This window comes from Streptomyces sp. Da 82-17 (assembly GCF_046098215.1).
Taxonomy (GTDB): domain Bacteria; phylum Actinomycetota; class Actinomycetes; order Streptomycetales; family Streptomycetaceae; genus Streptomyces.
Genome location: NZ_JBJURH010000018.1, coordinates 1 through 190177 on the forward strand (window position 1 = coordinate 1; position 190177 = coordinate 190177).

At 71.6% G+C, this 190177-nt stretch carries 150 protein-coding genes, 3 pseudogenes and 1 riboswitch; of the genes and pseudogenes, 61 read left to right on the forward strand and 92 right to left on the reverse strand.

The annotated features are described in order from the left end of the window. Positions 1 to 1049: 1049 nt before the first annotated feature. Together ACIDOF_RS26645 and ACIDOF_RS26650 are read right to left on the reverse strand one after the other, a co-directional pair. Positions 1050 to 2225: an acyl-CoA dehydrogenase family protein gene (locus ACIDOF_RS26645; RefSeq protein WP_409008641.1), complete on the reverse strand. Its 1176-nt coding sequence runs from the start codon at positions 2223 to 2225 to the stop codon at positions 1050 to 1052. A gap of 77 nt (positions 2226 to 2302) precedes the next feature. Then, a complete protein-coding gene (locus tag ACIDOF_RS26650) occupies positions 2303 to 3859 on the reverse strand; it encodes an acyl-CoA synthetase (RefSeq protein ID WP_409008642.1) in 1557 nt (518 codons plus the stop codon). Positions 3860 to 4034: 175 nt separating this feature from the next. Between ACIDOF_RS26650 and ACIDOF_RS26655 the strand changes: the two genes are divergently transcribed. The 4 genes from ACIDOF_RS26655 (at position 4035) to ACIDOF_RS26670 (ending at position 7862) form a co-directional block, all read left to right on the forward strand. Further along, a complete protein-coding gene (locus tag ACIDOF_RS26655) occupies positions 4035 to 4718 on the forward strand; it encodes a TetR/AcrR family transcriptional regulator (RefSeq protein WP_409008643.1) in 684 nt (227 codons plus the stop codon). Between the two features lie 124 nt (positions 4719 to 4842). Next, positions 4843 to 5574 (forward strand): DUF2470 domain-containing protein, encoded by a 732-nt coding sequence (locus tag ACIDOF_RS26660; RefSeq protein ID WP_409008644.1) that lies wholly within the window; start codon positions 4843 to 4845, stop codon positions 5572 to 5574. A 123-nt stretch (positions 5575 to 5697) separates the two neighbouring features. After that, the gene (locus tag ACIDOF_RS26665) at positions 5698 to 7134 is read left to right on the forward strand and encodes an MFS transporter (RefSeq protein ID WP_409008645.1); all 1437 of its coding nucleotides are present in this window, start codon (positions 5698 to 5700) and stop codon (positions 7132 to 7134) included. Beyond that, positions 7131 to 7862: an aspartate/glutamate racemase family protein gene (locus ACIDOF_RS26670; RefSeq protein ID WP_409008646.1), complete on the forward strand. Its 732-nt coding sequence runs from the start codon at positions 7131 to 7133 to the stop codon at positions 7860 to 7862. The genes ACIDOF_RS26665 and ACIDOF_RS26670 overlap by 4 nt, the downstream gene beginning before the upstream one ends. Before the next feature lie 77 nt (positions 7863 to 7939). Here ACIDOF_RS26670 and ACIDOF_RS26675 read toward each other — a convergent pair whose 3' ends face one another. From ACIDOF_RS26675 to ACIDOF_RS26695, 5 genes are all read right to left on the reverse strand, one after another. Further along, entirely contained in the window at positions 7940 to 8158 is a 219-nt protein-coding gene (locus tag ACIDOF_RS26675) for a hypothetical protein (RefSeq protein WP_409008647.1), read from the reverse strand. Positions 8159 to 8528: 370 nt separating this feature from the next. Next, positions 8529 to 9476, reverse strand: a complete 948-nt coding sequence (locus ACIDOF_RS26680; protein WP_409008648.1) for an amino acid ABC transporter permease — start codon at positions 9474 to 9476, stop codon at positions 8529 to 8531. Further along, positions 9473 to 10138 (reverse strand): amino acid ABC transporter permease, encoded by a 666-nt coding sequence (locus tag ACIDOF_RS26685; RefSeq protein WP_409008649.1) that lies wholly within the window; start codon positions 10136 to 10138, stop codon positions 9473 to 9475. Before ACIDOF_RS26685 ends, ACIDOF_RS26680 begins: the two co-directional genes overlap by 4 nt. 78 nt (positions 10139 to 10216) lie before the next feature. Next, positions 10217 to 11059, reverse strand: coding sequence for a glutamate ABC transporter substrate-binding protein (locus ACIDOF_RS26690; RefSeq protein WP_409008650.1), 843 nt, complete (start codon positions 11057 to 11059; stop codon positions 10217 to 10219). A 149-nt stretch (positions 11060 to 11208) separates the two neighbouring features. Continuing rightward, entirely contained in the window at positions 11209 to 11997 is a 789-nt protein-coding gene (locus ACIDOF_RS26695) for an amino acid ABC transporter ATP-binding protein (RefSeq protein ID WP_409008651.1), read from the reverse strand. Between the two features lie 1499 nt (positions 11998 to 13496). On the opposite strand from ACIDOF_RS26695, the gene ACIDOF_RS26700 reads away from it, so the two are divergent. Further along, complete coding sequence (locus ACIDOF_RS26700) at positions 13497 to 13790, forward strand: hypothetical protein (RefSeq protein ID WP_409008652.1); 294 nt, start codon at positions 13497 to 13499, stop codon at positions 13788 to 13790. A 625-nt stretch (positions 13791 to 14415) separates the two neighbouring features. Here ACIDOF_RS26700 and ACIDOF_RS26705 read toward each other — a convergent pair. Next, positions 14416 to 14754 carry a MerR family transcriptional regulator gene (locus tag ACIDOF_RS26705; protein WP_409008653.1) on the reverse strand — a complete coding sequence of 113 codons (339 nt, stop codon included), beginning with the start codon at positions 14752 to 14754 and terminating at the stop codon, positions 14416 to 14418. Between the two features lie 851 nt (positions 14755 to 15605). Between ACIDOF_RS26705 and ACIDOF_RS26710 the strand changes: the two genes are divergently transcribed. After that, entirely contained in the window at positions 15606 to 15965 is a 360-nt protein-coding gene (locus ACIDOF_RS26710) for a hypothetical protein (RefSeq protein ID WP_409008654.1), read from the forward strand. A gap of 109 nt (positions 15966 to 16074) precedes the next feature. Here ACIDOF_RS26710 and ACIDOF_RS26715 read toward each other — a convergent pair whose 3' ends face one another. The 6 genes from ACIDOF_RS26715 to ACIDOF_RS26740 form a co-directional block, all read right to left on the reverse strand. Next, positions 16075 to 16293, reverse strand: coding sequence for a hypothetical protein (locus ACIDOF_RS26715; protein WP_409008655.1), 219 nt, complete (start codon positions 16291 to 16293; stop codon positions 16075 to 16077). A gap of 57 nt (positions 16294 to 16350) precedes the next feature. Then, positions 16351 to 16758 (reverse strand): CBS domain-containing protein, encoded by a 408-nt coding sequence (locus tag ACIDOF_RS26720; protein WP_409008656.1) that lies wholly within the window; start codon positions 16756 to 16758, stop codon positions 16351 to 16353. Positions 16759 to 16804: 46 nt separating this feature from the next. Then, complete coding sequence (locus tag ACIDOF_RS26725) at positions 16805 to 18286, reverse strand: DEAD/DEAH box helicase (RefSeq protein WP_409008657.1); 1482 nt, start codon at positions 18284 to 18286, stop codon at positions 16805 to 16807. Positions 18287 to 18537: 251 nt separating this feature from the next. After that, positions 18538 to 18741, reverse strand: coding sequence for a cold-shock protein (locus tag ACIDOF_RS26730; protein ID WP_399125190.1), 204 nt, complete (start codon positions 18739 to 18741; stop codon positions 18538 to 18540). A 766-nt stretch (positions 18742 to 19507) separates the two neighbouring features. Beyond that, entirely contained in the window at positions 19508 to 20839 is a 1332-nt protein-coding gene (locus ACIDOF_RS26735; protein ID WP_409008658.1) for a class I SAM-dependent RNA methyltransferase, read from the reverse strand. Between the two features lie 107 nt (positions 20840 to 20946). Continuing rightward, positions 20947 to 23025, reverse strand: coding sequence for an APC family permease (locus ACIDOF_RS26740; protein ID WP_409008659.1), 2079 nt, complete (start codon positions 23023 to 23025; stop codon positions 20947 to 20949). 199 nt (positions 23026 to 23224) lie between these two features. Between ACIDOF_RS26740 and ACIDOF_RS26745 the strand changes: the two genes are divergently transcribed. Next, a complete protein-coding gene (locus tag ACIDOF_RS26745) occupies positions 23225 to 23893 on the forward strand; it encodes a potassium channel family protein (RefSeq protein ID WP_409008660.1) in 669 nt (222 codons plus the stop codon). After that, positions 23893 to 24561, forward strand: a complete 669-nt coding sequence (locus tag ACIDOF_RS26750) for a potassium channel family protein (RefSeq protein ID WP_409008661.1) — start codon at positions 23893 to 23895, stop codon at positions 24559 to 24561. The genes ACIDOF_RS26745 and ACIDOF_RS26750 overlap by 1 nt, the downstream gene beginning before the upstream one ends. 78 nt (positions 24562 to 24639) lie before the next feature. Here the strand turns inward: ACIDOF_RS26750 and ACIDOF_RS26755 are convergent, their stop codons facing one another. The 7 genes from ACIDOF_RS26755 to ACIDOF_RS26785 all read right to left on the reverse strand — a co-directional run bounded on the left by ACIDOF_RS26755 (position 24640) and on the right by ACIDOF_RS26785 (position 31340). Further along, entirely contained in the window at positions 24640 to 25371 is a 732-nt protein-coding gene (locus ACIDOF_RS26755) for a DUF3159 domain-containing protein (protein WP_409008662.1), read from the reverse strand. Positions 25372 to 25374: 3 nt separating this feature from the next. Then, entirely contained in the window at positions 25375 to 25773 is a 399-nt protein-coding gene (locus ACIDOF_RS26760; protein WP_409008663.1) for an OB-fold nucleic acid binding domain-containing protein, read from the reverse strand. Positions 25774 to 25848: 75 nt separating this feature from the next. Continuing rightward, complete coding sequence (locus tag ACIDOF_RS26765; protein ID WP_409008664.1) at positions 25849 to 26538, reverse strand: response regulator; 690 nt, start codon at positions 26536 to 26538, stop codon at positions 25849 to 25851. 111 nt (positions 26539 to 26649) lie between these two features. Beyond that, a complete protein-coding gene (locus tag ACIDOF_RS26770; protein ID WP_409008665.1) occupies positions 26650 to 29193 on the reverse strand; it encodes an ATP-binding protein in 2544 nt (847 codons plus the stop codon). Between the two features lie 233 nt (positions 29194 to 29426). Beyond that, positions 29427 to 30197, reverse strand: coding sequence for a DUF3710 domain-containing protein (locus ACIDOF_RS26775; protein ID WP_409008666.1), 771 nt, complete (start codon positions 30195 to 30197; stop codon positions 29427 to 29429). Between the two features lies 1 nt (position 30198). Continuing rightward, positions 30199 to 30726, reverse strand: a complete 528-nt coding sequence (gene dut / locus ACIDOF_RS26780) for a dUTP diphosphatase (RefSeq protein ID WP_409008777.1) — start codon at positions 30724 to 30726, stop codon at positions 30199 to 30201. A 20-nt stretch (positions 30727 to 30746) separates the two neighbouring features. Then, the gene (locus ACIDOF_RS26785) at positions 30747 to 31340 is read right to left on the reverse strand and encodes a PaaI family thioesterase (protein WP_409008667.1); all 594 of its coding nucleotides are present in this window, start codon (positions 31338 to 31340) and stop codon (positions 30747 to 30749) included. A gap of 58 nt (positions 31341 to 31398) precedes the next feature. On the opposite strand from ACIDOF_RS26785, the gene ACIDOF_RS26790 reads away from it, so the two are divergent. Next, positions 31399 to 31860 (forward strand): DUF3093 domain-containing protein, encoded by a 462-nt coding sequence (locus tag ACIDOF_RS26790; protein WP_409008668.1) that lies wholly within the window; start codon positions 31399 to 31401, stop codon positions 31858 to 31860. 56 nt (positions 31861 to 31916) lie between these two features. Here the strand turns inward: ACIDOF_RS26790 and ACIDOF_RS26795 are convergent, their stop codons facing one another. The 4 genes from ACIDOF_RS26795 to ACIDOF_RS26810 all read right to left on the reverse strand — a co-directional run bounded on the left by ACIDOF_RS26795 (position 31917) and on the right by ACIDOF_RS26810 (position 35488). After that, the gene (locus ACIDOF_RS26795) at positions 31917 to 32876 is read right to left on the reverse strand and encodes a hypothetical protein (RefSeq protein ID WP_409008669.1); all 960 of its coding nucleotides are present in this window, start codon (positions 32874 to 32876) and stop codon (positions 31917 to 31919) included. Between the two features lie 14 nt (positions 32877 to 32890). Further along, positions 32891 to 33187, reverse strand: coding sequence for a DUF4193 domain-containing protein (locus ACIDOF_RS26800; RefSeq protein ID WP_282540407.1), 297 nt, complete (start codon positions 33185 to 33187; stop codon positions 32891 to 32893). 392 nt (positions 33188 to 33579) lie between these two features. After that, the gene (locus ACIDOF_RS26805) at positions 33580 to 34827 is read right to left on the reverse strand and encodes a sensor histidine kinase (RefSeq protein WP_409008670.1); all 1248 of its coding nucleotides are present in this window, start codon (positions 34825 to 34827) and stop codon (positions 33580 to 33582) included. A 7-nt stretch (positions 34828 to 34834) separates the two neighbouring features. Beyond that, positions 34835 to 35488, reverse strand: a complete 654-nt coding sequence (locus tag ACIDOF_RS26810; RefSeq protein WP_409008671.1) for a response regulator transcription factor — start codon at positions 35486 to 35488, stop codon at positions 34835 to 34837. Between the two features lie 321 nt (positions 35489 to 35809). On the opposite strand from ACIDOF_RS26810, the gene ACIDOF_RS26815 reads away from it, so the two are divergent. Next, the gene (locus ACIDOF_RS26815) at positions 35810 to 35971 is read left to right on the forward strand and encodes a hypothetical protein (protein WP_282534672.1); all 162 of its coding nucleotides are present in this window, start codon (positions 35810 to 35812) and stop codon (positions 35969 to 35971) included. A 92-nt stretch (positions 35972 to 36063) separates the two neighbouring features. On the opposite strand, the gene ACIDOF_RS26820 is transcribed toward ACIDOF_RS26815, so the two are convergent. Then, complete coding sequence (locus ACIDOF_RS26820) at positions 36064 to 36873, reverse strand: inositol monophosphatase family protein (protein ID WP_409008672.1); 810 nt, start codon at positions 36871 to 36873, stop codon at positions 36064 to 36066. Positions 36874 to 36886: 13 nt separating this feature from the next. Beyond that, a complete protein-coding gene (locus tag ACIDOF_RS26825; RefSeq protein WP_409008673.1) occupies positions 36887 to 38020 on the reverse strand; it encodes a ferrochelatase in 1134 nt (377 codons plus the stop codon). 119 nt (positions 38021 to 38139) lie between these two features. Here ACIDOF_RS26825 and ACIDOF_RS26830 point away from each other — a divergent pair, with 119 nt between their 5' ends. Next, positions 38140 to 39429, forward strand: a complete 1290-nt coding sequence (locus ACIDOF_RS26830; RefSeq protein WP_409008674.1) for an MFS transporter — start codon at positions 38140 to 38142, stop codon at positions 39427 to 39429. Next, positions 39341 to 40708, forward strand: a complete 1368-nt coding sequence (locus tag ACIDOF_RS26835) for a D-arabinono-1,4-lactone oxidase (RefSeq protein WP_409008675.1) — start codon at positions 39341 to 39343, stop codon at positions 40706 to 40708. Before ACIDOF_RS26830 ends, ACIDOF_RS26835 begins: the two co-directional genes overlap by 89 nt. Positions 40709 to 40711: 3 nt before the next feature. Here the strand turns inward: ACIDOF_RS26835 and ACIDOF_RS26840 are convergent, their stop codons facing one another. Continuing rightward, complete coding sequence (locus tag ACIDOF_RS26840) at positions 40712 to 41947, reverse strand: hypothetical protein (protein WP_409008676.1); 1236 nt, start codon at positions 41945 to 41947, stop codon at positions 40712 to 40714. A gap of 465 nt (positions 41948 to 42412) precedes the next feature. On the opposite strand from ACIDOF_RS26840, the gene sepH reads away from it, so the two are divergent. Then, positions 42413 to 43522, forward strand: coding sequence for a septation protein SepH (sepH, locus tag ACIDOF_RS26845; protein ID WP_409008677.1), 1110 nt, complete (start codon positions 42413 to 42415; stop codon positions 43520 to 43522). Between the two features lie 114 nt (positions 43523 to 43636). Here the strand turns inward: sepH and ACIDOF_RS26850 are convergent, their stop codons facing one another. Next, complete coding sequence (locus tag ACIDOF_RS26850) at positions 43637 to 44524, reverse strand: sulfurtransferase (protein WP_409008678.1); 888 nt, start codon at positions 44522 to 44524, stop codon at positions 43637 to 43639. A gap of 243 nt (positions 44525 to 44767) precedes the next feature. Here ACIDOF_RS26850 and ACIDOF_RS26855 point away from each other — a divergent pair, with 243 nt between their 5' ends. Beyond that, positions 44768 to 45544 (forward strand): VOC family protein, encoded by a 777-nt coding sequence (locus ACIDOF_RS26855; protein WP_409008679.1) that lies wholly within the window; start codon positions 44768 to 44770, stop codon positions 45542 to 45544. Between the two features lie 26 nt (positions 45545 to 45570). On the opposite strand, the gene ACIDOF_RS26860 is transcribed toward ACIDOF_RS26855, so the two are convergent. Continuing rightward, a complete protein-coding gene (locus ACIDOF_RS26860) occupies positions 45571 to 46839 on the reverse strand; it encodes a hypothetical protein (protein ID WP_409008680.1) in 1269 nt (422 codons plus the stop codon). A 438-nt stretch (positions 46840 to 47277) separates the two neighbouring features. Here ACIDOF_RS26860 and ACIDOF_RS26865 point away from each other — a divergent pair, with 438 nt between their 5' ends. The 3 genes from ACIDOF_RS26865 to ACIDOF_RS26875 are packed head-to-tail and all read left to right on the forward strand — an operon-like array spanning position 47278 to position 50674. Next, a complete protein-coding gene (locus ACIDOF_RS26865; RefSeq protein ID WP_409008681.1) occupies positions 47278 to 47961 on the forward strand; it encodes a vWA domain-containing protein in 684 nt (227 codons plus the stop codon). Continuing rightward, the gene (locus tag ACIDOF_RS26870; RefSeq protein ID WP_409008682.1) at positions 47958 to 49070 is read left to right on the forward strand and encodes a protein phosphatase 2C domain-containing protein; all 1113 of its coding nucleotides are present in this window, start codon (positions 47958 to 47960) and stop codon (positions 49068 to 49070) included. The genes ACIDOF_RS26865 and ACIDOF_RS26870 overlap by 4 nt, the downstream gene beginning before the upstream one ends. Then, the gene (locus tag ACIDOF_RS26875; RefSeq protein ID WP_409008683.1) at positions 49067 to 50674 is read left to right on the forward strand and encodes a DUF4189 domain-containing protein; all 1608 of its coding nucleotides are present in this window, start codon (positions 49067 to 49069) and stop codon (positions 50672 to 50674) included. Before ACIDOF_RS26870 ends, ACIDOF_RS26875 begins: the two co-directional genes overlap by 4 nt. A gap of 19 nt (positions 50675 to 50693) precedes the next feature. Here ACIDOF_RS26875 and ACIDOF_RS26880 read toward each other — a convergent pair whose 3' ends face one another. From ACIDOF_RS26880 to ACIDOF_RS26905, 6 genes are all read right to left on the reverse strand, one after another. After that, positions 50694 to 51515, reverse strand: coding sequence for a hypothetical protein (locus tag ACIDOF_RS26880; RefSeq protein ID WP_409008684.1), 822 nt, complete (start codon positions 51513 to 51515; stop codon positions 50694 to 50696). Positions 51516 to 51650: 135 nt separating this feature from the next. Then, positions 51651 to 53495 carry a hypothetical protein gene (locus tag ACIDOF_RS26885; protein WP_409008685.1) on the reverse strand — a complete coding sequence of 615 codons (1845 nt, stop codon included), beginning with the start codon at positions 53493 to 53495 and terminating at the stop codon, positions 51651 to 51653. A 173-nt stretch (positions 53496 to 53668) separates the two neighbouring features. Beyond that, on the reverse strand, positions 53669 to 54319 hold the full coding sequence (locus tag ACIDOF_RS26890) for a thymidine kinase (RefSeq protein ID WP_409008686.1): 651 nt from the start codon (positions 54317 to 54319) through the stop codon (positions 53669 to 53671). 125 nt (positions 54320 to 54444) lie between these two features. Then, positions 54445 to 55650 (reverse strand): alkaline phosphatase family protein, encoded by a 1206-nt coding sequence (locus ACIDOF_RS26895; RefSeq protein WP_409008687.1) that lies wholly within the window; start codon positions 55648 to 55650, stop codon positions 54445 to 54447. Next, entirely contained in the window at positions 55650 to 56246 is a 597-nt protein-coding gene (locus ACIDOF_RS26900; protein WP_409008688.1) for a DUF5998 family protein, read from the reverse strand. Before ACIDOF_RS26900 ends, ACIDOF_RS26895 begins: the two co-directional genes overlap by 1 nt. Positions 56247 to 56407: 161 nt before the next feature. After that, positions 56408 to 59452: a GNAT family N-acetyltransferase gene (locus ACIDOF_RS26905; RefSeq protein ID WP_409008689.1), complete on the reverse strand. Its 3045-nt coding sequence runs from the start codon at positions 59450 to 59452 to the stop codon at positions 56408 to 56410. 310 nt (positions 59453 to 59762) lie between these two features. Between ACIDOF_RS26905 and ACIDOF_RS26910 the strand changes: the two genes are divergently transcribed. Further along, positions 59763 to 60044, forward strand: coding sequence for an HPr family phosphocarrier protein (locus ACIDOF_RS26910; protein WP_184565564.1), 282 nt, complete (start codon positions 59763 to 59765; stop codon positions 60042 to 60044). Between the two features lie 261 nt (positions 60045 to 60305). On the opposite strand, the gene ACIDOF_RS26915 is transcribed toward ACIDOF_RS26910, so the two are convergent. The 4 genes from ACIDOF_RS26915 to ACIDOF_RS26930 form a co-directional block, all read right to left on the reverse strand. Further along, positions 60306 to 61010: a GntR family transcriptional regulator gene (locus tag ACIDOF_RS26915; protein WP_409008690.1), complete on the reverse strand. Its 705-nt coding sequence runs from the start codon at positions 61008 to 61010 to the stop codon at positions 60306 to 60308. Between the two features lie 218 nt (positions 61011 to 61228). Then, positions 61229 to 62023, reverse strand: coding sequence for a M23 family metallopeptidase (locus ACIDOF_RS26920; protein ID WP_409008691.1), 795 nt, complete (start codon positions 62021 to 62023; stop codon positions 61229 to 61231). Positions 62024 to 62037: 14 nt separating this feature from the next. Then, positions 62038 to 62200, reverse strand: a riboswitch (cyclic di-AMP (ydaO/yuaA leader). A gap of 242 nt (positions 62201 to 62442) precedes the next feature. Then, complete coding sequence (locus ACIDOF_RS26925) at positions 62443 to 63810, reverse strand: M16 family metallopeptidase (RefSeq protein ID WP_409008778.1); 1368 nt, start codon at positions 63808 to 63810, stop codon at positions 62443 to 62445. A gap of 17 nt (positions 63811 to 63827) precedes the next feature. After that, a complete protein-coding gene (locus ACIDOF_RS26930) occupies positions 63828 to 65213 on the reverse strand; it encodes a M16 family metallopeptidase (protein WP_409008779.1) in 1386 nt (461 codons plus the stop codon). Positions 65214 to 65527: 314 nt separating this feature from the next. On the opposite strand from ACIDOF_RS26930, the gene ACIDOF_RS26935 reads away from it, so the two are divergent. Then, a complete protein-coding gene (locus ACIDOF_RS26935) occupies positions 65528 to 67981 on the forward strand; it encodes a DNA topoisomerase (ATP-hydrolyzing) subunit A (RefSeq protein WP_409008692.1) in 2454 nt (817 codons plus the stop codon). A gap of 34 nt (positions 67982 to 68015) precedes the next feature. Here ACIDOF_RS26935 and ACIDOF_RS26940 read toward each other — a convergent pair whose 3' ends face one another. Beyond that, positions 68016 to 69161 (reverse strand): CobW family GTP-binding protein, encoded by a 1146-nt coding sequence (locus tag ACIDOF_RS26940; RefSeq protein ID WP_409008693.1) that lies wholly within the window; start codon positions 69159 to 69161, stop codon positions 68016 to 68018. A gap of 407 nt (positions 69162 to 69568) precedes the next feature. On the opposite strand from ACIDOF_RS26940, the gene ACIDOF_RS26945 reads away from it, so the two are divergent. The 5 genes from ACIDOF_RS26945 to ACIDOF_RS26965 all read left to right on the forward strand — a co-directional run bounded on the left by ACIDOF_RS26945 (position 69569) and on the right by ACIDOF_RS26965 (position 74592). Further along, positions 69569 to 70147, forward strand: a complete 579-nt coding sequence (locus ACIDOF_RS26945; protein ID WP_409008694.1) for a DUF6082 family protein — start codon at positions 69569 to 69571, stop codon at positions 70145 to 70147. Positions 70148 to 70232: 85 nt separating this feature from the next. Then, positions 70233 to 70946: a DUF6082 family protein gene (locus ACIDOF_RS26950; RefSeq protein ID WP_409008695.1), complete on the forward strand. Its 714-nt coding sequence runs from the start codon at positions 70233 to 70235 to the stop codon at positions 70944 to 70946. Positions 70947 to 71042: 96 nt separating this feature from the next. After that, positions 71043 to 72068, forward strand: coding sequence for a sucrase ferredoxin (locus tag ACIDOF_RS26955; protein WP_409008696.1), 1026 nt, complete (start codon positions 71043 to 71045; stop codon positions 72066 to 72068). A gap of 122 nt (positions 72069 to 72190) precedes the next feature. Next, positions 72191 to 73834 carry an ATP-binding protein gene (locus ACIDOF_RS26960; protein ID WP_409008780.1) on the forward strand — a complete coding sequence of 548 codons (1644 nt, stop codon included), beginning with the start codon at positions 72191 to 72193 and terminating at the stop codon, positions 73832 to 73834. Then, a complete protein-coding gene (locus tag ACIDOF_RS26965) occupies positions 73831 to 74592 on the forward strand; it encodes a response regulator (protein WP_409008697.1) in 762 nt (253 codons plus the stop codon). Before ACIDOF_RS26960 ends, ACIDOF_RS26965 begins: the two co-directional genes overlap by 4 nt. Positions 74593 to 74704: 112 nt before the next feature. Here ACIDOF_RS26965 and ACIDOF_RS26970 read toward each other — a convergent pair whose 3' ends face one another. From ACIDOF_RS26970 to ACIDOF_RS26980, 3 genes are all read right to left on the reverse strand, one after another. Then, a complete protein-coding gene (locus ACIDOF_RS26970; protein ID WP_409008698.1) occupies positions 74705 to 76303 on the reverse strand; it encodes a cation acetate symporter in 1599 nt (532 codons plus the stop codon). Then, positions 76300 to 76809, reverse strand: a complete 510-nt coding sequence (locus ACIDOF_RS26975; RefSeq protein ID WP_409008699.1) for a DUF485 domain-containing protein — start codon at positions 76807 to 76809, stop codon at positions 76300 to 76302. The genes ACIDOF_RS26970 and ACIDOF_RS26975 overlap by 4 nt, the downstream gene beginning before the upstream one ends. Positions 76810 to 77001: 192 nt before the next feature. After that, positions 77002 to 79119 (reverse strand): type IIA DNA topoisomerase subunit B, encoded by a 2118-nt coding sequence (locus tag ACIDOF_RS26980; protein WP_409008700.1) that lies wholly within the window; start codon positions 79117 to 79119, stop codon positions 77002 to 77004. 476 nt (positions 79120 to 79595) lie between these two features. On the opposite strand from ACIDOF_RS26980, the gene ACIDOF_RS26985 reads away from it, so the two are divergent. Continuing rightward, positions 79596 to 79826 carry a hypothetical protein gene (locus tag ACIDOF_RS26985; RefSeq protein ID WP_409008701.1) on the forward strand — a complete coding sequence of 77 codons (231 nt, stop codon included), beginning with the start codon at positions 79596 to 79598 and terminating at the stop codon, positions 79824 to 79826. Between the two features lie 416 nt (positions 79827 to 80242). Here ACIDOF_RS26985 and ACIDOF_RS26990 read toward each other — a convergent pair. The 6 genes and pseudogenes from ACIDOF_RS26990 to ACIDOF_RS27015 form a co-directional block, all read right to left on the reverse strand. After that, positions 80243 to 81052, reverse strand: a pseudogene (locus ACIDOF_RS26990) (S1 family peptidase); the annotation flags it as partial. Positions 81053 to 81214: 162 nt separating this feature from the next. Further along, positions 81215 to 82768, reverse strand: coding sequence for an RNA polymerase sigma factor (locus tag ACIDOF_RS26995; protein ID WP_409008702.1), 1554 nt, complete (start codon positions 82766 to 82768; stop codon positions 81215 to 81217). A 719-nt stretch (positions 82769 to 83487) separates the two neighbouring features. After that, the gene (locus tag ACIDOF_RS27000; protein WP_409008703.1) at positions 83488 to 84375 is read right to left on the reverse strand and encodes a FadR/GntR family transcriptional regulator; all 888 of its coding nucleotides are present in this window, start codon (positions 84373 to 84375) and stop codon (positions 83488 to 83490) included. 170 nt (positions 84376 to 84545) lie between these two features. Then, complete coding sequence (locus tag ACIDOF_RS27005; protein WP_409008704.1) at positions 84546 to 86549, reverse strand: ATP-binding cassette domain-containing protein; 2004 nt, start codon at positions 86547 to 86549, stop codon at positions 84546 to 84548. 390 nt (positions 86550 to 86939) lie between these two features. After that, complete coding sequence (locus ACIDOF_RS27010) at positions 86940 to 87692, reverse strand: NUDIX hydrolase (RefSeq protein WP_409008705.1); 753 nt, start codon at positions 87690 to 87692, stop codon at positions 86940 to 86942. Positions 87693 to 87823: 131 nt separating this feature from the next. Further along, positions 87824 to 89530, reverse strand: coding sequence for a DUF4192 domain-containing protein (locus ACIDOF_RS27015; RefSeq protein WP_409008706.1), 1707 nt, complete (start codon positions 89528 to 89530; stop codon positions 87824 to 87826). 132 nt (positions 89531 to 89662) lie between these two features. Here ACIDOF_RS27015 and ACIDOF_RS27020 point away from each other — a divergent pair, with 132 nt between their 5' ends. From ACIDOF_RS27020 to ACIDOF_RS27030, 3 genes and pseudogenes are all read left to right on the forward strand, one after another. Then, the gene (locus ACIDOF_RS27020) at positions 89663 to 91834 is read left to right on the forward strand and encodes a RecQ family ATP-dependent DNA helicase (RefSeq protein WP_409008707.1); all 2172 of its coding nucleotides are present in this window, start codon (positions 89663 to 89665) and stop codon (positions 91832 to 91834) included. 221 nt (positions 91835 to 92055) lie between these two features. Next, positions 92056 to 92619 (forward strand): annotated as a pseudogene (locus ACIDOF_RS27025) (hypothetical protein); the annotation flags it as partial. A 397-nt stretch (positions 92620 to 93016) separates the two neighbouring features. Continuing rightward, positions 93017 to 93244 (forward strand): hypothetical protein, encoded by a 228-nt coding sequence (locus ACIDOF_RS27030; RefSeq protein WP_409008708.1) that lies wholly within the window; start codon positions 93017 to 93019, stop codon positions 93242 to 93244. A gap of 151 nt (positions 93245 to 93395) precedes the next feature. On the opposite strand, the gene ACIDOF_RS27035 is transcribed toward ACIDOF_RS27030, so the two are convergent. From ACIDOF_RS27035 to ACIDOF_RS27060, 6 genes are all read right to left on the reverse strand, one after another. Further along, positions 93396 to 94076, reverse strand: coding sequence for a hypothetical protein (locus ACIDOF_RS27035; RefSeq protein ID WP_409008709.1), 681 nt, complete (start codon positions 94074 to 94076; stop codon positions 93396 to 93398). Positions 94077 to 94146: 70 nt separating this feature from the next. Next, positions 94147 to 94851 carry a ribonuclease HII gene (locus ACIDOF_RS27040; RefSeq protein ID WP_409008710.1) on the reverse strand — a complete coding sequence of 235 codons (705 nt, stop codon included), beginning with the start codon at positions 94849 to 94851 and terminating at the stop codon, positions 94147 to 94149. A gap of 416 nt (positions 94852 to 95267) precedes the next feature. Next, positions 95268 to 96185 (reverse strand): ADP-ribosylglycohydrolase family protein, encoded by a 918-nt coding sequence (locus ACIDOF_RS27045; protein ID WP_409008711.1) that lies wholly within the window; start codon positions 96183 to 96185, stop codon positions 95268 to 95270. Positions 96186 to 96367: 182 nt separating this feature from the next. Next, positions 96368 to 97312, reverse strand: coding sequence for an RNA polymerase sigma-70 factor (locus ACIDOF_RS27050; protein WP_409008781.1), 945 nt, complete (start codon positions 97310 to 97312; stop codon positions 96368 to 96370). A gap of 122 nt (positions 97313 to 97434) precedes the next feature. Beyond that, positions 97435 to 98109 carry a histidine phosphatase family protein gene (locus ACIDOF_RS27055; protein WP_409008712.1) on the reverse strand — a complete coding sequence of 225 codons (675 nt, stop codon included), beginning with the start codon at positions 98107 to 98109 and terminating at the stop codon, positions 97435 to 97437. Between the two features lie 74 nt (positions 98110 to 98183). After that, the gene (locus ACIDOF_RS27060; RefSeq protein WP_409008713.1) at positions 98184 to 98789 is read right to left on the reverse strand and encodes a YdbC family protein; all 606 of its coding nucleotides are present in this window, start codon (positions 98787 to 98789) and stop codon (positions 98184 to 98186) included. A gap of 145 nt (positions 98790 to 98934) precedes the next feature. Here ACIDOF_RS27060 and ACIDOF_RS27065 point away from each other — a divergent pair, with 145 nt between their 5' ends. Further along, a complete protein-coding gene (locus tag ACIDOF_RS27065; protein WP_409008714.1) occupies positions 98935 to 99465 on the forward strand; it encodes a TerD family protein in 531 nt (176 codons plus the stop codon). A gap of 28 nt (positions 99466 to 99493) precedes the next feature. Further along, on the forward strand, positions 99494 to 100057 hold the full coding sequence (locus ACIDOF_RS27070) for a YrhB domain-containing protein (protein ID WP_409008715.1): 564 nt from the start codon (positions 99494 to 99496) through the stop codon (positions 100055 to 100057). A 97-nt stretch (positions 100058 to 100154) separates the two neighbouring features. On the opposite strand, the gene ACIDOF_RS27075 is transcribed toward ACIDOF_RS27070, so the two are convergent. Next, positions 100155 to 103043, reverse strand: a complete 2889-nt coding sequence (locus ACIDOF_RS27075) for a vitamin B12-dependent ribonucleotide reductase (RefSeq protein WP_409008716.1) — start codon at positions 103041 to 103043, stop codon at positions 100155 to 100157. Between the two features lie 160 nt (positions 103044 to 103203). After that, complete coding sequence (nrdR, locus tag ACIDOF_RS27080; RefSeq protein WP_409008717.1) at positions 103204 to 103740, reverse strand: transcriptional regulator NrdR; 537 nt, start codon at positions 103738 to 103740, stop codon at positions 103204 to 103206. 501 nt (positions 103741 to 104241) lie between these two features. Between nrdR and lexA the strand changes: the two genes are divergently transcribed. Then, positions 104242 to 105027, forward strand: a complete 786-nt coding sequence (gene lexA, locus ACIDOF_RS27085; RefSeq protein WP_409008718.1) for a transcriptional repressor LexA — start codon at positions 104242 to 104244, stop codon at positions 105025 to 105027. A gap of 227 nt (positions 105028 to 105254) precedes the next feature. On the opposite strand, the gene ACIDOF_RS27090 is transcribed toward lexA, so the two are convergent. From ACIDOF_RS27090 to ACIDOF_RS27100, 3 genes are all read right to left on the reverse strand, one after another. After that, a complete protein-coding gene (locus tag ACIDOF_RS27090) occupies positions 105255 to 107243 on the reverse strand; it encodes an ATP-dependent DNA helicase (protein ID WP_409008719.1) in 1989 nt (662 codons plus the stop codon). Between the two features lie 40 nt (positions 107244 to 107283). Continuing rightward, the gene (locus ACIDOF_RS27095) at positions 107284 to 109197 is read right to left on the reverse strand and encodes an IucA/IucC family protein (RefSeq protein ID WP_409008720.1); all 1914 of its coding nucleotides are present in this window, start codon (positions 109195 to 109197) and stop codon (positions 107284 to 107286) included. 61 nt (positions 109198 to 109258) lie between these two features. Further along, a complete protein-coding gene (locus ACIDOF_RS27100; protein WP_409008721.1) occupies positions 109259 to 110749 on the reverse strand; it encodes a diaminobutyrate--2-oxoglutarate transaminase family protein in 1491 nt (496 codons plus the stop codon). A gap of 411 nt (positions 110750 to 111160) precedes the next feature. Here ACIDOF_RS27100 and ACIDOF_RS27105 point away from each other — a divergent pair, with 411 nt between their 5' ends. Continuing rightward, positions 111161 to 112399: a trypsin-like serine peptidase gene (locus tag ACIDOF_RS27105; RefSeq protein ID WP_409008722.1), complete on the forward strand. Its 1239-nt coding sequence runs from the start codon at positions 111161 to 111163 to the stop codon at positions 112397 to 112399. 162 nt (positions 112400 to 112561) lie between these two features. Continuing rightward, on the forward strand, positions 112562 to 113764 hold the full coding sequence (locus tag ACIDOF_RS27110; protein WP_409008723.1) for a trypsin-like serine peptidase: 1203 nt from the start codon (positions 112562 to 112564) through the stop codon (positions 113762 to 113764). A gap of 100 nt (positions 113765 to 113864) precedes the next feature. On the opposite strand, the gene hflX is transcribed toward ACIDOF_RS27110, so the two are convergent. The 6 genes from hflX to miaA all read right to left on the reverse strand — a co-directional run bounded on the left by hflX (position 113865) and on the right by miaA (position 122261). After that, positions 113865 to 115364 (reverse strand): GTPase HflX, encoded by a 1500-nt coding sequence (gene hflX, locus ACIDOF_RS27115; RefSeq protein WP_409008724.1) that lies wholly within the window; start codon positions 115362 to 115364, stop codon positions 113865 to 113867. Between the two features lie 211 nt (positions 115365 to 115575). Beyond that, on the reverse strand, positions 115576 to 117180 hold the full coding sequence (locus ACIDOF_RS27120; protein ID WP_409008725.1) for a M1 family metallopeptidase: 1605 nt from the start codon (positions 117178 to 117180) through the stop codon (positions 115576 to 115578). A gap of 131 nt (positions 117181 to 117311) precedes the next feature. Further along, the gene (locus ACIDOF_RS27125) at positions 117312 to 119483 is read right to left on the reverse strand and encodes a RelA/SpoT family protein (protein ID WP_409008726.1); all 2172 of its coding nucleotides are present in this window, start codon (positions 119481 to 119483) and stop codon (positions 117312 to 117314) included. A 142-nt stretch (positions 119484 to 119625) separates the two neighbouring features. Next, on the reverse strand, positions 119626 to 120510 hold the full coding sequence (gene dapF / locus ACIDOF_RS27130; RefSeq protein WP_409008727.1) for a diaminopimelate epimerase: 885 nt from the start codon (positions 120508 to 120510) through the stop codon (positions 119626 to 119628). Positions 120511 to 120711: 201 nt separating this feature from the next. Beyond that, positions 120712 to 121221 carry a hypothetical protein gene (locus tag ACIDOF_RS27135; RefSeq protein WP_409008728.1) on the reverse strand — a complete coding sequence of 170 codons (510 nt, stop codon included), beginning with the start codon at positions 121219 to 121221 and terminating at the stop codon, positions 120712 to 120714. Positions 121222 to 121322: 101 nt separating this feature from the next. Further along, positions 121323 to 122261 carry a tRNA (adenosine(37)-N6)-dimethylallyltransferase MiaA gene (gene miaA, locus ACIDOF_RS27140; protein WP_409008729.1) on the reverse strand — a complete coding sequence of 313 codons (939 nt, stop codon included), beginning with the start codon at positions 122259 to 122261 and terminating at the stop codon, positions 121323 to 121325. Positions 122262 to 122418: 157 nt separating this feature from the next. Here miaA and ACIDOF_RS27145 point away from each other — a divergent pair, with 157 nt between their 5' ends. Further along, the gene (locus tag ACIDOF_RS27145) at positions 122419 to 122700 is read left to right on the forward strand and encodes an antitoxin (protein ID WP_409008730.1); all 282 of its coding nucleotides are present in this window, start codon (positions 122419 to 122421) and stop codon (positions 122698 to 122700) included. A gap of 32 nt (positions 122701 to 122732) precedes the next feature. On the opposite strand, the gene ACIDOF_RS27150 is transcribed toward ACIDOF_RS27145, so the two are convergent. After that, complete coding sequence (locus ACIDOF_RS27150; RefSeq protein ID WP_409008731.1) at positions 122733 to 123449, reverse strand: class III extradiol dioxygenase subunit B-like domain-containing protein; 717 nt, start codon at positions 123447 to 123449, stop codon at positions 122733 to 122735. Positions 123450 to 123656: 207 nt separating this feature from the next. Then, the gene (miaB, locus tag ACIDOF_RS27155) at positions 123657 to 125183 is read right to left on the reverse strand and encodes a tRNA (N6-isopentenyl adenosine(37)-C2)-methylthiotransferase MiaB (protein WP_409008732.1); all 1527 of its coding nucleotides are present in this window, start codon (positions 125181 to 125183) and stop codon (positions 123657 to 123659) included. Between the two features lie 125 nt (positions 125184 to 125308). Between miaB and ACIDOF_RS27160 the strand changes: the two genes are divergently transcribed. Continuing rightward, on the forward strand, positions 125309 to 126304 hold the full coding sequence (locus ACIDOF_RS27160) for a TAXI family TRAP transporter solute-binding subunit (protein ID WP_409008733.1): 996 nt from the start codon (positions 125309 to 125311) through the stop codon (positions 126302 to 126304). A 63-nt stretch (positions 126305 to 126367) separates the two neighbouring features. Here the strand turns inward: ACIDOF_RS27160 and ACIDOF_RS27165 are convergent, their stop codons facing one another. Beyond that, entirely contained in the window at positions 126368 to 127468 is a 1101-nt protein-coding gene (locus tag ACIDOF_RS27165; protein ID WP_409008734.1) for a LacI family DNA-binding transcriptional regulator, read from the reverse strand. Further along, positions 127465 to 132513 carry a glycoside hydrolase family 38 C-terminal domain-containing protein gene (locus tag ACIDOF_RS27170; RefSeq protein ID WP_409008735.1) on the reverse strand — a complete coding sequence of 1683 codons (5049 nt, stop codon included), beginning with the start codon at positions 132511 to 132513 and terminating at the stop codon, positions 127465 to 127467. Before ACIDOF_RS27170 ends, ACIDOF_RS27165 begins: the two co-directional genes overlap by 4 nt. Positions 132514 to 132753: 240 nt before the next feature. Here ACIDOF_RS27170 and ACIDOF_RS27175 point away from each other — a divergent pair, with 240 nt between their 5' ends. From ACIDOF_RS27175 to ACIDOF_RS27200, 6 genes are all read left to right on the forward strand, one after another. Next, positions 132754 to 134061 (forward strand): ABC transporter substrate-binding protein, encoded by a 1308-nt coding sequence (locus ACIDOF_RS27175; RefSeq protein WP_409008736.1) that lies wholly within the window; start codon positions 132754 to 132756, stop codon positions 134059 to 134061. A gap of 50 nt (positions 134062 to 134111) precedes the next feature. Continuing rightward, on the forward strand, positions 134112 to 135092 hold the full coding sequence (locus ACIDOF_RS27180; RefSeq protein WP_409008737.1) for a carbohydrate ABC transporter permease: 981 nt from the start codon (positions 134112 to 134114) through the stop codon (positions 135090 to 135092). Positions 135093 to 135211: 119 nt separating this feature from the next. Beyond that, on the forward strand, positions 135212 to 136033 hold the full coding sequence (locus tag ACIDOF_RS27185) for a carbohydrate ABC transporter permease (protein ID WP_409008782.1): 822 nt from the start codon (positions 135212 to 135214) through the stop codon (positions 136031 to 136033). Positions 136034 to 136092: 59 nt separating this feature from the next. Further along, positions 136093 to 137355, forward strand: a complete 1263-nt coding sequence (locus ACIDOF_RS27190) for a glycosyl hydrolase (protein WP_409008738.1) — start codon at positions 136093 to 136095, stop codon at positions 137353 to 137355. Between the two features lie 64 nt (positions 137356 to 137419). After that, entirely contained in the window at positions 137420 to 139453 is a 2034-nt protein-coding gene (locus ACIDOF_RS27195) for an endo-beta-N-acetylglucosaminidase (protein WP_409008739.1), read from the forward strand. 65 nt (positions 139454 to 139518) lie between these two features. Continuing rightward, on the forward strand, positions 139519 to 142539 hold the full coding sequence (locus ACIDOF_RS27200) for an alpha-mannosidase (protein WP_409008740.1): 3021 nt from the start codon (positions 139519 to 139521) through the stop codon (positions 142537 to 142539). Positions 142540 to 142774: 235 nt separating this feature from the next. On the opposite strand, the gene ACIDOF_RS27205 is transcribed toward ACIDOF_RS27200, so the two are convergent. Together ACIDOF_RS27205 and ACIDOF_RS27210 are read right to left on the reverse strand one after the other, a co-directional pair. Beyond that, complete coding sequence (locus ACIDOF_RS27205; RefSeq protein ID WP_409008741.1) at positions 142775 to 144184, reverse strand: sensor histidine kinase; 1410 nt, start codon at positions 144182 to 144184, stop codon at positions 142775 to 142777. Between the two features lie 4 nt (positions 144185 to 144188). Then, complete coding sequence (locus ACIDOF_RS27210) at positions 144189 to 144905, reverse strand: response regulator transcription factor (protein WP_409008742.1); 717 nt, start codon at positions 144903 to 144905, stop codon at positions 144189 to 144191. 318 nt (positions 144906 to 145223) lie between these two features. Here ACIDOF_RS27210 and ACIDOF_RS27215 point away from each other — a divergent pair, with 318 nt between their 5' ends. The 8 genes from ACIDOF_RS27215 to ACIDOF_RS27250 all read left to right on the forward strand — a co-directional run bounded on the left by ACIDOF_RS27215 (position 145224) and on the right by ACIDOF_RS27250 (position 152611). Further along, positions 145224 to 146000 carry an amino acid ABC transporter ATP-binding protein gene (locus ACIDOF_RS27215; RefSeq protein ID WP_409008743.1) on the forward strand — a complete coding sequence of 259 codons (777 nt, stop codon included), beginning with the start codon at positions 145224 to 145226 and terminating at the stop codon, positions 145998 to 146000. A 153-nt stretch (positions 146001 to 146153) separates the two neighbouring features. Next, positions 146154 to 147074, forward strand: coding sequence for a glutamate ABC transporter substrate-binding protein (locus ACIDOF_RS27220; protein ID WP_409008744.1), 921 nt, complete (start codon positions 146154 to 146156; stop codon positions 147072 to 147074). A gap of 142 nt (positions 147075 to 147216) precedes the next feature. Continuing rightward, positions 147217 to 147864 (forward strand): amino acid ABC transporter permease, encoded by a 648-nt coding sequence (locus ACIDOF_RS27225; protein ID WP_409008745.1) that lies wholly within the window; start codon positions 147217 to 147219, stop codon positions 147862 to 147864. After that, positions 147861 to 148784: an amino acid ABC transporter permease gene (locus ACIDOF_RS27230; protein ID WP_409008746.1), complete on the forward strand. Its 924-nt coding sequence runs from the start codon at positions 147861 to 147863 to the stop codon at positions 148782 to 148784. Before ACIDOF_RS27225 ends, ACIDOF_RS27230 begins: the two co-directional genes overlap by 4 nt. Positions 148785 to 148993: 209 nt before the next feature. Further along, complete coding sequence (locus ACIDOF_RS27235; RefSeq protein WP_409008747.1) at positions 148994 to 151207, forward strand: FAD-dependent monooxygenase; 2214 nt, start codon at positions 148994 to 148996, stop codon at positions 151205 to 151207. Positions 151208 to 151377: 170 nt separating this feature from the next. After that, a complete protein-coding gene (locus ACIDOF_RS27240) occupies positions 151378 to 151461 on the forward strand; it encodes a putative leader peptide (RefSeq protein ID WP_409008783.1) in 84 nt (27 codons plus the stop codon). Between the two features lie 83 nt (positions 151462 to 151544). Beyond that, positions 151545 to 152126: a cysteine dioxygenase gene (locus tag ACIDOF_RS27245; RefSeq protein ID WP_409008748.1), complete on the forward strand. Its 582-nt coding sequence runs from the start codon at positions 151545 to 151547 to the stop codon at positions 152124 to 152126. A gap of 95 nt (positions 152127 to 152221) precedes the next feature. Further along, entirely contained in the window at positions 152222 to 152611 is a 390-nt protein-coding gene (locus tag ACIDOF_RS27250) for a rhodanese-like domain-containing protein (protein ID WP_409008784.1), read from the forward strand. Between the two features lie 123 nt (positions 152612 to 152734). Here ACIDOF_RS27250 and recX read toward each other — a convergent pair whose 3' ends face one another. Next, the gene (gene recX, locus ACIDOF_RS27255; RefSeq protein WP_409008749.1) at positions 152735 to 153649 is read right to left on the reverse strand and encodes a recombination regulator RecX; all 915 of its coding nucleotides are present in this window, start codon (positions 153647 to 153649) and stop codon (positions 152735 to 152737) included. Positions 153650 to 153652: 3 nt separating this feature from the next. Beyond that, positions 153653 to 154795 carry a recombinase RecA gene (gene recA, locus ACIDOF_RS27260; protein ID WP_409008750.1) on the reverse strand — a complete coding sequence of 381 codons (1143 nt, stop codon included), beginning with the start codon at positions 154793 to 154795 and terminating at the stop codon, positions 153653 to 153655. Positions 154796 to 155043: 248 nt separating this feature from the next. Here recA and ACIDOF_RS27265 point away from each other — a divergent pair, with 248 nt between their 5' ends. After that, entirely contained in the window at positions 155044 to 155403 is a 360-nt protein-coding gene (locus ACIDOF_RS27265) for a hypothetical protein (RefSeq protein WP_409008751.1), read from the forward strand. A gap of 19 nt (positions 155404 to 155422) precedes the next feature. Then, positions 155423 to 156356: pseudogene (locus ACIDOF_RS27270) on the forward strand (sugar nucleotide-binding protein). Here ACIDOF_RS27270 and ACIDOF_RS27275 read toward each other — a convergent pair. Further along, positions 156319 to 157182 (reverse strand): class I SAM-dependent methyltransferase, encoded by an 864-nt coding sequence (locus ACIDOF_RS27275; protein ID WP_409008752.1) that lies wholly within the window; start codon positions 157180 to 157182, stop codon positions 156319 to 156321. The pseudogene ACIDOF_RS27270 and the gene ACIDOF_RS27275 sit on opposite strands and share 38 nt — an antisense overlap. A gap of 140 nt (positions 157183 to 157322) precedes the next feature. Continuing rightward, positions 157323 to 158225: an alpha/beta fold hydrolase gene (locus ACIDOF_RS27280; RefSeq protein WP_409008753.1), complete on the reverse strand. Its 903-nt coding sequence runs from the start codon at positions 158223 to 158225 to the stop codon at positions 157323 to 157325. Positions 158226 to 158541: 316 nt separating this feature from the next. Between ACIDOF_RS27280 and ACIDOF_RS27285 the strand changes: the two genes are divergently transcribed. The 5 genes from ACIDOF_RS27285 to ACIDOF_RS27305 all read left to right on the forward strand — a co-directional run bounded on the left by ACIDOF_RS27285 (position 158542) and on the right by ACIDOF_RS27305 (position 163841). Next, positions 158542 to 159369 carry a TetR/AcrR family transcriptional regulator gene (locus ACIDOF_RS27285; protein WP_409008754.1) on the forward strand — a complete coding sequence of 276 codons (828 nt, stop codon included), beginning with the start codon at positions 158542 to 158544 and terminating at the stop codon, positions 159367 to 159369. Between the two features lie 119 nt (positions 159370 to 159488). Further along, positions 159489 to 160790 (forward strand): sensor histidine kinase, encoded by a 1302-nt coding sequence (locus tag ACIDOF_RS27290; RefSeq protein ID WP_409008755.1) that lies wholly within the window; start codon positions 159489 to 159491, stop codon positions 160788 to 160790. Next, a complete protein-coding gene (locus tag ACIDOF_RS27295; protein ID WP_409008756.1) occupies positions 160787 to 161506 on the forward strand; it encodes a response regulator in 720 nt (239 codons plus the stop codon). Before ACIDOF_RS27290 ends, ACIDOF_RS27295 begins: the two co-directional genes overlap by 4 nt. 220 nt (positions 161507 to 161726) lie before the next feature. Next, positions 161727 to 163037 (forward strand): cytochrome ubiquinol oxidase subunit I, encoded by a 1311-nt coding sequence (locus tag ACIDOF_RS27300; RefSeq protein ID WP_409008757.1) that lies wholly within the window; start codon positions 161727 to 161729, stop codon positions 163035 to 163037. 9 nt (positions 163038 to 163046) lie between these two features. Then, positions 163047 to 163841 (forward strand): cytochrome d ubiquinol oxidase subunit II, encoded by a 795-nt coding sequence (locus ACIDOF_RS27305; RefSeq protein ID WP_409008758.1) that lies wholly within the window; start codon positions 163047 to 163049, stop codon positions 163839 to 163841. Positions 163842 to 163939: 98 nt separating this feature from the next. Here ACIDOF_RS27305 and ACIDOF_RS27310 read toward each other — a convergent pair whose 3' ends face one another. The 3 genes from ACIDOF_RS27310 to ACIDOF_RS27320 form a co-directional block, all read right to left on the reverse strand. Then, positions 163940 to 165208, reverse strand: a complete 1269-nt coding sequence (locus tag ACIDOF_RS27310) for an AI-2E family transporter (RefSeq protein ID WP_409008759.1) — start codon at positions 165206 to 165208, stop codon at positions 163940 to 163942. Positions 165209 to 165388: 180 nt separating this feature from the next. Then, complete coding sequence (locus ACIDOF_RS27315; RefSeq protein WP_409008760.1) at positions 165389 to 165607, reverse strand: DUF3046 domain-containing protein; 219 nt, start codon at positions 165605 to 165607, stop codon at positions 165389 to 165391. Positions 165608 to 165729: 122 nt separating this feature from the next. After that, the gene (locus ACIDOF_RS27320) at positions 165730 to 166152 is read right to left on the reverse strand and encodes a MerR family transcriptional regulator (RefSeq protein WP_409008761.1); all 423 of its coding nucleotides are present in this window, start codon (positions 166150 to 166152) and stop codon (positions 165730 to 165732) included. Positions 166153 to 166180: 28 nt separating this feature from the next. Between ACIDOF_RS27320 and ACIDOF_RS27325 the strand changes: the two genes are divergently transcribed. Both ACIDOF_RS27325 and ACIDOF_RS27330 read left to right on the forward strand, forming a co-directional pair. Further along, entirely contained in the window at positions 166181 to 166969 is a 789-nt protein-coding gene (locus ACIDOF_RS27325; protein ID WP_409008762.1) for a methyltransferase domain-containing protein, read from the forward strand. Between the two features lie 158 nt (positions 166970 to 167127). Then, complete coding sequence (locus ACIDOF_RS27330) at positions 167128 to 168096, forward strand: hypothetical protein (RefSeq protein ID WP_409008763.1); 969 nt, start codon at positions 167128 to 167130, stop codon at positions 168094 to 168096. A 107-nt stretch (positions 168097 to 168203) separates the two neighbouring features. Here the strand turns inward: ACIDOF_RS27330 and ACIDOF_RS27335 are convergent, their stop codons facing one another. The 3 genes from ACIDOF_RS27335 to ACIDOF_RS27345 are packed head-to-tail and all read right to left on the reverse strand — an operon-like array spanning position 168204 to position 170265. Further along, the gene (locus tag ACIDOF_RS27335) at positions 168204 to 168509 is read right to left on the reverse strand and encodes an AzlD domain-containing protein (protein WP_409008764.1); all 306 of its coding nucleotides are present in this window, start codon (positions 168507 to 168509) and stop codon (positions 168204 to 168206) included. Next, positions 168506 to 169279, reverse strand: coding sequence for an AzlC family ABC transporter permease (locus tag ACIDOF_RS27340; RefSeq protein ID WP_409008765.1), 774 nt, complete (start codon positions 169277 to 169279; stop codon positions 168506 to 168508). Before ACIDOF_RS27340 ends, ACIDOF_RS27335 begins: the two co-directional genes overlap by 4 nt. A gap of 2 nt (positions 169280 to 169281) precedes the next feature. After that, positions 169282 to 170265, reverse strand: a complete 984-nt coding sequence (locus ACIDOF_RS27345; protein WP_409008785.1) for an AraC family ligand binding domain-containing protein — start codon at positions 170263 to 170265, stop codon at positions 169282 to 169284. Between the two features lie 195 nt (positions 170266 to 170460). On the opposite strand from ACIDOF_RS27345, the gene ACIDOF_RS27350 reads away from it, so the two are divergent. The 3 genes from ACIDOF_RS27350 (at position 170461) to ACIDOF_RS27360 (ending at position 177004) form a co-directional block, all read left to right on the forward strand. Next, entirely contained in the window at positions 170461 to 175119 is a 4659-nt protein-coding gene (locus ACIDOF_RS27350) for an ATP-dependent helicase (RefSeq protein ID WP_409008766.1), read from the forward strand. Between the two features lie 158 nt (positions 175120 to 175277). Then, positions 175278 to 176135, forward strand: a complete 858-nt coding sequence (locus tag ACIDOF_RS27355; protein ID WP_409008767.1) for an Fpg/Nei family DNA glycosylase — start codon at positions 175278 to 175280, stop codon at positions 176133 to 176135. Positions 176136 to 176218: 83 nt separating this feature from the next. After that, complete coding sequence (locus ACIDOF_RS27360) at positions 176219 to 177004, forward strand: SDR family NAD(P)-dependent oxidoreductase (protein WP_409008768.1); 786 nt, start codon at positions 176219 to 176221, stop codon at positions 177002 to 177004. Between the two features lie 687 nt (positions 177005 to 177691). On the opposite strand, the gene ACIDOF_RS27365 is transcribed toward ACIDOF_RS27360, so the two are convergent. The 9 genes from ACIDOF_RS27365 to ACIDOF_RS27405 all read right to left on the reverse strand — a co-directional run. After that, positions 177692 to 178162: a Dps family protein gene (locus tag ACIDOF_RS27365; protein ID WP_409008769.1), complete on the reverse strand. Its 471-nt coding sequence runs from the start codon at positions 178160 to 178162 to the stop codon at positions 177692 to 177694. Between the two features lie 271 nt (positions 178163 to 178433). After that, positions 178434 to 178853, reverse strand: a complete 420-nt coding sequence (locus ACIDOF_RS27370) for a helix-turn-helix domain-containing protein (protein ID WP_409008770.1) — start codon at positions 178851 to 178853, stop codon at positions 178434 to 178436. 109 nt (positions 178854 to 178962) lie between these two features. Continuing rightward, positions 178963 to 179493: a CinA family protein gene (locus ACIDOF_RS27375; RefSeq protein WP_409008771.1), complete on the reverse strand. Its 531-nt coding sequence runs from the start codon at positions 179491 to 179493 to the stop codon at positions 178963 to 178965. Next, complete coding sequence (pgsA, locus tag ACIDOF_RS27380) at positions 179490 to 180149, reverse strand: CDP-diacylglycerol--glycerol-3-phosphate 3-phosphatidyltransferase (protein ID WP_409008772.1); 660 nt, start codon at positions 180147 to 180149, stop codon at positions 179490 to 179492. The genes ACIDOF_RS27375 and pgsA overlap by 4 nt, the downstream gene beginning before the upstream one ends. Further along, on the reverse strand, positions 180146 to 181618 hold the full coding sequence (rimO, locus tag ACIDOF_RS27385) for a 30S ribosomal protein S12 methylthiotransferase RimO (protein ID WP_409008773.1): 1473 nt from the start codon (positions 181616 to 181618) through the stop codon (positions 180146 to 180148). Before rimO ends, pgsA begins: the two co-directional genes overlap by 4 nt. 138 nt (positions 181619 to 181756) lie before the next feature. Continuing rightward, positions 181757 to 182599 carry a helix-turn-helix domain-containing protein gene (locus tag ACIDOF_RS27390; RefSeq protein WP_409008786.1) on the reverse strand — a complete coding sequence of 281 codons (843 nt, stop codon included), beginning with the start codon at positions 182597 to 182599 and terminating at the stop codon, positions 181757 to 181759. Between the two features lie 237 nt (positions 182600 to 182836). Continuing rightward, positions 182837 to 185569 carry a DNA translocase FtsK gene (locus ACIDOF_RS27395; protein ID WP_409008774.1) on the reverse strand — a complete coding sequence of 911 codons (2733 nt, stop codon included), beginning with the start codon at positions 185567 to 185569 and terminating at the stop codon, positions 182837 to 182839. A gap of 303 nt (positions 185570 to 185872) precedes the next feature. After that, complete coding sequence (locus tag ACIDOF_RS27400) at positions 185873 to 186559, reverse strand: two-component system response regulator (protein WP_409008775.1); 687 nt, start codon at positions 186557 to 186559, stop codon at positions 185873 to 185875. A gap of 265 nt (positions 186560 to 186824) precedes the next feature. After that, a partial coding sequence (locus ACIDOF_RS27405) for a HAMP domain-containing protein (protein ID WP_409008776.1) occupies positions 186825 to 190177 on the reverse strand: 3353 nt, incomplete at its 5' end.

The window sequence follows — 190177 nt, forward strand, 5'->3', positions numbered from 1 at the left end:
GACCGGGAGACCTCCGGGCCCACGCCCCCAAGCCCGCCCGGCACTTGAAGCCGAGACCGAGACAACACCCGCCCCTCGCCCGCCGCTTGGGGCGACCCACGGCTGAGCCCAACCAACAGCGCCGAGGCCGAGCACCCCCGCCCCCCCCCCGCTTCCGAAACCGAGTCACAACCGCCCTTCGCCGCCCGGCACTTGAGGCCGAACCGGGGCGCGGAGGAAGGGCCTGGCTGAGGCACGCCGCCCGACCGGCCTCCAAGGCCGAACACCTCAGCACGCCCACCATGCCGAGGACGAATCCACAGGCCCGCCCTCCCCGAGGCCCAGCAGGCACCACCCAGCCAGTCCAGCACACAGGCACCCCGAGCCCGTCCGGCGCTTGAGGACGAGCGCCCCGGCGCGATCAACAGCGCCACAGGCTCCCAGCAAGACCAGGCCGAGGCACACCCCACAACACCCCCAACCCATCCAGCACTTGAGCACGAGCACCACAGCCCAACCAACAGCGCCGAGGCCGAGCACCCCGCCCCGCTCCCGGCGCCAAGGCACAACCTCCCCCGCCTGGCCGCCCAGGGGCTGCTGCACAGGCACCCCCCGAGCCCGTCCGGCGTTTGAGGACGAGCGCCCCGGCGCGATCAACAGCGCCACAGGCTCCCGGCAAGACCAGGCCGAGGCACACCCCACAACACCCCCAGCCCATCCAGCACTTGAGCACGAGCACCACAGCCCAACCAACAGCGCCGAGGCCGAGCCCCCCGCCCCGCTCCCGGCGCCAAGGCACAACCTCCCCCGCCTGGCCGCCCAGGGGCTGCTGCACGGGCACCCCCCGAGCCCGTCCGGCGTTTGAGGACGAGCGCCCCGGCGCGATCAGCGGCGCCGCAGGCTTTCGGGAAGGGGCGGGGTGGGGTGAACGAACCGTCCTCGGCCGGCACTTGACCGCGTGCCCGCAGGGCCCACCCCCGTCCCGCCGCCAGGCAGTACGAGGCCGAAGACCGCACCGTAAGTCCGGGCGGGGCCCGGGGGCGGCGCGCCCCCGTACGTAGCTCCCCCGCTCAGACCAACCCCTTGGCAACCGCATTCCGATGAATCTCCGACGTCCCCGTGACGATCCGGAACATCCGCAGACTGCGGAAGATCTGCTCGACCTCGTGCCCCCGTGTCAGCCCCGCCTTGCCGTGGATCTGGACCGCCTGGTCGGCGACCCGGAAGCAGGCCTCGGAGGTGAACAGCTTGCACATGTTGGCCTCGACGGAGATGTTCTCGCCCCGGTCCGCGCGGACCGCCGTCGCCGTCACCATGGACCGCGCCGCGTACAGCTCGGTCGCCATGTCGGCGAGCTTGTGCTGGATCGCCTGGAGGCCGAGCAGCGGCTGCCCGAAGGCGACGCGTTCCTTGGCGTACGCGACGGACAGGTCCCAGGCGCGGCGGGCGGCGCCGATCAGGGACGGGCAGTGCAGCAGCCGGTTGAGGGTGATGCGCCCGATGCCGATGCGCAGGCCCTGTCCGATCTCGCCGAGGAGGTTGGCGGCGGGCACCCGGCAGCCGTCGAGGACGATGTCGCCCTCCATGCGCTGCCCGGACATGGGCACTTCGCCGTCGAGGACGCGGCATCCGGGGCTGTCGAGGTCGACGAGGAACGCGCTGTAGGCCTCCTCGGTCCCGGCCATCCGCGCGACGACGATCGCGAAGTCCGCGAACGGCGCGGCGGACGAGAACACCTTGTGCCCGTCGAGGACGTACGCCTCCCCGTCCGGGGTCGGCGTCGCGGTGGTCGTCATCCGGCGCACGTCGGAGCCGGCGTCCTGCTCGGTGATCGAGAAGCAGCAGGCGCGCTCGCCGCGCACGACGGGCAGCAGGTACCGCTCCAGCTGTTCCGGGGTCGCGTACTTGACGATCGCCCCGACGCGCAGCGGCCCGCCCATGTCGCCGAGGACGGAGTGCGAGAGCGCGGCGCCGGAGGCGGTCAACTCCTCTTTGAGTGCGCAGAGTTCGGTGAGGCTGAGGCCTTGCCCGCCGAGTTCCGCGGGCAGGCTGACGCCGTAGAACCCGAGTTCCCGGCTGCGCTTCCACACCTTTTCGAGGGTGGCCCTCTCGAGCGGGCTCTCCGGGGTGATGCCGTGCTCCCGCTCGTACGGGACGAGCTCGTCGGCGAGGTACGCGCGGAGGCGTACGACCAGGTCCTGGAGGCGGGGGTTGTCGTCGTAGGAGGGTTCGAGGGTGTACGGCACGGGGTGTTCCTCTTCGGAGAAGGGCGAGGGAGGCGAAGGGCCCAGCGGGGGCGGGCGGTTCGCGCGAGGATGAGCGTTCAGTGGACTCGGCGGGCCGCGCCGGCCCAGTACGGTTCGCGGATCGCGCGGCGGTCGATCTTGCCGTTGGGGTTGTGCGGCAGGGCGTCGACGATGTCCACGGAGCGCGGCTTCTTGATGCGGGCGAGGCGTGCGGCGCAGAAGTCGACGACCTCGGCCGCGTCGAGCACGGCCCCCGCGCGCGGCACGACGACCGCTTTGACGGCCTCGCCCCACTGCTCGTCGGGGACGCCGACGACGGCGGCCTCGTACACGTCGGGGTGCTGGTGCAGGACGGACTCGACCTCGACGGCGTAGATGTTGAACCCGCCGGAGATGATCATGTCTTTCTTGCGGTCGACGATGAAGACGTAGCCGTCGGCCCGGCGCCGGGCCAGGTCCCCGGTGCGGAACCAGCCGTCGCGGAACGACTCGGCGGTCAGCTCGGGCGCGTCGAGGTAGCCGGGCACGACGTCGGGCCCGCGGACGGCGATCTCGCCGATCTCCCCGTCCGGTACGGGAGTTCCGGCGTCGTCGACGATCGCGACCTCGGCCTCGGCCTGGGCGCGGCCGCAGGAAAGGAGCAGTTCCTCGTCGTCGCCCTCGATGGCGCGGCGGTGGTCGTCGGTGGTGAGGAACAGGACGCCGGAGGTGGTCTCGCCGCAGCCGTAGCCCTGCGCGAGGACCGGCCCGAACAGTTCCCAGGCCTCGCGGATGCGCCGCGGTGACATGGGCGCGGCCCCGTAGACGAGCCGGCGCAGGCTGGACAGGTCGTAGGCGCGGGCGTCGGGCAGCGCGAGCACGGCGTTGACCATGGTGGGGACGACGAACGCGTGGGTGGCGCGCTCGCGTTGGACGGTGGCGAGGAACTCGGCGGCGTCCCAGCGGGGCATGACGATCGCGCAGCCGCCGGCGAAGAAGGTCCCCATGAGCGGCATGCCGGAGGCGTGCGTGACGGGCCCGGCGAGGATCTGCCGGTCGCCGCGGCCGACGCGGGCGTCGGCGCTCATCACGGTCTTCCGCATCAGGGCGAGGCGGTTGCCGTACGTCTGGGTCGCGGCCTTGAGTCGGCCGGTGGAGCCGGAGGTGAAGTGCAGGACGGCGATGTCGTCCTCGGAGCACTCCACATCGACCGGCTCCCGCTCGTTACGGGACAGTGTGTCCAGGTATCCGGGTCCGAGGTCACTCTCCCCGTCGTACCCGACGACGACCTTCACGCCGCTTCCCGGCACGGCTTCGCGGGCCGCGTCCAGGTGGGCGGCGTCGAGGAGGAGTGCGGTGGCGTCGGACTCGCGCAGCAGGTGGGCGACCTCGGCGGCGCCGAGCCGTGCGTTGATCGGCACCCGGGTCAACCCGGCCTTGTAGAGGGCGATTTCGGTGACGACGAGCTCGACCCGGTTGGCGGCCAGGGTGGCGACGCGGCCGCCGGGGCCGACGCCGAGTTCGCGCAGGGCGACGGCGAGCCGGTCGCTCTGCTCGTCGAGTTCGGCGTAGCTGAGCCTGCTCTCGCCGCAGACGACGGCTTCGGCTCCGGGCTGCTGGGTGGCGGTACGGCGCAGGAAACGCCCCAGGTTCATGAAATGGCTCCCCATCGAGTTACTGAACAGAATGTCTCGTATCTAGCTTGGCGTGTGGCAACGTAAGGCCGGCGTTAGGGTCGGGTCAACGGCCCGGAGCCGACGGCCGGCCGGCGAACCGGGCAGGGCCGGGCCGAGCCGGGCCGGAATCACCGCTCACCGAAGAGGAATCCACGTGCAGAAGAAGCGCGCAGCCGAAGCGGCGGCCGAACGCCCCGCGACCGGGACGGGCAAGCCGCTCGGCGACCGCCGCGTACGCAGGACCCGCGCCGCCCTGCGCACGGCCCTGGTCGAACTGGTCCTGGAGAAGGGGTTCCACGCGATCACGGTCGAGGAGATCACCGACCGCGCGGACATCGGCAGGGCCACGTTCTACGCGCACTACCGGGACAAGGAGGACCTGCTGATCGGCATCGTGCAGGACCTCGCGCAGGACCGCGAACGCCTGCTGCCCGCCGTCGAACAGGCCAGGGAGCAGGGCTTCACGGGCCTGCCGGTGCTGTACATCTTCCAGCACGCCGAACAGGAGCGCCCCGTCTACCGGGTGATCCTCCGCGGCGAGGGCGACGGCCGAGCGCTGCGCGAGTTCACCGACCTGATCCGCGCCAAGGCGGAGGCCCTCTTCCGGGAACGCACCGAGCAGCTCGGCGTGACGCCCCGCGTCCCCCTGGACGTGGTCGCCCGCGCCTGGACCGGCGAGTTGATCGCCCTGCTGTCCTGGTGGGTCGAGTCGGACACCGGCTACACGGCGGAACAGATCACGGCCCACCTGCGGGACCTGTCGGTGTACGGGCGGGTGTGGGCGACGGGGCTGACGCCGTTGGACGCGCCGGGGGCGGGGGATCCGGTCGGGGCGTGAGCATGGACGAACCCCGAAGGGAAAGTTAGGTTAGCCTTACCTCACCGAGGAGAGGGGTCGTCCGGGCTGCTCTGCGGCGACCCCTCTTCGGCCCCGACCTGCCCCGCCCCGCAAGGAGTTCACCGTGAGCGCCGCCGCAGACCCCGAACTGCCCGAGCAGACCGCCGCGGAGCGCGTACGCTCCCTCCTCGCCCAGGCCGTCTCCCTGTCCCTGACCACGGACGGGCAGGACTACGACCTCATCGGCATGCACTCGGTCGGCAGCAAGGGGCAGATCACCCTGCACCCACAGCCCGACACCCCGCTCGCCGCACAGATCGCCACGGCGCCCCGCGGCACGCTCGCCGCGCTCCTCGACTTCACCGACATCGCGCCGACCGCGCTCCGCGACCGCGTGCGGGCGCGCGTCACCATCTCCGGCTGGCTCACCCCGGCCGACGACGGCTCACTCCGGCTCGACCTGGCGCGCGTCACCCTGCGCACGCCGACCGGCACGCACGAGGTGGGCCTGGACGAGTACGCCCTCGCGGAGGCCGATCCGCTCGCCGTCGAGGAAGCGGCGATGCTGACCCATCTCGCCGACGCGCACGACGACATGGTGACCGACCTGCTCCTCCGCTCCGGCTCCCGCCTCCCGTACGGCGTCCGGCGGACCCTGCCCCTCGCCGTCGACCGGCACGGCATCACGCTGCGCTGCGAGTACCGCGAGGGCCACTGCGACCTCCGCCTCCTCTTCCCGGCCACGGCCCGCGACGCGGTGCACGCCGGCGAACAGGTCAGGCGGCTGCTCACGCTGCCCCCGCCGTCCCCGAACTGCGGCCATCGGCGCCGCGGTTGGTCGACCATCAAGGGCTGAGGCCGGCCGCGCACGCCCCTTGACGCCGCCCACAACCACACATGAAGCTTCCGTCTGCCGAAAATGGTATTCCATTTTTGGGTCCCGTTCCTGCTCGGAAGGACCACCATGGAAGCTCCCCCGGTGAGAAGCGCCCAGGACGTCAGTCCCCGCCATCGCCAACTGGAGGACACGCTCGACCGGATCGGCGTCACCGGTGCGCACAAGCAGATCGGCGCGATGGTGCTGCTCGGCGTGTTCTTCGACGCGCTGGAACAGAACGCGGTCGGGTTGGTCGGGCCCGTGCTGCAGGAGTCGTGGGGGACGTCGGCCGCCGAGCTCGGCTTCCTCAACACGATCACGTTCACCGCGGCCGCGCTCGGCCGGCTCACGACCGGCGTCATCGGCGACAAGATGGGCCGCCGCGCGATGCTGACGGTCAATCTGCTGCTGTTCTCGCTCGGCGCGCTGATCTGCGCGTTCGCCCCCGTCTACTGGGTGGTGGCGGTCGGCCGGTTCATCGTCGGTTTCGGCCTGGGCGGCGAGATCGCCATCGCCGTGACGATGATGTCCGAGTTCTTCGCGGCCCGGCACCGCGGCACCGCCGTCGGCATCATCAACGTCACGGCGGGCGGCCTCGGCAACATGCTCGCGCCCGGCTTCGGGGTCCTCGTCTTCACCGTGTTCACCGGGCCCGACCGCTGGCGCTGGCTGTTCGGACTGCTCGCCGTACCCGCGCTCCTGGTGCTCTTCTACCGGCGGTACGTGCCCGAGACCCCGCGCTATCTGCTCTCCCGCGGCCGGGTCGACGAGGCCAACCTCGTCCTCAACCGCCTCGCCTCCGGCCGGCTCCGCGGCGACCTCGGCGCACCCGAGCGGTTCATCGACGCGGTCGAGACCGGCGAACGTGTCGTACCCGAACGCAACCGCCTGCGCGACGTGTTCGCCGGGGCGCTGCGCCGCCGCACCCTGTCCCTCGGCGTCGCCGTCTGCATGTCGTACGGCGCGCAGATCTCCATCCTGTCGCTGATGCCGACGATCCTCGTGGCGCAGGGCCACAGCATCACCAAGTCCCTGGTGTTCACGCTCGTCATGCAGTCCGGCTCGCTGCTCGGCGCGCTGATCGCGTCCACCGCGGCCCGTTACGTACCGCGCAAGCTCGTCCTCACCATCACCGCCGGGCTCGGCTGCGCCGCCGCGTTCGCCTTCGGGTTCCTGGCGTCGAACGTCGCGCTCATCCTCACCCTGGGCGCGCTCGTCAACTGCTGCATCATCACGCTCAACACCACCATCTGGATCTTCGCGCCGGAGCAATTCCCCACCCGCGTACGGGCGTTCGGCACGTCGATCATCCTGGCCCTCGGCTCGCTCGCCGGCGGCCTCACCCCGATCTTCGCCGGCGCCGCGTTCGACGCATACGGCATGGCCGGGATGTTCACGCTGCTCGGCGTACTCTTCGTGGGCCTCGCCGTGTCGGTGCAGTTCCCGCCGGAGACGTACGGCAGGTCCATGGAGGAGTCGCCGGAGGCGCCGGAGGAACCGGAAGCAGCGGCGGACGCGACGGCGGAGAGCACCAAGTGACCGTTCCCCACGGGCTCGTGGCCCTGATCAACCCCAACACCTCGCAGGCCACCACGGCCATGATGACCGCCATCGCCCGCCGCACCCTGCGCCCCGACGACGGCTACGAGGTGCGCGGCCTCACCGTCGCCGACGGCCCCGCGATGCTCGTCACCGAGGACGCCCTCCGCGCCTCGGCGCCCCAGGTCGTACGAGCCGCGCAGCAGGCGCTCGCCGGGCCCGACGGCGCGCGGATCGGGGCGTTCGTGGTGAGCGCGTTCGGCGACCCGGGCGTGGAGGCGCTGCGCGCGCTCACCGACGTGCCGGTCGTCGGCATCGCCGAGGCCGCGATGGCCGAGGCCGCGACAGCCGGGGTTGCCACAGCGGGGGCCGGCACGGCGGGGGCCGCCACGTCCGGCCGCCGTTTCGGCATCGCGACGACGACCCCCGGTCTGACCGACGCGATCACGGCCCGCGTCGACATGCTCGGCTGGGCCGACCGGTTCACGGGCATCCGCCTCACGCCCGGCGACCCGCTCCGACTCGCCGCGTCGCCCGAGGAGATGACGGAGCGTCTGGCCGAGGCGGTCGAGGCCTGCGTCACCGAGGACGGCGCCGAAGCGGTGATCATCGGCGGCGGCCCCCTCGGCGAGTCCGCGGAGGCCCTGCGCGCCCGCTTCCCGGTCCCGGTGATCGGCCCGATCCCGTCGGCGTGCGCACGGGTGCGGGAGCTGCTGGCCTCCGCGTGAACCCCGACGGCCCGCCCCCACGCACGAGGGGCGGGCCGTCGGGGTTCCGCAGCTGCGCCTGTCCGCGTATGCGCAGCTCAGGCCGAGGCCGTGACCATGCGGTCGAGTTCGCCGGCCTTGGCCTGGGCCACCAGATCGGCGAACTGGTCCTCGCTCATCTGGACCTGCTGACCGAAGTCGTCGGTGATGCGCACGCGCTTGTCCGCGGGCGCCTCGGCGTCGACGAACAGCTGCGGGCAGCCGCAGTCGCATTTGCCGCAGAAGGTCGCGATCGGTTCCGGAGTCCTGTCGGGCATCAGTGCCACCTCGCCGTTTCGGGAATGTGGGCGTACCGCCACGTCAAGACTGCCCCGCAGCCGTTCCACGGCAAACGGTTCGTACGAGCCGACCGCAGCACACCGAAGCCCCGGCGGCGCACGCCGCGAACCGTGCGCCCGCCCGCGCGGCGCCCGAGCTGCCCGTGCACCAAGTCGCAAGGCGCACACGGCAGTTGACAGCAGCAAACCCGCCCGCAGAGTCCCCGCGTGAGACACACATCCGGGACGCCTACCCGCGCGGCGCGCCCCCCGTACGCACGCAGCGAGCCGACCGCCACGTATCCGGCACGTCGGGTCCGCACCAGTTCCTCTCGTACGCCCTGTTCATCCTTGAACCGGAACCGGGCCCTCACCCGCTGGGTCTGCCGCCCCCGTCGCCCGGCCCCGGCGGGCCCAGTTCGTCGCGTCCCATGTGCTCGCCCGGCGTCGCCAGCTCCTCGACCGTGTCCGCGCCGACCACCGCGCCCGTGGACTTCTTGCCGCGCCGCAGCCGCGCCTCCAGCCAGCTCGCGAACGAGGTGAGCGCGAAGTTCAGTACGACGAAGATGACCGCGACCACCGTGAAGCTGGCGATGGTGTTCGCCCCGTAGTTCGCGCTCATCGGCCGGACGGACGCGAGGAGTTCGGAGAAGCCGAGCAGCGCGCCGCCGAGCGCGGTGTCCTTCACGATGACGACCAGCTGGCTGACGATCGCGGGCAGCATCGCCGTCACCGACTGCGGCAGCAGCACATGCCGCATGACCTGGTTCTTGCGCATGCCGATCGCCTTGGCCGCGTCGGTCTGGCCGCGCGGCAGGGACAGGATCCCGGCCCGTACGATCTCCGCGAGCACCGAGGCGTTGTAGAGAACGAGCCCGGTGACCACGGCGTACAGCGGCCGGCTGTCGGGGCTGATGTCGGTGAACTCGGAGTACGCCGCGTTCGCGAACAGCATCAGGATCAGCACCGGGATGGCCCGGAAGAACTCCACGACCGCACCGGCCGGGCCGCGTACCCACCAGTGGTCGGAGAGCCGGGCGATGCCGAACAGCGCGCCGAGCGGCAGCGCGATCACCATGGCCAGCGCGGCGGCGACCAGCGTGTCCTTCAGGCCCGGCAGCAGATACGTGGTCCAGGCGCGGGCGTCCGTGAAGAAGGGCCGCCACTTGACCCACTCCAGCTGGTTCTTGTCGGCGAGGCTCTGCGCCACCCACCAGACCAGGACGCCGAGGGCGACCAGGAACAGCACGGTGTAGAGGACGTTGCGGCGCTTGGCACGCGGCCCCGGGACGTCGTACAGGACGTTCTGCGCTCTCATCGCCGCACCGACACCTTCTTGCTCACCCAGCCGAGGAACAGCCCGGTCGGGAGGGTGAGGCAGACGAATCCGAACGCGAAGATGGCGGAGATCAGGATGAGTTGGGCCTCGTTCTCGATCATCTCCCGCATCAGCAGCGCCGCCTCGGCGACCCCGATCGCCGCGGCCACGGTCGTGTTCTTGGTCAGCGCGATCAGTACGTTCGCGAGCGGGCCGACCACGGAACGGAAGGCCTGCGGCAGCACGATGAGCCGCAGCACCTGCGGAAAGCTCAGGCCGATGGCCCGCGCCGCCTCGGTCTGGCCGACGGGCACCGTGTTGATGCCGGACCGTAGCGCCTCGCAGACGAACGACGAGGTGTAGGCGATCAGGCCGAGCACGGCGAGCCGGAAGTTGATCGTCGTGAAGTCCTTCGCGCCGAGCGTCACACCGAGCGTCTGGAACAGCCCGAGCGAGGTGAACACGATGACGACGGTGAGCGGGATGTTCCGCACCACGTTGACGTACGCGGTGCCGAAGCCCCGCATCAGGGGCACGGGGCTGACGCGCATGGCGGCGAGGACCGTGCCCCAGATCAGGGAGCCGACCGCGGAGTACAGGGTGAGCTGCACGGTCACCCAGAAGGCGCCGAGGAGGTCGTACCCCTCCAGGAAGTCGAACACGTTCTCCCGACCTTCCACCTGAGGGAAGGGGCGACGCGCGCCGCCGTCAGGCGGGCGGCGCGCCGTGGCTCACCCGCTTCACTTGACGATGACGCCGATCTTCGGCGCGGGCTCGTTCTTGTAGTTCGCCGGGCCGAAGTTCTTCTTGACGGCGGCGTCCCAGGAGCCGTCCTCGACCATCTTCTGCAGGGCGGTGTTGATCTGCCCCTTGAGTTCGCTGCCCTTCTTGACGCCGATGCCGTAGTTCTCGTTGCTCAGCTTGAAGCCGCCGAGCCGGAACTTGCCCTTGTGCTCGGGCTGCGAGGCGTAACCGGCGAGGATCGAGTCGTCGGTGGTCAGGGCGTCGATGACCTTGTTCTCCAGGCCGGTCAGGCACTCCGAGTACCCGCCGTACTCCTGCAGTTGGGCCTTCGGCGCGATCTCCGCCTTGACGTTCTGCGCCGAGGTGGAGCCCGTGACCGAGCAGAGCTTCTTGTTGTTGAGGTCCTCGGGCTTCTTGATGGACTGGTCGTCCGCCCGGACCAGCACGTCCTGGTGCGCCAGGAGGTAGGGCCCGGCGAAGTCGACCTTCTTCTCCCGCTCCGGGTTGATCGAGTACGAGGCCGCGATGAAGTCGACGTCGCCGCGCTGCAGCAGCGTCTCGCGGTCGGCGCTCTTCGCCTCCTTCCACTCGATGTCCCCGGCGTCGTGCCCCAGCTCCTTCGCCACGTACGTCGCCACGTCCACGTCGAAGCCGGTGTACTTGCCGTCCGGGGTCTTCAGGCCGACGCCCGGCTGGTCGAACTTGATGCCGATGGTGATCTTGTCGCCGCCCGAGCCGGAGCCCGAGCCGCCGCCGTCATCGCCCCCGCCGCAGCCGGCGGCGGTCAGGGACAGCACGACTGCGGCGGCTGCCGCGACGGTGACCTTGTGAACGTTCATGGTGCTCTTCCCTAGTGCCGAAGGCCCCCCGGGATCAGTGGTGCTGCTCTGCCGTTCGTATCTGTGATGCTGGTGCCGTTCGTATCAGTGGTGCTGGTGCCGTTCGTATCAGTGGTGCTGGTGCCGTTCGTATCAGTGACGCTGGTCTGTCAATGGTGCAGGATCTTGGAGAGGAAGTCCTTGGCCCGCTCGCTGCTCGGGGCGGTGAAGAACTGGGCGGGTGTGGTCTCCTCCACGATGCGGCCGTCCGCCATGAACACCACGCGGTTGGCCGCGGACCGGGCGAAGCCCATCTCGTGGGTGACGACGACCATGGTCATGCCGTCCCGGGCGAGCTGCTGCATCACCTCGAGCACCTCGTTGATCATCTCGGGGTCGAGCGCGGAGGTCGGCTCGTCGAAAAGCATGATCTTCGGGTCCATGGCCAGCGCCCTGGCGATCGCGACGCGCTGCTGCTGGCCGCCGGAGAGCTGCGCCGGGTACTTGTCCGCCTGCGAGGCGACGCCCACCCGGTCGAGCAACTGCCGGGCCCGCTCCTCGGCGGCCTTCTTGTCCTTCCTGCGCACCCTGATCTGCCCGAGCGTCACGTTGTCGAGCACGGTCTTGTGCGCGAACAGGTTGAAGGACTGGAACACCATGCCCACGTCGGCCCGCAGCGCGGCCAGCTCACGGCCCTCGGCGGGCAGGGGCTTGCCGTCGATGACGATCTCGCCCGAGTCGATGGTCTCCAGGCGGTTGATGGCCCGGCACAACGTGGACTTCCCGCCCCCGGACGGCCCGATGACGACGACGACCTCGCCGCGCGCGATCGTCAGGCCGATGTCCTGGAGGACGTGCAGCGCACCGAAGTGCTTGTTGACGTCCCGCAGCACGACCAGATCGCCCGCGGCCGGAGTGAGAATCTCTTGGCTCACGGCTACTCCGCTCCTCGGGTTCATGGTCCGTCTTCCCGAAGAAAGCCGCACGCCGAGGAGGAGAGGCGCCGCTGCGCCTTGCCGCCGGGCTCCGCAGAGGAGCCCTACAGGGGCACTACTTCGCCTTGTCGGCAGGCTCCAGGATCGCCACGCACTCCAAGTGATGCGTCATCGGAAACAGGTCTGAAAATCGGATCATCTTAAAACACCAGGTCAGGCGGCACTTTCGGGCTCACCCAGCTGCCCGACACCCCTTTGAGTGTCAGACGAGCGTCAAGCGATGCCGCCTTGCCAGCACCTTAGGACCGGCCGACTACAGACCTCACTACCGATCTCGACAGGCACGGAGGGGTCACCGTTCCACCGGACAGCCGCCTGAGCACTGCACATAGTTTAGCGGGCGCCTGATAGCTGCTCGCGGGGCGACCACCCTCGCGTTCCACCACCGTGCGTGCCAGTCTCGGAACCTGACCGCGCTTCCCCTCGGATCCCGACGATCCCGGATGCACAGACTCGCCTCTCGCTCAACACCCCACTCACGGGCCTGCACCTTCAGCGGGAACGTCGCGGAGAAGCGTCGGCCCGCACGATCCCGGACCGTAGCCTGCCAATTGCCCGAACTCAGCCTCCGCAGATACAGATGCGCTCCTCAACTACCGGCTGCACCAGCTTCAGTTGGTGCAGCCCACCGTGAACCTTTCGCCAAGACCGATACGCCGGAGCCTGCCAGCTCAGGCGCCACGTCCCTCAGATGCCGCCTCAAACCACTCCGATCGGCACGGCAGTCAACTCGGCTGCTCCGCCAACTCATGGTTCGATTGCGCAACCACGTCGATCGCTCGCCACAGACGGTCGGCCTATCTGGCCCGTGGCCTGGGCACGCAGTTCGAAGATCAACCCGGCAGTCTAAGTCCGGGTACCACCGGGTCCCTCTGCTCGTCGGTACACGCGCCCGACCAGTCGCGCATCCTCGGTGCCGTGTTCCAGGGCGGGTTCGGAGGGAAGCGGGCAGACCTGGCAGGGTTCGGGCTAGTGACGCTCCAGGCGTGCGCGTCTCAGCCGTGTGGCCAAGTGGCCACACACGGGCCTCCTCGACACCTCATAGACCGCCGCACCGCAGAACTTCAAGTGCCTGAACGCGTTCTCGAGCAGCCTCGCCCGGGGCAACCTCACCTTGCTCGACGCCGTCGACGCGCTCACCGAGAAGGGCGGACGCCGAAGATTGATCAGGCGGATTTGTCTAAAAGGCCGCGCAGCGCAGGAAATGGGCACCGGCGGCACACCCTCTTGGCGCGCCGCCCCGAAAGCGCGGTATCCGGTTACGGGTCGTATTCCCTGCGGGCCGGTCATCGCCTCCATAGGGACCGCGCGATGTCGCCCTCGACCACATCGGTGACGTCCGCGTCCATGCCACCTACCGCACCGACCATCCCACTCACCGGGCACTCTGACTTGCCACGTATTGGCTGTGATGGCTGGTGGGCCGCCCGCAGGCCCTGCCCCGGCTCGTTGAGAATGCGTGCGTGAGCCTCACTCCCGTCACTCCCCAGGAAGCCACTCGCCGTATCGCGGCCCGCGCCCTGGCGCAGGTTCTCCAGCCGGGGCACAGTCGCGTCGCCGAGGACTACCGGCGGGTCGAGGGGTTCGGGGAGCTGCCGGAGGATCTGCGGACGGTCGAGGCGGAGGAGGGCAGCCGGATCGCGTTGGAGATGCTCCTGGGCCGGCTTGCCGGCCGGGCGGGGCGACGCGCCGGACTACCGACCGATTTCGCGAGCGGGCCGTGCAGCGAGCCGAGGAGGGGCCGCCGCTGGACGTGACGCTGCGCACGTACGTGGCGGCACCGCGGCGGCTGACCGGGTGCTGGTCCGGCGCACCCGGCCGGGCGATGGAGGACGGCCTCGTGCTGCTGCTCGACGAGCTGTTCCACGCTCTCGAGCAGACCCCTCGCACGCACTTCACCGATGCCTATCCGGGCGAGCACGAGGAGCTGCGGGCCGAGCGTCGTGCGGCCCAGCAGGCGCTGGCCCGCGCCCTGTTGGAGGCAGGTCGGTCGGCACGCTCGCCGGCCGGCTGGCCCTGCCACTCGCCCGCACCTACACCGTCTCGGAGGTGCGAGCCGACACGCCGCCCACCGGGCTGGGCGCGGTCGTGCGCCATGGCCACATTCGCCGACCCGCGGACGGCGAGACCGTCACGGAGAACGTCGAGGACCGCGCCTCACCGGACTGACGCGCGACGCCTGGCACCTCGCGAGGCAGGTCTGCGACCAGTACGGCAGGACACCGCCCACGCCGTCGAGATCACCCTGGGCTGGCCGGCCGTCGGCGACGGGCAGACCTTCCACGTGTCCGCGGTCGCCGAACGCCTCGACAAGCACCCGTCACCAGAAGGGCTCCTCCGCATGGAAGCGGGATCGCCGGAGGTACAGCCGTGGGCTCCGTCTCAGCCTGCAGTCGGCGGGTCGGCCGCTTCGGCCGCGCGGCGATATTCCGCGTTGATGCGCTGAGCTTCTTCGAGCTGGTCTTCCAGGACGATGATGCGGCAGGCCGCCTCGACGGGCGTGCCCTGGTCGACGAGTTCGCGTGCGCGGGCGGCGATGCGTAGCTGGTAGCGGGAGTAGCGGCGGTGGCCGCCCTCGGAGCGCAGCGGTGTGATCAGGCGGGCCTCGCCGATCGCGCGGAGGAACCCCTGCGTGGTGCCGAGCATCTCGGCGGCCCGGCCCATCGTGTAGGCGGGGTAGTCCTCGTCGTCGAGCCGGTCGTACGAGTCATCTGCTGTCATCTGCACCTCTCTCTGGAACGCGTCGAGGGGCCCTGGTGCCGTACGGCACCAGGGCCCCGAAGGAACTTTTACACCACGTGCCGACCCTGATACGACGTCGGCCCTCTGTATCCGCCTGCCCGACACACACACTGCCGGGAGTACGGGGATCGCGGTTGCTTGACCGGAGACCACCTCACTATCGATGTCCTGCGGTACCCGGACTTGAGACTTACGTCCGGGCGATCCTCATGGTGCTTCGTTCCTCCGTTCTTCCTCAGTGATCAACTTCCTACCAACGGGGTACTGCGCACCGCACTCGCAGGAACCGGATCCGCCATGTCATGACGGCGGTCCCGCTGCGGCGGCCCCTGATCACTGCGGGCCACCCGGTCCGGCCGTCAGCCCCGTCGCCGTCCTGCAACCAACCTGGCTTCGGAACTCCACCGCCGTACCGTCCTGCGCACTGCGACTTCAGGTACTGCCGCCCGGCAGTTCGTCTCTGCCGAGCCCTTCTGTCTGCCCTCTGGTTACGAGAGAAACCATAGCGACACCACAACCCAATGTCTACTGCGGCCAACATAGATTTTCGAGTATTCAGTCGCGAGGTAATCGACCTCGAACGGCGATGCGGGCGCCTGGCGGCGCGCACCCGTGGCATCGAAGTGTCTGTTCACACGGTCCCCAGCGCCCAGGCCCCGCACATGCGCACCCGACCTCGGCGCCGGAGGCCGCGCCAGCCTCGTCAATCGGCATGCCGCATCGAGCGCGGCACCCGGCGGCCCTCTGACGGGAGGCCGGTGCCTGCCGTTCTCGCTCGGTAACGGGGGCAGATTGAGGAGCGGAACGCCACGTGAATAGGATCCGCTTCCATGTCGAAGCCTGACGAACTGCTCGTTGACATCGCCACTTTGGTGGAGTCCGGGCAGAGCAACCAGATGTCCCTGACGGTGGTCACCGGTGGCGCTGTCATCACCGGGCGGCTGGCGTCCGAAGCGGTGTGGAGGCAGCGGGTGTCAGAGGTCCTGGCGGACTCCGCCCGCCTGGGCGAGTTCTCCCCCGTCTTCACCGCTACGGCGCGCGACGGCGGGCCGCCCGCCTACCTGCACTTCCACATGGCGCGGATCCTTCAGGGCACGGTGGGGATCCCGGAGACCGGCGGGATGTACCGCGTCGCGATCGCCGACGTCAGCGCCTGGAGCATGGGCGACTTCAGCTACTCCGATCACTGACTCCGCGCCCTCGCCCTCAGGCGTAACCAACCCACCGATACGCGAGAGGCCCGAACGGCGTGTGCCGTTCGGGCCTCTCGGCTGTTGGGGCGTCAGATCACGTCCGCCCTCAGGCGAGGGTCAGACGGCCGCCGGGCGTCGGCCGGCACGAAGTCACGCCGGATCGAATCGGGCCCGCCGACGGGCCCGTTGGCCCGACCTGGTCGACCTGCCCGTCGGGATGGGTGCGGCGGCCGATCGAACACGGACGCATGGCGGTCTCCTCGGCTTTGACGCCCTTCATGGAGCTCAGGATGCCGCTCTTGGTGAAGCCGAAGCGCGCGATCACACAGCGCCTCATGCCCGACAGCGAGAGGAAGGGGATGACCAGCCGCGGTGAGACGGTTCACGCAAGCACGGGATTGCGCATGGGGGCGCCCGTGGTGCCGTCCTGCTCTCCCACGACGGACGACGCGACGACGCGGACGGGCAGTACGGCATGTCCGGTCGCCATGGCGGTGGCCGAGGTGAACGGCCCGTCATCGTGGGAGAGGTCGCGCAGCCGGAGCCGGTCGGTGTAGGCGGGGCTGTCGCGGACGGTGACGAGCTGCGCCCGGGTGACGAGGCCGATGCGCAGGTCGTCGCCATCGCAGACGAGCAGGTGTTCGGTGCGGGCCCCGACCATGACCGAGAGGGCTACCTCGACCGTCATGTCATCGGTGACCTGCGGTCCGGCCGCGCCCATGGCGTCGGCAGCCGTCGGGTGCGCAGGAACGGGGTGCGTCGGGCGGGGCTGCATCTGGACCAGCGTCACGACATGCCTCCTGAGGAGATGGGTCAGCTTCCGGATCACGTAGCGCTCAGGCCGCCGCGCCGACGACCGAACGCCGCGCGTCGGAGCGCCGGGCGGTCGCTGCGGGCCCGCGTCGGCCGCGGCCGGTCGCGCCGCGCTTGCGCTGCTCGGTGATGGTCACGGGGGTACCGGAGGGCGTTCGGGCGCCGGTGATCCGTGCGAGCGCCTCCTCGCCGGGGCGGACCGGGGTGGTCTGGGGCGTGATGCCGGCAGTGGTCATGAGACGGGTCATGCCTCGGCGCTGCTGAGGGGTGACGAGGGTGACGACGCTGCCGGACTCGCCGGCGCGCGCGGTACGGCCGCCACGGTGGAGGTAGTCCTTGTGGTCGGTCGGCGGGTCCACGTTGACGACGAGGTCGAGGTGGTCGACGTGGATGCCGCGCGCCGCGACGTTCGTCGCGACCAGGACGGTGACGTGCCCAGTCTTGAACCAGGTGAGGGTGCGGGTGCGCTGCGCCTGGGTCTTACCGCCGTGCAGGGCCGCAGCCCTGACGCCGGAGCCGAGCAGGGCCTCGGTGAGGCGGTCCACGGCGTGCTTGGTGTCGAGGAACATGATCACCCGGCCGTCGCGTGCCGCGATCTGCGTCGTCAGACGGTGCTTGTCGGCGCCGTGGACGTGCAGGACGTGGTGCTCCATCGTGGTGACCGCGCCCTGAGAGGGGTCCACGGAGTGGACGACGGGGTCGGTGAGGTAGCGCCGGACCAGAAGGTCGACGTTGCGGTCCAGGGTCGCGGAGAACAGCATGCGCTGACCCTCGGGGCGGACTTGGTCCAGGAGCTGGGTGACCTGGGGCATGAAGCCCATGTCGGCCATCTGGTCTGCCTCGTCGAGGACGGTGATCGCGACGTGGTTCAGTCGGCAGTGGCCTCGGTCGACGAGGTCCTGGAGACGGCCCGGGGTGGCCACCACGACCTCGGCGCCGCTGCGCAGCGCGTTCGCCTGCCGACCGATCGGCATCCCGCCGACGACAGTGGCCAGGCGCAGTTTCACGGCGCGGGCGTAGGAGGTGAGGGCATCGGTGACCTGCTGGGCGAGTTCCCGGGTGGGGACGAGGACCAGGGCCAGCGGCTGACGGGGCTCGGCGCTCTGTCCGGCTGTCCGGGCCAGCAGAGCGAGGCCGAAGGCGAGGGTCTTGCCGGAGCCGGTGCGTCCGCGGCCGAGGACGTCACGGCCGGCCAGAGAGTTCGGCAGCGTGGCTCCCTGGATCGGGAACGGGACGGACAGGCCCTGGGCCGTGAGCGCGGCCATGAGGCCCTTGGGCATGCCGAGGTCGGCGAACGCCTCCACCGCCGGGAGCGCCGGAGTGATCGTCTTCGGGGGTGCGAACTCTCCCTGCACCGCGGCAGACCGACGGCCGTAGCCGCCCGGGCGGCTCGGTGCGGACGAGGCGAAGCGGCTGCTCCGGGGCGAACTCCCGGTGGCACGGTACGCGTGACCGCCGTTTCTGCGCGTTTGGGAGGAACGACTGTTCGTGCGTGTGGGGTTCATTCAGAACCTTCCTTGATACGGCGCACATCGAGGAATTCCCGCAGCAAATTAGCAGAATAAGGAATCACAGACACGAGCCGAGCAAAAGATGGAAGCCGGCGACCTGTTTCAGAAAGGTGAATTACCGGCGCAAGCGGCATGCAAAAGAAGTTCGGATGAGGCAGTCTCCGGTGCAATACCTGCGAAAATGCATGCAGCTGGGGCCCGCACCCCGAGGGATGCGGGCCCCAGCTACGTGTTACGCGTCAACCTCAGGCGGAGACGATGTTCTCGGCCGTCGGGCCCTTCTGGCCCTGCGCGATGTCGAAGGTGACCCGCTGGCCCTCCTGGAGCTCGCGGAATCCCTGAGCGGCGATGTTCGAGAAGTGGGCGAACACGTCAGCGCCGCCGCCGTCCTGCTCGATGAAGCCGAAACCCTTTTCCGCGTTGAACCACTTCACGGTGCCAGCAGCCATGTCTTTTCTCCTTAGGGCAGTACGACGGATCCGTACCGTACGGATGCCGTGTCGCCGCGATGATGCCCTGCCCGGAAAAAACAACCGGCAATACAAAGTACTTCCGTGCGGCATGCTGCCTGCAGGAGGTTCAAAGCTTCGGGTACCAAAACTGCAACTGAGATCGACAGTAGCACGCGGCGAGGCTTGCCTGCGTCGAAATTCCACCTGCCATGCGCCACCGACAAAAAAGCTCTTTCCGTGATGGGCGTAAATTCTCAGATCGCGAGCACAGGTATTCACGTACACCGACTGCCGCGCGCACCTGGACGAGACCACCGAGTCCTCCCGGGATCGCCGCGGGGTGAAGCGCGGTGCGTCGACGAGAAGGTTGCCCGCGGCGCGCTGCACGAGGAAGGCGTTGTCGCCTGCGGTCTTGGGTGAGTTGGAGCCCGTCCGCCAGATGGCGGACGGGCTCCAGGGGGTGGTGCCGACGCCACGTCACGCCGGATGCGGTGCCGATCGACCGGGACGGGCACACCTCGGCCGCGGTGGCCGGCTGGCGGGTCATGACGAATTGTCTGCCGTCGGCGGCCGGCCCGAACAGCCTCGGCGCGAGCGAGAAGGAGCCTCCGCAACCGTCCGAAAAATCAATAAAGCACCGGCACCGGTCGCCCAGTTGAGCTCCATGGACTAGATCAGGCAGCGCAAGTTCGCTCCACGCAATGCACCCGCCCAAGCACCGAAAACAGGTCAAACAAGCTCACCGGACTATTAAAATGGCAGGTCAGATACCCTTCGCCACTGGCTCTAGAACAGCAACACACTCGACATGAGAGGTCATCGGAAACAGATCGAACGCCCGAAGCATCCGCACCCGGTACCCCGTCTCCCCGAAGTACCCCAGGTCCCGGGCGAGGGCGGCCGGGTCGCAGGCTACGTAGGCGATGCGGCGGGCGCCGAGGCCCGCGAGGTGGCGGACGGTCTGCTTGCCGGCGCCCGCGCGGGGCGGGTCGAGGACGATCAGGTCGACGTCCGTGATGCCCGTGCGTGGCAGCACCGACTCGACCTTGCCCTGCTCGATGCGGACCCGGTCGAAGGACTCCAGGTTGTGCCGCGCGTCCTCGACGGCCCGCTTGCTGGACTCGATGCCGAGGACCGCGCCCTGTTCGCCGACCCGGTCGGCGATCGCCCCGGCGAACAGGCCGACGCCGCAGTACAGGTCGAGGGCCGTCTCGCCCTTGCGCGGGAGCAGGCCCTGCATGACGGCGAGGACGAGGGTGTCGGCGGCCTTCGGGTGGACCTGCCAGAAGCCGCCGTTGCCGACGCGGTACGTACGGCCGTCGGCGCGCTCGCGGACGAAGGGGCGGCCGTGTACGCGGTGGACGCCGCCGTCCTTCTCGCCGACCCGCATCACGGAGACGGGACGGTCGAGTTCGACGATCGGGAGCCGCATGCCGGGGCGCGGGGTGAGGATCACCTGCCGGTCCTGGGAGCCGGTCGCGGCGATCGCGTCGACCGAAGCCATGCCCGACCAGTCGCGCTGCTCGATGCCGAGCTCGGAGACGCCCTCGGCGGCGATCATGCAGTGCTCGATGGGCTCGACCTCGTGCGAACGGTGGCGGCGCAGACCGGCCTTGCCGGTGTCCGGGTCGACCGCGTACTGCACGCGCGTGCGCCACTGCGGGACCTCGCCGGCGGGCAGCTTGTCGCCCTCGGCGGGCATGACCGTGCCGTCCCAGCCGACCTCTTCGGGGGTGAGACCGGCGAGGCGCTGCAGCTGCTCGGCGAGGACCTCGCCCTTGAGGCGGCGCTGCGCGCCCGGCTTCACGTGCTGCCAGTCGCAGCCGCCGCACCGGCCGGGCCCGGCGTACGGGCAGGGCGCCTCGATGCGGTCCTTGGCCGGCTCCAGGATCTCGACCGCGTCGGCGCGCAGGAACCGGGAGTCCTCCTCGCCCTCGGTGACGCGGGCGACGACCCGCTCGCCGGGCAGCGTGTGCCGGACGAAGAGCACCCGGCCCTCGGAAGTACGGGCGATGCAGTGGCCGCCGTGGGCGACGGGGCCGACCTCGACCTCGTACTCCTCCCCCACCAGTGAGTTCTTCGGTTCTGCCTGCATGGCGGGGTGGCTCCAGATGCGAAAGAGGGAACGGCCGGACAACAGCCCACCAGTCTACGTGGACGTCGCCCGGCCGCTCACCACACCGGCGTACTGGATGACTCGCGCTACTTCTCGGCCTTGCCCTTCGCCGAGTCGCCCGCGCCGTTGGCCGCCTTCGGCCTGCGCTGCTCGACGGGGCCGCGGCGGACCGCGCCGGGCGCGTTCCACTCCTGGCGCTTGCGGGCGCGCTGCTTGGCGGCCTCGGAGGACTCCAGCTGGTACGGCACGGAGGTGACCATCACGCCGGGCGTGAAGAGCAGGCGCCCCTTGAGCCGCAGCGCGCTCTGGTTGTGCAGCAGGTGCTCGTACCAGTGGCCCACCACGTACTCGGGGATGATCACGCTGACCGCGTCCCGCGGGGACTCCCGGCGCAGGTTCTTCACGTACTCGATGATCGGCCGGGTGATCTCGCGGTACGGGGAGTCGAGGATCTTCAGCGGTACGGAGATGCCGCGCCGTTCCCACTCGTCCTTGAGGGCCTTGGTCTCGGCGGGGTCGACGTTGATGCTGACCGCTTCGAGGGTGTCGGAGCGCATCAGCTTGGCGTAGGCGACGGCGCGCAGGGTGGGCCGGTGGACCTTGGAGACCAGCACGATGGAGTGCACGCGGGAGGGGCGCACGCTGTCGTCGGTGGGCTCCTCGGGGGCGGCGATCTCCTCGGCGACGCGGTCGTAGTGGCGGCGGATCGCGCTCATCGTGGCGTAGAAGATCACCATGCCGAGCAGCGCGACCCAGGCGCCGTGGGTGAACTTGGTGACCAGGACGACGACCAGGACGAGCCCGGTGAAGAACGCGCCGAAGGCGTTGATGGCGCGGGAGCGGATCATGTGGCGCCGCTTGCCCGTGTCCTTCTCGGTCTGCAGATGCCGGTTCCAGTGCCGGACCATGCCGATCTGGCTGAGCGTGAAGGAGACGAAGACGCCGACGATGTAGAGCTGGATCAGCCGGGTCGAGTCCGCGCCGTAGATGACGACGAGCAGCGCGGCGGCGCCGGCGAGCAGCACGATGCCGTTGGAGAACGCGAGCCGGTCGCCGCGGGTGTGCAGCTGCCGCGGCAGGTAGCGGTCCTGCGCGAGGATCGAGCCGAGCAGCGGGAAGCCGTTGTACGCGGTGTTGGCCGCGAGGAAGAGGACGAGCGCGGTGGCCGCGGCGAGGATCATGAAGAGGACCGAGCCGTGTCCGAAGACGGCCTCCGCGACCTGCGAGATCACCGGGTTCTGCACATAGTCCGCGCCGACCGGGGCGCCGTCGCGGAACAGGTCGTGCGCGGGGTTCTCCGCCATCCGTACGTCGGTGGCCATGGCGAGGCCGATGATGCCGCAGAACATGGTGACGGCCAGGGCGCCCATCATGGCGAGCGTCGTGGCGGCGTTCTTCGACTTGGGCTTGCGGAACGCGGGCACGCCGTTGCTGATCGCCTCGACGCCGGTGAGCGCGGCACAGCCGGAGGAGAAGGCGCGCAGCAGCAGGAAGACGAGCGCGAACCCGGCGAGGCCCTGGTGCTCGGGCTTGATGACGAGGTCGGCGGTGGGCGCCTTCATGTCGTCGCCGAGGACGACGCCGCGGAACGCGCCCCACACGATCATCAGGAAGACGCCGGTCACGAAGACGTACGTGGGGATCGCGAAGAGCTTGCCCGACTCCTTGACGCCGCGCAGGTTCATCAGCGTGAGGAGCACGATCACGGCGACCGCGCAGAGCACCTTGTGCTCGACGACGAACGGGATCGCGGAGCCCAGGTTCTCGATGCCGGAGGAGATCGACACGGCCACGGTCAGGACGTAGTCGACGAGCAGCGCGCTCGCGACGGTCAGTCCGGCCTTCGGCCCGAGGTTGGTGTTGGCGACCTCGTAGTCACCGCCGCCGCTCGGGTAGGCGTGCACGTTCTGCCGGTACGACGCGACGACGGTGAACATCAGCACGACGACGGCGACGGCGATCCACGGGCTGAAGTGATACGCGGAGAGCCCCGCGATCGAGAGCACGAGGAGCACTTCGCCCGGTGCGTACGCCACCGACGACAGCGGGTCGGAGGCGAAGACGGGAAGTGCGATGCGCTTCGGGAGGAGCGTTTCTCCCAGCCGGTCGCTGCGCAGTGCGCGCCCGATGAGAATCCGTTTGGGCACGTCGGTCAGTTTGGACACGCAGAGGATCGTAAGCGTTCGAAAGGGGGGCCGCCCACCCGCCTCACGGCGGCTGTGTAGCTTGTGCGTCTGTCTGCGACCCTGTTAATCCTGAGCCAACAGGACATCAGGGGCTCAGCAGGACTCAGCAGCCTACGAGTTGCTAACGCGTTACTAACGCATTCCTAATGCAGTACATACGCCAGCCGGAAGGACGGTCGTGCACATCGTCATCATGGGCTGCGGACGAGTGGGCGCCGCACTCGCGCAGACCCTGGAGCAGCAGGGGCATACGGTCGCGGTGGTCGACCAGGACCCCACGGCCTTCCGCCGGCTCGGTTCCGGCTTCGGGGGACGCCGCGTCACCGGCGTCGGTTTCGACCAGGACACCCTCCGCGAGGCGGGTATCGAGGACGCCGGCGCCTTCGCCGCCGTGAGCAGCGGCGACAACTCCAACATCATCGCGGCCCGGGTGGCGCGCGAGATGTTCGGCATCGAGAACGTCGCGGCCCGTATCTACGACCCGCGCCGCGCCGAGGTGTACCAGCGCCTCGGTATCCCGACGGTCGCGACGGTCCGCTGGACCGCCGACCAGATGCTGCGACGGCTGCTGCCGTCCGGCGCCGAGCCGCTGTGGCGTGACCCCACGGGCGGCGTCCAGCTCGCCGAGGTGCACACGTCCAGCTCCTGGGTCGGGCACAAGATCAGCAAGCTGCAGGAGGAGACCGGCGTCCGCGTCGCGTTCCTCACCCGCCTGGGCGAGGCGATCCTGCCGACCTCGCAGACGGTGTTGCAGGAGGGCGACCTGGTGCACGTGATGATGCGCACCGACGAGGTCGCGAAGACCGAGGCGGCGTTCGCCGAGGGCCCCGAGGAGGGCGGTCACTGATGCGCGTCGCCATTGCCGGAGCAGGCGCGGTGGGTCGTTCCATCGCGGGCGAGCTCCTGGAGAACGGGCACGAGGTGCTCCTGATCGACAAGGCCCCGACCGCCATCTCGGTGGAGCGGGTGCCGCAGGCCGAGTGGCTGCTGGCCGACGCCTGCGAGATCACGTCCCTGGACGAGGCGGCCCTGCAGCGCTGCAACGTCGTGATCGCCGCGACCGGTGACGACAAGGTCAACCTGGTCGTCTCGCTGCTCGCGAAGACCGAGTACGGCGTGCCCCGCGTCGTCGCCCGCGTGAACAACCCGAAGAACGAGTGGCTGTTCAACGAGTCCTGGGGCGTCGACGTCGCGGTGTCCACGCCGCGCCTGATGTCGGCGCTGGTCGAGGAGGCGGTGAGCGTCGGCGACCTGGTGCGGCTGCTCCGCTTCAGCCACGGCGACGCCAACCTGGTCGAGCTGACGCTGCCGCCGGAGTCCGCGCTCGCGGGCACCACGATCGGCGACATCGAGTGGCCGCAGGACACGTCTCTGGTGACGATCATCCGCGGCGCCCGCGTCCTCGCCCCGACCGCGGAGGACTCCCTGGAGGCGGGCGACGAGCTCCTGTTCGTCGCGGCCCAGGCCCGCGAGGAGCAGCTGGAGGACCTGCTTTCGGTCCGCAAGGAGAGCTGACGCTCGTACGTCGTACGACGAAAGGGGCCCGGAACCAACAAGGTTCCGGGCCCCGGTGGGCTGGACCACACGGCAAGGTCAGGACGACGTACGCTCCCGCTCGGCCTGCGCCTTCTCCTCGGCTTCCATCTCCGCGAACACGTCGATCGGAGCCGGCGCCTTCGCGAGGAAGACCCAGGTCAGCCAGACGGCGAGCAGGAACGGCGGGATCTTCAGGGCGACCAGGACCCAGCCGAGCTGGGTGGTGTCCGCCCACCAGTAGAGCGGGAAGAGGATGGCGCACTTGGCGAGCAGGATGAAGCCCCAGGCGTAACTGGCCTTCGCGTAGGCCTTCTTGCGGCCGGGGTTGCGGGTGCGCCAGGAGAGGTTCTCCTTGAACACCGGGCCGAGGATCAGTCCGATCAGCGGGACCCCGGCGAGCGTCGTCACGATGTACGCGAGGGCCAGGCCGAGGGTGTAGAGCATGCCCGGCAGGTAGAAGTCCTTGGCGTTGCCGGTCATCATCGCGAAGACCACACCGAAGCCGACTCCGAAGACGCCGCTGAAGGCGTGCTTGACGGTGTCCCGCATGGCGAGGCGGACCACGACGAGCAGCAGGGAGACCCCGAGCGCGGCGATCGCCGACATCTTCAGGTCTTTGTTCACCGTGTAGATGGTGACGAAGAGCAGCCCGGGCAGGACCGTCTCGATCATGCCGCGCAGACCGCCGAACGCCTCGAAGAGGGCGGCCTCGGTCACGGCCTTCGAGCTGCTGTCGGGGTCGGCCTGACCCGCGGTGGTGTGGTCGGTCGGCTTGTCGACAGACGTCACCGGCTACTCCCGTCCGAGCGGTCTGAGTTCGTACTTCGGGTTGAAGAGCACCCGGCGGCCCCGGCTCATCGAGATCCGCCCTGATGCGATGAGTCTGCGTCCCGGCTCGATGCCCACGATGGAGCGTCGGCCGAGCCACACCACGTCCAGGGCGGCGGAGCCGTCGAACAGCTCGGCCTCCAGGGCGGGGACGCCGGCCCGGGGGCGCAGCGTGACCGTGCGCAACGTACCAGTAACCGTGACTATCTCGCGGTCCTGGCAGTCACCGATGCGGGTACAACCGGTCGTCTCCGAGTCCTCGCGGAGCTCCTCCGAATCCAGCTCCTCCTGGGACGAGGACAGCCGGTCCAGCATCCGGCGGAACCGGCCTGCCGGCTTTTCTGAACGAGGAACAGCACTCATACAGGAAGCGTACCGGGGTGCGGCGACACCGGTTCAAGGCCGGTCGCGGGCGGGGATCACGGCCCGCCCGCCGTGTCACCGTTCGAACCGATATCCCATTCCGGGTTCGGTGATGAAGTGCTTCGGGTGCGAGGGGTCGGCCTCCAGTTTCCGGCGCAGCTGGGCCATGTAGACCCGCAGATAGTTGGTCTCGGTGCCGTACGAGGGGCCCCACACCTCCTGCAGCAGCTGCTTCTGGCTGACGAGCCGGCCCGTGTTGTGCACGAGCACCTCCAGGAGGTGCCACTCGGTGGGCGTGAGGCGTACGTCGCGATCGCCGCGGTGCACCTTCTTCGCGGCCAGGTCGACCGTGAAGTCCCCGGCCTCCACGATCGCCGCGTCCGTGCCGTTGTCGTCGGCGGCCGGTTCGGCCCGGCGTACGGCGGCCCGCAGCCGGGCGAGGAGTTCGTCCATGCCGAAGGGCTTGGTGACGTAGTCGTCGGCGCCCGCGTCGAGGGCCTGGACCTTCTCGTCGGAGCTGTGCCGGGCGGAGAGCACCAGGATCGGCACCCTGGTCCAGCCGCGCAGCCCCTTGATCACGTCGACGCCGTCCATGTCGGGCAGGCCGAGGTCGAGGACGACCACGTCGGGGTGGCGGTCGGCGGCGAGCTGGAGGGCGGTGGCGCCGTCGTGGGCCGAGTCGACCTCGTACTTGCGGGCCTTCAGGTTGATCACGAGCGCGCGTACGATCTGCGGCTCGTCGTCGACCACGAGCACCCGGGTCATCTGGTCCTGCCTTTCTGCGCTGTCCGCGGTGGTGCGGCTGCTGCGGTGGTGCGGCGCTCGCCGCGGGTGTCGGTGCGCGCGGTCATGTGCCCACCTGCGCGCGGAGAGCGGTCATGTGCCGACCTGCGCGGGGAGATCGGGTTCGGCGCCCTCGTGGGCCGGGGCGGCGCGCAGGGTGAGCACCATGCTGAGGCCGCCGCCCGGGGTGTCCTCGGCGTTCAGGGTGCCGCCCATCGCCTCGACGAAGCCGCGGGCGACGGCCAGGCCGAGGCCGACGCCGGCGCCGCGCGGGGCGTCCCCGTACCGCTGGAACGGTTCGAAGATGCGGTCCTTGGCGTCGTCCGGGACGCCGGGGCCGCGGTCCACGACGCGTACCTCAACCCGGTCGCCGAGCGCGCTGCCGGAGACGGTGACGCGGGAGCCCTCGGGGCTGTACTTGACGGCGTTCTCGACGATGTTGGCGACGGCCCGCTCCAGGAGTCCCTTGTCGACCTCGACGATCGGCAGGGTCTCGGGGATGTCCAGGTCGACGCTGCCCTCGGGCACGCCGCCGAGCGCCATCGGCACGACCTCGTCCAGGTCGACGGCGCGGATCAGCGGCATCACGGTGCCGGTCTGCAGGCGTGACATGTCGAGCAGGTTGCCGACGAGGTGGTCGAGCCGGTCGGCGCCGTCCTCGATGCCTTCGAGCAGCTCGGCCCGGTCGGCCTCGGACCACTCGACGTCGTCGGACCGCAGCGAGGTCACGGACGCCTTGATGCCCGCGAGCGGGGTACGCAGGTCGTGGCTGACGGCGGCGAGCAGCGCGGTACGGATGCGGTTGCCCTCGGCGAGCGCGCGGGCCCGGTCGGCCTCGTCCTGCAACCGCTGCCGGTCGAGGACGACGGCGGCCTGGGCGGCGAACGCGGCGAGGACGCGGCGGTCCTCGGCGGGCAGCACGCGGCCGGAGAGCGCGAGCGCCATGTGGTCGCCGACGGGCATGTCCACGTCGGCGTCGTCGGGCCGGTCGAGGGCGGTGGGGCCGACGCTGCCGGCGCAGGTCCACGGGTCGCGGTCGCTCGCGCGTTCCAGGAGGGCGACGGACTCCATGTTGAACGTCTCGCGGACCCGTTCGAGCAGCGCGTCCAGGCTGGTCTCGCCGCGCAGGACGCTGCCCGCGAGGAACGACAGGATCTCCGACTCGGCCCGCAGCCGCGCCGCCTGGTGGGTACGCCGGGCCGCGAGGTCGACCACCGACGCGACCGACACCGCGACGCCGACGAACACGACGATCGCCACGATGTTCCGGTTGTCGGCGACGGTCCACAGGTGCAGCGGCGGCGTGAAGTAGTAGTTCAGGAGCAGCGAGCCGAACGCCGCCGAGGCCAGCGCGGGCAGCAGTCCGCCGAGCAGCGCCGCGGCCACGGTGAGCGCCAGGAACAGCAGCATGTTGTTGGCGAGGCCGAGGTGCCCGTCGAGGTTGCGCAGCAGCAGCGTCATCAGGACGGGCCCGACCACCCCGACCAGCCAGCCGGACACGAGCCGCGACCGGCCGAGCCGCGCGCCCCTGGCCACCGGCAGGCCCCGGCCCTTGGCGACCTCGTCGTGGGTGACGATGTGCACGTCCAGGTCGGGCCCCGAGTCCCGGGCCACGGTCGCGCCGACCCCCGGACCGAACACGTACTGCCAGGTCTTGCGGCGGCTGGAGCCGAGGACGATCTGGGTGGCGTTGACGCCGCGCGCGAACTCCAGGAGCGAGCCGGGCACGTCGTCGCCGATGACGTGGTGGAAGGTGCCGCCGAGGTCCTCGACGAGGGTGCGCTGGACGGCGAGTTCCTTCGGGGATGCGGAGGTCAGGCCGTCGCTGCGGGCGATGTAGACGGCGAGGATCTCGCTGCCGGAGCCCTTGGCGGCCATGCGGGCGGCGCGGCGGATCAGGGTGCGGCCCTCGGGCCCGCCGGTGAGGCCGACGACGATGCGCTCGCGGGCCTGCCAGGTGGAGCGGATGTTGTGCTCGCCGCGGTACTGCTGGAGGTACTCGTCGACCCGGTCGGCGGTCCACAGCAGCGCCAACTCCCGCAGGGCGGTGAGGTTTCCGGGCCGGAAGTAGTTGGCGAGGGAGGCGTCGATGCGGTCCGGCTTGTAGATGTTGCCGTGTGCCATGCGCCGCCGCAGCGCCTCGGGCGACATGTCGACCAGCTCGATCTGGTCGGCCCTGCGCACCACTTCGTCGGGCAGCGTCTCGTGCTGTCGTACACCGGTTATCGACTCGACGACATCGCCGAGTGACTCCAGGTCCTTGATGTTGACGGTGGAGATCACGTCGATGCCGGCGGCCAGGAGTTCCTCGACGTCCTGCCAGCGTTTGGCGTTGCGGCAGCCGGGGGCGTTGGTGTGCGCGAGCTCGTCGACGAGGGCGACGGCGGGGCGGCGGGCGAGCACCGCGTCGACGTCCATCTCGGTGCGGACCTGGCCGTCGTCCTCCAGGCTGCGGCGCTCCACCTGTTCCAGACCGCGCAGGACGGCCTCGGTACGGGGACGGTCGTGGTGCTCGACGCAGGCGACCACGCAGTCCGTGCCGCGCTCCACGCGACGGTGGGCCTCGGACAGCATGGCGTAGGTCTTGCCCACGCCCGGTGCCGCACCGAGGTATATCCGAAGCTTGCCGCGTCCCATGGCCTCATTGTCTTCCGAAATCCACTGCCCACGCCGCGTCGACCTTACGGCCAGGATTTCCGGACAACCGCCCCGAGGTGGACGTACGCCCTGCATTTGACGCGATTCTGACGCGCGGGGACAGCGCGAGAGGCGCGCAGGGACGAGGCCAGTGGCGACCAGGCACGGCAGAGGGCCGCACCCCCGCGTACGTCTCGGGGATGCGGCCCTCGCCGCTGTGCCGGAACCGGGCCTTAACGGACCTCGGTGATCTCGGGGCCGCGGGCCAGCTGGCCCATGCCGCCGGAGAACCGGGACTCCGCCTGGTTCTCCTCCTTCACGCCGCCCTCGGCCACCATCTGGGCGTCCTCCGGCAGCTTCAGGACGATCGGGTCGCGGGGCGCCATCGGGCCGTCGCCGCGCACGACCACGGTGTCCCGGACGATCTGCTCGAGCAGGCCCGCGGCCTCGGGCTGCACCGCGCCCTGGCCGGAGATCACGCCGCGCAGGAACCAGCGCGGGCCGTCGACGCCGACGAAGCGGACGACCTGCACGCCGCCCGTGCCGTCCGGCAGCTGGACCGGGACCTGCGCGCGCAGCTCCCAGCCGAGGGGGCCCTCGACCTCGTCGATGACGCCGCCCTGCTGTGTGATGCCGGCGGCGATCTCCTCGCGGACCTCGCCCCAGATGCCCTCGCGCTTGGGGGCGGCGAAGGCCTGCAGCTGTACGGCGCTGTCGCGCAGCACCACGGTGGCCGCGACGATCGCGTCGCCCGCGACCTCCACGCGCAGCTCCATGCCGTCGACGCCGGGGACGAAGATGCCGCCCAGGTCGACGCGGCCCTCGCCGGGCTCGCGCACCTCGGAGATGTCCCAGGGTCCGTCGGGACGCGGGGCGGGCGGCAGGTTGGTCCGCCGCGGCTCGTCCTGCGCCGTCTCGCCCCCGTGGTTCACGCCCTCGGCGACCTGCTCGGCCTCGCCGGCCGCGCCGTCGGCGGCGTCACTCTTCTTGCGACGTCCGAACACGTCACTGTCCTTCCCGGTCGGATACGACCGAAGCGTATCGATTCCCGCCCTGTTGCCCACCCGCGCTGCCGTCGACCGCGGCATGCCCCCCGGTGGACCCGAAGCCCCCCTCGGCCCGCGCCGATCCGGGAAGCTCCGCGACCTCGTGGAAGCGGACCTTCTCGACCTGCTGGACGACGAGTTGAGCAATCCGGTCGAAGCGCTCGAACCGCACGGGCTCGCGCGGATCGAGGTTCACGACGATCACCTTGATCTCCCCACGGTACCCGGCATCCACCGTCCCCGGGGCATTCACCAGAGCGACACCGCAGCGGGCGGCGAGGCCCGATCGCGGGTGCACGAACGCCGCGTACCCCTCGGGCAGCGCGATCGACACCCCGGTGGGCAGCACCGCCCGCTCCCCCGGGGCGAGTTCGGCGGCCTGCGTGGTGCACAGATCGGCCCCGGCGTCCCCGGGCTGCGCATAGCTCGGAAGCGGTACGTCCGGGTCCAGGCGCTTGAGCTGTACGTCGACGGGAGCGCGGCCCACGCCCGGCGCGGGGGCGGCGCTCACGGGTTCACCTCGAAGGCGCGGGCCCGCCGGACCTGGTCCGGGTCGTCCATGGCGGCCTTGATCTCCTCGGGCCGCCCGTTCTCGATGAAGTGGTCGACCTTCACCTCGATGAACAGCGCGTCCGCGCGGACCGCGACCGGCCCGTCGGGTCCGCCGATCCGCCCGGTGGCCGTCGAGTAGATCTTCCGCCCGGCGACGGCGGTGACCTCGGCCTCGAGGTGCAGCACGGTGTCCACCGGCACGGGCCGTACGAAGTCGGTCTCCAGCCGGCCGGTCACGGCGATCACCCGCAGCAGCCAGTTCAGGGAGCCGAGGGTCTCGTCGAGGGCGGTGGCGAGGACACCGCCGTGCGCGAGCCCGGGCGCGCCCTGGTGCTCGGGCTTGACCGTGAACTCCGCGGTGATCGCCACGGCGTCCGGGTCGCTGCCGGCCCGCGCCTCCAGGTGCAGCCCGTGCGGCTGGCCGTGCCCGCAGCCGAAGCAGTGCTCGTAGTGCGCGCCGAGCAGCTCGCCGGGCGCCGGGGCATCGGGGTGCCGCACCGGCCGGGTGGCGTCGTCCGGCGGCGTCAACGAAGGTGTACGTCCACTCACAGGCGCAGACCTTACCCGCGCGGCCTGGGAACCCGGGCACCGTGCCAAGCTTGGCGCTATGCAGCTCTCCGCCGAAATCTACGACGAACGCCTCACCGCACCCCGTTCCTGGTGGGTCATCACCGCGCTGATCGGGGTCTCGGGCGGGCTGATCCTGCTGCCCCTCGGCCCGCTGCCGATGCTCGGCGGCCTGATCGGCGCGGCGGCGCTGGCGGCGGTGGGGGTCTCCTCGTACGGGTCGGCGCGGATCCGGGTCGTGGCGGGCTCGCTGGTCGCGGGTGAGGCCCGGCTGCCGCTGTCGGCGCTCGGCGCCCCGGAGGTCCTGGACCGGGAGGAGGCCCGCGCCTGGCGCACGCACAAGGCCGACCCCCGTGCGTTCATGCTGCTCCGCAGCTATGTGCCGACGGCGGTACGCATCCCCGTCACGGACGAGCAGGACCCGACCCCGTACCTCTACCTGTCGACCCGCGACCCGGAGGGCCTGGCGAGGGCACTGGCGCCGGAGAAGTCGGCGGGCTGAACGGCCCTTGCCGGAGGGATCTCCCCACCACACGGACTGGCCGCACGGACTCCCGGCTAGAAGAGTTCCTTGGGCTGCTGCGGCTTCGGCGGCAGCTCCAGCGGGGGAAGTTCCTCGAGGGCGTCCCACGGGACCTGCTTGGCGCGGAGATCCTTGCGGATCTTCTCGGCGAGCTTGCTGGTCTCGCGGCGGTTCATGACCGCGCCGACGGCGGCGCCCACCATGAACGGCATCAGGTTGGGAAGGTTCTTGACCATCCGCTTGGTGATCTGCTGGCGCAGCTCCCGTTTGAGCTGCCCGCCGAGCGCCGCGTTGATCGACATCGGTTTGGCCACGTCGATCCCGCGCTCGTCCGACCAGGAGTGCAGATAGGCGGCGGTGCGGTCCTTGAGGTTGCCCGGCGGGCGCTGCCCGTAGACCTCGTGCAGCTCGGCGACGAGCTTCAGCTCGATCGCGGCCACACCGGTGATCTCGGCGGCCAGTTCGGCGGGCATCGCGGGCGGTACGGGCAGCATTGCGGCCGCGCCGACTCCCGCTCCGACGGTGGAGGTGGCGTTGCGGGCGCCCGCCACCAGCTTGTCGGCGATCTGCTCGGGCCCGAGGCCCGGGAACTGCTTGCGCAGCGTCGCCAGATCGCGCACCGGGACCCGTGGTGCGGTCTCGATGATCCGGTCTGCGAGGTAGCCGACGGCGGCCTTGGCGCCCTGGCCGCTCTTGAGTACGCCGGACCTGGCGCTCTGGCCGCCCTTGCGCACTCCGTTGCGCAGGGAGGTGAGGCGGCCGGCGTTCGCCGGGGGTGCGCCCTCGGGCGCTCGCTCGACGGAGGCGCCGTCGCCTGCGCTCCCGCCGCTCGCTCCGTCGGCGTCCGTTCCGGCTGTGTCCGCTGCTTCGAGCGAGGCCTGGGGGCCTCGCTCGTCGTCACGTGCGCGGTCGAGCGGGCTGCCGCCGGTGGCCGGGCCACCGGTTGCCGTCCGCTTCCGGAAGAACCGCTTCCGGGGCGGGGTCGAGCCTGTCACGGCCGACCCCCGCCTCAGTCGCAGTCGCGGCAGATCGGCTGGCCGTTCTTCTCGCGGGCCAGCTGGCTGCGGTGGTGCACGAGGAAGCAGCTCATGCAGGTGAACTCGTCCTGCTGCTTGGGCAGCACGCGAACGGCGAGCTCCTCGTTGGAAAGGTCCGCGCCGGGCAGTTCCATGCCCTCCGCGGCCTCGAACTCGTCTACGTCGACGGCCGAGGTCGACTTGTCGTTCCGGCGGGCCTTCAGTTCTTCAAGGCTGTCCGAGTCGACGTCGTCGTCGGTCTTGCGTGGGGTGTCGTAATCCGTTGCCATGTCGCTCTCCCCCTCTGGGTGTCTGCGGTGTCTCCAGCGCACGTAACGCGTGAGAGGCCGGACTTGTGCCCGACCCGAGGCGGAGATTTTGCCTCACATCAAGGTCTGTTACTCAATCGACACCCAACCGCACCCCTGAAGGGGCGACCGGCTTGGATGGCGATCGGGACCGTACACGGTCCTTTTGTCGCACAACACGGGCGCCACCCCGTGTACTTCCCGTCATCCGGACCCTCGAAAACCCGGATTTTCCAGGCTTTCCGGTGGTCAGAGCGATCACGGAGAGTAGATGGCCGGGGATTCGCCTCTGTGATCGATTCCACACGGAGATCCGGGGTCCAGGTCCCGAAAATTCCGCTCAAAGCGAACGTCGGCGTATCCGAAGCAGCATCTCAGACGGGCAGGGTGACTCGCATCACGAGACCACCCCCCTCGCGCGGCTCGGCGATGATACGGCCTCCGTGCGCCCGGGCCACCGAGCGCGCGATGGACAGGCCGAGGCCCACCCCCTTGTCGCTCCCGGTCCGCTCCGTGCGCAGGCGGCGGAAGGGCTCGAAGAGGTTGTCGATCTCGTACGCCGGGACGACGGGGCCAGTGTTCGAGACGACGAGGACCGCCTGACCGTCCCTGATCTCGGTTCTCACCTCGACCCAGCCGCCTTCCTCCACGTTGTACCGAACGGCGTTCTGGACCAGGTTGAGGGCGATCCGCTCGAGCAGGACGCCGTTGCCCTGCACGACCGCGAGGCCGCGCTCGCCGCGGATCTCCACGCCCTTCTCCTCGGCCTCCGCCCGCACCTGGTCGATGGCGCGGGAGGCGACCTCGGCGATGTCGACCGGCTTGCGCTCGACGATCTGGTTGTCGCTGCGGGCGAGCAGCAGCAGGCCCTCGACCAGCTGCTCGCTGCGCTCGTTGGTGGAGAGCAGCGTCTTGCCGAGCTGCTGCAGCTCGGGGGGCGCACCCGGGTCGGACAGGTGCACCTCCAGGAGCGTGCGGTTGATCGCCAGGGGCGTGCGGAGCTCGTGCGAGGCGTTGGCGACGAAGCGCTGCTGGGCCGTGAAGGCGCGCTCCAGGCGGTCCAGCATCTCGTCGAACGTGTCGGCGAGCTCCTTCAACTCGTCGTCCGGGCCGTCGAGTTCGATCCGCCGGGACAGGTCCGAGCCGGCCACACGGCGGGCGGTACGGGTGATCCGGCCGAGCGGCGAGAGCACCCGGCCCGCCATCGCGTACCCGAAGGCGAAGGCGATGACGCTGAGGCCGAGCAGGGCGAGCAGGGACCGGCTGAGCAGGTCGTCGAGGGCCTTTTGGCGCTGGTGGTTGAGGCAGGCGTTGAGCGCGGCGTTGAACTGGTCCTGGCTGCCGGTGGCGGTGGCCAGGTTGGGACAGACCTCGCTGTAGACCTTGACCTCGCTGCCTTCCATGATCTTGAACGGCAGCTCGTTCCCCACATGGACGGCCTGGGCCGCGAGCAGGTAGATGATCGAGAGCAGCAGGATGCCGGCGATCAGGAACATGCCGCCGTACAGCAGCGTGAGCCTTATCCGGATCGTGGGGCGCAGCCACGGGAAGGGCGGCTCCGGCCGGTCCGGGGCATAGGTCGGTTTCGGAGGCGCCGTCGGCGGCGCCGGGGTCGCGGCCATGGGTGGATCAGATCCGGTATCCGGAGCCGGGCACGGTGACGATGACGGCGGGCTCGCCGAGCTTGCGGCGCAGGGTCATCACGGTCACGCGCACCACGTTTGTGAACGGGTCGGTGTTCTCGTCCCAGGCCTTCTCCAGGAGCTGCTCGGCCGAGACGACGGCCCCCTCGCTGCGCATGAGCACCTCCAGGACCGCGAACTCCTTCGGCGCGAGCTGGATCTCCTTGCCGTCGCGGAAGACCTCGCGGCGGTTGGGGTCCAGCTTGATGCCGGAGCGTTCGAGGACGGGCGGGAGCGCCACCGTCGTACGCCGGCCGAGGGCGCGGACGCGGGCGGTGAGCTCGGTGAAGGCGAAGGGCTTGGGCAGGTAGTCGTCCGCGCCCAGCTCCAGGCCCTCCACACGGTCGCTGACGTCGCCGGAGGCGGTCAGCATCAGGACGCGGGTCGGCATGCCGAGCTCGACGATCTTCCGGCAGACGTCGTCGCCGTGCACCAGCGGGAGGTCGCGGTCGAGCACCACGACGTCGTAGTCGTTGACGCCGATGCGTTCGAGGGCGGCCGAGCCGTCGTACACGACGTCGACCGCCATGGCCTCCCGGCGCAGTCCGGTGGCCACCGCATCGGCGAGCAGCTGCTCGTCCTCGACGACGAGTACGCGCACGTCTTCTGTCCTTCCGCTTGAAGTCCGTGCCAGGCGGGCCTGGTCACACGAGTGGTGAGTCCCTCCATCCTGCCTCTTTCGGCCATAAACCGGCTGTAAGGCGGTCGCCCGCGGTCACTCGACGGTGGAATTCCGGGATTCGGGGGCGAGTTGAGGTTTCTGTGGATCCGCCCCTGGGGAGGACGACTCCACACCCGCGATCACTCTTTGCATGTGGCACGCCACGAGGCAGCACCCGCACGGCTGCGACAGACGTGATCGCCCCTTCCCGAGGGCACACCCCGTGCCACCGACCACGACCCACGACGAGGGGGCGCAACCATGGACGCATTCACCGCAGGGCTCCTGCACCGTATAAAGACCACCGAGTCCGACCTTTCGCAGGCTCGCGAGGACGGCGACGACTTCCTCGTGGAGGTCGAGGAGGCCGAGCTCGACGACCTGCGCCGCCTCGCCGCCGAGCACGGCGTGCAGGTCGCCTGAGGCCTCCCTCAGGCCGTTCCACCCGTTCCTTACGCGAAGAGCCCCGGCACTTTCCAGGTGCCGGGGCTCTCGTGTGCGCGGGGCGCGGGTGCTCAGTCGTGCCAGGCGCCGAGTTCGTCGAGCTTGCCCTGCAGGGTCTCGAAGAGTCCGGGCGGCGCGGCCACCGTGAGCTCGGTGGACAGCTCCTCGCCGGGCCGGCCGCCGACGAGGGCGCCGGCCTCGCGCGCGATGAGCTCTCCGGCGGCGTAGTCCCAGGGGTTGAGGCCGCGCTCGTAGTACGCGTCGAGGCGGCCGCAGGCCACGTCGCACAGGTCGATGGCCGCGGAGCCGCCGCGGCGGATGTCGCGGACCTGCGGGATCAGCTGCCGGACCACCTCGGCCTGGCGGATCCGGCGCTCCTCGCGGTAGCCGAAGCCGGTGCCGAGGAGGGCCTGGCCGAACTCCGGCGCGGCCCCGACCTGCAGCTCCTGCTCTCCGACGTACGCACCCCGGCCCAGGGCGGCGCGGAAGGTCTCGCCCTGCATGGGCACGTGCACGACGCCGACGACCGTCTCGCCGTCCTTGCGGGCGGCGATGGACACGGCCCAGGCAGGCCGGCCGTACAGGTAGTTGACCGTGCCGTCGATGGGGTCGATGACCCACTGGACGCCGCTGCTGCCCTCGACGCTCGCGCCCTCCTCGCCCAGGAAGCCGTCGTCGGGCCTGCGGTCGCCGAGGAAGCCGGTGATCAGCTTCTCGGAGGCGATGTCCATCTCGGTGACGACGTCGACGGCGCTGGTCTTGGTGGCGGCCACGCCCAGGTCGGCGGGGCGGCCGTCGCGCAGGAACGCGCCTGCGTGCTGGGCGGCTTCGACGGCCAGTTCGAGGAGTTCGGCCTGCAATGCCTGCAACTGCTGGGTCACGATGGGGAGTTCCTTACGCGTAGGGGCTGTCGGCGCCGGCCGCCGCGGGCTTCGGCGTCCGGGCCGGGCAGCAGCCGACGGGGCACAGGTCGTGGCTCGGGCCGAGCGCGCCTAGGGCGCAGGGGCGGACGTCGTCGTCCCCGCGCTCGGTGCGGGCGCGCTCCACGACGAGGTCGCGGATGGCGGCGGCGAAGCGCGGGTCGGCCCCGACCGTCGCGGAGCGGGCCACGGGCAGGCCGAGCTCGGCGGCCTTGGCGGTGGCCTCGGTGTCGAGGTCGTACAGGACCTCCATGTGGTCGGAGACGAAGCCGATGGGGACCATCACGACGGCGGGGGCCCCTGCCTCGTGCCGCTCCTCCAGGTGGTCGCAGATGTCCGGTTCCAGCCACGGGATGTGCGGGGCGCCGGAGCGGGACTGGTAGACGAGCTGCCAGGGCCGGTCGAGCACGCCGGTCTCGTCGGCCACCGCGTCGGCGATGACGCGGGCCACGTCCAGGTGCTGCTTGACGTACGCGCCGCCCTCGCCGTGCTCCTCGACCGTGCCCGAGGTGTCGGCGGCGGCGGTCGGGATGGAGTGCGTGGTGAAGGCGAGGTGCGCGGAGTCCCGTACGTCCTCGGGGAGTTGGGCCAGCGACTGCAGGACGCCGTCGATCATGGGGCGGACGAAGCCGGGGTGGTTGAAGTAGTGCCGGAGCTTGTCGATCCGCGGCAGCTCCAGGCCCTCGGCCTCCAGGGCGGCGAGCGAGTCCGCGAGGTTCTCGCGGTACTGGCGGCAGCCGGAGTACGAGGCGTAGGCGCTGGTGGCCAGGACCAGGATGCGGCGGTGGCCGTCGCGGACCATCTCGCGCAGGGTGTCCGTGAGGTACGGGGCCCAGTTGCGGTTGCCCCAGTAGACCGGCAGGTCCAGGCCGTGGTCGGCGAAGTCCTTGCGGAGGGCGTCGAGCAGCGCGCGGTTCTGGTCGTTGATCGGGCTGACCCCGCCGAACAGGAAGTAGTGCTGCCCCACCTCCTTGAGCCGCTCCTTCGGGATGCCGCGGCCCTTCGTCACGTTCTCCAGGAACGGCACCACGTCGTCGGGTCCCTCGGGGCCGCCGAAGGAGAGCAGCAGCAGGGCGTCATAAGGGGTGGAGTCAAGCGCTTCTGGCATGGTTCCGATCCTGCCACCCCGGTCGGGCGCCGGAAAACGCGGTGCGTGCCGGGAACGCCCGGCCGTAAGCTGTATGAGCCATCTATACGCCTTACGGAACGCCGCCCGCGGAGCCCTCCTTGCCCAGCCCCTATCGCGCCATCTTCGACGCCCCCGGCACCCGGGCGTTCTCCGCCGCAGGCTTCATCGGCCGGCTGCCGCTGGCCATGATGGGCATCGGCATCGTCACGATGATCTCCCAGCTCACGGGGCGGTACGGCCTCGCGGGCGCGCTGTCGGCGACCGTGGCCCTGTCCGCTGCGGTGATCGGCCCGCAGATCTCCCGGCTCGTCGACCGGCACGGTCAGCGCCGGGTGCTGCGGCCGGCGACGCTGGTGGCGCTGCTCGCGGTCGCCGGGCTGCTGGTCGCGGCGAAGCTGGGCCTGGCCGACTGGACGCTGTTCGTGTGCGCGGCCGGGGTGGGCTGTGTGCCGAGCCTCGGGTCGATGATCCGGTCGCGCTGGGTGTGGGTCTACCAGGCGGAGCCGCGCAAGCTGCACACCGCGTACTCCTTCGAGTCCGTGGTGGACGAGATCTGCTTCATCTTCGGGCCGATCGTGTCCATCGGCCTGTCCACGGCCTGGTTCCCGGAGGCGGGGCCGCTGCTCGCCGGGCTGTTCCTCGCGGTCGGCACGTTCTGGCTGACGGCGCAGCGCGGCACCGAGCCCGTGCCGCACCCGCGCGAGCAGCACGCCAAGGGCTCGGCCCTGAAGTCGCCCGGCCTGCAGGTCCTGGTGCTGACCTTCGTGGCGACGGGCGCGATCTTCGGTGCGGTGGACGTGGTGACGGTCGCGTTCGCGGAGGCCGAGGGCCACAAGTCGGCGGCCAGCCTGGTGCTCGCGGTGTACGCGCTCGGCTCCTGCCTGGCCGGGGTGGTGTTCGGGCTCGTGCAGCTGACGGGGCCGGCCGCCCGCCGGTGGCTGCTGGGTGTCTGTGCGATGGCCGTGAGTATGATCCCGCTTCAACTGGTCGGGAACCTTCCGTTTCTGGCCGTGGCGCTGTTCGCCGCGGGCCTCTCCATCGCGCCGACGATGGTGACCACCATGGCCCTCGTCGAGCAGCACGTACCACGCGCGAAACTGACCGAGGGCATGACCTGGACGTCCACCGGGCTCGCGGTCGGCATCGCGCTCGGCTCGTCGGCCTCGGGCTGGGTGATCGACGAGGCGGGTGCGCGCGCGGGGTACGCGGTGCCGGGAGTCGCGGGCGCCGTCGCGGTCGTGGTCGCGTTCCTCGGCTATCGCCGGCTGAAGCGGCCGGTGCCGCAGCGGGGAGGGGCCGATGAGCACACAGCGCAAGGCGTACGAGGCGGGCACGGCGGGACTTCCGGCGAGGAGCGGCCCGAGCAGGCCGCGGACCCCGTGGCGTAACTGGGCGGGCAACGTCGTCTCGCGGGCGGCCCGGGAGGTGTCCCCCGCCTCCGTCGACGAGCTGGCCGCGGCCCTGCGTACGGCGGCGGAGCGGGGCGAGCGCGTGAAGCCGGTCGGCTCCGGCCACTCGTTCACGGCGGCCGCGGCGACGGACGGCGTCCTGATCCGGCCCGACCTGCTCACCGGCATCCGGAAGCTGGACCGGGAGGCGGGCACCGTCACCGTGGAGGCGGGCACTCCGCTGAAGCGCCTGAACGTGGCGCTGGCCCGGGAGGGCCTGTCGCTCACGAACATGGGCGACATCATGGAGCAGACCGTCGCGGGCGCCACCAGCACCGGGACGCACGGCACCGGCCGCGACTCGGGCTCGATATCCGCCCAGATCACGGCACTTGAGCTGGTCACCGCCGACGGGCGGGTCATGCAGTGTTCCGAGAAGGAGAACCCCGAGGTCTTCGCGGCCGCCCGGATCGGGATCGGCGCGCTCGGCGTGATCACCGCGATCACGTTCGCCGTGGAGCCGGTGTTCCTGCTCACGGCCCGCGAGGAGCCGATGAGCTTCGACCGGGTCACCGACGAGTTCGATCAACTCTTCGCGGAGAACGAGCACTTCGAGTTCTACTGGTTCCCGCACACCGGCAACTGCAGCACCAAGCGCAACAACCGCAGCGCGGGCCCGGAGAACCCGGTGGGCGCGCTGAGCGGCTGGTTCGAGGACGAGTTCCTCTCCAACGGCCTGTTCCAGGCGGTCAATTCGCTGGGCCGGGCCTTCCCGGCGACGATCCCGTCGGTCGCGAAGATCTCCAGCAAGGCCCTCTCCGCCCGCACCTACACCGACATCCCGTACAAGGTCTTCACATCTCCGCGCCGGGTGCGCTTCCTGGAGATGGAGTACGCGGTGCCGCGCGAGGCCCTCGTGCCCGCGCTGCGCGAGCTGAAGGCCATGGTCGACCGCTCGCCGCTGCGGATCAGCTTCCCGGTCGAGGTGCGGACGGCGCCGGCCGACGACATCGCCCTGTCGACGGCGTCGGGCCGGGACAGCGCGTACATCGCGGTGCACATGTACAAGGGCACGCCGCACCAGGCGTACTTCACGGCCGCGGAGCGGATCTTCACCGAGCATGCGGGGCGCCCGCACTGGGGCAAGATCCACACGCGGGACGCGGCGTACTTCGCGTCGGTCTATCCGCGGTTCGGCGAGTTCACCGCGCTCCGCGACCGCCTGGACCCGGACCGGATGTTCGGCAACGACTACCTGCGCCGGGTCCTCGGCGACTGAGCCTCACTCGGCGGGCGAGGCGTCCTGGCCCTCGGGGGTGTCCGTGGCGCCGTCGGTGGGCTGCGGCGTCGTCGGCTCGGGGGTCGGGTCGGCGTCGGTCCGCGAGGGGCTCGGCTCGGGCGTCGGATCGCCGCCGTCGGGCTGCGTGGTGCTGGGCGCGGGGGCGGGCGCGGTGCCCCGGGAGTCGCCGCCCGGCGTGGTCGCGGGGCCGGTGGCCGGGGCCTGCTCGCCGCTGCCGGTGCTCCCGCCGTCGCCGGGCGTGGACTCGGCGGGCCGCTCGTCCGGAGTGCTCTCCTCCGTGCCGTCGGCCGACGAGCCGCCCCACGAACTGGGCCGCAGCACTTGCGAGTCGTTGCCGCTGAAGCTGTTCCCGGAGACGAGTTCGTACGTGGAGATGCCCGCCATGGTGACGCCGAAGATCAGCGCGGCGCCGAGCAGCGGGCGCTTCCAGCTCTTGATGCGTCGGCCCTGGACGGGGACGGGGTCGAGGTCGGAGACGGGTGCGGGTGCGGTGTCGAGGAGTCGGGTCTCATCGTCGGGGGCGGCGGGGGCGTCGGCGGCCGGGGCGTTCGCGCGCAGCAGCATCGTCGCGTCGGCCCGCGGCAGCAGCGTGGTCGCCTCGGCGTCCGGACGGCGTACGGGCGTGAGGAGTTGAGTGCCCTCCGGGTCGGCCTCGGTCAGGAGCTGCGTGCGGTCGGCGTCGGCGGCGCCCACGGGGGCGAGGAGTCGGGTGCGGTCCGCGCCGGCGGGGCTCACCGACGTGAGGAGTCGGGTGCGGTCCGCGTCCGCGTCGGCCGTGGCGGGCAGGACCGTCGTCGCGTCGGCCTCGGGCGTCACGACCCCGGGGCGCCAACTCGTCGTCACCGGACCGGTGGTGGCGCCCGTCACACCCGGGCCGGCGGGAGGCGCCGCCGCGCGGAACGTGGCCGGCACCGGGCGGCCGTCCGCGGTGACCGGCACCTGGCGGGCCCGCGGCTTGGCCTTCTCGGCGACCTCGCGCACCTGCTCGCCCGTACGCGAGAAGAAGTGCTGGAAGACGGAGCCGCCGCAGGTCGCGATCACGCTGACCAGACCCGCGCCGAGGATCGTGCCGTAGACGCCGAAGCTGGAGGCGAGCTTGGCCGCGACGACCGCGGCGACGGCGCTGCCCGCGACCTGTGGAACGTTCAGGTCGATCTTCTTGCGCTTCGACTTGTCCTCGTTCGCCCCGGACTTCCCGGTATCGGCCTTGTCTTCCATCCCCGTCCCTTGATCGCCGTTCTCTCCTGACTGCACTCTCAAGTGACATTTGGGCGAAGCGAATAGTTCCGTTTTTGCAGATTCTGTGAAGCAGGACACCTCTGTAAGCAGGGGGTTTGTGATCCACAACTCCCAACTGCCTTGCCCTGTGAGAAGTTCCGCGGCGCGGCGGTCCACCCGAGTGGCCCGAATGGAGTACTGTTGCGAGCCCTGGGTCCGGTCTCCAACCTGGGTGCCCGGGAGCGGTTTCAGCATCTCCGGGAGGGGGCTCGCTGCACAGAGTGACGATCAGTCACTTAGCGTTGCGAAAAAGGTAACCGTGCCATAACGGCGATCCAGGGCCCATGCCCGACACGCCGGGCAACTCGGCAAGGTTGTGGCAGGCTGCACCCGGGCAGGCCACACTCGACTAGCGGAAGCAGCGTTACGCACGTGACGTCGGCAGGCACCACCCGGGAGGTCCCCATGCCCGAACTGCGTGTCGTGGCCGTCAGCAACGACGGCACACGGCTGGTGCTGAAGGCTGCGGACTCGACGGAGTACACGCTTCCGATCGATGAACGGCTGCGCGCGGCAGTGCGCGGCGATCGCCCACGCCTCGGCCAGATCGAAATCGAGGTGGAGAGCCATCTCCGCCCCCGCGACATCCAGGCCCGCATACGGGCCGGCGCCTCCGCCGAGGAGGTCGCCCAGCTCGCCGGCATCCCCGTCGACCGCGTCCGCCGCTTCGAGGGCCCCGTCCTCGCCGAGCGCGCGTTCATGGCTGAGCGGGCCCGCAAGACGCCGGTGCGCAGGCCGGGCGAGAACACCGGACCGCAGCTCGGCGAGGCCGTGCAGGAACGGCTGTTGATCCGCGGCGCCGACAAGGACTCCGTGCAGTGGGACTCCTGGCGCCGGGACGACGGCACGTGGGAAGTGCTGCTCGCCTACCGCGTCGCGACCGAGGCCCACACCGCGAGCTGGACGTACGACCCGCCCCGGCGGCTCGTCCAGGCCGTGGACGACGAGGCGCGCTCGCTCATCGGCGAGTCCGACGACATCGCGCCGCCCGAGCCGAGCTTCCCGTTCGTGCCGCGGATCGCCAGGCTGCCCAGGGACCGGCCGCTCGACCGCGCCCTGGACCGGCAGTTGGAGCGTCCGAGCATCCCCTCGCCCACCCCCGAGCCGGCCGAGGAGAGCGAGGACGAGCGGGACTCGCTGACCAGCCTCCTGGAGGCGGTGCCCAGCTTCCGGGGCGACCTGGTCGTGCCCGAGCGGCCCGCGCCGCCCGCGCCCGCCACCGGACCGTCCGCCGCCCCCGCGGCGAGCGCCAACTCCACCTCCACGACGGAGCGACCCGCCGTCGAGGAGCCCGAGCAGGAGCCCGAGGCCGAGGAACCCCCGGCCCCGGCCGCCTCCGCGGGATCGGCGTACGCGGACGTGCTGATGCCGCGCGCCGTCGCCGGACACCGGGACCGGCTCGTCGGCACCACCGACCGGCAGGCCGAGGCCGACGGCGTCCGCCCCGGCCGCCGCGCCGCGGTGCCCAGCTGGGACGAGATCGTCTTCGGCACCCGGCGCAAGAAGCAGGACTGAGCGCCCGCACGCCCGTAAGGGAGGGGCCCGAGCCGGAACGTCGGCTCGGGCCTTTCCCGTACGTGCTCAGCTCCCGTGCGTGCTCAGCTCCCGTACGTGCTCAGTTGCGGGCCGTCACTGCGGGTCCGGGCCCGTCGCGACCGGGCGGGACTCGTCCGCGGACCACTCCGACCAGGAGCCCGGGTAGAGGACGGCCGGGATGCCCGCGACCGCCAGGGCGAGGATCTCGTGGGCGCCGGAGACGCCCGAGCCGCAGTAGACGCCGACCTGCGTGCCCTCGGCGGCCCCAAGTGCCCTGAAGCGGGCGGCCAGTTGCTCGCGCGGCAGGAAGCGGCCGTCCGCGCCGACGTTGTCGTTCGTCGGGGCCGAGACCGCGCCCGGGATGTGGCCGCCGACCCGGTCGATGGGCTCGACGTCGCCGCGGTAGCGCTCCGCGGCGCGGGCGTCCAGGAGCAGCCCGGAGCGGGCGAGGGCGGCGGCGCCGTCCGCGTCCACGACCCCCGTCCCGCCGCTCGCACCCGCCGCACCGGCCGCACCGGCGGTGTCCGGCTTCGGGACGAAGTCGCCGGGCGCCGGGTCCGGCGTACGCGTGGACAGCTCGCCGTCCCAGGCCGCGAGGCCGCCGTCGAGGACGCGGACCGAGGGGTGGCCCGTCCAGCGCAGCAGCCACCAGGCGCGCGCGGCCGCCCAGCCCTGGCCGCCGTCGTACACGACCACGTCGCGGTCCGCGGAGACGCCGGCCGCACGCATCGCGGCGCCGAAGGCGTCCAGGTCCGGCAGCGGGTGGCGGCCGCCGGCGCCGGGCGGGCCGGCCAGCTCGGCGTCCAGGTCGACGAAGACGGCCCCCGGCAGATGCCCGGCCGCGTACTCGGCGCGGCCGTCGAATTCCGGCTCACCGGCCGCCTTGGCCACGCTGAGTTGCCAGCGGACGTCGAGGAGTACGGGCGGGTTCTCGCCCGCCAGGTCGCTCGCGAGTTCGGATCCAGAGATGATGGCTGTCATGGGGCACATCCTTGCGCAAGGACTGGCCGCCCCGCCGAGGGGCGACTAACCTGCACCGCCGGCTGTTCCGGAGATCGACACCCGAAGGAAACGGCACGGAAACGGATGAGCAGCGGTAAACCGGGCATCCTCCCCGAGACCCCGTGGACCGCGGCGCGGCCGGAGCGCAGAGTGTGCAGATGAGGCGCCGCAGCCGTGCGGTGCCCGGTGGATCACCCTGACGGCCCGAGGAGACGAGTCACGATGACCGAGTCCGCGAAAACTCGGCACACGCCTGGCACGCCTTGCTGGGTGAGTCTGATGGTGCACGGCCTGGCCGCCACCCAGGAGTTCTACGCGGCCCTGTTCGGCTGGGAGTTCCGGCCCGGGCCACAGCATCTGGGCCCGTACGTACGCGCCGTGCTCGGCGAGCACGAGGTGGCGGGGATCGGGCAGCTGCCCGCCGACCGGCACCTGCCCGTCGCGTGGACGCCGTACCTGGCGACGGACGACGCGGACGCCACGTCGGAGAACATCCGGTACTGCGGCGGCACGGTCGGCGTGGGGCCGCTCGACGCCGGGGACGCGGGCCGGCTCGTGATCGCCTGCGACTCCGTCGGCGCGGTCTTCGGCGTGTGGCAGGCCGCCGAGCACCTCGGCACGTCCGGGGCGGGCCTGCCGGGCACCCCGGTGTGGAACGAGCTGATCACCCGCGAGACCGCGTCCGTCGGCAAGTTCTACTCGTGCCTCTTCGACTACCGCGAGGAGCCCGTCGTCTCCGCGGACTTCGACTACGTGACCCTGCAGCTGGACGGCCGCGCGGTGGCCGGCATCCACGGCGTCGGGGACGTCATGCCGCGCGACCACGGGCCGCACTGGATGACGTACTTCGAGGTCGCGGACGTGGACGCGGCGGTCGTACGGATCGTCGAACTCGGCGGGCACGTGCTGCGCGCCCCGCGCGACAGCGCACACGGCCGCCTGGCCACGGTGGCGGACCCCGAGGGCGCCGTGTTCAGCATTGTGCATTCGGTGAGTTGAGCCCTCCCGGGGCGGGTGGGCCGGGGCTACTCGGCCTTCTCCGCCGGCGGCGTACCCTCACGCTCCTTCTCCACCTGGTCGACCAGGTCTCGCAGCTCGTCGGCGGTCAGGGCCCGGGAGTCGAGGACCGTTTCGGCGCCCCGGTCGACGGAGGCCCGGCCACCGTCGGCCCGCACCGCTTCGGCGTACGCGGCGCCCGCCTCCGGGGCGGAGCAGCTCAGGGCGCCGGAGAAGCTGTAGCCGTCGGTGCGGGGGAAGGTTCTGGTGGGACTGGTGCAGCTGCCTGCTTCCTGGCCGTCGATGAGGAAGGTCGCGGTGAGAGCGGCGGAGAGACGCTTCGCTGCGGGGTCGGGATCGGTCTCGGGTTCCTCGCCTGGTTCGGTGCCGGGTTCGGTGCCGGGTTCGGCTGCGGGGTCGGCCGTGAAGGGCTGTACGGCTGTGCAGCTCGCCGGGGTGCAGTCGACCCGAGGCGGGCCGGACGGGGTGAGGGTGACGCGGCCGTCGACGGCTTCGCCCAGGCCGAGGGTCCGCTGCGCCAGGTCGTCGTACATCGCGTCGGCCGCCTTCCCGGTGAGCGGCGTCAACTCCCGCCCTGCGAGCCGCAGTACGCGGTGCGGCCGCTGCTCGGTGACCAGCAACTCGCCCGCCGACGTGCCGAGTCGGAGCACCGGCGTGCCGTGCAGGCGGCGGAGCTGCGGGCCGCCCTCGTCCGACGCGGCCAGGGCCTTCGACAGCACGCGGGCCAGCTCGCGGGGAGGCGGGGTGCGGGTCAGCACGTCGGGGCCCTCGTCCCGGCCGACCGCCACCCAGGGCCCGGGCCCGCCCGACCGCACCTCGCCGTGAGGCCCCAACTCGGCGTCCGGGCCTGCCTGTTGGCCGTACAGCGTGCGCGTGAACGTTCTGCCGTCGATCTGCAGCACGCCCTGGCCGCCACCATCGCCGTCGCTGTCGCCTTCGCCGCCGCTGTCGCCGTCGCCGTCGCCGTCGCCGTCGTCCGACGCTGAGCCCGAGGCCGAGGCCGATGTCGTACCGAACCGGGTCCCGGCGGCCGTGACCGTGATCCGGTACGGGCCGCCCTCCTCCCCCGCCTCCTCGTACTGGACGCCGCGCGCGCGGGCCAGGGCGTCGACCGCCTCGCGGAACGGTTCGAGGCCCGGCCCCGCGGCGGCGGGCGGCGGGTCGGCGTGGCCGCCCTCGACAGCCTCGCCGCCCCGGCTCCCCCAGAACGCCAGGCCCGCGGCCAGCAGCAGGACCGCCGCGGCGATGCCGCCGACCAGCAGGATGTGCCGATGCACGGCGGACGGTGGCGGGTCGGTCGTCGACAACGGGCTTACAGGGGGCGGGAGTCGAGGGCGTGACGGCGGCGTGCGGGGCCGGGGCGGTGGTGCGTACGACGTGGGCGGCGGTTCGTACGGGGTCGCGGGGAGTGTCGCCGTCCGGGGCTGCGGGCCCGGCGGGCGCACAGGTGGCGGGGAATTCTTGATCTTCGCCTCCGGAGAAGGCGGTTTTCCCAGTGGTGGCGGGACCGCGCGCGGAGTCCCCCGCCACAACGGCAAGGGCGGATTCTTGGATTCCGTATTTCGATTTCGGTCGCCCACCAGATCCCCCGAGTTACTTCCGCCCGTCCACGCCCTCTGGGAAGATACGACGGCCGCGACAAACACTCCTAGGGGTGCGCACAGTCGCGAACAAGCCAATATCGAACGGCACGGAAACGGGGGAGTCGAATCCGTATGGCCGAGACGAGGGGTGTGCTGCTGCCCGCGTATGTGCTGGCAGACGAGTCGGGCTCGATGGCCCCGTACCAGCAGGATCTGTCCCATGGCCTGATATCGCTCTGCGAGGGGCTGCGCGCCGAGCCGATGGTCGCGGCGAAATTGCGGCTGGCCGTACTGGGTTTCTCCGACGACGTGGAAGTGCGTCTCGCGGTGGCCGATATGCGCTCCGAAACGAGCCTTCCGCAGGTGCGGATTCGCGGACTCACCAATTACGGGGCCGTGTTCGAAGATCTTCTTTCCCGGATTCCGGCCGACGTGCAGTGGCTGCGCGGCGAGGGGTACAAGGTGCACCGGCCCGTGGTGTTCTTCCTCAGCGACGGCGTGCCCACCGACGGCGACGCCTGGCGGCAGCCGCACGCCCGCCTCACCGACCGCACGCAGACCCCGACGGCGCCCAACATCATCGCGTGCGGGATCGGCGACGCGCAGGCCGCGACCATGGTCGAGGTCGCCACCCGCCGGGAGTTCGCCTTCGTCGCCAAGCCCGGGACGGACATCGGGCGGGCCGTCGCCGAGTTCTTCCACGCGCTCACCGCGAGCCTCGTCGCCTCCGGGCAGGCCCTCGGCGGCAGCAACCCGCAGCTCGTGGTGAACCGGCCGGACCAGTTCAGCATGGCGATCGACGAGGTCGGGCAGTGACCGTACCCGCCGGGCGGCGCCCCGCCGGGACACCCGCGCGGGCCGCCCGCGCCGAGGCCGCCGCGGCAGCCGCGCCCTGGCCGCGGATCGAACTGGGCACGCCCGGGCCGGAGTTCGAGCCGCGCCCGCCCGGGCAGTACGGCTTCGACTTCCCCGACACCGAGTGCGACGGCTGGTCCACCGCCGGGCCCGCCGGGCTCAGCCTGCGCTTCGCGTCCGTACGCGGGGCCAAGCACCGGTACTACGGCCAGCCGAGGCAGGACGCCGCCCGCGCGTCCGTGCACACGGACAGCGGCTGCGTCGTGTTCGCCGTCGCCGACGGGGTGTCCAGCGCCGCCAGCTCCGAACTGGGCGCGGTCGAGGCCTGCCGGGCCGCCGTGGAGCGCATGCTGCACCTGCTGTCCGAGGGCGGCCGGGCCGAGGCGGAGAGCAGTGCTCACGGAGCGGTGGGCGAGGGGCGCTGGGAGAGCACTGCTCACGGAGTCGGCGGGCCACGCCGGGAGAGCACTGCTCACGGAACCGGCGCGCCTCACCGGGAGAGCACTGCTCACACAGAGAGCACCGCTCTCGACTTCCGGGACGTCGCCCGGCATGCCGCCGAGCGGCTGCGTCAGCTCGCCCAGTGGCGGCTGAGCCGCAAGCAGCCCGACGTACGCGAAGTGGCCGGCCTGTACGCGACGACCCTCGTGGCCGGATGCGTGCGCCCCGAACCCGGCGGCGCGGTGGCCGAGTTGTTCCGCGTCGGCGACTCCGGGGCGTGGGTCCTGGACACGGCCACGGGCCGGTACCGGGAGCTGTTCGGCTCGAAGACCGACCCGGACACGCTGCTCGTGTCGAACGACGTGACGCCCCTGCCGCACGTGCCGGACCCGCTGGAGCAGCGCACCGTCCGCCTCGGCGCACCGCACGTCCTGCTCGCCGGCACCGACGGGTTCGCGGACCCGCTGGGCGACGGGGACGGCCAGGTCGGCGCGCTCTTCGCCCGGCACCTGGCCGCGCCGCCCGCCCCGCCCTGGCTCGCGCACCTCCTGGACTTCTCCCGGGAGACCTTCGACGACGACCGGACGCTGCTGGCGCTCTGGCCGTACGCGCCGGGCGGTTCGCGATGACGTCCGGGCAGGCGTCCGTCGTCGAGTACGACACGCTCACCCTCGGCCGGCGGCTCGGCCAGGGCGGGCAGGGCACCGTCCACGAGGTCACCAACAAGAAGATCAACAAGGCCTCGGGCGACGGCTGGGACGTGGCGTACAAGGAGTACGCGCCGTCCGTGCTGCCCCAACTCGACGCCGCCGCACTGGAGTCGCAGGTCGCCCTCGTCGGCGGGCTCGACGCGGCCGAGGGGCGGTGGCTGTGCGAGAAGACCGCCTGGCCCGCGGCCGTCGTACGGAAGGGCGGGCAGGCCGCCGGGTTCCTGATGCGGGCCGTGCCCGACCGGTTCCGCTTCACGTTCCGCAGCCTCACCGCCTCCACGGGCGGCACGTCGGGCAGTACCACTTCGGGCACGCGCCGCCTGGCGAACCTGGAGTTCCTCCTCAACGACGATGCGTACGTCGCCGGCATCGGCCTCAGCATCAGCGAGCGCGACCGGCTGCTGATCCTCGCCGACGTGGCGGCCACGCTCGCCGAGCTGCACCGCATGGGCATCACCGTCGGCGACCTCTCCCCCAAGAACCTGCTGTTCACCACCGACCCGCGGCCCGAGTGCTTCCTCATCGACTGCGACGCCATGCGCCTGCACGGCGCGACCGTGCTGCCGCAGGCCGAGACGCCGGACTGGCAGATACCCGCGGGCGAGGAGAAGGCGACCCGCGCCAGCGACGTCTACAAGCTGTCCCTGCTCGCCGTTCGGCTCTTCGCCCGCGACCAGACCGCCACCGACCCCGGCGTCCTCACCTCCCTCAGCCCCGCCCTCGCCGACCTCGCGCGCGCCGGGCTCTCCGACCCCGCGGGCCGGCCCGCGCCCGCGAAGTGGGCGGAGATGCTCACCGCAGCGAGCCGTACGGCCTCCACCGCACCGGCCGCGGCCCCGCCCACCGCCCCGCAGTCGCTCCGCCGCGCCATCGCCCTGTCCCCACGTCCCGGGGGCGGGGGCGGGGGCGCAGGCGCGGGCTCCGCCCAGGCGAAGAAGGCGCGGCAGACGTTCGGCCTGGTCGCCGCCGCGATCGCGTTCGTCGGCGCGCTCGTCCTCATCGACGCCAACAGCTCGCCGGACTCGGACTCCGCCAACTCGGCGGGCCCGACGGCCACTTCGACGTACACATCCGATCCGACGTACGACTCGGACCCCACGTACGAGTCCGACCCCACGTACGAATCGGATCCGACGTACGAGGACACCTACGACCCGGACCCGACCTACGAGGAGACCGAGGACCCGTACACCCCCGACCCCGAGCCGACCACCGAGGAGGAGGTCGCTCCGCCACCGCCGCCCGACGAGTGGGGCGCGATCGCGCTGCGCCGGACCGACGGGGAGACCAGCGAGTCCTGGAACTACGACTCCCGGAGCGAGGCGGAGCAGGCCGCGATGAACAACTGCTACGGCGACTGCCGGCTCATGGTGACGTTCGTCAACGGCTGTGGCGCCGTCGCCTACAACGCGTCCACCCGCCTCTACTGGGGCGCCAGCGGCGACACCCGCGACGAGGCCAAGCGGAACGCCATCTCCCGTGCGGGTGGCGGGGGTTGGATCACCTCGGCGTGCACCAGCTGACCAGGCGACCGGGTGCGGCTCAGCAGTGGTCGGCCGGGCAGAACGCCTTGAGTGCCGCGGTCTCGTGCTCGTGCTGCACCGGCCAGTCCGACTCGGGGCCCGCCACCAGGATCGCGTACTGCACACCGTCCGCGCCGGTGAAGGCGACGTCGATGACGCGGCGGCGCCCGAACTCGTCGTGGTCGTAGGCGTAGTCGAGCTGGGCCGCGTCGCCTTCCAGGCGGTCGAGGGCGATGCGCTGGTAGCCGGGGTTCTGCGAGACCTGCCGTTCGGTGGCGGTCAGCGACTCGTACGGGGTGGTCTCCGGGCCTTCGAGGACGAAGATCTGCAGCAGGGACGCGCCGTCGGACGACTTGTAGAAGATCCCGTCGGACTGCTCGGAGCGCTGCCAGCCCTCGGGCACGTCGATCCGGAATCCAGCCGGGTCGTCGACGCGTTCGTACCCGGCGGGGGCGGTGCCCGTGTCGGGGTCGCCGCCCGTACCGGCGTCGGTGCCCGTGTCCGTGTCGGTGTCGGAGGTGTCCGGGTCCGGTTCGCTGGGCGCCGTCGGGAAGTCGGAGGCGCCGCCCGACGCCGTGCCCGTGGTGCCGCCGGAGGCGTAGCCGTCCGACGGCAACGTGGCCGGGCCCGTGGGGACTTGGGGCGACTGGCCCGCGCCGTCCAGGGGGCCGCCGTCCTTCACCAGGGCCCACGCGCCGAACCCGACGCCGCCCACCAGGACCACCGCCAGCGCCGCCCCGACGGCGAGCTGCCGCCTGCGGGCGACGGCTCCGCCGCCACCGCCACCGCTCTGCGTCGGGCCGGGCAGCCATCGCTGCTGGTCCGCGTCCCACCTGCTCACCCGTCACCGTCCCCGTTGCTCGTCCCGCCAGGCCGGACCCGGACCCGGGCCCGGGCCACGCCCGTGGCCGCGCCCGTGGCCGCGCGCACGACCGTGGTCATGCCCGTGCCCAACTCGTGCCCGTGACCCCGCCTGTCACGATCCCGGCCGGGCCCAAGTCCCGTTGTTCGTCGTGTTCTTGGCGGAGGCGTTGTCGCCCTTCGCGAACGCGCCGCCGCTCATGTGGCCGATGAACACGCCGTCCCCGCTGACCTGCACGATCTGCTGCTCGAACTCGTCGGTCTCGTAGCCCTTGCTGCGCAGCGCCTCGCGGACGCCGCTCGCGATCCGGTCCTGCACCGTCTTCACGTACCGGCTGACGTCCATCTCCTGCATCAGCGACACCTCGCCCACGCTCGCCAACTCCCGTACGGACGCGGCCGGTCCGTCCGGGGTGCCGTGCTCGGGGTCGGTCAGCCAGGTGCGGAACACGGTGATCGCCGTACGGATCATCGACACCCCGGCCGCCACCGAGGCGACGGGGCTGGTCAGCACCGCCCGCACGCCGTCGCGCGCCCAGTCGTCCACGCCGCGCGCCGCGATCACGTCGACCGCCGCGAACTCCGGCCGGATCGGCTTCAGTACGTGCGGCACGACCTCCAGGACCAGCATCCCGCCCTGCGTGTGCACCCGGACCAGGACCGATACGACGACCTGCTCGTCCCAGGCGCCGACGCGGATGCGCAGGAAGTACCGGCGGGCCTCGCCGCCCTCGTCCACGGACTCCCGCAGATGCGTCGCGACGGTCGGCGCCGCGTACGACACCTGACCGCGCTCGGGGCCGACCGGCAGGTACACGTACTCGTCGATCTCCAGGCCGCGCAGCCGGTCCCTGCTGGTCGCGGCGGCCGACTGGCGCAGCTTCTCCAGACGCGGCCGGACCAGGTCGATGACCTCACGGCTGGTGAGCGGCGCCTGGGACGGGGACTGCGACGGGACTTGGGCTTGTGCCTGGGCGTCGAACGTCGACCCTCCGGACAGCGCCCCCGACGAGCCCGCCGCCGAACTCCCGCCCGCGGAGGGCTTCTTGCGCCGCAGTTCGAGCGCGAACGACCACGGCCCGTACGGGTCGCCGACGCCGAGGAACGGCCGGAACGGGTCGTAGATCGTCAGCGCGGCGTGCTGCTCGCGGTCGATGGCGGCGGCGATCCGCTGGTAGCGCCGCTGCGCGGGCGGCGGCGTACGCGGCTGCTGCTGGAACGCGTCCTGGCTCAACTGCTCCCGCATCACGCCCGCGACGTACGTACGGTGCATCCACACCGGCACCACCATGAGCAGCGGGAAGACCACCGCGGGCCAGACCGCGCCCTCGGTGACGAACAGCATGACGATCGCCAGGAGCCAGTAGGCGGCGGCGAGGAACGGCACCACGCGCGGCAGCAGCGCGGTCAGCCGGCCGGTCTTGCCGATCAGCGCCTTGCGGAGGGTGAGCCGGTCCAGGGTGTAGACGGCGACGCTCCGGCCGGCGCCGGCCCGGCCGACCCAGAGCGCGAAGCAGACCACCGCGTACGCGATGGACCACGGCATCGCGGGGAACAGCGGGAACCCGCCGCCCACGGTGACGCGGCTCAGGTCGACCCAGATGAACGCCACCCAGAGCAGCAGCAGTACGAGCCCGACGCCCGTTTCGCGTCGCCGTACGCGCAGCGCGTGCGCGAGCACCGGTACGACGTCCACGCCGAGCGACGGCGCGACGGGCCGCTCCTCCCGCTCGACGAGCTCCTCGATCACCCGTCCCCGGAACTCGGCGTCGAAGTACACCCCGGCGCAGAGGAGCCGGGTGGCGTCGGTCCGGTAGGGGATGGGGTTGCCGGGGCCGGTGCTTGTGCCCGCGCCGGTGCCGGTGCCGGTGCCGGTGCCTGTGTTTGTGCTGGGACTCTGGTTGTTCTGGTTGCCCTGGTTCTGGCTCCAGGTCGAGCCTGAGGGTCCTGTGGTGGTCACGTTCCCGCGCCTCCCTCGAACTCCCTTGCGCCGCAAGGGAATTGGTGTCACGAACACCCATGTCGAGTATGCGTGGGGCGGGCGCGCTTTTACAGCGTTCTCGGTTCCGTGGGGGCGCGAGTTTCAGCCGTTTCCGGGAGCTCCAGTGGGCCGGGGTCGAGCCCGGTCGCGGTTCAGGCTTCGGCGGCCGGGAGCACGTCGGGCGAGAGGGCGGCCGCGTGGGCGGAGGCGCTCGTCATGCGGCGCCGGTGATGGCGTCGGCAGAGCACCTCGTACCCGATCTCCTCGCTCGGCCGGTCCACATCGCCGACGACGACCTGCTCGCCCTCGACGACCATCGCGCCGCCGACCGTACGGGCGTTGTGCGTGGCCCGCGCGCCGCACCAGCACATCGCCTCGACCTGCAACGTCTCTATGCGGTCGGCGAGTTCGATGAGCCGCTGCGAGCCGGGGAAGAGCTTGGTGCGGAAGTCCGTGGTGATGCCGAACGCGAAGACGTCCATCTCCAGGTCGTCCACGACCCGCGCCAGCTGGTCGATCTGCTCGGGCGCGAGGAACTGGGCCTCGTCCACGATCACGTAGTCCACCCGGTCGCCCTGCGACATCCGCTCCACCAGGTACCCGTACAGGTCGAGCCCCGGCGCCGCCTCCACCGCGTCCGTGACCAGGCCGAGCCGGGAGGACAGCTTGCCCTCGCCCGCCCGGTCGTCCCGCGTGAAGATCACGCCCTGCAGTCCCCGCGCCGACCGGTTGTGACCGATCTGGAGGGCAAGGGTGCTCTTGCCGCAGTCCATGGTTCCGGAGAAGAACACCAGCTCGGGCATGGGGAGTTGAGGACCTTTCGGTACGTACGTGGGGGGGGCGGGGCGGGCGCGCGCGTGCTCCGGCGGTGCGGGCCGAGGGGCAGCCTACGCGCGGGGCGGGGCAGGGCGGGGCAGGGCGGGTCGGCTCAGGTGCGGACTTCGAGGAGCGGGACGAGTTGCTCGACGGCCGTCATGGAGCCGTGGTTGCCGACCATCGCGGACTCGTTGGGCTCCCGCTCCGAGGCGATGATCAGGACGTCGTCGCGTGCGGCGGCGATCACGTCGCCGAGCCGCCCGTACACCCGCTCGTCGCAGGCGCCCGGCGGGCCGAACCAGCCCGCGGCGATGGCCTCCTCGCGGCTCGCCACCCAGAACTGCTCGCCGAGGACCTCGCGCCAGCAGGTCAGCACGTCGTTCTCGGCGCCGGGCACCGCGTACACATGCCGGGCGCGGCCCTCCCCGCCGAGCAGGGCGACGCCCGCGCGCAGCTCCCAGTCCTCGTCGAAGTCGATGCGGTGCTGCTCGTCGAAGGGGATGTCGATCATGCCGTGGTCGGCGGTGACGTACAGCGCCGAGCGGGGCGGGAGCTGCTCGGCGAGCCGCTGCACCAGCCGGTCGACGTACATCAGCTGCCCGCGCCAGGCGTCCGAGTCCACCCCGAAGCGGTGGCCCTTGCCGTCCACTTCCGAGTAGTACGTGTAGACCAACGAGCGGTCGCCCGCGCCGAGTTGCTCGGCCGCGAGATCCATCCGCTCCTCGCCGGAGAGCCTGCCGTGGAAGGTGCCGCCGCTGAGGGCGACCTTGGTGAGCGGGGTCTGCGCGAACGCCGGCGACGACACCTGCGCGGTGTGCACCCCGGCCTCGTCGGCGATCTGGAAGACCGTCGGGTACGGCTGCCAGATGTGCGGCGGCGTCCACGGGTTCCAGCGCAGCTGGTTCATCAGCGCGTCGGTCTCCGGGTTGCGCACCGTGTAGCCGGGCAGTCCGTGCGCGGCGGGCGGCAGTCCGGTGCCGACCGAGGCGAGCGACGTCGCCGTCGTCGCCGGGAAGCCGACGGTGATCGGACGCCCGGTGCCGCCGCGCGAGCTGCCGATCAGGGAGGTCAGATACGGGGCCTCGTCGGGGTGCGCGAGCAGCTGCTCCCAGCCGAGCCCGTCGATCAGGAAGACGCAGTTCCGGTCGGCGGCGGCGAGCTCCGGGATCTCCGCGTGCGCCCCGGGCACCTGCACGCCCATGCCCGCCACCAGGGTCGGCAGCAGATCGGCGAGCGAGCCCGTGCCGTAGGCGGGCACGGGGGCGGAGTCGACGGAGAGGAACTCCACGGGGTCGTCCGGCCAGTACGGCTCGGCCATCAGCGGGCGCCGGCCGCGGTCGTCGCCGTGGCCTCGGAGAGCGCCTGCGCGAAGGCCAGCGTCTGCCGCACGGTGTCCGGTCCGTCACCGGCCTCGCTGACGCGGAGGCTCAGGTCGTCGGCCGTGGAGTTGCCCGTGTATCCGTGGTCCGCCTCGCAGTTGGGGTCGCCGCAGGCCGCGGGCTCCAGGTCGATCCGGGAGACGGCGCCCCAGCCGATGGTGAGCAGCACCTCACGGGGCAGGCTGCCCGGCTGGTACTTCTCCGGGTTCGCCACGACCCGGCTGACCACGACCGAGGAGATCCGGCCGAGCTTCACGGACTCGGTGGACGTCGTCGCGTACGGCGTCGGGGACGTGGAGTCCGCCGCCTGCTCGTCGGTGTGGCTGACGATGAAGCGGGTGCCGGTGAGGACGAGGACCGTGACGTGCCGCCGGACCTCGTTCGCGTCGAACGTGGTCTCCTGGTGCACCAGGTACGACGCGATCGGCTCCCTGCCGACGGCGGCCTCCACCGCCTCGGCCACGAGAGCCGGGTAGTAGCCGCTGCGCTCGATCGCCGCGCGCAGCCCCTGGGTCGTCGTACCGGTCTTCGCCATGCAGCCCATCCTACGGGGGCCCGAGGACCGCCGCGGCACCCGCGGCCCGCCCGCCGACGGCCCCACGACGGGCGTGACCGACCGTGCGCGGAGGGTCGGTACGGGGGGGTGCGGGAAGGAGCGGGGAGGGCGGTACGGCGGAGGGCGGTACGGCGGGCGGGTCAGTAGGCGGGCAGGGCGCGGGGGCCGAGGTCGTCCCGGGCCGGGGGCGGTGCGAGGCGGACGGCGGCACTGAGGACGGCGGCTCCGCGCTGCCCGACGACCACGGGTTCGAGCGCCACGGAGATCACCTCCGGGTGGTCGTCGACCAGGCGGGAGACTCTCAGCAGCACGTCCTCCAGCGCGGCGGTGTCCACCGGGGACGAGCCGCGCCAGCCGAAGAGGAGGGGCGCGGTCCTGATCGATCTGATGAGCCCGGCCGCGTCTCTGTCCGTGACCGGAACCAGTCGGTGCGCGGTGTCCCCGAGCAGTTCGGAGGGCGCTCCGGCGAGACCGAAGGACAGCACCGCCCCGGCCGCCGGGTCGATCGTGGCCCGTACAACGGTGTCCACGCCGCGCGGCACCATCGCCTGCACCACCGGACGCAGCTCCTCCGGCTTGCCGAGCGCCTCGGTCAACTCGGCGTACGCGGCGCGCAGTTGGTCCTCGCCCGCGAGGTCGAGCCGGACGCCGCCGAGGTCGGCGCGGTGGCGCAGGTGGGGCGCGGTGGTCTTGAGGGCGACCGGGTAGCCGAGCACACGGGCGGCGTGCACGGCGGCGTCCGCGTCGGGCGCGGGCAGGGTGCGGTGGACCTGGATGCCGTATCTGCGGAGCAGTTCGTGGGCGTCGTCCGGCGCGAGGTCGAAGCCGCGGTCGGTGTCGGCGGCGGCGAGCAGCGCGTCGATCCGCTCGGCGGCCCCGCGCTCGTCGATGTCGTCGTACTCCGGCACGCGGCCCGGGTGAGCGGCGTTCTCCCGCCGCCACTGCGCGTACTTCACGGCCTCCCCGAGCGCCCGCGCGGCCCGCTCGGCGGCGGGGTAGGCGGGGATGCGGGTGCCGGAGGTGCCTTCGGTGGGTCCGGGGTCGGCCCCGGGGGCAGCCCCGGCTGGGGCGGCGGCTGTGGCGTCGGAGGTGGTCGGGGGCTGGTCGGCGGAGGCAGTCGGGGCCGGGGCTCCGGGGGCCGGGGCTCCCGGGGCAGTCGGGGCAACGCCCACAGGGCCGACTCCCGCCCCGTCAGGGGAAGTTGAGGCCGCAGCAGGCTCACCGGCCGAAGGTCCATCGGCGGTGGACGCATCCCCCTGGGACGTCCGACCCCCCGCACGCTCAGCCGTGCCCTGCCCGCCCGCGCCCTCCGCCGGAGGCGCCGTGCGGGAGGCTGCCGAGAGGGCCTCGGCCAGTTGGCCCAGCTCGACCACGACCACCACCACCGGCTTCGCCGGGCCCGCCGCCACCGCCTCCCGCAGCGCTGCCGCAAGGGCCGACGGGGACTGCGGGGCGGAGTCGCCGACCCAGGGGATGGCCGTGACCACCACCGCGTCGCAGCCGTCGTCCGCGAGCGCCGCGCCCAGCGCCGCGCGGAAGTCCTCGGGGGTGGCCTCGGTGGTGAGGTCGAGCGGCCGCTGCGGCCTGAGCCCCTCCGCGAGGCAGGCGTCGTACGTGAGAACGCCCACCGACTCGGAGTTACCGAGGATCGCCACGCGCGGACCCGCGGGCAGCGGCTGCCCGGCGAGGAGCAGGCCCGCGTCGACCAGTTCGGTGACCGTGTCCACCCGGATCACACCGGCCTGCCGGAGCAGCGCGGAGACCGTCTCGTGCGGGATGCGGGTCGCCGGAACGGCATGTCCGATGGGGGCGCCGGAGTGCCGTGCGCCCTTGACCACGACGACCGGCTTCACGGCGGCCGTACGCCGGGCGAGACGCGTGAACTTCCTCGGATTGCCGATGGATTCGAGGTACATGAGGGCGACGTCGGTGTGCGGGTCGTCGTACCAGTACTGCAGGACGTCGTTGCCCGAGACGTCCGCCCGGTTGCCCGCGCTCACGAACGTGGACAGGCCCGTGCCGCGACGGTGGAGTCCGGCGAGCAGGGCGATGCCGATCGCGCCGGACTGCGTGAACAGGCCGACCCGTCCTGCGGCGGGCAGCGTCGGCGCGAGCGAGGCGTTGAGCCGGATCTCCGGGGCGGTGTTGATGACGCCGAAGGCGTTGGGCCCGATGATCCGCATCCCGTACGACCGGGCCTGGCGCACCAACTCCCGCTGCCGGGCGAGCCCTTCGGGGCCCGACTCGGCGTACCCGGCGGAGAGCACCACCAGTCCGCGCACTCCCCGCTCGCCGCACTCGGCGACCACCTCGGGCACGCGCTCGGCGGGCACGGCGACGACGGCGAGGTCGACCGGCTCGTCGATGTCCCGCACGGAGCGGTGCGCGGGCACGCCGTCGATCTCCTTCTGGTCCGGGGCGAAGGCGCTGTTCACCGCGTACGCCCGGCCGGTGAAGCCGGATTCGACCAGGCTGTGCAGGACCGTGCGGCCGATGCCGCCGGGGCGGCGCCCGGTGCCGATGACGGCGACCGAGCCGGGGGTGAGCAGCCGCTGCACGGAGTGGGCCTCGGCGCGCTGCTCGCGGGCGCGCTGCACGGCGAGCGAGGCCTCGGTGGGTTCGAGGTCGAACTCCAGGCGGACGACGCCGTCTTCGAAGCTGCGCTTCTGCTCGTACCCGGCGTCCCGGAAGACTTTGATCATCTTGTTGTTGGCGGGCAGCACCTCGGCGGCGAAGCGGCGGATGCCGCGCTCGCGGGCGACCGCCGCGATGTGTTCGAGGAGCGTGGAGGCGACGCCGCGGCCCTGGTGGGCGTCCTGCACGAGGAAGGCGACCTCGGCCTCGTCCGCGGGGGCCGACGCGGGACGTCCCTGGGCGTCGATCCGGTCGTACCGGACCGTCGCGATGAACTCGCCGCCGATGGTGACGGCGAGGCCGACCCGGTCCACGTAGTCGTGGTGGGTGAAGCGGTGGACGTCCTTGGCGGACAGGCGGGGGTACGGAGCGAAGAAGCGGTAGTACTTCGACTCGTCCGAGACTTGTTCGTAGAAGCTGACCAGGCGGTCGGCGTCTTCGGTGGTGATGGGCCTGATCCGTGCCGTGCCGCCGTCGCGCAGCACCACGTCCGCCTCCCAGTGGGCGGGGTAGGCGGCGTCCGTGGAGTCCGCGTGCTCGACCGGCGTCATGCGGCCCAGAGTACGGCGAACCGGCCTTTCGGTCAGGGCCTGTGGACAGCCCGGTACGACCTTCGGCCCGGGCCTGTGGAAAACCCGCGCCCGCCCCCCCTCCTGGAGCCGTCCCCGGAGCCGCCTCCCGACCCGCCCTCGGGCCCGTCTCACCCACTGAGTACGGGTCGCGGTGCCGCCCCGTGCGATGCAAGGTAGGAAGGCCGGACGGCGGCCGGGGTTCAGGACGTACGGCCTCTCGGAGCATCCGCCGCGGTATGAGACAGTGGTCTAGACAAGTGCTTGAGCGACACCTGAAGGGCAGCATCACATGGCTGAGCGCCGCGTCAACGTCGGCTGGGCCGAGGGCCTCCACGCCCGTCCCGCCTCCATCTTCGTCCGCGCGGCCACGGCCGCCGGCGTCCCCGTGACGATCGCCAAGGCCGACGGGAACCCGGTCAACGCCGCTTCCATGCTCGCGGTGCTCGGCCTGGGCGCGCAGGGCGGCGAGGAGATCGTGCTCGCCTCCGACGCCGAGGGTGCGGACGTCGCCCTGGACCGTCTGGCGAAGCTGGTCTCCGAGGGTCTCGAGGAGCTCCCCGAGACCGTCTGAGCGTCCGAGCCCGGCTCGGACGCACGGGGCTCCGGCCCCGGCCTGACCCGTTCAGGCGCACCACTGCCGCGGAAGCCCCGCAGACCGACGAGGTCTGCGGGGCTTCCGTGTTTTTCGCGGCCGGTATTGCGGCACGCACCAAAAGGCACTGCCGACAGCCGTACGAGATAAACGGACCAGACGGGGCCGCAGAGAAATGGGCAGCCCGCAACGGGGCGCAACAATTCCCGGCCCGTACACCCTATTCGTATACGGCTTTCGTTAATTCCGGCCGCTCGCCATGTTTACGGAATGTTGCGAAGTCCTCACCGCAGCGACCCTGCCGACCCGCGCCCCGCCGTCCGCGAAACGCAGCCGGTGCGCGGCCTTGGAGCGTTCGGTGTGCTGGGCGGTGAGGGCGCGGGCGCGTTCCGCGTCGCGCCGGGCCACCGCGTCGACGATCGCGCCGTGCTCCGCCCAGGACTCGGTCGGCTTGGCGGGCGGCTCGACCGCGTACATCCACGCGATCTTCTGGCGCAGCTGCGTGAGCAGGGCGGTCAGGCCCGCGCTGCCGGAGGCCTGGGCGAGGGTCTCGTGGAACCAGCCGTCCAGAGAGCGCAGGTCGTCGCTGTGCCCGGCGCGGGCGCGCTCCTGGCCGAGCCGTACGAGGCCGCGCAGCACCTTGAGGTGGGCCTCGGTGCGGCGCTGCGCCGCGCGGGCCGCGCCGAGCGGTTCGAGGAGCTGTCTGGCCTCGAGCAGGTCGGCGGCGTCCTGCGCGGTGGGCTCGGCGACGCACGCGCCCGCGTGCCTGCGCGTGCTGACGAACCCCTCCGCTTCCAGGGTGCGCAGCGCCTCGCGGACCGGGACGCGGGAGACGCCGTACCGCCGCGCGAGGACCTCTTCGGTGAGCCGGCCGCCGCGTTCGAAGACTCCCGCGACGATGTCGTCGCGAATCGCCGTGCATACCGAGTGCGCCGGAATGCGCATGACCGGACCTCCACCTGTGAATCACCCGTTCTGCGACTCTATTCCAGCACACCTGAATTTCCGACGACTCACCGGAATTCATGGAAGTCTTTTGGCCTGCGCCCGGCCGAAAACCGGCCGAATCGGATCGGCCGGTGGAGCGAGGAGCAATGTCCGGGAACGCCGAAGGCCCCGGCAGCGGATGCCGGGGCCTTCGGTGCGGGGTGCGTGCGGTGGCGTCAGACGTTCACGCCGTGCGAGCGCAGGTACGCGACCGGGTCGATGTCCGAGCCGTATTCGGGCGACGTGCGGGCCTCGAAGTGCAGGTGCGGGCCCGTGGAGTTGCCGGTCGAGCCGGAGAGGCCGATCTGCTGGCCGGGGGTGACGGTCTGGCCGACCGAGACGCCGATGGACGAGAGGTGGCCGTACTGGGTGTACGTGCCGTCGTTCATCTTGATCACGATGTTGTTGCCGTACGCCCCGCCCCAGCCGGCCTCGACGACGGTGCCGGAGCCGACGGCGACGACGGAGGTGCCGGAGCCGGCGTGGAAGTCGACGCCGCTGTGGCTGCCGGAGGACCAGAGGGCGCCGCCGGTCTGGTAGCCGGTGGAGATGTACGAGCCGGCGACCGGGGCGGTGTAGCTGTTGAGGCGCTTGCGCTCGGCCTCGCGGGCGGCGCGCTCCTTGGCCTCGCGCTCCTTCTTGGCCTTCTCCGCGGCCTTGCGCTTGGCCTCGGCCTTGCGGGCGGCCTCGGCGTGCTCCTCGGCCTTCTTCTTGGCGGCGGCCTTGGCGGCTGCCTTCTCCTGGGCGGCGGCCTGGGCGTCTATCTGCTCGGCGAGCGAATCGCCCACGGAGACGGCCTGGTTGATGCCGGTGTCGTCGAGGGCCGCGGAGCTCTCGGCGGCCATCGCGGGGGCGGAGAGGCCGCCGACGACGCCCGAGGTGGTCAGGGCGGCGACACCGGCGATGGTGGCGCTCTTGCGGGTCAGGCGGCTGGGACGGCGGTGCTTCCCGGTGGCACGGGCGAAGGCCATGGGGTGGCGGTGTCCTTTCCTTCCTTCTCGCCTACCGGGTTAGCTGACGGGTTCGGAGCAGGAAGGTCTCCTACGGGCCCCCTCCGCGCGGGAGGGCGTCCGATTCACCCCAGGGACTGCGTGTGGGTCCCCGGCTCCCCTGGCTCGCGCCGTACGGGGACTCGGCGATGACTGTCCGGTGCCGCGGGCGCGGCGCATAGCTGGCGAACAGCCGGACCGACGCTAAACGGGACATCTTTCAATCAACAAACGGATCACGCCTTTTGTAGTGCACGCCACAGGGCAGATCCCCAACCACTCTGAAATTTCAGCCCTAATCGGACATTGCATGACGAGGTGCTCGAACGGTGGGGGCCCCGGTGGCGCGGGTGCGCCACCGGGGCCCCTGAGCCCGTCACCGCGTCGCCGCGGCGGCCCGACTAGCCCGTGACAACGGTCACTTCACCGATGCCGAGCGCCTTCACGGGCTCGGCGATCTGGTCGGCGTCGCCCACCAGGACCGTGACGAGACGGTCCTCGGGGAACGCGCTGACGACGGCCGCGGTGGCCTCCACCGTGCCCGTCTCGGCGAGACGGCGGTACAGCTCCGCCTGGAAGTCGTCCGGCAGCTGCTGCTCGACCTGGTCCGCGAGCGTGCCGGCGACGGCCGCCGCCGTCTCGTACCGCAGCGGCGCCACACCCACCAGGTTCTGCACCGCGACGTCCCGCTCCGGGTCCGTCAGACCCTCGGCCGCGAGGGTCCGCAGCACCTTCCACAGGTCGTCAAGTGCCGGGCCGGTGTTGGGGGTGTCCACCGAACCGCTGATCGCGAGCATCGCCGCACCGCTGCCGTCCGCGGCCGACCGCAGCACCTGCGCGAACGCCCGCACACCGTAGGTGTAGCCCTTTTCCTCGCGCAGCACCCGGTCCAGACGGGACGTCAGAGTCCCGCCCAGGCAGTACGTGCCGAGCACCTGCGCCGGCCACACCTGGTCGTGCCGGTCCGCGCCGATACGGCCGATCAGGAGCTGCGTCTGCACGGCGCCGGGACGGTCCACGATGAAGACCCGGCCGGTGTCGTCCGCGGTGATGGGCGCCGCGGGGCGCTGCTCCGCGGTGTTCCCCGTCCACTCCCCCAGCGTCTCGGCGAGCATCGCGTCCAGGTCGGCGCCCTCCAGGTCACCGACGACGACGACGGTCGCGGTGGCCGGGCGGATGTGCGCGTCGTAGAACTTGCGGACCGCGGCCGCGTCGATGCGGGCGACGGTCTCCTCGGTGCCCTGCCGCGGCCGCGACATCCGCGCCTCGGCCGGGAACAGCTGCTTGTACAGCTCCTTGGCCGCGCGCCGCGCCGGGTTGGCCGTCTCGTGCGGGATCTCGTCCAGGCGGTTGCGTACGAGGCGCTTGATCTCGCTGTCCTCGAAGGCGGGGGCGCGCAGCGCGTCGGCGAGCAGCGCGAGGCCCTTCGGCAGCCGGGAGACCGGCACTTCGAGGGAGATGCGCAGGCCGGGGTGGTCCGCGTGCGCGTCGAGCGTGGCGCCGCAGCGCTCCAGCTCGGCGGCGAACTCCTCGGCGGAGTGCTTGTCGGTGCCCTCGGTGAAGGCCCGCGCCATGATCGTCGAGACGCCGTCGAGGCCCTCGGGCTCGGTGTCCAGCGGGGCGTCGAGGACGACGTCCACGGCGACGATCTGCTGGCCGGGGCGGTGGCAGCGCAGCACCGTCAGGCCGTTGGACAGCGTGCCGCGCTCCGGGGCGGGGAACGCCCAGGGCTTGGCGGCGCCCGGCTGCGGCTGCGGGTGGAACTCCATGGTGGCGAGCTGCTCGGTCACTTCGCCGCCTCCTCTTCCTGAACCTCGATCTCGGCGGCGTCGTTCACATCGGTGCCCGGGGCGTCGGGCGCCTGGTCCGGGGCGAGCGGCTCGTACACGAGCACCGCGCGGTTGTCGGGCCGCAGCCGTGCCTGCGCGACCTCCTTCACCTCGTCCGCGGTGACCGACAGGACGCGGCCGACGGCGGTGAGGGCGAGCTGCGGGTCGCCGAACAGCACCGCGTACTTGCAGAGTTCGTCCGCACGGCCCGCGACCGTGCCGAGGCGGTCCAGCCACTCGCGCTCCAACTGGGCCTGGGCGCGCTCCATTTCCTCGTCCGTGGGGCCCTCCTCGGCGAACCGGGCCAGCTCCTCGTCGACGGCCGCCTCGATGTCGGACACGACCGCCTCGTGCGAGGTCTTGACGTCCAGCCAGCCGACCGACGGGGCGCCGGAGAGGCGCAGCATGCCGAACCCGGCCGTCACCGCCGTACGGTCGCGGCGCACCAGGCGGTTGTAGAGCCGCGAGGACTCGCCGCCGCCCAGGATGGTCAGCGCGACGTCGGCCGCGTCGCACGCGCGCGTGCCGTCGTGCGGCAGGCGGTACGCGGCCATCAGCGCGCGCGAGGGCACCTCGGCCTCGACGAGCTGCCGCTTCTCCTCGCCGATGATGTCGGGCAGCGTGCCGTCACGCGGGGGACGCTTGCCGTCGTGCGCCGGGATGGAGCCGAAGTACTTCTCGATCCAGGCGAGCGTCTGCTCCGGGTCGATGTCACCGACGACGGAGATGACCGCGTTGTTCGGCGCGTAGTACGTCCGGAAGAACTCGCGGGCGTCCTCCAGGGTGGCGGCGTCGAGGTCCGCCATGGAGCCGATCGGCGTGTGGTGGTACGGGTGGCCCTCCGGGTAGGCCAGCGCGAAGAGCTTCTCGAAGGCCGTGCCGTAAGGGACGTTGTCGTACCGCTGGCGGCGCTCGTTCTTGACGACGCTGCGCTGGTTTTCCATCGACTCGTCGTCGAGGACCGTGAGGAGCGAGCCCATGCGGTCGGCCTCCAGCCAGAGCGCGAGCTCCAGCTGGTGCGCCGGCATGGTCTCGAAGTAGTTGGTCCGCTCGAAGCTGGTCGTGCCGTTGAGGGAGCCGCCCGCGCCCTGCACCAGCTCGAAGTGGCCGTTGTCCTTGACCTGCGCGGAGCCCTGGAACATCAGGTGCTCGAAGAGGTGGGCCAGGCCGGTGCGGCCCGCGACCTCGTGGCGCGAGCCGACGTCGTACCAGAGGCAGACCGCCGCGACCGGGGTCAGGTGGTCCTCGGAGAGCACCACGCGCAGGCCGTTGGCGAGGCGGTGCTCGGTCGCTGTCAGGCCGCCGGAGCCGGCCTCGGCCGTGGCCGTGTGACCCATGGGCATGTAGATCCCTTCGATCGCGAGATGTCGTCCTTGACTGACCTGTCGACGGCGGGCGGTGGCGGGCCGGATGACGGTCGTCCACGCGGTCGCCGGGGCAAGTGCTGTCACTGTATGCAAGCGTGCGGACATCTGGCGAAGTTCCCGTTCCGGCTCTGCTCTCAGCGATCTCCCGTGACCCCGCCGCGGTCTGATGAACGTGCCGGGAACGGGGATTGGACGGGTCGCGGTCCGCGTTGTCAGTGGCGCGGTCCACAATGGTCGGCGTCAGAACTGGAGATTGCCCCGCACAGGAACGTGAAGGAGCCGCAGCAGCGATGGCCCGCCGCAGCACGAAGACCCCGCCGCCCGACGACGCGTACGAGGAGAAGATCCTCGACATCGACGTCGTCGACGAGATGCAGGGCTCCTTCCTCGAGTACGCGTATTCGGTCATCTACTCCCGCGCCCTGCCGGACGCCAGGGACGGACTGAAGCCGGTGCAGCGCCGCATCGTCTACCAGATGAACGAGATGGGCCTGCGCCCCGACCGCGGCTTCGTGAAGTGCGCCCGCGTCGTCGGCGAGGTCATGGGTAAGTTGCACCCCCACGGCGACGCGTCGATCTACGACGCGATGGTCCGCATGGCGCAGCCCTTCTCCATGCGCGTCCCGCTGGTCGACGGCCACGGCAACTTCGGCTCCCTCGGCAACGACGACCCGCCCGCCGCGATGCGGTACACCGAGGCGCGGATGGCCACGGCCACGTCCCTGATGACGGAGTCGATCGACGAGGACACGGTCGACTTCTCGCCGAACTACGACGGCCAGGAGCACGAGCCGGTCGCCCTCCCCGCGGCGTACCCGAACCTGCTGGTCAACGGCTCGTCCGGCATCGCCGTCGGCATGGCCACGAACATGCCGCCGCACAACCTGGGCGAGGTCATCGCCGCCGCCCGGCACCTGATCAAACACCCGGGCGCCGACCTCGAGACGCTGATGAAGCACATCCCGGGCCCCGACCTGCCGACGGGCGGCCGCATCGTCGGCCTCTCCGGCATCCGGGACGCGTACGAGACGGGCCGCGGCAGCTTCAAGATCCGCGCGACGGCCACCGTGGAGAACGTGACGCCGCGCCGCAAGGGCCTCGTCGTCACCGAACTGCCCTTCACCGTCGGCCCCGAGAAGGTCATCTCCAAGATCAAGGACCTGGTCGGCAGCAAGAAGCTGCAGGGCATCGCCGACGTCAAGGACCTCACCGACCGCAACCACGGCCTGCGCCTGGTCATCGAGATCAAGAACGGCTTCATCCCGGAGGCCGTCCTGGAGCAGCTCTACAAGCTGACGCCGATGGAGGAGTCCTTCGGCATCAACAACGTGGCCCTGGTGGACGGTCAGCCGCTCACGCTCGGCCTGAAGGAGCTCCTGGAGGTCTATCTCGACCACCGCTTCAACGTGGTGCGCCGCCGCAGCGAGTTCCGCCGCGGCAAGAAGCGCGACCGCCTGCACCTGGTCGAGGGCCTGCTCGTCGCGCTGCTCGACATCGACGAGGTGATCCGCCTCATCCGCTCCAGCGAGAACTCCGCGCAGGCCAAGGAGCGCCTGATGGAGCGCTTCTCGCTGAGCGACGTCCAGACGCAGTACATCCTGGACACCCCGCTGCGCCGCCTCACCAAGTACGACCGCATCGAGCTGGAGTCGGAGCGGGACAAGCTGAACGCCGAGATCGAGGAGCTGACCCGCATCCTCGAGTCGGACGCGGAGCTGCGCAAGCTGGTCTCGTCCGAACTGGCCGCGGTGGCCAAGAAGTTCGGCACCGACCGGCGCACGGTCCTGCTCGAGTCCTCCGGCGCCCCGGCCACGGCGGTCCCGCTGGAGGTCGCCGACGACCCGTGCCGGGTGCTCCTGTCGTCGACCGGTCTCCTCGCGCGTACGGCGACCGGGGAGGTCGCGTTCGACACCGAGGCCAAGCGCGCCAAGCACGACGTGATCGTCTCCGCGGTGCCGGCCACGCAGCGCGGCGAGGTCGGCGCGGTGCTGTCGTCGGGCCGGCTGCTGCGGCTCAGCGTGATCGACCTGCCGCAGCTCCCGGAGACGGCCGCCGCGCCCAACCTCGCGGGCGGGGCTCCGGTTTCGGAGTTCCTGAACCTGGAGGCGGGCGAGGAGCTGGTCTGCCTGATGACGCTGGACGAGTCGTCGCCGGGCCTCGCGCTCGGCACGGAGCAGGGCGTCGTGAAGAGAGTGGTGCCCGACTACCCGTCCCACAAGGAGGAGTTGGAGGTCATCACCCTCAAGGACGGCGACCGGATCGTCGGCGCGGCCGAGCTGCGCACCGGCGAGGAGGACCTGGTCTTCATCACGGACGACGCCCAACTCCTGCGGTACCAGGCGTCGCAGGTCCGCCCGCAGGGCCGGCCCGCGGGCGGCATGGCGGGCATCAAGCTGGCGCAGGGCGCGAAGGTGATCTCGTTCACCGCTGTCGATCCGGCCGCGGACGCGATGGTGTTCACGGTCGCGGGCTCGCGCGGCACGCTCGACGACTCGGTGCAGACCACGGCGAAGATCACGCCGTTCGACCAGTACCCACGCAAGGGCCGGGCCACCGGCGGCGTGCGCTGCCAGCGGTTCCTGAAGGGCGAGGACTGCCTGTCGTTCGCCTGGGCGGGCCCGGTTCCCGCGTACGCGGCGCAGCGCAACGGCTCCCCGGCGGAGCTGCCGGAGGTCGACCCGCGCAGGGACGGCTCGGGCGTCTCGCTGGCGAAGCCGGTCGCGGCGGTCGCGGGGCCGGTGTAGGGCAGGTCCGGCGCGGGACAGGTCCGGCGCCGGGCTACTCCGCGAGCTCGGGTTCGAGGTCAGGCCCTGCCTGGGCCTCGGGCTCGGACTCGGGGTCGGGCTCGGGCTCGCGTTCGTCCACGTACCGCAGGACGCCCCACATGACCTCTTCGAGGCCCGCGTCCTGCGGTTCGTCGTCCCGGCAGCGCTCCAGGGCGGTGTGCAGGGCGGAACCGTCGACGCCGGAGCCGATGAGGACGAGCTGCGTGCCGCGTTCGGCGTCGCCGGGCCAGGGCTCGGGGTAGAAGCGCAGGAAGCGGCCGACGGCGTGCAGGGTGTAGCGGTTGCGCGGATCGTGGGCGCCGAAGTCGACGAACCCCTTGATCCGGTAGAGCCCTTCGGGCCGCTCGTCGAGGAAGTCGAGCAGGCGGCGCGGGTGCAGGGCGACGTCGGAGGTGAAGGAGACGCTGTCGTAGGCGGCGTGCAGGTGGGCGTGGTGCGCGTGGTGCGCGTGGTGCGCGTGGGGGTCCTCGCCCTCCCCGTCCTCGTGCAGGTCCTCGTCCGGCAGGTCGTCGAAGGACAGCTGGCCGAAGCGCTCGCCCTTCGGCTTGCCGTCGAAGAGCAGCTCCGGGTCGATCCGCCCGTACGTCGACTCGACGATCGCCGCGCCGTCCGCGAAGCCCTCCACGCTCGCGCGCAGCCTCGGCAGGGCCTCCGGCTCGACCCGGTCGGTCTTGTTGAGGACGACGAGGTCGGCGAGGGCGAGATGCCGCTCGATCTCCGGGTGCTTGTCCCGGGTGGCGTCGAACTCGGCGCCGTCGACGACCTCGACGAGCCCGCCGTACACGATGTTCGGGTTGTCGCTCGCGAGCAGCATCCGTACGAGTTCCTGCGGCTCGGCGAGGCCGCTCGCCTCGATGACGATCACGTCGAGGCCGACGGAGGGGCGGGTCAACTTCTCCAGGTACGCGTCGAGTTCACTGCCGTCGACGGCACAGCACAGGCAGCCGTTGCCGAGCGAGACGGTCGAGCCCACCTGGCCGGCCACGGACATGGCGTCGATCTCGATCGCCCCGAAGTCGTTGACGACGACGCCGATGCGGTTGCCGCCGCTGTGCCGCAGGAGCTGGTTGAGGAGAGTCGTCTTCCCGGACCCCAGAAACCCCGCGAGGACGACGACGGGGATCTGCCGCTTGCTCACACTGCACCTCTCGTACGGAACCACTCCTGGCCGGCCTGCCACCTGCCTGCCGACTCGCTTGCGCGCCGGGCTGCCGACCCGGGCCTCGGCCTCGGCCAGGATAAATGCGCCCCGAGTACGCCCCTCCATGCGCCTCCGAGGGGCCGTCGCGCCACGGCCCGACCGCCGACGGGTGCGATGTGAACGATTGTTAGCGGCGTGCGCGGGGCACACATGGGGAACGGCGCCCGGTTGTCAGGACATTCGCACGCCTCCGTGCGCCGCCCTCACTCCGCTCCGCCTCCAGCCGATCAGCGCCGCTCGGCACCCCGGGAGGCGGCCAGCGCACCGCCCACCGCTCGCCGGTCCCGCTCCTCCGTCACCCGCACCCGACGGCCGGCGGACGGTCGCCCGACTCGGGGGTTGACATGGCCACACAAATTCCCGCACCACGCAGCCTCGCCACCACGGCCGTACGCACACTCGCCTGCGCGATGGGGGCACTGGCGCTGCTCGGCCTGCGGGCGCGGCGGAACGCCGAGTCCCAACTGCGGCTCGAACGACGGGATCCGGTCGATCACGAGCCGCACGACGCGGACCGCACGAGCGAAGAGCAACTGTGGTTCGACCTGTTCGCGGCCGCCCTGAGCGATCCGGAAGCCGACGCGGCCGGGAACCCGGCCACCGGCACGCCGACAACGACTTGTCGCCACCACCTGTTCGCCGACGCTCTGTACCGAAACGCCCTGCACGCCCACAGCCTCGGCGCCGTCAGCCTCGATGAGCTCCACGGTCACCTTCGGGTGCTCTGCCAGAACAGCATCTTCCGCGACTACTGGAGGACGATGCGCGAGCAGCGCGCAAGCCTTGAGAGTTCCTCCGGCGAGATCGAGGTTGAGGTTGAGATCGAGGTTGAGATCGCGCGGATGGTGGACGAGCTGATCCACGACATGGAGGAGGCCGAGACGGACGAGTGGTGGGTGGTCGGGGATCCGCCGGTCGACTAGGCATCCACCTGTCGACCAGTCGACAGTGTGTGCACTTCGGCGCAGCGGGAAAAGCAGAGGAAGACTCGACGCGGGGGGGGCGTCCATGGCACAGCGACAGCCCGTAGCAGGTCACAGCTGGTTCAAAGCCATCGCGTGGCTACTGGCTTCGCTCGTCGGGATCCTTCTGGTCGGGGCCGTATCCGTCGTCGTCGGCGGCTGGCTGCTCGACGGCGTGGAGAGCATGAACGGCGACCGCCAGGACGCCGCCGAACGCAGCGCATTGGGCGACTACTTCGGCGGCGTGAGCGCGGTCTTCTCAGGGCTGGCCCTGCTGCTGCTCGTGGTGCCCCTGCTGTTCCAGCAGCGTGAGCTGCAACTGCAACGCCAGGAACTCGCAGCCCAGCGAAGCGAGTTGGCGGCGTCGCGCGACGAACTGCGCCGCAGCGCCGCCGCGGATCTCCGCGCCCTGCATGTGCAGCTGACACAGATGCAACTGGACGACCCGGTGCTGGCCGAGGTGTGGAACGACTACGCGGGGGAGCCGCCCGAGGTCGTCCGGCAGAACCTGTTCGCCAACCTCACGTACAGCCATTTCCTCCTGGCCTCCCAGTGGGGCGAGTACTCCGACGAGGAGCTCCTGACACACGCCCGTGGCCTGGTGCGCAGCCCGGTGTTCCGTCGCTACTGGGCGGCCTCTCGCGAGCGGAAGGCGCTGCTCTCCCCCGACTCCCACGAGGCCCGCATGTTCCGCATCTTCGACCGCGCCGTGTCGGAGGCCGCGCCGGACGGTCAGCGGCCGGCCTCGCCACCGGCCTAAGCCCGCCGGCCCCGTTCCGCGTCCCCGTCCCCGCCCGGTCCCCACCCCGTCCCCGCCCCAAAGCCGACTCCCCCGCCTCAGGCTAGGCTCACCTACGTGAGTACGTGCGCCACCGCCTCGCGGGAACTGGACGAGCCTGTCGCCGGCACCGCTGCCACCGCGAGGACCTGGTTGCTCCTCGAGCAGCCCGGGCCGTGGGGTGCCAAGGCGCTGACGTCCAGCCATCTCGACCCGGAACTCGGCCGTGCCCTCGAAACCGCCGCCGAGGGGACGGGCGTACGCGTCGCGCTGATCCGACGGCCCGGCCGGCACGCGGACTGCCATACGACGCCCCGCCGCCATGTGTTCGCCGCACATGTCGACCCCCGCTCCCCCCGCACCTGGCTGCACACTGCCGTCATCGACGACCCGGCGCGGCTGCTCCAGCTCGACTTCGCCTCCCTCGGCAAGGGCGACCACCACAGCTTCGACCAGGTCCTGGGCGCCGCCCCGCACACCGGTGCGCCCCTCGCCCTCGTCTGCACCAACGGCAAGCGGGACCGCTGCTGCGCCCTGCTCGGCCGCCCGCTCGCCGCCGAGCTGTCCGCCGCGGGCGAGCCCGGCGTCTGGGAGGTCACGCACCTCGGCGGCCACCGCTTCTCGCCGACGCTGCTCGTCCTGCCGCACGGATACGCGTACGGCCGTGTCGGCACCGACGAGGTGCGGCGGGTGCTCGCGGCGGCGGGCGAGGGGCGGGTCGTGCTCGACGGCTGCCGAGGCAGCTCCGCCTGGGAGCGGCCGGGGCAGGCCGCGGAGCTCGCGGTGCGCCGGTCCAGCGGTGAGGAGCGGGCCGGGGAGCTGTCGGTGGTGCGTACCGAGGACGTCGTCCGTACGCCGGGGGCCGCGCCGCGCTGGGACGTGGTCGTGGCGCACACGGACGGCCGCCGCTGGCGCGTCACCGTCGCCCAGGGCGCCTCGCAGCCGCCCCGCCCGGAGAGCTGCGGCGCCGCGCTCGGCACGCCGGGCCGCATGGACGTCACCGCCGTACGCCCCGAGCAGGCCACACCCCATGCCCAGGGCCAGGAACAGGACCAGGACCAAGTCGCCGGAGGCCCCCGCGTCCGTGACGTGGACCGGCTTTGACCGGTGACCGGGAACAAGCCGTACCGTTTCTGCATGAACGCAGCACTCCGACCGGGCGGCCCCGCACTGCCCCCGGGCCCGGGCGGCCGGAAGGCGCCGACGCCGTGAGCGGTGGGCGCAGGATGCGCATCGGGCTGCCCCGACGGGTCTTCCAGCAGGTGCTGCTGATGCAGCTGGCGATCGCGGCCGGGGTCGTGGTGCTCGCCACCGGCCTGTTCCTCGCCCCGCTGAGCGACCAGCTCGACGACCAGGCGATGCGCCGCGCCCTCGCCATCGCGCAGACGACGGCCGCCCAGCCGCAGGTCGTGGAGGACCTGACCGGTACGCGGCCGACCCCGGGCGGCCCGGTGCAGGCGGAGGCGGAGCGGATCCGGAAGGCGACCGGCGCCGAGTACGTCGTGATCATGGACGAGCGCGGCATCCGCTGGTCGCACGCCAACCCCGCCGAGATCGGCAAGCTCGTCTCCACCGACCCCAGCGACGCGCTCGCCGGGCGCGAGGTCATGGAGATCGACGACGGCACCCTCGGCCGCTCGGCCCGCGGCAAGGTCCCGCTGCACGACCGGGGCGGGGAGATCGTCGGGGCGGTCTCGGTCGGCATCGAGTACGACAGCGTCCGCGACCGCCTCATCCACTCCATCCCCGGCCTCTTCGCGTACGCGGGCGGGGCCCTGGCCGTCGGCGCGCTCGCCGCGTATCTGATCTCCCGGCGGGTCCAGAAGCAGACCCGTGACCTGGCGTTCTCCGATATCTCCGCGCTGCTCGCGGAGCGCGAGGCGATGCTGCACGGCATCCGCGAGGGCGTCGTCGCGCTCGACCGGAACGGCCGCATCCGGCTGCTCAACGACGAAGCCCAACGGCTGCTCACCCTCGGCCCTGAGGCCATCGGCAAGCCCCTGGACGAGGCGCTCGGCGCGGGCCGTACCACCGATGTGCTCGCCGGCCGTGTCACCGGCACCGATCTGCTGACCGTGCGCGGCCAGCGCGTCCTGGTCGCCAACCGGATGCCGACCGACGACGGCGGCGCCGTCGCCACCCTCCGCGACCGCACCGAGCTGGAGCGCCTCGGCCGCGAGCTGGACTCGACGCGTGGCCTGATCGACGCCCTGCGCGCCAAGGACCACGAGCACGCCAACCACCTCCACACCCTCCTCGGCCTGCTCGAACTCGAGATGTACGAGGACGCCGTGGATTTCGTCGGCGAGACGGTCGGCTCGCACCGTGCCACCGCCGAGCAGGTCACGGAGAAGCTGCACGACCCGCTGCTCGCTGCGCTGCTCGTCGGCAAGGTCGCGGTCGCCGCCGAGCGCGGCGTCTCGCTGCGAGTCTCCGACGACACACGGCTCCCTGACCGGCTGATCGACCCGCAGGGCCTGGTGACGATCGCCGGGAACCTCGTCGACAACGCCGTCGACGCGGCCGTCGGCAGCCGCGACCCGCGCGTGGAGGTCGTCCTGCGCGCCGAGGGGCGTGCGGTGGAGCTGCGGGTACGGGACTCGGGGCCCGGAGTGGCCGCGGAACAGCGGGAGTTGATCTTCACCGAGGGCTGGTCGACCAAGGAGCCGCCCGCCCACGGCAAGCGCGGCATCGGCCTCGCCCTGGTGCGCAGGCTCGCCGAGCGTCAGGGCGGCAGCGCGTACGTGGGCGAGGCCCCGGGCGGCGGCGCGGAGTTCACCGTCGTCCTGCCCGAGGCCCTCACCGAAGCCGGCTTCACGGAACCAGAGGCCACCGGCTCCGGCCTCGCGCACGCGGAGGAGCGCCCATGAGCGGGAGTGGCAGCACTGGCAGTGGCAGCGTCGGCAGGGGCAGCACTGGCACTGGCATCAATGTGCTGGTCGTCGACGACGACGTACGCGTGGCCGGAGTGAACGCCGCGTACGTCGCGAAGGTCCCCGGCTTCCACGTCGCGGGCCAGGCGCACACCGGGGCCGAGGCGCTGCGCCTGGTCGAGGAGTCGGCCTCCGGCGGCACGGCGGTCGACCTGGTGCTGCTCGACCACTATCTGCCGGACCGCACGGGCCTCGACGTCGTACGCGTACTGCGCGAGCGCGGCCACCAGACCGACGTGATCATGGTGACGGCGGCGCGGGACGTGGCCACCGTGCAGTCGGCGATGCGGCACGGCGCGCTGCAGTACCTGGTCAAGCCGTTCACCTTCGCCGGACTGCGCGCGAAGCTGGAGGCGTACGCGGCGCTGCGGCGCACCCTCGACAGCGGTGGCGAGGCCGAACAGGCCGAGGTGGACCGGATCTTCGGCGCGCTCTCCGCGACGCCCGAGCCCGAGCTGCCGAAGGGACACTCACCGGGCACGGCCGAGCTGGTGCGGCGCGCGATGATGGCCGCCGAAGGGCCGCTCTCCGCCCAGGAGTTGGCCGACCGCACGGGTCTGAGCCGCCAGACCGCCCAGCGCTACCTCAAACTCCTGGAACGCTCGGGCCGCGTCCGCCTCTCCCTCAAGTACGGGGACACGGGCCGCCCCGAACACCGGTACGCGTGGGCGAGGTCGGGCTCGGCGGCGGACTGAAGCCGGGGGTGAACGGAGGGGTTGAACGGGCAGTTGAACAGGGCGGTTGAACTGGGCAGTTGAGCAGGGCGGTTGAACAGGACGGTTGAACAGGACGGTTGACCGGGCCGGTTCACACCGCGCCCGCCCCCGTGAGGGACCGCACCTCCGTCTCGGCGTGCTTGGCCTCGTCCGCGTCCTCGCCCGAGGTCACCGTGCCGATCCAGCCCGCGAGGAAGCCGAGCGGAATGGAGACCAGGCCGGGGTTCTGCAGCGGGAACACCTGGAAGTCGACGCCGGGGAAGATCGATTCGGGGCTGCCGGAGACCACCGGCGACAGCACGACCAGGACCAGCGCGGGCACCAGGCCGCCGTACACCGACCAGACCGCGCCGCGGGTCGTGAAGCCGCGCCAGAACAGCGAGTACAGCAGCACCGGCAGGTTCGCCGACGCGGCCACGGCGAAGGCGAGGCCGACCAGGAACGCCACGTTCAGGTCGCGGGCGAGCAGGCCGAGCGCGATGGCGACCGCGCCGATCCCCACGGCCGCGACCCGCGCCACGGCGACCTCGCTGCGCGGCTTCATCGGCTTGCGGCGGCTGCGCAGGGACGCGTACAGGTCGTGCGCGACGGACGCCGACGAGGCGAGCGTGATGCCCGCGACGACGGCCAGGATCGTGGCGAACGCGACGGCGGCGACGACCGCGAACAGGATCGTCCCGCCGGTGGAGTCCGCGCCTCCGCCGAGGTCGAGCGAGAGCAGCGAAACCGCCGTGTTCCCCGCCGGGTTGGAGCGCCGCACCTCCGCCGAGCCGACGATCGCGGCGGCTCCGAAGCCGAGCACGACCGTCATCAGGTAGAAGCCGCCGATCAGGCCGATCGACCAGACCACCGAGCGGCGCGCGGCCCGTGCGGTGGGCACGGTGTAGAACCGCGACAGGATGTGCGGCAGCCCCGCGGTGCCGAGGACGAGCGCGAGCCCGAGGCTGATGAAGTCGAACCTGGCCGTCCAACTCCCCCCGTACTTCAGGCCTGGGCCGAGGAACCGCTCACCGTGGCCGCTGCGCTCGGCGGCCGTGCTGAGCAGCTGGTTGAAGTCGCCGTGGAAGCGCACCAGGACGAGGACGGTGAGCGCGATCGCCCCGCCCATCAGCAGCACTGCCTTGACGATCTGGATCCAGGTGGTGGCCCGCATTCCTCCCAGCGACACATAGACGACCATGAGCGCGCCGACGCCGACGACCGTCCAGTTCTGCGCCGCGCCGCTCGTCCCGCCGAGCAGCAGCGCGACCAGGCTGCCCGCCCCGACCATCTGCGCCACCAGATAGAGAACGGACACGGTCACCGAGGAAGTTCCCGCCGCGATCCGTACGGGACGTTCCTTCATCCGCGCCGCGACGACGTCGGCGAGCGTGAACCGGCCGCAGTTGCGCACGAGTTCGGCCACCAGGAACAGCACGACGAGCCAGGCGACGAGGAAGCCCACGGAGTACAGCAGTCCGTCATAGCCGTACAGCGCGATCAGTCCCGCGATGCCGAGGAAAGAGGCCGCCGACATGTAGTCGCCGGCGATGGCGAAACCGTTCTCCATCGGCGTGAAGAGCCGTCCGCCCGCGTAGAACTCCTCGGCCGTGCCGTGCCGTTTACGGCTCGCCCAGGTGGTGATCGCCAGCGTCACGGCGACGAACACGCTGAACAGGACGAGCGCCAGGGTCTGGTGGTCACCGCTCACCGCTCGAACCCCCTGGTCAACTCCTGGGTGTCCCAGCGCAGTTCGAGCGCGGCCCGGTCCCGGCGCAGCCGCGCGTGCCGGGCGTACGCCCAGGTCAGCAGGAACGTGGACAGGAACTGCCCGAGGCCCGCGACCATCGCCACGTTCACCGAACCGGCGACGGGGCGCGCCATCAGACCGGGCGCGGTGGTCGCCGCCACGACGTACGCCACGTACCAGAGCAGGAACGCGACGCAGGCCGGGATCACGAACCGCCGGTACCTGCGCCGGACTTCCTGGAATGCGGGGCTCCGCTGCACTTCGAGGTAGACGTCGGCCGCGCTGACGGTGGGCCTGCCCTGCGCGTCCTGTGCCGCCCCGCGGGCGTGCGGCACGGACGACGTCGGCTCCCCGGCCGCCTCCGACTCACCCCAGCCGGAGGCGAGTGCGTCCTGCCAGGGATCGTCGAGCTCACCGGGATCGCTGAGCCGGACCCTCCCGGCGTCGCGATCTTCGTGCTTGTCCACCGAACTCTCCTCGTCCGCGGCCCACTTCGGCCACGCGCCCAAGGATGGGCAGAACGTGAAGATCCCGACACTTCCTTCATGCCGCTTCACTCCATCAGGTGATGGCGGGTTGCCGGGGAGGAAAAGCCGGGGCCCGCCCCTCCGGTGTGGAGAGGCGGGCCCGAAAAGCCCTGCCGGGCCGCGCGCCGGCCCTCAGGCGTCGATGCGCGAGCGGTCCAGCGTGGCCGCGGAGCTGGTGATGAACTCCTTGCGCGGCGCCACCTCGTTGCCCATCAGCAGGTCGAAGACCTTCTCGGAGGACTCCAGGTCGCTGATGTTGATCCGGCGCAGCGTGCGGTGCCGCGGGTCCATGGTGGTCTCCGCGAGCTGGTCCGCGTCCATCTCGCCGAGGCCCTTGTACCGCTGGATCGAGTCCTTGTAGCGCACGCCCTTCCGCTCGAACTCCAGGAGCGTGGCCCGCAGTTCGTTGTCCGAGTAGGTGTACACGTACTTGTCCTGGCCCTTCTTGGGCTGGACCAGCTCGATGCGGTGCAGCGGCGGCACGGCGGCGAAGACGCGGCCCGCCTCGACCATCGGCCGCATGTACCGCTGGAAGAGCGTGAGCAGCAGGATGCGGATGTGCGCGCCGTCCACATCGGCGTCGACAAGCAGGATGATCTTGCCGTAGCGCGCGGCGTCGATGTCGAAGGTCCGGCCGGACCCGGCTCCTATGACCTGGATGATCGCACCGCACTCGGCGTTCTTCAGCATGTCCGAGACGGACGCCTTCTGAACGTTGAGGATCTTGCCGCGGATCGGCAGCAGCGCCTGGAACTCGGAGTTCCGGGCGAGCTTGGCCGTGCCGAGCGCGGAGTCGCCCTCGACGATGAACAGTTCGCTGCGGTCCACGTCGTCGCTGCGGCAGTCGGCGAGCTTCGCGGGCAGCGAGGACGACTCGAGCGCGGTCTTCCGGCGCTGCGCCTCCTTGTGCTGCCGGGCGGCGATCCGCGTACGCGCGGCGGCGACGGCCTTCTCCAGGACGGCCCGCGCCTGCGCCTTGGCATCCCGCTTGGTGGAGGTCAGGAAGGTCTTGAGCTCCTTGGCGACGACGTTGGCCACGATCCGGTTGGCCGCCGACGTGCCGAGCACCTCCTTGGTCTGGCCCTCGAACTGCGGCTCGGCGAGGCGCACGGTGACGACCGCGGTGAGGCCTTCGAGCGCGTCGTCCTTGACGATGTCGTCCTCGGCGACGCGGAGCAGCTTCTGCGTGCGCAGCACCTCGTTGAGGGTCTTCGTCACGGAGCGTTCGAAACCGGTCACATGCGTGCCGCCCTTGGGCGTCGCGATGATGTTCACGAACGACTTGATCATCGTGTCGTACCCCGTGCCCCAGCGCAGCGCGATGTCCACGCCGAGTTCGCGGGTGACTTCGGTGGGTGTCATGTGGCCGAGGTCGTCGAGGACCGGCACGGTCTCCTTGAACGTGCCCTGCCCGGAGAGGCGGACGACGTCGCAGATCGGCTTGTCCGTGGCGAGGAACTCGCAGAACTCGCTGATGCCGCCGTCGAAGCGGAAGGTCTCCTCGCTCTTGCCGATGCCGTCGAGGTCCCGCTCGTCGCGCACGACGATGGTGAGGCCCGGCACGAGGAACGCGGTCTGGCGGGCCCGCTGGTGCAGCGTCTCCAGGGAGAGCTTGGCGTCCTTGAGGAAGATCTGGGCGTCCGACCAGTACCGAATGCGGGTGCCCGTACGCCCCTTGGGGACGCGCTTACCCTTGGTGAGACCCGCGCCCGGCGTGAACTCGGCGTCGGGGCCCTCGCCCGCGAAGGAGCCCGGGACACCGCGCCGGAAGCTGATGGAGTGCACCGTCTTGCGGTCGACCTCGACGTCGAGCCGGGCCGACAGGGCGTTGACCACGGAGGCGCCCACACCGTGCAGACCGCCGGAGGCCGCGTACGAGCCGCCGCCGAACTTGCCGCCGGCGTGCAGCTTGGTCATGACGACCTCGACGCCGGAGAGGCCGGTCTTGGGCTCGACGTCCACGGGGATGCCGCGGCCGTTGTCCTGCACCTCCACCGAACCGTCCTCGTGGAGGATCACCTCGATGTGGTCGCAGTGGCCGCCCAGGGCCTCGTCGACGGAGTTGTCGATGATCTCCCAGAGGCAGTGCATCAGACCGCGGCTGTCGGTCGATCCGATGTACATGCCCGGACGTTTGCGAACCGCTTCGAGCCCCTCGAGGACGAGCAGGTGCCGCGCGGTGTAGTTGGAACCGTCCCGGTCTGCCCCGGAAAGCAGCTCTGTGGACGACACGGACGTCTCGGCGGTCACGCGTTTCGCTCCTCGCTGAATTTCTGTTGGGACCCCCTGGAGAGAGGGTCGGCATCGGTCGCCGCTCAGAGGGTACCGAGGCCTGGTAGAGCCGATGTAACGCCACCCTCGACTGAAGTCAGCCTAGTCCAGCGTCGCATGGATGTTCGATCCCTCGATGGGGTGATGCTCACATCACGTTCCCAAGCAGGCATGAACCATTTAGGCTCCGGGCACGTCCTCATGAACAACCGGCCGCTCGTCGGACCGGGGAGGACCAAGCAGGGCCCACAATCGAATACGGCAAGCAAGACTCGGCAACCCCAAGCGAAAACCGTAGAAGACGTGAAGACGTAATACGGCACATTCGCCGCCAACCGGCAGCAGCCGGCCGCCTCGGAAGAAAGTTTCGAGGAAAAGCCGTGAGCGGGAACGTTTTCGGCCTGGTTGGATGTTGACCCTGGTACGACAGCTCGTCGAGCTAGAGAAGAGGCGACGTGACTACTGTTCTGACCCCCGCGAGCCCCCTGACGGCCGCTGATCGCTGCGACCGCTGCGGCGCCCAGGCATACCTGCGCGTCGTCCTGATGAGCGGCGGTGAACTGCTCTTCTGCGCCCACCACGGCCGCAAGTTCGAGCCGGAACTCAAGAAGATCGCCGCTGAGATACAGGACGAGACGGAGCGCCTGACGGCCCCTCCGGCCGGCGCCAACGACGAGGAACGCTGACACTTCGCATCCCGACGAGCCAGCACCGGCCCTGAGCCGGCACAGCGGGCGGCCACCCCGACCAGGGGGTGACCGCCCGCTCTCGTACACCCTGTGACGCGCACAACTGCCGTGCCACAGGCCCGTGGACGGCTCCCGGACCCACCGACCGGTGATCGCCGGAAGCCCGTCCACGGGCGTCACTGTCCGTCCGGCTTCGACTACGCCTTCGGCTACGGCCGGGCGTGCCCCTGGGCCGACGGCCCGTCAGCCGGAGCCTGAGGCTGCATCGAGGGCTCGTCGGCCGCCGACTGCTGCTCGGGCTTCTGCGCGGACTCGGGTTCCGTGAGCTCCGAAAGCTCCGGCTGCTTCGACGGTTTCTGCTGCTTCGACGGCTGCTGCGCCTGCTGCTCCTGCTCGGCCCGGGAGACGAGCGGCAACACTTCGGAGATGCGCGTGTACACACCGGGGTTGCCCGCCTGGCCGCAGCCGCTCCCCCACGACACCAGCCCGATCAACCGCCCGCGCGCGACCAACGGCCCGCCGCTGTCGCCCTGGCAGGCGTCGCGGCCGCCTTGCGGTTCGCCCGCGCACAGCATGGAGTCGGCCAGGTACTTTCCGTCGATGCTTCCGGGGTACGCCTCCTCGCAGACGCGGTCCGAGAGGACCCGCACGCGCGCGGCACGCAGCGAACGCGCGTAGTCACCCGCGCCGGTGGTGTCGCCCCAGCCGTACACCGAGGCCGTGGTGCCCGGTTCGTACGCGGCGCTGCCCTTGCGCGCCATCGGGACGACCGACGACTCGGGCAGCGGCTTGGCGAGCGAGAGGACGGCGACGTCCCCGGAGTTGGTGACGCTGTCGTACTCCTCGTTCACCGTCACTCGACGCACGGTGACCTCACGTCCCGTGTCCGTGCGCAGGTCTCCGCGCCCCGCGATGACCTTCAGGTCGGGCACGTCGTTCGGCGGGATCCCGAGCACGTCCTCGCTCATGCAGTGCGCGGCGGTCAGCACGGTGCGCGGGCCGACGACCGCGCCGCCGCAGAACTGCCCGGACCGTGTACCTCCGAATCGGTCACGGCTCGCGACGGCGACGACCCAGGGGTGGTCGGCGACCTGGACCGGCCGGCCGCCGACGACCACTCCGTCGGCCACGGCAGGAGCGGGCGCGGTCAGCGGAAGCACAACTGCCGCCGCCAGCGGGGCGAGTAAACCCGACAGCGCTCTGACGAAGGGACCACGGTGCATACGTTCTCCTGACGCTGTGTTGCATCTACTCGCTCAGCGTCGACCACTCGGGCACGCTCCGCACCCGCGCGTTGGTGCACGCGGACGGCGCGTGTGCCCAAGAGGAAGGACCCGGACTCCTCGCGGAATCCGGGCCCTTGCCTCGTACGGGCGGTGTGCGACCTAGTCGAGGTAGTCGCGCAGCACCTGGGAGCGCGACGGGTGACGGAGCTTCGACATGGTCTTGGACTCGATCTGGCGGATGCGCTCACGCGTCACGCCGTACACCTTGCCGATCTCGTCGAGGGTCTTCGGCTGACCGTCGGTGAGACCGAAGCGCATGGAGACGACGCCCGCCTCACGCTCGGACAGGGTGTCGAGCACGGAGTGCAGCTGCTCCTGGAGGAGCGTGAAGCTGACCGCGTCGGCCGGGACGACGGCCTCGGAGTCCTCGATGAGGTCACCGAACTCGCTGTCCCCGTCCTCGCCGAGCGGGGTGTGCAGGGAGATGGGCTCGCGGCCGTACTTCTGGACCTCGATGACCTTCTCGGGGGTCATGTCGAGTTCCTTGGCCAGCTCCTCCGGGGTGGGCTCGCGGCCCAGGTCCTGGAGCATCTGGCGCTGGACGCGCGCGAGCTTGTTGATGACCTCGACCATGTGCACCGGGATACGGATGGTGCGGGCCTGGTCGGCCATCGCGCGGGTGATGGCCTGACGGATCCACCACGTCGCGTACGTCGAGAACTTGTAGCCCTTGGTGTAGTCGAACTTCTCGACCGCGCGGATCAGACCGAGGTTGCCCTCCTGGATCAGGTCCAGGAACAGCATGCCGCGGCCGGTGTAGCGCTTCGCGAGGGAGACCACGAGGCGGAGGTTGGCCTCGAGGAGGTGGTTCTTGGCGCGGCGGCCGTCCTCGGCGATGATCTCCAGCTCGCGCTTGAGCTTCGGCGCCAGCTTGTCGGCGTTGGCCAGCTTGTCCTCGGCGAACAGACCGGCCTCGATGCGCTTGGCGAGCTCGACCTCCTGCTCGGCGTTGAGCAGCGGGACCTTGCCGATCTGCTTGAGGTAGTCCTTGACCGGGTCGGCGGTGGCGCCGGCGACGGCGACCTGCTGGGCAGGCGCGTCGTCCTCGTCGTCGTCGGAGAGGACGAAGCCCTTGGCCTCGCCGCCGGTGGTCTCCTCTTCCTCCTCGCCGGGCTTGCCGGCGACGGGGGCCTCCTCGATCGGCTCGTCGCCGACGAGCAGGTCGTCGTCCTTCTTCGCGGTCTTCTTCGCCGCCGTCTTCTTCGCGGCGGTCTTCTTCGCTGCGGTCTTCTTGGCCGTCGTCTTCTTGGCGGCGGCCTTCTTCACGGGGGCGGCCTCTTCGGCCGTCGTCTCTGCGGCCGGGGAGACGGTCGCGGCGGCGGTGGCCGTGGCCTTCTTCGCCGTCGCCGTCTTGGCCGCCACGGTCTTGGTGGCGGTGCGCTTGGCCGGACTCTTCGCTGCGACGCTCTTGCGGGGGCGCTTCGGCGACTCCGCGGCACTGACCATCAGCGTCACACCCTCTTCCTCGAGGATCTGGTTGAGGCTGCGCAGAACGTTCTTCCACTGAGTGGCCGGAATCTGGTCAGCTTCGAAGGCCCGACGCACGTCATCGCCGGCGATCTGCCCCTCAGCCTTTCCCCGCTCGATGAGCGCCATCACAGACTGGGACTCGGCGATCTCCGGCGGGAGCGTACGGGATGTGCTGGCCGACACGAACAACCTCTCGGAACGATGGAAACGGCTACCGGCCCCGTCCACTGTGGACCGGAGCCGACTGCCGACGGCTGGGAATTGGCCGACGGCGCGGGCGGGGCGTCAGAGCTGCACAGCGCCGCAAGCGGCGGCTGTATTCCCTCCTCGGCTGTCACCTCTTAGGTCATCGCGCTGACCCGGGGAGCGTTACGCCCAATCTGCGTGGCCCGAGTCACACCCCGTAACCGTCGATAACCCCAGCTATAGGACATACGCCCTCAGATACGGGTGCCCCCTGCCGTGCGTCGCACTCCTGTTTCAGGCCTAATCCGGGCGACTTCGACACTTCAGGCGCGCCTCGGACGCTCCGGACTCTTCGGCACGGAAGCCGTCTTCACTCCCAGGGGGCGCGGGCCTCTTCGCGCCCGGCGTGGAAGGCGTCCTCCCGCTCACGGCTGCCCGGCCCCACGCCGGCCGGCTCCCTGCGGCTCGGCGGGCGGCTGCGCGGCCGACGGGTGTGCGCGACCGGTTCGTACGGGCGGCCGGGGCTCGCAGCGGTGCTCGCGGGGGTACGCGTCGCGGACGCGCGCGGCCGGGTCGCACGGCGGAGACACTCGACTGCTCTCCGCTCCCTGCGACCCGGGCACGCGCACACGACATACGGAACATGAGCACGGCAGTGGTACGCGGCCACCCGGAAGCGCGCCGTACGCACCCGGCGCACGCGGCAGGCGTACAGCTCAGTGCTCGCGGGGCGCCGGGACCACACGCTCCACGTCCGGGTGGACGGTGAGCAGTTGACGCATCGCGGTCTCCGCGCCGACGCCGTCCGCGGCGCCGAGGGCCTCGACGATGCGCGCGTGGTGCGCCACGGCCGACTCGGTGGGGCGGTCGCATCCGGTCACCGGGCCGCCGGAGACCTGCAGGGCTGCCGAGACGATGCCGGAGAGGTGCTCCAGCATGCGGTTGCCCGCGACCTGGATGAGCAGGGAGTGGAACTCGGAGTCCGCACGGGAGAACGTGACGGAGTCTCCCTGCCCGAGGGCGTGCCCCATGATCTCGACCATGTCGACCAGGCGCTGCTGGACGTCCTCACGGCCGTGACCGGCGGCGAGGCGGGCGGCCAGCGGCTCGATCGTCCAGCGCAGCTCGCTGAGTTCACGGCGCTGGTCGTCGCGCTGCGGGCCGAAGGCACGCCACTCGATGATGTCCGGGTCCAGCAGGTTCCAGTCGCTGACGGGGCGCACGCGCGTGCCGACGTTGGGGCGGGCGCTCACCAGCCCCTTCGCCTCGAGCACGCGGAGCGATTCGCGGACGACGGTGCGGGAGACCTCGAAGCGCTGGCCGATCTCCTCGGGCACCAGCGGGCGGTCCGCCCCGAGGTCGCCGGAGACGATCATCTGGCCGAGCTGCTGGACGAGTTGGCCATGCAGCCCGCGGCCTCGGCTGCCCGCCGCGCGCCTGCCGGCGCGGTTCAGATCAGGCTCCGCACTCTCCCAGGAGGGAACGCCGACGCGACTGGTCGTGGGGGCCTCCGCGTAGTGATAGCGGTCGAGTTCGCCCGGTCCTGCGAGGCCGGTGTCGGCGGAGCGGGCGGTGGTCATCATGGTGTGCGCAAGGGTACTCACGGATCTTTTGTCGGCTCAGCGCTCAACCCCCTTGAGGTCTTTGGTGAAAAGCACACGAAAGGGTGATCGCCTACCTCGCTGCAATTGACGCCTTATCCGACAGAAACGACTCTCCTCCCGTAATCCCATGGGCAGTTGTGCACAAGCGCTGCAAGGGCGGACGTTCGGCACTATCGCGCTCTGCTGCGCAGCCCGGTCAGCAGGTACGCGCACAGCAGTGCGGCCAGACTCAACAGCAGTGCGCTGCCTACGGGTTGAGCGATCATGTGCACGACCCCGGCCACGAGGTGGTCGCCCTTCGCGGGCCACTGCACGAGCGTCACTTCCCGCAACCGCTCCGGCAGCCCGGCGGCCGAGCGCGCCGACGGCTCCGACAGCAGCTTCTCCACCACGGGCACCAGCACGATCGGCACGGCGAGCAACGCCGCCAACCCGGCTGTGGTGGACCGGAATACGCCCGCGGCGAGCAGGCCGGACCAGGAGCACGCGACGCTCAGCGCCAGCCAACTCGCCGCCATACCGGCCCAGTCGGCCGGCAGCCGCGTCACTTCCTCCCCGTACACGACGTGCAGCACCAGCCCGTCGGTCGCGATCGTCGCGGCCGCGATCAGGACTGCCGTGACCGCGCAGACCACGAGCTTGGCCGCCAACAGTCCGAGTCTTCGCGGTACGGAGCCGCGGTCTGCGGCGAGCGCGGGGTGCCGGAACTCGTCGCCGAACGACAGCGCGCCGAGCAGCCCCGCCCCCATCGCGGCGGGGGCCAGCGGGAGTTCGTACGGCCAGGCCGCGAGCATCCGCGGCAGCGGGGTGTGTCCGGAACGGGCCAGGTAGAGCGCCATGACGGCCGACACCGCGAGCACCAGCAGGGCCGTCACATAGCCCGTACTGATCCCGGCCGCCCGCCGCACCTCATACCGCAGCGGACGCAGCGGACTGCGTGCGGGGCGGGCGGTGATGGGCGGCGGGAGCAGCGGAAGTTCGGTTCTGCGCGCGGCGGTTGAGGTGCGGGTGGGGGTCGGGGTGGGTGCGTACGGGTTGGCGGCGCGGGCCGCGGCGTTGGCGACACCGGCCGCACCGGCCGTCAGCTTTCGCACTCGGCCGATGAGGGTTGAGGGGGCTGGGGTTGTGGTCGGGGTCGGGGCGGAGGCTGAGGTTGGGGCGGGGGCTGCGATTGAGGTTGGCGTGGGGATTACGGCTGTTGTCGCGCCCGCGGGGGTGGTGGGGGCTGTTGCAGGGGTGGGCTCGACCTCGGTCGGGTTGGGCGGCTCGGCGGGCTTGGACGGCTCGGCGCGCTTGGGTGGGCCCGAGTCGCCGACTTCGTCCGCGAGTTGATGGATCAGTACGCCGTGCCTGAACGCCGTCTCGCCCACGTCGGCGCAATTGCTGCCGTACACCGACAGCCTGTTGCCGTCCTCGCTCACCACCTCGAGCGAGCGCTTGGCCATCCTCGCCTCCTTGGTCAACAGTCGCCCGAGCCTTGCCGCGTGCGGGGACCGGACGGCGACGCGGGGCCGCAGCCGGGTGCGGGCGAAGTCCTCCGCGTCCTGGTCCGCCACCACCTTTCCCTGGTCGAGCGTGACGACGTGATCGGCGACGCGGGCCGCCTCCTTGGCGTCGCTCGTCGTGAACAGCACCGTGCCGCCCTGGTCGGCGTGGGCGCGGAGCATGGTGTTCATCCAGCCGCTCTCGCGGGCGGAGAGTCCGTCGGCGGGCGAGTCGAGCACGAGGGTGTGCGGGTCGGCCAGGAGCGCGCACCCCAGGCCGAGCCTGCGGTCCATGCCGCGCGACAGCGTGCCGAGCCGCTGATCGCGCAGGCTCACGAGGCCGACGACCTCGAGCACTTCGTCCGCTCTCGACACGGGCACTCCTGCTGCGGCGCACAGCATGCGCAGTTGGCCGCGCACTGTGCGTCCCGGGTGGCCCGGCACCTCGCCGAGCAGCACGCCGACTTCACGCGCCGGGTGCGCGATCCGGTGCAGGGGCCGGCCTCTGAAGTACGTGACGCCACGGCCGGGTTGTAGTTCGAGCATCAGTCGCAGGGCCACGCTCGGGCCGGCGTCGGCGCCTCCGAGCAGGGCGGTGAGACGGCCGGGGCGCGCCTCGAACGACACGTCGTCGACGACGGGAGGCAGGTCCCGACGGGGATTGCTGGTCAGTCCGGTTGCCTGGATCATCGCTTCTCTCGCGGAAAGTGGCGACCGCTCGGCGGCCGGTGGGCAGTCCGCCGGATCGGGGACGGACAGACCCCGTGATTACTTCAGCAAGATAGCCTTCCATTTCCGACTTTCCGGTCAGATGCGGCCTCTCGGGTGTGCCCGTCACCCGCCCTCAGCCCCCGTTGCGCGCACAGCAGTTCGCCCATGCGTACGGCTTGATTCGCACACCGGCGCACGTCATCGACCGCCGCGGCCTGACGAGTTGTGGACGTGCCAGTGCGAGACGGGGCTTGACGGAGTTGAGAGTTTCGAGATTGAGACTGTCGAGGGAGGGACTTGGGGCGGCTTACGACGGTGGGAACGGGTAAGCGTGATCGAACAGTTGAGGGGTGCGCCGTCAGCGCGTCCTCAGACCTCAGGGCGCAGCATCGGCGGGTTGAGGAGGGTGGCGCCGCCCGCCCGGAACAGCTGAGCGGGGCGGCCTCCCTGGCGCGTGGTGGTCCCGCCCGTGGGCACCAGGAACCCGGGCGTACCCGTCACCTTGCGGTGGAAGTTCCGCGGGTCGAGCGCCACGCCCCAGACCGCCTCGTACACCCTGCGCAGCTCGCCCACCGTGAACTCCGGCGGGCAGAACGCCGTGGCCAGCGAGGAGTACTCGATCTTGGAGCGGGCCCGCTCCACTCCGTCCGCGAGGATCTGCGCGTGGTCGAAGGCGAGCGCGCCCGTCTCCTCGTCCTCCGGCTCGAGGAACGTCTCGACCGGCGCCCAGCGCGCACTGTGCGCGTCCCCGCCCGCCTTGGGTGCGGGCAGGTCGGGGGCGAGCGCCAGGTGCGCGACGCTCACGACCCGCATACGGGGGTCACGCTTCGGGTCGCCGTACGTGGCCAGCTGCTCGAGGTGCGCCCCGTACCCGAGGTCGGGTGCCGGCGTGCCCGGGTCGTGCGCGCAGAGCCCGGTTTCCTCCTCCAACTCCCGGGCCGCCGCCGTCGCCAGGTCCTCGTCGGCCCGGACGAACCCGCCGGGGAGCGCCCAGCGGCCCTGGAAGGGGGACTCGCCTCGCCGGACCGCCAGCGCGCAGAGGGAATGCCGACGCACGGTCAGCACCACCAGGTCGACGGTGACAGCAAAGGGCGGGAAGGCCGACGGGTCGTAGGGCGACATGCCGCGATCATAGTCGTCTGCCTGACGATAAACACTCCCTTCGACGGTTCGTCAGTGATCATCTGTCCGTGCGGTGACTCTCGGCGGCTGATTCCGATCGGTCCCGCCCGTGGCCCGTCAGCCCGCCCCGGTCACGGCTGCTCGTCCTGCTGTTCACCACCCCCGCCCTTGGTGAGCCTGGCGTCGTCGTCCGACCGGGTTGCCGGGCCCCTCTGCGAGGCGCGGCTGCCGGGCGTCGGCTTCAGCTTCACCTCTGCCGCATCGCCTGCCGTACCGCCCGCCCCGACATCGGCCGCCGCCCGAGCGACAAGGCTGCGGCGGAGTTGCCTCGGGATCTGGACCGGGCTGTGCAGGCTGGTTCGGGTGCCGGGGCGCGGCCGCCCTTTGCGGCGAGCCCGTGCGGGAGCGGCCCGTCGATGGGTCCGCGTCTTCGGTGGCAGGGCGCGTACCCTGCGGCCGGCCCGGTTCGTCGCCCCGTCGGGCCCCTTGGCCTCCGCCTGCCCCTCCGGGACAGCGCTCCGGTGATTGCATCGCTTCTTCTCGCCGCGCGACGCCGACGCAGACGCAGACGCAGACGTGGACACCGGCTCCGGCCCCGACCGCGACTCCGACCTCGCCTCCGATTCCGGCTGTTCCTGCGGCAGGGCGGGCTGCGGCCCCCGGGCACCCTTCGCGCCGGGCCCGGACCCGGACTCGCGCTCCGGCCCCTGCCGCGGCGGATGCGCTTCGGTGCGCAGGCAGCGGCGGACCTCTTCGACATCAAGGCCCTGACTGCAGGCGGCGTGCAGGAGTTGGGCGAACCGGTAGAGCGGGTCGAGGTCCAGTGCGAGGCCTAGGGCGACCCTCGCCTCGGGTTCGTCGTCGAGCGACCACGCGACCCAACCCGCCAGCGACAGCGGCGCCGTGGCGAACTCCATGTACGGCGGGACGCAGCGGCGCGCCAGCGCCCGCCAGAGGCGAAGGGCGAGCGCGGCCTCGTCGCCCTCCATCCACTCCGCGGCCCGGTCCCGCGTCTCGCGTACCTGCAGCCCCACGAGCAGTTCCGCGCCCTCGCGGTCGCCGATGAGCTGGTCGTCCCTCCGGTCGGACTCCCGCACTCCTCCCACCGGCGGCGCTTCGCGGAACCGCTGCATGATGCGAGCTGCGGCCTCCAATGTCTCCTCCTCGACCTGGTCGCCCTCGGAGTTCATGATCACGCGCGGCACGAGCGACGAAGCAGCCGCGTCCAGGGCGTTCTTCAGCCCTGTCCCCTCCTCCCCGCGCGGGGCTGCGTAGCGGTCCTGCATCTGTCGCAGGCTGGTCGGCGTGGGGAGCCCCGCATACGTGGCGGCCGCAGCGGTGACGGACGTGCCCGGCAGGGCCATCGGGGTTCCGGCAGGGGGACAGCAGCGGGTGTCGGGGCAGACGTACGACCAGTAGCGGCGCGCGGAGATGCACAGGGCCTCCTCGACCAGGAGTCCATGGCTTCGGCACGCGGCGAGGAGCTGCTCGACCAGTGGCCGCAGCCGTTCCATGACCTGCTGAGGCGTCTCGTCCCCGCGTGGGTCCTGGCAGACGTACACGACCACTGCGGCCGGAGGGTCGACGTACCTCTCGGCGCCGACCAGGAGGCAGCCGACCAGTTGGTCCGCGATGGACGGCCAGTCCTCCGTCTCCTCGGGGATGCCCAGGCGGACGCGGCCGCCGAAGGTCTGCCCGCCGTGTTTGGTCACGAGGACCACGCTGTCGTCTGGGTGGAATCCCATCAAGTACGGGAGCGTGTCGGCGAGTTCGGCCGGGTTGCGCCTGGTCTTCATGGACTTGCCGGGGCCGTCTGCGGCTTCGAAGTGATTCGTCATGCGGCGACTCTGTCGCGGATTCTCGGGCTCCGGTTTTCCTGTGGATAACCCTGACCGTGGACACGTCAGGAGTTGTCCACAGGTCCGCGGACCCATTCGCCGAATGTCAGAGCCATCGGGTTGCATGGACGCATGAGCAACGAAGAACTCCGCACGGAGGCCGACGCCGTACTCGCCCGTCTCGTCGGCGATCAGACCGGCCGCGCCCGGCTGCGCGAGGACCAGTGGCGGGCGATCGAGGCACTCGTCGCCGACAAGCGCAGAGCCCTCGTCGTGCAGCGCACGGGGTGGGGCAAGTCCGCGGTGTACTTCGTCGCGACCGCGCTGCTGCGCGCCCAGGGAGGCGGCCCCACCGTGATCGTCTCCCCGCTGCTCGCGCTCATGCGCAACCAGGTCGAGGCGGCCGCTCGTGCGGGCATCCACGCGCGCACGATCAACTCGTCCAACACCGAGGAGTGGGAGACCATCCAGGCCGAGGTGGCGGCCGGACAGGTGGACGTCCTGCTGGTGAGCCCGGAGCGTCTCAACAACCCGGATTTCCGTGACGAGGTGCTCCCCCGCCTCGCCGCGGCCACAGGCCTCCTCGTGGTAGACGAGGCGCACTGCATCTCCGACTGGGGCCACGACTTCCGGCCCGATTACCGTCGGCTGCGCACCATGCTCGCGGACCTTCCGCCAGGAGTCCCGGTCCTCGCCACCACGGCCACGGCGAACGCCCGCGTCACGGCCGACGTCGCGGAGCAGCTCGGCACGGGCGGAGGCGCAGGCTCCGACGCGCTGGTGCTCCGCGGCCCCCTGGACCGGGAGAGCCTCAGCCTCGGCGTGCTCCAACTCCCCGATGCGGCCAGCCGGTTGGCCTGGCTCGGTGAGCACCTCGGCGAACTCCCCGGCTCGGGGATCATCTACACCCTGACGGTCGCGGCGGCCGAGGAAGTCACGGCGTTCCTGCGCCAGTGCGGGCACACCGTCTCCTCGTACACGGGCAAGACCGAGAACGCGGAGCGGCAGCAGGCCGAGGAGGATCTGCTCGCCAACCGCGTGAAGGCCCTCGTGGCCACGTCCGCCCTCGGCATGGGATTCGACAAGCCCGACCTCGGCTTCGTCGTGCACCTCGGCTCGCCCTCCTCCCCGATCGCGTACTACCAGCAGGTGGGCCGAGCCGGCCGTGGAGTCGAGCACGCGGAAGTGCTGCTTCTGCCGGGCAAGGAGGACGAGGCGATCTGGCGGTACTTCGCGTCGGTCGCCTTCCCGCCGGAATCGCAGGTGCGCCTCACTCTCGACACCCTGGCGAGCGCGGGCCGCCCGCTGTCCCTGCCCGCGCTCGAGCCGCTGGTCGAGCTGCGCAGGACCCGGCTGGAGACGATGCTCAAGGTTCTCGACGTGGACGGCGCGGTCCGCCGCGTCAAGGGCGGCTGGATCTCCACCGGCGAGCCGTGGGTGTACGACGCGGAGCGGTACGCGTGGGTCGCCCGTCAGCGTGAGGCCGAGCAGCAGGCGATGCGGGACTACGCCGGCACGTCGGAGTGCCGAATGGAGTTCCTGCGGCGCCAGTTGGACGACGAGGAGGCGGCGCCGTGCGGTCGCTGCGACAACTGCGCGGGCCCTCGTTTCGACACGAAGGTCTCCGCGGGGGCGCTCGACGCGGCGAAGGGCGAGCTCGGCCGCGCCGGGGTGGAGGTCGAGCCGCGGAAGATGTGGCCGACCGGGCTGGCTGCCGTGGGCATGGACCTCAAGGGACGGATCCCGGCGGACCAACTCGCCGCCACCGGGCGGGCGCTGGGGCGGCTCTCGGACATCGGCTGGGGCAACCGGCTGCGGCCCATGCTGAGTCCACAGTCCCCGGACGGCCCGATTCCGGACGATGTGGCTCGCGCGGTGGTCGACGTTCTGGCCGACTGGGCGAAGGGGCCGGGAGGTTGGGCCTCGGGCGAGCCGGACGCGCTGCGCAGACCGGTCGGGGTGGTCGCCATGCCGTCCCGGACCCGTCCGCAACTGGTCCGGTCCCTGGCCGACCACATCGCCACGGTCGGCCGAATGCCACTGCTCGGCTCCCTCGCGTACGGTCCCGGGGCGGACGAGTCGAGCCCGTCGCGCAGCAACAGCGCTCAGCGACTGCGCGCCCTGGACGGCACGTTGACGGTCCCGGAGGAGTCGGCCGAGCAGCTCCGGCAGACGGCCGGCGGACCGGTGCTGCTCGTCGACGACTTCACGGAGACCGGCTGGACGCTCGCGGTGGCCGCCCGCCTGCTCCGAAAGGCCTCGGCGGAGGGGGTGTTGCCGCTGGTACTGGCCATTCAGGCGTGAGGCACGCGTCGAACGGTGTGGTGGGGGCAGGGATATAGGCGGCGCACCCGCTGATTACGGGCAACGGCTCCAACTGCTCGTTGCCTGGGGCCGGTGGGCGGGCGAGAATTGGGGCCAGCTCCCCGCACGGCTCGCCCGTGGTCCGGCAGTGCTGTGCCGCGGTGCGCTCCCGACCGTCCGACCTCGCCCGCAGGTGTGGGCGTGCAGCCGAAGGGAGGACCGTGACCTTCGGATTCACTCCGTCCGCAGCGGCATCGAAGCCGGGGGCGTCGCAGCCCGCCGAGATGTCCGACTCCAGCAGCAACGAACTGGCCCGTGTCCTGGAACCCTCCGAGTGGGCCGCGGCGGGGATTCCGCTGCTGCGAGATCCGCGTGAGGTCGTCAGCGGCCTGCATGTGCGGCATCTGCCCACGCCGGAGACCGCGGTGGTGGCGGTCCTGGACCAGGACGAACGGCTGCGGGCCAGCGCCTCGTTCACGCGGCGGGCGCCGGGCGCGGACGGCTGGGTGATGCGCAACGCTCTGCTGGCGCAGCTGCGTCGGGTCATCCCGCACGACCTGCGGCGCCGCACACCGGCCCGTACGGCGGTGTTGCTGTACTGCCGCGAGGGGGACGCGCGGTGGACGCAGGAGGACGGCGCGTGGATGTGGGGGCTGCGGGACGCCTGCACGTTGCACGGGCTGCGGTGCGGGGCGTACATCACGCTGACGCGCGGCGGTTGGCAGGTGCTGGGCGAGGGGCGCAGCGGACGGCGGCCGCACATCGGCTCGTCGCCGGGGCGGTTCGAGGGCGGTTGGCGTCTCTATGAGGCCGACGAGGTCGAGTACGGGGGCGGGCGGCAGGACGAGTTGAAGAGCGTCGACGGCGACGACATCGACAGGAAGGAGGAACTGGAGCGGGAACTGTGGGCCGAGGAGCGGTCACGGCGACGGGATCGTCCGCCGTCGATGGACGAGCGGCTGCGCGCCGGCGCCGCGTCCACCGCCAACTCCCGCGTGAACGCCAACGGTTCGGCGGCGGCAGCGACACCGTCCCGGCTCGCCTCCGGCGGAGGAGCGCAGGGACTGCGAAGGGGCGCGGCACGCTGAGCCGAGTCACGGGGACGTCTGCGGCAACGGGCAACCGGCAACGGGTAACCGGCAACCGGCAACGCAGACGGTTGCAGGCGACGACTGCACGCTGATGGCTAACGGCGCCGAGGTGCGGCAGCTGCGTACGACGGCGTTCCGACAGCCGGACGACTCGTACGGCTCGTACGACTCGTACAGCTCGCACGAACACGAACGAGCCTTCCGCCGAGCCAGGCCTACCGAGCCACCGGACCAACAGATCCACCCAGCCACCGGCCACGAGCACCAGCACCAGCACCAGCACCAGCACCAGCACCAGCACCAGCACCAGCGAACGTGAACCGACCTGAGGCCGCGCGACGTACGCCGACGCGGACGCGGACCTTCAGGTTCAGGCGTTCACATGCACCGACCACGTACTGCCCAACTCCCCACCCACCAGCGCCAGACACTGGCGATTCAGAAGCCGGGCGCAGGGGGTGTGGAGGGTGTCAGACCCCGGCGCCCAGGGCGGAGTTGATGCGCTGCGGGTCGCCGCAGACGATCAGCAGGGCTCCGGCCCGGCCGAGGGCGACGGGGAGGGCGGTGACCGCGTCGTTGTCGGAGCCGCCGTTGACGGCGACGACGACCACGGGGCGGTTGCCCACGCGGGTGAGGTCGGCTGCGGCGGCGTAGAAGACGTCGTCGCCGGCGTCGTGCTGGGCCCAGTAGGCGTCCGCGCCGAAGGACAGCTCGTGGGCTGCCCACGGGTGCGGGTCACCGGTGGTGATCACCAGGATCTCGCCGGGCTGGCGACCGCTGTCGAGCAGCAGGTCGACCGCTTCTTCCGCGGCGTCCAGCGCGCCCTCGGCGGAGGCCGGGATCAGCTGGATCTGCGGGGTGCCGGCCGACTTGTCCGCGGTGCCATGCGCAGCGGCCGGAGCCGTGGCGGGCGCAGCGGGAGCCGCCGGAGCGGCGGGAGTCGCAGGCGGGGCAGGCGGGCCCGGCTTGGCCGGGGTGCGCTGCGCGGGAGGCGTGGGCCTGGGGGGACCCGGGCGTCCCGGTCGCGGCGGTGCTGCGGGGCGGGGGCCGGGTACGGGGCGGGGGGTCGGCGCGGTGCGGCCGTTGGCCGAGGCTGCGCGGGGACCCTGGGCGCTCTCGTGAATCTGAGGCTCCTCGGGAATGAGAGGCATGAGTGGTTGTCTATCAAATGCCGGTGCGCACCGCACCGGCGGGTGGCACATGAGTGCGACCGGCATGGTGTCAGAAATCGAAGCCGAGTTGCCCCTCGATTTCCGGGATGCTGCCGCTGAGTACCGGTACGCGGTTCTTCTTGAGGTGCCGCCACTTGGGCAGCGCGTCGAGATAGGACCACGAGAGCCGGTGGTACGGGGTGGGGCCCCGCTCCTCAAGCGCCGCCTTGTGCACCGGCGAGGGGTAACCCGCGTTGGCGCCGAAGGCGAAGTCTGCGTGCTCGGCGTCCAGTTCGGCCATCATGGCGTCACGGCTGACCTTGGCGATGACCGAGGCCGCCGCGACGGCGACGCAGGACTGGTCCCCCTTGATGACCGTACGGACCTTCCAGGGGGAGCCGAGGTAATCGTGCTTGCCGTCGAGGATCACCGCGTCCGGGCGGACGGGCAGCTCTTCGAGCGCACGCACCGCGGCGAGGCGGAGCGCGGCGGTCATGCCGAGCTCGTCGATCTCCTCCGGGGAGGAGTGCCCGAGCGCGTAGGCGGTGACCCAGCCTTTGAGCACCTCTGCCAGCTCGTCGCGCCGTTTGACGGTGAGGAGCTTGGAGTCGGTGAGTCCGGCGGGCGGTCGACGCAGTCCGGTGACCGCCGCGCAGACGGTGACGGGCCCGGCCCAGGCGCCTCGTCCCACCTCGTCTACCCCGGCGACGAGCTTCGCTCCGGTGGTTGCCCGAAGGGAACGCTCGACGGTGTGGGTGGGTGCTTCGTACGGCATGGCGCCAGACAGGTTACGCCGCCTGGTGGGCGGTGCGACACCCCGGTTCCCGGAACGGGGACGTCGAGGTCCCACTGCCCGAAATCCGGACGCCGGGAGGGCCTCACGCAAGCGCACAAGCCCGACCAGAAAATTGCAGCAGCAACCGCAAAACGACGCGCGCGAACCGACCTCGCCGCCCACCCGCAGCTCAGCCCAGCGCAGCGCGCACGGCCGCCAACGCAAAGCCACACGTAGCCCACAAGTAGCCCACGGGAAGCCCACGGGGGCCAATGCGGAGCCGCAGCGAGCCCTCAACTACCCGAAAAAGCGAACAAGTTCACCCTGCATGTCGCGAAGCGCCACGCCACCCTCAACCCCAGGCCCATGCCACCCCAACCGCGGCCCCACGCCACCTCACCCCCGCAAGGGAAACCTCACACAGAGGCTGGAGCCCACTCCGGCAGGGCCTCGGTTTGCTGAAGCCAAGACTCCGGAGGCGCCGTCCCGCGTACGGAGGAAACGACTCCGCCGACGATCGCGCAGGTCGTGTCCATGTCCCCGCCGACCTGGGCAGTCGTCCAGAAGGCGTGCTCGAAGTCGCCGAGGGAGCGGGCCGCGGACCAGAGGGCGAACGGCACCGTGTCGTGGGCCGTGGTGCGGCGACCGCACCCGAGGACGGCGGCGACGGTCGTGGCGTCGCTGTAGTCGAGCATGTCCCGCGCCCGCCGCAGCCCCGCGCCGACGGCGCTGCGCGGTACAAGTGCGACGACGCCGTCGAGGAGGTCGGCCGGCTTGGGCGGCCCGGCCGGGTCGGCGGCGAGCGCGGCGGCCGCGGCGACGGCCATCGCGCCGACGACCGCCTCGCGGTGCTGATGCGTGGGGTAGGCGGAGATCTCCGCCTGGTGGGTGGCCTGCTCGGGGTCGTCCGCGTACCAGGCGCCGAGCGGTGCGATCCGCATGGCCGCGCCGTTGCCCCACGAGCCCTGGCCCTTGAACAGGGCGGACGACAGCTCGCGCCAGTCGCCGCCCTCGCGGATGAGCCGGAGCAGCCGGTTGACGGCCGGGCCGTAGCCGCGGTCGAAGTCGTGGTGCTCGGCGAAGGAGTCGGCGAGCGCGTCCTGATCGATGCGCCCGTGCGCCACGAGGACGGCGAGCACGGAGCAGGCCATCTCGGTGTCGTCGGTCCACTGCCAGGTGCCTTGCGGGACTTCGCGGCGCTTGAGGAGCGGGTAGTTCGCGGGCACGAAGAACTGGGAGCCGAGGGCGTCCCCCACCGCGAGTCCGCGCAGCGAGGCGAGCGCACGCTCCAGGCGCTGCTGGGATGGCTGCTGGGATGAGGAGTCAGCGATCATGGCTCTGCCACTCTAATGCGGCGACCCAGGGACCGGCACCACACCGACGGCAACCGGCCGACCCGGACCGGCACCACACCCACCGCAACCGCCCCACCCGGACCGGCACTACGCCCACCGCAACCGGCCCACCCTCCCGGGAGCAGCCCCAGCCACCACCGGAAGGGCAAGATCCCGTCGGCTCACCACCCCGGCCCCCGCCGGGTGAGCCGGGTGAGCCGGGTCTCCGACTCGACCCGCGACAACTTCTCCGGATTCCGCACGTAGTACAGCCCGCTGATCCGCCCGTCCTCGACCCGGGCCGCCATGACGCCGTCCAGCTCGCCGTCGAGGTGCACGACGAGCGCCGGGTTCCCGTTGACGACGGTGGGCGCGAGGCTGATCGGAAGGACGTTCTTGCCGAGCCCGCCGATCATGAAGCGGGCCACCTTGTCCGCGCCGACGATCGGCCGCGGCGAGGCCTGCTTGATGCCGCCGCCGTCGCCCATGAGAACGACGTCGGGGGCGAGCACGTCGAGGAGTCCCTGCAGGTCACCGGTCTCCAGGACGCGCCGGAACGAGTCGAGCGCGGCCCGCGTCTCGTCCTGCGACACCGACTGCCGCGGCCGTCGCGCGTCGACGTGCTTGCGCGCCCGGTGCGCGATCTGCCGTACGGCGGCGGGGCTCTTGCCGACGGCGTCCGCGATCTCGTCGTACCCGAAGTCGAAGGCCTCGCGCAGGACGAAGACGGCGCGTTCGGTGGGCGAGAGCGTTTCGAGGACGAGCATCAGGGCCATGGACACGCTCTCCGCGAGCAGCGCGTCCTCGGCCACGTCCGGCGCGGTGAGCATCGGCTCGGGCAGCCACTGTCCGACGTACGACTCCTTGCGGCGCTTGAGTGTGCGCAGGCGGTTGAGGGACTGCCGGGTCGTCGTGCGGACCAGGTAGGCGCGCTGGTCGCGGACCTGGGTCAGGTCGACCTTCACCCAGCGCAGCCAGGTCTCCTGCAGCACGTCCTCGGCGTCGGCGGCGGAGCCGAGCATCTCGTACGCGACGGTGAACAGCAGGTTCCGGTGGGCCACGAACGTCTCGGTGGCCTCGTCGAACCCGTCCCCCGCGCCCTCACCCATGTCCATGCCGTCACCCATGTCCATGTCCACGTCCATGCCTGCGTCCGTCCCCGTATCCATCCGGCCACTCCTCCACTCGAAAAGGGTCCGACCTCAAGACACCGGCCGCCCCTCGCCCGTGACAGCGCCCGGGCGGGCGGCTAGCGCGGCCGGCCGTACGTGTCGTACGTGTACATCTCCGGCTCGCGCCAGCGGACGAACGGGCGGTCCAGGGTGTAGCGGCCGTCCGGGCCCAGCAGCAGCGTCCGCATCTCGGCGTTGCCGGGGTTGGACAGGGCCTCGAACTCGGCGACCGTCCAGTGGAACCAGCGCATGCAGAACAGCCGCATGGTCAGGCCATGGGTGACGAGCAGGACGTTCGGCGGATGGTCGGGCGCCTCGAAGCTGCGGTACAGGCTCTCCAGGAACGCGCCCACCCGGTCGTACACATCGGCCCCGGACTCGCCCTGCGCGAAGCGGTAGAAGAAGTGCCCGTACGCGTCGCGGTACGCCTTCTGCAGCCGGACGTCGTCACGGTCCTGCCAGTTGCCCCAGTCCTGCTCGCGCAGCCGCGGCTCCTCGCGGACGCGGATCAGGGCGGGGTCGAGGTCGAAGGCGCGCAGCGTCTCGTGGGTGCGCCGGTACGGCGACACGTACACGCTGACGCGTTCGCGGCCGAAGAGTTCCCGCAGGTGGGCGCCGGTGGCCTCGGCCTGGCGGCGGCCGATGTCGGTGAGCCGGAGCGCGTGGTCGGGCTCCCGCTCGTAGACGGTGTCGTCGGCATTGCCCTCCGACTCTCCGTGCCGGACGAGGACGATGCGCCGAGGACGTGCCATACGGAAACCCTAGATCGGCTCATCGCACCAGGGTCAACCGAGCGCACCCGAAGGGCCCCTGGCGGCGGGAGACGTCAGACCGTCCAGGACGGTTCGAGCTGCACCACATCGCCGTTGAGCGCCGCCACGTCCGCCTCGGTCTGCGCCCGCAGGGTGAGCCGCTCCACGCGCTCCACCTGGTACTTGCCGTACTCGGCAGTCGACTGCCACATCGAGAGCACCAGGAACTCGTTCTCCGGCGCCTCCCCGAAGAGCCCGCGCACCATGCCGGGCGAACCGGCCATCGCCGGGTTCCAGATCTTTTCCTGTACGTGCGCGAAGTGCTCCACGCGCTCCTCCCGCACCTTGCAGTGCGCGAGGCGCAGCACGTCCGCGCCGGTGAAGTGCGGCTCGAACCCCGTCTTCACGTCGAAGCGGTGATCGAACAGCTTGACCTGCAGGTCTTTGTACGTACCGGCCTGGGCGGCGTGCAGCCGGTCGTGCGAGCGGGCCATGAAGGAGTCGTAGAAGGCGCGGCTCTCCCAGAACGATATGACGTGCACGGTGTCCGGCCACCGTCGGCTCCAGCCACCGCCCTGCCCTCGAAACCCCGGCTCTCCCAGAAGCCCCGCCCACTTCCGCTGCCCCCGCTCGAACCCCCGGCGGTCCACCACGGTGCAGCGAATCCACTTGACCAGCACCGCGCCATCTTATGCCGCAGGGCAGCCCGGCGGTCACTGCCTGTGGACAACCGGTACCCCGCTTGTCAGTGGCAGGCCGTAACGTGTCTCATCGGACCTGACCATGTGAGGGATCATCAACTCGCCGTCCAGGAGGGGGAGTCCAGTGAGCAGCGTGAAGAAGGGCCTCGGCAAGGTAGAGGTCGCCCTGAGGTGGGACCCGAGCCCGATGGGGGCGCCGGAGCACGACTTGGACCTCGTCGCGGCGACGTACACGACGGGCGCCGGGTACGCCGACCCGGAGTACGTGGTGCACTTCGGCAGCCGTTCCCCGGACGGCACGATCAACCTCAACCGCGACAGCCGCACGGGCCAGGGCTTCGGGTACGACGAGGTCATGACCCTGGAGTTCGACCGCCTGGCGGAGACGTACACGCGGGTCGTGGTGGGTGTGGTGATACAGCAGAACGACGGCCGCAAGACGTTCGGCGACATCGAGAACACCGGCGTCCGCATCGCCGAGGGCTACACGGAGTTGGCGACGAGCGACCTCGCCGAGGCCGCGGGCGGCACGGCGGCGACGATCGCCGAGTTCACCCGCGACCCGGAGACCGGCACCTGGGAGTTCCGCAGCACGATCCGCGGCTTCGACGCCGACCCCACGTCCTTCACGACTCAGCTCAGCGCGCTGAGTTGAGCACCGCAGGCACCCGGGCCCCGGCCTCGTGATCTCGCGGCGGGACGCGGTCCGGGCTGTCCAGGAACAGCTGGAGCGCGACCACGAGCGGTGGCGGGCCACGCATCCGGACACGCTGCGCATGGCCGTCCTGGAGGTCGAACGGCACGAGCTGGTCTGGATCGTCCACTGGCAGTCCGAGCCGTACGTGCGCACGCGCGACCCCGAGTTCCAGGTGGCAGGCAACGGCCCGTACCTCGTGGACCGTGTCGACGGCGGGCTGCACCGCATCGGCGTCGTCACGGCCCTGACCGGCGAATGGGAGGCCGACTACCGCGCCCGGATCCGCGGCCTCCCGGTGCGCACGGCGGTGGACGATCTGCACGACGCGGTCCGCGAAGTCGCCGCCGGGAGCGGCCAGTTGCCCGCCGTCCGGGAGCTGCGCAGACGGCTGCCGGTGCTGTCGCCCGCGGAGGCGCTCGCGTACGTGAAGGGCTTGCTGGCAGGGGACCCGTCGGCGCGGCTCGTGGGCGTGGCGACCGGGGAGCTCGTGGAGCCCCTCGATCCGGTGCTCGCCGTGGAAACCGTCCGCCCCGGCGCACCGCCCTCCTGAAAACGCCGCCGGGAACGACGAAGGGCGTCGGCACAAAACCGACGCCCTTCCTCAACTCTCAGCAGCCGAGCTGCCGTTCAGCGCGTGAGCGCCCGGCTCAGCTGCAGCCGCTGGTCGAACCGCAGCCCTCGCAGATGTAGCAGGACCCGGCCCGCTGCATCTTCGTACCGCAGGAGAAGCAGAGCGGGGCGTCGGCCTGGATGCCCAGCTGCATCTCGACGAGCTCCGCGGAGGTGTGCGCCTCCTTCGGGGCGGTCTTCGCGGTCTCGGCCTGCGGCGCGGACACCGACTTCAGCAGCTCCTGGGCCCGCGGGGCGGACTGGGCCAGGGACTCGACGTCGACCTCGTCCTCGGTCGGCTCGTACGAACCGGTCTCCAGGTGGCGCTGACGCTCCTCGGCGGAGTGGATGCCGAGCGCGGAGCGCGTCTCGAACGGCAGGAAGTCGAGCGCCAGGCGGCGGAAGATGTAGTCGACGATCGACTGCGCCATCCGCACGTCCGGGTCGTCCGTCATACCGGCCGGCTCGAAGCGCATGTTGGTGAACTTCGAGACGTACGTCTCCAGCGGGACGCCGTACTGCAGACCGACCGAGACGGCGATGGAGAAGGCGTCCATCATGCCCGCGAGGGTGGAGCCCTGCTTGGACATCTTCAGGAAGACCTCGCCGAGACCGTCGTCCGGGTAGGAGTTGGCGGTCATGTAGCCCTCGGCGCCGCCGACGGTGAACGAGGTGGTGATGCCGGGACGGCCCTTCGGGAGACGCTTGCGGACCGGGCGGTACTCGACGACCTTCTCGACCGCCTCGCGGATGGTCTCCTCGGCCTTGTCGGCGATCTCGGCCTTCTCCTCCTCCTTCTTCTTGGCGGAGAGGGGCTGACCGACCTTGCAGTTGTCGCGGTAGATGGCGAGCGCCTTGACGCCCATCTTCCACGCCTCGAAGTAGACCTCCTCGACGTCCTCGACGGTCGCGGACTCCGGGAGGTTGACCGTCTTGGAGAGGGCGCCGGAGATCCACGGCTGGATCGCGGCCATCATGCGGACGTGGCCCATCGCGGAGATGGAACGCTCGCCCATGGCGCAGTCGAAGACCTCGTAGTGCTCGGTCTTCAGGCCCGGGGCGTCGATCACGTTGCCGTGCTCGGCGATGTGGGCGACGATCGCCTCGACCTGCTCCGGCTGGTAACCGAGGCGGCGCAGCGCCTGCGGCACGGTGCCGTTGACGATCTGCATCGAGCCGCCGCCGACCAGCTTCTTGAACTTGACCAGCGCGAGGTCGGGCTCCAGGCCGGTGGTGTCGCAGGACATCGCGAGACCGATGGTGCCGGTCGGGGCGATGACCGAGGCCTGCGAGTTGCGGAAGCCGTGCTTCTCGCCGAGGCGGACGACGTCCTGCCAGGCCTCCGTGGCGGCGGCCCAGACCGGGGTGTCCAGGTCGTCCATGCGGACGGCCTTGGCGTTGGCGTCGGCGTGCTGCTTCATGACGCGCTTGTGCGGCGTCGCGTTCTTCGCGTACCCGTCGTACGGGCCGACCACGGCGGCGAGTTCGGCGGAGCGCTTGTACGACGTGCCCGTCATCAGGGAGGTGATGGCGCCGGCGAGCGCGCGGCCGCCGTCGGAGTCGTAGGCGTGGCCGGTCGCCATCAGCAGGGCGCCGAGGTTGGCGTAGCCGATGCCGAGCTGGCGGAAGGCGCGGGTGTTCTCGCCGATCTTCTGGGTCGGGAAGTCCGCGAAGCAGATGGAGATGTCCATCGCGGTGATGACCAGCTCGACGACCTTGGCGAAGCGCTCGGACTCGAAGGACTGGTTGCCCTCACCGTCGTCCTTGAGGAACTTCATCAGGTTCAGCGAGGCGAGGTTGCACGAGGTGTTGTCCAGGTGCATGTACTCGGAGCACGGGTTCGAGCCGTTGATGCGGCCGGACTCCGGGCAGGTGTGCCACGCGTTGATGGTGTCGTCGTACTGGATGCCGGGGTCGGCGCAGGCCCAGGCGGCCTCGGCCATCTTGCGGAAGAGGGACTTGGCCTCGACCTCTTCGATGACCTCGCCGTCCATGCGGCCGCGCAGGCCGAACTTGCCGCCGGACTCCACGGCCTTCATGAACTCGTCGTTCACGCGGACCGAGTTGTTGGCGTTCTGGTACTGGACGGACGTGATGTCGTCGCCGCCCAGGTCCATGTCGAAGCCCGCGTCGCGCAGGGCGCGGATCTTCTCCTCCTCCTTCACCTTGGTCTCGATGAAGGACTCGATGTCGGGGTGGTCGACGTCGAGGATGACCATCTTGGCCGCGCGGCGGGTGGCGCCACCGGACTTGATGGTGCCGGCGGAGGCGTCGGCGCCGCGCATGAAGGAGACGGGGCCGGAGGCGTTGCCGCCGGAGGAGAGCAGCTCCTTGGAGGAGCGGATGCGGGAGAGGTTCAGGCCGGCGCCGGAGCCGCCCTTGAAGATCATTCCCTCTTCCTTGTACCACTCCAGGATCGACTCCATGGAGTCGTCGACGGAGAGGATGAAGCAGGCGGAGACCTGCTGCGGCTGCGGCGTGCCGACGTTGAACCACACCGGGGAGTTGAAGCTGAAGATCTGGTGCAGGAGGGCGTACGCCAGCTCGTGCTCGAAGATCTCGGCGTCCGCGGGAGTGGCGAAGTAGTTGTGCTCCTCGCCGGCCTTGCGGTACGTCTTCACGATCCGGTCGATCAGCTGCTTCAGACCGGTCTCGCGCTGCGGGGTGCCGACGGCCCCGCGGAAGTACTTGCTGGTGACGATGTTGACCGCGTTCACCGACCAGAAGTCGGGGAACTCGACGCCACGCTGCTCGAAGTTGACCGAGCCGTCGCGCCAGTTGGTCATGACGACGTCACGGCGCTCCCACTCCACCTCGTCGTACGGATGCACGCCGGGGGTGGTGTGGATGCGCTCGATGCGCAGACCCTTGCTCTTGGAACCCTTGGAACGGGAACCTCGTGCCGGGCCGCTCGCCGTCTCTGTCATGCCGCCTCCCTTTATCGGGCTAAAACGCCCTAAAGTGCCTCGTTCTTCCCCGTGGCACGGTGTGTGTCTGGTGTCGTGGGCACCCCGAGGGCACCCATGACGGGTCTGGATCGCCGCTGATCGGCCGGACCGGTCCCGCGTGGCCCGCTCCGGCCCGCCGTCAGTCGGCGGCAGTGGCGGGCACGGGGACCTCGACGGTCCCTCCGAGCCCGCTCTCGGCCTGATGGCCGTCGTTCTCGCCACTCGCGGAGCCACGCTGCTCCCGGAGTTCCGCGATGGCGCTCTCGAAGTCCTCGAGCGAGTCGAACGCCCGGTAGACGGACGCGAATCGCAGGTAGGCGACGAGGTCGAGCTCACGCAGCGGTCCGAGTATGGCCAGACCCACGTCGTGGGTGGTCAGCTCGGCGCTGCCGGTGGCGCGCACCGCCTCCTCGACCCGCTGGCCGAGCTGGGCGAGAGCGTCCTCGGTCACCGGTCGCCCCTGGCATGCCTTGCGCACACCATTGATGACCTTGGTACGGCTGAAAGGTTCGGTCACCCCGCTGCGCTTGATCACCATCAGCGAGCAGGTCTCCACGGTCGTGAAACGACGGGAGCAGTCCGGGCACTGACGGCGCCTGCGGATCGACGTGCCGTCGTCCGTGGTGCGACTGTCGACGACGCGGCTGTCGGGGTGCCTGCAGAAGGGGCAGTGCATAACTCCCAACCCTCCTTCACAGCACGACTGAATGGCCTCGAAGAGGGCCTTGAGCCCCTCGAAGCAGCCCCAAGCATAGGCGATGGCCGAGGCCTCGGAGGACCAGGGACCACAACTTCTGGGTGCCGTCGCCAATCCAACCACTAGATCTGGGGTTTGGCGTCACATTCGGCGCCATCGCGTGTCGCGGGCGCTGTACCGAGAGGGGGTCGCCGACGAGGGTACGCGAAGGGGGTGGAGCCCGATCCGGGAGGCCTCTGATGGCACACTGGAAAGCACCACTGCGGGGGTCCTCGACGTCGGCGGTGAAGCGTACCGTAATGAACCGAACTGCCGTTCGCCCGAGCGTCGGCGAGAAGGCCCGGCGGGCGTCAGCCATACACCCAGGCTCATGATCACGTCAGGCGGTCCGCGTTTTTTCACTCGAACGTGTGTTTGGCGCAACCTTTCGAAAGCTACTACCGTTGTCCAGCTAGGGAGAACATCTCGAGAGGGGCCGCCGTGACCACCACCGCAGACAGCGCCACCATCACCGCCCAGGACCGCGCCCAGGGCCGACTCGAGCCGGTGCATGCCATGAATGACGCAGCCACGAACCCGGAGGGGCCCAAGCCCACGCGCTCGCTTCCCGGGCGACCTCCAGGCATCAGGGCGGACAGCACAGGGCTCACGGACCGCCAGCGCCGGGTCATCGAGGTGATCAGGGACTCCGTGCAGCGCCGGGGGTACCCGCCGTCCATGCGGGAGATCGGCCAGGCGGTGGGCCTCTCCAGCACGTCCTCCGTCGCGCACCAGCTGATGGCCCTGGAGCGCAAGGGCTTCCTCCGCCGCGACCCGCACCGCCCGCGCGCGTACGAGGTGCGTGGCTCGGACCAGCCCAGCAGCCAGCCCACGGACACCACCGGCAAGCCCGCCGCGTCGTACGTCCCGCTGGTCGGCCGGATCGCCGCCGGTGGGCCGATCCTCGCGGAGGAGTCGGTCGAGGACGTGTTCCCGCTCCCCCGCCAGCTGGTGGGTGACGGCGAGCTGTTCGTCCTCAAGGTCGTCGGTGACTCGATGATCGAAGCGGCGATCTGCGACGGGGACTGGGTCACCGTCCGCCGCCAGCCCGTCGCGGAGAACGGCGACATCGTGGCGGCCATGCTGGACGGCGAGGCCACGGTGAAGCGGTTCAAGCGCGAGGACGGTCACGTGTGGCTGCTGCCGCACAACTCCGCGTACCAGCCGATTCCCGGTGACGAGGCGACGATCCTCGGCAAGGTCGTGGCAGTGCTGCGGCGGGTGTGAAGTCGGGGGTTGCACCCCCGTGCCCCCTGCCCCCCCTAGTCCGGGCCCCGGAACCTACTGCGCCGGTTCCGGGGTCCTGCGTTTGCGTCCACGCGCCGTCCGGGCCCCCGCCTGCGCTTTCGCGCCGCTGAGCTTTGCTCGCCTCGGCGGCTGCCCGCTGCGTCGTGGTTGAGCGCGCAGTTCCCCGCGCCCCTTTCGGGGCGCCCTGCCTCGGTCGGAGAGAAGGCTCAAGCCTCCGCCTGCTTCGCCGCCGCGTCGATCGCGGCCAGGGAGCGGCGGACCTGGTTGCGGTCCGTCGTGTACCAGAACTCGGGCAGTGAGGCCTTCAGATAGCTGCCGTAGCGGGCCGTGGCCAGGCGCGGGTCCAGGACCGCGACCACGCCCCGGTCCCCCGACGCGCGGACGAGACGGCCCGCGCCCTGCGCCATCAGCAGGGCCGCATGCGTGGCGGCGACGGCCATGAAGCCGTTGCCGCCGTTGTCCTCCACGGCCTTCTGGCGGGCGCTCATCAGCGGGTCGTCCGGGCGCGGGAACGGGATCTTGTCCATCACGACCAGCTGGCAGCTGGAACCCGGCACGTCCACGCCCTGCCAGAGCGAGAGCGTGCCGAACAGACAGGTCTTCGGGTCCGCCGCGAAGTTCTTGATCAGCTCGCCGAGGGTCTCCTCGCCCTGCAGCAGGATCGGGAACTCCGGGATACGGGAACGGAGTTCCTCGGCGGCCTGCTGGGCGGCCCGCATCGAGGAGAACAGGCCAAGGGTGCGCCCGCCGCTCGCCTGGATCAGCTCCGTCAGCTCGTCGAGCATGTCCCCGCGCGTGCCGTCGCGGGACGGGCGGGCCAGATGCTTCGCGACGTACAGGATGCCCTGCTTGCCGTAGTCGAAGGGGGAGCCGACGTCGATGCCCTTCCAGACGGGGAGCTCCTCCGCCTCGCCCTCCTGGCCGGCGAGGCCCTCCGGGGCGAGGCCCAGGGAGGCGCCCACGCCGTTGAAGTCGCCGCCGAGCTTGAGCGTGGCCGAGGCGAGGACGACGGAGCGGTCCGTGAAGAGCTTTTCGCGCAGCAGACCGGAGACCGACATGGGGGCGACGCGAAGCGAGGCACCGAAGCGGTCGTGCCGCTCGTACCAGACGACGTCCCACTCCGAGCCGTTGGTGATGCGCTCCGCGACGTCGTGGATGTTCTCCACCGAGGCCAGGGCCTGCTTGCGGACGGCGTCCTCGTCCTGCACCGACTTGTCGCGGGTCGCGCCGATCGCGGAGATCGTGTTGCGCGCGGCGTCCCGGAGCGCCAGCAGGGCGTAACCGAGGTCCTCGGGGATCTCCTCCAGGCGGCCCGGAAGGGCCAGCTCCATGATCCGCTCGAAGGTCTCGGCGGCGGTCTGGAGCTGGTCCGCGATCTTCTCGTTGACCAGCTTCGCCGAGTGGCGGACCGCGCGGTTCACCTGGCCGGGAGTGAGCTCGCCGGTGGCGACGCCGGTGACGCGGGAGACCAGTTCGTGCGCCTCGTCGACGATGAGCACCTCGTGCTGCGGGAGCACCGGCGCGCCCTCGATGGCGTCGATGGCGAGCAGCGCGTGGTTGGTGACGATGACCTCGGCGAGCTTCGCGCGCTCCCGGGCCGCCTCCGCGAAGCACTCCGCGCCGTACGCGCACTTGGAGGCGCCCAGGCACTCGCGCGAGGAGACCGATACCTGCGACCAGGCGCGGTCGGAGACGCCGGGCGTCAGGTCGTCCCGGTCCCCGGTCTCCGTCTCGTCCGCCCAGTCGCGCAGGCGCAGCAGGTCCTTGCCGAGCTTGCTGGTGGGCGTGGCCGCCTCGAACTGGTCGAAGAGGCCCTCCTCCTCGTCCTGCGGCACGCCCTCGTGCAGGCGGTGCAGGCACAGGTAGTTCGACCGGCCCTTGAGCATGGCGAACTGGGGGCGGCGGCGCAGCAGCGGATGCAGGGCGTCGACCGTGCGCGGAAGGTCGCGCTCGACCAGCTGGCGTTGCAACGCGAGGGTGGCCGTGGCGACCACCACGCGCTCCCCGTGGGCGAGCGCGGGCACCAGATAGCCGAGGGACTTTCCGGTGCCCGTGCCCGCCTGGACGAGCAGGTGGGAGCCGCCGTCGATGGCCTCGGCGACGGACTCGGCCATGGTCACCTGGCCGGGGCGCTCCGTGCCGCCGACGGCTTCGACGGCGGCGTGCAAGAGATCGGGGAGGGAGGGCTTCGTCATAGGCCGACCAGCCTACGGTGCCCCACTGACAATGCCGCGATCACGCCCGCGGCCCCGGCCGCTCGAGCGCCGGAAGGTCCTGCTGCCCCAGGTGGAGCGGGTTCGGCACGGTGCCGTGGACGGCGGCGTGCGGCCGCTCGGGGCGGTCCCGGTAGCCGTCGAGGTGGAGCCGGTTCCGGTTCAGGCAGAGGCGCTCGATGCGGGGCGTGAGCAGGTCGAACAGCTCGAAGCGGTCCTTCAGCTCGGGGAAGCGGGCCTGGTGCCGGTCGATCTCCTCGCGTACGAGCGCCCAGAACTCCCGCTCGGGGACGCCGAGTTGGTCCTCGCAGAGCGGGGCGAGGTAGCGGAAGACGCCGACGAACAGGCCGGAGTGGATGAACTGGGTGAGGAAGCCGGGCTCCTCGGTGAGCAGCACCTCGCGTACGTCGTCCGGCATCGAGTCCAGCTCGGGCACGGGCTGTGCGCTGACGTTCACGTCGTCCACGAAGTCCTTCACCGCGAGCCTGACCGGCACGTCCGCCTCGTCGAAGACCACGATCGCGTTCTCCCCGTGCGGCGAGAAGACCGTGCCGTAGCGGTAGAGGAAGTGCAGCAGCGGGGGCAGCAGGGCGGCGAAGAGGCGGGTGAGCCAGGCCTTCGGGGCGCGTCCGGAGCGCTCGACGAGTTCGGCGGCGAAGGCCCGGCCGCTGCCGTCGGTGTGCAGCAGCGAGGCGAGGGTGCGGGCGCGTTCGCCGGGGTCGAGGCGCTGTTCAAGGGGCTCGCGCCAGATCGCGCCGAGGAGCTCCTTGTACTGGTACGGAACCTCCGGCAGCTCGTCGTACACCGGGTGCCGGACGGTGACCGAGGCGACCTCGCCGAGGAGGATCACGCGGCACTCGTCGCGCAGGAACGGGTCGGCGTCGCGCAGGGCGTGCACCCAGGCGGTGACGGCCGGTGCGGCGAGGGTGCGGTCGGTCGGAAGTCCGCGCCAGACCAGGGTGTTGAGGATCGACAGCGGCAGCTTGACGGTGTGCCGGTCGGGCCGGGCGGTGTTGAGGAACGTGCGGATGGACTGCTGCGGGAGGCGGGTGTCCGGGTCCTCGGGGAGCGGCACGACGGCGCCGGCGGCGATGTGCGGGGCGAACAGCGGGAGCACGATCTCGTCCCACTGCCAGGGGTGCACGGGCAGGTAGAGGTAGCGGCGCGGGTCGAGGCCGCGGGCGCGCAGGGTGTCCGCGAACGCGTCGAGGGTGGCCGGGTCCAGCTCGTGGGCGTAGAGCCGGGCGGGGTCGGCGAGGTGGTCGACGCCGCGGTAGGTGGCCAGGTCGTGGCTGACGGCGAGCCACGGGAGCCGCACCGGAACGCGGGCCTCCGGCGCCCAGCGGGCGGTGTCGGAGGCCGCGAAGCCGAGCCGCCCCTTGTTGAGGACGAGCCAGGGGTGCCCGGTCTGGTGCCCTTCCAGTTCCGCGTACGGCAGGTCGGCGAGGGCGGCGGCGCCGTGGCCGGTGTGGTCGAGGCGGGCGTCGGCGGCGAGGGTGCTGTTCAGCTCGCGCACCAGGTGGCCGAGGGTGTCCCCGTCGAGGCCGAGCAGCCGCCGGGCCCGGCCGAGGAACGCGAACGGGTCGCCGAACGGCTCCTCCTTCCCGTCCCCCGCGCACAGCCTCAGCGAGTCCGGCTCGACCCGCCAACTCCCGTACGCCGCACGCCGGGCGCGGAAGCGGAGCCGGGCGCCGTCGTCCAGCGCGAGCCCGTAGGAACCGTCGCCCTCCGGTTCCGGCGCGACGATCTCCTCGTAGGCGAACTCACCGATCATCTTGGCGAGGAGCCGCCGGGCGGCGCGGGCCCAGGTCTCGGCGTTGAGCTCGGGCGGTACGGATGCGGCGGCGAGCGGGGCGTTCGGCACGGTTGCGGCGAGCGGGGCGTTCGGCACGGTCGGTCTCCCACTTCGAAGCGGCGTACGGGGTATGTGGCTCATGTTCCTCAAGAGGTACGGAAGTTGGGCGGATTCCGGCCATACGGCCCGTGGCCGGGCGGTGCTACTGCCGGGCGGATTCCGGGCGTTGGGGTTTCAGTACGCAGGCCAGGGCGTCGGAGAGGCGGTCGAGGACCGCGTCCGCCTGGTCGTCGGTGAGGGTCAGCGGGGGCAGCAGGCGGACGACGGTGGAGTGGCGGCCGCCGAGTTCGACGATGAGGCCGCGGTCCAGGCAGGCGCGCTGCACGGCAGCCGCGAGCCGGGGCGCGGGCGGCGGCGGACCGGCGCTCACGAAGGAGTCCGCCGCGGAGTGCGCCGCCGAGTCCGCTGCCAAGTCCGCCGCGGCTTCGGCGCCTTCCGGGTCGACCAGCTCGACGCCGATCATCAGGCCCCGGCCCCGTACGTCGCCGATCTGCGGGTGGCCGGCGGCGAGCGTGCGCAGGTGGGCGAGCATGCGGGCGCCGAGGTCGGCGGCGCGCTCGGCGAGGCGGTGGCGGCGGACGTGGGCGAGGGTCGCGGCGCCCGCGGCCATGGCCAGTTGGTTGCCGCGGAAGGTGCCCGCGTGGGCGCCGGGCTCCCAGACGTCGAGGTCGTCGCGGTAGACCACGACGGCGAGGGGGAGGCTGCCGCCGATGGCCTTGGACAGGACCATCACGTCGGGCACGATCCCGCTGTGCTCCACGGCCCAGAAGGCGCCGGTGCGGCCGACGCCGGTCTGCACCTCGTCGGCGATCAGCGGGATGGAGCGGGCCGCGGTGATCTCGCGCATCCGGCGCAGCCACGCGTCCGGCGCGGGCACGACCCCGCCCTCGCCCTGCACCGGTTCCACGATCATCCCGGCGGGCGTCGGCACCCCGGACTTGGCGTCGTCGAGCAGCGACTCGGTCCAGCGGGCGGCCAGTTCGGCCCCTTCCGGCCCGCCGGTGCCGAACGGGCAGCGGTAGTCCTGCGGGTACGGCAGCCGGGTCACGCGTACGTCGCCCGCGCCGCCCGACGCGGCGAGCGCACCCTCGGTCATGCCGTGGTACGCGCCCGTGAACGCGAGCAGTCCGCCGCGTCCCGTGGCCGTGCGGACCAGCTTCAGGGCGGCCTCGACGGCGTCCGTGCCGGCCGGGCCGCAGAACTGGACGCGGGCACGGGCCGCGAAAGCGGGCGGCAGCGTCTCGAACAGCTCGGTGACGAAGGCGTCCTTGACGGGCGTCGCGAGGTCCAGGACGTGCAGCGGAGCGCCCGAGTCGAGGACCTTGCGGATGGCCTCCAGGACCACGGGGTGGTTGTGGCCGAGCGCGAGGCACCCGGCGCCGGAGAGGCAGTCCAAGTACCGCCGCCCGTCGGCCCCTTCGATGGTCAGCCCGCGGGCGCGCACCGGCACGATGGGCAGCGACCGCGCATAGGTGCGGGCGGCCGACTCGCGCAGCGACTGCCGCCGCAGAATCCCCTCGCCCCCGGCGGCACTCCGAGCGGCGGCAGGCGCGGGCAGCGCAGGCGGTGCGGGTACGGGCGGGGCTGCGGCGGGCGGCGCCGGTTGCGGCGGCGCAGGCTCGGTGACGGCCACGACTGTGTGTCCTCCCGCTGTGCGTCGGTGAGTTGGGCGGTACGCCGGCCGAGGCCGAGGGGTCGCACACGGGACGCGTGTCCCCCGTACGTACCAACGACGCGGGGTGCGGGGGATCACGCGCGGGCGGAATTCCTTGCCAAACGAAAACCTTCGCGCAGGCGCGGACGCGTGCTGGGGGCCTTCACGCGGGCGTGAGCACGTACGCGGCGATCGCAAACGCCATCAACCGGAAGTTCCCCGACAAGCTCCTCCGCCGCGGGGCAGGGCCGTGACAGAACCGTTGCGGCCCCGTCGGTCGTCCCCGATCGCACCGGCATAGTGTGGGGTGCTCGATCGTCGCGCCGCTCCGCGGCGGTCCCACAACTGCACACGTGAACTGCACAAAGTCAAAACAGGGGGATTCTCGCCATGCGACCCATACGTCCGCTCTTCGCCGCTCGCCGAGGGAGGAGTGTGCGCCGTACCTCCTCCGTGCTCGCGGTCTCGGCCGCGCTCGCGCTGACCGCCACGGCCTGCGGCCCCGGTGAGGACAACGCCGACGGCAAGCCCACCGCCTCCGCGACGACCGACGGCGGCGGCAGCACCGGCGGCAGCGGCGGCGGGGACAAGATCGAGATTCCGGACGACATCAAGGACCGGCTCAAGGAGCACGGCATCGATGTCGACAAGTGGCGCAACGGCGAGTGGAAGAACTGGGACAAGGACAAGTGGCTGCGCGAGGCTGAGGACTTCGTCAACCCGATCATCGAGGAGTACTGGGACCCGGACCGGCTGCGCGACACCGACAAGACCCCCGAGAAGCCGGTCGACAACGACATCTCGGGCGACCAGGGCAAGACGGACCCGACGCCGGCCCCGGTCGACGCCGAGGAGATCGCGGCCCCGTACCACGGCAGCTCCCCCGCCACCGGCAAGCTCGTCTTCGAGACGCCGGAGGGCTCCGCGCAGTGCTCCGCGACCGTGGTGAAGGACCCGGCCAACCCGGGCAAGTCCAACATGGTGTGGACGGCCGGCCACTGCGTGCACGCGGGCAAGTCGGGCGGCTGGTACCGCAACATCGCCTTCGTGCCGTCGTACAACGACGAGGGCAAGACGGCCCAGCAGCTGGAGGCCGAGAAGCCGACGCGCGAGGAGATCGCCCCGTACGGCATCTGGTGGAGCGACTGGACCAAGACGTCCGACCAGTGGATCGCGACCGGCGCCAACACCGGTGGCGCGGGCGCTCCCTATGACTTCGCCGTGATGCACATGGCGCCCGAGAAGGGCGGCAGCAAGTCCCTGGAGGAGACCGTCGGCGCCGCGCTTCCGGTCGAGTTCAACGCCCCGGCCGTGCCGAAGATCGACTCGATCAAGGCGACCGGCTACCCGGCGGCCCCGCCGTTCCAGGGCCAGGAGCAGTTCTCCTGCGCCGACAAGCCCGGCCGGCTCTCGCTGAGCGCGAGCCAGCCGACGATGTACCGCATCGGCTGCACCATGACCGGCGGCTCCTCCGGCGGCGGCTGGGTGGCCACGGGCCAGGACGGCAAGCCGGCCCTGGTCTCCAACACCTCCATCGGCCCGGCCACCGCGGGCTGGCTCGCGGGCCCGCGCTTCGGCAAGGAGGCCAAGGCCATCTACGACCAGGTCAGCGAGAAGTTCGCCAACTGACCCGAGTCGAGGTCGACCGACCCGGGTCGAGGTCAACCGACCCGAGTCGCGAGGCCGTCGGCGCCTCCCTCCTCTCAGGTACGCCGCTCCCGGGGCCGCCCCGGGAGCGGCACCTCTTTCCCCATCACCACCGCTCCACACCCATCGGGGGTTTTCCGAACCATGCGATCCATACGTCCGGCGCTGGCCGCGGCCTCGCTCGCCGTGGCCCTGGCGCTGACCGCCACCGCCTGCGAGTCCGGCGGCGACCCCAAGGCCGACGCCAAGCCGACCAACTCCGCCGCGCAGGACGGCGGTTCGGGCCAGGACGACGCCGCCCAGCTGCCCGACGACCTCGACGGCATCGCCGACCGGCTCAAGGAGCACGGCATCGACGTCGACAAGTGGAAGAACGGCGAGTGGAAGAACTGGGACAAGGACAAGTGGCTGCGTGAGGCGAAGGACTTCGCCAACCCGGTCATCGAGGGCCTGTGGGACGCGGACCGGATGAAGTCCGCGAAGGCCCCCAGCCAGACCATCTCCAGCAAGGCCGCGGCCGGCAACGAGGGCGTCACCGACCCGGAGCCCCGCCCGGTCCGCGCCGAGCCGGAGCGCACGCCGTACTACAAGTACGCGGCACCCGTCGGCAAGATCTTCTTCGACACCCCGGAGGGCTCCGCGGTCTGCTCCGGCACCGTCGTGAAGGACCCGCGCAACCCCGGCAAGTCCAACCTCGTGTGGACCGCGGGCCACTGCGTGCACGCCGGCCAGAAGGGCGGCTGGTACCGGAACATCGTCTTCACCCCGGCCTACAACCACAAGGGCCTCTCCGCCCGCGCCCTGGAGAGCGCCGGCCAGCAGGACCGCGCCCCGTACGGCCAGTTCTGGGCGGACTGGATCTCCACGTCCAACGAGTGGATCGACGGCACCACCGCGCAGAGCCCGGACGCCGGTTCGTTCGAGTACGACTACGCGGTGCTGCACGTGAAGCCGGAGCGCGGCAGCAAGTCCCTGGAGGAGACGGTCGGCGCCGCGCTGCCCGTGGACTTCTCCTCACCGTCGCCCAAGTCCGTGGACGCGATGGGCGCTTGGGGCTACCCGCAGGCCCCGCCGTACGACGGCGCCCTGATGCACAAGTGCATCGACCGCCCCGGCCGGCTCTCGCTGACCCCGAACTCGCCGACGATGTACCGCATCGGCTGCACCATGACCGCCGGCTCCTCCGGCGGCGGCTGGTTCCGTGAGGTCGGCGACGGCAAGCTCGCGCTGGTCTCCAACACCTCGATCGGCCCGGCCGGTTCGAACGGCTGGCTCGCCGGCCCGCAGCTCGGCGACGGCGCGAAGCGCGTCTTCGACACGATGAGCAAGAAGTACGGAAGCCTGTAGGCACGCTCTCCGCACAGCAACGAAGGCCCGCCCCCTCGAACTTGAGGGGGCGGGCCTTCTTCGTACGACCGACTTGTTCGTACGACCGAACTGCTTGCCGTCAGTGCTCCGCGGGGACGAACCGGGCCAGTTCCGCGGCCAGTTCCTCATGCACCCGCGCCTTGAGCAGCGTGCCCTCCGGGAGGTGCTCCTCGGAGATCACCTCGCCCTCGGCGTGGGCCCGGGCGACGAGCCCGCCCTGCGTGTACGGCAGGAGGGCCTCGATCTCGATCTCGGGGCGGGGCAGTTCGGCGTCGATGAGCGCGAGGAGCTCGTCGATGCCGTCGCCCGTGCGGGCCGAGACCACGATCGCGTGCCGCTCGGCGCGCAGCAGGCGCTGCAGCACCAACGGATCCGCCGCGTCCGCCTTGTTGACCACGACGACCTCGGGCACGTCCGTCGCACCGACGTCCCGGATCACCTCGCGCACGGCGGCCAGCTGCTCCTCCGGCACCGGGTGCGAGCCGTCGACCACGTGCAGGATCAGGTCGGAGTCGCCGACCTCCTCCATCGTGGAGCGGAACGCCTCGACCAGGTGGTGCGGCAGGTGGCGGACGAACCCGACCGTGTCGGCCAGGGTGTAGAGCCGCCCGCTCGGGGTCTCCGCGCGGCGGACGGTGGGGTCGAGGGTGGCGAACAGCGCGTTCTCCACCAGGACTCCCGCGCCCGTCAGGCGGTTGAGCAGCGAGGACTTGCCGGCGTTGGTGTAGCCCGCGATGGCGACCGAGGGGATCTTGTTGCGTCGGCGCTCCTGGCGCTTGACGTCCCGGCCGGTCTTCATCGCCGCGATCTCCCGGCGCATCTTCGCCATCTTCTCGCGAATCCGCCGCCGGTCGGTCTCGATCTTGGTCTCACCGGGACCACGCGTGGCCATGCCGCCACCGCCGCCGCCACCCATCTGACGGGAGAGCGACTGACCCCAGCCGCGGAGCCTCGGCAGCATGTACTGCATCTGTGCCAGGGCGACCTGCGCCTTGCCCTCTCGGGACTTGGCGTGCTGGGCGAAGATGTCGAGGATCAGGGCGGTGCGGTCGACCACCTTGACCTTGACGACGTCCTCGAGGTGGATGAGCTGGCCGGGGCTCAGCTCACCGTCGCAGACCACGGTGTCGGCGCCGGTCTCGAGCACGATGTCCCGCAGCTCCTGGGCCTTGCCCGAGCCGATGTACGTGGCGGGGTCCGGCTTGTCCCGGCGCTGGATGACACCGTCGAGCACGAGGGCGCCCGCGGTCTCGGCGAGGGCGGCGAGCTCCGCGAGGGAGTTCTCCGCGTCCTGAACGGTGCCCGAGGTCCACACGCCGACGAGCACGACCCGCTCCAGGCGGAGCTGTCGGTACTCGACCTCGGTGACGTCCTCGAGCTCGGTGGAGAGGCCCGCCACACGACGCAGAGCCGCACGCTCGGAGCGGTCCAGCTGGTCGCCGTCCCGCGCTCCGTCGATCTCGTGGCTCCAGGCGACGTCCTCTTCCATCAGGGCATCGGCCCGAAGTCCTTCGGGGAGGTTCTGCGCGGTGCTCTGGCGGTCCTGCGCGTCCTGGGAAGGGGAAGAAGAGGAGGTCATTGGATCCTTACGTCGTTGGGAAGGGGGAACCACCCGACCCGGGCGGTCCTCGATGAAGTCAACGCGCGCATGTCCCGGGAGATTCCCGGCCGGCCGCGCCGCCGACCCGTTGATGGTCTCACGGTACGCCCCGTCTCGGCACCCGACTTTTCCGGTGCGTACGCGGGTGGGTGCGAACGACCCGGTACCGCCGTGCGCGGGGCCCGGCTGCTCACCCGGCGTGCCCGTGCTGCTCGTGCCCGTGCTGGCCGTGCGTGTGTGCGGGGTGGGCGTGCTCGTGGGTGGGTGCGGAGGGGTGCGCGGAGGTGTGCGCGGGGGTGTGCGCCGGGGCGGCGGCGCGAGTGGCGGGCTTGCCCTTCGGCGCGGTCGGGGCGGCGGACTTCCAGTCGGGGTGGCCGGGCATCGGCGGGGTCTTGGCGCCGTACAGCCAGGCCTTGAAGAAGCCGGTCAGGTCGCGGCCCGCGATGCCGGAGGCGAGGCGGACGAAGTCGGCGGTGCCGGCGTTGGCGTTCTGGTGCCGCAGGACCCAGGCGCGCTCCAGGCGGTCGAAGGCGGCGTGGCCGATCTCCTGGCGCAGCGCGTACAGGACGAGGGCGCTGCCGTCGTAGACGACCGGGCGGAACAGGCTGATCTTCTGGCCGGGGCGGGGCTTCTTCGGTGCGGCGGGCGGGCCGCCGGCGGCGCGCCAGCGGTCGGACTCGCGGTAGGCCATCTTCATCCGCTTCTGCAGCGGCTGCTTGGCGCGCTCCTCCGCGTAGAGCGCCTCGTACCAGGTGGCGTGGCCCTCGTTCAGCCACAGGTCGGACCAGGTGGCCGGGCTGACGCTGTTGCCGAACCACTGGTGCGCCAGCTCGTGCACCATGATCGTCTCGACGTACCACTCCGGGTACTCGGGCTGCGTGAACAGGCCGCGCTCGAACAGCGACAGGGTCTGCGTCTCCAGGGCGAACCCGGTGGTGGCGTCGGCGGCGAGGACCCCGTACGTCTCGAAGGGGTAGCGGCCGACCTTGTTCTCCATCCAGGCGATCTGGGCCGGGGTCTTCTTCAGCCACGGTTCGAGCTTCTTGCGGTCCTTGGACGGCACGACGTCCCGTACCGGCAGCCCGTGCGGGCCGCCGCGGCGCAGCACCGCCGACTTGCCGATGCTGACCTGCGCCAGCTCGGTGGCCATGGGGTGGTGGGTGCGGTACGTCCACGTGGTGTTCGCGGCGCCCGCGCGGCGGCCGGCGGGCAGCCCGTTGGCGACCGCGGTGAGGCCCTTGGGCGCGGTGATCCGGAACGTGAAGTACGCCTTGTCGGAGGGGTGGTCGTTGGAGGGGAAGACGCGGTGGGCGGCGTCGGCCTGGTTGGCCATGGCGAGCCCGTCGCCGGTCTGCACCCAGCCGCCGTCGGACGTGCCGGCCGGGTCGCTGGTGTGCCGCACGGTGATCCGCAGCGAGCCGCCGGCGCCGACGGGGCGGGCGGGGGTGACGACGAGGTCCTCGCCGGTGCTCGCGAACTTCGCGCGCAGGCCGTTGACCTCGACGGAGCGGACCTTGCCCCCGGCGAAGTCGAGGTTGATCCGCCGCAGCTGGTCCGTGGCCCGCGCCTGCACGACGGTCACGGCGTCCAACGGCTTGGTGTTGTCGCCCCGGTACGCGAACGACAGGTCGTACGCGGTGACGTCGTACCCGGGGTTGCCCAGGTGCGGGAAGAGGGGGTCGCCGATGCCGCGCGGGGCGACCGGCGAGGGGGCGCTCGCTGCGAGCAGCGAGACGGACACGGCGGAGGTGGCGGCTGCGAGGAGTGCGGCCCTGGTGCGGCGCGAGAGCAACATGAACCACCGCTATCAGCACGGGCCTTGCCCGCCGCGCCGACTCGCGATCGTCCCACCCGAACGAGGTGGTCGGACGTACGCCGCAGCGCGGGTTCGTGTGGGCGGCGGTCGGGGGACGGCGGGCCGGGCGCTCAGGACGTGGCCGCTGCCGGTTCCTTGCCGCGCCCCACGTCGTACACCCCCGGCACCTTGCGCATGGCCCGCATCAGGCCGGGGAGCTGGGCGGCGTCGGGGAGTTGGAGCGTGTACGAGTGGCGGACGCGGCCCTCGACCGGGGGCTCCACCGTGGCCGAGATGATCGCGGCGCCTTCGAGGGCGATGGCCTCGGTGAGGTCGGCGAGGAGATGCGGGCGGCCGAAGGACTCGGCGATGAGCGTGACCCGGCACTCGGCACCCTCGTCCGGCTCGGCCCAGTGCACGGCGACGGGCACGCGGCCCGAGGCGGACATCCGCTGCACGGCGGGACACTCGACGCGGTGCACGGTGACGGCGCCGCCGCGCACGGTGAAGCCGGTGACGACGTCCGGCGGGACCGGTGTGCAGCACCCGGCGAGGCGGACCGTGGCGTTCGGCAGGTCGACGACGGCGTTGGCCGCGCCGGGCCGCATCCCCGCGACGGTCAGCTGCGGGCGGGGTTCGGCGGCCGCGACGACCGGGCCTTCGGGGTGCGAGCTGAGCCAGCGGCCGATGGCGATGCGCGCCGCGGGCGTACGCGTGTGGTCCAGCCACTCGGCGTCCGGGCCGGACGCGGTCTCGGGCGGGGCGAGCAGCACATGCACCGTGTCGCCGTCGCGCAGGACCGTGCTGAGCGTCACCAGGCGGCCGTTGACCCGGGCGCCGATGCAGGCGTGCGCCTCCTCGCCGTACTGCGCATAGGCGGCGTCGACACAGCTGGCGCCCGCGGGGAGGTTCAGCGTGCCGCCGCCCGCGCGGTAGACGGTGATCTCGCGGTCCTGTGCGAGCTCTTCGCGCAGGGAGCTCCAGAACGTGTCCGGGTCGGGTGCGGAGCGCTGCCAGTCGAGGAGGCGGGAGAGCCAGCCGGGGCGGGTGGGGTCGACGCGCTCACCCTCCGCGCCGTCCTCGTCCGTGCCCGCGTCGTACGGGTTGCCGAGGGCGACGACTCCGGCTTCGGCGACCTTGTGCATCTGGTGGGTGCGGATGAGGACTTCGGCCACTTCGCCGTCCCGGCGGGCGACCGCGGTGTGCAGCGACTGGTAGAGGTTGAACTTGGGGGTGGCGATGAAGTCCTTGAACTCGGAGATCACCGGGGTGAAGCAGGTGTGCAGCTCGCCCAGGACGCCGTAACAGTCCGCGTCCTCGTTGACGAGGACCAGGAGGCGGCCGAAGTCGGCGCCGCGCAGCTCGCCGCGTTTGATCCGGGAGCGGTGCACGGAGACGAAGTGCCGTGGCCTGATGTGGACTTCGGCGGCGATGTCGGCCTCGCGGAGCACCGTGCGGAACTCTTCGGCGAACTCCCCGAGGGGGTCTCCGGCCGCGGCGTTCTCGGCGATGAGGGTGCGGGTCTTGTCGTACTCCTCGGGGTGGAGGATCGCGAAGACCAGGTCCTCCAGCTCGGACTTGAGGGCCTGGACGCCGAGGCGTTCGGCGAGCGGGATGAGGACGTCCCGGGTGACCTTGGCGATGCGGGCCTGTTTCTCGGGGCGCATCACGCCGAGCGTGCGCATGTTGTGCAGGCGGTCGGCGAGCTTGATCGACATGACGCGGACGTCGTTGCCGGTGGCGACGAGCATCTTGCGGAAGGTCTCGGGCTCGGCCGCCGCGCCGTAGTCGACCTTCTCCAGTTTGGTGACGCCGTCGACGATGAAGCAGACCTCGTCCCCGAACTCGCGGCGCACCTGCTCCAGGGTGACCTCGGTGTCCTCGACCGTGTCGTGGAGCAGGGAGGCCGTCAACGTCGTGGTCTCGGCGCCGAGTTCGGCGAGGATCAGGGTGACGGCGAGCGGGTGCGTGATGTACGGCTCGCCGCTCTTGCGCATCTGGCCGCGGTGCGAGGACTCGGCGAGGAGATAGGCGCGGCGCAGCGGCTCCAGGTCGGCCTCGGGGTGGTGGGCGCGGTGGGCGTCGGCCACATGGCCGATGGCGTCCGGGAGGCGGCCGCGGGAGGTCGAGCCGAGGAGGGCGGCCAGGCCGAGGCGGCGCAGATCGATGCGGGGACGGCCGCGCCTGCGGGGCGTGCCGGAGCTGCTCGGCGCGGGCGCGGGCGGCGTGGGCGCGTGCTCGTCCGCGGCCTCGGCGCTGTTCGGGGCGGTGCGCGCCGCAGTCCTCGATCCGTCCGCACTCATGGGAACCTCCGGCAGCTCGACCGGCGGTCGGGGGCGGGGCGGCGGGTCCCCCCGTTGCCGGTGCTTGATGCTATCGAGCCCATCACGCGCCGCTCACTTGCTCTCGCCCAGAGTGAAACGGATCACCCATTCGAGGGAACGTTCAGGCAATTCGGTTTTCGATCCACTCGGGCCTGATGTCACCTTCGGCCACGATCACGGCTGGTCCGGTCATCTCGATCCCTCCGTCGGGCCGCTCGGTGATCTCGAGCCTGCCGCCGAGGACGTCCACGGTGTACGTCACGGGCTCGCCGGTGACGGTCGCGCTCACTCCGTCCCGGCGGGCGGCGGCGACGGCGACCGCGCAGGCGCCGGTGCCGCAGGAGCGGGTCTCGCCCGCGCCCCGCTCGTGCACCCGCATGGCGACGTGGCGGGGGCCGCGGTCGGCCACGAACTCCACGTTCACCCCGTCCGGGTAGACCGTGGCCGGGCTCGTGGCCGGCGCCGCGTAGAGGTTCCCGGCGTGCGCCAGGTCGTCCACGAAGGCGACCGCGTGCGGATTGCCCATGTTCACGTTCAGGGCGGGCCAGCTGCGCTCGCCGACCGTGACCGTGGCCTGCTCGGCGGGGAGCTCGGCGCGGCCCATGGAGACGGTGACGGCGGCTTCGCCCGTGGCGTCGGCCTTGGCGATGTGCACCTTCTTGACGCCGCCCCGGGTGGCGACGGCGAGGTCTCCGGCCTCGACGTGTCCGGCGTGCTGGAGATAGCGGGCGAAGACGCGGACGCCGTTGCCGCACATCTCGGCGATGGAGCCGTCGCCGTTGCGGTAGTCCATGAACCACTCGGCCTCGTCCGCCATGTGCCGCGCCTCGGGGTGGGCGGCGGAGCGGACGACGTGCAGCAGGCCGTCACCGCCGATTCCCGCGCGCCGGTCGCACAGCGCGGCGACCGCCGTGGCGGGCAGCTCGATGGCGTTGTCCGGGTCGGGCACGATCACGAAGTCGTTCTCGGTGCCGTGGCCCTTGAGGAAGGCGATCCGCGTGCTCATTCCTCGATCGTACGGCCTGTGCCGCGAAGCCCTCGCCCGGCCTGTGGGTAGCGCTCATTCCGCTTCCGCGGGGCCTGGGGCTGCGCGACGGGGCGTACGGCGTGCCTGGCTGCGGGCGTACGGAGATCGCGTAGCGCGGGCGTACGGAGAGCACGTGGCGCGGGCGTACGGAGATCGCGTACGGCCGGCCGGTGAGCGGGGTCAGCGGAGGCGGGCCACGCGCCAGAAGGCGAGGAACGCGAGGGCGGCGACGACCACCGCGTACAGGGCGACGACGCGCCAGTCCGGGCGGCGGCCCGAGCCGCGGACGGGCAGGCCGGGCCAGGTGTGGCCGACGCGGCGGGCGGCCATCATGCCCCAGCCCGCGGCGCAGCTGCACAGCAGCAGCCCGAGCATCGCGACGACCGGGCCGCCCTCCCCGAACTCGAAGGCGAGCGGGAAGGCGAACATCAGGGAGCCGGTGGCGGCGAGGATCACGATGGGCGCGAGCTGCCAGATCCGCAGCCGGCGCCGGGGGCGCAGCTCGACCTCGACCTCGGAGCCGGTCACGCCGTCGGGCGGGGTCTCGTCCAGCTCGTCGGGTCCGTCCGCGACGACGCCGTCCGGGGTCGTGCGGGGACCGTCGGGGCGCTCCTCGTCGTCAGGTCCGTCGGAACTGAGCTGTCCCGGTTCCTCGTGTGCGGTGTTGCGAGGGCCGGCCTCCATCGCCACGCGCCCTCCCAACTCGGCTCCACTGGCTCGATCGAAGCTTGATGATGGCACGCCCCCAGGAGCCTGGATGACCGCCGGAGCGTCCCGATGCCATCACGTGATCAGGCTGTAACCGCTCGTTCGACCAACGCCAGGGCACTGCCCCGGAGTTCCCCGCGGTCCGCCGCCGCGCCACTGAGCCACTGCACGCGCGGATCACGCCGGAACCAGGAGTCCTGGCGGCGCGCGAACCGCTTGGTGGCGCGGACGGTCTCCGCGCGGGCCTCGTCCTCGGTGCACTCCCCGGCGAGCGCCGCGAGCACCTGCTGGTAGCCGAGCGCACGGGAGGCGGTGCGGCCCTCGCGCAGGCCCTGGGTTTCGAGGGTGCGCACCTCGTCGACGAGGCCGTCCGCCCACATCCGGTCGACGCGGGCGGCGATCCGCTCGTCGAGCTCGGGCCGCGCCACGTCGACGCCGATCTGCACGGTGTCGTAGACGGAGTCGTGGCCGGGGAGGTTGGCGGTGAAGGGGCGGCCGGTGATCTCGATGACCTCCAGGGCGCGCACGATGCGGCGGCCGTTGCTCGGCAGGATCGCCTTGGCTGCCTCCGGGTCGGCGGCGGCGAGGCGCGCGTGCAGGGCGCCGGAGCCGCGCAGCGTCAGCTCCTCCTCCAGGGCGGCACGGATCTGCGGGTCGGTGCCGGGGAACTCCAACTGGTCGACGGCGCCCCGGACATAGAGCCCGGAGCCGCCGACGAGGATCGGCCAGCGGCCCGCGGCGAGGAGTCGGTCGATCTCCGCGCGGGCCAGCTTCTGGTACTCGGCGACGCTCGCCGCGACCGTCACGTCCCAGATGTCGAGCAGGTGGTGCGGGATCCCGCCGCGCTCCTCGGGGGTCAGCTTGGCGGTGCCGATGTCCATCCCCCGGTAGAGCTGCATCGAGTCGGCGTTGACGACCTCGCCGCCGAGCTGTTGGGCGAGGAAGACGCCGAGGTCGGACTTGCCGGCCGCGGTGGGGCCGACGACGGCGATGACGCGAGGGGTGGTTGCTGCGCTGCTCACGGCCCCAGTCTCCCAAACCCGGCCGGGTGCCGGGCCCACGGGCGGTGCGGGCGGAGGCCTCGGACTGGCGCACCTTTTCCCGGGTACGGGTACGTTTGGAGTGGTCGAACCCGATATGGACCCGATACGGACCTGATACGGCCTGAGAGGTGGACCCATGAGCTTCCTGAACAAACTCAAGGACAAGCTCGCCCCGGCCAAGGACAAGGCCGCGGGCCTCGCCAAGGAGCACGGGGACAAGATCGACCACGGCCTGGACAAGGTCGCGCGGACGGTCGATCAGAAGACCAAGGGCAAGTACAGCGACAAGATCCAGTCCGGTACGGGCAAGGCGAAGGAGGGCCTGCACCGGTTCGCCGACAAGGGCGACGGGACGACGGGCGGGGCGAAGGGGCCGGACGACCCCGGCACGACTCCGCCCGCGCCACCGGCTCCCTGACCCTGCCGAAGCAGGGCTCCGTCGGCCTCCGGCTACGACCAGGCGGCGACCAAATAGCCCACCCCATAAGGGGCTTGGTCGTAGAGGAGCTCGCCCTTGAGGTCCGTTTCCCGAGCCGCGCCCGCGAGGATCTGCCACGGGGCGCGGCCCGCCGCCTTCAGCTGGTGGGCGAGTTCGGCGTCGAGGGATTCGACGGCGGCGAGGTCCGCTGCGGCGAGGGCGCGGGCGGCCTCGGCGTCGAAGGCCTCGGCGCGTTCGTCGAAGTAGCCGGGGGCCTTGAGGGTGCGGCAGGCGCTGGCGTCGCCCATGACGAGCAGCGCCACGCGCGCGTGCTGCGCGGCGAGTTCACGCCCGGTCTCGACGCAGCGCTCGGTCGGCAGCCGCTCGTCGACGCCGATTCCGGTGACGGGCGCGGCCGACCAGGAGGCCCGTTCCAGGAGCCAGGCGGCGACGGCGAGGGACGCGGGCAGTTCGCGGTCGGCGGGGGCTTCGGGGTCGGCCGGGCCGAGGTGGACGTCGAGGTCCACGCCGAAGCCGCGGAAGCTGCCGGGGGCGCCCTGCGGATGCGTGCCCCGCGCGGGCTCCTCGGAGGTGCCGACGACGATCAGCCGGTCCGGGCGGGCGGCGGCGAGCACGGCGACGGCGTCGGCGCAGGCCGCGCGGGCCTCGGCCAGTTCACCGGCGGCGCCCGCGGCGACCTCCGGCACGAGGAGCGGTGGGCAGGGGCAGACGGCTGCGGCTACGAGCATGATCGGCAGCGTAGCCGCCACGGCCCGCCCCTGTGGGGTCCGGGTGCGACGGCCCTGCGCCTGCGCAGCCGCTCCGCGCGGGCCGGGCGGAGCCGGGTGCGATGCTGCGTGCCGTCACGGCGGCCAGCGCTGTCCGTACGCCGCGTGCGCCGCGTGCGCCGCGTGCGCCGCGTACGCCCCGTCCCCCGCCGCCGTCGGGCGGCGCGGTCAGTCGCAGCCGCAGCCCGAGGAGGCCGGGGCCGGCTGGGGGGCGGGGGCGCCGATGGTGGGGATGCCGAGCATGACGCCCGCGGGCTTGGCGGCCTCGGCGGCGTTGCGCTTCTCCCAGGCGTCGCCCGCGCGCGTGCGGCGGACGTCGAGGACGGGGCCCTCCGCGAGCAGGTGGTGCGGGGCGGCGTAGGTGATCTCGACCGTGACGACGTCGCCGGGGCGGACCTCGGTGTCCGGCTTGGTGAAGTGCACCAGGCGGTTGTCGGGGGCGCGGCCGGAGAGACGGTGCGTGGTGTCGTCCTTGCGGCCCTCGCCCTCGGCGACCATCAGCTCGAGCGTGCGGCCGACCTGCTTCTTGTTCTCCGACCAGGAGATCTCGTCCTGGAGGGCGACGAGGCGCTCGTACCGCTTCTGCACGACCTCCTTGGGGATCTGGTCGTCCATCTCGGCGGCGGGCGTGCCGGGGCGCTTGGAGTACTGGAACGTGAACGCGTTGGCGAAGCGGGCCTCGCGGACGACGTGCATCGTCTGCTCGAAGTCCTCCTCGGTCTCGCCGGGGAAGCCGACGATGATGTCCGTGGAGATCGCCGCGTCCGGCATGGCCGCGCGGACCTTCTCGATGATGCCGAGGAAGCGCTCCTGGCGGTACGAGCGGCGCATCGCCTTCAGGACCGGGTCGGAGCCGGACTGGAGCGGCATGTGCAGCTGCGGCATCACGTTCGGCGTCTCGGCCATCGCCGCGATCACGTCGTCGGTGAAGTCGCGCGGGTGCGGCGAGGTGAAGCGGACCCGCTCCAGACCCTCGATCCGGCCGCACGCGCGGAGCAGCTTGCTGAACGCCTCGCGGTCGCCGATGTCCGAGCCGTACGCGTTGACGTTCTGGCCGAGCAGGGTGATCTCGGAGACGCCCTCGGCGACCAGGGCCTCGATCTCGGCGAGGATGTCGCCGGTCCTGCGGTCCTTCTCCTTGCCGCGCAGGGCCGGGACGATGCAGAACGTGCAGGTGTTGTTGCAGCCGACGGAGATCGACACCCACGCCGCGTACGCGCTCTCGCGGCGGGTCGGCAGCGTGGAGGGGAACGCCTCCAGGGACTCGGCGATCTCGACCTGCGCCTCCTCCTGGACGCGGGCGCGCTCCAGGAGGACGGGGAGCTTGCCGATGTTGTGCGTGCCGAAGACGACGTCGACCCAGGGGGCCTTCTTGACGATCGTCTCGCGGTCCTTCTGCGCGAGGCAGCCGCCGACGGCGATCTGCATGCCGGGCCGCTTCGACTTCATCGGGGCGAGCCGGCCGAGGTTGCCGTAGAGGCGGTTGTCGGCGTTCTCGCGGACGGCGCAGGTGTTGAAGACGACGACGTCGGCCTCGCCCTCGGCGGTGCCCTCGGGCGCGCGCACGTACCCGGCGTCCTCGAGGAGGCCGGAGAGCCGCTCCGAGTCGTGGACGTTCATCTGGCACCCGTAGGTCCGCACTTCGTACGTCTTCAGATCGCCCACTGCTCCACCTGCTGCCTCGTTACCGCTCACCCGACCAGGGTAAGGGGTCGCCCGGGGCGCCCGGGTACGCGAGCGACCGGGCGGTACGCGGGGCGGATCTGCTGTCAGCAGACGACTCTGGTCCGGGGCGGGGGTGAGCTGGCAGGATCGCGGCCATGTCGCAGGCTCTCCCCCGGATCAGCAGGCGCCGCGCCCTGCAGGGCTCCGCGGCGGCCTTCGTGGTGCTCGGGCTGCTGCTGTGGTGGCTGCTGCCGCTGGGCGAGACCTCGCCGAGCGGCCGGGTCGTGTTCAGCACGGGCGTGGAGTCGGGCGTCTACCAGCGGTACGGCCAGCTGCTGCAGCGGGCCGCGGCCAAGGACCTGCCCGACCTCGACATCGAGCTGAAGCAGAGCGAGGGCTCGCAGACGAACGTGGCCCGGGTCGCGACCGGCAGGGCGGACTACACGATCGCGGCGGCCGACGCGGTGGAGAAGTACCGCCTGGAGAGCGGCCCCGGCTGGGAGCGCCTGCGCGGCTGCGCCCGCCTGTACGACGACTACGTGCAATTGGTCGTCCGGCACGACTCGACCGTGCAGCGGGCCGCCGACCTGCGCGGCAAGCGGATCGCCGTCGGGCAGGAGGGCTCGGGCGTGCGGCTGATCGCGGAGCGGGTGCTGCGGGCGGCCGGGCTCGACCCGGAGAAGGACATCGAGGCCGAGCCGAGCGGCATCAACAAGGCGCCGCAGCAGTTGGAGAAGGGCGAGATCGAGGCGTTCTTCTGGTCCGGCGGGCTGCCCACGTCCAGCGTGAGAGAGCTGTCGGAGCGCGCGGACATACGGCTCGTCCGGCTCGACGACCTCGTCGAGGAACTGCACCGGCAGGGCGGCGCCTCCCGCTACTACCGGGCCGCGGTGATGCCGGCGGACGCGTACCCGGGGACGCAGGAGAACGCGGCGGTGCCCACCATCGCCGTCGCCAACCTGCTGGTCACGACGGACCGCGCGGACGAGGCGCTGACGGAGCGGCTGACCCGGACGGTGATCGACAGCCGGGACCACATCGGCTCCAAGGTGCACGCGGCACAGCTGGTCGACCTGCGGACGGCGATCTACACGGACCCGCTCTTCCTGCATGACGGGGCGAGACGGTACTACCGCTCGGTGAAGCCGTAAGGCCGGGCCGACGGTCGTACGGCCCGGGTGGCCCTTGCCGTCCGAACCCGCCCCGCGCAGTGATCAGTTGGGGGATTCCCCGGCGGCTCGGGCCGGGGGCGGAGGCGCGGTGCTCTCGCGGGGCTCCAGGTGCGGAAGTTCGGCCTGGATGCTGCGGACGGGGCCGCCGTCCAGCCGGTCGATCAACTCCTGCGCGGCCAGCCGGCCGAAGCCGGAGGTGTCCCGGACGAGCGCGGTGAGACGGGGATGCGTGACCCGGCAGAGAGCGGAGTCGTCCCAAGCGACGATGGACAGCTCGGACGGTACGGAGATGCCGCGCTCGGCGGCGACGGACGCGCCCGCGACGGCCATCACGTCGTTGTCGTAGATGATCGCGGTCGGCGGCTCCGGCTCGTCGAGGATGCGGCGGGTCGCCTCCGCGCCCTCGGCATCGGAGTAGTCGGTGGTGACCGAGCGGGCGTCGGCGAGACCCAGCCGGTCGGCCTCCGTGCGCAGGGAACTGATCCGGCGCTCCGTGTGCGCGAGCCCCGGCAGCCCCGCGACATGCACGACGCGGCGGTGGCCAAGGCCGTGCAGGTGGGCCAGCACGGAAGCCATGGCGGCGGAGTCGTCGGCCCACACCGTGGACAGGGCCTCCGCCTCCTCACCGGCGGCGGGCGCGCCGATCACCACGGCGGGCAGACCGAGGGAGGCGAGCAGCGCGGGCCGCGGATCGTGCGCGCGCGGGTCGACGACGAGGACGCCGTCCACCCGCTTCTCCGCCCACCAGCGGCGGTGCAGCTCGCACTCCGCGTCGATGTCCTCGACCACCTGGAACAGCAGAGCCACCTTCCGGGAGGCGAGCACTTCCTGCACTCCGGAGACGAGTTGGAGGAAGAACGACTCCACGCCCAGGGTGTGCGCGGGCCGCGCGAGGACCAGCCCGACGCAGCCCGCACGCTCCCCCGACAAGGCGCGGGCGGCGCTGTTGGGCTGCCAGCCGAGCTCCTCGGCGACACGGTGGATGCGGTCCCTGGTGCCCTGGGAGACCCCCGGCCTGCCGTTCAGGGCGAACGAGACCGCGCTCTCCGAGACGCCCGCACGGCGCGCGATGTCCTTGATGGTGGGGCGGCGCGCGGGAGTGGTCTTCGCGGACCTCGCGGTCTCACCGGGCGGCGGCGTCATGTCGTGGGCTCCTCGTGCGGGGTGCGGGACGTAGGGGGCGTTGCTGCTGTGTCGTCGGTCCGGTTCGGGCGGGGCGTTGCTGCTGTGTCGTCGGTCCGGTTCAGGCGGTGCGGTGGCCGCGGCCGGTCCTCGGGCGGTGGTTCAGGCCCGTCCTGCGGTCGCTGCGGGCGGTCGTACGGGGCCGGGGCGCGGACATGCACCGGGACGGCGGGACCGTACGCGATGTGGCCCTGGCAGACGGCCTTCAGGAGCACCCAGTACACCCCGGCCGGGGTGCCGGCGGGAGGCTGCAGGCGGAAGACGGTCTCGGTCTCGCCCTCCGCGGGCACGGTGACGGCGGCGGCGCGCGGGGTGACCGTGCGCCAACTGCCGTACGGGGACACGGCGAGGACCTCGCCGTGCACCGGGCTCAGCAAAGTGTTGCGCACGCGCGCGTGCAGGACTGCGTGCTCCCCCGCAGTGACGAAAACGGGCTCCACGCGCGCGTGCAGCTCGATGCCGGGCGGTGGTCCGGGACGGCCGGGCACGGTGACGGTGAGGCAGTCCTCGACGGTGAGGCAGTCCTCGACAGGGGCGGCGTCGCCCGAGTCCCCCAAGTCCCCGTACGCGTCTGCCGTTTCGCCGGTCGTGGCGATCACGCGGACGAGGTGGTCGCCCGGGGCCGCGTCGTCCGCGGCGTGCACCCGCAGGGGCAGCGAGAGGTGTCCCCCGGCGGGCAGTTCGGCCTCGTGCCGGACCCAGGAGGCGGTCAGGCCGGGCGGGGCGATCACCTCCAGGGTGACGGAAACGGCCGCTCCCGTGGGCGAGTTGGAGGTGACCATCACCGTGACGCCGACCGTGACGTCGTCCGCCCCGCCGCGCGTCTCCGGCCCCGCCACCACTGCCCCCGGGCGCACCGTGACCGAGCAGGGGGCGTCGCCGAGCGGGGCGGTGCCGGTGTTGTGCAGCCAGTACCGGCTGAACTGCGGCTGGACCGCCTCCCGTCGGCGTGCGACACCCGGCAGCGCGTCGACCGCGAGGCGGAGGGTCGCGTACGCGTTGCCGTCGAGCCGGCCGGTGAAGGCGCCGGTCGGGGTGTCGAGGAGGTCGGCGGCGCGGGCCTCGCCGGTCGTGGGCAAGGCGGTGGCCCAGGCGACGTCGACGGCGCGGCCCTCGGTCTCGCGGAGGCGGACGGCGAGCGCGTCGGGCCCGGCCCGCTTGACCGTCTCGACGTGCACCTGCCCGGCGGGCTCGACCGTCAGCAACGCGCGCGTGGCGGGGGCGGGGCCCGGCGCGGGGGCGGCGGCCACGGCGGTCAGCGGCTGGTTGAACTCCCGGCCTCTGCGGACGAGTTGAGCCGCACGCCAGTCACCCTCGTCGGCGATCAGGGCGTGCTCGAAGACGTGGGTCCAGTGCTGGAGCTGGAAGGAGCTGCCGTCGGGCATGGTGCGGCGGGGCGGGTCCATCCACTCGCCGCTGGGCCGCCCGGTGCAGGACCGCATGAGGTTGCTGTGCAGCCGGCCGCGGGTGTCGACGGCGAAGCCGGGCGTGCCGCGCACGAGCAGTCCGACGGTGCGGTCCTCGAAGTCACCCTCGCCCGTGCGGGCGTCCGTGCCCGTGCCCGTGCCGGTGTCTCCCTCTCCTCCCGATACCGGGTGAACAGCGGTCATCCCGCCCTCGTCCCGCACCTCGTCCGCGAGTCGGGCCAGCGCTGCCTCCGGGTCGTCGCCGGTCAGCACGGCGACGGGCAGGTCGCGTACGCCGGTCAGGTCGCAGCCGGGCGTCCAGGCCTCGCGCAGGGGGCGTACGGCGGGCACCCACACGACCCGGCCCGCGCCCTCGCGTACGGCCGCGGCGTACTCCGGTCCGGCCGCCGCGAGGACCGCCGCCGTGAAGGAGTTGGTCTCGGGGCCGCCGACGGCGATGCGGAAGTCGGGGAGGCTGCTGTCCACGGCGAGGTCGCCCCAGCGCGGGCCGTCCGGCCGGGTCGGCGTGCTGGTGACACCGCGCCGGACCAGCTCGGTGACGAGGTCCCGCAAGGGATCGCCGCCACGCACACCGCCCTCACCGCGCACGCCGCCAGCAGCAGGTCCGACCCCCTCACCGCTCACGCCGGCAGCAACGGGCTCCTCCGCGAGGCCCGGGAGGCCCGGGAGGCCCGCGAGGCCCGGCACGCCCGCAGACGCGCCGCGCTCGCCCCATGCCTCCTCGGCCGGGCCCGCGCTCCCGGCGAACTCCCCTCCCCCAGGGCCACGTTCGTCGGACCTCGCAGCGTGCCACCCCGAACCCGACTGCCCCGGCCCCGGCCCCGGCTCGCCGCCGCGCGCACCCCGCCCGCGCTCCGGAAGCCCGAGCTCCGCACGCCCGCCCCCCGGAGACCCGCCCTCCGGACCCCCGTACCCCGGAAGTCCGTACCCCGGAAGCCCGTACCCCGGAAGCCCCCCGTCCGGCAGGACGATCTCGGTCGCGCCGATCGCGCGTACCCCCGCGCGTGTGCCGTCGGGGCGGTTGAGGGTGACGGTGAGCGTGGAGGTGAGGGCGAACCAGTTGAGGCAGGGGGTGTCGAGGGTCCACGGGGCGCGGGTGTGGTCGGCGCCGGTGTCCGTGTCGGTGAAGGCGAAGCCGCGGCCGACGGCGGCGGCCGCGGTCTCGGCGACGGGCAGGGCGCCCGGCACGTCGGCCGGGACGCGCAGCCGCAGCAGTTGGTCGCTGCCGGTGAACTCGTCGACCTTCGTGGTGAGTTCGACCCGGTCGAGGCCGTCCCAGAGGGTCGCGGTACGGGTCCAGCGGACCGGTCCCGTACGGCCGGTCGCGACGATGCGGGAGCCGAGCGGGCCGCGTTCGACGGTGCAGGTCTCGGCGGGTGCGGCGGACGAGCCGGTTCCGGGGCCCTTCGGCAGCAGGTGCCAGGGGCCCTCCTCGAAGAACGGGTGCGCGGCGTACTCGTCCTGCACGACCAGTTCGTCGACCTCGCCCGCGGTGAGGAGTTCGCGGCCGGTGCGCAGGTCGGTGACGCTGCTGAGGCCGCCGCCGCGCGCGGGGTCGGCGGTGATCCGGAACGTGCCGTTCGAGACGGTGTGCGTGCCGGGCACGGGGGTCCAGCCGCCCGACCGGCGGGCGTCGTCGACGGTCAGCCACCAGGTGCGGTGCCCGAGCGACGGCACGTCCCGGGCGAGGAAGACCAGCTCCACGCGCGCGTGCTCCCCGGGCCCTCCGAAATCGCCCTCCACGCGCGCGTGCCCGCCGACGTCGGACACGGCCTCGACCAGGACCGGCGCCGTACGCCCGTCCGCGTCCTGCACCACGAGCAGCGCCGGGTCGTCCACCGCCAGGGTCCCGGGGTCCACGCCGACCCGGACAAGGTCCGTGCGCGTCCACGAGAGCGGGTTGAAGACCGTGACGGCCAGGGCGCCGGGGCCGCGCGTGTCCGCCTGGGCGGTGAGCGCGCCGAGCGCCGACTCCCGTACGTCCTCGGCGAGTTCGCAGGCCTCGCGCCAGGTGGGGAGGAGGTCCAGGTAGACCTGGTCGGAGAAGGTGCCGGTGACGGCGTCGTGGTGGGCGGCGTGCAGCAGGTGGCGCCAGCTCTTGTCGAGCGCGTCCTGCGGGTACTCCGTCAGGCCCAGGCCGTGCGCGAGGGCGGCGTACGTCTCGGCCTGCTGCACCAGGTTCTCGGCGGCGCGGTGGGCCTGTTTCACATCGGCGTACGTGACGTCCTTGCCGGTGTAGACGGGGCCCATCTCGCGGGTGACGGGCAGGGGGCGCTCGCCGCGCGCGGCCAGTTCGGCGCGGACGGCGGCGAAGTGGGCGCCGGGGCCGCCGTGTTCGAGGCGGGGCCAGGTGTAGCGGCGGTTCCAGGCGTGCTGGACGGCCAGGCCGTAGGGGTGCGGCCAGGAGAAGTCCGTGCCCATCGGGACGAGGACGTTGCGGGTGGCGGCGCCCTGGCGGAGGAGTTCGTACAGGGCGAGAAGCTGTTCCGCGGCGGCCTCGGCGTCGGGCGCCTTGTGGGAGAACCAGCCGGCGGAGTAGTGCGCGGGCAGGTAGTGCAGGAGCAGTCCGCGGCCGTCGGGGCCCAACCAGTCGTACTCGGCGGGCAGTTGCATGGCGGTCGGGGGGCGCAGGGCCTCGCCCCAGGTGTCCATCATCGGGCCCCACTGGTGGTGCGGGCCCCGGGCGAGGACGGCCGAGTCCAGCCCGGCGTCGGCCATGAGCGCGGGGAAGGCCGGGTCGTGGCCGAAGACGTCGAGCTGCCAGGCGGTGCGCGGGGCGGCGCCCAGGACGCCGCGGTGGAAGCCGAGTCCGTGGACGGCGCTGCGGACGGTGGTCTCGGCGGAGGTGAGGTTGGTGGACGGCTCGTTGTACGTGCCGCCGACGATCTCGATGCGGCCTTCGGCGATCAACCGCCGTATCTCCGCGCGGTGTTCGGGGTGGGTGTCCCAGAACGGCTTGAGGTAGTCGAGCTCGGAGAGGACGAAGCGGTAGTCCGGGTCGTCGTGCGCCTGCTGGAGGTGCAGCGGCACCAGCGTGAAGGCGGGCACGCCCGTGTACTCCCAGCCGCGTTCGGCCGCGCCGGGGCGCAGCGGGGCGTCCCACAGGGCGGTGTAGGCGGCCTGGGTGTTCCACCACATCGGGTCGTAGTGGAAGTGCGGCACGAGGCGCACGGTCCAGCCGGGCTCGGCGACCGTCAACTCACCGTCGTACGCGCAGAGTTGGCGGCCCTCCGGCGTGCGCACGCGGGCCGTGACCGGCAGCCGCTCACCGACCGGTGGCCGCCCGTCGGGGCCGCCGTCGACCGCGACGGGCACCTCGACCACGTCCTCAAGGACCCGCCCGCCGCCACCCGAAGCGAGCTCGGCCGCCGCGTCCACCCCCGCGTACGCCTCGGCCGTGTCGGCGCGGAGCAGGCGGGGGCGCGGGGTGTGCACGCCGGGGCCGTCGACGGTGAGCGCGAGCGGGCCTGCGGGGCGGGTGCGGCGGACCCGGACGCGGACGACCTGGAGGGGCGCCTCCTCGGGTCCGGTGAACAACGCCGGGCTCAGGAGTTCCGTGACGCAGACGCCGTTGTCCATTTTGTCCGCTCCGTCTGTGTGGTGCCGGAATTGTGGTGCCGGAATTGCTGTACGAGCCATTCAGCTAAACCGCATTAGCCACCCAACCACTATCACGGCGGGAACCGCTGCTCAAGCGGCAAGTTCCGCAGGTCCAGCGGAACTTGCAGCCCAGACTATTGACAGTGCTAAACCGCATTAGTACAACTTTCGATGCGCGCAGCAGAGATGTTTCTGGTCCGAGCAAAGGAGCCGCCAGCCATGCGCATATCCCGTCGAGCAGCCCGTCGCGCAGCCACCGCGACCGCGATGGCCGCGGCCTCGGCACTCGTCCTGACGGCCTGCGGGTCCTCGGGCGGATCCGGCGGCTCGGACAGCGCTTCCGGCAAGATCGAGGGCACGGTCAAGTTCCAGACCTGGAACCTGAAGGCCAACTTCAAGCCCTACTTCGAGGGCCTGATCGCCGACTTCGAGAAGAAGCACCCGGGCACGAAGATCCAGTGGATCGACCAGCCCGCCGAGAACTACGCGGACAAGATCAGCGCCGACGCCGCCGGCGGCACCCTGCCGGACGTCGTCAACGTCTCCCCCGACCTGGCCGTTCCGCTCGCCAAGGCGGGCCTCGCGCTCGACCTGGACAAGGCGGCGGCGAAGTACCGGGGCGAGTATCTGGACGGTGCCTGGAAGAGCCACCAGATCCCGGGCATGGAGGGCACGTACGCCTTCCCCTGGTATCTGAACACCGGCCCGATGTTCTACAACAAGCGGCTCTTCAAGGAGGCGGGCCTCGACGCCGACAAGCCCCCGAGGACGTACGACGAACTCTTCGACGCCGCCAAGGACATCGCGAAGAAGAGCAAGGGCAGGATCGCCACGCTCGGCAACGCGCCCGCGATCGAGGACTTCGGCCGCTACGGCGTTCCGCTGATGAACGACGAGGGCACGAAGTTCACGTTCAACGACCCGAAGGGTGTCGAACTCCTCGAGGAATACAAGGAGTTGTACGACGCGGGGGCGCTCGACTCGCAGGCGCTGACCAATGAGGCCGAGGCCACGGGCCGCAAGTTCAAGCAGCAGTCCATCGCCATGAACCCGGGCAGCGCGCTCGACCTGGAGAAGTTCAAGAAGGAGGCCCCGAGCCTCTACAAGAACATCGGCATCACGCCCGCGGTGACCAACACCGGCAAGGACAACATGTACGTCCAGGGCGTCATGGTGAACGCGCAGAGCGAGGTCAAGCCGGCCGCCGTCGCGTTCGCGCACTTCGTGACCAACGCCGAGAACCAGATGGACTTCGCGCACGAGGTCACCGTCTTCCCGTCCACGAAGGGCACCCTCGACGACCCGTTCTTCACCAAGGAGGACGGCACCGACGAGACACGCGTGCGGGTCGCTGCCGCCAAGTCCCTGAAGACCGCGGTGAATTACACCCCGGTGATGCTGAACGACCAGATGAAGACGGTCCTCCGCAACGAGGTCGCCAAGGCCATGCAGGGCAAGAAGGACCCGAAGAAGGCCCTCGACGACGCCGTCGCCGAGTGCGACCGCCTGCTGAAGAGCGCGGGCTGAGCCGGGCCGCAGGGACGGACGCAGCACGTACAGACCTAGGGACGTACCGCATGACTGCCATGACCACGGGCAGCGGCGAAGGGCCGGTCACCGCGACCGGCCCGGGCGCCGCTCCCCCGGCGGCCCCCGCCGCCCCGGAACCGAAGCGGCGCGGGCGCGCGATCCGCACCCATCTGCCGTCCAGCCCCTGGCTGTTCCTCGCGCCCGGGCTGCTGATCGTCGGCGGCTTCAGCCTCTATCCGTTCGTGTCGACGGTGATCAACTCCTTCACCGACCGGCGGACGCTGATCGAGGGCCGGTGGGTGGGCGGCGCCAACTACCAGGAGCTGGTCCAGGACGAGATGTTCTGGATCGGCCTGCGCAACAGCGTCCTCTACGTCGTCGGGGTCGTGCCGCTGCTCGTGGTCCTGCCGCTGCTGCTCGCGATGCTGGTGCAGCGGCAGCTGCCGGGCATCACGTTCTTCCGCTCGGCGTTCTACACGCCCGTGGTCGCGTCCGTGGTGGTCGTCGGCCTGATCTGGGTGTGGCTGCTCGACGACCGCGGCCTGGTCAACTCCGTGCTCGGCGCCGTCGGGGTGGGCACCGTCCCCTTCCTCAGCGACCAGTGGCTGCTGCTGCTCAGCGCCATGCTCGTCACGGTCTGGAAGGGCCTCGGCTACTACATGATCATTTACCTCGCGGCGCTCACCAACGTGCCCCGCGAGCTGCACGAGGCGGCCGCCGTGGACGGCGCCGGGGCCGTGCGCCGCTTCTTCACCGTCACCGTCCCGGCCGTGCGCTCGACGATGGTCCTGGTGGGGGCGCTCTCCTCGGTCGCCGCGTTCAAGGTGTTCTCCGAGGTCTATCTGCTCGCCGGGGACACCGGCGGGCCCGGCGGCGCGGACACCACGCTCGTGATGCTGGTCCAGCGGGTCGGCACCGGCCTCAGCGGCCGCGTCGGCTACGCCTCGGCGATCTCGGTGGTGGTCTTCGTGATCACGCTCGGCCTGATGCTTCTGGTGCTGCGCGCCAACCGCAAGGAGGACGCATGAGTACGCTCACGGCTTCGCGGCACGAGCCGGACGGCCGGACAAGTCCGTCCCGGCCCGGCCGCCGCCAGGAGAAGCGCCGGGAGCGGCTCGCCGAGAAGCAGGGGCAGAGCGGACGGCGCATGCCGGGATGGCAGTTGGTGCTGCGGTACGTGCTGCTGCTCGCCGTGCTCGCGCTGATGATCGGCCCGTTCCTGTGGCAGCTGTCGACGTCCCTGAAGGGCCCGACCGAGGACATCTACAGCTACCCGCCGAAGCTGCTGCCCTCCGACCCGACGCTCGCCAACTACGCCGAGGTCGCCCGCATCATCCCCGTCTGGGACTTCGCCCTGAACTCCCTGAAGGTGGCCACCGCCAACGTGCTCACCAACTGCGTGGGCGCGGCGCTCGCCGGGTACGCCCTGGCCAGGATGCGGTTCCGGGGCCGGAAGACGGCGCTCGTCGTGTTCGTGATGGCGATGCTGGTGCCGGTCGAGTCGATCATCATCGCCCAGTTCATGACGATGCGTGAACTGCAGCTCAACAACACCCTGATCGGCGTCCTCCTACCCGGCTGCATCGGCGCCATGAACGTCCTGCTGATGCGCAACGCCTTCGCCAACCTGCCGTACGAGGTGGAGGAGGCCGCGTACGTCGACGGCGCCAACGCCTGGCAGCGGTTCTGGCGGATCGCGATCCCCTCGGTCAAGGGCACCCTCGCCGTCGTCGCGATCTTCGCGTTCATGGGCGCCTGGGACGACTTCCTGTGGCCGCTGATCGTGCTGAGCGACCAGTCCAACTTCACCCTCACCATCGGCCTGAACTATCTGCACGGCACGTTCGCCGACGACCAGCGGCTCGTCGCGGCCGGCACGATCATCGCCGTCCTCCCGCTGATCGTGATGTTCACGTTCCTCCAGAGGTACTTCTTCCGGGGCGTCGGCGAAGGAGCGGTCAAGGGCTAGGCCGCCCGCCGCACCCGCCTCCCCGCCCCGCACAGGACCTCTCCCGACCTAGGACCCTCATGTCGCACGCCACCCCCCGCAAGCTCCGCTTCGGTGTCAACTACACGCCCACGCAAGGGTGGTTCCACCACTGGCTCGACTTCGATCTCGACGCCGTACGGGCCGACCTCGACTCGATCGCGCAGCTCGGCCTCGACCACGTACGGGTCTTCCCGCTGTGGCCGCTGTTCCAGCCGAACCGCACCCTGATCCGCCCCCGCGCCGTCGAGCAGCTGGTCGCGCTGGCCGACGCGGCCGGTGAGCGCGGGCTCGACGTGAACGTGGACGGGCTGCAGGGCCACCTGTCGAGCTTCGACTTCCTGCCCGCCTGGACGCAGACCTGGCACCGCCGGAACCTGTTCACCGACCCGGAGGTGCTGTCCGGCCAGGAGGAGTACCTGCGCACCCTCGCCGCCGCGCTCGCCGACCGGCCGAACTTCCTCGGCATGACCCTCGGCAACGAGATCAACCAGTTCTCGCACGACCCGCACCCCGACCCGGACCGCATCACCCACGAGCAGGCCGAGTCCTGGCTCGCGCGGATGCTCGCCGCCTGCGAGGCCGGGGCGCCGGGCCGGATGCATCTGCACGCCGAGTACGACGCCGCCTGGTACCAGGACGCGCACCCCTTCACGCCCGCCCAGGCCGCCCGGCTCGGCGCGGCGACGGCCGTGCACTCCTGGGTGTTCAACGGCACGGCGCAGCGGCACGGCCGCACCGGCACGGCCACCGAGCACCACGCGGCGTACCTGATCGAGCTCGCCAGGGCCTGGCACACCGACCCGCAGCGGCCGGTGTGGCTGCAGGAGGTCGGGGCGCCGGCGCCGCACATCCCGGCCGAGCACGCCGCCCACTTCACCGAGGCGACCGTCGCGAACGCCCTGGACTGCGAGCATGTGTGGGGCGTGACCTGGTGGTGCTCGCACGACGTGTCCCGCGACCTGGCCGACTTCCCCGAACTCGAGTACTCCCTGGGCCTGTTGACCAACGACCGGGCCGTGAAGCCCGCGGGCAAGGCCATCGCCGGGATCGTCGAGCAGTGGCGCGACCGCGAGCACCGGCCCGCTCCCCGTACGACCGCGCTGATCCTGGACACCGACCCGGTGACCGCGCCCGACCGGTCGGTGTGCGGGCCCGGCGGGGCGTTCTTCGAGGCGTGGGCCGCGCTGACCGCGCAGGGCGCCCGGCCCGCCGTGGTCCTCGCCGCGCACGCCGACGACACGGAGCACCTGGCCGCGCGCGGCATCACGACGACGGTCGCGCCGGACGACGTCACGCTCTGAACTCCCGTATCACTCACTGCTGTTGACTCCCGCTCGAACCATGCATCGAAGGAGCTCACCCGCCATGCCCCCGACGCACCCCACCCGCCGCACCGTGGTCCTGACCTCGGCCGCCGCGGCCGCCGCGCTGCTCACCCCCGCCGGCGCGGCGGCCGCCGCCCCGCGCCGCAAGGCCGCCGCGAACCTGCAGCCGTACGCGTCCTACTGGTTCCCCGACTCGCTCCCGTCCGGCACGCCGGGCGAGGGCATCGTGTGGCGCTCGCTGCTCGACTGGACGCCGGAGGGCGACGCGGACCTGGCGTTCAACCGGTCGACGGTGCCGCTGGCGGAGCGCTTCACTCCGGTGCCGGTGAACGCCTCGGCGCATGCCGACAAGGCGCGGATCGCGTCCCTGGTGTCCTTCCACCCGACGGCCGGCAACCCGGCGCAGGGCGCGGCGACCGCCGACTACTACGCCCTCACCCACTGGGCGTACATCGACGAGCTGGTGTTCTGGGGCGGCTCGTCCGGCGAGGGCATCGTGCTCGCCCCGAACGCCCCGGTCGTCGACGCCGCGCACCGCAACGGCGTGCCGGTGCTCGGCAACGTCTTCCTGCCCCCGGCCGCGTACGGCGGTCAGCTGCGGTGGACCCGTGACCTGGTGCAGCAGGACGCGCAGGGGCGTTTCCCGGTCGCCGAGAAGATGGTGCAGGTGGCCCGCGCGTACGGCTTCGACGGCTGGTTCGTGAACGCGGAGACCGGCGGTGGCGACGCCGAACTCGGCGCGCAAATGCTGGCGTTCCTGAAGGAGTTGAAGCGTCTGGGCGCGCCGCACGGGCTGCGGATCACCTGGTACGACGCGATGACGAAGAACGGCTCCGTCGACTGGCAGGACGAGCTCAACGCGTCCAACCAGGACTTCTTCCTCGCCTCGGACACCATGTTCGTCAACTTCAACTGGACAGCCGCGAAGCTCGCCTCGTCCGGGCGGCTCGCCCAGGACCTGGACCGCGACCGGTACGAGCTGTGGGCCGGCGTCGACGTCGAGTCGAACGGCTGGAACACGTCCGTGAACTGGGACGCCGTCCTGCCCGAGGGCGCCGCCCCGGTCGTGTCGTACGGCTTCTACCGGCCCGAGTGGACCCGCAACCACCTGCCGGACGGACGCACCCCGGGGCAGTTCCACGCCGCCGACGACCGCTTCTGGACCGGCGAGTCCCTCGACCCGTCCCGCCCCGGCGGGAGTTGGCGGGCTCCGGCCTCGGCGGTCGCCGACCGCTCGACCGTGACCGGGCTGCCCTTCGCCTGTTCCTTCAACACCGGCCACGGCCTGAAGTGGTACGAGGGCGGCGAGGTCCGCTCGGACGCGCCCTGGAACCAGCTCGGCCTTCAGGACCGGCTGCCGGGGCGCCGCTGGGTGGTCCGCACCGAGGGCGCCCGCCCCCAGGTCACCCTCGACTTCGCGGACGCCTGGCGCGGCGGCTCCAGCCTGCTCGTCGACGGTGCCCTCGACACGCCCACGACCGTCGAACTGCACGCCGTCCGGCTGCCGTTGAGCACGTCGACCGTCGTCCGGCTCGCCCAGCGCGTCGAGTCCGGCGGCCCGGTGACGGTCGAGCTGGGCGTGGCCCTGCGCGCGCCCGAACGCCCCGGCGACCCGATGGCGTACGCGTTCCTGCCGGCGGGGAAGATCGACGCGGGCGGCTGGTCCGAGGCCGACGTGCGGCTCGGCTCGCTCGGCGGCAGCGGCACCGTGCACGGTCTGGCCGTGCGGCTCACCGCGTCCGGCCCCGTGAAGTGGCGGCTCGGCGCGCTCGCCGTGCGGGACGCGGACGAGCAGGTCGCGCCGCCCTCCGGCCTGAAGGTCGACAAGGCGTCCGGCGACGGCCAGTTCCGCCTCTCCTGGCAGCCCGCGTCCGGCGCCGCCCCACGCCAGTACGCCCTGTACCGGGTGCTGTCCGACGGCTCCCGCCGCTTCCTCACCGGCACGTGCGCGCACGCCGCGTACGTGCAGGGTCTGAAGGCGGAGCCCGGTGAGAAGGCGGTGACCTTCGAGCTCCGGGCCGTGGGCGAGCTGTTCACGGCCTCCGAGCCGATTGCCGCGACCCACCCCTGGTAACTCTCCCCCTGGGTAGCCATCCCCTGAACCCGCACAGCCACCGATGAACAGTTACGGAGCCCCCCATGCATGACGACCGCGCCCTGGTCGAGGCCCGCCTGAAGCGGGTGCTCGACGAGCGCATCCGCCCCGCCGTGTACCCCGAGTCGGCGCCGCTGACGGTCGAGGCCTGGGTCGCGCCGGGCGAGCCGGTGCCGGTGGCCGAGGGCCTGGCCGCCGCGCACGAGCCGATCGAGGTCGGCACGCGCTGGGGGGCTCCGTGGGCGACGACCTGGTTCAAGGTGACCGGCGAGGTGCCCGCCGCGTGGGCGGGGAAGACCGTGGAGGCCGTGCTCGACCTGGGCTTCGACGAGCGGATGCCGGGCTTCCAGTGCGAGGCGCTCGTCTACACGCCGGACGGCGAGCCGATCAAGGCGGTCAACCCGCGCAACCAGTGGGTGCGGGTCGGCGACCCGGTCGCGGGCGGCGAGCGGGTCGAGTGGCGCCTCGAAGCGGCCTCCAACCCGGTGCTCCTCGGCGACGAGCCGTTCCGGCCGACCGACCTGGGCGACAAGGAGACCGCGGGCGACGAGCCGCAGTACGTCCTGACGCGGATGGACCTCGCGGTCTTCGACGCCGAGGTGTGGGAGCTGGTCCAGGACCTGGAGGTCGTCGGCGAGCTGATGCACGAGCTGCCCGTCGAGGGCGGCAGGCGCTGGGAACTCCTGCGTGCGGTGAGCCGTTGTCTGGATGCGATCGACCTGCAGGATGTGAACCGTACGGCCGCCGCGGCCCGTTCACACCTCACGGACGTCCTGGCGTCACCCGCTGACGCCTCCGCGCACCGCATCAGCGCGGTCGGGCACGCCCACATCGACTCGGCGTGGCTGTGGCCCCTGCGCGAGACGGTCCGCAAGGTCGCTCGTACGACGTCGAACATGACGAACCTCCTGGAGACGGAGGACGAGTTCGTCTTCGCCATGTCCCAAGCCCAGCAGTTCGCCTGGATCAAGGAGCACCGCCCGGAGGTCTACGCGAAGGTGAAGAAGGCCGTCGCCGAGGGCCGGTTCGTGCCCGCGGGCGGCATGTGGGTCGAGTCGGACACGAACATGCCGGGCTCGGAGGCGATGGCGCGGCAGTTCGTGCACGGCAAGCGGTTCTTCATCGAGGAGTTCGGCGTCGAGAACGACGAGGCGTGGCTGCCGGACACCTTCGGCTTCGCCGCGGGCCTGCCGCAGATCATCAAGGCGGCGGGCGCCAAGTGGCTGCTCACGCAGAAGATCTCCTGGTCGCAGATCAACAAGTTCCCGCACCACACCTTCCAGTGGGAGGGCATCGACGGCACCCGGATCTTCACGCACTTCCCGCCCGTCGACACGTACAACTGCTCCATGCTGGGCCGCGAGATCGCGCACGCGGCGCGGAACTTCAAGGACAAGGGCGTCGCGAAGCACTCGCTCGCGCCGACCGGCTGGGGCGACGGCGGGGGCGGCACGACCCGCGAGATGATCGCCAAGTCCCGCCGCCTGCGCTCCCTCGAAGGCTCGGCGACGGTCGAGTGGGAGAAGCCCGCGGACTTCTTCGCCAAGGCCGAGGCGGAGTACCCGGATCCGCCCGTCTGGGTCGGCGAGCTGTACCTGGAGCTGCACCGCGCGACGCTCACCAGCCAGGCGAAGACCAAGCAGGGCAACCGCCGCAGCGAGCACCTGCTCCGCGAGGCCGAACTGTGGGCGGCGACGGCGGCGGTACGCACGGGATTCCCTTATCCGTACGATGAGTTGGACCGGATCTGGAAGACGGTCCTCCTCCACCAGTTCCACGACATCCTGCCCGGCTCGTCCATCGCCTGGGTGCACCGCGAGGCGGAGAAGACGTACGCGGCGGTCGCCGAGGAGCTGACCGGGATCGTCGAGGCGGCGCAGCGCGCGCTCGCCGGGGAGGGCGACACCGAGCTGGTCTTCAACGCCGCGGCGCACACCCGCTCCGGGGTCGCTGCGGGCGCGGCGGGCCCGGCGGTCGAGGCAGGGACCGTCACGGTGACGGCCCGCCCGGACGGCGGTCACGTCCTGAACAACGGCCTGCTGCGGGTGGAGATCGACGGGCGCGGGCTGGTGGTCTCCGCGTACGACATCGACGCCGACCGTGAGACGGTCCCGCCCGGCGAGGCCGCCAACCTGCTGCAGATCCACCCGGACTTCCCGAACATGTGGGACGCGTGGGACGTCGACGCGTTCTACCGCAATGTGGTCACCGATCTGACGCAGGTCGACTCCCTGGTGGCGGACGGCGGTTCGGTCACGGTGACCCGGTCCTTCGGCGACAGCCGCGTACGCCAGACGCTGAGCCTGGCGCCCGGCGCGAAGCGTCTGGACATCGCGACCGAGGTCGACTGGCACGAGACGGAGAAGTTCCTCAAGGCGGCCTTCCCGCTCGACGTGCACGCGGAGCGGTACGCGGCGGAGACGCAGTTCGGGCACCTGTACCGGCCCACGCACACCAACACCAGCTGGGAAGCGGCCAAGTTCGAGGCGTGCAACCACCGCTTCGTGCACCTGGAGGAGCCCGGCTGGGGCGTCGCCCTCGTCACCGACTCGACGTACGGGCACGACGTGACCCGCGAGGTCCGGCCGGCGTCCGCGGGTGCGGGCACGACGACCACGGTCCGCATCTCCCTCCTGCGCGCCCCGCGCTTCCCCGACCCGCAGACGGACCAGGGCGTCCACCGCTTCGGGTACGCCCTCGCCCCGGGCGCGACGATCACGGACGCGGTCCGCGAGGGGTACGCGATCAACGTCCCCGAACGCCGCGTTCCGGGCGCGGCGCCCGGCCCGGTCGAGCCGCTGGCGTCGGTGGACCTGGACTCGGTCGTCCTGAGCGCGGTCAAGCTGGCCGACGACGGGTCGGGGGATGTGGTGGTACGGCTGTACGAGGCGGGGGGCGGGCGTGCGCGGGCCCGCCTGAAGCTCGGCTTCCCGGCGTCGTCGGTGCAGACGGTGGACCTGCTGGAGCGTCCGCTGGCGGAGGGGGCTTCGTACGAACTCCGGGAGGGCGGGGTGGACTTGGTCCTCCGGCCCTTCGAACTGGTGACGTTGCGCTTCACGCGCTGAGTGATCCCCTCCCCGTCCCTTCCCGAAATCCGGCGGAGCTGTTCGTTCGACTGTCCCGCCGTCGCGGCGCTGTGCCCCGAAAGGGGCGCGGGGAACTGCGCGACCAGCCACGACGGCGGGGAAGCCGAACGACCACCGCCGGAGGCTTTCGGGAAGGGGCGGGGTGGGGAACTGATCGAGCCCGTCCGGCGCATGAGGACGCTCGCCCGCAGGGCGATGCAGGCGCGGCGGCAACTCAGGAGCTCGGCGGCGCCGACCGCGGCAGGGTGACCGTCACGCGCAACCCGTGCGGCGTGTTCTGCGCGAAGGAAAGCGACCCCCCGCCCGCCGCGAGCAGCGCCCGCGTGATGGACAACCCGAGCCCCGACCCCTTCACGTTCTGGTGTCGCCCACTCCGCCAGAACCGATCCCCGACCCGCTCCAACTCCTCCTCCGCGAGCCCCGGCCCCCCGTCCGCCACGACGACCCGCGCATGCTCCCCGTCGGCCGCGACGGTGACCGTCACCGTCTCCCCCTCGGGCGTGAACTTCAGCGCGTTGTCCACCACCGCGTCCAGGGCACTGGACAGCGCGACCGGGTCCGCCCACGCCGTCGCCGCGGCGAGCCCGGCGCAGCGCAGCTCGACCCCGCGATCCTCGGCCAACGGCCGCCACGCGTCGACGCGTTCGGCGGCCAGCTCGCCGATGTCCGTCAGCTTCAGGTCGGCGGCGGCGTGCTCGGCGAGGGCCAGGTCGAGCAGGTCGTCGAGGACCTGGGCGAGCCGCTTGCCCTCGGTGCGCACGGACGCGATCTCCTCGTTGCCGTCGGGGAGTTCGAGGGCGAGCAGCTCGATCCGCAGCAGCAGCGCGGACAGCGGGTTCCGCAGCTGGTGCGAGGCGTCCGCGACGAACGCCCGCTGCTGTTCGAGGACGTCCTGCACATGGTCGGCCATCTCGTTGAACGACCGGGCGAGCCGCCGCAGTTCGGGCGGCCCGCCGGCGGCCGCGACGCGGGACTTGAGGCGTCCGGTGGCGATGTCGTGGGTGGTCGCGTCGAGCACGCGTACCGGCTTCAGGACCCAGCCGGTGAGCCGCAGCGCCGCGCCGATCGCGAGGAGCATCGCGGCGGCCTCACCCGCGGCGATGACGAGCCAGCCGTGCAGCGTCTCCTCGCGCATCTTCTCGGTGGGCGAGTCGGTGACGACGACGGCGACGACGTCCCCGTCCCGGATCACCGACGACGCCACGTACAGCCTGCGGTCCTGCCAGGGCCAGACCTGCCGCGGGTCGTGGCTGCCGCGCCCGGCGAGCGCCTCCCGGAACGCCTCGTCGCCCTCGCCCTCCTCCGGGACGAGGAAGTTTCCGGCGTTGGCCATGACGTCGCCGTCGCGGTAGAAGACGCCGGCTCTGATGCCGTACACGTCGTGGTAGCGGACGAGCTGCTTCTCCAGCGTGGTGAGCCGCTCGTCCTCCCTCAACCGCCCTGGTCCGGTGGGGCGTTGGGTGACGTACTGGGCGAGCCCCGCGAAGCGGACGGTGTCGTCGATGCGGTCGATGACCACCTTCTGCTGCTGCGCCGCCGCCAGGCTCGCCGCGAGCGGGAAGCCGAGCGCGAGCAGCACGCCCGCCATGAGGACGATGAGCAGCGGGAGAAGACGTGTCCGCACCGGCCTAGCCCTGGGCGGGCGCGACGAGGCGGTACCCGACTCCGCGCACCGTCTCGATCAGCGCGGGGCTGCGCAGCTTGGAGCGGAGCGAGGCCACATGGACCTCAAGGGTCCGCCCGGTCCCCTCCCAACTCGTGCGCCACACCTCGCTGATGATCTGCTCCCGGCGGAACACCACGCCGGGCCGCTGCGCGAGCAGCGCGAGCAGGTCGAACTCCTTGCGGGTCAGCTGCACGCTCTGCCCGCCCACGCTCACCTGCCGGGTGGGCAGTTCGATGCGTACGGGGCCGAGCCGCAGCGCGTCGTCGGCGGCTCCGGCGGACTCCTCGGGCACGGTGCGACGGCTGACGGCATGGATCCGGGCGAGCAACTCCCCGGTGTCGTACGGCTTGACCACGTAGTCGTCGGCGCCGAGGTTCAGGCCGTGTATGCGGGAGCGGACGTCGGCGCGGGCGGTCACCATGATCACGGGGGTGGTGGTGCGCTTGCGGATCTTGCCGCAGACCTCGTAGCCGTCCTGGTCGGGCAGGCCCAGGTCCAACAGCACTACCCCGAAGCCGGACTTGGCGGACTTGTCCGGATCGTTCTCGTCGGGCGGGAGCAGCGCGCGGAGCGCCTCCTCGCCGTTGCGGGCGTGGACCACGTCGAAGCCGTGCCGCGCGAGCACCGCGGAGAGCGCGGCGGCGACATGATCGTCGTCCTCGACGAGCAACAGCCTCATTCCGGCTCCCTCCAATTCACGGTTCGTTCGGGCGGCCCCTGAATCCTGCACGCGGGCGCCCCTGCGCACACCCCGGCCCTGCGCGCGCACGCGCGACGCACCAAGGCAGTCACGCCGATGAACGAGCGCCCCGTCAAGGGCGTTCGGGCCGCTGCCGGGTTCCGTTATGCAGCCGGTACGGAGCCCGGGCGCCCTGTTCACGCGGAGTGTCCGGTTGCGGCCGGATCGTTATGCTCAATTTCCCCTCAGATGTAATGACGCTGGTCGTACGGCCTTACTACTGTCCTCCCAACCGAGGAGGATGGAGCAAGAACCCCCATGGCCGAAGTATCAGTGACCAAGGACGCCGCGCCCGCGGCGGACGAGCTGGTCGCGCTGAAGAACGTCAACAAGCACTTCGGCGCGCTGCACGTGCTCCAGGACATCGATCTGACCATCGCCCGCGGCGAGGTCGTCGTTGTCATCGGGCCGTCCGGTTCCGGCAAGTCGACGCTGTGCCGCGCGATCAACCGCCTGGAGACCGTCGAGTCCGGCACCATCACCATCGACGGCAAGCCGCTGCCCCAGGAGGGCAAGGAGCTGGCCAGGCTGCGCGCCGACGTCGGCATGGTCTTCCAGTCCTTCAACCTCTTCGCGCACAAGACGGTGCTCGAGAACGTGATGCTGGGCCAGGTCAAGGTCCGCAAGGTGGAGAAGGCCGCGGCCGAGAAGAAGGCCCGCGAGCTGCTCGACCGCGTCGGCGTCGGCACCCAGGCCGACAAGTACCCGGCGCAGCTCTCCGGCGGCCAGCAGCAGCGCGTCGCCATCGCCCGTGCCCTGGCGATGGACCCGAAGGTCATGCTCTTCGACGAGCCGACCTCGGCACTCGACCCGGAGATGATCAACGAGGTGCTCGAGGTGATGCAGCAGCTCGCCCGGGACGGCATGACGATGGTCGTGGTCACGCACGAGATGGGCTTCGCCCGCTCCGCCGCGAACCGCGTGGTCTTCATGGCCGACGGCCGGATCGTCGAACAGGCCTCCCCCGACGAGTTCTTCAGCAACCCGCGCAGCGACCGGGCCAAGGACTTCCTGTCGAAGATCCTGCACCACTGACGGACCCGTGGGCGCCCGGGAATCCAGGCCCGAAGCGCCCGCAGACGTCCCTGCGCGGGACCGCCGTCCGCGAAGGCCTTCCCCCGAAGTCCTCCGCGAGGGCCCCCGCCCGCACACGTCTTCTCAGCACCTGACGACACGAAGGATGTGCACATGAAGCTCCGCAAGTCCGCAGCCACCGCGGCCGTCGTGGCCGCACTCGCCCTGACGGCCACCGCCTGTGGCGGCAAGCAGGGCACCGCAGGCGACGGCGGCAAGGGCCCCGACACCTCGGGCACCAAGGCCCTCTCGTACGAGGTGAAGAAGGACGCCAAGGTCGACTCCCCGGTCTTCGAGGCGGCCAAGAAGCGCGGCAAGCTGATCATCGGCGCCAAGGCCGACCAGCCGTACCTGGGCTTCGAGGACCAGTCGACCAAGGAGCGCTCCGGCTTCGACATCGAGATCGCCAAGATGATCGCGGCGGACCTCGGCTTCTCCCCGAAGCAGATCGAGTGGAAGACGGTCGACTCCGGCGCCCGCGAGACCGCCGTCTCCAAGGGCGACGTCGACCTGATGATCGGCACGTACACGATCAACGACGAGCGCAAGAAGCAGGTCGACTTCGTCGGCCCGTACTTCCACGCCGGCGCCTCCCTCCTGGTCCGCAAGGACGAGAAGGACATCAAGGGCCCGGAGACCGTGCGGGACAAGAAGGTCTGCTCGATCGTCGGCTCCACGCCGCTGCAGAACATCAAGAAGCCGAAGTACGGCGCCAAGGTCACCGAGCTGTCCAAGTACTCGGAGTGCGTGGCCCAGCTGCTCAACAACCAGATCGACGCCGTCACCACCGACGACGCGATCCTGATGGGCTACGCCGCGCAGAACGAGGGCAAGCTCAAGGTCGTCGGCAAGCCGTTCTCGGACGAGCCGTACGGCGTCGGCCTGAAGAAGGGCGACAAGGCGCTGCAGCAGGCCGTCGCGGACGCCGTCAAGGCGCACCAGGAGAACGGCGACTACAAGAAGGCCTTCGAGGCCACCCTCGGCAAGTCCGGCTCCGAGTACAAGGACCCGCCGGCCTTCACCGACCCGAAGTAATGACCTCCGCCCCGCTCCGTACGCTCCCTCGGGCGCGGCGGGGCGGGGCGGCCCATGTGCGCCTCGCTGCCGGGCCCTTCCCTGTGGGGCGGGGCTCCGTCGCGAAGACCTGCGACCGTCGCGAACCCCTCGCGGAGAATTCATGAACGTACTGCTCGACAACCTGTCGCTGTTCCGCGAGGGGTTCATCGGGACCCTGGAGTTGACCGGGGCCAGCGCCCTGGTGGCGATGGTGCTCGGCGTGATCATCGCCGGGTTCCGCGTCTCGCCCGTGCCGCCCCTGCGGATATTCGGGACCCTCTGGGTCACCCTGCTCCGGAACACCCCGCTGACGCTGCTGTTCCTGGTGGCGTTCTTCGTGGTGCCGAAGGTCCTCTTCCCGGACCTCGACTCCTTCCTGCTCGCCGTCGCCGCCTGCGGTTTCTACACCTCCGCGTTCGTGGCCGAGGCGGTGCGCTCCGGCATCAACACGGTGCCGCTCGGCCAGGCCGAGGCCGCCCGCTCCATCGGCATGACGTTCACGCAGACGATGCGCCTGATCGTGCTCCCGCAGGCCACCCGCACCGTGGTGCCGCCGCTGTCGAGCATCTTCATCGCGCTCACGAAGAACACCGCGATCGCCGGTGCCTTCAACAACGTCGACCTGTTCAACGTCTCCAAGACCCTGAGCAACGACGGCTACGACATCGCGGTGATCTTCATCTGGATCACCCTCGCGTATCTGATCATCACGTACGCCATCAACGGTCTCTTCCGGCTGTTGGAGCACCGCCTGGAGGTCGCCCGATGAGCGCGAGCGTTCTCTTCGACGCCCCCGGCCCCAAGGCCAGGGCCCGCAACATCATCTACACCGTCGTCGGCTCCGCCGCGCTGATCGGCGGCATCGCCTGGGTCATCCTGCGCCTGAACGAGAAGGGCGAGTTCGACCCCGCCCTGTGGGACATCTTCAACTACGCGGGCATCCGCCAGAACATCCTCGAAGCGCTGCTCGCCACCCTTCAGGTGTTCGCGCTCGCCGGTGTCTTCTCGCTGGTCTTCGCGGTCGTCCTGTGCGTGGCGCGGCTCTCCGACCACCGGCCGGTGCGCTGGCTCGCGGTCGTCTTCATCGACCTGTTCCGCTCGATCCCGCTGCTGATCACGATCTTCGCCCTGTGGGTCGGCATCCTCGGCACGATGACCCCGTTCTGGGCTCTCGTCCTCGGCCTGACGATCTACAACGGCTGTGTCCAGGCCGAAGTGCTGCGCGCCGGCATCAACGCCGTCCCGAAGGGCCAGAAGGAAGCGGCGTACGCGATCGGCCTGCGCAAGTCCCAGGTCATGACGCTCGTGCTGTTCCCGCAGGCGATCCGCTCGATGCTGCCGACGATCATCAGCCAGCTCGTGGTGACCCTCAAGGACACCTCGCTCGGCTTCATGATCCTTTACCCGGAGCTGCTGCACTCGGCCCGCCTGATCGCCAACAACACGCCCGTCAACGGCGTCTACCCGTTCGTCCAGACGGTCGCCGTCTTCGGCGCCATCTACATCGGCCTCTGCCTGGTCCTGTCGTGGCTCGCCACGTGGATCGAGAAGCGGGGGCGGCGGGCGAAGACGGGGATCAAGCCGGCCCACGCCGAGGAGCCGGCCTCCTCGGAGGTGGCCCCGGCGCCGGGCGCCCCCGTCGCCGAGAAGGTGACCGACGCCGACAAGGCGCAGGGCAAGGACAACTGACGGATCGTCGGACATACGGTCACGGCGACCGTCGGAGATCCTGAACCACCGGAGGCAGCGACGTCACGTCGCTGCCTCCGTCACTTGACGCAAGCACCGGCAATGGGTTGCATACGTTCTGTGATCGCGCACCCTGCCCCAACTGCCAGTAACAGCACGCCCTTCAGGGCCCGCCCCGCGGCCCTCTCCCTGGCAGGAGGCGCGGCGCAGTGGACCCGGTGATCGTCGTCGGAGCGGGACCCGTCGGGCTCACCCTCTCCCTCGCACTCGCCCACGCCGGAGTCCCCTCGGTCGTCCTCGACGAAGGCCCCGGCAAGGACGAGCAGCGTCCCGCCCGCACCGCGGTGCTCCGCGAGGACATGGCCGACCTCGCCGCCCGCCTCACGGGGCGCGACTTCTCCGCCGCCCGCTGGGCCGGCTGGCGCTCCTACCGCCGCAAGCAGGAGATGCGCCGGCACGCCTTCACCGTCGACGAGGTCAGCCCCGCCCCCGTCCACCTCGCCCAGCACACCCTGACCGCCGCCCTGCGCGAGGCCGTCGCCGACGAGCCGCTCGTCCGGCTCGCCACGGACAGCCGCGTCGACTCCCTGGAGCAGGACTCCCACGGGGTCTCCGCCCACACCCGCGGCCCCAAGGGCACCTGGTGGCGCGGCAGTTACCTGGTCGGCTGCGACGGCCCGCGCTCCACCGTCCGCAAGCTCCTCGACATCCGCTTCCCCGGCCGCACCGCCGTCGAACGGCACGCCGTCGCCGCGCTCCGCGCCGACCTGCCCTGGCCCGGCGAAGCCGTGCTGCACCGGCTGCCCCCGTGGCCCGGAGCCGCCACCGAGATCACCGCCCGCCCCCTCCCCGAGGGCGTCTGGCGCCTCGACTGGCTGCTCCCCGCCCGCAGCGAACTCGTCACCCCCGAGGTCCTGTTGGCGAAGATCCGCGACACCCTCGCCGGCTGGTGCGGCGGCAGCGTCCCGCCCTACGACCTGCTCGACACCGGCGTCCACACCGTGCACCACCGCCTCGCCCGCAGCTGGCGCGTACAGCGCTGCTTCCTCGCCGGGGACGCCGCCCATCTGCTCGGCGCACTCGGCACCCAGGGCGTCGACGAGGGCCTGCGGGACGCCGACAACCTCGCCTGGAAGCTGGCCCACTGCTGGCATCTGGGGGCGGGGTCAGGGTCGGGGTCAGGGTCGGGGTCAGGGTCGGGGTCGGGGTCAGGGTCGGGGTCGGGGTCAGGGTCGGGGTCGGAGGTGGCTTCGGGTTCGGGTTCCGGTTCCGGGTCGGAGACCGGTTCCGGTTCTGGGTCGGGGGCGACCGCGGGCTTGGGCTCGGGTACGGCCGCAGGCTCGCGCTCGGGTGCGGGCTCGGGCTCGGGCCCGGGTGCGGGCTCGCAGCAGGCTGAGGCCGACGCGCTGCTCGACAGCTACCAGGCCGAGCGCCGTGCCTCCGTCGCCGCCCGCCTCCGCGCCGCCGACCAGGCCCTGCCGATACTGCGCGGAGGCGGCGGCCTGCGCGCCTACGTCCCGGGTACCGCGCGCGGCCACGACGCCCTGCTCACCGACGGCCACGTCGGTCGCGGCCCCCTCGGCACTCCTCCCTCGTACGCCAACTCCCCTCTGTCGCCGGACACTTCCTCCCCCTCCGCGGTCGACACGGTCACCCACCCGGGCACGCCCGTCGCCGACGTGCCGGTCACCGTGCCCGACGGCAGCACGGCCCGCCTGCGCGAACGCCTCGGCCACGGCAACTTCCTCGTCGTCCTCGTCGCCCCCGGCACCGGCGTCTGGGAGCGCCGGCACTGGATGAAGGCCGGAGTCATGCCCCGCCTCGCCGCCGCGGTCACCGCCCTCCCGGTACGCGGCGAGCTCCTCGTCGCCGAGCGCTACCCCGGCGCCGGCGCCCACACCGTCCTCCTCATCCGCCCCGACGGCCACCTCGTCACAGCCCTCTCCGGCGTACGCCCCGCCGAGCTGTACGCAGCGGCGGACTCGGCTTGCGGGGGGTTGCGGGGCGGGGGCTCGGGCGTGGGTACGGGTACGGGCACGGGTCGTCGATCCGGTGACGCGGGCCGGTCCGGGGGTGCGGGCCGGTCCGGGGACGCAGCCCGGTCCGGGGGTCCGGTCGAGCTGGACGTCGAGGTTGCGGACGTGGTTGCGGACGAGGTCGACGAGGTGCGGGCCGACGACGGCACCTTGGCGTCGGACGAGGACAAGTCGGACTCCGAAGCCGAGTCGGAGACGGTTCCGGGGACGGAGCTGGAGTCGGGCACAGCGGCCGAGTGGAGCGCAGAGCTGGAGCGGAGGGCCGAAGCGGGCCCCGACCCGGCCTCCGGGAACGACTCCGCCTCGGACGCCGACCCGGCCCCCGCCCCGGACGCCGACACGAGTACCGGCAAGCCCAGCACCACGGACACCGTCAACGACCGCTGACGGGACCGGAGTTACCCCGTCCTCCGGCCTCCCTTCCGGGGGGCCGGAGGCGGCGGGAAGGAGCCGGGAAGTGGTAAGCGGCAGGCGGTAGGCGGCACGCTCGCCCCAACTACCGCCCACTTCCCGGACACCGTTTGACCCGCCCCGAGCCTCGTGCTGTACTCCGCTTCATGACCGACACCAGCCGACGCCTTTGGCGGAGGGTCCACATGGACCTCGTCCGCTACGCGGGCTGCGTCTGTCACTCGTCCTGATCTCGCCCTTCCCTCACGCGCGCCCCGCACCGCGGCCCAGCGTCGTGCCCGCGCGCACCCCGCGACTTCACAGGACGGCCCACGTGTCTTCGACGCCCCCTTCCGCACCCCCGGCAACGGCAACGCCCCCCGCTACGACCGCCCCGGCCTCCGCAGCCCCCGCCCCTGCACCCGCTCCCACTCCTGCCAAGCTTCTGGACTTCGTGCGTCGCACCGCCGCCGACGCCGAGTTGATCGCCTCGCTCCCCCTCGATCCCGAAGGCCGCACCTGGGTACGGCTCGAAGGTCCCGGCGGCAGTGAGGCGTGGCTGATCGGCTGGCCTCCTGGCACCGGTACCGGCTGGCACGACCACGCCGAGTCGGTCGGCGCCTTCACCACGGCCCGGGGCGAGTTGACGGAGCACTCGCTCGCCGTCCGCCTGCCGAGCGAGGGCTGGAAGACCCTCGAACTCGCCTCCGGCGTCGACCGCAGCCGCGCCCTCCCCGCCGGCCGCGGCCGTGCTTTCGGCACTCACCATGTGCACGAGGTCCTCAACGAGGAGGCCACCGAGCACGCCGTCTCCGTACACGCCTACTTCCCCCCTCTCCCCTTGATCCGCCGCTTCAGCCGCACGGGTTCGGTGCTGCGGCTGGAGCAGGTCGAGCAGCCGGAGGACTGGCAGTGACCCTCAACTCATCCACCCCGTCCACCCCGCCTCCGTCCGTCCCGACCGTCTCGTCCGCCCCGGGCCGCGAACCCGGCCGGCCTCAACCCCTCTCCATCGACGCCCACTTGGAGCGCGTCCGCGAGACTCTCGACCGTATCGATCCGCTTGCCGCCCACGCCGCGGCGGAGGCCGGTGAGGCCCTGCTCGTGGACATTCGGTACGCCGCGCTCCGCGAGCGCGACGGCCTGATCCCCGGCGCCCTGGTCGTGGAGCGCAACGAGCTGGAGTGGCGCCTCGACCCGCAGGGCAGTCACCGTCTGCCGGAGGCGACCGGCCACGATGTGCACGTCGTGGTGGTCTGCAACGAGGGCTACGCCTCGAGCCTCGCCGCCGCTTCCCTCCAGCAGCTGGGCCTGTATCGCGCGACGGACCTGACCGGCGGCTTCCAGGCCTGGCGCGCGGCCGGCCTGCCAGTCACCGCGCCCAGCCCCAACTCCCCCTGACCCTGGCCCTTCCCTCTCGCCAACTCGGCGCCCCGGCAAGGGCCTTGCTCCCCCTTTCTCCCCGTTCTCCCCGCTTTCCCCCTTCTCCTCGCTCCCCCGTTCCCCCCTTTCGCGACCGCCGACTCAGAACCCCCCGTACTCCAAGTCGTCCGTCTCTTCCCCCTCTTCTTCCAGTGCCTGCCGCACCACCCGCAGGGCCATGCCCTCCGGGTAGCCCTTGCGGGCGAGCATGCCCGCGAGGCGGCGCAGGCGCTTGTCCCGGTCGAGGCCTCTGGTCGAGCGCAGTTTGCGGGCGACCAGTTCGCGCGCCGTGGCCTCTTCCTGCTCGGAGTCGAGTTGCTCCATGGCCTCGTCGATGGCCGTGGAGTCGACTCCCTTGGTGCGCAGCTCCCGGGCGAGTGCGCGGCGGGCCAGGCCCCGGCTGTGGTGCCGGGACTCCACCCAGGCTCCCGCGAACGCCGTGTCGTCGATGAGGCCGACCTCCTCGAACCGGGAGAGGACCTCCTCCGCCACGTCGTCGGGGATTTCCCGTTTGCGCAGCGCGTCGGCGAGCTGCTTACGCGTGCGCGGGGTGCCGGTGAGCAGGCGCAGGCAGATGTTCCGCGCCCGCTCCTCCGGTGGCAGGTCCCGCTCTCGCGTACGCGACTCCCCCTTCCCGGCCCTCGACGGGTCGGGGGAATCGCCGTCTTCCCCGGCGCCGCCTTCGCCCCCGGGCGCACGGTCGCCGAAGCCTCCGCCGCGCCCCTCTCCGAAGGCTCTGTCGCCTTCGCGGCCTCTGGCCCCTCGCCGGCCGCGGGCACTGGAACGCCCTCCGCGACCGCCCCGGTCTCCCCTGCCGCCCGGGCCGTTCCAGCCCGCGCGACCACCGGAGCGGTCGGTTTCCTCGCCGGTGCCGAACTCCTCGAAGCGACCCGACTGCCCGTCGCCGTCGAAGAGTTCGCCGTCACCACCGTCGCCGAAGGCGTGCCCCTGGTAGGGCTGCCCGCTGTCGTTCCGGCCGTCGTAGGGTTCCTCCGGCCAGTCCGTTCGCCGTACCACGGGTTAGCTCTTGGCCGTGGCGGCCTTGGTCGACTTGGCCTTCGTCGCCGGTGCGGGCACCGACTTGGCCGCGTCCTTGGAGTCCTTGGCGTCCTTGGCCGCCGCAGCGTCCACGGTCGCCGCGTCCGCGTCGGGCTCGCCCTCCGTCGGCTTCACGCCGACGCCCAGCTTCTCCTTGATCTTCTTCTCGATCTCGTTGGCGAGATCGGGGTTGTCCTTCAGGAAGTTACGGGCGTTCTCCTTGCCCTGCCCGAGCTGGTCGCCCTCGTACGTGTACCAGGCGCCGGCCTTGCGGACGAAGCCGTGCTCCACTCCCATGTCGATCAGGCCGCCCTCGCGGCTGATGCCCTGGCCGTAGAGGATGTCGAACTCGGCCTGCTTGAAGGGCGGCGCCACCTTGTTCTTCACGACCTTGCAGCGGGTGCGGTTGCCGACCGCCTCCGTGCCGTCCTTGAGGGTCTCGATGCGGCGGATGTCGATACGCACCGAGGCGTAGAACTTGAGCGCGCGGCCACCGGTCGTGGTCTCCGGGGAGCCGAACATCACGCCGATCTTCTCGCGGAGCTGGTTGATGAAGATCGCGGTGGTCTTGGACTGGTTCAGCGCGCTGGTGATCTTCCGGAGCGCCTGGCTCATCAGGCGGGCCTGCAGACCCACGTGCGAGTCGCCCATCTCGCCCTCGATCTCCGCGCGCGGCACGAGGGCGGCCACGGAGTCGATGACGATCAGGTCGAGCGCACCGGAGCGGACCAGCATGTCCGTGATCTCGAGCGCCTGCTCACCGTTGTCCGGCTGGGACAGGATGAGGTTGTCGATGTCGACGCCGAGCTTCTTCGCGTACTCCGGGTCGAGGGCGTGCTCCGCGTCCACGAACGCCACCTGGCCGCCGGCCTTCTGCGCGTTGGCCACGGCGTGCAGCGTCAGGGTCGTCTTACCGGAGGACTCCGGGCCGTACACCTCCACCACACGGCCGCGCGGCAGGCCGCCGACGCCGAGGGCGACGTCGAGGGCCGTCGAGCCGGTGGAGATGACCTCGATGGGCTCGTTCGGCCGCTCGCCCATGCGCATCACTGCGCCCTTGCCGAATTGCCGTTCAATCTGTGCGAGCGCGGCGTCGAGCGCCTTCTCGCGGTCGGTTCCTGCCATGGGTTCCACCCGATTTGCTTGAGTCGATCGCTTCACGTCCAAGACGCTATCCCCTGCCACTGACAATGCGCCTCGACGTCGGCCCCGGCCTGTGGATAACTCCGCGGAACCCCCGATTTTCCGGGGCTGTGGGGGTACCGGAGCTCCCATAAGAATGGATGTTCGATTTACGTGTCAAGCGCACCCCGCGGCCCGCGTGTCGGCCTCGCGGCGGCCGGAGCACGTCGGCGAGGGCGGAGAATCCGGTCATGTCTCTCCTCGTCCACACCTTCGTCCGCGACGCCGCCGACGGTTTCGTCCTGCTCGAGGATCCGGCGCACGGCAAGACCCTGGCGGGCTTCGAGACCACGCGTACCCGGCTGTGGGGCTCGGACGCGATCCGAGCGCTGGGCGCCCGCTTCTTCCCGCGGCTCGACGGCGACGACTTGTACGTGGAGCCGCCTGACGTCGACGCCTTCCTCGCCGAGTGCGAGGCGCTCCGCCCGCATCTCGCCGACCTCGCCCGGCAGGGCGGCTACGAGACCGACTACGTGGGCCGGCGCTTCGACAACATCGTGGCCGCGGCGCATCGAGCCAAGTCGGTGGGCGGCGGGGTACTCGTCTGGTGAGGGGGTCGGGTGAGATTCCGTGGGGCAATGTCTCGCCGGGCGGCGTCTCGTACGGGGCAGCCTCTTCTGGTCATCCGGGGGCCGCGGCCTTCTCGGCGCCGAGGTGGTCCGCCAGGCGGTTGCGGCGGAGCACGCGACCGCCGCCACCTCCGCTTCCCGGCCGACCTCGGAGGCCGATCACACGGGCGTCCGTTGGCATGCCCTCGACCTGCGTGACTCCGCCCGAATCGAGGCGCTCGTGGCCGAGGCGGCTCCTTGCGTGATCGTCAACGCCACGGGCGCGAAGGCCGATCGGTCGGTCGCCGTCGAGGGGCCGGTGCGCCTGGCGGCGATCGCGGCGCGGCACGGCTGCCGCCTGGTGCATGTGTCGAGCGACGCGGTCTTCTCCGGCGCCCGCGTCCACTACGACGAGGCCTGCTTCCCGGATCCGTTCACTCCGTACGGCGCGGCCGAGGCGGAGGCGGAGCCGGTGTCCGCCGCCTGTTCCCTGACGCCGTCGTCGCCCGCACTTCGCTGATCATCGACGGCGGCGCGGGCCTCCCCGGTTCCTCCCCGCATGTGCGGCTGGTCCACGACCTCGCGACCGGCGTACGGACGGTGTCCTGTTCACCGACGACATCCGCTGCCCGGTGCACGTCTCCGACCTGGCCGCCGCCCTGCTGGAGCTCGCGCTCTCCGACGCGCGCGGCGTACACCATCTCGCGGGGTCCGACGCGGTCAGCCGCCACGAACTCGGACTTCTCATCGCCCACCGCGACGGCCTGGACGCCTCCCGCCTGCGGCCAGGTCTGCGATCGGACTCCGGGCTGCCGGCCGCGCTCGACGTACGTCTCGACAGCCGTACGACCCGACGCAAGCTGCACACCGTGCTGCGCGGAGCTCGGACGTTCCTGACGGACGACGGCCGACCGCCGCTCAGCCGGACCGCCCCTCACCGCTCCCGGGGAGCGTGAACACCGCGACGTCATAGCGCTCGTTCACCTCCTCCCGCGGCGCGGCCCCGCTCGCCCGGTCGGCCGCTTCGCGTCTGACTGCCGCCTCCATGCGATCGAGCCCCGCGCGGAATTCCTCGGGTGTGAGGTACGTGAACTTCGACTGCGGGGCCGTGGCCACGCGCGCGTGGTACGTGGCCAGGTCGGGCGCCACGGGCTGGGCGTACGACAGCACGTCCTCCCGTACGAACCCTGCCGAGGTGAAGTCGGCGACCAGCTGCTGTTCGCTGGGGAACCGCCGCTCGTCCAGGGCGCGCAAGCGGGGCCAGTAGTCGTAGACCACGGCGTCGAGGCGTTCCCTGAAGGTCGTTCTGACGATCGCCTTCCCGCCGGGGCGCAGGACCCGCGCCAACTCCCTTGCCGCGGCGGCCCGGTCGGGCAGGTGGTGGACGACCCGGGAGAGCAGGGCGAGGTCGAAGGAGTGCTGTGCGGCGGGGATGTGCTCCGCTGAGCCGCGCTCGTAGCGGACGGCCGGGTGCGGGTGGTGGCGCCGCGCCTCGGCGAGCATCGCCTCGGAGGCGTCGACGGCCAGGACTTCGGCGCCGTCGATCCAGCGCGCCATCGCGGCGGAGAACATGCCGGTGCCCGCGCCCACTTCGACCACTGCGGGCTGTGGTCGGTCCGTACGGGAGGCGATCAGCTCGACCCAGGCGCGCAGGGACGGTTCCGGCATCTCGTTGCCCCGCTCGTAGGCGCCCGCGAGGCGTTCGTCGTCGTACACACGGGGCGCACCGTGGCTGTGGTCGCTCCCGCGCGGGTGGGCGGTTTGCTGGTGGTGGCGGTCCATGAGGGTGTCCGTTCCGTCGTCGAGAGGCAGGGGGGTGAGACAGGTGCCGGGTTGCGCTCGACGCGGGATGACCCCGGTCGGGTGTCAACTCATGGGCAGAGCGCTGGTGTTGATCGGAACGTACGCGCGCGTGCGGTGGTTCATGCGGCGAGTGTGCGGAGCTCGTCGGCGATCGTGTCCCACGCGCGTGCGGGCAGTTCGTGGCCCACTTCGGGGAGGAGTCTCAGACGGGCGCCGGGGATGCGGGCCGCTATCGCGCGGGCGGCGGTCGGCTTGATGAGGGGGTCGTCCTGGCCGTGGAGGACGAGCGAGGGGCGCGTGATGGCGTCGATGCGCGGGCCGCTCCACTGGGCGCCGATCTGACGGCTCTGGGCCTGACGGTCGTGCAGGCCGTTGTCGAGGTTGCGCAGCGCGTCCGCGCGGGCGGCGTTCTCGTCGAAGGGGCGGCTCGGGGAGGCGAGGAGGCGGGACACGGCGATCCCTGCGGCCACAGCTCCGTCGGCGGTGTCGGGGAACCGGAGGCGGGCGAACTTGGCGAGGGTTCCGACGCGGATGTACCGCAGGGTGGCGAGGCCCGAGACGTCGGCGGGGACGGCGGCCATGGTGGTGAGCGTGCGCACGCGGTCGGGGTGGCGCAGTGCCACGCGCTGGGCGATGGCTCCGCCGAGCGAGACGCCGAGGAGGTGCGCCGAACCCCAGCCGAGGGCGTCCAGAACTGCGGCGGCGTCGTCCGCCATGTCCTCCGCCGTGTACGCCGCGCCTCGCCTGCCGAACAGCGCGGAGATGGGGTTGCCGGTGGCGACGGGCGGGAGCCGGGTCGACTCGCCGCTGTCCCGCTGGTCGTACCGGGCCACGGCGAAGCCCTGCTGCGCCAGCGCCAGGCAGAGGCCGTCCGGCACCCAGTACCTGTTGGCGCCAAGGCCGGTGACCAGCAGCAACGGCTCGCCGCCCGCGCCCTCGGTCAGCGCATCGAAGGCCAGCCGAACGCCGTCGTTCTCGGCCCGGCGGACCGGACCCCACAGGTGCACCGGGGACGTGGACATCGGGAACCTCCAGGGACAGGAGCGGGGCAGGCACGAGGGCAGACTCCGAGGAAACCGCGAACAGCGTTCGCAGTTCTAGGGTAGAGGACGCCGCACGTGAACGGGAGCGGCGGCGGAGGCCGATCGGCCCCGAGACATCCCTGATATTTCCCCTAGGGGTCCCCGGGGATCTCCCCGATGCGACCGCCTCGGGAAGCGGTCCGCCACGGGAATCGGCCCCGACCCGAGGTGCGTCCCCCCGGCACATGACTCGCCCGGCATGCGCCAGTGGGACACAGGCAGAACAGCGACGGGACAGAGAGACAGGAGACGAGCAGTGAGCGAGGAGTCCGAGCCGGAGACGGTCTGGGCGCGACCGCAACGCGCGACCCGCGGCCCCGCGGCCGGCCGGAGCCGCGACGAACTGGCCGCCGCAGCGGTCGAGTTGGCGGACCGTGAGGGCCTGGACGCGGTGTCCATGCGCCAGGTCGCCAAGGCCCTGGGCACCGGCCAGGCCTCCCTCTACCGCTACATCGCGGGCCGCGACGACCTGCTCGACCTGATGACGGACGCCGTCGCGCGCGAAGTGGCCCTCGACGTGCCGCTGCAGGGCGACCCCGTCGACGATCTGGTCGCACTCGCGGAGCGGACCAGAGCCGTGCAGCTGCGGCACCCGTGGCTGCTCGACGTCCCTCCCGAGCCGCTGCGCCTGGGCCCGCACGGCCTGGACCACCTCGAATACACCCTGCGGGCGATGGAGCCGGTGCCCTTGCCGGGCCGGGCCAAGCTGGAGATCGTCGGCCTCACGAACGCCCTGATCACTCAGCTCGTACGGGCCGAACTCCAAGGCTCCACAGGGGGATTCGCTCGTACGTCCGGCACGGGCGGTGGCGGATCCGGCCATCGTGCTTCGCGCGGGTCGGCCGCAAAAACCGGTACCAGTACGGCCGAGCGGCATGCCGCGGACCGTCGGGCCGCGCAGGCCATCTACCTGAACAGGGCAGCAGCGGAGGGCGACCGTCCGCTGATCGCGGCAGCTCTGGCCGATCAGCCCGAGGCGGAACTCGCCCAGGACCCGGAGGAGCTGTTCCGGCGTACCGTGCGCCGGATGCTGACCGGGCTGCTCGGCACCGGCCACCACCCTGGAGCGGAAAACGCCCCCTAAGGGATGCGGTTTTCCCGACAGGTCCGGGCCGTGGAGCCCGGAATATCCTTCCGGACATGGCCTTTCCCCCGACCGGTCCACCCGGGCAGCGACTGTCCGCGCGTGCCAAGGATCTAGCGGTGACGCTGGCCGTCACCGCTGTCGCCGCGGGCGGCGCGCTGTGGGGGATGCGGGGCGAGTCCGAGACGCTCTGGCAGGCGGTGGCGGGCTGGTCGCTGCTCGCGATCGCGTGCGGTGCGCTGCACTTCCGGCGTCGCAGGCCCATCGGCGTCGCAGTAGTGACGCTTTTGGCGTGCGCGGCGTACTTCCCGGTGAGCGCGAACGACGGCCCTGTGGTGCTCGCGTTCATCGTCGCCCTCTACACGGCCGCAGTGGACGGCCGTTTCGCCGCGGCCGCCGCCCTGGGGGTCGTGGCGATGCTGCTCGTGGTGTACGGCGAGGTGTTGCAGGAGCCGGGCCGGCGCAAGGTCGACGACATGTCGATCATGATGCTGGCGGGCTGGCTGCTCAGCCTCCTCGTGCTCGCTCGCGCACAACGCACGCGTGCCGCCTATTTGGAGGAGGTCCGCAGGCGCGCCCTGGCCGCGGAGCGGGAGCAGGAGGCGCTCGCCCTGCAGAGCGCGTCCGAGGAGCGGCTGCGGATCGCGCGCGAGGTGCACGACGTGCTGGGGCACAGCATTTCGCTCATCAACGTGCAGTCCAGCGCCGCCCTGCACCGCATCTCCAAGCACCGGTCCCGCGCCGAGGACACGGCTGAGGGGCGCACACCCGCCTCGGACAAGGCGGCGCCCGACCACGCAGGCGCGGACAGCCCGGCACCGAGCCGCGCCGCCTCGGACAGCACTGCGTCCGACCACGCAGCCTCGGACAGCCCCGCTCCCGGCCAGACCGCCGCGGGCGGCGCGCTCGTCATCGCCGAAGAGGCACTCGAAGCCGTCAAGTCCACGAGCAGGCAGGCGCTGGCCGAACTCCGCTCGACCCTCGGCATGCTGCGCCGGTCCGACGAGAGCGCGCCCACGGCGCCCACAGCGGGCCTCGACCGGCTGCCCGAGCTCCTGGCGGGCGCACGCAGCGCGGGCCTCGACGTCCGTGCGGAGACGGTCGGCGCACCCCGGCCGCTGCCGCCGCCGCTCGACCTGGCGGCGTACCGGATCGTGCAGGAGTCGCTGACGAACGTGGCCCGGCACGCGCGCGCGTGCGTAGTGACGGTCACGCTCGCCTACTCCGCCGATGAACTGCAACTGCGGATCGACGACGACGGGCAGGGCTCGCCCGACGAGCTCGCGCACGGCAGCGGGATCCGCGGCATGGCCGAGCGCGCCAAGGCGTTCGGCGGCGAACTGACCGCGCACAACACGGCGGACGGTTTCCGGGTGAGCGCCCGGCTGCCGCTGTCGGAACCGTTCGAGGGGGAGTTGTGACAGCCGCACAGGGGCCGACGAGAACCGGCTCAGCACCGCACGGCCGCAGAGCGGTCCGTGTCGTCCTCGCCGACGACCAGACTCTGGTCAGAGCCGGTTTTCGCTCGATCCTGGAGGACGAGGACGACATCGAGGTGGTCGGTGAGGCCGCCGACGGCGAGCACGCCGTCGCGCTCACCCGGCAACTGCTGCCCGACGTGGTCCTGATGGACATCCGCATGCCGGGCGTCGACGGCCTGGAGGCCACCCGCCGCATCACCGAGGACGCGTCCCTCGAAGGCGTACGCGTCGTCATCCTCACGACGTTCGACGTGGACGACTACGTGTACGGGGCGCTGCGCGCGGGCGCCTCCGGGTTCCTGGTGAAGGACACGGAGCCGATGGAGCTGCTGCACGGCGTGCGGGTCGTGGCGCGCGGCGACGCCCTGATCGCGCCCGCCGTGACCCGTCGCCTCATCGCCGGGTTCGCGGGCCGCAGCAGGCAGCCCGATCCGAGCCCGCGGCTCAACGCGCTGACCGAGCGGGAGCGGGAAGTCATGGGGCTGGTCGGCGCCGGCCTGTCCAACGACGAGATCGCCCGGCGACTCGTCCTGTCCCCCGCCACGGCCAAGACGCACGTGAGCCGGATCATGACCAAGCTGGACGTCCGCGACCGGGCCCAACTGGTCATCCTCGCCTACGAGTCCGGAATGATCACCCCGGGCTGGCTGAGCTGAAACCCGACACCGCGCGGGGGACGCTTTCCGAATCCGCCACCGCACGGGTGGGCCTGCCCGAATCCGACACCGCGCGTGTCCACGCTTTCCAGAAATCCAGCACTGCGCGTGCCCGCAACTTCTGGGGTACGCCGGCCCGCTCTCCCGCAACTGAGGATGTACGCCCACTGTCCACCAGCGGCCGATGCCGCTCCCTGAGTCGTACGCGGACTCTGGCGGTGTGGATCCCTTCCTGACTCTCGCGAGCGCCGCGCCGGCGTCTGAGACCGTCGACCTGGCGCGGCTGCAGTTCGCCCTCACCGCGGGCGGCCACTTCCTGTTCGTCGCCCTCACGCTGGGCCTGGCGACGCTGGTGGCGTGCCTGCAGACCCGGGCGACGCTCGGCGGCGGCAGCGTGCTGCACGCGCGCATGGTGCGGTTCTGGGGGCAGTTGTACGTCATCAACTACGCCGTCGGGATCGTCACCGGCATCGTCATGGAGTTTCAGTTCGGACTGAGCTGGAGCGGACTCACGCACTACGCAGGGGACGTTTTCGGCGCCTCCATGGCTCTGGAGACAGTCGTCGCCTTCTTTGTGGAGTCGACTTTCCTCGGGCTGTGGATCTTCGGCTGGAACCGGTTCAACCGCTGGGTCCATCTGGCGCTGATCTGGGTGGTGACGCTCACGGCCTACGCCTCCGCGTACTGGATCCTCGTCGCGAACGGGTTCCTCAACAACCCTGTGGGGCACCGGGTTTCGGGCGATCGGCTGGTCATCGCGGACGCTGCGGCGGTGTTCACCAATCCGAGCACGCTGCTCGCGTTCGGGCACATCGTCGCGGGCGCGCTGCTCACCGCCGGGTTCTTCATGGCGGGAGTGAGCGCCTACCACCTGTTCAAGCGCTCGCCGGAGTGGGAGTTCTTCGGGCGCGGGCTGCGCATCGGGGTGTTCGTGTCACTGCCCGCGCTGTTCGTGACGGCGACCTTCGGTGGGGTGCAGTTCGCGGTGATGCAGCCCATGAAGGAGGCGGTTTTCAGCAGCAAGGCGGCCGAAGTGGCCCGTCTTCAGGCCGACATGGTGGCCCGATTCGGTCCCGGTGACTACGTCCCTTCGGAGGCCTGGACGCGCGGTGCCGGAATTCTGATGCTGCTGGCCTTCGCGCTGATGATGTACCTGTGCCTGGGCGGCGTCGTGCTCGCCTGCTTCAAGAGGGCGGTTTTCCGCTTCCGGCTCTGGCATGTGGTGTTGATGGCGGCGGTTCCGCTGCCGTACGTGGCGATGATCAGCGGCTGGGTGTTCCGGGAAGCTGGGCGTCAACCCTGGGTGGTGTACGGCCTGTTGCGGACCGAGGACGCTGCCTCCTCGGTGTCGCCGGGCGCGATGCGCACCTCGCTGATCGTGTTCACCACCCTGTTCGCGCTTCTCGCCGCGCTCAACGTGTGGCTGCTCGTGCGGCACGCGCGCGTGGGGCCGGTCGAGCAGGGGCTCGGCCACGACGAGCGTGCCGCCGAACGGAACCCGGCCGACTCTCTCGCCGCCGCACGCTACTGAGGAGCACCCATGGACACCTCGACCCTCGAAACGCTCTCCGTCGGCCTGCTGGCGTTCTTCACGGCCGGATACTTCGTGCTCGGCGGCGCCGACATCGGCACCGGCATGCTCGCGCCCTTTCTGGGTCGCGGTGACGCGGAACGGCGTCTGGTTCTCACGTCGTTCGCCCCGTTCTTCCTCGGCAACGAGGTGTGGCTCGTCGCCGCCGCGGGCCTGCTCATCGGCTGCTTCCCTGAGCTCGAGGGCGAGCTTCTGAGCGGCCAGTTCGCCGTCGTGGTGCCGCTGCTGGCGGGCTGGGTGGTGCGCGACGCGGGGCTGTGGCTGCGCGGCCGTGCGGGCGGCTCCCGGTGGCGCGCCGTGTGCGACGGGGCGGTGGTGTGCGGCAGTTGGGCCGTCGCGCTCTCCTGGGGCTGGCTGCTCGCCGGGCTGTTCACCGGCTCGGCCGGTTCCGTTGCGACCGGCCCGGTGGCGGTTCTCACGTCCCTCGCGGTCGCCGCCCTGTTCGCGGCGCACGGGCTCGGCTTCGCCGCGATGCGCCTGACGGGGGATCCATACGCACGCGCGCGTGTGCTGGTGGGCCGGAGCGGGCGGCCCTGGCAGACGTTCGCCCTGACCGGCACCCTGATGGCCGCGCTGCCGCTGCTCGCAGGGCTGACGCTGCCGCTCACGGAGTCGGCTGCGGACGGGACCACGCTCGCGTTCCTGGTGCCCGCGCTGCTCGTGGTGACACCGCTCCTCGTGGCCGTGCAGGCGTGGACGTGGCGCACGTTCCGGCACCGCGTCACCCGGCCTTCGTACATCTGAGACCGGCGGCCGGATTCGTAGACCTGAGACCGCCTTGCCGGAAAAGGGCTCCCCTTACGGGGAGTGACCGATTACGAGAACGGCGCCGGGAGTGCGGCTCACCCGTCCCGCTCGGTCGGCGGCTCCGACGTGCGCTGCTGGGGCGGCGGAGGTGCGTCGCTGCGCGTGCTCAACGCCTGTCTCAGCCGTACGAGCGGCGGGCCGGCGGCGCGCCTGCGGTGGCCGTGCACGCGCGGGTCGTCCGTCACGTCGTACCGCCGCACATAGGCGCCGAGGAACGCCTGCAGCGTGGCCACCGCGGGGATCGCGATGAGAGCGCCGACCGCGCCGAGCAGGGCCGTACCCGCGATGACGGAGCCGAACGCGACCGCGGGGTGGATGTCGACGGTCTTCGCGGTCAGCTTGGGCTGCAGCATGTAGTTCTCGAACTGCTGGTAGACCACCACGAAGATCAGCACCCACAGCGCGTACCAGGGGTCGACCGTGAACGCGATCAGCATCGGCAGCGCGCCCGCCAGATAGGTGCCGATCGTCGGCAGGAACTGCGAGACCAGACCGACCCACACCGCGAGCGCGGGCGCGTACGAGACGTCGAGCGCCGCCAGCAGGATGTAGTGCGCGACGCCGGAGATGAGGGCCATCAGGCCGCGCGAGTACAGGTATCCGCCGGTCTTGTCGACGGCGATCTCCCAGGCGCGCAGCACCTCGGCCTGCTTGGCGGGCGGCAGCACGGAGCACAGCGCGCGGCGCAGGCGCGGGCCGTCGGCGGCGAAGTAGAACGAGAAGAGCAGGATCGTCAGGAGCTGGAAGAGCCCGCCGAGAACCTGCGCCGACACGTCGAGGACGCCGGTCGCGCTGTTCTGCACGTACTTCTGCAGCCAGTCCGAGTGCACCAGGCTGTCCTGCAGCTCGACGCGGGACAGCTCCGTGCGGAACGTGGTGTTGATCCAGCTGATCACCGAGTCCAGGTACTGCGGGAAGTCCTCCACCATGTCCACGATCTGGCCGGCGAGCATCGAGCCCAGCATGGCGACGAAACCCGCCCCCGCGACGATCACGCCGAGGAACACCAGGGCCGTGGCCAGGCCGCGGCGCATGCCGCGCTGCGCCATCCTGCTCACCGCGGGCTCCACGGCGAGGGCGAGGAAGAACGCGATCAGGATGTTGATCAGCAGGCCGGTCAGCTGGTGGAAGGCCCAGCTGCCGAGCTGGAAGCAGGCGAACAGCGCCAGGGCGAGCACCATGGCGCGCGGGAGCCATCGAGGCATGCGCTGTCCCGACCACGCCGACGTGGGCCCCGCGGGGGGCGTCGTGGGCGGGCCGCTGTCCTTTGCGACGGTCTCACTGGGTGCTTCGCTGGCTGCCACGTCGACCAGTCTCGCGTACGCCACCGACAAACCGGCAGCCGCGCGGACGTGAGCCACCTCATCCGGCCGAGGCCGTGTCCTGATCCTTTCGGTCGGCCGTCCGACCGACGAGCCGCTCCGTCAGCCCCCTTCTCGAACTTCTCGATCTCCTCGGAACTCCTCGAACCGTCACCGCGCGTGTCAGCGTTTGTCCTCCGGGAGGGTCCCGCGCTTGTCGGCCGGGATGCCCATGGCGGTGCAGACCGCGCGCCACACGTCCTTCGTCTCCCAGCCGGCGTCCAGCGCCTCGTGCACCGTCCGCCCGCCGAGCTCGGACATCACGTGATCACGCGCGAACGAATCGGCGTACGAAGCACCGAAGTGCTCCTCCATCCGCTGCCAGAACACCGTCAACCGCATGAGATCTGCTCCGCACCCACTCCGAGTCGCGCACTTCCACTTCCCGTGGCCTCTTTGGGGCCTGAAGTGCGTATGTACGCAGCGTAGAGCCTGGGCGGGCGGCCCCGGACCGGACTCGGGGCTCAGGGCTCCGGGCTCACCACCCGCTGGAAATGGGCACACTGCGTGACGTCCTCGTGGTCGCAGTCCAGGGCGCATTCGATGAGGTCGAGGGCCGACTGCGCGGCCGCGATCCGGGCGCGCAGGGTCTCGGCCTCCTCCTCAAGAATCGTCCGCCGCTGCGCGAGATCGCCGGTGGCCGCCAGAGTGCGGATGGTTTCGAGGGCGAGCCCCGCCTCCTTCGCGCGGAGCACGACGGCTACGCGCGTGAGGTCGGCCACGGTGTAGCGACGCCGTCCGGCGCTGTCACGCGCGGGCGCGAGGAGGCCCATCGACTCCCAGTGACGCAGTACGTGCGTGGCCAGACCGAAGCGCCTGGCGACGGCGCCGATGCTCATCGGACCACGCGCGGCGCCGCCCCGTACCTCGTCCTCGCTTGACTTCATGTCGACATTAAGTCGCAGCCTGAGCCGCATGACCAGGGAAACGGATCGGACCACACCTCGGGCACCCCGGCCGCACGAGCCGACGGACGGCCTCATCGCGCTCCTCGACGCGGCCGACCAGCTGCCGGGAGCCGCCGAACTCCGCGCGCTGTCCTACGACTTGCTGGGCGCGGCCGCAGGGCAGGCGGTCGTGGACGTGGGATGCGGCGCGGGGCGGGCCGTCGCGGAGCTGGCCGCGCACGGTGTGCGGGCCGTCGGCGTCGACCCGGACGGGCGCATGCTCGCGGTCGCACGCGCGCGGTGGCCGGAGGCCGACTACCGGCGCGCCGGCGCGTACGAGCTGCCGCTGCGGGACGCCTCCGTGGACGGCTACCGGGCCGACAAGGTGTTCCACGAACTGGCCCGGCCCGAACGTGCGTTGGCGGAGGCGCGCAGGGTTCTCAGGCCCGGCGGGCGGATCGTGCTGGTCGGCCAGGACTGGGACGCGTTCGTCATCGACTCCGACGACCCCGGCCTCACCCGCACGCTCGTGCACGCCCGCGCCGACCTGACCACGGCCCCGCGCGCCGCCCGCAGGTACCGGAACCTTCTCCTCGACGCCCACTTCGCAGAACCGGTCGTCGAAGTGCGCACGGGGGTCTTCACCGGGCCGGAGATGCTGCCTCTGCTCGTCGGCCTCGCCGAGGGCGCCTGCTCCGCGGGGGCCGTCACACGCGCGGAGGCGGACGGCTGGATCGCCGGGCAACGCGCGCGTGCAGAGGCAGACCGGCTCTTCCTCGCCCTGCCGATGTTCGTGGCGGCGGCGACGGCTCCCTGACGGCGTTGCACGGTGCTCCGGGGCCACTGTCCGGTTCGGATCGTGCACACGCGCGGAGGGGCCGGAACGTCAACCCCGTGCATTCGAAATCCGGCACCTGAGAGTGGCCGTTTCCGGAGCGGCTGCCCGGCGCCGTCCGCCGCCCTACGGTTCGAGGCATGGCTGAATCCGTAGCATCCGGTACGCCCGACGCAGCGGCGCGCCTGCCGCGCCCCACGGCCGCTCGGCCCTCCCGGCTGGCCCGCGCCGAGCACTTCGTGTGGCTCACCGCGCGCGTGCTCGAACAGCGCAGGTTCGCCCACCACTTCCTCGGCGGTTCCGCCGATGCCGTCGAGGAGGCACTCTCCGCGTACCGCACCCCCGACGGCGGCTACGGCCACGCCCTGGAGCCCGATCTGCGCGGGCCCGTGAGCCAGCCGCTGCACACCGCGCACGCGCTGCGGGTGCTGGACTCGATCGGGCGCTGCGGCGGGCAGCGCGTGGAGCGGGTGTGCCGCCACCTCTCGGACCTGTCGACGCCGGACGGCGCGCTGCCCGCGATCCATCCGAGCCAGCGCGGCTACCCGGTGGCTCCGTTCGTCCCGGTCGTGGACGACCCGCCCAGCGACCTGCTCGCCACGGGGCCGGTCGTGGGTCTGCTGCACCGCAACGAGGTGTGGCACGCCTGGCTCTTCCGAGCCACGGACTACTGCTGGGCCGCCGTCGAGTCGCTCACCACGTCGCACCCGTACGAGATCCAGGCCGCGGTCGCGTTCCTCGACGGTGCGCCCGACCGCTCCCGCGCACAGGCCGCCGCGGACCGGCTCGGCCGGCTCGTACGGGAGCAGCGGCTCGCTGTGCTCGATCCGCGGGAGCGCGACACGTACCCGGTGGCTCCGGGCTACGCGCCGGGCGAGCACCACTTCCCGCACGACTACGCGCGCGTGCCGGAGTCTCTGGCGCGTGCCTGGTTCACCGACGAGGAGATGAGCCGCTCGCTCGACCATCTGGAGAGCGAGCAGCAGGACGACGGCGGCTGGCCCGTCAACTGGCACCTGTGGGCGCCGGGTTCGGCCCTGGAGTGGCGCCCCATCGTCACGATCGACGCCTTGCGCACACTGCGGGCGTACGGACGGTCGCTGGGCTGAGGCGCTTCGGGCGTCACGGGTGCGGCGCTGCAGGACTGCACGCGTGCGTGGTGCCTGTTCTCCGTACGCACCCCGGCGCTCGGCGTCCGCCCCAGGGACCGGCCCCCTCAGCCGAGAGCCCGCACCCCGGCCGTGACGATCACCGCCGCCGCGATGATCACCAGGAACGGCGCCCGGAGCAGGAAGGCCACACCCGCTGCGGCGAGCCCTGCGGCCTTCGCGTCGAGGATGAGGTGCTGGCCCTCGCCGAACGTCTGCTGGGCCGTGAGAGCGGCGAGCAGCGCCACGGGCAGGAGCGCGGCGAGGCGTTGGACGAGCGGCCGTTCGAGGACTCCGGCGGGCACCAGGAGGCCGAGCAGCTTGACGGCGTAGCAGCCGACGGCGGTCAGGGCGATGGCGAGCCAGACGTTCAACGGTCTTTCCTCTCACGTGCGCGGATCTTGCGGCCCTCCACGAAGAGCACGAGCGGAGCGGCGAGCGCGGCCACCAGGACGGGCACGCCCGCGGGCAGCACCGGAAGCAGCCCGAGGCCGAGGAGCACCGCGAGAAGCGCCACCGCGCGTTCCGTCGTCGAGCGCAGCATCGGCGCGAGCAGGGCGAGGAACGTGGCGGGTCCCGCCGCGTCGAGGCCCCACGCGGCGGTGTCCCCGATGGCCTCGGCACCGAGACCGCCGAGCAGTGTGGTGAGGTTCCACAGCACATAGAGGGTGAGTCCGGTGACCGTGAACCCGATCCGGCGGGCACGCCTGGTGGGCTGCGCCAGCGTGACTGCCGTGGTCTCGTCGATCACCCAGTGCGCGGCGAACGGCCGCACCGCGCGCGGAAGTTGCAGCAGTTGCGAAAGTCGCAACCCATAGAAGGCGTTTCGCACGCCGAGGAAGAAGGCGCCGGCCGCCGCGGTCAGCGGATTGCCGCCACCGGCGAGCGCGCCGACGAGCGCGAACTGCGAGGCCCCGGTGAACACGAGAAGGCTCAGGGCGCAGGTCTGCAAAAGGCTGAGCCCGTTGCCGACGGACGTCACGCCGAAGGCGAAGCCGGAGAGCCCGACGGCCAGACCCACGCCGAGCGCGTCGCGGACGACGGCGGAGTCGGACTTCACGACGCCCTGCGCGGACGCGGCGGCCCCGTCGTCGGCGGGTTCCTCTCCGGGGCGTATAGCTGCGGATGCTGTCTGTTCTGCCACGCCTAGGAACGTACGGTGAACGGCTCCGCGCGGTCTTGTACGTTCTTGCGCACCGCGCCGCCGGGGGCAGCCACCCCGGAGGTACGGGACGGAGATGCGCCCGTACGGGCCGGTGGCGTGCGGGTCGGCGAGAAGGCCGGTTCCTCCGCGAGCGGCACCACACCCCGCTCCCGGCGCGAGCGCTGGTACGCGCCCGGCGGCACCCCGACGATGCGGGTGAAGTGCCGGTTCAGGTGCGGCTGGTCGGTGAATCCCACGGCGGCCGCCGCGTCGGCGGGGGCGGTGCCCAGGTCGAGCAGGGCGCGGGCCCGGCGCACGCGCGCGTTGGTGAGCCAGGTGTGCGGCGGCATCCCGTACTGCTGCTTGAAGGCGCGCAGGAGGGCGAAGGGGCTGGTGCCGAGTTCACCGGCGAGCTCGTCGAGCGAAGGCGGCTCGGCCATGCGTGACTCCAGGACGTCGCGCGCGCGTGCCGCATTGCGGAAGCCCGCGGAGCGCGGCGGCCGGGCGGGCAGGGAGCTGCCGTACCGGCGCAGCAGCCGGGCCACGAGGATCCGCAGCACGCTGTCCGCCGCGAGCGCGTTGCCCTCCTCGGCGGCCCGGTGCACCTCGCGGATCATCCGCGCGCCCTGCGGGTCGGCGACCTCGACCTCGGCGAAGCCCACCGTGCCGCGCAGCGCGGTCGTCTCCGCGGCGATCTCGGCGACGACGTCGGCGGAGGGGTAGAGCGTCGAGTACGCCCACCCTTCGGGGACTCCGGCGCGTGCGGAGTGCGGCACTTCGGGGTTGAGCATGACGACGCTGCCCGGCGCGGCGTGGACCGTGCGGTCGGGCAGTACGACGTCCTCGACTCCGCCGCTGACGGCCCCGAACACATAGCCCTCGTGGCTGTGCCGGGGGAAGGAGTGCCGCACGTACCGGGCGCGGAGCAGGTCGATGCCCGGCAGCTGCTCGTGCTGCCAGTACCTCGCCCACTCCTCCTCGCCCATCCCCATACCGGCATTCTCGCAAAGCGCAGGTGGGCACGGCCGAGCGAAGGCGAACCCTCCGGACGGCGGCCAGGCCCGGCGGAGGCAGCCCCTCCGCCCGGCGGCAACGCCCGCAAAGCCGCGGCACGCACCGCCAACCCAGCCCCGTTTCCCCAGGTCAGGGCAATTGTCAGTGGCGCGGTGCACGATGGGGCCATGGCACGGACAGCGCTCGACTCGTTCTCACCCGCGACCCGCAGCTGGTTCACGGGAGCCTTCTCCGCGCCCACATCCGCTCAGGAGGGCGCGTGGCGGGCGATCGGCGAAGGCTCGGACGTGCTGGTCGTCGCCCCCACCGGCTCGGGCAAGACCCTGGCCGCGTTCCTGTCCGCGCTCGACGGGCTCGCGAGCACACCGCCGCCCGCGGACCCCAAGAAGCGCTGCCGAGTGCTGTACGTATCGCCCCTGAAGGCCCTCGCGGTGGACGTGGAGCGCAACCTCCGCTCCCCGCTGACCGGCATCCGGCAGGAGTCCGTGCGGCTCGGCCTGCCGGAGCCCGAAGTGAAGGTCGGCATCCGCTCCGGCGACACCCCGGCCGCCGAACGCCGCTCGCTGGCCACGAAGCCGCCGGACATCCTGATCACGACGCCGGAGTCGCTGTTCTTGATGCTGACGTCGTCCACGCGCGAGGCCCTGACCGGCATCGAGACGGTCATCCTGGACGAGGTGCACGCGGTGGCGGGCACCAAGCGCGGTGCGCACCTGGCGCTGTCCCTGGAGCGGCTCGACGAACTCCTGCCGCGCCCCGCCCGCCGCATCGGCCTGTCGGCGACGGTGCGGCCCGTGGACGAGGTGGCGCGCTATCTGTCGCCGCAGCGCCGGGTGGAGATCGTGCAGCCGCCCTCCGGCAAGGAGTTCGACCTGTCGGTGGTCGTCCCGGTCGAGGACCTGGGCGAGCTGGGCGGCTCCCCGGCGAGCGACGCCGACGACGCGCAGGGCGAGCGCCCCTCCATCTGGCCGCATGTGGAGGAGCGCATCGCCGACCTGGTGCAGGCGCACCGCTCCACGATCGTCTTCGCCAACTCCCGCCGCCTGGCGGAGCGGCTGTGCAACCGCCTCAACGAGATCGCGTACGAGCGGGCCACCGGCGAGGCGCTGCCCGAGGACCACTCGCCCGCCGAGCTGATGGCGGAATCCGGTGCGGCCAAGGGCGCCCCGCCGGTCCTCGCGCGCGCCCACCACGGTTCGGTCTCCAAGGAGCAGCGCGCCCTGGTCGAGGAGGACCTGAAGGCGGGCCGGCTCCCCGCCGTCGTCGCCACGTCCAGCCTGGAGCTGGGCATCGACATGGGCGCGGTGGACCTGGTCGTGCAGGTCGAGTCGCCGCCGTCGGTCGCCTCGGGCCTGCAGCGCGTGGGACGCGCGGGGCACCAGGTGGGGGCGGTCTCCACGGGCGTGGTCTTCCCGAAGTACCGGGGCGATCTGGTGCAGTCGGCGGTCGTGACCGAGCGGATGCGGTCCGGGTCCATCGAGTCGCTGCGGATCCCGGCCAACCCGCTGGACGTCCTGGCCCAACAGCTCGTCGCCATGGTCGCGTTGGACACCTGGCAGGTGGACGACCTGCTGGCGGTCGTGCGCCGCGCGGCGCCGTTCGCGGCCCTGCCGGAGTCGGCGTTCACGGCCGTCCTGGACATGCTCGCGGGGCGCTATCCCTCGGACGCCTTCGCCGAGCTGCGCCCGCGCGTGGTGTGGGACCGGGTGGCGGGCACGGTCACGGGCCGCCCGGGTGCGCAGCGCCTGGCCGTCACCTCGGGCGGCACGATCCCGGACCGCGGCCTGTTCGGGGTGTTCCTCGCCGGTTCCGACCCGAAGAAGGGCGGCGGCCGCGTCGGCGAGCTGGACGAGGAGATGGTGTACGAGTCCCGGGTCGGGGACGTGTTCACGCTCGGCACCAGCTCCTGGCGGATCGAGGACATCACGCGGGACCGTGTGCTGGTCTCCCCCGCCCCCGGGGTGCCGGGCCGGCTGCCGTTCTGGAAGGGCGACCAGCTGGGCCGCCCGCTCGAACTCGGCCGAGCGCTTGGCGCGTTCCTGCGCGAGATCGGCGGCCTCACCCAGGAGGCGGCCCACCACCGCCTGGCAGAAGCGGGCCTGGACCAGTGGGCCGCCGAGAACGTCCTGGCGTACCTGGACGAGCAGCGCAAGGCCTGCGGCCATGTGCCCGACGACCGCACGATCGTGGTGGAGCGCTTCCGCGACGAGCTGGGCGACTGGAGGATCGTCGTCCACTCCCCCTTCGGCGCCCAGGTGCACGCCCCCTGGGCGCTCGCCCTCGGCGCGAAGCTCACCGAGCGCTTCGGCATGGACGCCCAGGCGATGCACGCCGACGACGGCCTGGTCCTGCGCCTGCCCGACGCCGACCTGATGGGCCTCGACCTGCTCGACCAGGACCCGGCCAAACCCGGCCTGGAGTACGACGACGAGCAGGCACCGGTGGGCGCCGCGGACGTCGCGTTCGACAAGGGCGAGATCGACCAGGTCGTCACGGACCAGGTGGGCGGCTCCGCCCTGTTCGCCTCCCGGTTCCGCGAATGCGCCGCCCGCGCCCTGCTGCTGCCGCGCCGCAACCCGGGCAAGCGCACCCCGCTGTGGCAGCAGCGCCAGCGTGCCGCCCAACTCCTGGAGGTGGCCAGCGAGTTCGGCTCCTTCCCGATCGTCCTGGAGGCGGTGCGCGAGTGCCTCCAGGACGTCTTTGACGTACCGGGCCTGGTCGAGCTGATGGGTGACATCGAGTCACGCCGTGTCCGCCTGGTCGAGGTCACCACGCCGGAGCCGTCCCCCTTCGCCCGCTCCCTGCTGTTCGGCTATGTCGCGCAGTTCCTGTACGAGGGGGACTCGCCGCTCGCCGAGCGCCGCGCGGCCGCCCTGTCGCTGGACTCCCGTCTGCTCGCGGAGCTCCTCGGCCAGGCCGAGCTGCGCGAACTGCTCGACGCGGACGTGCTGACCGAGCTGGAGCGCGAGCTGCAGTGGCTCACCGACGACCGCCGCGTCAAGGACGCCGAAGGCGTGGCCGACCTGCTCCGCGTCCTCGGGCCGCTCACCGACGAGGAGTTGGCGCTGCGCGGCGCCGAGCCGCACTGGGCCGAGGAGCTGGCCGGCGCCCGCCGCGCCATCCGGGTCCGGATCGCGGGCGCCGACCACTGGGCGGCGGTCGAGGACGCGGGCCGGCTGCGGGACGCGCTCGGCACGGCCCTCCCGGTCGGCGTCCCGGAGGCGTTCACGGAGCCGGTCAAGGACCCGCTGGGCGACCTCCTGGCGAGGTACGCGCGCACGCACGGCCCGTTCACGTCCAGCGCGGCGGCGGCCCGCTTCGGCCTCGGCGCGGCCGTCACGGACGGGGCGCTGCACCGCCTGGCCGCGGGCGGCCGCGTCGTACAGGGCGAGTTCCACCCGGCGGGCATCGGCCAGGAGTGGTGCGACGCGACGGTGCTCCGCCGCCTGCGCCGCCGCTCCCTGGCGGCGCTGAGGCACGAGCTGGAGCCGGTGCCGCCGGCCGCGCTCGCCGGTTTCCTGCCGCAGTGGCAGCACGTGGGCAGTCACGGTCTGCGCGGCATCGACGGCCTGGTGCGGGCCATCGAGCAGTTGCAGGGCGCCTCCGTGCCCGCCTCGGCGCTGGAGAAGCTGATCCTGCCGTCGCGCGTGCGGGACTACACCCCGGCGCTGCTCGACGAACTCACCACCACGGGCGAGGTGTTGTGGGCCGGCGCGGGCGCCCTGCCCGGCAAGGACGGCTGGGTCTCGCTGTACCTCGCCGACACCGCGCCCCTGCTCCTGCCCGAGCCGCACCCGCTGGAGATCACGGCGCTCCAGGAGTCCGTCCTGACGGCGCTCTCTGGCGGGTACGGACTGTTCTTCCGCCAGATCGCCGACCAGGTGCGCGCCACCACGCACCCCGAGGCCACCGATCCGGAACTGGCGGACGCGATCTGGGAGTTGGCCTGGTCCGGCCGCCTCACCAACGACACCCTCGCCCCCATGCGCGCCCTCCTCGGCTCCGGCCGCACCGCGGGCTCCACGGCCCACCGCGCCCGACGCAACGTCCCCCGCGGGAGGTACGGATCGCTCACAGCGGCGGCACGCACGGGCGCGCGGCCGGTGTCCCGCTCCGGTCCGCCCACGGTCGCGGGCCGCTGGTCGCTGCTCCCCGGCCACGAACCCGACGGCACGCGACGCGCGCACGCCCTGGCCCGCACGCTCCTCGACCGGCACGGTGTGGTGACGCGCGGAGCGGTCGGCGCCGAGGGCGTGGAGGGCGGTTTCTCGGCGACGTACCGCGTCCTGTCGGCGTTCGAGGACAGCGGACAGGCACGCCGTGGGTACGTGGTGGAGGGCCTGGGCGCCGCGCAGTTCGCGATGGACGGGGCCGTGGACCGGCTGCGCGCGGCGGCCAACGCGCGCGACCGCGGCGACACCCCGGCGGGCGGCGAGCGCGCGGTGGTCCTGGCCGCCGCGGACCCGGCGAACGCCTACGGCGCGGCGCTCCCCTGGCCCGAGCCGCCCACCGGAGCGGGCCACAAGCCGGGCCGCAAGGCGGGCTCCCTGGTCGTCCTGGTGGACGGCGAGCTGACCCTGTACATGGAGCGCGGCGGCAAGACCCTGCTCGCCTGGCCCACCGACCCCGACGATCCGGCCTCCCCCGAGGACACCCGGCTGCACGCGGCCGCCGAAGCCCTGGCCTCGGCCGCCCGCGCGGGCGCGCTCGGCACGGTCACCGTGGAGCGGATCAACGGCGAGGCGGCCCTCACGTCACCCCATGGCGCGCTCCTGGAGGCGGCGGGCTTCATCGCCACCCCCAGAGGCCTGCGCCTCCGCGCGTGAACCCAAGCCCCCGCCCTCTGACGCCCCGACCCCACCCCTGAGCCCGCCGCCGACCACGACCACGACCACGACCACCAAGAGCGGACCAGACCACAACCCGGCACCAGCACCGGCACCAGCCCCAGCACCACACCGACATCCCCAGGGATGATGCCCCCATGCCCGAAGGAGACACCGTCCACCAGGCGGCCCGCCGACTGCACGAAGCGCTGGCCGGCGAAACCCTCACCCGCTCCGACCTGCGCGTCCCGAAATACGCCACCGCCGACCTCACCGGCCGCACGGTCCTGGACGTCACCCCGCGCGGAAAGCACCTGCTGACCCGCATCGAGGGCGGCCTCACCCTGCACTCGCATCTGCGGATGGACGGCTCGTGGAAGGTGTACGCGCCGGGCGAGCGCTGGCGCGGCGGCCCCGCACACCAGATCCGCGCGATCCTCGGCAACGCCCACCACACGGCCGTCGGGTACCGACTGCCCGTACTGGAACTGCTGCGCACCGCCGACGAGGACCGTGCCGTCGGCCACCTCGGGCCCGACCTCCTCGGCCCGGACTGGGACCAGGACCTGGCCGTGCGCAACCTCCTCGCCGACCCCGCCCGGCCCCTCGGCGAGGCCCTGCTCGACCAGCGCAACCTCGCGGGCATCGGCAATGTCTACAAGGCGGAGCTGTGCTTCCTGGCCCGCGTCACACCGTGGCTGCCGGTCGGCGAACTCCCCGAGGACATCCCCGTACGCCTGGTGGCCGCGGCGAAGCGGCTCCTCGAAGCCAACCGCGACCGTCCGGACCGCTCGACGACGGGCCGCCGCGACCCACGCCTGTACGTGTACGGCCGCGCCCCACGCCCCTGCCTGCGCTGTGGCACACCCGTACGCGTCACCGACCAGAGCCCGGAGCCGAGCACACGGCAAGAACCGGCACAAGCACCGAAGGAAGCCCCGTCGGCAGCCCCCAACGCCCGGGACCGCGTCACGTACTGGTGCCCCACCTGCCAAGAGGGCCCGAGCCCCGCCTGACCTCAAAGGGAGACGCCCCCACTGCAACAACCAACACCCGCACCTCAATTGACGACCCGTCAGTTCCTCCGTACCGTCCGAGCATGTCGACCTCCGCGCGTACCGCCCAGGATCTGACCGGCCGCACCGCGTTCGTCACCGGTGCCGCGAGCGGGATCGGGCGCGCGAGTGCCCTGCTGCTCGCCGACGCGGGCGCCGTCGTGCACTGCGCGGACCGCGACGCCCAAGGGCTGCACGAGACCGCGACCGCCGTCAAGGACGCGGGCGGCACCGCCCGCACCCACACGCTCGACGTCTCCGACCGCGCCCAGGTCGAGACCGCGATCCGGGCCGCGGACCGGGAGGACGGCCTCGATGTGCTCGCGGCCGTCGCGGGGATCATGCACAGCAGCCCCGTCCTGGAGACGACGGACCAGGACATGGACCGCGTGCTGGCGATCAACTTCAAGGGCGTCCTGTACGCGTGCCAGGCCGCGGCCAAGGCGATGATCGCCGCGGGCCGGCCCGGCTCGATCGTCACCATGGCCTCGGGCGCCGTCGACACCGGCGGACCCGGGCTACTCTGCTACGGCGCCGCCAAGGCCGCGGTCGTCCAGCTCACCAAGACGCTGGCCACGGAGGTGGGCCCGCACGGCATCCGCGTCAACGCGGTCGCGCCGGGGTGGATCCGCACGCCGATGACCGAGCGACGCAACAACGACGAGGCGCAGCTGCACACCGAGACGCTGATGTCCCGGATGTCGCCGCTCGGCCGGGTGGGCACGCCCGAGGACGTCGCCCATGCGGTGCTGCATCTCGCCTCGGACGCGGCGGCGTTCACGACGGGTCAGATCCTCCGCCCGAACGGCGGCGTCGCGATGCCTTGGTGACCGTACGACGACGGCTCCCCCACGCCCGACCACCCGCGCCACGACGCTCCCACGCCGCACCGACCGTACGGCCCGCGTCCCGCCGCAGCCGTCGCGCGCCCGCGCGCCAGCACCGCAGCTCGGCCTTCCAGCGCGCGCCCTCCTGCCGTGCCCGCCGGCGTGCGCTCACCGCGCGCGCGAACGGCACACAGTGCACGGGAAGCACGCTCAACCCCCACCCGCCGGCGAGGACGGCGCCCTCCACAACTCCCGTACGCCCGGGGGCGAGCGCGAGCCGTAACACCGCCCACCACCAAGCCGCACCGGCGACCAACGCGACCGCCACAAGCAGCCACCCCCGCAGGCCCCGCACGCCTCGCACACCCCGCGCTCCCAGCACACCGCGCACACCGCGCCCGAGCCACGTCATGGCAGCCTCCTCCGGCCGACGCCGTACCCGCGGCGCGATCACCAGACGGGTCGGCGCGCAGAAGACGTCAGAAGCATCAGAAGCACAGCAACCCCCCACGCAGACAGCCGAGTTACGCACACACCGAGCCCACCTAGCCCGACGAGCCCACCGAGGCCGACAAGCCCACCAAGCCCACCAAGCCCACCGGGCCCACCAAGCCCACCGGGCCCCGGGGCCCGCACACCGAGCCCCGGAAACCACTCAGCCCGGTCACGTACAGCGCAGCGCAGCGCCCCTCACCCGTTCTCGGCCTGGAACATCCAGTGGTGCTTCTCGAGGTCGGCGGTGATGCCGATGAAGATGTCCTGGCTGACCGGGTCGGCCTCACCCGTCGCCTCGACGCGCTCCCGCATCCGCGAGATCACCGCGCCGAGCGCGTCCACGAGCGTCTGGACCGCGTCCGAGTCCTTGACCCAGCCGTCCGGTACGTCTCCGATCCCGCTGGACCGCGCCACGGTCGCCGAGCGCCCGTCGGGCGAGACCCCGAGTGTGGCCGCCCGCTCCGCGACGGTGTCGGAGTGCTGCCGGGCAGTGTCGACGACCTCGTCGAGCTGCAGGTGCACGGAGCGGAAACGGGGTCCGACGACGTTCCAGTGCACCTGCTTGGCGACCAGTGACAGATCCACCAGGTCGACCAGGGCGCCCTGCAGCGCGTCGCCGACCGTCTTCAGGTCGGCATCGGACAAGGGGCTCTTCACGACGTACATGCGTGTCCTCCCGGACGAATCGATGGCAGGCGACCGTCCCCCTCTTCCTCAACCATCCCACAGAGCCCCAAAACCGGGCACTTCGGAGCGATCTCCGAAGCCCACCGCCCACGCTCGCCCGAGGGCACCGGAACGCGCGAAGGCCCCCGAACACACGCCCCCCGGAACGCGCGAAAGCCTCGGAACGCACGAAGGCCCCGGAACGCACGAAGGCCCCGACCAGAAGTGTTCAACTTCCGGTCGGGACCTTCGCAACGTCGGCGTCAGCGCCTCAGGCTGCTACGACATCCACAGCTTCCGCAGGCGCCTTGATCGTCACGCGCTCGGGTGGCACACCCGTCACGGACACCGAATTGAGCATGGGACGCACTCCAGCAGGCACAGCAGGCACACCGGGCACAGCCGGAACCGGCTCACGGACCGGCGCGGTCTCACCCGCGGCAGCCGACTCGGCCAGCTCGGCGAGCGCGAGCTCGTCGCTCACTTCCCGCATGAGCTCGGACATCCGTACGTCAAGCGCGTCGCAGATCGCGGAGAGCAGCTCGGAGGAAGCCTCCTTCTGCCCCCGCTCCACCTCGGAGAGATAGCCGAGCGAGACTCGGGCGGACGAGGAGACTTCGCGCAGAGTACGGCCCTGGCGCTGGCGCTGCCGACGCAGCACGTCACCCAGCAGGCGACGGAGCAGAATCATCGGTGGCTCCCTCCTCGGACCGCGTAGCCGCATCCTTCACGCCCCACCGTACCGCCTTGCGCGACGGCCGTGCGGGGAGCGATGTCGTGTTCACTCAGGGCTGCAAACATCAATTCCCCCCGTTCTGTTCCGTATCCTTTGCCCGCTCGTTCGCGATGAGTTCGTCTGCGAGCAGGTCGAGCACGCTCCGTACACTCTCCCTACGGATTTCCGAACGATCGCCGTTCAACCGCAGTGCGACGACTTTGCCGGGTCGTTCTCCGTCCACGTGGCCGGGACCTGCCACTGCCACGTACACCGTTCCGACGGGTTGGCCGTCCTGGGTCTCGGGCCCGGCGACGCCCGTGGTGGCGATCCCCCAGTCCGCGCCGAGCGCCCCGCGCACGCCCTGCGCCATCTGCCGGGCCACCTCGGGATCGACGGCTCCGCGCTCGGCCAGGAGGGTGCCGTCGACGCCTAGGACGCGCTGCTTCAGCTCCGTCGCGTACGCCGTCACCGAGCCGCGGAACGAGACCGAGGCGCCGGGCGCAGCGGTGAGCTCCGCGGCGACGAGTCCGCCGGTCAAGGACTCGGCGACGGCCAGGGTCCGGCCGTGCCGGGCGAGCAGCTCGAGCACCTCGGCCGCCCTGGACCCGGTCATGCCGCCTGCTCCTCGGCGTCCCGTCCCTTGCGCCGCAGCACGATCGCCTGGCGGACGTAGTCGAGGCCGGTGGCCACGGTCAGGACCACCGCGAGGGCCATCACCCAGAACCGCAGCGTGGCCAGCGGCCCGGTCAGCGCCAGGACGTACATCCCGACCGCGATGCCCTGCGAGAGCGTCTTCAGCTTGCCGCCGCGACTGGCCGGAATCACTCCGTACCGGATCACCCAGAAGCGCAGCAGGGTGATGCCGAGCTCGCGGCCGAGGATCACTCCGGTCACCCACCACGGCAGATCGCCGAGCGCGGAGAGACAGATCAGGGCGGCGCCCATGATCGCCTTGTCCGCGATCGGGTCGGCGATCTTCCCGAAGTCGGTGACCAGGTTGTACGTACGCGCCAGATGGCCGTCGAAGACGTCGGTGATCATGGCGATGGCGAAGGCGGCCCACGCGAAGGAGCGCCACATCGGGTCGTACCCGCCCTCGGCGAGCATCAGCGCGACGAAGGCCGGCACGAGCACGAGCCGGATCATCGTCAGGATGTTCGCGATGTTCCACAGGCTGGCCTGGTTGACGGCCGCAGCGCCCAGCTTGCCGCCGGGTGCTGCCGGCTGCCGGCCGGTGCCACCCGCCGCCGATGCCGGGACTCCGGTCATCTGCCCGCCTCCTCGGATACCTGCTCCACCACCAGGTCGACACCCAGAGTTCCGACCACCTTCGCCTCGACCATACGACCGACAGTCAAGCCCGCACCGTCCGCGAACACCACCTGGCCGTCCGTCTCGGGCGCCTGGTGCGCGGCGCGGCCGAAGGCGCCGTCCTCGCCGTCCAGGGACTCCACGAGCACCTGCAGCGTCTCGCCGACGCGCTCCTCGGCGCGCTGCGCGGTGAGCTCCTCGGCCAGCTGCGAGATCCGCGCCAGCCGCTCGGCGACGACGTCCTCGTCCAGCTTGTTCTCGTACGTGGCGGCCTCGGTGCCGTCCTCGTCCGAGTACCCGAACACGCCGATCGCGTCCAGGCGCGCGCCGTTCAGGAAGCGCTCCAGCTCGGCCACGTCCTCCTCGGTCTCGCCGGGGAAGCCCACGATGAAGTTGGACCGGGCGCCGGCCTGCGGGGCCTTGGTGCGGATCTGTTCGAGCAGGTCGAGGAACCGGTCGGTGTCGCCGAAGCGCCGCATCGCGCGGAGCACGCCGGGCGCGGAGTGCTGGAAGGACAGGTCGAAGTAGGGCGCGACCTTCGGGGTGGACGTCAGCACGTCGATGAGCCCGGGCCGCATCTCGGCGGGCTGCAGATAGCTGACGCGGACCCGCTCGATCCCGTCGACCTCGGCCAGCTCGGGCAGGAGCGCCTCGAGCAGCCGGATGTCCCCGAGATCCTTGCCGTACGAGGTGTTGTTCTCGGAGACCAGCATGATCTCCTTCACGCCCTGTTCGGCCAGCCAACGCGTCTCGTTCAGCACGTCGCTGGGTCGGCGCGAGATGAAGGAGCCGCGGAAGGACGGGATGGCGCAGAACGAGCAGCGGCGGTCGCAGCCGGAGGCCAGCTTGACCGAGGCGACCGGGGCGCTGCCCATGCGGCGGCGCAGCGGGGCGCGCGGCCCGGAGGCCGGGGCGAGGCCCTCCGGCAGGTCGGCGGGCTCGTTCTCGGGCGCCTGCGCGTGCCCGGGCAGGGCGACGCCGTCGGCGCCGGACTGCCGCTCGACGGGGCTGAGCGGAAGGAGCTTGCGGCGGTCGCGCGGGGCGTGCGCCTCCACGTTGCCGCCGCTGAGGATGGTGTTGAGGCGGCTGGAGATGTCGGTGTAGTCGTCGAAGCCGAGCACGCCGTCGGCCTCGGGCAGGGCGTCGGCGAGCTCCTTGCCGTACCGCTCGGCCATGCAGCCGACGGCCACGACGGCCTGGGTCCTGCCGTGGTCCTTGAGGTCGTTGGCCTCGAGCAGGGCGTCGACGGAATCCTTCTTCGCGGCGTCGACGAATCCGCAGGTGTTGACGACGGCTACGTCGGCGTCCGCGGCGTCCTCGACGAGGTGCCAGCCGTCCGCCTCCAAGCGGCCTGCGAGCTCCTCCGAGTCCACCTCGTTACGGGCGCAGCCAAGAGTGACGAGAGCGACGGTACGGCGTTCGGGCATGGGGTCAAGCGTACTTCGTCCCCACCGGCCCCCCTGCCGCGAGGTTCCCGACGGTACGCGGCCCGGGCCCCGGCACGGCCCCCGCACGCCCGAGGCCCGGCCCCCGAAGGGAACCGGGCCTCTCGGCTGCGGTCGTGCTCAGCCGACCTCGGGCGCTCCGCCGTTGTCGCTGCGGGTGTACGACAGGCGCTCGACCTGGCCGGGCTTGAACTCGTCCTTGACCTCCTTGCCGTTGACGAAGAGCTTGATCGCTCCGGCGTCACCGAGCACGAGGTCGATCTTCTGCTTGTCCGTGAAGGACTTGGACTGGCCCTGCTCGAGGAGGCCGTCAAACAGGATCGCGCCGTTGTGGTCCTTCGCCGAGATCCAGCTGCGCCCGTCGTCGGCGCTGACCATGACGGTCACCTTGTCCTTCGGGGCGCCGGCGATGGCGCTGTCCGTCGGCTCGGGCTTCGGGTCGGACGGCTTGTTCGGCGCGGGCTTCGACTCGGTGTCACCGCTCGTCGGGGAGCCCTCGGCGACCGGGTTCTTCGAACCCTGGCCGTCCTCCCCGCCGTTGAAGAGGGTGAAGCCGACGAAGCCGATGACCGCGACGATGGCGGCGACCATGGCCGCGGTCCAGTTGGGCCGGCGCGGTTCGGGCCGGATGCGCTCGGCCTCGAAGAGCGGTGCGGCGGGGGTGGGTGAGGGACGGCCGCCGTGCTCGGCGTCGTACCGCTCCAGGAGCGGCTCGGGGTCGATGCCGAGGGCGCGCGCGATGGTGCGGATGTGGCCGCGCGCGTACACGTCGCCGCCGCAGCGGGAGAAGTCCTCCTGCTCGATGGCGTGCACGATCGGGACGCGCACCCGCGTCGCCGCGCTGATCTCTTCGACGGTGCGGCCCGAGTCGATTCTCGCCTGCTGGAGGGCACGGCCGACCGAAGGCCGGTCGTCTTCGGGGATCGAAGGACGGTCTTCTTCAGGAGAGTTGCCGATGGACACGAGGGCGCCTTTCGAGCGTGCAGCCACCTGCTGGACGTTCAGTCTAGGGGGGGTACGAAAGGGTCGGGCAAGCGGGCGGATGCAGTGGTTACGCCATCGGTATGGCCGGTCTCACCGCCGGCGGACCGGGGGTGAGGCATCCTTCCGTCACCCTTCCCAACTCTTTCCAACTTGACGTACCGGAAAGGGAAACGGTTGCCTGCCGAATCCTTTCGGTGGAGTCTCGGCCGACTGTTCCTACGGTTGAGCCTCCCCGCGGATCACGGCGAGCACTCCATCGAGTTCGTCCGGCTTCACGAGCACGTCGCGCGCCTTGGAGCCCTCGCTGGGGCCGACGATGTTCCGCGACTCCATCAGGTCCATCAGGCGGCCCGCCTTCGCGAAGCCCACGCGGAGCTTGCGCTGCAGCATCGAGGTCGACCCGAACTGCGTGGAGACGACCAGCTCGGCGGCCTGGCAGAGCAGGTCGAGGTCGTCGCCGATGTCCTCGTCGATCTCCTTCTTCTGCTTGGTGCCGACGGTGACGTCGTCCCGGAAGACGGGCGCCATCTGATCCTTGCAGTGCTGGACGACGGCGGCGACCTCGGCCTCGGTCACGAAGGCGCCCTGCATACGCGTCGGCTTGTTCGCCCCCATCGGCAGGAACAGGCCGTCGCCCTTGCCGATGAGTTTCTCGGCGCCGGGCTGGTCGAGGATGACGCGGCTGTCGGCGAGCGAGGAGGTCGCGAAGGCGAGCCGGGACGGCACATTGGCCTTGATGAGGCCGGTGACGACGTCGACGGAGGGCCGCTGCGTGGCGAGCACGAGGTGGATGCCGGCGGCCCGGGCGAGCTGCGTGATGCGCACGATCGCGTCCTCGACGTCCCGCGGCGCCACCATCATCAGGTCGGCGAGCTCGTCGACGATCACCAGGAGGTACGGGTACGGCTGCAGCTCCCGCTCACTGCCCGGGGGCGGCTCCACCTTGCCGTTGCGCACGGCCTCGTTGAAGTCGTCGATGTGCCGGAAGCCGTACGCCGCGAGGTCGTCGTAGCGCAGGTCCATCTCCCGTACGACCCACTGCAGGGCCTCGGCGGCGCGCTTCGGGTTGGTGATGATCGGGGTGATGAGGTGCGGGATGCCCTCGTACGCGGTGAGTTCGACGCGCTTGGGGTCGACCAGGACCATCCGGACGTCCTCCGGCGTCGCGCGCACCATGATCGAGGTGATCAGGCAGTTGATGCACGAGGACTTTCCGGATCCGGTGGCGCCGGCGACCAGGATGTGCGGCATCTTCGCCATGTTGGCCATGACGTAGCCGCCCTCGACGTCCTTGCCGAGCGCGACCAGCATCGGGTGGTCGTCCTCGGCGGCGTCGGCGAGCCGGAGCACGTCGCCGAGGTTGACCATCTCGCGGTCGGTGTTGGGGATCTCGATGCCGACGGCGGACTTGCCGGGGATCGGCGAGATGATCCGCACGTCCGGTGAGGCCACGGCGTACGCGATGTTCTTCGTCAGGGCCGTGATCTTCTCGACCTTCACGGCGGGGCCGAGCTCGACCTCGTAGCGCGTGACCGTCGGGCCGCGGGTGAAGCCGGTGACGGCCGCGTCGACCTTGAACTCGGTGAAGACGTTGGACAGCGCCTCCACGACCGCGTCGTTGGCCGCGCTGCGGGACTTGCCGGGTCCGCCGCGGGTGAGCAGGTCGAGGGAGGGCAGCGCGTACGTGATGTCCCCGGAGAGCTGCAACTGCTCGGCGCGCGGCGGGAGATCGCGGGGTGCCTCGGGGGCGGCCTTGGTGAGGTCGGGCACGGACCGCTCGCCCGTGTCGGAGTCCTCGGGGGCCTTCTTCCGGGCGCCGCGGGCGGGCGGCACCGGCGTCGGCGTGGTCTCCTCGGGGCGCTCGGCGGGCGAGACACCCTGGGTGAGGTCGGCGACGAGCGGAGAGGGCGGCATGCCGTGCAGCACCGCGCCGTCGAGGGCGGCGGCGGCCGCGGCGGCCACGTCCACGGCGTCCATCGGCTTGTCGAGGTCCGGCTGTACGCCGGGGCGCCGGGGCCGGCCGCGGCGCTTGCTGAGCGCCTCCTCCTCGGCGTGCTCCGGGTCGTACGCGTCGGGCGGGGTCTGCCGCGTGCGGCGCTTCTGTTTGGCGGGCAGGGCCTCGCGCCACTGCTCCTCGTACCGCGCGTCGTCCTCGGTGAACTGCTCGGCGGCGACGTCGGGTTGGACGATGCCGAGCTTCTCGCCGAGCTGCCGCAGCCGCTGCGGAATGGCGTTGACGGGCGTCGCGGTGACGACGAGCAGCCCGAACACGGTGAGCAGCACGAGCAGCGGTACGGCGAGGACCTCGCCCATCGCGAAGACCAGCGGCCGGGAGACGCCCCAGCCGATGAGGCCGCCCGCGTCCCTTATGGCCTCGGTGCCCTCCTCGCGCCCCGGCGATCCGCACGCCACGTGGACCTGGCCGAGCACGCCGATGACGAGCGCGGACAGGCCGATGACGATGCGCCCGTTGGCGTCGGGCTTCTCGGGGTGCCGGATCAGGCGCACGGCGACGGCGCCGAGCAGCAGGGGGACGAGCAGGTCGAGCCGGCCGAAGGCTCCCGTGACGAGCATCTCGACGAGGTCGCCGACCGGGCCGCGCAGGTTCGACCAGGTGCCGGCCGCGCAGATCAGGGCGATGCCGAGGAGGAGCAGCGCCAACCCGTCCTTGCGGTGGGCCGGGTCGAGTCCCTTCGCTCCGCGCCCTATGCCGCGGAACATCGCGCCGACGGCGTGGGCGAGGCCGAGCCAGCAGGCACGCGCGACCTTGTAGACACCGCCGGTGGGGTTCGGGGCCGGCTTGGGTGCGGGCTTCTTCGCCGCCGCTTTCCTGGCGGGGGCTTTCTTCGCGGGCGCCTTCTTCGCCACGGCCTTCTTAGCCGGAGCCTTCTTGGGGGCGGCCGCCTTCTTCGCGGGCGCCTTCTTGGCTGCGGACGGACGTGAGGCCATGAGGGTGAGGTTACCTTCGCGGACCACGGCGGACACGTGTGCCCACCGCTTCACCCGTTCGTGTCGCCCTTGCGGGGCCCGGCGGCTGACGTGCGCTCAGCTGCCGGCCGTTTCCTTCGGATCAGGCCGGATCCGGTCGGCGTCCACTGCTCGGTCGAGTCGAGCGGGGTCTGGTGCGTGCAGCTGCAAGGCGGAGGAGGGCGACATGGCGGAGCCATGGCAACCGACGACAACGCCGCAGATGGGCGTGCCAGACCCCGCGCCCCCGGCAAGATCCGAAGGGGACGGCCTAGGGCGCACCGGTCAGTTCTGCGTCGGCAGCGTGGCCGTACCGCTGTCGGTGCCGGGCTCCAGGGCGTCAAGTGCCCTGCGGAGTCCGGTGAGTTTGCGCTCCAGGTGGGCCGCGGTGGCGACGGCGGCGGCGTCCGCCGAATCGTCGTCGAGCTGCTTGGAGAGGGCCTCGGCCTGCTCCTCGACCGCGGCGAGGCGGGCGGAGAGCTCGGCGAGGAGTCCGGTGGGCTCCTGCGCGTCGCCGACGGCGGTCCGGCCGGCGCCGCCCTCCAGCTGGAGGCGGAGCAGGGCGGCCTGCTCCCGGAGTTGGCAGTTCTTCATGTACAGCTCGACGAACACCGAGACCTTGGCGCGCAGCACCCACGGGTCGAAGGGCTTCGAGATGTAGTCCACCGCGCCCGCCGCGTATCCGCGGAAAGTGTGGTGGGGGCCGTGGTTGATTGCCGTGAGGAAGATGATCGGGATGTCCCGGGTCCGCTCGCGGCGCTTGATGTGCGCGGCGGTCTCGAAACCGTCCATGCCCGGCATCTGGACGTCCAGCAGAATGACCGCGAAGTCGTCCGTGAGCAGTGCCTTGAGCGCTTCCTCCCCGGACGATGCCCGCACCAGCGTCTGATCGAGCGCGGAGAGGATGGCCTCCAGCGCAAGCAGATTCTCCGGCCGGTCATCGACCAGGAGGATCTTGGCCTTCTGCACCATGGCCCGTCCTCCTCGCCCCGGCTGAGCACCGGTCGCCGCCCCAGGGGACGACTCCGTCTCGCCGCCCGTCCTTGTGCCGGTCATGGTAGCTGCACCCCACTCGTCGCCACACCCTGTCACCGCGATGTCACTGTGCCCGTAGCAGAAACGGCGCGGGAACCGGGAAAGTTCCCCGATCCCCGCACCCTTACACGGAATCGGCCACGTTCAGTCAGCAACTACGCCTGGTCTGTCCGCGATTACGCCGAGACACGTCACCCTGCGCTCACTCTCCGCTCATCCAGCGCTGCATGACCGAAAGCAGGTGGTCCGGGTCGACCGGCTTCGTCACGTAGTCGGACGCTCCGGACTGGATCGCCTTCTCCCGGTCGCCCTTCATCGCCTTCGCGGTCAGCGCGATGATCGGGAGCCCGGCGAACTGCGGCATCCTGCGGATCGCCGTCGTCGTCGCGTACCCGTCCATCTCCGGCATCATGATGTCCATCAGGACCAGCGTCGTGTCGTCGTGCTGCTCCAGGACCTCGATGCCCTCGCGGCCGTTCTCCGCGTACAGCACGGACAGGCCGTACTGCTCCAGGACGCTGGTCAGCGCGAACACGTTGCGGATGTCGTCGTCGACGATCAGGACCTTCTCGCCGGCGAAGTGGAACGTCGGGCGCGCGTTCTCCTCCGTCTCCTCCGCCGGCCACTGCTCGGGCGCGGGCTGCGGGGCGCTCGACGCCGCCGGGGACGCCGACGGGGCCGGCTGGCCGGGCAGCGCCGGGCGCTGCTCCGGGGCCTGCACGCTGCGCCTGCGCCGCCGGAACAGCGTCCCGGACGTCGCCGTCGGCGCCTGCGGCTCCGCGGCCGGCTCCGGCGCGGGCTCCTCCGCCGCGGTCTCGTCGTCCTCCGGCACCGCGGGCAGCGCCGGCGGCGTCATCGACTCCATCCCGGCCGGCAGGACCGGCGGCAGCTGCGAGTAGCCCTGCGGCGGCAGCTCCCCCGGGTGCAGCGGCAGGTACAGCGTGAACGTCGAGCCGCGGCCCGGCTCGCTCGCCGCGTGGATCTCACCGCCGAGCAGCCGCGCGATCTCCCGGCTGATGGACAGGCCGAGGCCCGTACCGCCGTACTTGCGGCTCGTCGTGCCGTCGGCCTGCTTGAACGCCTCGAAGATCACCCGCATCTTGCTGCCGGCGATGCCGATCCCGGTGTCCGTGACCGAGAACGCGATCAGCTCCGCGTCCGCGTCCCGCAGCGAGCCCGCCTCGAGCAGCTGCTCCCGGATGCCGTCCGGCACATCGGCGCCGGCCGGCCGGATCACCAGCTCGACCGCGCCGCTCTCGGTGAACTTCACCGCGTTCGCAAGGAGGTTCCGCAGCACCTGGAGCAGCCGCTGCTCGTCCGTGTTCAGCGTCGCGGGCAGCTCCGGCGACACCCGTACGGAGAAGTCCAGGCCCTTTTCCGCCGTCAGCGGGCGGAACGTCGCCTCCACGTAGTCGACGAGCTGGACGAGCGCGATCCGGGTCGGCGAGACGTCCATCTTGCCCGCCTCGACCTTCGACAGGTCCAGGATGTCGTTGATCAGCTGCAACAGGTCCGAGCCCGCCCCGTGGATCGTCTCCGCGAACTCGACCTGCTTCGGCGAGAGGTTGCCCTCCGCGTTGTCCGCGAGCAACTTGGCGAGGATGAGGAGGGAGTTGAGCGGCGTGCGCAGCTCGTGCGACATGTTCGCCAGGAACTCCGACTTGTACCGCATGGAGATCGCCAGCTGCTCGGCGCGCTCCTCCAGGACCTGCCGCGCCTCCTCGATCTCGGTGTTCTTCACCTCGATGTCGCGGTTCTGCTGCGCGAGCAGCTCGGCCTTCTCCTCCAGCTCCGCGTTGGACGCCTGCAGCGCCTTCTGCCGGTTCTCCAACTCGGCCGAACGCTCCCGGAGTTGCTCGGTCAGCTCCTGCGACTGCTTCAGCAGCACCTCCGTCTTCGTATTGACGGAGATCGTGTTCACCGACGTCGCGATCATCTCGGCGATCTGGCTCAGGAAGTCCCGCTGGATCTGCGTGAACGGCTGGAACGACGCCAGCTCGATCACGCCGAGCACCTTGCCCTCGAACAGCACCGGCAGCACGATCACCTGGGCCGGCGGGGCGTCCCCGAGACCCGAGGCGATCTTCAGGTAGCCGCTCGGCGCGTTCTCCACCAGGATCGTGCGCTTCTCCGTCGCGGCCGTGCCGATCAGCGTCTCGCCGGGCTTGAACGACGTGGGCATCGACCCCATCGAGTACCCGTAACTGCCCAGCATCCGCAGCTCGTACGACTCCTCGTCGTCCTCGACCGCGAGCTCCGCGCCGTCGTCCGTGGGCACCGAGAGGAAGAACGCGCCGTGCTGAGCCGACACCACCGGCGTCAGCTCGCTCATGATCAGGCTCGCCACGTCCTCCAGGTCGCGGCGGCCCTGCATCAGACCCGAGATACGGGCCAGGTTGCCCTTGAGCCAGTCCTGCTCCTTGTTCGCGATCGTGGTGTCGCGCAGGTTGGCGATCATCGTGTTGATGTTGTCCTGCAGGACCTGGATCTCGCCCGAGGCGTCCACGTCGATCTTCAGGTTCAGGTCACCGCGGGTCACCGCCGTCGCGACCGCCGCGATCGCGCGCACCTGCCGGGTCAGGTTCCCGGCCATCTCGTTCACGGACTCGGTCAGGTCGCGCCACGTGCCGTCCACGTCCCGCACCCGCGCCTGGCCGCCCAACTGGCCCTCGGTGCCCACCTCGCGGGCCACCCGGGTCACCTGCTCGGCGAACGACGACAGCTGGTCCACCATCGTGTTGATGGTCGTCTTCAGCTCCAGGATCTCGCCGCGCGCGTCGATGTCGATCTTCTTCGTCAGGTCACCCTTGGCGATGGCCGTCGTGACCATCGCGATGTTGCGCACCTGACCGGTCAGGTTGGACGCCATCGAGTTCACCGACTCGGTGAGGTCCTTCCACGTACCCGCGACGCCCGGTACGCGCGCCTGGCCGCCGAGGATGCCGTCCGTGCCCACCTCGCGGGCCACGCGCGTGACCTCGTCGGCGAACGAACTCAGCGTCGTCACCATCGTGTTGACCGTGTCGGCGAGCTGCGCGACCTCGCCGCGCGCCTCCACCGTGACCTTCTTCGTCAGGTCGCCGTTGGCCACCGCCGTCGCGACCTGGGAGATGTTCCGCACCTGGCTGGTGAGGTTGTTGGCCATCAGGTTCACGTTGTCGCTCAGGTCCTTCCAGATGCCGATGACACCCGGCACCCGCGCCTGACCGCCCAACTGGCCTTCCGTGCCCACCTCGCGGGCCACCCGGGTCACCTGCTCGGCGAACGACGACAGCTGGTCCACCATCGTGTTCACCGTGGTGACGAGTTCGAGGATCTCGCCCTTCGCGTCGACGGTGATCTTCTTCGACAGGTCGCCGTTGGCCACCGCCGTCGTCACCTCGGCGATGTTCCGCACCTGGCTGGTGAGGTTGTTCGCCATGCCGTTCACGGACTGCGTGAGGTCCTTCCACGTACCCGCCACGCCCTGCACCTCGGCCTGGCCGCCGAGGATGCCGTCCGTACCCACCTCGCGGGCCACCCGCGTCACCTGCTCGGCGAACGCGGAGAGCTGGT

Bases quoted from the DNA above. Each gene is read 5' to 3' on its own strand.
- ACIDOF_RS26650 (WP_409008642.1), bottom strand. From the start codon at position 3,859: ATGAACCTGGGGCGTTTCCTGCGCCGTACCGCCACCCAGCAGCCCGGA.
- ACIDOF_RS26675 (WP_409008647.1), bottom strand. From the start codon at position 8,158: ATGCCCGACAGGACTCCGGAACCGATCGCGACCTTCTGCGGCAAATGC.
- ACIDOF_RS26680 (WP_409008648.1), bottom strand. From the start codon at position 9,476: ATGAGAGCGCAGAACGTCCTGTACGACGTCCCGGGGCCGCGTGCCAAG.
- ACIDOF_RS26690 (WP_409008650.1), bottom strand. From the start codon at position 11,059: ATGAACGTTCACAAGGTCACCGTCGCGGCAGCCGCCGCAGTCGTGCTG.
- ACIDOF_RS26695 (WP_409008651.1), bottom strand. From the start codon at position 11,997: ATGAACCCGAGGAGCGGAGTAGCCGTGAGCCAAGAGATTCTCACTCCG.
- ACIDOF_RS26705 (WP_409008653.1), bottom strand. From the start codon at position 14,754: ATGACAGCAGATGACTCGTACGACCGGCTCGACGACGAGGACTACCCC.
- ACIDOF_RS26710 (WP_409008654.1), top strand. From the start codon at position 15,606: ATGTCGAAGCCTGACGAACTGCTCGTTGACATCGCCACTTTGGTGGAG.
- ACIDOF_RS26725 (WP_409008657.1), bottom strand. From the start codon at position 18,286: ATGAACCCCACACGCACGAACAGTCGTTCCTCCCAAACGCGCAGAAAC.
- ACIDOF_RS26730 (WP_399125190.1), bottom strand. From the start codon at position 18,741: ATGGCTGCTGGCACCGTGAAGTGGTTCAACGCGGAAAAGGGTTTCGGC.
- ACIDOF_RS26735 (WP_409008658.1), bottom strand. From the start codon at position 20,839: ATGCAGGCAGAACCGAAGAACTCACTGGTGGGGGAGGAGTACGAGGTC.
- ACIDOF_RS26750 (WP_409008661.1), top strand. From the start codon at position 23,893: ATGCGCGTCGCCATTGCCGGAGCAGGCGCGGTGGGTCGTTCCATCGCG.
- ACIDOF_RS26760 (WP_409008663.1), bottom strand. From the start codon at position 25,773: ATGAGTGCTGTTCCTCGTTCAGAAAAGCCGGCAGGCCGGTTCCGCCGG.
- ACIDOF_RS26765 (WP_409008664.1), bottom strand. From the start codon at position 26,538: ATGACCCGGGTGCTCGTGGTCGACGACGAGCCGCAGATCGTACGCGCG.
- ACIDOF_RS26770 (WP_409008665.1), bottom strand. From the start codon at position 29,193: ATGGGACGCGGCAAGCTTCGGATATACCTCGGTGCGGCACCGGGCGTG.
- ACIDOF_RS26790 (WP_409008668.1), top strand. From the start codon at position 31,399: ATGCAGCTCTCCGCCGAAATCTACGACGAACGCCTCACCGCACCCCGT.
- ACIDOF_RS26800 (WP_282540407.1), bottom strand. From the start codon at position 33,187: ATGGCAACGGATTACGACACCCCACGCAAGACCGACGACGACGTCGAC.
- ACIDOF_RS26805 (WP_409008670.1), bottom strand. From the start codon at position 34,827: ATGGCCGCGACCCCGGCGCCGCCGACGGCGCCTCCGAAACCGACCTAT.
- ACIDOF_RS26815 (WP_282534672.1), top strand. From the start codon at position 35,810: ATGGACGCATTCACCGCAGGGCTCCTGCACCGTATAAAGACCACCGAG.
- ACIDOF_RS26825 (WP_409008673.1), bottom strand. From the start codon at position 38,020: ATGCCAGAAGCGCTTGACTCCACCCCTTATGACGCCCTGCTGCTGCTC.
- ACIDOF_RS26835 (WP_409008675.1), top strand. From the start codon at position 39,341: ATGAGCACACAGCGCAAGGCGTACGAGGCGGGCACGGCGGGACTTCCG.
- ACIDOF_RS26840 (WP_409008676.1), bottom strand. From the start codon at position 41,947: ATGGAAGACAAGGCCGATACCGGGAAGTCCGGGGCGAACGAGGACAAG.
- sepH (WP_409008677.1), top strand. From the start codon at position 42,413: ATGCCCGAACTGCGTGTCGTGGCCGTCAGCAACGACGGCACACGGCTG.
- ACIDOF_RS26850 (WP_409008678.1), bottom strand. From the start codon at position 44,524: ATGACAGCCATCATCTCTGGATCCGAACTCGCGAGCGACCTGGCGGGC.
- ACIDOF_RS26855 (WP_409008679.1), top strand. From the start codon at position 44,768: ATGACCGAGTCCGCGAAAACTCGGCACACGCCTGGCACGCCTTGCTGG.
- ACIDOF_RS26865 (WP_409008681.1), top strand. From the start codon at position 47,278: ATGGCCGAGACGAGGGGTGTGCTGCTGCCCGCGTATGTGCTGGCAGAC.
- ACIDOF_RS26875 (WP_409008683.1), top strand. From the start codon at position 49,067: ATGACGTCCGGGCAGGCGTCCGTCGTCGAGTACGACACGCTCACCCTC.
- ACIDOF_RS26890 (WP_409008686.1), bottom strand. From the start codon at position 54,319: ATGCCCGAGCTGGTGTTCTTCTCCGGAACCATGGACTGCGGCAAGAGC.
- ACIDOF_RS26895 (WP_409008687.1), bottom strand. From the start codon at position 55,650: ATGGCCGAGCCGTACTGGCCGGACGACCCCGTGGAGTTCCTCTCCGTC.
- ACIDOF_RS26900 (WP_409008688.1), bottom strand. From the start codon at position 56,246: ATGGCGAAGACCGGTACGACGACCCAGGGGCTGCGCGCGGCGATCGAG.
- ACIDOF_RS26905 (WP_409008689.1), bottom strand. From the start codon at position 59,452: ATGACGCCGGTCGAGCACGCGGACTCCACGGACGCCGCCTACCCCGCC.
- ACIDOF_RS26910 (WP_184565564.1), top strand. From the start codon at position 59,763: ATGGCTGAGCGCCGCGTCAACGTCGGCTGGGCCGAGGGCCTCCACGCC.
- ACIDOF_RS26915 (WP_409008690.1), bottom strand. From the start codon at position 61,010: ATGCGCATTCCGGCGCACTCGGTATGCACGGCGATTCGCGACGACATC.
- ACIDOF_RS26920 (WP_409008691.1), bottom strand. From the start codon at position 62,023: ATGGCCTTCGCCCGTGCCACCGGGAAGCACCGCCGTCCCAGCCGCCTG.
- ACIDOF_RS26925 (WP_409008778.1), bottom strand. From the start codon at position 63,810: ATGGAGTTCCACCCGCAGCCGCAGCCGGGCGCCGCCAAGCCCTGGGCG.
- ACIDOF_RS26930 (WP_409008779.1), bottom strand. From the start codon at position 65,213: ATGCCCATGGGTCACACGGCCACGGCCGAGGCCGGCTCCGGCGGCCTG.
- ACIDOF_RS26935 (WP_409008692.1), top strand. From the start codon at position 65,528: ATGGCCCGCCGCAGCACGAAGACCCCGCCGCCCGACGACGCGTACGAG.
- ACIDOF_RS26945 (WP_409008694.1), top strand. From the start codon at position 69,569: ATGGCCACACAAATTCCCGCACCACGCAGCCTCGCCACCACGGCCGTA.
- ACIDOF_RS26950 (WP_409008695.1), top strand. From the start codon at position 70,233: ATGGCACAGCGACAGCCCGTAGCAGGTCACAGCTGGTTCAAAGCCATC.
- ACIDOF_RS26960 (WP_409008780.1), top strand. From the start codon at position 72,191: ATGCGCATCGGGCTGCCCCGACGGGTCTTCCAGCAGGTGCTGCTGATG.
- ACIDOF_RS26965 (WP_409008697.1), top strand. From the start codon at position 73,831: ATGAGCGGGAGTGGCAGCACTGGCAGTGGCAGCGTCGGCAGGGGCAGC.
- ACIDOF_RS27005 (WP_409008704.1), bottom strand. From the start codon at position 86,549: ATGATCCAGGCAACCGGACTGACCAGCAATCCCCGTCGGGACCTGCCT.
- ACIDOF_RS27010 (WP_409008705.1), bottom strand. From the start codon at position 87,692: ATGTCGCCCTACGACCCGTCGGCCTTCCCGCCCTTTGCTGTCACCGTC.
- ACIDOF_RS27015 (WP_409008706.1), bottom strand. From the start codon at position 89,530: ATGACGAATCACTTCGAAGCCGCAGACGGCCCCGGCAAGTCCATGAAG.
- ACIDOF_RS27020 (WP_409008707.1), top strand. From the start codon at position 89,663: ATGAGCAACGAAGAACTCCGCACGGAGGCCGACGCCGTACTCGCCCGT.
- ACIDOF_RS27030 (WP_409008708.1), top strand. From the start codon at position 93,017: ATGGCTAACGGCGCCGAGGTGCGGCAGCTGCGTACGACGGCGTTCCGA.
- ACIDOF_RS27035 (WP_409008709.1), bottom strand. From the start codon at position 94,076: ATGCCTCTCATTCCCGAGGAGCCTCAGATTCACGAGAGCGCCCAGGGT.
- ACIDOF_RS27040 (WP_409008710.1), bottom strand. From the start codon at position 94,851: ATGCCGTACGAAGCACCCACCCACACCGTCGAGCGTTCCCTTCGGGCA.
- ACIDOF_RS27045 (WP_409008711.1), bottom strand. From the start codon at position 96,185: ATGATCGCTGACTCCTCATCCCAGCAGCCATCCCAGCAGCGCCTGGAG.
- ACIDOF_RS27050 (WP_409008781.1), bottom strand. From the start codon at position 97,312: ATGGGTGACGGCATGGACATGGGTGAGGGCGCGGGGGACGGGTTCGAC.
- ACIDOF_RS27055 (WP_409008712.1), bottom strand. From the start codon at position 98,109: ATGGCACGTCCTCGGCGCATCGTCCTCGTCCGGCACGGAGAGTCGGAG.
- ACIDOF_RS27075 (WP_409008716.1), bottom strand. From the start codon at position 103,043: ATGACAGAGACGGCGAGCGGCCCGGCACGAGGTTCCCGTTCCAAGGGT.
- nrdR (WP_409008717.1), bottom strand. From the start codon at position 103,740: ATGCACTGCCCCTTCTGCAGGCACCCCGACAGCCGCGTCGTCGACAGT.
- ACIDOF_RS27090 (WP_409008719.1), bottom strand. From the start codon at position 107,243: ATGACGAAGCCCTCCCTCCCCGATCTCTTGCACGCCGCCGTCGAAGCC.
- ACIDOF_RS27095 (WP_409008720.1), bottom strand. From the start codon at position 109,197: ATGAGCCACATACCCCGTACGCCGCTTCGAAGTGGGAGACCGACCGTG.
- ACIDOF_RS27105 (WP_409008722.1), top strand. From the start codon at position 111,161: ATGCGACCCATACGTCCGCTCTTCGCCGCTCGCCGAGGGAGGAGTGTG.
- ACIDOF_RS27110 (WP_409008723.1), top strand. From the start codon at position 112,562: ATGCGATCCATACGTCCGGCGCTGGCCGCGGCCTCGCTCGCCGTGGCC.
- hflX (WP_409008724.1), bottom strand. From the start codon at position 115,364: ATGACCTCCTCTTCTTCCCCTTCCCAGGACGCGCAGGACCGCCAGAGC.
- ACIDOF_RS27120 (WP_409008725.1), bottom strand. From the start codon at position 117,180: ATGTTGCTCTCGCGCCGCACCAGGGCCGCACTCCTCGCAGCCGCCACC.
- ACIDOF_RS27125 (WP_409008726.1), bottom strand. From the start codon at position 119,483: ATGAGTGCGGACGGATCGAGGACTGCGGCGCGCACCGCCCCGAACAGC.
- dapF (WP_409008727.1), bottom strand. From the start codon at position 120,510: ATGAGCACGCGGATCGCCTTCCTCAAGGGCCACGGCACCGAGAACGAC.
- ACIDOF_RS27145 (WP_409008730.1), top strand. From the start codon at position 122,419: ATGAGCTTCCTGAACAAACTCAAGGACAAGCTCGCCCCGGCCAAGGAC.
- ACIDOF_RS27150 (WP_409008731.1), bottom strand. From the start codon at position 123,449: ATGCTCGTAGCCGCAGCCGTCTGCCCCTGCCCACCGCTCCTCGTGCCG.
- ACIDOF_RS27160 (WP_409008733.1), top strand. From the start codon at position 125,309: ATGTCGCAGGCTCTCCCCCGGATCAGCAGGCGCCGCGCCCTGCAGGGC.
- ACIDOF_RS27165 (WP_409008734.1), bottom strand. From the start codon at position 127,468: ATGACGCCGCCGCCCGGTGAGACCGCGAGGTCCGCGAAGACCACTCCC.
- ACIDOF_RS27170 (WP_409008735.1), bottom strand. From the start codon at position 132,513: ATGGACAACGGCGTCTGCGTCACGGAACTCCTGAGCCCGGCGTTGTTC.
- ACIDOF_RS27175 (WP_409008736.1), top strand. From the start codon at position 132,754: ATGCGCATATCCCGTCGAGCAGCCCGTCGCGCAGCCACCGCGACCGCG.
- ACIDOF_RS27180 (WP_409008737.1), top strand. From the start codon at position 134,112: ATGACTGCCATGACCACGGGCAGCGGCGAAGGGCCGGTCACCGCGACC.
- ACIDOF_RS27185 (WP_409008782.1), top strand. From the start codon at position 135,212: ATGCCGGGATGGCAGTTGGTGCTGCGGTACGTGCTGCTGCTCGCCGTG.
- ACIDOF_RS27190 (WP_409008738.1), top strand. From the start codon at position 136,093: ATGTCGCACGCCACCCCCCGCAAGCTCCGCTTCGGTGTCAACTACACG.
- ACIDOF_RS27195 (WP_409008739.1), top strand. From the start codon at position 137,420: ATGCCCCCGACGCACCCCACCCGCCGCACCGTGGTCCTGACCTCGGCC.
- ACIDOF_RS27200 (WP_409008740.1), top strand. From the start codon at position 139,519: ATGCATGACGACCGCGCCCTGGTCGAGGCCCGCCTGAAGCGGGTGCTC.
- ACIDOF_RS27210 (WP_409008742.1), bottom strand. From the start codon at position 144,905: ATGAGGCTGTTGCTCGTCGAGGACGACGATCATGTCGCCGCCGCGCTC.
- ACIDOF_RS27215 (WP_409008743.1), top strand. From the start codon at position 145,224: ATGGCCGAAGTATCAGTGACCAAGGACGCCGCGCCCGCGGCGGACGAG.
- ACIDOF_RS27220 (WP_409008744.1), top strand. From the start codon at position 146,154: ATGAAGCTCCGCAAGTCCGCAGCCACCGCGGCCGTCGTGGCCGCACTC.
- ACIDOF_RS27225 (WP_409008745.1), top strand. From the start codon at position 147,217: ATGAACGTACTGCTCGACAACCTGTCGCTGTTCCGCGAGGGGTTCATC.
- ACIDOF_RS27230 (WP_409008746.1), top strand. From the start codon at position 147,861: ATGAGCGCGAGCGTTCTCTTCGACGCCCCCGGCCCCAAGGCCAGGGCC.
- ACIDOF_RS27240 (WP_409008783.1), top strand. From the start codon at position 151,378: ATGACCGACACCAGCCGACGCCTTTGGCGGAGGGTCCACATGGACCTC.
- recA (WP_409008750.1), bottom strand. From the start codon at position 154,795: ATGGCAGGAACCGACCGCGAGAAGGCGCTCGACGCCGCGCTCGCACAG.
- ACIDOF_RS27265 (WP_409008751.1), top strand. From the start codon at position 155,044: ATGTCTCTCCTCGTCCACACCTTCGTCCGCGACGCCGCCGACGGTTTC.
- ACIDOF_RS27275 (WP_409008752.1), bottom strand. From the start codon at position 157,182: ATGGACCGCCACCACCAGCAAACCGCCCACCCGCGCGGGAGCGACCAC.
- ACIDOF_RS27280 (WP_409008753.1), bottom strand. From the start codon at position 158,225: ATGTCCACGTCCCCGGTGCACCTGTGGGGTCCGGTCCGCCGGGCCGAG.
- ACIDOF_RS27305 (WP_409008758.1), top strand. From the start codon at position 163,047: ATGGACACCTCGACCCTCGAAACGCTCTCCGTCGGCCTGCTGGCGTTC.
- ACIDOF_RS27315 (WP_409008760.1), bottom strand. From the start codon at position 165,607: ATGCGGTTGACGGTGTTCTGGCAGCGGATGGAGGAGCACTTCGGTGCT.
- ACIDOF_RS27320 (WP_409008761.1), bottom strand. From the start codon at position 166,152: ATGAAGTCAAGCGAGGACGAGGTACGGGGCGGCGCCGCGCGTGGTCCG.
- ACIDOF_RS27325 (WP_409008762.1), top strand. From the start codon at position 166,181: ATGACCAGGGAAACGGATCGGACCACACCTCGGGCACCCCGGCCGCAC.
- ACIDOF_RS27330 (WP_409008763.1), top strand. From the start codon at position 167,128: ATGGCTGAATCCGTAGCATCCGGTACGCCCGACGCAGCGGCGCGCCTG.
- ACIDOF_RS27345 (WP_409008785.1), bottom strand. From the start codon at position 170,265: ATGGGCGAGGAGGAGTGGGCGAGGTACTGGCAGCACGAGCAGCTGCCG.
- ACIDOF_RS27350 (WP_409008766.1), top strand. From the start codon at position 170,461: ATGGCACGGACAGCGCTCGACTCGTTCTCACCCGCGACCCGCAGCTGG.
- ACIDOF_RS27355 (WP_409008767.1), top strand. From the start codon at position 175,278: ATGCCCGAAGGAGACACCGTCCACCAGGCGGCCCGCCGACTGCACGAA.
- ACIDOF_RS27360 (WP_409008768.1), top strand. From the start codon at position 176,219: ATGTCGACCTCCGCGCGTACCGCCCAGGATCTGACCGGCCGCACCGCG.
- ACIDOF_RS27365 (WP_409008769.1), bottom strand. From the start codon at position 178,162: ATGTACGTCGTGAAGAGCCCCTTGTCCGATGCCGACCTGAAGACGGTC.
- ACIDOF_RS27370 (WP_409008770.1), bottom strand. From the start codon at position 178,853: ATGATTCTGCTCCGTCGCCTGCTGGGTGACGTGCTGCGTCGGCAGCGC.
- ACIDOF_RS27375 (WP_409008771.1), bottom strand. From the start codon at position 179,493: ATGACCGGGTCCAGGGCGGCCGAGGTGCTCGAGCTGCTCGCCCGGCAC.
- pgsA (WP_409008772.1), bottom strand. From the start codon at position 180,149: ATGACCGGAGTCCCGGCATCGGCGGCGGGTGGCACCGGCCGGCAGCCG.
- rimO (WP_409008773.1), bottom strand. From the start codon at position 181,618: ATGCCCGAACGCCGTACCGTCGCTCTCGTCACTCTTGGCTGCGCCCGT.
- ACIDOF_RS27395 (WP_409008774.1), bottom strand. From the start codon at position 185,569: ATGGCCTCACGTCCGTCCGCAGCCAAGAAGGCGCCCGCGAAGAAGGCG.
- ACIDOF_RS27400 (WP_409008775.1), bottom strand. From the start codon at position 186,559: ATGGTGCAGAAGGCCAAGATCCTCCTGGTCGATGACCGGCCGGAGAAT.